At 65.4% G+C, this 230,686-nt stretch carries 169 protein-coding genes, 1 tRNA gene and 2 pseudogenes (1 of these 172 running past the window's edge); 89 read left to right on the top strand and 83 right to left on the bottom strand.

The annotated features are described in order from the left end of the window. Window positions 1–35 precede the first annotated feature (35 nt). The 5 genes from AC56DV_RS30125 (at window position 36) to AC56DV_RS30105 (ending at window position 3,971) form a co-directional block, all read left to right on the top strand. Complete coding sequence (locus AC56DV_RS30125; protein ID WP_496317881.1) at window positions 36–1,529, top strand: hypothetical protein; 1,494 nt, start codon at window positions 36–38, stop codon at window positions 1,527–1,529. Window positions 1,530–1,573: 44 nt separating this feature from the next. After that, the gene (locus AC56DV_RS30120) at window positions 1,574–1,921 is read left to right on the top strand and encodes a hypothetical protein (protein ID WP_496317880.1); all 348 of its coding nucleotides are present in this window, start codon (window positions 1,574–1,576) and stop codon (window positions 1,919–1,921) included. Between the two features lie 7 nt (window positions 1,922–1,928). After that, a complete protein-coding gene (locus tag AC56DV_RS30115; protein WP_496317879.1) occupies window positions 1,929–2,351 on the top strand; it encodes a cupin domain-containing protein in 423 nt (140 codons plus the stop codon). A gap of 88 nt (window positions 2,352–2,439) precedes the next feature. Continuing rightward, window positions 2,440–2,808 (top strand): hypothetical protein, encoded by a 369-nt coding sequence (locus AC56DV_RS30110; protein ID WP_496317878.1) that lies wholly within the window; start codon window positions 2,440–2,442, stop codon window positions 2,806–2,808. Between the two features lie 54 nt (window positions 2,809–2,862). After that, window positions 2,863–3,971, top strand: a protein-coding gene (locus AC56DV_RS30105; RefSeq protein ID WP_496317877.1) for an IS3 family transposase whose coding sequence is annotated in 2 segments (ribosomal slippage) — window positions 2,863–3,115 and window positions 3,115–3,971 — 1,110 coding nt in all. Because the reading frame shifts where the segments join, the coding sequence is not laid out codon by codon here. A 100-nt stretch (window positions 3,972–4,071) separates the two neighbouring features. On the opposite strand, the gene AC56DV_RS30100 is transcribed toward AC56DV_RS30105, so the two are convergent. From AC56DV_RS30100 to AC56DV_RS30075, 6 genes and pseudogenes are all read right to left on the bottom strand, one after another. Then, a complete protein-coding gene (locus AC56DV_RS30100; RefSeq protein WP_496317876.1) occupies window positions 4,072–4,506 on the bottom strand; it encodes a hypothetical protein in 435 nt (144 codons plus the stop codon). Between the two features lies 1 nt (window position 4,507). After that, on the bottom strand, window positions 4,508–8,269 hold the full coding sequence (locus AC56DV_RS30095; protein WP_496317875.1) for a hemagglutinin repeat-containing protein: 3,762 nt from the start codon (window positions 8,267–8,269) through the stop codon (window positions 4,508–4,510). Window positions 8,270–8,468: 199 nt separating this feature from the next. Further along, a pseudogene (locus AC56DV_RS30090) lies at window positions 8,469–8,744 on the bottom strand (hemagglutinin repeat-containing protein); the annotation flags it as partial. Between the two features lie 373 nt (window positions 8,745–9,117). Next, window positions 9,118–9,411: a YrhB domain-containing protein gene (locus AC56DV_RS30085; RefSeq protein ID WP_496317874.1), complete on the bottom strand. Its 294-nt coding sequence runs from the start codon at window positions 9,409–9,411 to the stop codon at window positions 9,118–9,120. 1 nt (window position 9,412) lies between these two features. Further along, the gene (locus AC56DV_RS30080; RefSeq protein WP_496317873.1) at window positions 9,413–27,034 is read right to left on the bottom strand and encodes a hemagglutinin repeat-containing protein; all 17,622 of its coding nucleotides are present in this window, start codon (window positions 27,032–27,034) and stop codon (window positions 9,413–9,415) included. Window positions 27,035–27,076: 42 nt separating this feature from the next. After that, window positions 27,077–28,768 (bottom strand): ShlB/FhaC/HecB family hemolysin secretion/activation protein, encoded by a 1,692-nt coding sequence (locus AC56DV_RS30075; protein WP_496317872.1) that lies wholly within the window; start codon window positions 28,766–28,768, stop codon window positions 27,077–27,079. A 152-nt stretch (window positions 28,769–28,920) separates the two neighbouring features. On the opposite strand from AC56DV_RS30075, the gene AC56DV_RS30070 reads away from it, so the two are divergent. The 4 genes from AC56DV_RS30070 to AC56DV_RS30055 all read left to right on the top strand — a co-directional run bounded on the left by AC56DV_RS30070 (window position 28,921) and on the right by AC56DV_RS30055 (window position 35,156). Further along, window positions 28,921–30,144, top strand: a complete 1,224-nt coding sequence (locus tag AC56DV_RS30070) for a D-amino acid dehydrogenase (protein ID WP_496317871.1) — start codon at window positions 28,921–28,923, stop codon at window positions 30,142–30,144. Between the two features lie 15 nt (window positions 30,145–30,159). Beyond that, window positions 30,160–31,968, top strand: a complete 1,809-nt coding sequence (locus tag AC56DV_RS30065) for an AI-2E family transporter (protein ID WP_496317870.1) — start codon at window positions 30,160–30,162, stop codon at window positions 31,966–31,968. A gap of 115 nt (window positions 31,969–32,083) precedes the next feature. Beyond that, entirely contained in the window at window positions 32,084–33,301 is a 1,218-nt protein-coding gene (locus AC56DV_RS30060) for an ABC transporter substrate-binding protein (protein WP_496317869.1), read from the top strand. A gap of 97 nt (window positions 33,302–33,398) precedes the next feature. Further along, window positions 33,399–35,156, top strand: coding sequence for a sensor domain-containing phosphodiesterase (locus AC56DV_RS30055; RefSeq protein WP_496317868.1), 1,758 nt, complete (start codon window positions 33,399–33,401; stop codon window positions 35,154–35,156). An 85-nt stretch (window positions 35,157–35,241) separates the two neighbouring features. On the opposite strand, the gene AC56DV_RS30050 is transcribed toward AC56DV_RS30055, so the two are convergent. From AC56DV_RS30050 to kaiC, 3 genes are read right to left on the bottom strand one after another with little or no spacing between them, the layout of a single operon-like run. Then, the gene (locus tag AC56DV_RS30050) at window positions 35,242–37,887 is read right to left on the bottom strand and encodes an EAL domain-containing protein (protein ID WP_496317867.1); all 2,646 of its coding nucleotides are present in this window, start codon (window positions 37,885–37,887) and stop codon (window positions 35,242–35,244) included. 34 nt (window positions 37,888–37,921) lie between these two features. Next, window positions 37,922–38,203, bottom strand: a complete 282-nt coding sequence (locus tag AC56DV_RS30045; RefSeq protein WP_496317866.1) for a circadian clock KaiB family protein — start codon at window positions 38,201–38,203, stop codon at window positions 37,922–37,924. A gap of 6 nt (window positions 38,204–38,209) precedes the next feature. Continuing rightward, the gene (gene kaiC / locus AC56DV_RS30040) at window positions 38,210–39,940 is read right to left on the bottom strand and encodes a circadian clock protein KaiC (RefSeq protein WP_496317865.1); all 1,731 of its coding nucleotides are present in this window, start codon (window positions 39,938–39,940) and stop codon (window positions 38,210–38,212) included. A gap of 403 nt (window positions 39,941–40,343) precedes the next feature. Here kaiC and zwf point away from each other — a divergent pair, with 403 nt between their 5' ends. From zwf to AC56DV_RS30015, 5 genes are all read left to right on the top strand, one after another. Continuing rightward, a complete protein-coding gene (gene zwf / locus AC56DV_RS30035) occupies window positions 40,344–41,807 on the top strand; it encodes a glucose-6-phosphate dehydrogenase (protein WP_496317864.1) in 1,464 nt (487 codons plus the stop codon). An 89-nt stretch (window positions 41,808–41,896) separates the two neighbouring features. Beyond that, entirely contained in the window at window positions 41,897–42,196 is a 300-nt protein-coding gene (locus tag AC56DV_RS30030; protein ID WP_496317863.1) for an autorepressor SdpR family transcription factor, read from the top strand. Beyond that, on the top strand, window positions 42,189–42,563 hold the full coding sequence (locus AC56DV_RS30025; RefSeq protein WP_496317862.1) for a hypothetical protein: 375 nt from the start codon (window positions 42,189–42,191) through the stop codon (window positions 42,561–42,563). The genes AC56DV_RS30030 and AC56DV_RS30025 overlap by 8 nt, the downstream gene beginning before the upstream one ends. Before the next feature lie 126 nt (window positions 42,564–42,689). Beyond that, entirely contained in the window at window positions 42,690–43,613 is a 924-nt protein-coding gene (locus AC56DV_RS30020; RefSeq protein WP_496317861.1) for a hypothetical protein, read from the top strand. A gap of 11 nt (window positions 43,614–43,624) precedes the next feature. Further along, window positions 43,625–44,119, top strand: coding sequence for a hypothetical protein (locus AC56DV_RS30015; protein ID WP_496317860.1), 495 nt, complete (start codon window positions 43,625–43,627; stop codon window positions 44,117–44,119). An 83-nt stretch (window positions 44,120–44,202) separates the two neighbouring features. On the opposite strand, the gene AC56DV_RS30010 is transcribed toward AC56DV_RS30015, so the two are convergent. Continuing rightward, window positions 44,203–45,267, bottom strand: coding sequence for a 4-oxalomesaconate tautomerase (locus AC56DV_RS30010; RefSeq protein ID WP_496317859.1), 1,065 nt, complete (start codon window positions 45,265–45,267; stop codon window positions 44,203–44,205). Between the two features lie 253 nt (window positions 45,268–45,520). Between AC56DV_RS30010 and dctA the strand changes: the two genes are divergently transcribed. Next, entirely contained in the window at window positions 45,521–46,870 is a 1,350-nt protein-coding gene (dctA, locus tag AC56DV_RS30005; protein WP_496317858.1) for a C4-dicarboxylate transporter DctA, read from the top strand. Here dctA and AC56DV_RS30000 read toward each other — a convergent pair. Continuing rightward, the gene (locus AC56DV_RS30000) at window positions 46,867–47,784 is read right to left on the bottom strand and encodes a LysR family transcriptional regulator (RefSeq protein WP_496317857.1); all 918 of its coding nucleotides are present in this window, start codon (window positions 47,782–47,784) and stop codon (window positions 46,867–46,869) included. The genes dctA and AC56DV_RS30000 overlap by 4 nt on opposite strands. 108 nt (window positions 47,785–47,892) lie before the next feature. On the opposite strand from AC56DV_RS30000, the gene AC56DV_RS29995 reads away from it, so the two are divergent. The 9 genes from AC56DV_RS29995 to AC56DV_RS29955 all read left to right on the top strand — a co-directional run bounded on the left by AC56DV_RS29995 (window position 47,893) and on the right by AC56DV_RS29955 (window position 59,487). Next, window positions 47,893–48,756 carry an HTD2 family dehydratase gene (locus tag AC56DV_RS29995; protein ID WP_496317856.1) on the top strand — a complete coding sequence of 288 codons (864 nt, stop codon included), beginning with the start codon at window positions 47,893–47,895 and terminating at the stop codon, window positions 48,754–48,756. Then, window positions 48,753–49,934 (top strand): CaiB/BaiF CoA transferase family protein, encoded by a 1,182-nt coding sequence (locus AC56DV_RS29990; protein WP_496317855.1) that lies wholly within the window; start codon window positions 48,753–48,755, stop codon window positions 49,932–49,934. Before AC56DV_RS29995 ends, AC56DV_RS29990 begins: the two co-directional genes overlap by 4 nt. Before the next feature lie 198 nt (window positions 49,935–50,132). Next, on the top strand, window positions 50,133–51,497 hold the full coding sequence (pcaB, locus tag AC56DV_RS29985; RefSeq protein ID WP_496318503.1) for a 3-carboxy-cis,cis-muconate cycloisomerase: 1,365 nt from the start codon (window positions 50,133–50,135) through the stop codon (window positions 51,495–51,497). 65 nt (window positions 51,498–51,562) lie between these two features. Then, window positions 51,563–52,558: a porin gene (locus AC56DV_RS29980; RefSeq protein WP_496317854.1), complete on the top strand. Its 996-nt coding sequence runs from the start codon at window positions 51,563–51,565 to the stop codon at window positions 52,556–52,558. A 26-nt stretch (window positions 52,559–52,584) separates the two neighbouring features. Then, entirely contained in the window at window positions 52,585–53,571 is a 987-nt protein-coding gene (locus AC56DV_RS29975) for a tripartite tricarboxylate transporter substrate binding protein (RefSeq protein WP_496317853.1), read from the top strand. Window positions 53,572–53,602: 31 nt separating this feature from the next. Beyond that, on the top strand, window positions 53,603–54,064 hold the full coding sequence (locus tag AC56DV_RS29970; protein ID WP_496317852.1) for a tripartite tricarboxylate transporter TctB family protein: 462 nt from the start codon (window positions 53,603–53,605) through the stop codon (window positions 54,062–54,064). 12 nt (window positions 54,065–54,076) lie between these two features. Further along, window positions 54,077–55,576, top strand: a complete 1,500-nt coding sequence (locus AC56DV_RS29965; RefSeq protein WP_496317851.1) for a tripartite tricarboxylate transporter permease — start codon at window positions 54,077–54,079, stop codon at window positions 55,574–55,576. Between the two features lie 250 nt (window positions 55,577–55,826). Further along, window positions 55,827–58,133, top strand: coding sequence for a dockerin (locus tag AC56DV_RS29960; protein ID WP_496317850.1), 2,307 nt, complete (start codon window positions 55,827–55,829; stop codon window positions 58,131–58,133). Between the two features lie 283 nt (window positions 58,134–58,416). Continuing rightward, complete coding sequence (locus AC56DV_RS29955; RefSeq protein WP_496317849.1) at window positions 58,417–59,487, top strand: PEP-CTERM sorting domain-containing protein; 1,071 nt, start codon at window positions 58,417–58,419, stop codon at window positions 59,485–59,487. 24 nt (window positions 59,488–59,511) lie between these two features. Here the strand turns inward: AC56DV_RS29955 and AC56DV_RS29950 are convergent, their stop codons facing one another. Next, window positions 59,512–59,934 (bottom strand): DUF1622 domain-containing protein, encoded by a 423-nt coding sequence (locus AC56DV_RS29950; protein ID WP_496317848.1) that lies wholly within the window; start codon window positions 59,932–59,934, stop codon window positions 59,512–59,514. A 735-nt stretch (window positions 59,935–60,669) separates the two neighbouring features. Here AC56DV_RS29950 and AC56DV_RS29945 point away from each other — a divergent pair. The 8 genes and pseudogenes from AC56DV_RS29945 to AC56DV_RS29910 all read left to right on the top strand — a co-directional run bounded on the left by AC56DV_RS29945 (window position 60,670) and on the right by AC56DV_RS29910 (window position 80,083). After that, window positions 60,670–61,041, top strand: a complete 372-nt coding sequence (locus AC56DV_RS29945) for a hypothetical protein (protein ID WP_496317847.1) — start codon at window positions 60,670–60,672, stop codon at window positions 61,039–61,041. 113 nt (window positions 61,042–61,154) lie between these two features. After that, window positions 61,155–62,260 (top strand): annotated as a pseudogene (locus AC56DV_RS29940) (IS3 family transposase). 330 nt (window positions 62,261–62,590) lie between these two features. Next, the gene (locus AC56DV_RS29935; protein ID WP_496317846.1) at window positions 62,591–63,169 is read left to right on the top strand and encodes a recombinase family protein; all 579 of its coding nucleotides are present in this window, start codon (window positions 62,591–62,593) and stop codon (window positions 63,167–63,169) included. A gap of 313 nt (window positions 63,170–63,482) precedes the next feature. Continuing rightward, entirely contained in the window at window positions 63,483–65,894 is a 2,412-nt protein-coding gene (locus AC56DV_RS29930; protein ID WP_496317845.1) for a S8 family serine peptidase, read from the top strand. Beyond that, window positions 65,887–69,300, top strand: coding sequence for a DUF6603 domain-containing protein (locus tag AC56DV_RS29925; RefSeq protein WP_496317844.1), 3,414 nt, complete (start codon window positions 65,887–65,889; stop codon window positions 69,298–69,300). Before AC56DV_RS29930 ends, AC56DV_RS29925 begins: the two co-directional genes overlap by 8 nt. Continuing rightward, window positions 69,297–72,641: a hypothetical protein gene (locus AC56DV_RS29920; protein WP_496317843.1), complete on the top strand. Its 3,345-nt coding sequence runs from the start codon at window positions 69,297–69,299 to the stop codon at window positions 72,639–72,641. Before AC56DV_RS29925 ends, AC56DV_RS29920 begins: the two co-directional genes overlap by 4 nt. Window positions 72,642–72,654: 13 nt before the next feature. Then, on the top strand, window positions 72,655–78,231 hold the full coding sequence (locus AC56DV_RS29915; RefSeq protein ID WP_496317842.1) for a hypothetical protein: 5,577 nt from the start codon (window positions 72,655–72,657) through the stop codon (window positions 78,229–78,231). After that, complete coding sequence (locus AC56DV_RS29910) at window positions 78,224–80,083, top strand: hypothetical protein (RefSeq protein WP_496317841.1); 1,860 nt, start codon at window positions 78,224–78,226, stop codon at window positions 80,081–80,083. The genes AC56DV_RS29915 and AC56DV_RS29910 overlap by 8 nt, the downstream gene beginning before the upstream one ends. Window positions 80,084–80,422: 339 nt before the next feature. Here the strand turns inward: AC56DV_RS29910 and AC56DV_RS29905 are convergent, their stop codons facing one another. From AC56DV_RS29905 to AC56DV_RS29880, 6 genes are all read right to left on the bottom strand, one after another. Continuing rightward, the gene (locus tag AC56DV_RS29905) at window positions 80,423–80,842 is read right to left on the bottom strand and encodes a site-specific integrase (protein WP_496318502.1); all 420 of its coding nucleotides are present in this window, start codon (window positions 80,840–80,842) and stop codon (window positions 80,423–80,425) included. A gap of 54 nt (window positions 80,843–80,896) precedes the next feature. Further along, the gene (locus tag AC56DV_RS29900) at window positions 80,897–81,439 is read right to left on the bottom strand and encodes a site-specific integrase (RefSeq protein ID WP_496317840.1); all 543 of its coding nucleotides are present in this window, start codon (window positions 81,437–81,439) and stop codon (window positions 80,897–80,899) included. A 112-nt stretch (window positions 81,440–81,551) separates the two neighbouring features. Next, window positions 81,552–81,626 (bottom strand) — tRNA-Val (locus tag AC56DV_RS29895). A 61-nt stretch (window positions 81,627–81,687) separates the two neighbouring features. After that, window positions 81,688–82,401 carry a DNA polymerase III subunit epsilon gene (dnaQ, locus tag AC56DV_RS29890; RefSeq protein ID WP_496317839.1) on the bottom strand — a complete coding sequence of 238 codons (714 nt, stop codon included), beginning with the start codon at window positions 82,399–82,401 and terminating at the stop codon, window positions 81,688–81,690. A gap of 76 nt (window positions 82,402–82,477) precedes the next feature. Beyond that, window positions 82,478–82,915 (bottom strand): ribonuclease HI, encoded by a 438-nt coding sequence (gene rnhA, locus AC56DV_RS29885; RefSeq protein ID WP_496317838.1) that lies wholly within the window; start codon window positions 82,913–82,915, stop codon window positions 82,478–82,480. Continuing rightward, window positions 82,908–83,696: a class I SAM-dependent methyltransferase gene (locus AC56DV_RS29880; protein WP_496317837.1), complete on the bottom strand. Its 789-nt coding sequence runs from the start codon at window positions 83,694–83,696 to the stop codon at window positions 82,908–82,910. Before AC56DV_RS29880 ends, rnhA begins: the two co-directional genes overlap by 8 nt. Before the next feature lie 14 nt (window positions 83,697–83,710). Between AC56DV_RS29880 and gloB the strand changes: the two genes are divergently transcribed. Together gloB and AC56DV_RS29870 are read left to right on the top strand one after the other, a co-directional pair. Then, window positions 83,711–84,502, top strand: coding sequence for a hydroxyacylglutathione hydrolase (gloB, locus tag AC56DV_RS29875; protein WP_496317836.1), 792 nt, complete (start codon window positions 83,711–83,713; stop codon window positions 84,500–84,502). Window positions 84,503–84,512: 10 nt separating this feature from the next. After that, window positions 84,513–85,175: a 2-hydroxychromene-2-carboxylate isomerase gene (locus AC56DV_RS29870; protein WP_496317835.1), complete on the top strand. Its 663-nt coding sequence runs from the start codon at window positions 84,513–84,515 to the stop codon at window positions 85,173–85,175. Between the two features lie 17 nt (window positions 85,176–85,192). Here the strand turns inward: AC56DV_RS29870 and aceB are convergent, their stop codons facing one another. After that, on the bottom strand, window positions 85,193–86,791 hold the full coding sequence (aceB, locus tag AC56DV_RS29865) for a malate synthase A (RefSeq protein WP_496317834.1): 1,599 nt from the start codon (window positions 86,789–86,791) through the stop codon (window positions 85,193–85,195). Between the two features lie 149 nt (window positions 86,792–86,940). Here aceB and AC56DV_RS29860 point away from each other — a divergent pair, with 149 nt between their 5' ends. Beyond that, window positions 86,941–87,858, top strand: coding sequence for a LysR family transcriptional regulator (locus tag AC56DV_RS29860; RefSeq protein WP_496317833.1), 918 nt, complete (start codon window positions 86,941–86,943; stop codon window positions 87,856–87,858). Window positions 87,859–87,946: 88 nt separating this feature from the next. Here the strand turns inward: AC56DV_RS29860 and AC56DV_RS29855 are convergent, their stop codons facing one another. The 3 genes from AC56DV_RS29855 to upp all read right to left on the bottom strand — a co-directional run bounded on the left by AC56DV_RS29855 (window position 87,947) and on the right by upp (window position 89,464). Then, entirely contained in the window at window positions 87,947–88,150 is a 204-nt protein-coding gene (locus AC56DV_RS29855; RefSeq protein WP_008448165.1) for a cold-shock protein, read from the bottom strand. Between the two features lie 288 nt (window positions 88,151–88,438). Next, window positions 88,439–88,801 carry an Hpt domain-containing protein gene (locus tag AC56DV_RS29850; protein ID WP_496317832.1) on the bottom strand — a complete coding sequence of 121 codons (363 nt, stop codon included), beginning with the start codon at window positions 88,799–88,801 and terminating at the stop codon, window positions 88,439–88,441. A 12-nt stretch (window positions 88,802–88,813) separates the two neighbouring features. After that, window positions 88,814–89,464, bottom strand: a complete 651-nt coding sequence (upp, locus tag AC56DV_RS29845; RefSeq protein WP_496317831.1) for a uracil phosphoribosyltransferase — start codon at window positions 89,462–89,464, stop codon at window positions 88,814–88,816. A 336-nt stretch (window positions 89,465–89,800) separates the two neighbouring features. On the opposite strand from upp, the gene AC56DV_RS29840 reads away from it, so the two are divergent. Together AC56DV_RS29840 and AC56DV_RS29835 are read left to right on the top strand one after the other, a co-directional pair. Beyond that, a complete protein-coding gene (locus AC56DV_RS29840) occupies window positions 89,801–91,525 on the top strand; it encodes a putative bifunctional diguanylate cyclase/phosphodiesterase (RefSeq protein WP_496317830.1) in 1,725 nt (574 codons plus the stop codon). Continuing rightward, the gene (locus AC56DV_RS29835; protein ID WP_496317829.1) at window positions 91,522–93,048 is read left to right on the top strand and encodes an HDOD domain-containing protein; all 1,527 of its coding nucleotides are present in this window, start codon (window positions 91,522–91,524) and stop codon (window positions 93,046–93,048) included. Before AC56DV_RS29840 ends, AC56DV_RS29835 begins: the two co-directional genes overlap by 4 nt. Here AC56DV_RS29835 and AC56DV_RS29830 read toward each other — a convergent pair. Both AC56DV_RS29830 and aroC read right to left on the bottom strand, forming a co-directional pair. Continuing rightward, a complete protein-coding gene (locus tag AC56DV_RS29830) occupies window positions 93,029–94,195 on the bottom strand; it encodes an MFS transporter (RefSeq protein ID WP_496317828.1) in 1,167 nt (388 codons plus the stop codon). The genes AC56DV_RS29835 and AC56DV_RS29830 overlap by 20 nt on opposite strands. Window positions 94,196–94,258: 63 nt before the next feature. Continuing rightward, a complete protein-coding gene (gene aroC, locus AC56DV_RS29825) occupies window positions 94,259–95,362 on the bottom strand; it encodes a chorismate synthase (RefSeq protein ID WP_496317827.1) in 1,104 nt (367 codons plus the stop codon). A 203-nt stretch (window positions 95,363–95,565) separates the two neighbouring features. Between aroC and AC56DV_RS29820 the strand changes: the two genes are divergently transcribed. Next, window positions 95,566–97,827 carry a GGDEF/EAL domain-containing response regulator gene (locus AC56DV_RS29820; RefSeq protein ID WP_496317826.1) on the top strand — a complete coding sequence of 754 codons (2,262 nt, stop codon included), beginning with the start codon at window positions 95,566–95,568 and terminating at the stop codon, window positions 97,825–97,827. A gap of 48 nt (window positions 97,828–97,875) precedes the next feature. Here the strand turns inward: AC56DV_RS29820 and AC56DV_RS29815 are convergent, their stop codons facing one another. After that, entirely contained in the window at window positions 97,876–98,331 is a 456-nt protein-coding gene (locus AC56DV_RS29815; protein WP_056389356.1) for a CBS domain-containing protein, read from the bottom strand. 196 nt (window positions 98,332–98,527) lie between these two features. Between AC56DV_RS29815 and AC56DV_RS29810 the strand changes: the two genes are divergently transcribed. Together AC56DV_RS29810 and AC56DV_RS29805 are read left to right on the top strand one after the other, a co-directional pair. Next, window positions 98,528–99,838, top strand: coding sequence for an O-acetylhomoserine aminocarboxypropyltransferase (locus AC56DV_RS29810; RefSeq protein WP_496317825.1), 1,311 nt, complete (start codon window positions 98,528–98,530; stop codon window positions 99,836–99,838). Window position 99,839: 1 nt separating this feature from the next. Then, window positions 99,840–100,640, top strand: a complete 801-nt coding sequence (locus AC56DV_RS29805; RefSeq protein WP_496317824.1) for an alpha/beta fold hydrolase — start codon at window positions 99,840–99,842, stop codon at window positions 100,638–100,640. 28 nt (window positions 100,641–100,668) lie between these two features. Here AC56DV_RS29805 and AC56DV_RS29800 read toward each other — a convergent pair whose 3' ends face one another. Both AC56DV_RS29800 and AC56DV_RS29795 read right to left on the bottom strand, forming a co-directional pair. Then, on the bottom strand, window positions 100,669–101,703 hold the full coding sequence (locus tag AC56DV_RS29800) for an alpha/beta hydrolase (RefSeq protein WP_496317823.1): 1,035 nt from the start codon (window positions 101,701–101,703) through the stop codon (window positions 100,669–100,671). Beyond that, window positions 101,700–103,739, bottom strand: coding sequence for a bifunctional 2',3'-cyclic-nucleotide 2'-phosphodiesterase/3'-nucleotidase (locus AC56DV_RS29795; RefSeq protein WP_496317822.1), 2,040 nt, complete (start codon window positions 103,737–103,739; stop codon window positions 101,700–101,702). The genes AC56DV_RS29800 and AC56DV_RS29795 overlap by 4 nt, the downstream gene beginning before the upstream one ends. A gap of 411 nt (window positions 103,740–104,150) precedes the next feature. On the opposite strand from AC56DV_RS29795, the gene prfB reads away from it, so the two are divergent. The 4 genes from prfB to AC56DV_RS29775 all read left to right on the top strand — a co-directional run bounded on the left by prfB (window position 104,151) and on the right by AC56DV_RS29775 (window position 108,207). Continuing rightward, window positions 104,151–105,255 (top strand): peptide chain release factor 2 gene (gene prfB, locus AC56DV_RS29790; protein ID WP_496317821.1). Its coding sequence is split into 2 segments (ribosomal slippage): window positions 104,151–104,231 and window positions 104,233–105,255, totalling 1,104 coding nucleotides; the frame shifts between segments, so codons are not numbered across the junction. After that, entirely contained in the window at window positions 105,256–105,954 is a 699-nt protein-coding gene (locus AC56DV_RS29785; protein WP_496317820.1) for an HAD family hydrolase, read from the top strand. A gap of 16 nt (window positions 105,955–105,970) precedes the next feature. Beyond that, on the top strand, window positions 105,971–107,503 hold the full coding sequence (gene lysS / locus AC56DV_RS29780; RefSeq protein ID WP_496317819.1) for a lysine--tRNA ligase: 1,533 nt from the start codon (window positions 105,971–105,973) through the stop codon (window positions 107,501–107,503). Window positions 107,504–107,640: 137 nt separating this feature from the next. After that, on the top strand, window positions 107,641–108,207 hold the full coding sequence (locus AC56DV_RS29775; RefSeq protein ID WP_496317818.1) for a hypothetical protein: 567 nt from the start codon (window positions 107,641–107,643) through the stop codon (window positions 108,205–108,207). Between the two features lie 7 nt (window positions 108,208–108,214). On the opposite strand, the gene ppnN is transcribed toward AC56DV_RS29775, so the two are convergent. After that, entirely contained in the window at window positions 108,215–109,585 is a 1,371-nt protein-coding gene (ppnN, locus tag AC56DV_RS29770) for a nucleotide 5'-monophosphate nucleosidase PpnN (RefSeq protein ID WP_496317817.1), read from the bottom strand. A gap of 312 nt (window positions 109,586–109,897) precedes the next feature. Between ppnN and AC56DV_RS29765 the strand changes: the two genes are divergently transcribed. Beyond that, window positions 109,898–111,403, top strand: coding sequence for a peptide MFS transporter (locus AC56DV_RS29765; protein WP_496317816.1), 1,506 nt, complete (start codon window positions 109,898–109,900; stop codon window positions 111,401–111,403). A 43-nt stretch (window positions 111,404–111,446) separates the two neighbouring features. On the opposite strand, the gene glpD is transcribed toward AC56DV_RS29765, so the two are convergent. Together glpD and AC56DV_RS29755 are read right to left on the bottom strand one after the other, a co-directional pair. Next, window positions 111,447–112,985, bottom strand: a complete 1,539-nt coding sequence (gene glpD / locus AC56DV_RS29760; RefSeq protein WP_496317815.1) for a glycerol-3-phosphate dehydrogenase — start codon at window positions 112,983–112,985, stop codon at window positions 111,447–111,449. 68 nt (window positions 112,986–113,053) lie between these two features. After that, a complete protein-coding gene (locus AC56DV_RS29755; RefSeq protein ID WP_496317814.1) occupies window positions 113,054–113,995 on the bottom strand; it encodes a LysR substrate-binding domain-containing protein in 942 nt (313 codons plus the stop codon). A 105-nt stretch (window positions 113,996–114,100) separates the two neighbouring features. Between AC56DV_RS29755 and AC56DV_RS29750 the strand changes: the two genes are divergently transcribed. Next, window positions 114,101–115,108 (top strand): NAD-dependent epimerase/dehydratase family protein, encoded by a 1,008-nt coding sequence (locus AC56DV_RS29750; RefSeq protein ID WP_496317813.1) that lies wholly within the window; start codon window positions 114,101–114,103, stop codon window positions 115,106–115,108. Between the two features lie 2 nt (window positions 115,109–115,110). Here the strand turns inward: AC56DV_RS29750 and AC56DV_RS29745 are convergent, their stop codons facing one another. Then, entirely contained in the window at window positions 115,111–116,397 is a 1,287-nt protein-coding gene (locus AC56DV_RS29745) for a metal-dependent hydrolase family protein (protein ID WP_496317812.1), read from the bottom strand. Window positions 116,398–116,527: 130 nt separating this feature from the next. Here AC56DV_RS29745 and AC56DV_RS29740 point away from each other — a divergent pair, with 130 nt between their 5' ends. The 7 genes from AC56DV_RS29740 to AC56DV_RS29710 all read left to right on the top strand — a co-directional run bounded on the left by AC56DV_RS29740 (window position 116,528) and on the right by AC56DV_RS29710 (window position 125,500). Then, window positions 116,528–118,864 (top strand): penicillin-binding protein 1A, encoded by a 2,337-nt coding sequence (locus AC56DV_RS29740; protein ID WP_496317811.1) that lies wholly within the window; start codon window positions 116,528–116,530, stop codon window positions 118,862–118,864. A 209-nt stretch (window positions 118,865–119,073) separates the two neighbouring features. Beyond that, complete coding sequence (locus AC56DV_RS29735; protein WP_496317810.1) at window positions 119,074–119,988, top strand: lipase family alpha/beta hydrolase; 915 nt, start codon at window positions 119,074–119,076, stop codon at window positions 119,986–119,988. 11 nt (window positions 119,989–119,999) lie between these two features. After that, a complete protein-coding gene (locus tag AC56DV_RS29730; RefSeq protein WP_496317809.1) occupies window positions 120,000–120,917 on the top strand; it encodes a lipase secretion chaperone in 918 nt (305 codons plus the stop codon). Window positions 120,918–121,013: 96 nt separating this feature from the next. Further along, complete coding sequence (locus AC56DV_RS29725) at window positions 121,014–121,697, top strand: hypothetical protein (RefSeq protein WP_496317808.1); 684 nt, start codon at window positions 121,014–121,016, stop codon at window positions 121,695–121,697. A 7-nt stretch (window positions 121,698–121,704) separates the two neighbouring features. Continuing rightward, a complete protein-coding gene (locus tag AC56DV_RS29720; RefSeq protein ID WP_496317807.1) occupies window positions 121,705–123,786 on the top strand; it encodes an MFS transporter in 2,082 nt (693 codons plus the stop codon). Further along, on the top strand, window positions 123,783–124,805 hold the full coding sequence (locus AC56DV_RS29715; protein WP_496317806.1) for an ABC transporter substrate-binding protein: 1,023 nt from the start codon (window positions 123,783–123,785) through the stop codon (window positions 124,803–124,805). Before AC56DV_RS29720 ends, AC56DV_RS29715 begins: the two co-directional genes overlap by 4 nt. Beyond that, window positions 124,802–125,500 carry a hypothetical protein gene (locus AC56DV_RS29710; protein ID WP_496317805.1) on the top strand — a complete coding sequence of 233 codons (699 nt, stop codon included), beginning with the start codon at window positions 124,802–124,804 and terminating at the stop codon, window positions 125,498–125,500. Before AC56DV_RS29715 ends, AC56DV_RS29710 begins: the two co-directional genes overlap by 4 nt. Here AC56DV_RS29710 and AC56DV_RS29705 read toward each other — a convergent pair. Both AC56DV_RS29705 and AC56DV_RS29700 read right to left on the bottom strand, forming a co-directional pair. Then, entirely contained in the window at window positions 125,483–127,027 is a 1,545-nt protein-coding gene (locus AC56DV_RS29705) for an FAD-binding oxidoreductase (RefSeq protein WP_496317804.1), read from the bottom strand. The two genes, AC56DV_RS29710 and AC56DV_RS29705, sit on opposite strands and share 18 nt — an antisense overlap. Then, window positions 127,011–129,722: a protein kinase domain-containing protein gene (locus tag AC56DV_RS29700; RefSeq protein ID WP_496317803.1), complete on the bottom strand. Its 2,712-nt coding sequence runs from the start codon at window positions 129,720–129,722 to the stop codon at window positions 127,011–127,013. Before AC56DV_RS29700 ends, AC56DV_RS29705 begins: the two co-directional genes overlap by 17 nt. 127 nt (window positions 129,723–129,849) lie before the next feature. Here AC56DV_RS29700 and AC56DV_RS29695 point away from each other — a divergent pair, with 127 nt between their 5' ends. Beyond that, window positions 129,850–130,758, top strand: coding sequence for a PP2C family protein-serine/threonine phosphatase (locus AC56DV_RS29695; RefSeq protein WP_496317802.1), 909 nt, complete (start codon window positions 129,850–129,852; stop codon window positions 130,756–130,758). An 11-nt stretch (window positions 130,759–130,769) separates the two neighbouring features. Here the strand turns inward: AC56DV_RS29695 and tagF are convergent, their stop codons facing one another. From tagF to AC56DV_RS29660, 7 genes are all read right to left on the bottom strand, one after another. Beyond that, entirely contained in the window at window positions 130,770–131,453 is a 684-nt protein-coding gene (gene tagF, locus AC56DV_RS29690) for a type VI secretion system-associated protein TagF (RefSeq protein ID WP_496317801.1), read from the bottom strand. After that, window positions 131,453–135,046, bottom strand: a complete 3,594-nt coding sequence (gene tssM, locus AC56DV_RS29685; RefSeq protein ID WP_496317800.1) for a type VI secretion system membrane subunit TssM — start codon at window positions 135,044–135,046, stop codon at window positions 131,453–131,455. Before tssM ends, tagF begins: the two co-directional genes overlap by 1 nt. Beyond that, window positions 135,043–136,500, bottom strand: a complete 1,458-nt coding sequence (gene icmH / locus AC56DV_RS29680) for a type IVB secretion system protein IcmH/DotU (protein ID WP_496317799.1) — start codon at window positions 136,498–136,500, stop codon at window positions 135,043–135,045. Before icmH ends, tssM begins: the two co-directional genes overlap by 4 nt. A 6-nt stretch (window positions 136,501–136,506) precedes the next feature. Beyond that, entirely contained in the window at window positions 136,507–137,838 is a 1,332-nt protein-coding gene (gene tssK, locus AC56DV_RS29675; protein WP_496317798.1) for a type VI secretion system baseplate subunit TssK, read from the bottom strand. 20 nt (window positions 137,839–137,858) lie between these two features. Then, window positions 137,859–139,409 carry a type VI secretion system-associated FHA domain protein TagH gene (gene tagH, locus AC56DV_RS29670; protein ID WP_496317797.1) on the bottom strand — a complete coding sequence of 517 codons (1,551 nt, stop codon included), beginning with the start codon at window positions 139,407–139,409 and terminating at the stop codon, window positions 137,859–137,861. 78 nt (window positions 139,410–139,487) lie between these two features. Then, a complete protein-coding gene (locus AC56DV_RS29665; RefSeq protein ID WP_496317796.1) occupies window positions 139,488–141,506 on the bottom strand; it encodes a type VI secretion system Vgr family protein in 2,019 nt (672 codons plus the stop codon). An 11-nt stretch (window positions 141,507–141,517) separates the two neighbouring features. Continuing rightward, window positions 141,518–141,907: a DUF4280 domain-containing protein gene (locus tag AC56DV_RS29660; RefSeq protein WP_496317795.1), complete on the bottom strand. Its 390-nt coding sequence runs from the start codon at window positions 141,905–141,907 to the stop codon at window positions 141,518–141,520. 96 nt (window positions 141,908–142,003) lie between these two features. On the opposite strand from AC56DV_RS29660, the gene AC56DV_RS29655 reads away from it, so the two are divergent. Both AC56DV_RS29655 and AC56DV_RS29650 read left to right on the top strand, forming a co-directional pair. Continuing rightward, window positions 142,004–143,506, top strand: a complete 1,503-nt coding sequence (locus AC56DV_RS29655) for a type VI secretion system contractile sheath domain-containing protein (RefSeq protein ID WP_496317794.1) — start codon at window positions 142,004–142,006, stop codon at window positions 143,504–143,506. Between the two features lie 18 nt (window positions 143,507–143,524). Continuing rightward, the gene (locus AC56DV_RS29650) at window positions 143,525–144,859 is read left to right on the top strand and encodes a tetratricopeptide repeat protein (RefSeq protein WP_496317793.1); all 1,335 of its coding nucleotides are present in this window, start codon (window positions 143,525–143,527) and stop codon (window positions 144,857–144,859) included. Here AC56DV_RS29650 and AC56DV_RS29645 read toward each other — a convergent pair. The 12 genes from AC56DV_RS29645 to AC56DV_RS29590 all read right to left on the bottom strand — a co-directional run bounded on the left by AC56DV_RS29645 (window position 144,856) and on the right by AC56DV_RS29590 (window position 157,874). After that, window positions 144,856–145,719, bottom strand: coding sequence for a hypothetical protein (locus tag AC56DV_RS29645; RefSeq protein WP_496317792.1), 864 nt, complete (start codon window positions 145,717–145,719; stop codon window positions 144,856–144,858). The genes AC56DV_RS29650 and AC56DV_RS29645 overlap by 4 nt on opposite strands. A 25-nt stretch (window positions 145,720–145,744) precedes the next feature. Further along, entirely contained in the window at window positions 145,745–146,122 is a 378-nt protein-coding gene (locus AC56DV_RS29640; protein WP_496317791.1) for a hypothetical protein, read from the bottom strand. Between the two features lie 215 nt (window positions 146,123–146,337). Beyond that, window positions 146,338–149,067, bottom strand: coding sequence for a type VI secretion system ATPase TssH (gene tssH, locus AC56DV_RS29635; protein ID WP_496317790.1), 2,730 nt, complete (start codon window positions 149,065–149,067; stop codon window positions 146,338–146,340). 11 nt (window positions 149,068–149,078) lie between these two features. Further along, window positions 149,079–150,110 (bottom strand): type VI secretion system baseplate subunit TssG, encoded by a 1,032-nt coding sequence (gene tssG, locus AC56DV_RS29630; RefSeq protein WP_496317789.1) that lies wholly within the window; start codon window positions 150,108–150,110, stop codon window positions 149,079–149,081. Beyond that, window positions 150,095–151,966, bottom strand: coding sequence for a type VI secretion system baseplate subunit TssF (gene tssF, locus AC56DV_RS29625; RefSeq protein ID WP_496317788.1), 1,872 nt, complete (start codon window positions 151,964–151,966; stop codon window positions 150,095–150,097). The genes tssG and tssF overlap by 16 nt, the downstream gene beginning before the upstream one ends. Beyond that, window positions 151,963–152,478: a type VI secretion system baseplate subunit TssE gene (gene tssE / locus AC56DV_RS29620; protein WP_496317787.1), complete on the bottom strand. Its 516-nt coding sequence runs from the start codon at window positions 152,476–152,478 to the stop codon at window positions 151,963–151,965. The genes tssF and tssE overlap by 4 nt, the downstream gene beginning before the upstream one ends. Next, the gene (locus AC56DV_RS29615) at window positions 152,471–153,268 is read right to left on the bottom strand and encodes a type VI secretion system accessory protein TagJ (RefSeq protein ID WP_496317786.1); all 798 of its coding nucleotides are present in this window, start codon (window positions 153,266–153,268) and stop codon (window positions 152,471–152,473) included. The genes tssE and AC56DV_RS29615 overlap by 8 nt, the downstream gene beginning before the upstream one ends. 64 nt (window positions 153,269–153,332) lie before the next feature. Beyond that, complete coding sequence (locus AC56DV_RS29610) at window positions 153,333–153,824, bottom strand: Hcp family type VI secretion system effector (protein ID WP_496317785.1); 492 nt, start codon at window positions 153,822–153,824, stop codon at window positions 153,333–153,335. 41 nt (window positions 153,825–153,865) lie between these two features. Next, window positions 153,866–155,356 (bottom strand): type VI secretion system contractile sheath large subunit, encoded by a 1,491-nt coding sequence (tssC, locus tag AC56DV_RS29605; RefSeq protein WP_496317784.1) that lies wholly within the window; start codon window positions 155,354–155,356, stop codon window positions 153,866–153,868. 15 nt (window positions 155,357–155,371) lie between these two features. After that, on the bottom strand, window positions 155,372–155,872 hold the full coding sequence (gene tssB, locus AC56DV_RS29600) for a type VI secretion system contractile sheath small subunit (RefSeq protein WP_057154627.1): 501 nt from the start codon (window positions 155,870–155,872) through the stop codon (window positions 155,372–155,374). Window positions 155,873–155,928: 56 nt separating this feature from the next. Next, the gene (gene tssA, locus AC56DV_RS29595; RefSeq protein WP_496317783.1) at window positions 155,929–156,999 is read right to left on the bottom strand and encodes a type VI secretion system protein TssA; all 1,071 of its coding nucleotides are present in this window, start codon (window positions 156,997–156,999) and stop codon (window positions 155,929–155,931) included. 128 nt (window positions 157,000–157,127) lie between these two features. Next, window positions 157,128–157,874 carry a serine/threonine-protein kinase gene (locus AC56DV_RS29590; protein ID WP_496317782.1) on the bottom strand — a complete coding sequence of 249 codons (747 nt, stop codon included), beginning with the start codon at window positions 157,872–157,874 and terminating at the stop codon, window positions 157,128–157,130. 111 nt (window positions 157,875–157,985) lie between these two features. Here AC56DV_RS29590 and AC56DV_RS29585 point away from each other — a divergent pair, with 111 nt between their 5' ends. The 7 genes from AC56DV_RS29585 to serB all read left to right on the top strand — a co-directional run bounded on the left by AC56DV_RS29585 (window position 157,986) and on the right by serB (window position 168,621). Further along, on the top strand, window positions 157,986–159,077 hold the full coding sequence (locus AC56DV_RS29585) for a serine/threonine protein kinase (protein ID WP_496317781.1): 1,092 nt from the start codon (window positions 157,986–157,988) through the stop codon (window positions 159,075–159,077). 11 nt (window positions 159,078–159,088) lie between these two features. After that, window positions 159,089–160,363: a GAF domain-containing protein gene (locus AC56DV_RS29580; RefSeq protein WP_496317780.1), complete on the top strand. Its 1,275-nt coding sequence runs from the start codon at window positions 159,089–159,091 to the stop codon at window positions 160,361–160,363. Then, entirely contained in the window at window positions 160,363–161,298 is a 936-nt protein-coding gene (locus tag AC56DV_RS29575) for a 5'-nucleotidase (RefSeq protein WP_496317779.1), read from the top strand. Before AC56DV_RS29580 ends, AC56DV_RS29575 begins: the two co-directional genes overlap by 1 nt. A 107-nt stretch (window positions 161,299–161,405) precedes the next feature. Beyond that, window positions 161,406–162,140: a carbonic anhydrase gene (locus AC56DV_RS29570; protein WP_496317778.1), complete on the top strand. Its 735-nt coding sequence runs from the start codon at window positions 161,406–161,408 to the stop codon at window positions 162,138–162,140. A 98-nt stretch (window positions 162,141–162,238) separates the two neighbouring features. Beyond that, window positions 162,239–164,194, top strand: coding sequence for a phosphatase PAP2 family protein (locus AC56DV_RS29565; protein WP_496317777.1), 1,956 nt, complete (start codon window positions 162,239–162,241; stop codon window positions 164,192–164,194). A 100-nt stretch (window positions 164,195–164,294) separates the two neighbouring features. After that, on the top strand, window positions 164,295–167,750 hold the full coding sequence (mfd, locus tag AC56DV_RS29560) for a transcription-repair coupling factor (RefSeq protein WP_496317776.1): 3,456 nt from the start codon (window positions 164,295–164,297) through the stop codon (window positions 167,748–167,750). 4 nt (window positions 167,751–167,754) lie between these two features. After that, a complete protein-coding gene (gene serB, locus AC56DV_RS29555) occupies window positions 167,755–168,621 on the top strand; it encodes a phosphoserine phosphatase SerB (protein WP_496317775.1) in 867 nt (288 codons plus the stop codon). A gap of 31 nt (window positions 168,622–168,652) precedes the next feature. On the opposite strand, the gene AC56DV_RS29550 is transcribed toward serB, so the two are convergent. Together AC56DV_RS29550 and AC56DV_RS29545 are read right to left on the bottom strand one after the other, a co-directional pair. Continuing rightward, entirely contained in the window at window positions 168,653–170,509 is a 1,857-nt protein-coding gene (locus tag AC56DV_RS29550) for a serine hydrolase domain-containing protein (RefSeq protein WP_496317774.1), read from the bottom strand. Window positions 170,510–170,547: 38 nt separating this feature from the next. Further along, window positions 170,548–173,670, bottom strand: coding sequence for a TonB-dependent receptor (locus AC56DV_RS29545; protein ID WP_496317773.1), 3,123 nt, complete (start codon window positions 173,668–173,670; stop codon window positions 170,548–170,550). Between the two features lie 242 nt (window positions 173,671–173,912). On the opposite strand from AC56DV_RS29545, the gene AC56DV_RS29540 reads away from it, so the two are divergent. From AC56DV_RS29540 to AC56DV_RS29520, 5 genes are all read left to right on the top strand, one after another. Continuing rightward, a complete protein-coding gene (locus AC56DV_RS29540; protein WP_496317772.1) occupies window positions 173,913–174,275 on the top strand; it encodes a DUF4870 family protein in 363 nt (120 codons plus the stop codon). Continuing rightward, on the top strand, window positions 174,272–175,513 hold the full coding sequence (locus AC56DV_RS29535) for a DUF2252 domain-containing protein (protein ID WP_496317771.1): 1,242 nt from the start codon (window positions 174,272–174,274) through the stop codon (window positions 175,511–175,513). The genes AC56DV_RS29540 and AC56DV_RS29535 overlap by 4 nt, the downstream gene beginning before the upstream one ends. 78 nt (window positions 175,514–175,591) lie before the next feature. Further along, window positions 175,592–176,020, top strand: a complete 429-nt coding sequence (locus AC56DV_RS29530) for an STY0301 family protein (protein WP_496317770.1) — start codon at window positions 175,592–175,594, stop codon at window positions 176,018–176,020. 65 nt (window positions 176,021–176,085) lie between these two features. Then, window positions 176,086–176,367, top strand: a complete 282-nt coding sequence (locus AC56DV_RS29525) for a hypothetical protein (protein WP_496317769.1) — start codon at window positions 176,086–176,088, stop codon at window positions 176,365–176,367. Further along, window positions 176,367–176,576: a hypothetical protein gene (locus AC56DV_RS29520; protein WP_496317768.1), complete on the top strand. Its 210-nt coding sequence runs from the start codon at window positions 176,367–176,369 to the stop codon at window positions 176,574–176,576. The genes AC56DV_RS29525 and AC56DV_RS29520 overlap by 1 nt, the downstream gene beginning before the upstream one ends. A 1,293-nt stretch (window positions 176,577–177,869) precedes the next feature. On the opposite strand, the gene AC56DV_RS29515 is transcribed toward AC56DV_RS29520, so the two are convergent. From AC56DV_RS29515 to AC56DV_RS29455, 13 genes are all read right to left on the bottom strand, one after another. Continuing rightward, a complete protein-coding gene (locus AC56DV_RS29515) occupies window positions 177,870–178,427 on the bottom strand; it encodes a hypothetical protein (RefSeq protein WP_496317767.1) in 558 nt (185 codons plus the stop codon). A gap of 79 nt (window positions 178,428–178,506) precedes the next feature. Further along, window positions 178,507–178,962 carry an NAD(+)--rifampin ADP-ribosyltransferase gene (arr, locus tag AC56DV_RS29510; RefSeq protein ID WP_496317766.1) on the bottom strand — a complete coding sequence of 152 codons (456 nt, stop codon included), beginning with the start codon at window positions 178,960–178,962 and terminating at the stop codon, window positions 178,507–178,509. Between the two features lie 11 nt (window positions 178,963–178,973). Then, complete coding sequence (locus AC56DV_RS29505) at window positions 178,974–179,618, bottom strand: GNAT family N-acetyltransferase (protein ID WP_496317765.1); 645 nt, start codon at window positions 179,616–179,618, stop codon at window positions 178,974–178,976. A gap of 65 nt (window positions 179,619–179,683) precedes the next feature. After that, window positions 179,684–180,190: a demethoxyubiquinone hydroxylase family protein gene (locus AC56DV_RS29500; protein WP_496318501.1), complete on the bottom strand. Its 507-nt coding sequence runs from the start codon at window positions 180,188–180,190 to the stop codon at window positions 179,684–179,686. A 13-nt stretch (window positions 180,191–180,203) separates the two neighbouring features. Then, window positions 180,204–180,347, bottom strand: a complete 144-nt coding sequence (locus AC56DV_RS29495; protein WP_496317764.1) for a hypothetical protein — start codon at window positions 180,345–180,347, stop codon at window positions 180,204–180,206. Between the two features lie 65 nt (window positions 180,348–180,412). After that, window positions 180,413–181,579: a cystathionine beta-lyase gene (locus tag AC56DV_RS29490; RefSeq protein ID WP_496317763.1), complete on the bottom strand. Its 1,167-nt coding sequence runs from the start codon at window positions 181,577–181,579 to the stop codon at window positions 180,413–180,415. Between the two features lie 68 nt (window positions 181,580–181,647). Next, on the bottom strand, window positions 181,648–183,045 hold the full coding sequence (gene rimO, locus AC56DV_RS29485; protein ID WP_496317762.1) for a 30S ribosomal protein S12 methylthiotransferase RimO: 1,398 nt from the start codon (window positions 183,043–183,045) through the stop codon (window positions 181,648–181,650). 74 nt (window positions 183,046–183,119) lie between these two features. Continuing rightward, window positions 183,120–184,943, bottom strand: coding sequence for a putative bifunctional diguanylate cyclase/phosphodiesterase (locus AC56DV_RS29480; protein ID WP_496317761.1), 1,824 nt, complete (start codon window positions 184,941–184,943; stop codon window positions 183,120–183,122). Then, window positions 184,940–185,329 (bottom strand): PAS domain-containing protein, encoded by a 390-nt coding sequence (locus tag AC56DV_RS29475; RefSeq protein WP_496317760.1) that lies wholly within the window; start codon window positions 185,327–185,329, stop codon window positions 184,940–184,942. Before AC56DV_RS29475 ends, AC56DV_RS29480 begins: the two co-directional genes overlap by 4 nt. A gap of 116 nt (window positions 185,330–185,445) precedes the next feature. Next, on the bottom strand, window positions 185,446–186,000 hold the full coding sequence (phaR, locus tag AC56DV_RS29470; RefSeq protein ID WP_057154652.1) for a polyhydroxyalkanoate synthesis repressor PhaR: 555 nt from the start codon (window positions 185,998–186,000) through the stop codon (window positions 185,446–185,448). A gap of 168 nt (window positions 186,001–186,168) precedes the next feature. Continuing rightward, on the bottom strand, window positions 186,169–187,911 hold the full coding sequence (gene phaC / locus AC56DV_RS29465; RefSeq protein ID WP_496317759.1) for a class I poly(R)-hydroxyalkanoic acid synthase: 1,743 nt from the start codon (window positions 187,909–187,911) through the stop codon (window positions 186,169–186,171). A 292-nt stretch (window positions 187,912–188,203) separates the two neighbouring features. Beyond that, entirely contained in the window at window positions 188,204–189,013 is an 810-nt protein-coding gene (gene pgeF / locus AC56DV_RS29460) for a peptidoglycan editing factor PgeF (protein ID WP_496318500.1), read from the bottom strand. Then, window positions 189,013–190,065, bottom strand: a complete 1,053-nt coding sequence (locus AC56DV_RS29455) for an RluA family pseudouridine synthase (protein ID WP_496318499.1) — start codon at window positions 190,063–190,065, stop codon at window positions 189,013–189,015. Before AC56DV_RS29455 ends, pgeF begins: the two co-directional genes overlap by 1 nt. A gap of 85 nt (window positions 190,066–190,150) precedes the next feature. Between AC56DV_RS29455 and AC56DV_RS29450 the strand changes: the two genes are divergently transcribed. Beyond that, window positions 190,151–190,972, top strand: coding sequence for an outer membrane protein assembly factor BamD (locus tag AC56DV_RS29450; RefSeq protein WP_496317758.1), 822 nt, complete (start codon window positions 190,151–190,153; stop codon window positions 190,970–190,972). Between the two features lie 53 nt (window positions 190,973–191,025). Here AC56DV_RS29450 and yaaA read toward each other — a convergent pair whose 3' ends face one another. Beyond that, a complete protein-coding gene (gene yaaA, locus AC56DV_RS29445; RefSeq protein WP_496317757.1) occupies window positions 191,026–191,796 on the bottom strand; it encodes a peroxide stress protein YaaA in 771 nt (256 codons plus the stop codon). A gap of 35 nt (window positions 191,797–191,831) precedes the next feature. Here yaaA and AC56DV_RS29440 point away from each other — a divergent pair, with 35 nt between their 5' ends. From AC56DV_RS29440 to AC56DV_RS29430, 3 genes are all read left to right on the top strand, one after another. Continuing rightward, window positions 191,832–192,269, top strand: a complete 438-nt coding sequence (locus tag AC56DV_RS29440) for a putative toxin-antitoxin system toxin component, PIN family (RefSeq protein ID WP_496317756.1) — start codon at window positions 191,832–191,834, stop codon at window positions 192,267–192,269. A 92-nt stretch (window positions 192,270–192,361) separates the two neighbouring features. Beyond that, complete coding sequence (locus AC56DV_RS29435) at window positions 192,362–193,549, top strand: pyridoxal phosphate-dependent aminotransferase (protein WP_496317755.1); 1,188 nt, start codon at window positions 192,362–192,364, stop codon at window positions 193,547–193,549. A 25-nt stretch (window positions 193,550–193,574) separates the two neighbouring features. Then, window positions 193,575–194,573, top strand: a complete 999-nt coding sequence (locus AC56DV_RS29430) for an HD-GYP domain-containing protein (protein WP_496317754.1) — start codon at window positions 193,575–193,577, stop codon at window positions 194,571–194,573. Between the two features lie 21 nt (window positions 194,574–194,594). Here the strand turns inward: AC56DV_RS29430 and AC56DV_RS29425 are convergent, their stop codons facing one another. The 15 genes from AC56DV_RS29425 to AC56DV_RS29355 all read right to left on the bottom strand — a co-directional run bounded on the left by AC56DV_RS29425 (window position 194,595) and on the right by AC56DV_RS29355 (window position 207,963). After that, window positions 194,595–195,884 carry a tetratricopeptide repeat protein gene (locus tag AC56DV_RS29425; RefSeq protein WP_496317753.1) on the bottom strand — a complete coding sequence of 430 codons (1,290 nt, stop codon included), beginning with the start codon at window positions 195,882–195,884 and terminating at the stop codon, window positions 194,595–194,597. Then, window positions 195,881–196,771, bottom strand: a complete 891-nt coding sequence (locus AC56DV_RS29420; protein ID WP_496317752.1) for an ExeA family protein — start codon at window positions 196,769–196,771, stop codon at window positions 195,881–195,883. The genes AC56DV_RS29425 and AC56DV_RS29420 overlap by 4 nt, the downstream gene beginning before the upstream one ends. Next, window positions 196,771–198,564 carry a pilus (MSHA type) biogenesis protein MshL gene (mshL, locus tag AC56DV_RS29415; RefSeq protein WP_496317751.1) on the bottom strand — a complete coding sequence of 598 codons (1,794 nt, stop codon included), beginning with the start codon at window positions 198,562–198,564 and terminating at the stop codon, window positions 196,771–196,773. The genes AC56DV_RS29420 and mshL (AC56DV_RS29415) overlap by 1 nt, the downstream gene beginning before the upstream one ends. A gap of 35 nt (window positions 198,565–198,599) precedes the next feature. After that, window positions 198,600–198,968, bottom strand: coding sequence for an MSHA biogenesis protein MshK (locus tag AC56DV_RS29410; protein ID WP_496317750.1), 369 nt, complete (start codon window positions 198,966–198,968; stop codon window positions 198,600–198,602). Beyond that, on the bottom strand, window positions 198,953–199,711 hold the full coding sequence (locus AC56DV_RS29405; protein ID WP_496317749.1) for a type II secretion system protein GspM: 759 nt from the start codon (window positions 199,709–199,711) through the stop codon (window positions 198,953–198,955). The genes AC56DV_RS29410 and AC56DV_RS29405 overlap by 16 nt, the downstream gene beginning before the upstream one ends. Then, window positions 199,708–200,409, bottom strand: coding sequence for an MSHA biogenesis protein MshA (locus tag AC56DV_RS29400; protein WP_496317748.1), 702 nt, complete (start codon window positions 200,407–200,409; stop codon window positions 199,708–199,710). Before AC56DV_RS29400 ends, AC56DV_RS29405 begins: the two co-directional genes overlap by 4 nt. Continuing rightward, window positions 200,406–201,350: an agglutinin biogenesis protein MshI gene (locus tag AC56DV_RS29395; RefSeq protein WP_496317747.1), complete on the bottom strand. Its 945-nt coding sequence runs from the start codon at window positions 201,348–201,350 to the stop codon at window positions 200,406–200,408. Before AC56DV_RS29395 ends, AC56DV_RS29400 begins: the two co-directional genes overlap by 4 nt. A 185-nt stretch (window positions 201,351–201,535) precedes the next feature. Next, entirely contained in the window at window positions 201,536–201,985 is a 450-nt protein-coding gene (locus AC56DV_RS29390) for an agglutinin biogenesis protein MshP (protein ID WP_496317746.1), read from the bottom strand. Then, entirely contained in the window at window positions 201,982–202,839 is an 858-nt protein-coding gene (locus AC56DV_RS29385) for a prepilin-type N-terminal cleavage/methylation domain-containing protein (RefSeq protein ID WP_496317745.1), read from the bottom strand. Before AC56DV_RS29385 ends, AC56DV_RS29390 begins: the two co-directional genes overlap by 4 nt. Next, window positions 202,836–203,402 carry a prepilin-type N-terminal cleavage/methylation domain-containing protein gene (locus AC56DV_RS29380; protein ID WP_496317744.1) on the bottom strand — a complete coding sequence of 189 codons (567 nt, stop codon included), beginning with the start codon at window positions 203,400–203,402 and terminating at the stop codon, window positions 202,836–202,838. The genes AC56DV_RS29385 and AC56DV_RS29380 overlap by 4 nt, the downstream gene beginning before the upstream one ends. Continuing rightward, window positions 203,392–203,925, bottom strand: a complete 534-nt coding sequence (locus tag AC56DV_RS29375) for a pilus assembly FimT family protein (protein ID WP_496317743.1) — start codon at window positions 203,923–203,925, stop codon at window positions 203,392–203,394. Before AC56DV_RS29375 ends, AC56DV_RS29380 begins: the two co-directional genes overlap by 11 nt. A 54-nt stretch (window positions 203,926–203,979) precedes the next feature. Further along, window positions 203,980–204,447: a type II secretion system protein gene (locus AC56DV_RS29370; RefSeq protein WP_496317742.1), complete on the bottom strand. Its 468-nt coding sequence runs from the start codon at window positions 204,445–204,447 to the stop codon at window positions 203,980–203,982. 39 nt (window positions 204,448–204,486) lie between these two features. Then, window positions 204,487–205,032, bottom strand: a complete 546-nt coding sequence (locus AC56DV_RS29365) for a type II secretion system protein (RefSeq protein WP_496317741.1) — start codon at window positions 205,030–205,032, stop codon at window positions 204,487–204,489. Continuing rightward, window positions 205,032–206,258: a type II secretion system F family protein gene (locus tag AC56DV_RS29360; protein ID WP_496317740.1), complete on the bottom strand. Its 1,227-nt coding sequence runs from the start codon at window positions 206,256–206,258 to the stop codon at window positions 205,032–205,034. The genes AC56DV_RS29365 and AC56DV_RS29360 overlap by 1 nt, the downstream gene beginning before the upstream one ends. A gap of 1 nt (window position 206,259) precedes the next feature. Further along, window positions 206,260–207,963 carry a GspE/PulE family protein gene (locus AC56DV_RS29355; protein WP_496317739.1) on the bottom strand — a complete coding sequence of 568 codons (1,704 nt, stop codon included), beginning with the start codon at window positions 207,961–207,963 and terminating at the stop codon, window positions 206,260–206,262. A 138-nt stretch (window positions 207,964–208,101) separates the two neighbouring features. Between AC56DV_RS29355 and AC56DV_RS29350 the strand changes: the two genes are divergently transcribed. From AC56DV_RS29350 to AC56DV_RS29270, 17 genes are all read left to right on the top strand, one after another. Further along, window positions 208,102–210,147, top strand: a complete 2,046-nt coding sequence (locus tag AC56DV_RS29350; RefSeq protein WP_496317738.1) for an ExeA family protein — start codon at window positions 208,102–208,104, stop codon at window positions 210,145–210,147. A 107-nt stretch (window positions 210,148–210,254) separates the two neighbouring features. Continuing rightward, window positions 210,255–210,728: a cache domain-containing protein gene (locus tag AC56DV_RS29345; protein WP_496317737.1), complete on the top strand. Its 474-nt coding sequence runs from the start codon at window positions 210,255–210,257 to the stop codon at window positions 210,726–210,728. 74 nt (window positions 210,729–210,802) lie between these two features. Next, complete coding sequence (locus tag AC56DV_RS29340; RefSeq protein WP_496317736.1) at window positions 210,803–211,492, top strand: substrate-binding periplasmic protein; 690 nt, start codon at window positions 210,803–210,805, stop codon at window positions 211,490–211,492. Window positions 211,493–211,703: 211 nt separating this feature from the next. After that, window positions 211,704–213,560, top strand: a complete 1,857-nt coding sequence (mshL, locus tag AC56DV_RS29335; RefSeq protein ID WP_496317735.1) for a pilus (MSHA type) biogenesis protein MshL — start codon at window positions 211,704–211,706, stop codon at window positions 213,558–213,560. After that, window positions 213,557–215,407: a tetratricopeptide repeat protein gene (locus AC56DV_RS29330; protein WP_496317734.1), complete on the top strand. Its 1,851-nt coding sequence runs from the start codon at window positions 213,557–213,559 to the stop codon at window positions 215,405–215,407. Before mshL (AC56DV_RS29335) ends, AC56DV_RS29330 begins: the two co-directional genes overlap by 4 nt. A 2-nt stretch (window positions 215,408–215,409) precedes the next feature. Beyond that, on the top strand, window positions 215,410–217,113 hold the full coding sequence (locus AC56DV_RS29325) for a GspE/PulE family protein (RefSeq protein WP_496317733.1): 1,704 nt from the start codon (window positions 215,410–215,412) through the stop codon (window positions 217,111–217,113). Then, window positions 217,113–218,321, top strand: a complete 1,209-nt coding sequence (locus AC56DV_RS29320; protein WP_496317732.1) for a type II secretion system F family protein — start codon at window positions 217,113–217,115, stop codon at window positions 218,319–218,321. Before AC56DV_RS29325 ends, AC56DV_RS29320 begins: the two co-directional genes overlap by 1 nt. 10 nt (window positions 218,322–218,331) lie before the next feature. Continuing rightward, the gene (locus AC56DV_RS29315; protein ID WP_496317731.1) at window positions 218,332–219,900 is read left to right on the top strand and encodes a hypothetical protein; all 1,569 of its coding nucleotides are present in this window, start codon (window positions 218,332–218,334) and stop codon (window positions 219,898–219,900) included. Then, window positions 219,897–220,568, top strand: coding sequence for a hypothetical protein (locus AC56DV_RS29310; protein WP_496317730.1), 672 nt, complete (start codon window positions 219,897–219,899; stop codon window positions 220,566–220,568). The genes AC56DV_RS29315 and AC56DV_RS29310 overlap by 4 nt, the downstream gene beginning before the upstream one ends. Beyond that, on the top strand, window positions 220,565–221,059 hold the full coding sequence (locus AC56DV_RS29305; protein WP_496317729.1) for a hypothetical protein: 495 nt from the start codon (window positions 220,565–220,567) through the stop codon (window positions 221,057–221,059). Before AC56DV_RS29310 ends, AC56DV_RS29305 begins: the two co-directional genes overlap by 4 nt. Continuing rightward, the gene (locus tag AC56DV_RS29300) at window positions 221,046–221,789 is read left to right on the top strand and encodes a hypothetical protein (RefSeq protein ID WP_496317728.1); all 744 of its coding nucleotides are present in this window, start codon (window positions 221,046–221,048) and stop codon (window positions 221,787–221,789) included. Before AC56DV_RS29305 ends, AC56DV_RS29300 begins: the two co-directional genes overlap by 14 nt. Window positions 221,790–221,812: 23 nt before the next feature. Further along, a complete protein-coding gene (locus AC56DV_RS29295; RefSeq protein ID WP_496317727.1) occupies window positions 221,813–222,511 on the top strand; it encodes a type II secretion system protein in 699 nt (232 codons plus the stop codon). Window positions 222,512–222,537: 26 nt separating this feature from the next. Beyond that, complete coding sequence (locus AC56DV_RS29290) at window positions 222,538–223,122, top strand: prepilin-type N-terminal cleavage/methylation domain-containing protein (protein ID WP_496317726.1); 585 nt, start codon at window positions 222,538–222,540, stop codon at window positions 223,120–223,122. A 77-nt stretch (window positions 223,123–223,199) separates the two neighbouring features. After that, window positions 223,200–224,279, top strand: a complete 1,080-nt coding sequence (locus AC56DV_RS29285) for a phosphotransferase (protein WP_496317725.1) — start codon at window positions 223,200–223,202, stop codon at window positions 224,277–224,279. An 11-nt stretch (window positions 224,280–224,290) separates the two neighbouring features. Further along, on the top strand, window positions 224,291–225,550 hold the full coding sequence (locus tag AC56DV_RS29280; protein ID WP_496317724.1) for an acyl-CoA dehydrogenase family protein: 1,260 nt from the start codon (window positions 224,291–224,293) through the stop codon (window positions 225,548–225,550). 189 nt (window positions 225,551–225,739) lie between these two features. After that, window positions 225,740–230,317 (top strand): PAS domain-containing protein, encoded by a 4,578-nt coding sequence (locus tag AC56DV_RS29275; protein WP_496317723.1) that lies wholly within the window; start codon window positions 225,740–225,742, stop codon window positions 230,315–230,317. Beyond that, window positions 230,314–230,686, top strand: partial view of a diguanylate cyclase domain-containing protein gene (locus tag AC56DV_RS29270; RefSeq protein WP_496317722.1) — the 5' end (the start) only. It continues 551 nt past the right edge of the window; 373 of the gene's 924 nt are visible here — the first part of the coding sequence; it begins with the start codon at window positions 230,314–230,316; its stop codon lies beyond the right edge, outside the window. The genes AC56DV_RS29275 and AC56DV_RS29270 overlap by 4 nt, the downstream gene beginning before the upstream one ends.

Here is a 230,686-nt window from a genome sequence, read left to right as displayed (position 1 = left end):
CTAAACTTTACAGCAACATTTGCCGTTAAGTAGGCATGACCTCCATCTCGACATTCTCCAACTGGCAGCCGGTGACCCCGCGCCTGCCGGCCGCCGGCGCGCCAAAAGCGGCCGGCACAGCGAACGACTGGCCGGCGCCGTCCGCCATCGTCAAGCTCAGCCCCGCCAGCCTGGCCGCCGCCCGCCAAAGCGAAGCGGAAGAAGCCGCCTTGCCGCCGACCACGGCCGCCCGCTTCAAAGACCTCGGCGCCGCCATGCTGAGCCAGTTCAAGACCGGCGCGGCGGTCCCGGTGGACCAGGCCAAGCTGCCGGACACCGTGGACAACAAATTCACCCTCAGCATCACCACCCGCAGCGGCGTGAAAGTGGACCTGACCCTGGCCAGCCTGGACGACGGCATGGCCTTGCAGGTGAGCGCCAGCGCGGAACTGAACGAGGACGAGCGCAATGCGCTGTCCAGCCTGGCCGCCGGCTTCCAGAACGCCATCGACGGCATGGCGCTGGACACACCGCAAGTGCGCCTGGGTACCCTCGCCCAGTTCGACAGCAAATTCCTGCAATCGGTCGAGTTCCACGCCGAGGTGAAGCAGTACACCCTGCCGCCCAGCACGCAAACGCTGGACTTCAAGGCCGACGGCCAGCAGCGCAAGGTGAGCATCAGCGGCGCATCCGGCAGCGCCGAAGTGAGCATCGACACCAGCAAGATCGAAAGCCTGGGTACCAAGGAGCAGCAGGCCAAGGCCATCAACAGCTATCTGAAGCAGTTCGACCAGGCCGCCGCGCGCGGCCGCGGCGACGCCGGGCTGATGACCATGTTCAAGGATGCCTTCTCCGACATGAGCCGCACCGCCACCCGCGAAGCGCCGCGCGACAACGGCCTGTCGCTGCCGAACAAATGGACGCTGGCGGCGGAAGACCACGCCGTGCTCACCGGGCTGGCGGACTTCAGCGCCTCCGTCACCCAGGCGCCGAAGTGGCCCAACCCGCTGCGCCTGGGCGAGAAGGACAGCTTCGCCTACGAGGTGTCGCAAAACACCCGCACCGAAGGTGCGCGGCGCGACGACCGTTCCATTTCGCAGACCCAGCAGGCGAAGCTGTCGGCCCGCTTCCACGAGCCGCTCAAGAAAGGCGGCGAACTGAACCTGGACGTCACGCCGCAGTCGCAGAACTACACTTACCACCTGATTGAGGACAGCGCCAGCAGCAACGTCGAGCTGGGCTACAAGGACGGCAAGCTGTTCAAGGCCACCTTGCAGCAGGCCGCCAGCCAGTCCGAGCAGGTGCTGAAGTACGTGATGGGCAAGCAGACCTCCAACAAGACCACGCCGTCGGACTACAGCCTGGAACGCGACCTGATGGCCGCGCTGGCGCCGTACCAGCCGAACGAGTCCAGCCGCAGCGAAGAGGAAACCGGGGAAGCCAGGGACGAGCGCCGCCAGCAAAGCCTGTCCGCGTTGCGCGACAACATGCTCCTGCTGGCCACGCCTAGCGAGCTGGCTACTCGCGCCAAGCAATACGAGGGCGTTTGACAAAGGACATTGACACTCCTGGAGTGCGGCGTAATGATGTATCCATGAACGCCGCTTCCGACAAAGAGTATATCGACGCGAAACTGGAAACCACGGATACCAGGGTCGAGGGCAAGCTATCGGTCCTTGCCGCAACGGTTGATACCAGATTCGCAGCCGTCGACGCCAAGTTTGCCGAGCTCCGGGCGGAAATGCAAAAAGGCTTTGCCGAACTCATCAAGTGGATGGTCGGCACCGTCATTGCTGTGAATGCCGTGTCGGTAACGGTGCTGATGTTTGCAATCAACAACGCGGCGCCGAAAGCCGCAGCACCGCCGGCGCCCATCATTATTTACACTCAGCCTCCCGCCGCGCTCCCGGTTCAACCTTCTGCGCCGGCAAACCCCAGGTAAAGAAAACATGAGCGAATCGAACAGCACGCCGCGACAAGCCGTCGTTCTCGGGCCGGGACAGGGCCGCGCTTACCCGATGGGGCGTATTTCAGCCGTGTTCAAGGCCGACGAAGAGGAAACCCAGTCGAAGTACTCCGTCTCGGAGTGGTGGCTGGAACCCAGAACCCAGGGCCCCGGCGCGCACTCGCATGAGGAAGACGATCTCTTCTATGTTATCGAAGGGGTGATGAGCGTACGGGTTGGCCACGACTGGCACGCATGTCCGAAAGGCTCCTTCGTCCTTGTGCCGGGCGGCATGACGCACGATTTCGAAAACCGGGGCAATGTCCGCGCCGGCATCCTCAACTTCTCCGCACCGGGCCCATTCGAGCCTGCGATGCCGGGCATTGCCGAATGGTTTGCGCAGAATCCGCCGAAGGATACTGCGTAACCCGCAGACCGGCATTGCCGATTGAGCTGGATCAGTTGCGCCGACGTACGCAATTGACAATGGCAATTCGCAGGCAGATGATGCTTCAATGAGCGCAACTACTGACAAGGACTATATTGACGCCAAGCTTCAGGCCGCCTCGGCCCAGATGCTTGGCGAAGTGCGGCAGGCGAACGCCGAATTGGTTGGAAGCCTAAAAGAGTACCAGGCTCAGTCCATCGCACGCATGGACTCAATGGAACAAACAATGAGAGCCGCAGCGAAGTCCCTTGAAGATGGGATCGATACCCGGTTTGCTCAATTCGAAGCGAACTTCCAGCGCGCCCTGAGCGAAACGATCAAATGGGTAGCAGGAACGGTCATTGCCGGTGTAACAGTCTCGATTTCGGTAACCTCCTTCTTGCTACACAACGCAGGTTCGAAATCCGCGCCTATTGATCTGCCCTGGCGAAATTAGACACTTCTGAGCACGAGTTTTTGGTCAATAATTCCTTGACGGGAGGGCTTGGCCATGAAGCGCAAACATTTTCCGGCGGAACAGATTGTATCCGTGTTGAAGCAGGCCGAACTGGGCATGGCGGTTGGGGACATTGTCCGGCAGCTCGGCATTTCAGAGCAGACCTTTTATCGCTGGAAAAAGCAGTACGGCGGCATGCAATCCGAAGGCGTGCGGGAACTCAAGGTTTTGCAGGACGAGAACGCACGGCTGAAGAAATTGGTGGCCGAGCTGAGCTTGGACAAGGCGATCCTGCAGGACGTCGCGTCAAAAAAGTGGGACGGCCCGCGATAAAACGAGTGGTGGTGGCCTACATCATCGATCACTACGGATTGAAACTGGCGCGGGGCTGTCGACTGATCAAGCAAGTGCGCAGCACGCAATATCTGTCGAGCAGGAAGGCCCCCAAGCTGGCGCTGCGGCAACGCTTGCGGGAGCTGGCCCAGGTGCGGGTACGTTGGGGCTACAGGCGGTTGCACGTGCCGCTCAAACGCGAGGGCTTCCAACTGGGCGTCAACCAGACTTACCGCTGGTATTGCTTGGAGCAGTTGCAGTTGCGCGCCTGGCGCAAGAAGCGGCGCAAGAGTGCTGTTGCCCGACAGGCGCGCGTGCAACCCCGTCGGGCAAACGACGCGTGGAGCATGGATTTCGTCGCCGACCAACTTGCCGATGGAACCAAGATACGGCTGGTGACGATGATCGACATCTACAGCCGGGAATCCTTGGCCATCGTGGCCGGACATCGCCTCCGTGGCGAGGACGTGGTTGCGGCGCTCAACCGCATCGTTGCAAAACGCGCACCGCCGCGGTGCCTGTTTGTCGATAACGGCAGCGAATTCTCGGGGCAGATGCTGGACCTATGGGCCTATCACCACCAGGCCAAGATCGATTTCAGCCGACCCGGCAAGCCGACCGATAATTGCTACATCGAAACGTTCAACGGATCGCTGCGTGATGAATGCCTCAACGTCCACTGGTTCACCTCCTTGGCCGAGGTTCAAGCCATCGTGGAGGCCTGGCGCGTGGACTACAATGAGATTCGGCCTCACATGGCTCTCAGCGACCAAACCCCTACGGCCTTCGCTCGGAGTACGGTTTCTGAAGGGCTTGAAATGGGCCGTTAACCGACCAAATTCTCGTACCCAAAGTGTCAATCAAACCCAAGCGGATCACCTTTGCCTAAATTATGGCTCAGGAGTGTCTACAATGGTCGTGGCGATTCAATCATTCGAATTCGTCCAGCCAATCCCGCATTGGTTCTCTTGCACGATTAAATTTGTATTCGCCAAATTTCTCAACAAATTTATTAATCGCGTCATCATCAAATTCAATTCCATAAAAAACTTCCGAACTGCGATTGTATTGCACTTCGATCCGTCGCACGAACATCTCCGGCGGAGTAGTACTCGACAATATCCCCTCAACTCTTGTTTTGTAAAACAAGAGCGTTCGGCCGCCGCCCAAGCTTGGGACCTGTTGCAGAATCGCATAAATAATGTTCTGATTTCTAATTTTTAGCCTGTACGGAAAATTATAATCTTCGGGAAAGTGATCTCCCAAGATAAAGAGGCCGTCATCCAAGTCGACCAGCCATCCGCTTATCTCAACATCAACTCCTCTATTGGCAGCTCCAATTTCGAGCACATCTTTCACATCCATTTTAATCTCCAATCCTAATTGCGCTCACACCATTTGCCATTGCTTTATCCAAAAGACTAGACATCACGCCACGAGGTCCAGTATAAGGATCCCGGGTAAGGTAATATGAAACACCATTTACTGTTGACTTACCATCAATAATTATAAAATGTCCTTGGACGTTTACGATTGCGGCGCTTCCAGATTCCAGTATTTTATTCAACTCACCAGGAAAAATAACGGTCTCAACCGAGTTTTTCACTCCAGCATTTGATATCACAGTTGACAATTCTACCGTATTGACACCGGTAGGTCTAATTCCGTTTGAAAAGCTTGCTATAGTCTCCGACAGGCTGACGGATGTCCCTGTCTTATCAGATATCGTCATAGCAGCGCATGCAGGGCCACAGACTGGCGCATTTCCTTGCAAAATTACTGATCCGCTAGGCTCATAAGGAATAGTTTTAGGAATACTGACAGCGCCGCCCGCACCCTCGACAACCGCAATGCCAGAATTTACCTTTGTGGCATTAAATAGCTCCGCTGCCGCATCCACGACATTATTAACCCGTCCCAAAGCCCCAGTCACAGCGAAAAGAATGTTCAACTTCTTTTCCTCGTACTTCGCAAGAGCTTCTGTATACGCCTTGGTAGAAGCGTCATCTATAGCTGACGCAATGGGATCTCCGGTCATGCAGCCGGCCGCAGGACAGTCTGCATACAACGGGAAATATACCTTCCCATCAACCACCTGACTGGCACGATGCGTTCCAGTAGGGGCTGCAGGAAGTTGAGCCGCATCAGTGTAGATTACAGACGGCGTAAACACATACCTGCTGCTAGCTCCACCGGTGCTGGCTACGATATAGGACATCAAATCGTTGCTGGGCTTGCTCGGCGGCTTCTCCAGCAAGGTGATCTGGTCGCCCACCACTAGCGGCATGCCGTTGTCGGCAGCCAGCGTCGCCTGAATCGACTCGCCAGTCTTAATATTGGTGTTGTTGACGAAAGTCTCTTGCGTGCCCTCTGCCACAATGACCTGGCCGTTGCTACCCCTCAAGCCTGCATAGCGCAGCGCATCCAGGATTTCCTGTTCCGTGTACTTTCCTCCGCTCGCCTTCGCCAGGCTCTTCGCAGCGGCACGGTCACCTGGGTGCAATTGCCGGTTGTTGGTGTCCGTTGCCAGCGCACTGCCGGCGCCTGCCGGGCCGCCAACGGCCGTGCCGATACTCAACGCTGCTGCTTGCGAAACCCCTTGCGCGAGCATTTTAGCGGTCTCAGCACTGACACCCTGATCGACCAATGCCGCCATGGTTTTAGCCTGGAGTTCGTCCAGCAATGGCGCTGCACTGGCAACGGCCCCTGCACCAAGTGCACCGCCAACGCCGCCGGTCAAGGCACCGCTAACAGTGTGCAGTGCTACCCGATAAACGCCTCCGTCCTCCCATTTGGCGATCTCTTCTTTACTTGCGCCCGCCTTCTGGAGCTGTTTCACCTGTTTGTCTGCGAAGTCGGCAATCGCCTTCGGCGCCTGCTTGCTGAACTCTTGCGTGATAGCGACTTGGGCGTCGACTTCTTTCTGCAGTTGCTGGCCGTCCCAGCCTTTGGTCAACGCGCCGGCCTTGGCTTCCGCCGATTCGGTCGTCACATCGCGGTCCACTACGGCCAGGGCCGTCGCCGCGTCCTTGCCGGTCGCCAGCTGCTTGCCCTGGTCTGTGATGACCACCACGCCGCCGCTGATGCCGCTGGCGGTGGTGCTGCCCTGGCTGCCGCTGGCCGAGCCGAAGCCGCCGCTGGCGCCCGGCTTGCCATCTGCCGCAGCGGCCTTCTTCTGCTCGTCGCTCCATTTGTCGGTCACCTTGCTCGGCGGACTGCTATGATCGCCCAGCTTGCCGCTCACCGAGCCGGACAGCGAGAAGCCGCTGGCGCTGTACTCGTCCTTGTTCTGCAGGTCGCTGCTGGTCAGGCTGCCGGTGATCAGCGCGTTCTTGCCTTCATCGACCGCCGACTGATTGCTGCTCAGCAGGCCGCCCTTCAGGTCGGTGTTGCCGCCGACCGTCACCTGGAAGCCGCCGTCGCCCGACTTGATGCCGCTTTGTTCCAGCACCGACAGGAAGTCGCCGTTGACTTTGGACTTGCTGATGCTGCCGCCCACCGTGCTCGCGCCGTAGCAGAACGGCGGGATGCACAGGCTGGCGTTCAGGCCCGAGCTGCTTTGCTTGCTGTCGAACTTGCTGCTGTCCTGCAGGCTCTCGATGTTCAGGTCGCCGCCGATATTGGCCACCACCTTGTCGGCAGCGATGACGCCGCCTTTCAAGGTCGTATCGCCGCCGCTGCTCACGCTCACGTTGCTGCCGGCATTGACGTGTGTGTTGGTATAGCCGATATCGTCGCCGTCCGCCTTGCCGCGCGCCTGGCTCACCGCCAGGTCAATCGTAAAGCCGTAGGAGGCGCCGCCGATGCCAAAGCCGATACCGACACTGGCGCCGCTGGATTTATTGGTGCTGTGCTGGCTGGCCGTGCCTTTTGCCGCCAGCAGGCTGACGTCGTTGTCGGCCGACAGCGCAACATTGCCACCGGCCGTGATGTCGCTGCCCACCGCCGTCAGGTTGCTGTCCTTGCCTGCGCCGCTCGCTGTGATACTGACGTTGCCGCCGGCGGCAACCGTGGAGCCCACCACCGTCTCGCTCTTGCTGACGACATTGCTTTCGCTCTTGGAATTGCCAAGGCTGACGCTGACGCGCAGGCCGGCATTCGTGACGTCCGTCATCGAAGTCGGCATGCTCGACAGCGTGCCGGCCGCGTTGAGTGCCGCCAGCGCCTGCATGCGGCTGTCGCTGGTATTTTTCGCGGCGCTGGCCATGCTGCCGACGCTCTTGGCGGCGTCCAGGATGGGCGAACTGATGGTGCCGCCGATCGCCGTCTTGCTGTAGGTGGTGTGATCGGTGCTGTTGTTCACGTCCAGCGCCGCGTTGATCAGCACGTCCTTGGCGGCGATGCTGATGTCGCCCTTGGGCGCGGCCACTTCGCTGGCCGTTTGCGTGTACTGCTCGCCCGCCTTCAGCTTGACGTTGCCGCCCAGGCTGGCGATCTGGCTGCCCGCCTGCGTCACGCTGTTCTGCGTGCCGTCGCTGGTGTTCTTGACCGTGCCAATAGCCGGCTGGAACGCGGTGCCGATCGAGCCGGACTTCTTGCTGCTGCTCGACGAGGCGCTGTCGCTGCTGTTCTCGGCGCTGACGATGCTCAGGTTGCGCTTGGCGTCGATGCTGATGTCATTGTCGGCCACCACGGTGCTGCCGGTGATGGTGGTGTCGCGTCCGCTGGTGGCGTTGACGCTGCCGCCGCTGAGCACGCTGCCCACCTGGGTCACCGTGTCGGCGTTGCCGGCGGTATTGTTCTGGCTCTTGCTGTAGCCGATGCCGCCCGACACGTCCAGCGAGAAGCCGCTCTTCTTGTGCTCGGCGCTGTGCTTTTCGCTGCCGGTCTGTTCGGCGCTGGCGACCAGCAGGTCGCGCCCGGCGTCCAGGGTCAGTGCTTTGGTGGCGGTCAGCTGGCTGCCGCTGACGGCGATGTCGGCGCCGGACTTGACCGTCACGGCGTCGCCGCTGACGCTGCTGCCCACCACTTTGTTCACGCTGCTGTAGTCGGCCGTGGTGTCGCTGCTCTTCTTGAAGGTGCTGCTCGATTCGCCGTGGTGCGCCAGGTCGGACACGTGGCTTTCCTGCACATGCGTGATGCGCACGTCGCCGCTGGCGCCCAGCTGCACGGTGCCGCCGCCGGCCACGCTGCTGCCGGCAATCGCCAGCGCACCCAGCCCGGCTTCGCCCGCCTTGATGGCGATTGCCGCCGGCCGCCACCGTGGCGCCGACCACCGTCTGGTGTTCCTGCACCACTTTTTCGTACTGCTTACTGCCCGGGTCGTTCTGCTGCGAGGTTTTGACCTCGTTGACCACGGCGGCAATCGTGACGTCGCGCCCGGCCGTCAGCACGCCCGTGCCGGCGGCGCCGGCGGACACCTGCGTGCCGCTCAGTTTGATGTCCTGGCCGGCCTGCATGGCCAGATCGCCGACGCTGCTCACCTGGCCCACCTTGTAGGTGGTGCTGCTGTCGTTTTGCGTAAAGCCCGCCACTTGCGACGCGTAGGTACTGCCGGTCTGCAGCGCGTTGAAGCTGATGTCGCGCCCGGCCTGGATGCCGACGCTGGCGCCGGCCAGCGTGCCGCCGGTGTCGACGACGTCGCCCCCGGCCTTGATCGCCAGCGCGCCGCTGCCGGTGATGCTGGCCTGGTTCGACAGCGAGGTGTAGCTGCCGCTGGTGTTCTCGCTGGCGTATTTCTGTCGGGCTCAGGTCGCGGTTGGACGAGACTTGCTGGGTGCCGCTGCCCTGGACGTAGTCGCCGTCCCTGCTCAGCGCTAGGTCGCGGCCGCCTTGCAGCTCGCCGTTGCCCTGCAACACATGCACATTAACCGGCAGGACCACAGTCTGCGTTTCCATCCAGACGATGTCGCTGATCACAGGATGCGTCCGCTTGGACCACGAACGCGCTCCCGTTACTTTTTTCCAATTGTCCGAGCGAAGATATTCCCTCTGATGCAGTAAGTCCGTACGATTCTAATGTATTGACCCGTTAATTCAGGGAGTTCGTGGAAGATAATTATCCTGATGCTCTTTGATATAAAAATCAATACCTTTAGCCGTTCCAGTAACATGCATACTCTCATCCCTATTATCAAAAATAATTGGGGCATTCCCAGCCAATGCATAAATCAACTCGCCCGTTTCAATAAATTTCCTCGAATCATAGCAGAATACCCAACCAAAAGTTGTTTCGGTAGTCTCGCCATCTATAATTATTAATTCCTGACCAGCACCAAGTCTCTCATTGATGAATCTTTGAACACGTTCTTTTGCATTTAAATAGTCCATTCTAATTCTTCCCTTTTTTGTTTGTTCGCATAAAGGCCGTTCCCGAAGGCTTTATTCCAGCCGTCAAGTCCTGCAAGCCACCGGTCTGAACATCAAGATATTTAATAACACCACGATCATTAACGACATTAAAAACGTGCGCACCACCACCTTTCCATTGCACATACGCAATGCCTCTAGCACCATCTCCCGCGTTCATTAAACTTTCATTTATTTTCTCAAGCTTTGTGTATTTAAAAATATCGCCGCCATTCTGACCCGCAAAATGCTCTTGCAGCTTCGACAATCCACTTGGTACTGGGCCGTTGCTCGGCATAGCGGTTGCAGCTCGTCCTTCCAGAGCAACATCACCTACGACCACACAATTGACGCAGTTTTCGGTTCTGCCTACGGTTGAACCATCAAGTGGCACGTTACCAAATTTGACCCCTGGTGACTTACCCGATGCAGGAGGGCCATCTATGAAATCCCCCTCCCGGAGAAGATCATCCGGCGTTCCTAAATTCGATCCTGTACTAGCAATACCTGCTTTTTTGGGTAGTTGCAATGTGCGAGCCTTACTTACAGCCAGCGGCACCGCAGCCCCCGCCAAGGTAAGTATACCCACCCGATACATTCTATCTGCGATAGCCTGTTTAACCAAATCGTCACAGCCGCTTGCACTGATGCCGGAACAATAGGAGCCTCGGAATGTTGCTATGTCTTCGGCCTGTTGGATGTCCGTGCCGAATATGGAGCTCGCCCCCTTGACCGAGCCGTACGACTGCACGTTATTTTGCGCACCAGCAAACACCGTGAAATCTGCATTTACCAAGGCACGGCTGATCTCCCCGGCTGACGCAGCTTGGGACTCCAAGTCGCGGACGCAAGCGACGTTTCCGCTCGTGATACATGATTGCACCTGAGCGATATTGCGTCGCGACAGATCCAAGTACTTGTTACGTATCGTCACATAGTCAGCATCAGAACATCCACCGGCCTTGCTGTCGCACTGCTCGAATTCCTTCCGCATAGCTGTCGCCTGGTCATGCTTAAGGAAGTTGTTCTCCACTTCAGTCACACCGCTAGCAGCACCTGCAGCGCCTCCGACCGAACCGCCGATCACAGCGCCTGCACTCAGCACCAATGCCTGTTTCACCGCATCGGGCACATCCAACTCTGCAATTTTCTTGGCCAGCTCGGGCACTACCTCAGCTGTTGCCGCAGCACCGGCCGCGCCACTAAAGCCCCCTGCCAATCCGCCGACAATGGCGTGTAACGTCACACGAGCTTCACCGCCTTCTTTCCAACTTGCTTCAATTGCTGCGGCTTCCGCCACCAGTGCCGCCTGTTTCACCGGGTCCGGCTCGTCACCGGCCTGGGCCATCAATGCTTCTGCCTTGCCCAGCTGTACAGCGGCGTAGTTGCCTACTTCATTCGCGGCAGCCGCACCGAATGCCGATACGACTGACATCGTAGCGCCCACGGCATTTTTGTCGAAGTCGTTGCCGATCTTGCCGCTAGTGTCAACACCGGTCGTTACGTCGCGATTCAGCGCAGCGATAGTTTGAGCGGCGCTCTGCCCGTTGGCTGCCTGCTGCGATGCGGCATTCGTGATCACAATGGATCCAGCGCTGATGCCGCTCTTGGTTGTGCTGCTTGTATTGTCACTCAATGCAGCCACAGCAGGAACGCCGACCGCCGCCCCGCTCTTGCCCATATTCAGCAAATTCGTATCGCCAGGTCCCGAAGTGTCTCCAGTGCCGGCAGAGGTTACACCACCGCTGACACCAAGACTGCTGGCCTTCATGACCGAATGATTGGAAATATCGCTGACTGTCAGGGTTCCCGTGTTGAGTACGTTGGCTGCGGTGCCAGCAGCAGTACTGCTGATGACTGCGCCAATGAGGTCAGTGTTCCCCCGCACCGAGACCTGGAAACCTCCATCGCCCGCCTGGATACCGCTTTGCTCCTGGACACTGGCATAGTCATTATGGATTTGGCTCTGGCTCACACTGCCGCTGACGCTGGCTCCGAAACCGACCGTTCCGCTAACGCTGATGCTCTGACTCTTGCTGTCGAACTTGGCCGTATCTTGCAGGCTGGCGATGTTCAAGTTTTTGCCGACCTCCGCAACTACTTGCTTGCCACCAACCACAGCGCCCTTAATGTTCGTGTCGCCGCCACTGCTAATTGCGAGCACCTGCCCAGCGTTCACGTGGCTGTTGACCTGGGTGACTCCCTCGCCATCCTCCTTGGAACGTCCTGCGCTGACGCTACCGGTAATGCCGAAAGCCATGCCATTGGTACCGATGCTGGCGGCGATCCCGGCTGCGGCACTGAGGCTCTTGCTTTGACTATGCTGGCTTTCCGTGTCTTGCGCCGCCAGGACATTCACTTCATGGTCCGCGACCAGAACGACATTGTTCTTCGCGCTCAAATCGCTGCCCAGGATATTGATATTGCTGGCGTCGCCACCGCCGGTGGCAGTAATGCGCAGGTCGTTGCCAGCGCTCAGTGAGCTGCCGCTTTGATAGCGATTCGCCGTCGTTTGGGTCTGCTCCGTTTCGGAATGCCCCGCAGTCAAACTGATGTTGACATTCACACCGTTGGCAGCCATGTCTTGGGCTGCATTCTTGGCTGCCATCGCAGCCGTGGCCGCTGCCAATGCTTGAACGCGACTGTTCGAGGTTTGCCCCGCCGCTGCGCTCATGCTTTGTACTGCCTGAATAGCGTTCACGACGCTCCCTCCGATCGCCAGGGTCAGGCCATCCTGCGTCATCTTGGTTGTCAATTTCCCCGTACTGTCATCGCGGCCAGGATCTATCGTCACGCTCTTGCCTGCCAGATCCATGTCCTTGCCTGCATAGACATCGCTTCCGCTTACAGCAAGCGCATTCCCGGCAATGACGGTCAAATTGCCGCCGATCGATCCAACAATGCTGCGGGACTGTCCGCTTTGTATCGTGGCGTCTCTGTCCTGTTCCGCCGTGGTGGTACGTGTGCCATAGCTGATGCCAAAGCCTCCGCCGCTAAGGAAGCCGCTTTCCACCACCTTGTTCAGATGCTTCTCAGTACTGGTACTGGTAGCGGCAACGATGTTGACGTCATTTTTCGCAGCCAGGACCACATCACCTTCCGCCGCCACCGCACTTCCCTTGACGATGACGTTACTGCCACTGTTGATGGAAATAGTCTCACCCGAGACACTGCTGCCAACAGACATACTGGTGGCACTGTAGTCCGCCTTGCTGGTTGTAGCGCTGCGGAATACGCTACTCGACGAGCGAGTGGAGGCGGTATCAGACAAATGTGCTTCCTGCACCTGTGTGATGGCGACGTCATCCGCAGCGCTCAGGTCTACGATGCCGCCACCGGCCACGGTGCTGCCTGCAATGGTCAGAGAACCTTGTCCGAAATTGCCCGCACCAATGGTCAGATTGCCTCCGGCGGCCACCGTCGCACCCACCACAGTCTGATTCTCATGCACCTGCTTATCGTAGACCTTGCTGCTTGGGTCATTCTGCTGCGAAGTTTTAACCTCATTCACCACCGCTGCTATTGAAATATCGCGTCCGGCAGCCAGCGTGCCCGTGCCTGCTGGCCCCGCAGATACCTGCGTGCCGCTCAGCTTTATGTCCTGACCGGCGATCATTTCCAAATCGCCGCCGCTACTAATCTGGCCAACCTTGTACGTGGTACTGCTATTTTTTTCTGTGTACCCCGCCACTTGCGACGCGTAAGCGCTGCCAGTCTGCAGCGCGTTGAAGCTGATACCGCGCCCGGCCTGGATGCCGACGCTGGTCCCGGCCAGCGTGCCGCCGGTGTCGACGACGTCGCCACCAGCCTTGATCGCCAGCGCGCCGCTGCCGGTGATGCTGGCCTGGTTGGACAGCGAGGTGTAGCTGCCGCTGGTGTTCACGCTGGCGTATTCCTGCTTGACCGTCAGCGACTGGTTAATGACGTTGCGCCCGGCCTGCAGGCCGACGTCGCCGCCGGCGATGGCGCCGCCCTGGTTGACGATATCTTGCCCCGCCACCAGCACCGTGCGGCCGCTGCCGCCGTCGATCAGGCCGCCACGGTTGACGATGCTCTCGGTGGTGTTGATGCTGACGCCGGCGCCGGTGACCAGCGCGCCGCTGGCCTTGACCGCGTCGCCGCCCGCGTGGGCCAGGTAGACCTTGGGCGCCAGCACGGTTTCAACCGTGCCGTCCGGCAGGATCACGGTCTGCGTTTCCATCCAGACGATGTCGCTGGTCAAATGGCTGATCTGCTCGGCGCTCAGCGCAATGCCGGGGCGCAGATTGTATTGCTCGGCAAAGCTGATGCCGCTGGTCAGCAGCTCTTTGTAGCGGCTGTCGTCACTCTGGCCGCCGCTTGGCGCGCGGCCGGTCAGCTCGATCAGCTGGTCGCGCACCAGGCGCTGCTCGTAGAAGCCGTCGCCCAAGCGCTTTTGCACGGTGGCCGGGTCCATGTTGAGCGCGTTCAGCAGGTAGTCGCTGCTGATCCAGTTGCCGTGGTTGGCGAACTGCGGCCGGGTCTCGAACACGTAGCTGCCGTTGGCGTCGGGATTCATCAGCGACAAGCCGTTCGGCGCCACCTTGATCGCGGCGCCGCTGCCCGCCAGCGTGCCGGCGCCGGGCGCCAGGCTGTTGCCGGCGCCGATGCCGAGATTGCCCAGCGCCTTGCCGCTGGCACCGCTGCCGCTGGCAGGGCCGCTGGCGGCGGCCGTGCTGGCTTTGCCGCTGGCGTTCACGTTGGCGGTATCCCGCGCGCCGTTGACGATGCCGCTGCCGTTGGTGTCGAGCATGGTGCTGCCCAGGTTGCCGATGCCGCTGCCGCCTGCGCGCGCGGGGCCGGATGCCTGGTTCAGCATGCCGCTCTCGTCGGCCGAGCCACCCAGGACCGCATTGTTGCCGACGCCGCTGCCGCCGGCCTGCCCGCCGCTGGCGGCATTGTTGGCGATGCCGCTGTCTGCCGCCGCGCCGGCCGCGCCTGCATTGTTGCCAATGCCGCTGCCGCCCGCCAGCCCTGCGCCGCTGGCGTGATTGGCCAGGCCGCTGTTGCCTGCCTGTGCACCGAGCGCTGCGTTGTTGCCCACGCCGCTGCCGCCGGCTTGCGCGCCGCCCGCAGCCTGGTTGGCGATGCCGCTGCCGCCGGCCAGGCCGGCGCCGCTGGCGTTGTTGCCGATGCCGCTGCCGCCGGCACGGCCTGCGGTGCTGCCGCCGCTGGCGCCGCTGCCGGCCGCCTGGCTGGCGGCGCTGATGTTGTTGTTGCTGCTGGTCAGCACCGTGACACTGTCCCGGATGTTGCCGGCCGTACCCGCAGTCACGTCGACGTTGCTGAAGCTGCGGCCGGTAATGGACACGCCTTTGCCGCCGGAAATCACGCCGGATGCCGCGCCGATGACTTCGCTCAGCGTGGGCATGGTGTAGGCGGTCACGTTGCCGTCGTAGGTCTTCCAGGTGCCGTCGAAGGTGTGCGTGCGGTACAGCGTGGCGCCCTGGCTGACGATGGCGCCGCTGCCGTCGATATTCAGCGCGCCGGTGGCCATGATGTCGCCGTACTGGTTGGTCAGCGCCTGGCCGACCGTCAGGTGCATATTGCCGCCGGACAGGATTTGCGCCTTGGGGCCGGAGCCGGGCGCGATCTGGTCTTCCACCACCGTGTGGTGCGCCAGGCGGGATTTCTCCAGCTTTTCCTTCAGCGGCGCCAGCGAGCGCACCGTGGCCCGGTTGATGATGGTGGTCGGGTCGTCCCAGCCGGGCTGGGTGACGAAGCGCACGCAGGTGGACGCGCAATTGCCGTACTGGCTGGAATACGCGGGCGCCGCGCTGGTCCAGTTGGTGACGTAGTCCAGGTACAGGTCGGTCGGCGTGCCGGTCGGACCGCCCTGGTCGGGGTTGGCCGAGTTGGTATTAGCGTACTTGTAATACAGTACCCGGGTGCCCTCGCCCACCGAGATGCGCGTGCGCGCACCGTAGGCGCCATGCAAGCCGGTGGAGGCCCAGAAGAAGGCCGAGTCGTTGGCGTGGGTGCGGATGACCGCCCTGCCGTAGGTATTGCCGTCCGGCGACACCAACATCTCATTTTCCAGGATGTCTGCCGGATTGACGTAGTAGATCTCGTGCGGGTAGTAGTTGGCTGCCGAGGTTTCGTAGGAATTGTGGTTGTCGCCGTTGGTGTCCCAGCTTGGCAGCACCATCTGCTTGGTCTCGTCCACCGTCTTCACCTTGGTCAGGACGATATTCTCGCGAATGTTGTTCACGCTCACCGCGTTCATCGCCAGGTCGCCGGCCGCCTCAATGGTGGAGGAATTGTTGTTGACCAGCCCGGTCGCGCCGCCGCCCAGCGAGCCGGCGATGCTGAGGCTGCCGCCGCTGTAAATGGTGGCGCTCCCGGTGTTGTTGAGCGTGCCTGCAACGCCCAGCTTCATCGATCCGGTTGCGCCCAGCAGCGTGCTGGCGCCGGTGTTGTTCAGGTTTTGCGCTTGCAGCGTCAGGTTGCCGCCGACAATGGCGTTGGTGTTGTCGATGGTGCCGCCACTGCTCAGGTCCACGGTGCCGGTGCCGTTGATCTCGCCGGCATTGGTGAGGTTGCCGGCCGCCTTGACGGCCACGCCCTGCCCCTGCATCACGGCGCCAGCGCTGTTGGTGACGTTGTTGCCGCTCAGCGTCAGCTTGCCGACCGCTTCAAAGGTGGCGTTGTTGACGATGTTGCCCGTCACCGTCAGGCTCAGGTCGCGGTTGGACGAGAATTGCTGGGTGCCGCTGCCCTGGACGTAGTCGCCGTCCATGCTCAGCGCCAGGTCGCGCCCACCTTGCAGTTCGCCGTTGCCCTGCAATACATGCGTATTGACGGTCAAGTCGCGGCCGGTGGTGATGTGGCCGCCCTCGTTGCTCACCTGTTGCGCCGTCAGGATCAGGTCGCCTGCCGAGCCCGCGCCCGTGCCCAGGCGTCCGCCGCTGTTGTTGGCGTGGTTGACCGTGATCTCCGCCGTGCCGCCCGACACGATCAGGTTGCTGTTGTTCAGGTTGGCGCCGGCCTGCTTGAAGCTCAGCGCGCCGGTGCTGTTGATGCTGCCCTGGTTGTCCAGCTGCTGCGTCACCACCAGGTTCATGTCCTTGCCGGACGCGATGATGCCGGCCGCGCTGTTCTGCAGCGTGGCGCCGTTAATCAACAGATTGCCGTTGCCGGCGATCACGCCGCCATTGGTCACCGCGCCCTGGCTGGTGATGCTGGTGTCGCCGCTGCCCGCGTTGGCGATGCGGCCGTTGCCGTTGTCGATCGACTGCGCTTTCAGCGTCAGCGCCGAGCCGGCGCCGCTGGCCTCGATGGCGCCGCCGCTGTTGCTCAGCGCGCCGGCGGCGTCGACCAGCAGATTCCTGCCGGACTGGATGGCGCCCTGCACGTTGTTCAATGCGCCGCCGATGTTGAGCGTGGCGTCGCCGTCGGCCAGGATGGCGCCCTGCTGGTTGTTCAGGCTGGCCGTCGTCAATGCCAGGCTGGCGCCGCTGCCCTTGGCCGTGGCGATCTGGCCGTTGGTGTTGTTGACTGCCTTCACGGCGATGGTCATGTTGCCGCCCGCAGCCAGCTGGCCGTCGTTGTTCAGGTTGGCGTTGGCCTGGTTGAAAGTCAGCGTGCCGGTGCTGGTGACGGCGGCATGGTTGTCAAACTGCTGGCTAACGGCCAGCAGCAGGTTCCTGGCCGAGCCAATCGCGCCGCCGGTGTTGTTGGTGAGCGTCTGCGCGGTCAAGGCCAGGTTGCCGTTGGCGGCGATCTGGCCGCTGCTGACGATGCTGGTGTTGGCCTTGAGTGTGGTGTCGCCGCTGCCCACGTTGACGATGCGCCCGCTACCGTTGTCGATGGACGCGGCCTGCAGGTCCAGCGTGGAGGCGGCGCCGCCGGCTTCGATGGCGCCGCCGTTGTTGTTCAGCGCGCCGGTGGCGCTGAGCTTGAGGGCCTTGCCTGCCTGCAGCGTGCCCAGGCTGTTGTCCAGGCCTGCGCCGCTGATGAGCGTCGCGTTGCCGCTGGCGAGGATCTTGCCGCCCTGGTTGCTCAGGGTCTGGCTGGTGACGGTGATGTCGGCGCCGGAGGCGGTGGAGGTGGCGATCTGGCCGCTGTTGGTGAAACTGGCCGCGTTGAAGCTGGCCGCGCCGCCGGCGATCATCTGGCCGCTGTTGCTGAAGGTGGCGGCGGCCTGGTTGAACACCAGCTTGCCTGCGCTGCTGACGGCGCCCTGGTTGCGCAATTGCTGGCTGACCGCCAGCGTCATGTCGGCGCCGGCCGCCAGCGTGCCGCCGGCGTTGTTCTGCACGGTCAGCGCGGTCAGCAGCAACTCGCCGTTACCGGCGATCATGCCGCTGCTGACCAGGCTGCTTTGGCTGGCGATATCGGTTTTGCCGGTGCCGACGTTCACAATGCGGCCCGAGGTGTTGTCGATGGACTGCCCTTTCAGGGTCAGCTTGCTTGCCGCCGACAGCGCCTCGATCACGCCGCCGATGTTGCCCAGCGCGCCGCCGGCCGCCAGTTGCATGTCGCGGCCGGCCTGCAAGGTGCCTGCCGCATTGTCCAGCGCGCCGGTCACGTCGATATCGGCATTGCCGCTGGCCAGTACTTTGCCGCCGCGGTTGCTCATGCCCTGGGCGTCCAGGCTGATGTCGGCCGCGGAACCGGTGGTGGTGGCGATCTGGCCGCCGTCATTGTTCAAGGTGCCCGCGCCGAGCGTGATCTTGCCGGCGGCGGTGATGGCGCCGCTGTTGGCCACTTGCGCCGTGGTTTGCAGGAAGGCCAGCGTGCCGCCGCTGCTGATGGCGCCGCTGCTATTCAGCTGCTGGTCCAGTGCGAGCGTCATCTGGCGCCCGGACGATACCGTGCCGCTGGTTTGCAGGGTCTGCGCGCTGAGGGCCAGCACGCCATTGCCGGCGATGGTGCCGGCGCTGGCAATGGCCGCCTGCGCGCCGACGCTGGTGTTGCCCGTGCCGACGTTGACGATGCGGCCGCTGCCGTTGGCAATGGCGCCGGCCTGCACCTGCATGGCGCTGCCGGCGCCGGTGGCTTCGATCACGCCCGCGTGGTTGCTCAGCGTGCCGCCTGCCTGCAATTGCAGGTCCCGGCCGGCCTGCACCGCGCCTTGCGCGTTGTCCAGCTCGCCGCTCACGCTGACAGCGGCGTCGCCGCTGGCTTGCACGCGGCCGCTGTTGTTGCTCAAGCTCTGGCTGGTGATGTTGATGTCCGAGTTCGAATTTTGCAGCGTCGCAATGACGCCGCCGTCGTTGTTCAGGTTGCCGGCGGAAATATCCGCCTGGCCTGCGGACACGATCTGGCCGCTGTTGTTCACCACTGCCGTGGTGTGCGTGAAGCTCAACGCGCCGCCGCTGTTGATGGCGCCCTGGTTGTCCAGCTGCTGCGCCACGCCCAGGTCCATGCGCTGTGCGGACGAGATGGTGCCCGCCGCCAGGTTGCGCACGCTGGCCGCGTCCAGGTCCATGGCGCCATTGCCGGCGATCAGGCCGCTGTTGGTGAGTTGGCCCTGCGCCGCCACCGTGGTGGCGCCGGCGCCGACGTTGACTACGCGGCCGGTGCTGTTGTCGATGCTTCCTGCCTGCAGGGCCAGCGTGCTGGCTGCGTTCAGCGCTTCGATGACGCCGCTCGTATTGTCGAGCGCAGCGCCCGCCGTCAGCGCCAGATTCTTTTGCGCCTGGACCACGCCGTGGGCGTTGTCGAGCGCGCCGGCAACCGCCAGTGTCGCATTGCCGCTGGCCAGCACGCTGCCGCCCTGGTTGCTCATGCTTTGGCTGTCGATCGCGATGCTGGAGCCGGAGTTGCCCAGCGTGGCGATCTGGCCGCCGCTATTGTTCAGCGCGCCCGCCGAAACATGCGCGTCGCCTGCCGCCACCATCTTGCCGCTGTTGTTCACCACGGCCGTGGTCTGGCTGAATTCCAGCGTGCCGCCGCTCGTGATGGCGCCCAGGTTGTCGAGCTGCTGCGCCACGGCCAGGTCCATGGCCTGCCCGGAGGACACCGTGCCCGCAGCTTCGTTGCGCAGGCTGCCGGCCGCCAGGTCCAGGCCGCCGTTGCCGGCGATCAGGCCGCTGTTCAGGATGGCGTTTTGCGCGGACACCGAAGTGGCTGCCGTACCGACATTGACGATGCGCCCGGAGCTGTTGTCGATGGAGCCGCCCTGCACGCTCAGCCTGCTGCCCGCGCCGATGGCCTCGATCACGCCGCTGTTGTTGTTCAGGGCGGCGCCGGCCGAGAGCTGCAAGTCCTGCCGGGCCTGGATGCTGCCTTGCGTGTTGTCGGCCGTAGTGGCGGCGCTTATCGCGGCGCTGCGGTCCGCCAGGATCACGCCGCTGCGGTTACTCAGGCTCTGGCTGTTGAGCACGATATCGGCGCCTGAGCCCGGCGTGGTGGCCAACTGGCCGTCATTGTTGTTGAATACACCTGCGCTGATGGTGGCCGTGCCGGCGGCAATCATGCTGCCGCTGTTGTTCACGGTGCCGGTGGTCTGCGTGAAGGTCAGCGCACCGCCGCTGCTGATGGCGCCCAGGTTGTCCAGTTGCTGCACCACGCCCAGCTCCATGCGCTGCGCGGACGAGATGGTGCCCGCAGCTTCATTGCGCAGACTGCCAGCCGCCAGGTCCAGGCTGCCATTGCCAGCGATCAGACCGCTGTTCAGGATGGCGCCCTGCGCCGCGACCGATGCCGCCGCCGTACCGACGTTGACGATCCGGCCACTGCTGTTCTCGATGCTGCCCGCCTGCAGCGCCAGCGTGCTGGCTGCGCTCAGCGCTTCGATCACGCCGCTGGTGTTGTCCAGCGCGCCGCCAGCCGTCAGCTGGAGGTCTTTCTGCGCCTGGATCACGCCGTCCGCGTTGTTGAGCGCGCCGGCGACCGCCAGCGCAGCATTGCCGCTGGCCAGCACGCTGCCGCCCTGGTTGCTCATGCTTTGGCTGTCGATGGCGATGCTGGAACCGGAGTTGCTCAGCGTGGCGATCTGGCCGCCATCGTTGTTCAGCAGGCCCGCCGAGACATGCGCGTCGCCTGCCGCCACTATCTTGCCGCTGTTGTTCACCGTGGTGGTGGTCTTGCTGAACTCCAGCGTGCCGCCGCTGCTGATCGTGCCCAGGTTGTCGAGCTGCTGCGTCACGGCCAGGTCCGTGGCCTGTCCGGACGACACCGTGCCCGCCGCTTCGTTGCGCAGGCCGCCGGCCGCCAGGTCCAGGCTGCCGTTGCCGGCGATCAGGCCACTGTTCAGGATGGCGTCCTGCGCCGACACCGAGCTTGCCGCCGTGCCGACATTGACGATGCGCCCTGCGCTGTTATCGATGGAGCCGGTCTGCACGCTCAGCCTGCTGCCCGCGCCGATAGCTTCGATCACGCCGCTGTTGTTGTTCAGGGCGGCCCCGGCTGCAAGCTGCAAGTCCTGCCGGGCCTGGATGCTGCCTTGCGTATTGTCGGCCATGGTGGCTGCGGTGATCTCGGCGCTTCGGTCTGCCAGGATCGTACCGCTGCGGTTACTCAGGGTCTGGCTGTTGAGCACGATATCGGCGCCTGAGCCCGGCGTGGTGGCCAACTGGCCGTCGTTGTTGTTGAATACGCCTGCGCTGATGGTGGCCGTGCCGGCGGCAATCATGCTGCCGCTGTTGTTCACGGTGCCGGTGGTCTGCGTGAAGGTCAGCGCACCGCCGCTGCTGATGGCGCCCAGGTTGTCCAGTTGCTGCACCACGCCCAGACCCAGGGTCTGAACAGCCGTGATGGCGCCCGCTGCCTCGTTGCGCAAGCTGCCTGCCGCCAGGTCCAGGTTGCCGTTGCCGGCGATCAGGCCGCTATTGCTGATCGCGCCCTGCGCACCCACCGTAGTGGTGGCGGTGCCAACGTTGACCACGCGGCCGGCAGTATTATCGATGCTGCCCGCCTGCAGTGCCAGCGTGCCTGCCGTGCCGAGCGCTTCGATGACGCCACGGGTATTGTCGAGCGCGCCGCCTGCCGTCAGGTGGAGGTCTTTCTGCGCCTGGATCACGCCACCGGCGTTGTTGAGTGCGCCGGCAACCGCCAGCGTCGCATTGCCGCTGGCCAGCACGCTGCCGCCCTGGTTGCTCATGCTCTGGCTGTCGATGGCGATGCTGGAACCGGAGTTGCTCAGCGTGGCGATCTGGCCGCCATCGTTGTTCAGCAGGCCCGCCGAGACATGCGCGTCGCCTGCCGCCACGATATGGCTGCTGTTGTTGACAACGGCCGTCGCCTTGCTGAACTCCAGCGTGCCGCCGCTGCTGATCGTGCCCAGGTTGTCGAGCTGCTGCACCACGGCCAGGTCCATGGCCTGTCCGGAGGACACCGTGCCGGCCGCTTCGTTGCGCAAGCTGCCGGCCGCCAGGTCCAGGCTGCCGTTGCCGGCGATCAGGCCGCTGTTCAGGATGGCGCCCTGCGCCGACACCGAGGTGGCCGCCGTGCCGACATTGACAATGCGCCCGGCACTGTTGTCGATGGCGCCGGCCTGCACCCGCATGCCGCTGCCCACGCCGATGGCCTCGATCACGCCGCTGTTGTTGTTCAGGGCGGCGCCGGCTGCGAACTGCAGGTCCTGCCGGGCCTGAATGGTGCCGTGTGTGTTGTCGGCCGCGTAAGCCACGCCCAGTGTGGCGCTGCGGTCGGCCAGGATGGCGCCGCCGCGGTTGCTCAAGCTCTCGCTGCCGAGCACGATGTCCGCACCGGAGCCCTTGGTGGTGGCTAGTTGCCCGCCATCGTTATTGAATGCGCCGGCGCTGATGGTCGCCATGCCGCCGCTGATGATACTGCCGCCATTGTTCACCGTGGCGGTGGTCTGTGTGAAGGTCAGCTTGGCGCCGCTGCCGATCGCGCCCAGGTTGTCCAGTTGCTGGCTTACCCCCAGCGCCAGGTCGCCGGCGGCCGAGATGGCCGCAGCGGCGGTGTTCAGCATGGTTCCAGCCGTCACCGCCAAATTGCCGCCGCCGGCCACCAGGCCGCCGTTCATTAGCAAGCCCTGCGCACCGACAAAGCTGGCACCGTCGCCCACGTTGACGATGCGTCCATTTGTGTTATCGATGCTGCCTGCCTGCAGGTTCAGCACGCTGCCGGCGCCTACCGTCTCGATGACGCCTTGGGTGTTGTTGAGCGCGGCGCCCACCGATGCCTGCAGGTTGGTGCCAGCCTGGAGCGCGCCCAAGGTGTTGTCCAGCGCACCGCTGACGGCGATAGCGGCATTGCGGGAGGCGATAATGGCGCCGCCCCTGTTGCTGACGCTGTCCGCGACAATGCCAATGTCGCTCAGCGACTGCGCAACCGTCGAGATGCTGCCGCCGTCGTTTTTCAGCACGCCTGCCGCGAGCCTGATTCCACCGCTGGACACAAGCTGGCCGTCGTTGTTGACCACGGCGGTCTTCATGCCGAAGTTCATCAGACCGTAACTGCTGACCAGGCCATGGTTATACAGCACGTCTTGCACGTACAGGCCCAGCACCTCGCCGGCCTGGATGGTGCCGCTGTTGGAGACCGACAGCGCCTTGACGTCCAGGCTGCCGTTGGCGGCGATCCGGCCGGCGCCATCGTTCCGTATATAGCCTTGGCTGTACACACCGGTGCCGGCGGTGCCTGCGTTCACGATGCGGCCATCGGCGTTCTCGATGTTCTGGGCCCATACGGCCAGCAGACTGGCGCCGCCCAGCGCTTCGAGCGCGCCGTAGCTGTTGTTGAACAGGCCGCCGGCCTTGAACGACACGTCGTTCCTGGCCTGGATCACGCCCCGGCTGTTATCCGCTGCGCCAGCCACTTCGATAGCGGTGCTGCCGGCTGCCAGAATGGCGCCGCCGCGGTTGCTCAGCTGCAGGCTCTGGATCGTGATCCCGCCGCCGCTGGCCTGGGTGGTGGCCATCTGGCCGCCGTCGTTGCTCAGCTCGCCTGCCTTGATGGCGAGCTCACCGTCCGAAACGATGGCGCCGGTGTTGACGACGGTGGCGGTGGCGCGGGTGAAGGTCAGCGCTCCGTTACTCTTGATGGCGCCGCTGTTTTGCAGCTCCTTGCTCAGCGCCAGCGCCATGTCCTGGCCGGAAGCGAGCGCGCCGGTTTCGCTGTTGTGCAACGTTTGCGCCGTCACTCCGACGGCGCCGTTGCCGGCGATCAGGCCGCTGTTCAGGATGCCGCTGTCGGACGTGATGCCCGTGTTGCCGGCGCCGACGTTGACGATACGGCCCTTGCTGTTGTCGATATCGCCGGCCTGCACCTGCATGGCGCTGGCGGCGCCGGTGGATTCGATCACGCCGGCGCTGTTGTCGAGCTTGCCTTTAGCGGCAATCTCCAGGTCGCGGCTGGCCTGCACCAGGCCGCCTGCATTGTTGAGCGCCCCAGCCAGCTGCACGTCCGCGCCGCCGCTGGCGACGATGCTGCCGCCACGGTTGTCCAGGGCGTTGCCCTGCAGAGAGATGGCGCCGCCGGAGGCCGCCGTGGTGGCGATCTGGCCGGCGTTGCCGACGTTGTTAGCATGCACGGTAATGTCGCCCGCCGCGAAGACCTGGCCGGTGTTGCGCATGTCGGCCTTGGCGGTGCCCAGATCCAGCGTGGCGGCGCTGCTGATCAGACCGCTGTTGTCGAGCTGCCGGGTCACTGCCAGGCCGAGCTGGCCGGCGCTGGACAAGGTGCCTGCGTTGCTGACGCTGGCAGCTGTGACCGCCACCTTGCCGTTGCCAGCGATCAGGCCGTCGCTGACGATGGCGCCGGCCGCCTTGAACGCGCTATCGCCGCTGCCGGCATTGACGATGCGGCCGCCCTGGTTCTGGATGGCGCCGGTGTCGAGAGCGAGCTTGCTGTCCGCGCCCACGGCTTCGATCACGCCGCCCTGGTTCTGCAGCGTCTGCGCCACGCCGGCGACAGCGTCGCGCGCGGCATGGATCAGGCCCTTGCTGTTGTCCAGGCCGCCCTTCAGTGCGGCGATGCCGGCATCGCGGTCGGACAGGATGCTGCCGCCCCGGTTGCTGATATCGGCTGCGCTGAGCGTTACGTCGGCGCCGCTGCCTGCTGCGGTGCCGATCTGGCCGCCGTCGTTGCTGGCGTGCAGTACGGCGATCTGGAGGTCGCCGGCGGCCGCGATCTGGCCGGCGTTGTTCAGCGTGGCGCCGCCGGCCTTGAAGGCCAGCGCGCCACCACTGGTGATGGCGCCCTGGTTGTCCAGCTGCTGCGCCACGTCCAGCACCAGCTTGCCGCCGGACTGGACGCTGCCGCCGGACTGGTTTTGCATGGTGGCGGCGGTGACGGTTAACGTGCTGTCGGCGCCGTTGGCGCCAATGACGCCGCTGCTCTGCAGCTTGCCGTCCGCGCTGACCCCGGTGGCGCCGCTGCCGGCGTTGACGATGCGGCCCTTGCCGTTGCCGATCTCGCCGGCGCGCACCTGCAGGACGGCCGCCGTGCCGATTGCCTCCACGGCGCCGGCTTGGTTGTCCAATTTGCCGCTGGCGTTCAGTTCCAGTCCGGTCACCGCCTGGATCTGGCCGCTGTTGTTGTTGACGGCTCCGGCGGCCGAGACCGCGGCGCGTGCGCCGGCGATCAGCTTGCCGCCTTCGTTGACGATGGCGGCGCTGTTCAGCAGCAGATCGGAACCTGCCGACAGCAGGCCGCCGCCATTGTCCACGGCTTGCACCTTGCCGTCGAATGCGCCGCCGACCAGCAGTTTGCCGTCATGGTTGTCGAAGCCGGTTCCACGGACCTTGGCGCCGCGCTGCACGGTCAGCTCGCCAGCGCGGTTGCTGAATGCGCCGCCGTCGACCGCCAGCGTGGACAGGTGCAGCTGGCCGCCGGAGTTGTCCAGCGCGCCCACGGCCAGCGAGATGGCGCCGCCGGACAGGATCTGGCCGCCGTCGTTATTGATCGCGCCAGCTGCATGCACGATGCCCGGCGCCACAGGGGTAGGCTGGACTGTGCCGCCGGCGCCAGTGCCGGTGCCGCCACCGGTGCCGCCCGAACCGGAACCTGAGTCCGTGCCAGTCCCTGTCCCGCCGGAGCCTGTCCCGCCGGTACCGGTACCGGTGCCTGTACCTGTGCCGGTGCCTGCGCCGCCAGTGCCGGCGCCGCTGCCACCCGCGCCTTCACCGCCAGCCCCGGTGTTGCCATTGCCAGCGCCGCTGCCAGTGCCCGGATTGCCGGTCTCCGCGTCGGAGCCCCCCGTTCCCGCGCCTGTGCCGGCGTCCGTGCCTGCCGGCGCGGGCTTCGCTCCCATCTGTGCGCCGCCGGTGTTGCGCAGGCTGGCTGCAGCCACGTCCAGCGTCACGGCGGCGCTCTGCAATATCTTGCCCGCTTGGTTGTTGAGCCCACCTTCAGCGCTGCTCAGCGCCAAGCTCTGTGCCTGGATCAGGCCGCCGCTGTTGGCGATATCGCCCTTCAGCGCAAGCACGGCGCGGCCTGCGCTGCTGAGCGTGCCCCGGTTGCCCAGGCTGTCCGCCTCCACCTGTAGCGTCGCATCGCTGCTGATGGTGCCGCTGTTGGCCAGCGCGCCCGGCGTGGTCAGCGCCAGCGCGCCTGCCGCGTAAATGGTGCCGCTATTGCCCGCCCCGCCCTGCGCCTTCAATGTCATGGCCTTGCTGGCCGCCAGGCTGCCGGCATTCTCCAGGCGCCCCTCGCTGGTCACGATCAGTTCGCCCGCCTCAGCGCCGATGCTGCCCGCATTGCGCACCCCGACGCCAGCCTCGGTGCCGATCAGCGTGATCTTGTTCGCGTACATGCCGCCCAGCAGCGACGCATCGATGCCGTAACGGGGCGCCTCGCCGCTGCCCGCCAGCGGCGCCGCAGTACTGCCGCCGGCCGCGCCGTCCGCCGCCAGCGTCACCTCGTTGGCGCCAGTCAGCACATCGAGCTGCTGCGCCCACAGGCCGGCATTCAGCTGCACCGACCGCGCGATCAGCGCCGTGTAGTCGGTCTGGCGCGCGTCCAGGCCCGCGCCTTCCAGGCTGATCACGCCGCGCTGCACCCCGTAGCCGCGCAGGGAACCGTCCGCTTCGTTCAACAGCGGCGTGCCGGTGGTCAGCGTGGCGCGGCTGACGTTGATGAAGCCGGCCCCGTCCACCACGATGCCGGCCGGATTGGCGATCACCGTCTCGGCGCGGTCGCCCGCCACCTCGATGTAGCCGCGCAGCTGGCTGGGATTGTTGGAATTGACTTCGTTCAGGATCACGCGCGCAGTGCCGCGCGCCATCCACGGATTGGCGTCGATCCAGCCGCCCAGCTGGCTTTGCACCGCCGCGCGCGAATTATTCAGCACCGCACCGCTCTTGGGCACGTCGAAACGGTTATAGACGTTGCGCGACACGCCGGCCGCGCTTGGCGTCTGCACGTTTACCTGCAGCACGCCGTTGGCCGCGTTCAGCACGGTGGCCTGCTGGCGGCCGCCCGCATTCGGATCGGCCACAATCTGCGCCGCCGCCAAGCCCGCCGGCAGCACCGAGCCGCCGAATGCCCCGAGCAACGCCAGCGCCAACAGCCGCAAGCGCATCGCCACGCCATCGGCCCTGCCGGCAGCCGCAGTGCCGGCAGGGCCGGCCTGCCCTGCACCTTTGCCCTGGCTGCGGGCGGTTTCCTGCACCGCCATGCACATGCCACGGGCTTTGTTGAAGACGATACGGTAGCAGAGCTTGTTCATTGCTGGTCCTTCCGCCGGCGGGGATGGGGCCGGCGTAAAAAGTTAATACTGGTAATTGAGGCTGAAGCTGCCGCTGTGGGATGCGGCGCGGAAGTGTTCGGGCTTGCGTATCGGCCGTCCGATGAACAGGTCGATCTGGGTGCGGCCCAGCTGGCCGCGCCAGCCCAGCCCGCCGCCGGCCAGGCTGGTGCCCGCCAGCAGCACCGTATGCGGACCCGCCACCCGGCCATAGTCCAGGCCCAGGTACAGCTGATCGCTGTCGCGCACAGCCCAGCTCAGCTCATTGCGCCACAGCCAGCCGCGCTCGGCAGACAGGCTGGTTTCGCCGTCGAAACCGCGCACGGTGTAGCGGCCGCCGATGGCGAAACGGTCCTGCGGGATCAGCGTGGAGCGGTTCCACTGCGCGCGCCAGTTCACCTGGTACTGCAGCCTGGCCGCGCGCAGCGTGAACGGCACGCTCAACGTGGCGTCGGCATTGAGGATGGCGGGCCGCGAGGTGCCGTCGTTGAACTCTTCTTCGGGCGCCGGCAAAGTGCCGAACAAGTGCGAACCGCGCTTGTACAGCAGGTTGGCGTCCAGCGTGGCGTTGCCGAGGTACTCCTTGTGCGACAGACCCAGCTCATGCCCGCCCATCTGGCGGCGCTGCACCTGCACTTCGGTATCGTCGATATAGTTGTTGCTGCGGCGCTGGTACAGGCGCACGGACGCGCTGGTCTTGCGGGATGCATCGCGGTACAGCACCCGCGCCAGTTTCACGTCGGCATTGCCGCTGGTGCCGCTGTAGACGTAAGTCTGGTTGGCGCCGGCAATTGCCTGGTAGTAGCGGTAACGGCTGGCGTTCAGCGACAGCAGCCAGTAGCCCGCCGGCATCGAATAATGCAGCGCGTAGTTGCGGGTGCCATGCTCGCCGCCGGGCGCCGCCAGGTTGCGGTTCACGCTGAAGTAGGCCAGCTCGTTCCAGCCCAGCAGGTTGTCCAGCGACACGGTGGCGCCGCCCTGGTATTTGCCGGTGGACTTGCTGCCGCTGTCGTCGGCGGACAGGCTCAGGCGTACAGGCAGCGCCTGCCGCCACTTGATCACCAGATCGCTTTCGCCCGGCTGCTCGCCCGGAACGATTTCAATGTCGGCTTCCGCCGTCGGCACGCGCTTGAAATTCTCCAGCGCCTGTTCGATGGCGCGCAGGTTCAGGATGTCGCCGGGCGCCGCCGGCAGCGCGGTGCGCCACGAAGCGCGCGCGTTGCCGCCGCCGGCCGCAGGCTCGGCGAAGCGCACCGCGCGGATGCGGCCAGGCACCAGCACCAGGCGCAGCTCGCCGCCGCGCAGGTCCTGCGGCGCGGCCAGCACGCGTGTGGTCACATAGCCGGCCGCAATCAGCGCGTTCTGCACTTTGGTCAGCACGGCGTTCACGCCGGCGCTGCCCAGGCACAGGCCGACGGCGCCGTCCGCCGCGCCCAGCGCCCAGGAAAACCGCGCCGCCTGGTCGCCCTGCAGTGCGATATGGCGGATCGGGAAGCACGGCGTTTCGTTCAGGGGGTAGGCGTCGGCGGCCTTGACCGGCTCGCGCGGCAGCCGCACGCCGGGCCGCTGCTCCTCGGCCTGCTGTGCCTGTTCACGCTGCTGCTGACGCTGGATTTGCCGTGCTGCGATCTCCGCCGGCGTCTGCCCATGGGCGGTCTGATGAACCAGGCCGGACAGCAGCAATACGCCGTACCAACCCTTGCTTGCATACTGCATGTATTGCCTTGCGGAAATTTCAAATTGCGAATTGTATACAGATGATTTCCACGAGGCAACGAATATATATTCTAATTTATAACTTTTAATTTGCAAGTTAATTAACAATCTGCCAGGCGCCGCTTAGCGGGATCGTGTAACATGCATAACCCATGAAGACAATCGCAGTCATCGGCGGCGGCATTACCGGCGTCACCACCGCCTATGCCCTGGCCAAGCGCGGCCTGGACGTCACCTTGTATGAACGCCATCGCTACCCCGCCATGGAAACCTCGTTCGCCAATGGCGGCCAGCTGTCGGCCTCGAACGCCGAAGCCTGGAACCATTGGTCCACGGTGGTGAAAGGGCTGAAATGGATGTGGCGCCGGGACGCGCCCCTGCTGGTGCGTCCGGCGGCGAGCTGGCACCAGCTGTCCTGGTTCGCCGAATTTGTCCGCGCCATTCCCAGCTACCGCAGCAACACGATAGAAACCGCCCGCCTCGCCGTGGCGGCGCGCCGGCACCTGTACGCGTGGGCTGCCGCCGAGCACATCGAGTTCGATCTGGAACGCAAGGGCATCCTGCACATCTACCACGACAAGGCCGGTTTCGAGCACGCGGCGCAGGTGACGCGCCTGTTGGCGCAAGGCGGGCTGGAACGGCGCGCAGTCACGCCGGCGGAGATGCGGGCCATCGAGCCCACGCTGGCCGGCAACTACTACGGCGGCTTCTACACCGAAAGCGACGCCAGCGGCGACATCCATAAATTCACGGTCGGGATGGCGGCGGCCAGCGAACGCCTGGGCGTGCGCTGCGTGTACGGGCGCGCCATCGACAGCCTCGGCATCGGCGGCAAAAGCGGCCCGGGCATCACTGTCGGCGCGCACGAGCCTGAGCGCTACGACGGCGTCGTCATCTGCGCCGGCACCGCCAGCCGCCGCTTCGGCGCGATGCTGGGCGACCATGTGAACGTGTACCCGGTGAAAGGCTATTCCATTACCGTCAACCTCGCCACACCGGAAAGCCAGCTGGGCGCGCCGCGCGTGAGCCTGCTCGACGACGCCACCAAGCTGGTGGCCAGCCGCCTCGGACAGGACCGCCTGCGCATTGCCGGCACGGCCGAATTCAACGGCATGAACCGCGACATCCGCGCCGACCGCATCCGTCCGCTGGTGGACTGGGTGGAGCGCTGCTTCCCCAACGTCAACACGCGCTCGGTGGTGCCCTGGGCCGGGCTGCGGCCGACCATGCCCGACATGATGCCCCGGGTGGGACGCGGGCGCGCCCCAGGCGTGTTCTATAACACCGGGCACGGCCACCTGGGCTGGACCCTGGCCGCCGTGACCGCAGATGCCGTGGCCGATGCCGTGCTGCACGCAGCCGGCCGCCGGCCATAAGCCCATAAACGACGCATGTTCAAAGCGCTTCACATCATTTCAGGCACCTGCGTGCTGGCCGTGCTGTATTTCGGCCGCGACGTGTTCCAGGCACTGGCGCTGGCCGCCATCCTCAGCATCGCGCTGGCCCCGCTGACGCGGCGCTTTGCCCGCCTCGGCCTGGGCCAGGTACCGGCCACGCTGGCAACCGTGATCCTCGCCGCCGTCTGCCTGGCCGGCCTGGCCGGCGCGCTGGTGTTCCAGCTGTCCGACCTGACGGCCGACCTGCCGCGCTACAAGCAGGCGCTGCAGGTGAAAGCCGAGCAGCTGCGGGGATTGGCGGAACGGCCTTTCGTCGCGCTCGAGGCGCGGCTGCAGGGCACGGACGGTGCCGGCGCCATCGCGGCAGCCCCGGACGCTGCCGGCAAGCCGCCGGCCGCGGCAACAACGGCGCCGCCGCTGGCGCGGCCCGGCGTGCGGGACACGGTGACACGCCTGCTGTCCCAGGTATGGGGGCCGATCGGCCAGGCCGGGATCGTGCTGGTGCTGTTCATCTTCATTTCACTGGAACACGAATCGCTGCAGGACCGCCTGATCCGGCTGGCGGGCAATGCCAGCCTCAGCCGCACTGTGCAGACGCTGGTCGACGCCGGCCAAGGCATCTCGCGCTTCTTCTTTGCGCAGGTGGTGGTCAACATCTCGTTCGCGCTGGCCGTCACCGCCAGCCTGTGGGCGCTGCAAGTGCCGCATGCGGTGCTGTGGGGCGCGCTGAGCGGCATCCTGCGCTTCGTTCCCTACCTGGGCATGCTGATCGCGGGTGCGGCCATCGGCCTGTTTTCCGCCGCCGTGGACCCCGGCTGGGCGCTGGCCCTGTGGTGCATGGCCCTGTTCCTGGTGCTGGAACTGCTGGTCGCCTACCTGGTCGAACCGCGGGTATACGGCCATAGCTCGGGCTTGTCGCCGCTGGCCGTGATCGTGGCCGCGCTGTTCTGGGGCGCGCTGTGGGGGCCGGTCGGCCTGATCCTGTCCACCCCGCTGACCCTGTGCCTGGTGGTGGCCGGACGCCATGTGCCGGCGCTGGCGCCGCTCACCACGTTGCTGGGCGCGGCGCCCAGCGTGAGCGCCGCCCAGCGCTTCTACCAGCGCGCGCTGGCCGGCGATATCGGCGCCATCGTGCGCGACGGCCAGGCCAGCCTGAAGCGCAGCAGCCTGGCGGCCTATTGCGACCGGGTGTTGATCCCCGCCCTGGCGCTGGCCATGCCCGACATCCAGACCGGCAGCATCGACGACGCGCAGCTGGACCGGCTGCGCAAGGCCATTGCCGAAGCCACCGAGGCGCTGACCGCGCCGGGCGCGGGCGCGCAGGGCCGGCGCCGCCCCGTGCCGCTGCTCGACACCAATGTCGGCGCCCACCTGCGCAAGCTGCGGCAGGCCCGCTCCGGCCAGTGGCAGGGATCGCTGGATGTGCCGGCGCACTCGGTGATCCTGTGCGCCGGACTGGGCTCGGACCGCGAAGACTTCCTGACCGAACTGCTGGTGCGGGCCTTGAGCGACGGCGGCGCCGATGCCCGCAGCGTGGTGCTGAACCGGCCAGGAGAGCACCCGGGCGAGGACAAGGCCTACCTGGTCTCGGCCGCGATCCTGCCCTACCCCGACGAAACCGGCATCGACGCATGGCTGGAGGCGGCGGCCGGCTTGCGCGCGGGATTGCCCGAGGCCAGCATCGTGACCATCCGGCTGCCGCTGGATGGCAAGCTCGCGCGGGCGGCCGAGGTGGAGGCGGCGGTGGACCTGGTGCTGCAATCGTTCGAGCAGGCGCGCGCGTTCGCGGGAGCCCACACGTAAACCCGGCACTGCAGTTGACATGCGCCACCTCCGCGCACAAACTTCAGTCATGCATGCTGCTTCACCGTTCATTTTCCGATTCAACGCGCGTGCCAAATGCCGGCTGGCGGCCGGCTTGCTGTTCTCAGCGCTCGCACTGCCCGCCGTTCACGCCGCCGAGCGGCTGGCGATCGACTACGTGGTCTCCAACGCGCCCCAGCGTATCGCCTGGATACGCACCATCAACCAGTTCGCCGCCGCCAATCCCGACATCCGCATCACCCACAACGGCTTCCCCCAGGAACAGTACAAGCGCGACTTCACCGCCCGCCTGCGGACGGGCAAGGCCGACCTGGCGTTCTGGTACGCGGGCGAGCGCCTGCGCGACGCCGCCGAGAACAAGCTGCTGGCCCCGCTCGACGCGGACACCGTGGCGCTGCTGAAGAAACAGAAGTTCCATCCAGCCACGATAGAAGGCACCCGCATCGACGGCGAGGTGTACGGCTTTCCGCTGTATTACTATGTGTGGGGCTTTGTCTACCGCAAGTCCCTGTTCGACCGGCTCGACCTGCGGCCGCCAGCCACCTGGAGCGAATTCCTGCAGGTGTGTGAACGGCTGAAGGCCGCCGGCGTGACGCCGCTGGCGGTGGGCGCCAGGAGCGGCTGGCCGGCGGCCGGCTGGTTCGATTACCTGAACTTGCGCATCAACGGCATCGACTTTCACCGCAAGCTGCTGCGCGGCAACGCGCGCTTCACCGACGCCCGGGTGCGCCAGGTGTTCGATGTCTGGGGCGACCTGCTGCGCAAGGGCTACTTCCTGGAGGCGACGATGGACCAGGAACCGAACCACGTGCTGCCCTATTTGTACCGCCATCACGCCGGCATGATGCTGATGGGGAGCTTCGTCGCCGCCAGGTTCCCGGAGGCGGTCGCCGCCGACATGGGCTTCTTCGCTTTTCCGAATTACTCTCCGGCCATGCCCGCCTACGAAGAAGCCCCGCTCGACGTGCTGGTCCTGCCGGCCGGCGGCGCCAATCCGGGCGCCCGCAAACGCTTTCTCACCTTCCTGGCCGAAAGCGGCGCGCTGCGCTACATCGCCGATGCCGACCAGACCCTGCCGGCGCAGGCCGGCACCGCCCCGTCTTCCGTCTTGCTGGGGGAAGCCACCAGCAGCATCCTGGCCGGCGCCGCAGGGCTGACCTATTTCTTCGACCGGGATGCCAAGGCGGAACTGGTGGAGCCGGTTTTCGCAGGCCTGCGCCAGTTTCTAAAAGCCCCGCACGACACGGACCAAGTAGTCAACCACATCGAGAAGTCCCGTCTCAAGCCAAGCATTCCTGAAAGCCCGCCATAAGTCAGAAGGATGAGAGCGCCCGATCGCATCAAGCTATATCATATAGGCAGAGAAACTTATATTGCGCATAGCCATGACGACCGACGCACAAAAAACGATGACACGGCATTCCGACGCGGAACGCGTCGCCGCACTGGAAAGCCTGGGCATCCTGGACAGCCAGACCAGTACCTACTTCGACGGCGTGACGCAGCTGGCCATGAGCATCTTCGGCGTCCCCGGCGCCTTCATTTCGCTGATCGACCGCGACCGCCAGTGGCTCAAGGCCAGCACCGGCTTTTGCACGCCGGGCGATTCGCGCGAGCATTCGTTCTGCACCCACACCATCCAGGCCACCGACGTGCTGGTGATCGAGGACACGCACGACGATCCGCGCTTCCGCGACAATCCCATGGTGACGGGCCCGGACAAGATCCGCTTCTACGCCGGCGCCCCGATGCTGACGCGCGACGGTTTTGCCATCGGCGCCTTGTGCGTGATCGACCAGGCGCCGCGCCAGCTGGACCAGGCCCAGCGCAGCAAGCTGCAAGGGCTGGCGTCGCTGGTCATGTCGCACATCGAATTGCGGCGCGCCGTCGGCCATGTGGATGCGCTCAGCGGCATCCCCAACAAATTCCAGCTCGAGGCCGACCTGAAGGAGCAATGCGCGGTGGCCGAAGGCGAAGAGCGGGTGCTGCTGTATATCGACATGCCGGACGCGGCCAAGGCGTTCGAGATTGCCAGCGTGCTCGGCATTTCGGTGTACGACGACCTGATCCGCAGCGTGGCGCGCCGGCTGTCCGGCTTGTTCCGCGCCCGCGCCAGCCTGTACCACGTCACCGACACGCGCTTCGCCCTGCTCTCGACGGACGGCGGCACGGCCGGGTTTGTCGACTTCGTGCACAGCCTGGACGCGGCGCTACAGGAGCCGCTGCTGGGGCTGAACCTCCCGCTCAACCTGGTCAGCTTTGGCGGCATCGTGCAGGTCAAGCTGTGCCCGCAGTCTTCCACGGACGCGCCGCGCAAGGCCACGGCGGCCGTCAACCAGGCGCTGATCTCGCGCCAGCGCTGGAGCGTGTACGATCCGCACTCGGATGCCAGCCAGCAGCGCGCTTTCCGGCTGCTCAACAGCGTGCACCAGGGCCTGGCCGGGGACGCGTTCCAGCTGGTGTACCAGCCCAAGCATGATGTGCGCAGCGGAACATGCCAGTCGGCGGAGGCGCTGCTGCGCTGGCAGCATCCCGAACTGGGCTTCGTGTCGCCGGCCGAGTTCATCCCGCTGATAGAAAAAACCGCGCTGATCGGTCCGCTGACCAACTGGGTCATCCGCACCGCCATCCGGCAGACGGCGGACTGGCACCGGCAAGGCCACCGCATCAAGATCGCCATCAACCTCTCCGCCTACAATTTCGACGAGCCGGATATCTGCGCGCGCCTGGTGGATGCCTGCCGCGAGTTCGGACTGGAGCCGCGCTACGTGGAGATCGAATGCACGGAGGGCACGTGGATGGAAAGCGCCAGCATACTAAAGGCCATGCACGACATCCGCGCCAGCGGCATGAGCCTGGCGCTGGACGACTTCGGCACCGGCTACAGCAATTTCTCCTATCTGCAGAACGTGCCGGCCTCGGTGGTCAAGGTGGACCAGTCCCTGATACGCAACGTGCATACCAACGCGCGCGACCAGCGCATTGTCCGCTCGCTGATCGCGCTGGCGGGCGAACTCGACTATCAGGTGGTGGCCGAAGGCGTGGAGACGGCGGAATCGCTGGAACTGATACGGAGCTGGGGCTGCCACGTGGCCCAGGGCTACTACTTCGCCAGGCCGCTGGCGGCGGAAGGCTTCATCGAGCACATACGGCAGCACGCGGTGTAGCCCGAGCGCGAGCGGGTCCCCTGGGGCGGGTCCGCTGCGCGCGGCGCCTGTACCGCGGCGACGGCGGCGCTTGCGGCCAGGGAAATCATGCCGCCGTGCCGGCATCGGCGTGGTCGTGGTCCGCCAGCGATACGTCATGCAACAGGCTGTAGTGGCGGAAAGCGGCGCGCAAGTCGGCGCGCAGGACCTTGTTCTCCCATGGCTTGGTGTAGAAACGGTAGATCGCCCCCCGGTTGACCGCCTGCACGATCGATTCCAGGTTGGTATAGCCGGTCAGGAGGATGCGGAAGATGTCCGGGTACATTTCCTTCACGCGGTCCAGAAATACCGTGCCGCTCATGTTCGGCATGCGCTGGTCGCACAGTACCACCTGGACTTCGTGCCTGGCCAGCAGGTCGAAACCTTCTTCCGCCGATCCTGCCGAGAGCAGGCGGTAGCCGTCCAGGCGCAGCAAGCGCCGCAGCGACGACAGCACACCGGGATCGTCGTCGATCAGCAGCAGCGTCTTTTGCAGCACGTTCGCCGCAGGCAACTCCAAGCGCACCCCCCGCAACAGCAGCAGCTCCAGCTCCGCCACCGGCAACGGACGGCTGAATAAGTAGCCCTGGATCTCGTCGCAATGATGACGCCGCAGAAACGCCAGCTGGGCAACCGTCTCGACCCCTTCGGCGATCACGCCGAGCTTCAAACTGTGCGCCATGCCCAGTATGGCCAGCACGATGGCGGCGTCGTCCGGATTGCTTGTCACTTCGCGGATGAAGGCGATGTCGATCTTCAATTTGTCGATCGGGAAGCGGCGCAGGTAGGCCAGGCTCGAATAGCCCGTGCCGAAGTCGTCGATCGATATCTGCACACCCAGCCGCTTCAAATTCTTCAGGACGGCGATGGTCCGTTCCGTATTGGCCATCAGCGAACTCTCGGTCAGTTCCAGTTCGAGCAAGTCCGGCGGCACGTCGTGTGTTTGCAGCGCCGCGATCACATCGGCCCCCAGGTCGCCCTCGGCCAGCTGCCGCCCGGCGACGTTGACCGAGACGCTCACCGGGCCGATCTCGCAGCGCAGCCAAGCGCCGATCTGGCGGCATGCGGCGTCGATCACCCAGCGCCCGACCGCCACCACCAGGCCGGTTTCTTCCAGCACCCCGATGAAAACATGCGGCGGCACCAGGCCGTGGCCCGGGCGCTGCCAGCGCAACAGGGCCTCCAGCCCGACGATGCGGCCGTTGACCGCCTCCACCTTGGGCTGATAGTGCAAGATGAACTCGCCGTTCTCCAGCGCCTTGCGCAGGGCGATCTCGAGCTCCAGCCTGGCCAGCAGCTCGACGTTCATCTGCGCGGTAAAGAAGCGGAACGTGTCGCGGCCGGAACGTTTGGCACGGTACATCGCCGTGTCGGCGTACTTGATCAGATCTTCGGGGGTGGCCGCGTCATTCGGGTGCATGGTAATGCCGATGCTGGCCGTCACGCTCACTTCATGCCCGCCAAGCATGAAGGCAGGACGCAGCACCTCGCGGATATGGTTGGCAACGGTAGCGGCGGTGTTATGGCCATCCGGCATCAAGATAATCAATGCGAACTCGTCGCCGCCCAGGCGTCCGATCGTGTCGCGCACGCGCACGCAGTGCGACAGGCGCTCGCTGAACTGGACCAGGAGCTCGTCGCCGCAGGAATGGCCCAGCGTGTCGTTGACGTTCTTGAAGTTGTCCAGGTCGAGAAACAGGACCGCGAGCATCCAGCCGTTGCGCGCCGCCTGCACCAGCATCTTGTCGAGGATCTCGTAGAAGAGCGTGCGGTTGGGCAAGCCGGTCAGGCCGTCGTGATGCGCCTGGTGCCGCAGGCGGTGCTCGGCGTGCGTGCGTTCGGTGATGTCGCGCAGCACGGCGACGATGATCCAGTCGGCGCCCGAACGCAGCGCCTGCCGGTGAATTTCCACGTGCACCCACGAATCGTCCTTGCGGTGTACGCGCGCCAGCGCGCTTTCATTGGTGCCTTTGGCGATGAGGTCATCATAAAGCGCTTCGAGTTCGGCCGGATGCCCGGCGCTAATGTCGGCCGGCCCCAGGTGCATCAGTTCCTCGCGGCTGTATCCGCTCATGAAACAGGCCGTGTCGTTAACTTCGACAAAGCGCATGCTCTTGCGGCTGAGCAGAAAGATGCCGTCGGCGGTGAAATCCATCGCCGTGCGGAAGCGGCGCAAATCCTCCTCGCCGTTCTTTTGCTCGGTAATGTTCATATGCATCACCACCGCGCCATGACGGTATTCCGCGCCCAAAGGCGAGACGGTCAGGAGGAACCAGACCGGCTGACCGTCCGCCTGGCAAGCGTACTGGGTGGAATAGCGCGCCAGGGCCCCGGACAGCACGGCGCGGATGCCGGCCGCAATCGGCCCGGCCTCGGCCGCGTCCTCGCCGCTGGCCTGCTCGCACAGGCGCAGATAATTCTCGCCCACGGCGTGCCCGGGCGCCTGCACCGCCTGCGGCGCGCCGCCGCACTCCCAGGCGTCGTTGACGGACATGATGACGCCGTCCGGACCGATCATCGCGATATGCGCGGGCAGCGCGTTGAGCATGGCGTTCTGGCGCGAGGCCTCGTTCAGGCGCATCTGCTCCTGCGCGCGCCGCAGCAGAAACGGCCGGCCCTGCCGGTCCATGATCGAATCGATCTCACCGCCGGTAAGCTGTTCCAGCCGCTCCACGCTCTCCTGCAGCGTGGCGATCAGTTTCGTCACTTCCATGGCGGCGGTTCTCCCTTTACGCGCGCGCGGCCTGTCAGGGCCGCAGGCCGAGCGCGAGCAGCACGTCGTCCGTCTGGTTCAGGGTGCCCACGATCCTGCGCACGGCGGGCGGCTCCAGTTTGAGCAGGGTCGGAGTCATGAAAACGCCGTCCTCCAGCGCGCGCATCTGTTCGCGGAAAACGTCGATCACTTCGATCTCGTAGCACTGCGCCAAATGGGTGTCGCACAGCGCTTGCAGGTTGGCCCGCGCCTGCAGGGAATTCTGCGCGTCGCCCGCCACGTAAAGGCGAAATTTGTATATGAAGGAACCATCCATATTGTTCTACTTCGCCACCATGCTGAGGTCCGCGCCGCGCAGTTCCGCCATCCGGCTGCGCCCGCGCGCGGCCTCGCGTTCCCGGCTTTCGACGGTACGCACCAGCAGCGCCTTCTCGACCTGCTTGGCGACCAGCTCGGTCTGCACCGACTTGAGGCGCACTTCCAGCTCCGCCTCCTCGGCGTCCAGCTGGACCTTCTTGAGCTGGGCGGCCACTTCGGCCAGTTCCGCGGCAACCCGCTCGGCGCTTTCCTTTTCCCACCGCAAGGTGCCCATCAGCACCTCGCCGCCGGCGCTGTAAGTGTCGGCCAGGGTCACGCCCGCGTCGCTGAGGATCAGTTCGCGCACCTGGTTCGAGTGCGCTGTGCCGCGCGACTTGATGATGGACATGCCGCGGTTGCGCTCGCCCGCCTGGACCAGGTAATTGAGGTGTATCCACGTATCGGCCAGCGTCGAGATCTGCAGCGGCGAACCGCCCTCGGACTGGCTCGCCATCTCGTCGAGCAAGCTGGTGCACACCAGCGTGATGCCCTGCGCCTTGGACCAATCGATCAGCCGTTCGGCCACACTGTGCGCGGTCAGCTCATTGCCCGATTTGGACAGGGTCGAGACCGGGTCAATCACGAGGCAGCGCGCGCCGTGCTCCTGCGCCAGCATCTTGATGCGCACCAGGTAAGTCTCGGCGCTACCGGTGATGGTGCGCGCCGATATCATGCTCAGGCAGCCGCTCTTGACGTAGGCCTCGAGCGCGATGCCGACCGAGGCCAGGTTGCGCACCACCTCCGCCCCGTCCGAATCGAAGCTGATGAACATGGTGCGCTCGCCGCGCCGGCAGGCCGCCTCCGCGAACGCGCCGCTCAGCGTGGTCTTGGCGGTGCCCGGGAAGCCGGTAATGAGCACGCTCGCCCCCCGGTAATATCCGCCGCCCAGCATGGTGTTAAGCCGTTCGATACCGCTGGAAACCCGTTCATTGGTCACGTTCGCGTCCACGTGGCCCAGCGTGCGCGCGACGGCCACCTCGAAGCCCTTCTTGCTGATCAGGAACGGCGATTCGTTTTCGTCGAACGCCGAGCCGCGGTATTTCTGGACACGCAGATTGCGTTGGGAAACACCAAGCACAACGCGATGGTTCAGTACGATGGAGCAATCCACCATGAACTGCATGAAACCGAACGATTGCGGCATCAGGCTGTCGGCCCCGTGGCCGGTCTTGGCGGTGATAATGGCGGTCATTTCGTGCCGCAGCAGCCAATCGTGCAGGCGGTAGATTTCACGCCGTTTGGACATGGCGTCGGGCAGCAACGCCAGCACAATGTCCAGCGCGTCGATGACGATGCGTTTCGACCCCATCGCCCCGGCCTGGCATTCCAGGGCCGCCAGCATGCCGCTCAGATCGAAGGCGCCGGACAGCACCAGGTCCGGCGCGGGCTGCGCGTCGAGAAAATACACCGCCTGCTGTTCCTGCAACGCGGGGAGATCCCACCCGAATCCACTGGCGTTGGCGATGATGCGCTCCGAGGTCTCCTCGAACGCGACAAAGATTCCCGGCTCGCCGCACTCGCGGGCGCCATGCACCAGAAATTGCAGCGCAAGGATAGTCTTGCCCGATCCGGGACCGCCGGCGAGCAGCGTCGTTCGCCCCCTCGGCATGCCGCCTCCGGTCATTTCATTCAGGCCGACAATGCCTGTGAGCGCCTTTGAATATCCCTGCAATGGCGCAGTCGATGCTTGCTTCATGGTCGGGGGCCTATGTGCGGGAACAGGAATCGGCAAGCGCAAAGTGAAACTTGCGCAAACAGGAGGGAACTAAGGGTGGAATTGAAGCCGGCTGGCAATACCCGATTGCCGGCAAGCTGCAAATCCAGTGTAGCATGCGGGGGAAATTATTCCCGCAAAATCAAGTATTTACTCAGCTTTCTGCACACAAGCTGGAGCGCGGCGGGCACCATTGGAGTTCCGACTATACCCCCTTTTCTTGCCCGCAATGTACGCGAAATGTCACAACGGTGGCCATCGCGTCGGAATCGTTATCGCGTCCCTCACCAGCCACAACAACAGGCGCCTGCCTGCGCCCCCGGACGCGCCGCTGCACAAGGCTGTATAGTTAATAGTTCCCACCACTAACTCCAGCCCGATCGACATGACCTCGTCCGCTCAATCCGATACCACCCTGCCCCTCGACATGATTATTTTCGGCGGGATGGGCGACCTAGCAATGCGCAAGCTGCTTCCCGCGCTGTACATGGCCCACCTGCACGGCAACCTGCCGCCCGCCACCCGCATCATCTCCACGGGGCGCCAGGACTTCGGCCGCGAGGCCTACCTCGCCTTCGTGGAGGAACATTCGCGTTCCTTCATCACCGGCGGCAACTTCACCGAAGAAGCATGGAGCAGCTTCCTGCGCCTGCTGGAGTTCGTCCGCGTGGACGTGCAGCAGGATGGCCTGGCTGCGCTGGCCAGCGTTGCGCGCGCGGGCGCCGAGCGCGTGTTCTACCTGGCCACGGCGCCGTCGCTGTTCACCACCATCTGCGACAAGCTGGCCGCAGCCGGCCTGGTCGACCGCAACGCCCGCGTGGTGCTCGAAAAGCCGCTCGGGCGCGACCTGGCGTCGGCAGTGGAGATCAATGAAGCGGTCGGCAAGCATTTCTCGGAATCGCAGATCTACCGCATCGACCATTACCTGGGCAAGGAAACGGTACAGAACCTGATGGTGCTGCGCTTTGGCAATTCCATCCTGGAACCCCTGTGGCGCGCGCCTAATATCTCCAGCGTCCAGATCACGGTCGCCGAGGAAGTGGGCGTGGGCAGCCGCGCCGGCTTCTACGACAGCGCCGGCGCCATGCGCGACATGGTGCAGAACCACCTGCTGCAGCTGCTGTGCATTATCGCCATGGAGCCGCCCGCATCGCTGGCGCCGGACGCCGTGCGCGACGAGAAGCTCAAGGTACTGCGCTCGCTGCGGCGCTTCAGCCTGGCCGGCATCGCGCGCGACACGGTGCGCGGCCAGTATCTGCGCGGCGCCAACGGCAACCAGGAAGTGCCCGGCTACCTGGAGGAGCCCAATGTGCCGGCCGACAGCAGCACGGAAACCTTCGTGGCGCTGCGCACCTATGTCGACACCTGGCGCTGGTCCAAGGTGCCGTTCTACCTGCGCACCGGCAAGCGCATGCGCAGCCGCTCGTCCAAGATCGTGGTGGAGTTCGCCAACCCGCCGTTCCCGCTGTTCCCCGAGAATCCGGGCGGAGTCGCCAACCGGCTGGTGATCGAGCTGCAGCCGGACGAAGCGATCAAGCTGCAGGTGATGGCCAAGCAGCCCGGCAGCGGCATGAAAATGCAGCAGGTGGCGCTGAACCTGGATTTGCAGTCCGCTTTCACCGAGCGCCGCGCCGAAGCCTACGAGCGCCTGCTGATCGACGTGGTGCGCGGACGCCTCACCCACTTCATGCGGCGCGACGAACTGGAAGCGGCGTGGGAATGGGTGGAGCCCATCATCAACGGCTGGGGCACGCTGGCCGAGAAGCCGAGCCCTTACGCGGCCGGCACCTGGGGCCCGTCCGAATCGTTCGCACTACTGGCGCGGGACGGGTTTGCCTGGGTTGAATAGCCGGTTCTGAGGTTGCGCCCGGGCCGGGCGCAACCTCAAAGCGGGTGTTCTTTCCTTGCTTATTTCGATATTTAGCTAATAATCACATTATGAGCCAGGTATTCAAAGCCCTTTCCGATCCCACCCGCCGGCGGGTGTTGCTGCTGCTGCGCAAGGGGCCGATGAGTGCCGGCGAACTGAGCGACCAATTCAATGTCTCCAAGCCGACCATGTCGGCGCACTTTGCGGTACTGAAGGAGGCCGACCTGGTGCACGCGGAAAAGGCCGGCAAGTCTGTCATCTATCACTTGAAGCTCTCGGTGCTCGAAGAAGCGCTGCTGGGCTTCGTCCAATCGTTTGGCCTGGGCGATGCGCCACAGGAAACCAAGAAAGGGCACGCAAATGAATAAAGAGATGATTGCGAACCTGGCCTGGGGCGCCGGCACGGTGGTCATTGCGCTCCTCGCCACCCTGGCGCGCAAGCTGGGCTATATCGACGGCGACACGGTCACCAGGATCGTCATCGCCGTCAACGGACTCATGATCGCCTGGTTTGGCAACCGCATGCCCAAAGCCTTCGTCCCATGCGCCTGGGCTCGCCAGGTGAGGCGGGTTGGTGGCTGGTCGCTGGTGGTGAGCGGGCTCGTCTACGCCGGACTGTGGGCCTTCGCCCCGATTCCAGTCGCCATCACGGTGGGCTGCGGCGCCGTTGTGGCGGGCATTGCGGTTACGCTGGGCTATTGCTTTGCAGTGCGGGCCAGGGAGAAGACGGGCTGATTCCACGGCGGGCGGGGCCGGGTGCGGAAACACCGTACGATTTCCTCACACAATAGTTGCAAATTGAAGTATTCTTTTCGACAATTTCCAACTCGCGTGTTGCCCGCCTCCTTGAAAGGAACCGCCTTGTTCCACTCGCCCTCACTGCGCGCGCCCTCCCCGGCCAGCCCCTCCCCTGCGCGCTATATCCACACGTTGCTGGCGGGCCTGTGCGCCCTGCTGCTGTCCGGCTGCGCCAACCTCGGCGCGATCCAGGAATTCGCCAAGACGTCGGCCGACAGCGCCGCGTACACCCAGCTGACCGACGAATACGTCAACAGTCCGCAAACCAGCAAGCTCTACACGCTGGAAGGCGACGTCAACGAACGCACCCGGCTGGACGCCCTGGCGGCTGAGCGCAAGCCACAGGCGGCCCGGCTGCTGCTCATGCACCAGGCCCTCGCAGGCTACATGGCCGCCGTCGGCGAGCTGGCCGCCGACGACCTTGCCGAGGCCGACACGGAACTGGATCGCATGTTCGACGCCGCAGTGAAAGCGAACTACGTCGACGAAACAACGGGGGCGCCGCTGCGCAGCATCACAAAAATCCTCACCGAGGCCGCGCTGAACGGCTACCGGCAACGGGAGCTGAACAAGGTGATCGGGGCTGCGAACGCGCCGCTGCAGCAGCTCATTGCGCACCAGCTGGTGCTCATGGAAGGCTATGGCCAGTCGCTCGCCAACGAGCGCGCCATGCAGGTGCGGCACCAGCGCGTGCTGCACGCCATGGCGCGCGAGAAGGGCCGCGAACCGGTGGCCGCCGAGCTGATCTGGGAGCGCAGCAACCTCACCGCCGTGCAATTCGCCCAGCGCGAAATGGCTTTGCCGAAATACGTGGAAACCTTGAAGCAGATCGCAGCGGGACACCAGGCGCTGTATGACAACCGCGACCGCCTGTCGAACAAGGAAGTGGCAGCGCAGATCAAGCGCTACACCAAGCGCATCCAGGCCGCGCTCAAGGCCGCGCGCACGCCCAGCGATGCCGCCGCGCCGGCCGCCGCCAAACCATAAAGGATCCCGCAATGACCACCACTACCCTGACGGCACAACACGCGCTGGAACTGGCGCGCAGCTTCAGAGAAGCATCGACCGCGCTGGGCGATTATCTGTACGCGCCGGCCAACTGGTCGTCGCTGCCGGAGGCGGAGCGCGACACGCTGCGCTCGCTTGAAGTGACGTTGCTCAACGTGGCGACCGACCTGGTCACCCAAGCCGTCGGCAAGGTGCTTGACGACGCGCAGCAAAGCGTGGACGACCTGCTGGCGGTCACCCAACAAGCCAAGGACGCGATCAAGCGGATCGATGATGTGAAAGCAGGCATCGCCATCGCAACCGCGCTGATCGGCCTCGCCGCGGCGATCTCGGCCGGCAGCGCCGGTGCGATTTTCGGTGCATTCAAGTTGGTCAAGGACACGATGGGGGCCAAGCCGGCGAAGGCCGGCAAAGAAAAAACCGAGGCCAAGAAGAAAGCGGCTGAGCCCGCAGCCGCCAAGGCCAAGAAGAGCAAAAGCAAGTAGCGTCGGCCGCAGCCATCCGACGCAACCGGTTTTGTTGGCACTGTTCCTGCAGCGCACTTCGCACTTGTCACACAAAATCCGGCTCAGGCCACCTTTCTTAACGCATCCAGCAGGCGGACGTAGACCTGTCCGCTGAACAACGGCCGGGCGGTGCGCACGATGCCGGCACTGAAAACGCCGCCGTCCTCACCGAACTGCACGGTGGCTTCGATCTTGCCGGCCGGATGTTCGATCGCCAGCGCACGCTCCTGGCCCCGCCCGCCCGGGGCCAGCAGTGCCGCCACGCTGCCGGGAATGCAGCACGCCGCCGCAACGCAAGTGGCGCCGGTGACGGCGTGCGCCGCGTGGCAATTCCAGGGCACGAAATAGCGCGAACTGATGCTGCCGCCGAAGCGCGGTGCACCCAGCAGCGCCAGCTTGGGCAACACCTTGCCGGTGACATCGCCCATCCCCATCAGCCTGGCCGCCTTCAGGCGCAGCTGCTCCAGCCGCGCCAGCAGCGCCGCGTCGGCGTCCAGTTCGGCCTTGCTTTCGTGGCCGGTCTTGCCGAGCGAGGCTGCAGCGATCAGCACCATGGGCGTGGTGAAGTCGACGCAGGACAACGGCACCCCGTCGACCACATCCAATGCGCGCCCGGTCGGCAGCAGCGCGCCGGTCTTGGCGCCGGCGGCGTCCAGGAAGTTGAGCTGCACGCCGGCGCCGGTGCCCGGTACCCCATCGACGCGCACATCGCCCTCGTAGGTCACGCACCCGTGCGGCGTCTGCACCACCGCCTCGATCACCTTGCCTGTGTTGATGTTGAAGATGCGCACCCTGGTGGCGGGTCCGGTCACACGCACCAGCCCGCGCTCAATGGCGAAAGGCGCTACCCCGGCCAGCATGTTGCCGCAGTTGGGACCGGTGTCCACCGTGTTCTCGGTCAGCGACACCTGCGCGAACAGGTATTCGACGTCGATGCCCGGCCTGGAGGAGCCACCCACGATGACCGCCTTGCTGGTCAGGGTACTGCCCCCGCCAATGCCGTCAATCTGGCGCGCATCGGGCGAGCCCATCGCTGCCAGCAAAGTCTGGTCGCGCAGGCCGGGGTCGGAAGGCAGGTCGCTGGCGAGGAAGAACGGCCCTTTGGAAGTGCCGCCGCGTATTAGCATACAAGGGATGGAAGTGAGCATAATGGTCCTGAGACAAGTGAAGTGGCAGTGGGCACCATCCTAAAGAAGCTCGAGCTTGCTGTTAATTGCATTATTTGACTGGATTGATGCCCTGAACACATCAAACAATTGATGTGCCGGATGCATTAATGGAACGGGATTTTGCACTTTACAGATCAGTGAGCGTGCCCGAAACTGCCCCCATACACCGCAGCGGGCCGCCAGCCCAAGGCGACAAATAAAGGAGATGAAAATGAAGAAATCACCGGCGATCCATCGCTCGCTCTACTTCCAGGTGCTGATGGCCGTTGCGGCGGGTATCGTCGTTGGCCACCTGTGGCCGGAGTTCGGCGCAGGGCTCAAGCCGCTAGGCGACGCGTTCGTCAAGCTGATCAAAATGATGATCGCGCCCATCGTGTTCTGCACCATCGCACTAGGCATCGCCAACATGAGCGACATGAAGGGGGTGGCGAAAACCATGGGCAAGGCCATGGGCCTGTTCTATGCGCTCACCATCATCGCCCTGATGACCGGCCTGGCGGCCGTCTACCTGATCCAGCCCGGGGTCGGCATGAATGTGGATCCGTCCCTGCTTGATCCCGGCGTGGCCGCGAAGTACATGAAGAACGGCGCGCCGACCGGCTTTGTGCCCTTCCTGATGCATATCATTCCCACCACCTTCTTCGGCGCCTTCGCCGAAGGCGAGGTGCTGCCGGTACTGCTGCTGGCGATCCTGATAGGCTTCGCCTTATCGCGCGCCGGGAAGGCAGGCAAGCCGGTGCACGAGGGTATCGAGGCGTTCTCGCACGTGCTGTTCATCGTGTTCGGCTTCCTGATGAAGCTCGCGCCCCTGGCCGCCTTCGGCGCCATGGCATTCACGGTCGGCAAATACGGCGTCAAGTCGATCAGTTCACTGGGCACGCTGATCGGCACCTTCTACGTGGCCTGCCTGTTCTTCGTCTTCATCGTGCTCGGCACGCTGGCGCGGCTGCACGGCTTCAGTCTGTTGAAGGTGCTGCGCTACTTCAAGGACGAGCTGATCGTCGTGCTGGGCACATCCTCGACCGAGCCGGTGTTGCCGCGCATGCTGCAGAAGCTGGAACAGCTCGGCTGCAAGAAAAACGTCTCCGGGCTGGTGCTGCCGATGGGCTACTCATTCAACCTGGACGGCACGGCGATCTACCTGACGCTGGCCAGCGTGTTCATCGCGCAGGCCTGCAATATCCAGCTGTCGACCGGCCAGATCCTGGCCATGCTGGCGATCATGCTGCTCAGTTCCAAGGGCGCGGCCGGCGTGACCGGCAGCGGCTTCGTGGCGCTGGTTGCGACGCTGACGGTCATGCCGGAGATCCCGGTGGCGGGCGTGGCCCTGATCGTCGGCATCGACCGCTTCATGTCCGAGGCACGCGCCCTGACCAGCCTGGTCAGCAACGCCGTCGCCAGCGTCGTGGTCTCCCTCTGGGAAGGCGCTTGCGACCGTAGCGTCCTGCAGCGCGAGCTGGACAGCGGCTTCGTCGAGGCCGCGCCGGCCGCCAAGTCGGCCGCCGAGCCCGTCCGCCAGCCGGCCGAGCAGCAGACAGTCCCGCTGCGCGCCGTGGTTTAAGCCGCCACCTGGCCGCTAGCGCGCGGCCAGGTCGTCTCGATCAAGTCGTACAGTTTGCGCGCGGCCGGCGTCAGCTCGTGGCCGCGGCGCCGTATCAGCCCCACATTTCGTTCCACCGCAGGTTCCACCAGCGCCACCATGGCCAAGGTCGCATGTTCGCCCTGCGGCATGGACAGGCGCGGCACCACCGCCACGCCCAGTCCCGCTTCGACCAGCCCCAGCAATGTAGAAACGTGTTTGGCCTCGAAGCACCAGCTCGGCCGCACATTGGAATTCGCCAGCGCCAGATCGACCAGCAGCCGGTTGCCACTGCTCTTGTCGACCGTCATGAAATCATATTGTGTCAGCTCCGCCCAAGCCACCTGCTTCAGGCCCGCCAGCGGGTGGTCGCGATGGCAGGCCACCACGAAAGGCTCCTTCAAGATGACCTGGAAGTCGATTTCGGGTTCCTGGGTACCGATGATGTTGATACCGAAGTCCGCCTCCCCGCGCGCCACGCTCTCGAGCGCGGCGTTGGCGCTGTCGTCGACGATGCGCACGCGGATGCGCGGATACTGCTCGTGGAAGGTACGCAGCACCTTGGGCAGGAAGTAATACACGGCCGACGGCACGCAGGCGATCACCACTTCACCCAGCTGCGACGCGGCCACGGCGTGCATGCTCAGTAAAGAATTCTCCAGGTCGTTGAGCAGGGTGCGCGCCTTGTGCGAAAAGTCGCGCCCGACCGCCGTCAGGCTGACGCTGCGGGTGGTGCGTTCGAACAGCCGCACGCCCAGCGCCAACTCCAGCTTCTCCACGCGCCGGCTCAAGGCGGGCTGGGACAGGTGGATGGAATCGGCAGCCGCACGGAAACTGTTTAACTCCGCCACGGCCACAAAGGCGCGCAGATCGGCCAGATCGAAATTCATGTTCATAACGCATTAATCCTAAGGAATTTTGCAATATACAGATCAATACGGTAGCGCGAAACTGTATCCATTGCAAGCGGCCGGATAGCCGTACGACACCAAAGGAGGAGAACAATGAATCTTGCAGACTGGATTGGCGCCAGCGAAACGGCGACCGATATCCTGACCGCCACGCCCTGCGCCGCGCTGGCCGCAACGCTGGACCGGCCGGCCGAACGCCCGCCGGCTGGAACCGTCCTGCCGCCGCTGTGGCACTGGCTCTACTTCCTGCCGCTGTACCGGCAGTCCGAGGTGGGCGCCGATGGCCATGCGAAGCGCGGCGCCTTCCTGCCGCCGGTCGCGCTGCCGCGCCGCATGTGGGCCGGCGGCCGGTTCACCTTCCATGCGCCGCTGCGCATCGGCGACGAGGTGACGCGCACCTCCACCATCGACGACGTGACGGAGAAGGAGGGCCGGACCGGCAAGCTGGTTTTCGTCAAGGTACGGCATGAGGTGCGCCGCCACGGCCAGAGCGAACCGGCGCTGACCGAGTTCCACGACATCGTTTACCGCGAGGCGGCGCTGCCGGATGCGCCCGCGCCGGTCCCTGTCGCGGCCCCTGCGCGCGCGCACTGGGAACGCAAGGTCGTGCCCGACGACGTGCTGCTCTTCCGCTATTCCGCCCTCACCTTTAACGGCCACCGCATCCACTACGACCGGCGCTATGTGACGGAAATCGAAGGCTACCCTGGCCTCGTGGTGCACGGTCCGCTGGTCGCCACGCTGCTGCTCGACCTGCTGCGCGAGCACATGCCCTCCGCCGTCGTGCGCAGCTTCGAGTTCCGCGCCTTGCGCCCGGTGTTCGACATCCACCATTTCTCCATCTGCGGCGAGCCGCTGGCCGATGGCCGGGTGCGCCTGTGGGTCCGCGATCACGAAGGCTGGCTGACGATGGATGCCGTCGCAACCCTGGGCAACGCGGACCGGAGCGCGTCATGAGGCCGCTCGAAGGCATCACTGTCGTCACCCTGGAGCATGCGATCGCGGCGCCGTTCGCCACCCGCCAGTTGGCCGACCTCGGCGCGCGGGTCATCAAGATTGAACGCCCCGGCGTGGGCGATTTCGCGCGCGGATACGACGAGCGGGTGCGCGGCATGGCTTCGCATTTCGTATGGACCAACCGCTCCAAGGAGAGCCTGACGCTCGACGTCAAGCATCCCGAAGCGCAAACGATACTGCAGCGCCTGATCCTGGAACAGGCCGACGTCCTGGTGCAGAACCTGGCGCCGGGCGCGGCCGCGCGGCTCGGCCTGTCGTACGCGGCGCTGTCCGTGACCAAGCCCTCGCTGATCGTGTGCGACATCTCCGGCTACGGCAACGACGGCCCCTACCGCGACAAGAAAGCCTACGACCTGCTGATCCAGAGCGAAGCGGGATTCGTGTCGGTGACCGGCAGCGCGGACGAGCCGGCCAAAGCCGGCCCTTCAATCGCCGACATTTCGGCCGGCATGTACGCCTACAGCAACATCCTGGCCGCGCTGCTGGAACGCGGCAAGACCGGGCGCGGCCGGCACATCGACATCTCGATGCTCGAATCGCTGGTGGAGTGGACCAGCTATCCGCTGTACTACGCCTTCGATGGCGCCGCGCCGCCGCCGCGCACCGGCGCCAGCCACGCAACCATCTACCCCTACGGGCCGTTTCCCGCCGGCGACGGCAAGACCGTCATGCTCGGCCTGCAAAACGAGCGCGAATGGGCGCTGTTCTGCGACAAGGTGCTGCGGCAGCCAGGGCTCACCGCCGATCCGCGCTTCGCCAGCAACCCGAAACGCAGCGCGGCGCGCGCCGAACTGCGCGCCCTCATCATCCACGCCTTTGCCGGACTGACGGCGGCCCAGGTGGTGGAGCGGCTGGACCAAACCCAGATCGCCAACGCCAACGTCAACACGATGCATGAGGTGTGGGCGCATCCTCAGCTGCGCGCGCGCGGCCGCTGGACCGAGGTGGACACCCCGGCCGGCGCCATCCCCGCGCTGCTGCCGCCGGGTTCATGGGACGAGCGCCAGCCGCGCATGGACCCGGTGCCCGCGCTCGGGCAACACACAGAGGCACTGCTGACCGAACTCGGCTACGCCCCGCAGCGGGTCGCCCAACTGCGCAGCGAGCAGGCCATATGAGCGCCGCCTTCGCGCCCGCCCCGCGCAGCGACCTGTTTGTGCCCGGCAACCGCCCAGCGCGCTCCCCCAAGGCCTTCGAGGCTGGCGCCGGTGCGGTCGTGGCCGACCGCCCGGTGCCACTCCGCGCCAACGCCATCCCGGCCCGCCACACCGCGTGACCGGCCGACGCGATTTCATCAACCAATCAGGAGAATCATGATGCCCGCAACGATAGTGGACTCGGCAATTTTTGGAGACATCTTCAGTACCGCCGCGATGCGGCAAATCTGGTCGGACGAGAACCGTACCCGGAAGTACCTCGACATCGAGGCCGCGCTGGCCCGGGTCCAGGGGCGGCTGGGCATGATTCCGCAGGAGGCGGCCGATGAAATCGTGCGCAACTGCGTGCTCGACAAGATCGACATGGCCAAGCTGGCTGAACAAACCAGGCGCATCGGCTACCCGGTACTCGGCGTGGTCTCGCAGATCAATGCCCTCTGCCGCGACAAACTGGGCGAATACTGCCACTGGGGCGCGACCACGCAGGACATCACCGACACGGCCACCGTGCTGCAAATGCGCGAGGCGCTGGACCTGGTGGACACCGAGCTGGCCGCCATCTCGGCCGCCATGGCCGCCCTGGCCGAGCGCCACCGCGACACGCCGATGATAGGACGCAGCAACCTGCAGCAGGCGGTGCCGATCACCTTCGGCTACAAGGTCGCCGGCCTGCTGAGCGCGGTCGAACGCCATCGGGAACGGCTGGCGCAGCTGCGCCCGCGCGTGCTGGTGGGCGAGTTCGCGGGCGCATCCGGCACGCTCGCCTCGCTGGCCACGGACGGCCTGGAGACGCAGGCCGCCCTGATGCGGGAGCTGGGGCTGGGCCAGCCGGACATCGCCTGGCACACCATCCGCGACAACATTGCCGAGGCCGGTTGCTTCCTGGGCCTGGTCACCGGCACGCTCGGCAAGTTATCGACCGACGTCAAGCTGATGATGCAGACCGAGGTCGGCGAGGTGTACGAGCCCTTCGCCCATGGGCGCGGTTCGAGCAGCACCATGCCGCAAAAGCGCAATCCCATTTCGTCCTGCTACATCCACGCCTGCGTCAGCGTGGTGCGCCAGCATGTGGCCGCCCTGCTGGACGCCAACGTGGCCGATCACGAGCGTTCCACCGGGCCTTGGGAAATCGAATGGATCGTGCTGCCGGAAATGTTCTGCCTGGCCGCCGGCGCGCTGGCCCAATCGCGCTTCGTGCTCGAGGGCCTGGAGGTGGACGCGGCGCGCATGCGCGCCAATCTCGACCTGACCCAGGGGCTGGTGGTGTCCGAGGCCGTGATGATGGGCCTTGGCCCCTATCTGGGCCGCGAGTATGCGCACGACCTGGTGTACGACATTTGCCGCGTTGCAATCAAGGAGGACCGTCCGCTGCTCGACCTGCTGGCTGAAAATCCAGAAATCACCCAGCACCTGGACCGCGCCGCGCTGGCCGCACTTTGCGACCCCGGCAATTACCTGGGCCTGTCCGGCGAAATGGTCGACCGGGTGCTGCGCAGCAGAAGCAAGCGCGGTGCTGCGGCCTGAATCCGCAGCGCAGCACGGCAAGCGGCCACATGGCCCCTATCCATAACTATAAAGTGAGACATGAAATGAACAAATCCCTTTTCGCCCTGGCCCTGGCCGCCCTGGCGCCGGCAAGCACGCTGGCGCAGAGCAACGTCACGGTGTACGGCGTGGTCGATGCCGGCCTGGTGCGCGAGAGCGGCGCCGCCACCGGCCCCGTCAGCAATCTCAGCAGCGGCATTGCCTCGGGCTCGCGCCTGGGCTTCAAAGGCAAGGAGGATCTCGGCGGCGGAATGGCAGCGGTGTTCCTGCTGGAGAACGGCTTCAACGCCGACACCGGCGCGGCCGGCCAAGGCGGCCTGCTGTTCGGACGCCAGGCTTTCGTGGGCCTCACCGGACGCCTCGGCTCCGTCACCCTGGGCCGCCAGTACTCGCCCTACTACAAGACCCTGCGCGACGTGGGCGACCCGTTCGGCGCCGTCAGCATGGCCGGCCGCTCCGGCAATCTGCTCGCCACCAATACCCGCACCGACAACATGGTGGAGTACCTCAGTCCGACGTTCGGCGGCGTGCGCGCCGACCTGGCCTACGGCGCAGGCGAAACCGCCGGCGACAGCTCGAAGAACCGCACCCTCAGCGGATCGCTTGGCTATGCCGGCGGACCGCTGAGCGTGCAGCTGGCATACCACCGGATCGACAACGCAACGGCGACCGACGCCACCCGCAACGCTTTGCTGGCGGCCAATTACAACGCCGGCTGGATCACCGCCTATGTTTCCTACGCGGTCAACAAGGGCACCGGCACGGCGCGCAGCAACGATCTGGTCGCAGGCGTGTCACTGCCGGCGGGCGCCGGCAAACTGCTCTTGTCCCATGTACGGCATGACGACCAGGCCGCCGTCAACCGGGACGCATCCCAATGGGGTATCGCCTACCTCGTCCCGCTGTCCAAGCGCACCGACGTCTATGCCGCTTACGCAGCGATCGACAATCGCAACGGCGCCGCGTTCAAGGTGGGCAACGCCACCGACAAAGGCAACGGGGACAAGGCATTCAATCTCGGCATCCGCCACAACTTTTAATAAAAATTCATAACCAGGAGACTGTCATGCACTTCACGCCCTTCCCCCACCAGCTTCGCCAGGCAGCGGCCGCCGCCGCGCTCATCGCCATGCCGATGTTCGCGACGGCCCAGGACTATCCTAAACGCGCCATCACCTTGATCGTGCCGTACGCGGCCGGCGGCGGCACCGACAACGTCGCGCGCGCCTTGGCAAAAGGCATGTCGGACAGTCTGAAGCAAGCCGTCGTGGTCGACAACCGTGGCGGCGGCGGCGGCGCCATCGGCTCCAAGCTGGCGGCCAAGTCGGACCCGGACGGCTACACCTTGCTGTTCGTCAGCTCCTCGTTCGTGACCCACGCGGCCACCGAAGCCAAACCGTCTTACGACGTCATAAAGGACTACGCACCCATCGCGATGATAGGCCGTGCACCACTGATCCTGGTGGCGCACAAGAGCGTGGCGGCGAAGACGGTTCCGCAGTTGATCGATGCGGCCAAGAAGCGGCCGGAAGGCCTGAACTTCGCCTCCTCCGGGCCCGGCACCGTGCTGCATCTGGCCGGGGAATTGTTCAAGATGCGCACCGGGGCCAACATGACGCACGTTGCGTACAAGGGCAGCGGGCCCGCCACGGCGGACCTGCTCGCCGGCCGCACGCAGATCTTCTTCACGACCGTTCCGGCCATGGCACAGCACGTCAAGACCGGCGCGGTCGACCTGCTGGCCGTCACCGGCGAACGGCGCTCGCATCTGTTCCCCGAAGTCCCGACCGTTTCCGAGTCCGGCGTCCCGAACTACCGCATCACCACCTGGTGGGGCGTGCTTGCCCCGGCCAAGACGCCCTTGCCCATCATAGAAAGGCTGAACAAGACCATCAACGAACTCGCCGCAACCGAGGCCATGCGGGCGCGCCTGATCAGCGAAGGCGCCACGCCGCACTCCGGCACGCCCGCGCAATTCGGCACCCTGCTGGGCACCGAACTCTCGCTGTGGCAAGAGGTCGCCAAGGCGTCCAACCTCAAGGGCGTCAACTAGGCGCCCGGCGTAGAAGAAAAGGAGACACATCATGCGATCATTCATTCGCAGCCCGAAGGACTTCTGGTCGGGGATCATGTTCCTGGCCATAGGACTGGCGACCGTGATCATCGCCCGCGAATACCCCATGGGCAGCGCCGGGCAAATGGGGCCAGGCTATTTCCCGACCGTGCTGGGCTGGCTGCTGGCCGCGATCAGCGCCATCACGCTGGTCGGCTCATTCAGCACGCCTGGCCAGCCGATGGAACGCTTCGCCTACAAGGACATGCTGCTGATACTGGGCTCGGTACTGTTGTTCGGCCTGCTGGTCCGGGGCGCCGGACTGGCCTGTGCCATTCCCGTGCTGGTCATCGTCAGCGCACGCGCCAGCAGCAAATTTCGATGGGGTCCCGCGCTCGCCCTGGCCTTCGGTTCAGCCGTCTTTTGCGTGCTGTTGTTCGTAAAGGCCCTGGGCCTGCCGCTGCCCATCGTGGGCCCGTGGTTCGGCGTCTGACAGGAGAGCGACATGGAAGTACTTAACAACCTCGCCATGGGTTTCGAGACGGCGCTCACCTTCAGCAACCTGATGTACTGCCTGATCGGCGTATTTGTCGGCACCGCCGTAGGGGTGTTGCCGGGCCTCGGGCCCACCGCCACCATCGCGATGCTGCTGCCGGTCACCTTCGGACTGCCGCCGGTGTCCTCGCTGATCATGCTGTCCGGGATCTACTACGGCGCCCAGTACGGCGGATCGACCACAGCGATCCTGGTCAACCTCCCCGGCGAGGCGTCATCGGTCGTCACCGCGCTGGACGGGTACAAGATGGCGCGCAACGGCCATGCCGGGCGAGCGCTGGCGACCGCCGCGATCGCCTCGTTTTTCGCGGGAACGGTGGCGACCTTCCTGCTGGCGTGGTTCGCCCCGCCGCTGGCGGAGCTCGCGCTGCAGTTCGGTCCGGCCGAATATTTCTCGCTGATGACGCTCGGCCTGGTGGCGTCCATCGTGCTGGCGCACGGCTCCCTGATCAAGGCGCTAGGCATGGTGGTGGTCGGGCTGATACTCGGCCTGGTCGGCACCGACGTCAATTCCGGCGCGCCGCGTTATACCTTCGACCTGCCGCCGCTGGCCGACGGCATCAACTTCGTCATCGTCGCGATGGGCATGTTCGGACTGGGAGAAATCGTTCGGAACCTGGAGCACGAGGCCACCCGCAGCATGACGATCAAGAAGATCGAAGGCCTGTTCCCGACCAGGGAGGACTTCCGGCGCATGGCGGCGCCGATACTGCGCGGCACCGGACTGGGCGCCGTTCTCGGCATCCTGCCCGGCGGCGGCGCCATGCTGTCGTCGTTCGCCGCGTACTCGATCGAGAAAAAGGTATCGCCGAACAAGGCGCAGTTCGGCCACGGCGCAATCGAAGGCGTGGCCGCGCCCGAGGCAGCCAACAACGCCGGTGCGCAGACCTCGTTTATTCCGATGCTGACTCTCGGCATTCCGTCGAACCCGGTGATGGCGCTGATGATAGGCGCGATGATCATCCAGGGCATCCAGCCCGGCCCGGCCGTGATGACCGAGCAGCCGGCGCTGTTCTGGGGCATCATCGCTTCCATGTGGATAGGGAACTTCTTCCTGATCGTGCTGAACCTGCCGATGATAGGCCTGTGGGTGCGCATGATCATGGTGCCCTACCACTTCCTGTATCCGGCCATCCTGCTGTTCTGCACTATCGGCGTGCTCAGTCTCAACAACAGCGACTTCGACATCTACCTGATGGCCTTGTTCGGGCTGTTTGGCTACGTCTGCGCGAAGCTCGAATGCGAGCCCGCCCCGCTGATGCTGGGTTTCATCATCGGGCCGATGATGGAGGAGTACCTGCGCCGCGCGCTGCTGCTGTCGCGCAGCGATCCGATCGTGTTCTTCGAGCGCCCCATCAGCGCCACGATGCTGGCCATGGCGCTGACCGCGCTGGTGGCCGTCATGCTGCCGGCATTGCGCAAAAAACGGGAGGAAGCCTTCGTTGAGTGAGCCAGGCCGCAGCCTGGCGAAGAAAACCGGCAATCGCCGGTTTTTTTTTATGAACAGAACGAGGTTGCGTTACAACGCTTGAGTCAAATCATTCAGGCGTCCGGTGATTTTCGTATATAGCGAACAATCCGCAATTCCTATACTGGGCTTCCCGATGGCGGATCACCGCGCCGGGCAGACAAAACCATAGTCCATTTCTGGAGGAGCACATATGAAACTGACATACAACGTCAAGCTCGTCATCCCCGCAATGTTGGCCGGTCTTCTGGCCGGCATGCTGGTGGGATGCAGCGGCGGCGACAGCGGCGCCGCCGTCAGCGCGGCGCCGCCCGTCCGCCTCGCGCTCGGGGGCGGCCCGCCGGCCACCAGCTGGACCAGCGTGAAATGGGGCGGCGGCGGCTACGTCACCGGCATCGTCTACCATCCGGGTACCGCGAACCTCGCGTACGCCCGCACCGATATCGGCGGCGCCTACCGCTGGAACGCGGCCACGTCGTCGTGGACGCCCATCACCGACGGTGTGGGGTTCGGCGCGGCCGAGAGCTCCCACCACGGCGTGGAAAGCATTGCCATCGATCCGACCAACGACCAGCGCGTCTACATGGTCACCGGCATGAGCCTCGGCAATGGCAACGGCCGCCTGTACATTTCCAGCAACCGCGGCGGTAACTGGAGCTGGGTCAACCTGCCGTTCCCGGTGGGAGGCAACGATTCCGGCCGGGCCATGGGCGAACGCCTGAAGGCCGACCCCACCAATCCGTCGACGCTGTTCTATGGCTCGCGCACGGCCGGCCTGTGGAAGAGCTCGGACTCCGGCCAGACCTGGGCCCAGGTCACGGGGCTGTCGTCCCACACGATGGCCGCAGGCGGCGCGGCGAAGGGCGTCACGCAGATCATGTTCGACAACTCGAACGTGGGTGGCGGCCAGACGACCTGGATCATGTATGCCGCCGTCGCCCCGGACTACGCCAATGCGGCCGGCCTGACCTCGTCCCTGTACAAATCCGTCAATGGCGGTTTCTCGTGGACCCCGGTCCCGGTCCCGGCGCCGGTGTCAGGCTACCACGTCCCGCACATGGTGCGCGCTGCCGACGGCTATTACTACGTGGCATTCAACCAGGGCGCTGGCGAGGGTGTCAACGGTCCCAGCTACCTCTACAAGTTCGGCGGCGTGGTCTTCAACGGCAGCTGGACCTTGCTCAAGAGCTCCAACAGCAGCGGATTCGGCAGCGTTTCCGTCCACGGTACCGGGTCGACCACCCGCATCGCGCTGGGGATGAGCGGCTGGGCGAACACCAGCCAGCAAGTCCAGTTGTCCGACGACGCCGGCACGACCTGGCGCGAAATCGAGGCCGGCATGCCCCATGCGCAGCCCAACGTTTCCACCGTCGGCTGGGTGGACGACATCGAGATCGATCCGTTCAACCGCGACCACGTCTCGCACGTCTTCGGCGGCGGCATCGTCGAGACCTGGAACGCCTCGGCGCCCACGCCGAGCTGGAGCCTGGCGGTCAACAACCTGGAGGAGACCGCTACCCTGGCAGTCAACACGCCGCCGGCCGGCGCACCATACAAACTGATCAACAGTGCCGGCGACATCGGGACGTGGGTCCAAACGGACCTCGCGACGACGCCAAACAGGGGTCCCAATCCCAATTGGAACAATGGCAATTCGGCCGACATGGCATGGTCCGATCCGCTCTACATTGCCACCGTCGGAGCCGACAATGCCAACGGCCACGTCGGGAAGGGCTACTGGTCCGGCGACGGCGGCACGACCTGGGCCGCGTTCGCCACCCTGCCCGCCGGCGCCAGCGCCGCGGCCAACGCGCGCGAAGCGTCCAATATCGCCGTCACCACGCGCAACAACGCGGTCTGGGCGCCGGCCGATTCGGTGCCGTCCTACACCACCAACAATGGCGCAAGCTGGACCGCGACCAACCTGCCGGCGCTCGCCGTCATCGGCGGATTCCCTCGCGCCTACCGGCTGAAAGTGGACCGCAAGAACCCGAACAAGGTCTACGCCTACGATTCGGGCGGCGCATGGTGGGGCAGCGCGGGCAAGGTTTACGTGTCGACCGACGGCGGCCACAACTTCACGCTGAGCCAGGGTTCAGTGGCGGCCAACCTGCGCGCCAATCCGTGGGGCGTCACCTCGATGGAGGTCAACCCCAACGTCGAGGGCGACATCTGGCTGGCCGATGGCAACGCCGTGTACCACTCGGTCGATTCGGGCGCGACCTGGACCAAGCTGAATAACTTTGCGTCGCTCTGGGGCAATCGTCAAACGTGGGAGTGGCCCGACGTGCAGGGCGCCAGTGTCCTGGCGCTTGGCAAGGCGGCGCCCGGCGCCAGCTACTCGGCCGCAGTGTACGTGGTGGGCGTGGTCAACGGCGTGTGGGGCGTGTACCGCTCCGACGACAACGGCGCCACCTGGTCGCGCTTCAACGACGATGCCCACCAGTTCGGCGGTATCGGCGCGATGGCGGGCGACTGGAACAGCTACGGACGGATCTACGTCAATGGTACCGGGCGCGGCCTGATCTATTCCAACTAGAGCGCGCCTCGAATTGCCCGGGAATTGGCTCGGGGCATGATGCCAATAATCTCCGTTGGGGTGCAGGCGCGATCCGTCGCGCCTGTTGGTTGGGCATCTCGCCCTGCCCTGGTTGCACGGCGGGCGCTGGCCATCTGAGTAGCACCGTTTATGCCGCACACTTATCACAGAAAATCACAACGCGAATAAATAGGAAAGCCGGACAACAAAGCAATCATGCGCTTGTCCGGCCCGCTACTATTGCCTGTCCACCCGCGAGGGGAACCCTGAACAGGAGATGGACATGAAACTTGCAAGATGCGTCGCGCGTGCGCAAGCAGTAGCGCTGGCCTTGTTATTGCCGACGATGGCCCAAGCCGGCTCGTACACGTTCAATTACCTCAACATCATGACGGATTGGCAGTACAGCTCCGGTGGCACGATCTCCGCCATCAACAACAGCAACCAAGTGACGGGGTATGTGAGCTTTGGGCCGGAATTGCCTGGCAGCTCTTTTCTCTACCAGAACCACCGGGCCTCTTACCTCTCAGCCCAGCTTGCCAATATCCATGACATCAACAATGCCGGCGTCATGGCAGGCACAGCGCCAGGGGGAGTGGCCGCGCTGCTGGCCAATGGACAGACGACTACGTTGCTCAACGATGGCCGGTCCTCCACAGCGCTTGCCGTCAACAACCACGGCGTGGCCGTGGGCTACGCCATGAATACCGGCGTGTTCAGCTACCGTGCCATGGTTTACAGCAATGGCGCGGCAACCGAGCTGGGCACCCTGGGCGGCCGCGACTCGTTTGCCACCGACATCAACGACGCGGGCGTGATTGTCGGGAATTCACACGTGGGCGAGAACTATTTCGCCACGCATGCCTTCATTTATGAGGACGGTGTCATGACCGACCTCGGCGTGCCGGCGGGCGCCACATCCAGCTCCGCTTTGAGGGTCAGCGAAGACGGATCGGTGCTCGGTACGGCTTACCTCCCCAATGGCACGGCCAAGAGCTTTCTGTACCACGACGGCGTGACGACCGACCTGAGCGGGATTTTCACGCGCTCGGTGGCCGACATGAACAGTACCGGCACCATACTCGGCGAGTCGAATGAAGGCTTCCTGCTGTACAACAAGCTGGGCCAGGTGGTGAACCTGAGCCTCGAAGTCGCACAAACAAACGGCTCCACGCTCACCCAGGTTTTCGCCATCGGCGACAACGGCACGGTTGGGGCAGAAATCTGCGGCGGTCTCGGCTGCACGCTGGCCCTGATGATTCCGTCACCAGTGCCGGAACCGGAAACGTATGGCATGCTGCTGGCCGGCCTGGGCATGGTCGGCTGGCTGGGCCGCCGCCGCGTCAAGGCGTAGGCGGCGCCGGACAACGCTGCCGCCTTAGTTCGATGCCGGCCGCTGACCAAGTGGAGCGGCTGGCCGCTTACGCATCTCCTTAGGGTGCCTGCGAAGCGCCGACTCGTCGGCGGCAATCTCATCTCTAAGCTCTTTGCTCAAGAAATAGTTCAATGCGGTCCGAATCACAGCGATCGCAGCCAACTTACCAATCCTATCCCAGGTAGGCGCCACTGAAGTTGACAGGATATCAGCGGCAAGCTGTAACTCGAGCGCTAACGTCAGGTAGCGGGCAAATGGTAGCTGTATTGGACCAAAATTGACGTGGCGCGGGGTTCGGGCATACTTGATCAGCCCTGCGATTACAACTAGTACGCCCAAGGCAATCACTAGCGCTCCCAGTGCTTCCACCAGCAGACGAAGCCACTCAACGTATGCACTGACTTGCGCTTCTATATGTTCGAACAACTCATTCTCCTACGTTGGCAGTCTTATATCCCATCATTGTAGAGGCGTGTGAGGAGCACTACATCTCTGAATTTGGCCAGCGTCGCCTACCTCGAATGAAGTAGCCGTGGCATTCCCCGTTTAGACGGACACTTCCGAAAGGTATGATGTCACCTACGGAGGTTTTGTATGAAGCGGGAACGCAGGAATTTCACAGGAGAGTTTAAACGAGAGGCGGTCAGGCTGCCGGTCAGCCAGCGACTACCAAGGCGGGTATCGCCCGAGATCTTGGAATTGGTCCCAATGTGCTTGGCCACTGGTGCCGAGATGCTAAAGGCAATTGCAGCTCGAAATCCAGCGGCACCGAAAAGGTCTCCGTGGAAGAATTTGAGCGTATGCGTCGTGAGCTGGCTAAGGTGAAGACCGAGCGAGGCATATGAAAAAAAGCGCTCGGGTACTTCGCTGCCGTGCCCAAGTGAAGTACACCTTTATCGCCCGCCACCGGGCAGTCTGGCCAACCTGAACCATGTGTCGCCTGCTTGGGGTTTCGGCCAGTGGGTTCTACGATTGGCTTGAACGAGCGCCAAGCAGGCGGCAAATGGAGAACCAGCGACTGCTGCGCGCAATCCGTGTCAGCTACGAGGCACAGCGATAGCACCTATGGTTCTCCACGCGTTGTCAGAGACCTTTGGGATCAAGGCGAGATGAGATTTGCCCTTCGCCGGCCAATTAACGAATCCGATTTAAGAAACCATTATGAACAGCAAGAACCGAGATATTGAGATTGAATTGCTATTTCCTGTTTGGGAGGGTAAATTCCCTGACGATTTTATAGTATTGGGCGGGAATTATTTGCTTGAGGACAGGCGCGAACAGGGCACAGGAATTGTCATTAGTACCGACGCGCCGGTTACCGGCGACGCAAGCGAAGCAATTCGCAATTTCCTCAACCCAATTATTAAGAAGGCGAATGAGATAATGATAAATAACCCCGTCTTGCGGGTTGTTGTTTTCAATCGAGCGGTCACATTATCGATTACAATCGACTGCTTGCCGCTTCTCGTTCAGTTCGGCGCCAAACTCGACGTCATCGTCTACCCGACCTCAGACGACGATGAAACGCCATAGACGATATCTAAATACTGCGGATGTCCCACACCGCGTGTGATCTGCCCTGGCGAAATTAGACACTTCTGAGCGCGAGTTTTTGGTCAATAATTCCTTAACGGGAGGGCTTGACAATGAAACGCAAACATTTTCCGGCGGAACAGATTGTATCCGTGTTGAAGCAGGCCGAACTGCGCATGGCGGTTGGGGACATTGTCCGGCAGCTCGGCATTTCAGAGCAGACCTTTTATCGCTGGAAAAAGCAGTACGGCGGCATGCAATCCGAAGGCGTGCGGGAACTCAAGGTTTTGCAGGACGAGAACGCACGGCTGAAGAAGTTGGTGGCCGAGCTGAGCTTGGACAAGGCGATCCTGCAGGACGTCGCGTCAAAAAAGTGGGACGGCCCGGGCTGAAACGAGTGGTGGTGGCCTACATCATCGATCACTATGGATTGAAACTGGCGCGGGCCTGTCGACTGATCAAGCAAGTGCGCAGCACGCAATATCTGTCGAGCAGGAAGGACCCCAAGCTGGCGCTGCGGCAACGCTTGCGGGAGCTGGCCCAGGTGCGGGTACGTTGGGGCTACAGGCGGTTGCACGTGCTGCTCAAACGCGAGGGCTTCCAGCTGGGCGTCAACCAGACTTACCGCTGGTATTGCTTGGAGCAGTTGCAGTTGCGCGCCTGGCGCAAGAAGCGGCGCAAAAGTGTTGTTGCCCGCCAAGCGCGTATGTAACCGCGACGGGCAAACGACGCGTGGAGCATGGATTTCGTCGCCGACCAACTTGCCGATGGAACCAAGATACGGCTGCTGACGATCATCGACATCTACAGCCGGGAATCCTTGGCCATCGTGGCCGGACATCGCCTCCGTGGCGAGGACGTGGTTGCGGCGCTCAACCGCATCGTTGCAAAACGCGCGCCGCGGTGCCTGTTTGTCGATAACGGCAGCGAATTCTCGGGGCAGATGCTGGACCTGTGGGCCTATCACCACCAGGCCAAGATCGATTTCAGCCGGCCCGGCAAGCCGACCGATAATTGCTACATCGAAACGTTCAACGGATCGCTGCGTGATGAATGCCTCAACGTCCACTGGTTCACTTCCTTGGCCGAGGTTCAAGCCATCGTGGAGGCTTGGCGCGTGGACTACAATGAGATTCGGCCTCACATGGCTCTCAGCGACCAAACCCCTACGGCCTTCGCTCGGAGTACGGTTTCTGAAGGGCTTGAAATGGGCCATTAACCGACCAAATTCTCGTACCCAAAGTGTCCATCGAACCCAAGCGGATCACCTGGTTGGCCCGATCCCGTAACGACCAATCCGCAGAATGGTTGGGTCGCATTGGCGTTGAGCCTATGATCTAATCCGACAACTCACGCAACAGCAACTTCGCTCGCCGGCCATCCTCATAGTTGCGTATTCCGGACCAAAGTGACCACCCGTTCCGCCCAAATCCAGCCGGTGGCCCGGGCGGGTAAACTTTATCGTGGACTCACCTGTACAAAATCGGCCTGACACGGGCTATCAAATGAGTTAGCGTTCCGCATGGAGACAGATCGGCGTCAAAAATCAATGGTGCCGACGATCGCGCCACCTTTCAGGTCGATGCTGAGCGAGCAGTGGAATGAGCTGGCTAAGCTCGACGAACGGATTGCCGCCATCGAAGTGCGACTGCTGGCGTGGTTGCGTCAGGATCACGCGAGTCAAGCGGTTCCCTGCATTCCAGCTCGCCTGATGCCAACTCGACGTCGCCATCCACATCTGCCTGCGCCAATGCGCGCCAGGCGCCCGCGTCAGGCAGCGCGGTCATGGCCGCCCCCCTTCGGGCGCACCGCGCAACGACTGCTCATCGATGCCGCCGTAGCGCATGGAAATGTCACGCGCCGAGCACTCGTCTACGACGTGAGCCGCTGGGGCCGCTTCCAGGATGTTGATGAGAGCGCCCATTATGAGTTCATCTGCCGCCAGGCCGGCGTGCAAGTCATCTATTGCGCTGAACACTTCGTCAACAACGGGTCCCCAATGTACGCCTTGATGAAAGGCGTCAAGCGTATCATGGCGGCGGAATATATCAAAGCGGTTGCTCACCCAAGCTTGGTACGCTCCACCCTTCCCTGGTGCTGGCTATACAGGCTGCGTATCGTGCGGTGACTAAATGAGCAATCGCTAGCCAACTACATGCCAGAGCCTAGAAAAATTTTCCGCGTCCGTCACTTCCAGGCCCATAAGAACTTTTCGCAACTCGTTTCCTATCAACTTGCACGTGTTGCGAACCCATCAAAAGTGATGGGAATTTTTTGAAGAAGTCTTTTCTCGATTGCACATGGCTGAAATTGATTATAGACTTGTTTATAAAATTTGCAATTTTATAAACATACTCAATCGGGGTTCCCCGCCTTCCAGTAGCTGTATTTGATACCCAGTTTGAGGCACACATCAGATCGTCGTCAGTAAAGGAGTCCACATGGGGTCCGGCGCGTCGGAAGGTGAAAAAGAAGCGGAACTGCTACGCCGTTCCAAGATATCGCCGCACCTGCTAGCGGTACTCGTCGATTGGAAGCGCCGCCAGCGCGATGATGCCCTGCCCCGCATCGAGGCCGCGAGCGCGGGCGACGTTCCCGTCGTAGCCGTTCTGATCGAACTCCTGCAGCCCGACCCGGGCAAACTCACGCAAGCCGGCTTCAGCGTCACCCACCTGTTTGGCAATGTCTACGCGGCCGACGTGCCGCTCGACCGGCTTGAAGCGCTGGCCGATATCGACAGCGTCCTCCACATCCATCACGAAAAGACGACCAAGCCCGCACTCGACGATTCCATTCCCGAAATCCGCTGCAACACCGTTCGCAATCCCCAATACCCTTTCATAGCTCCCAACAAATATACCGGGCTGGGCGTGGTCGTCGGAATCATCGATTCGGGAATCAATATTCTTCATCCCGTGTTCCGGCTAGCCAATGACCAGACCAAATCGCGCATCCTGGCAATCCTCGACCAAACACAGACCCCGGCCGTCACCTTTACCAAGGCGCAGATCGAAGCGGCAATTGCCACCAGCACCCAGATCATTGTTCCCGGCGCAGGCACGCCCCGTGTGGAAACCGACATCAATGATCACACGCACGGCACCCACGTGGCGAGCATCGCCGCCGGCAATGGCAAGATCGCCGGCAACTGCAGAGGCGAGTACACCTATGTCGGGGTTGCGCCCGAAGCCGCGCTGGTCATCGTGAAGCATAGCTTCAACGGCACCAATGCGCTGCGCAGCGCGATCCAGTTCATTGCCGACACTGCGGCGGCGCAGCCGGGCGGCACCACGCCCGCCGTAATCAACATGAGCCTCGGACAAAACCTCGGGCCGCATGACGGGACCGATCTGATGGATCAGATGATCGACCAATGGCTGGCCGCCCGGCCGGCCGGTTCGCCACCGGTGGTACTCGTGGCGTCGGCAGGCAATGAGGGCGGACACGAGCAGCCGGGCGCGCAAACCATCACGGCGGGCGACGACTCGCACGCAACCGGCACGATTGCCGCCTCGGGCGTGGCGAAGTCGATCAGGTTTAATCTGCGCGCCCTGGATCCAAACCAGACGCGCACCGGACAACTGCTCACCACCGCCGAGATCCGCTTCACGGCGCCTGCCGGCGTCACCTGCCAGCTTGTCCCTCCAGGCAACAATATATCCGGCGGTGCGAATACCGCTCCGCCCGATGGCGCCGCGACGTTCACCGAGGTGACGCAAAACAGCACATGCACCATCATTGGGGACGTTCCCAACGCCGCGGCCAATGGCCGCCGCATCACTCTCACCATCACCTCGGCCGCCGCCGGCCAGAACCAGCCGGGCGACTGGACGATCGTGTTGACGAATGCCGGCGCGGCGCCCATCACCTACCATGCGTGGCTGAGTGCGGGACAGCACTTCGAGCGCTTTCGCGACGACCTGTCGCGCGCCAACACCGTCGGCTCGCCCGGCAGCGCGACCAGCATCATTACCGTTGGCAACTACCATTCCTCCGGCAAGGACAAGGGTAAGATCGCCGATTCGTCCAGCCGCGGGCCGCGTATCGACGGCGTGCAGAAGCCCGACATCAGCGCACCCGGCCAATCCATTTGCGCCGCGCGGCGCGATTTTCATGATGGCTGCTGCTGCGACTGCTGCTGCGATTCCTATATCGACATGGACGGCACCAGCATGGCCGCGCCGCATGTTGCCGGGGCCGTCGCCTTGATGTTAGAACGAAATCCGGCGCTCACGCACGCGCAAATCAAGAGCATTCTCCTGACCCGGGCGCGCAAGGACAGTTTCACCACCCCAGCCAACAACAATGATTTTGGCAACGGAAAGCTCGACGTGATCGCGCTCCTGAACGATCCTCTGGTCGCCAATGGCCTGCCGAACGTCAGCGGGGCCGCGCCGCCGCGTGCGCGCGCGCACGAATTCGCCGCGATCGATGCGGCCGAGGCGCTTCCGCGGATTCCTCAATTGGGAGAAGGTACGCCCCTGGGCCGCCTGCTGCGCACCGACGACGGCCAGCGCATTTTCGAACTCGGCCGCGCACATTGGGAAGAGGCACGCGCACTGGTCAACACGCGCAAGCGCATCGCCGTGGTGTGGCACCGCAATCACGGGCCGCTGCTGCTGCATCACGTCGTGCGCTGCGCCATGCTGCCCGATGTGCCGCTGCCGGAGACCATCGAGGGGGAAGCGATCAGCATCCGTGCCGCCCGCATCGTGTCGGCGATCGAAACTTGCGCGAGCCGCGAGCTGCAGGCGGCGCTGCACGCCAACTTGCCATGGGTGGCGCGGCTTCAGGGCAAGACACTGCTCCAGGTGGTCGAGATGCTCGAAGCGGGAGAGCTGCAACATGCCTGATCAAGCCGGCACCATAGAACAGCTGCTTACCCAGCTGGCCGACATCCTGTCCCCGCTCGCCGACGAGCTTTCGCCGGCCTTGCTGCAAGACCTGGGGATCGGCATTCCGGCCGCATGGGCCGGGCAAGTGGCAGCCGCCATGACGCACCTGTCGTCCGCCGCGCGCGCACTGCCGCCGGCGGCGCAGGATCTAGCGGCGGCATCCTCGGGCGGCAGCGCGCCGGCGATCATCGCCAAGAGCGCCGTGCTGGGCGCGCGCATTGCCGAACTTGCAGCGGGCGCCAACCAGCTGGGCGTGGCGCTAACACAGGCGGCGAATGCCGACGGCACGCTGAGTCCCGCGCAAAAGGCCCATTTTACGGCCAGTCTGAACAACTTCTTCGGACGCCTGGTCGAGCTGACGGCGCTGCGGACCCTGGAGAAGAAGCTGCCGCAACTGGCAGCCCTCTTGGACCTGACCGGCATCGCGACCAGTACCATCACTCCTGGCGTGCCGGGCGACTTCACGGCGCCGCCGCATGTGCACCGTGGTTTCGCGCTGAACCGGCTGGTGGATCTGTTCGACGACCCCGCGGCGCTTGCCCGCGATCTCTACCAGTGGGGCGATCCGGCCTTCGACGGGCGTGCGCTCCTGAGCAAGATCGCGCGCTACCTGCAGTTTTACAAGCTGCCCGCGATGTTGATCGAAGCGCCTGGCCAGCCGCCCATCCTCGAATCGATGATCATTGCGCTGCAGGCAAACAACACCGTCACGCCGCCTGGCCTGGGCTTCGAATTGCGCCTGCCCGCCAGCTACAACGTGAGCCAGCCTTTCGACCTTCCCGGACCGTGGTCGCTCGACGTCGGTTTCGCGGGTGCCTACGCGGCCGGCCTGCAGGGGCTGGTGCAATCGAATGGGAACTTCAAAGTGCGCCCCATCGGCACCATCAGCGCCGACGCCCATGCCTCGCTCATCGGCAGAAAGTCGGCAGGTCCAATGCAGATCATCGGCCTGCCCGGCGGCACGCGGCTCGAAGTGGAACAAATCAGCGCCGGCGTCGGCGTGCGGGTGACGTTCGACACCGCCAGCGGCACTGCCGATGTCGTACCGGAGGTGAGCGCCGCACTCGATAGAATGAAGCTTGTCATTTCGCTGTCGAGCGGCGACGGTTTTCTGCAGAACGCCATCCCGGCCAGCGCGATCGAAGCGGAATTCAGTCTCGCCGGGCGCCTGAACCGGGACGGCTTTGCCGTCACGGGCAGCGGAAAAATCGAAGTGCTGCTGCCCACCCACGTTTCGCTGGGGCCGCTGGAGATCCAGAGCATCTGCTTCGTCGCCCGCCTGTTCGACCCCGATCCGGTGACGCTCGAACTGTCGGCCGGCCTCAAGTTCAGCCTGGGGCCGCTGGTGGCGGTGGTCGAGCGCATGGGCGCGAAAGGCGCCTTCAAGCTGCCGCCTGGCGCCAGCGGCAATGCGGGACCGGTGCAATTCGAGCTGGGATTCAAGCCGCCCCAAGGCGTCGGTCTGTCGATTGACGCCGGCGCCATCCGCGGCGGCGGCTACCTGTTCTTCAATCCCGACGATGAAGAATACGCAGGCGTGCTGCAGCTGAAGCTGCTTGAAATGGTGTCGATCACCGCCATCGCCCTGATCACCACCCGCATGCCCGACGGATCGAGCAACTTCAGCCTGCTGGTGATCATCAGCGTCGAATTCATGCCCGGCATTCAACTGGGCTTCGGCTTCACCCTCATCGGCCTGGGCGGCCTGCTCGGCCTGAACCGCACGATGCTGCTCGAACCGCTGGTGAACGGGGTGCGCACCGGGACGATCAACTCGATCATGTTCCCACAGGGCGACATCATCGCCAACGCGCCACGCATCATCAGCGACCTGCGCGCGATCTTTCCGCCCTACGTGGGAAAATTCCTGATCGGCCCCATGGCCAAACTGGGCTGGGGCACGCCGACCCTGGTGAGCGTGTCGCTGGGCGTGCTCATCGAAATCCCTGGCAACATCGCCATCATCGGCGTGTTGCGCCTCGCAATTCCGACGCCCGACGCGGCGCTCATCATCATCCAGGTCGCGTTTGCTGGCGCCATCGAGTTCGATCGCAAGCGCCTGTTCTTCTTCGCCACGCTGTTCGACAGCCGGCTGATCTTCATGACGCTCGAAGGCGGCATGGGGCTGCTGCTGGGCTGGGGCGACGATCCCTCATTCGTATTGTCGGTGGGCGGTTTTCACCCGCGCTTCACGCCGCCGCCGCTGCCCTTTCCCAGCCCGGACCGGCTGGCGATCACGATCATCAATACGGGGAGCCAGTTGGTACGGGTGACCGCCTACTTCGCCGTCACCAGCAATACCGTCCAGATCGGCGCAGCCGCCGAGATCCGCTTCGGCTTCGATGACTTTGGTATCCAAGGCCACCTCGGCTTCGACGCCCTGTTCCAGTTCTCGCCGTTTTACTTCATTATCGAAGTCAATATCTCGCTGCAGCTGAAGGTGTTCGGCCTCGACGTCCTCAGCGTGCGGGTGGACCTCAGCCTGGAAGGCCCTAGCCCGTGGCGCGCGCGAGGGACCGGCCACGTGTCGCTGCTGTTCTTCGAGATCAGCGCCGACTTCGACGTGACCTGGGGCGATCGCGCCGAAACCACCCTGCCGCCGATTGCGGTGCTGCCGCTGCTGCAGGCTGAATTCGACAAGAAGGAGAACTGGACCGCTTCGCTGCCGGCCGGCAGAAAATTGATGGTGGCGCTGCGGGCCGCCAACGAGACGCCCAATGTGCTGCTGATGCATCCACTTGGCTCGCTGCGGGTGAGCCAGCGCCTGCTGCCATTGGCCCTGGGACTCGACAAATTCGGCACGCAAAAGCCCAATGACGCGAAGCGGTTTGAACTGCTGGTGAGCGGCGGCGGCTTGGCCAGGATCGGCGACGCCCACGAGAAATTTGCGATGTCGCAGTTCGTCAAGTTGGACGATGCAGCCAAGCTCTCGCGGCCTTCCTACGAGTCGGGTAATAGTGGCCTGGAGCTGAGCGCCGCCGGCGCGCAACTGGCAACGAGCCACATGGCGCGGCGCATTGTGCGCTATGAAGTGGTGCTCATCGATGGCGAGTTCCGGCACCACATCCGCAAAGGGATATTCTCCACCGGCCTGTTCGCGCATCACCTGGCTGGCAGCGCCGTCACACAGTGCGCCATCAGCGCGAACAATAAACGCAAGCTCGACCCCTTCCCGCATGAAAAAATCGAGGTCAAGGGCGAGGCCTACACCATTGTCGACAGCGACACCAATCGCGTGATCGGTGGCGTCACGGAGTTCGCGAGTGCCGCCGCCGCGCATGGCCACCTGCAAACGCTGCTGGGTTCGGAAGCCCTGGTTGGACGCAATCTCGACGTCGTCCCCGCTTGGGAGGCAACACAATGAGCCATCCACTGGCCACCTACACCTTCCTGCCCTGGGCGCGCCAGGGCTTGAGCCTGAGCATTCAGCAAACCGAAAGCACGCCCAACCCCGAGCTGCGCGCATCGATTGGTGTGCAACTGACGCTGCGCGCGGAGGGCGTCAGCGGGCCCGTGCCCGACATGAATCTGGCCACCAACAAGATCCAGCTCCACGGCCCTGGCGACCTGCTGGGCATTGAAGAACTGCCGCTGATCAAGACCGAGCCACCCCACTGGAACACGGATTTCGAACCGAACAATCTGGCGCACATCGAATTCTACGATGAGGATTTCCCCTGGCTCTACACGCCCACCAAGGCCAATAGCGCCAACCACCGGCACACGCCCTGGCTCATGCTGGTCGTGCTGGAGGAAGGCGAATTCACCGACGGAAAAGGCGACACAGCCGCCCCCTTCATCGACATCGCCGACTTGAACAAGCTGCCCGTCAGATCGGAATTATGGGCGTGGGCGCACGTGCAGGCCAACCGCAACCTGGGCGCCGGCGACGCCACGATCGTCAGCGACGCCGGCCCCGCCATCGCCGACAAGCTGCGCGCCACCCTGGCTGAAAATCGCGACCTTGCCTTCTCAAGGATCGTCTGCCCCCGGCAACTGGAACCGAACAAGGCTTATCATGCCTTCTTGATGCCGACGTTCGAGACCGGCCGCGTGGCCGCGCTCAAACTGAATGTCGCCAAGGTCGACGATGCCATGCGCGGCGCCGCGGAAGCGCACCCCGAACGGGCGAATCTGGCCGGAGGCAGCTTTCCCTACTATCACCGCTGGTATTTCAGGACTGGCAACAAGGGAGATTTTGAATCGCTGGTGCGGTTGCTGAAACCGCAGCCGATGGACGTGCGCGTCGGCCGCCGCGATATCGATGTGCAGAAGCCCGGCAGCAATTTGCCGGGCATCGCCGGCCCCGATCTCAACGGCATCCTGCGGCTGGGCGGCGCCTTGCGCATTCCCGAGGACACCCTGCCGCAGCACGACAAGGACGAGGCGAGGCGCTTCGAAGACTGGGCTGAGCCGCGACCGCACCCGTTTCAAAAAGACCTGGCGGCCTTCATCAATCTGGCCGACGATTACGCGACGCGGACCGCGCTCGACGCCCATAACGATCCCGCCGTGCCGGCCGACATCGGCGCTCTGCCCAATGGCGACACCGATCCCGACCCGCTGATCACTCCGCCACTGTATGGCAGCTGGCATGCGCTGACCAAGCGATTGCTGCTCCAGCAGGACGGCTCGTCCGTGCCGAACACCTCCAACTGGGTACACGAACTCAATCTCGATCCGCGCCATCGCAGCGCGGCGGGCTTTGGCACCGATGTGGTCCGCAAGCGCCAGGAAGAATACATGAATGCCGCCTGGGACCAGATCGGCGAAGTACTCGAAGCGAACCGCAAGATGCGCCTGGCGCAGTTTTCGAAGGCCGTGTCGCTGGCCTGGTTCACGCGCAATTTCGCCTCACTCGAAACGAAGGCGCCCGAGCGCCTGCTGATGCTCTCGGCGCCGCTGTCGAAGCGCGTGATGATGGATGAAGTCACGCTGCACAAGTCGATCAGCGACAGCACCATCCCGGCCGCTTTCCTGGCACCCACGGCGCGGCGCATGCTGCGACCCTCCGGCCGCTTGATTCGCTCGCTCCCCGCCGGCACGGCGCCCGCCGCATCGATTCCGGCGGAGATCATGCGCGGGCTGAACGACGGCAACCTCACCACGGCGCAAGCCCCCGCCCTGCCCCCGGGCGCGCCGTCCATCGTTGACCTGGCCGATGATGTCGGCAGCAGCGTGCCCGCCTGGTTGCTCGACCTGCTGCGGCGTTTCCCGAAACTGCCGCGGTGGATTCTGATCGGCGGACTCGTGCTGGCCCTGCTGCTGATTGCCGGCGCATTGCCGATCGCGCTGCTGCTGGCGGCGGCAGCAGTGGCAGGCTACGTCTGGCTGACGCAGGCTGGTGCGACCATCATTGCAGCCGACAGCCTGCGTCCCGGGACCAAGGGGCCGGACTATGTGGCGAGCCTGCCCCCGGACCCGACCTTCACCCTCGAAGTGTTTGGCACCGTGGCGAGCGTGCCGCCGACAGACGGCGCCGACAACGCCACCGCTGCCCGCTTCAAGGACGCTCTCGGCGCCTCGATTGCATTCGACATTGAAGCGCGCCGCGCCAACGTGCCGCTGGTACGCAAGCCGCTCGCAATCACGCTGGCCGCAAGCCAGACGGTCATTACGCTCGATCCGGCCCGTTCGATTCCGGCTTTCTATTTCAAGACGATTCTTTTTCCGCCCCGCATAAAGGAAGGCTTGCGCGAGACTTTCGTCGAAGCCCAAGCCTACCCCCGCATCGATCAGCCCATGTACCGGCCGCTGGCGGATATCAGCGGCGAGCTGCTGTTGCCCAACGTCGGTCTGATTCCGCCCAATAGCATCAGCCTGCTCGAAACCAACCAATCCTTCATTGAAAGCTATATGGTCGGCTTGAACCACGAGTTCGCGCGTGAACTGCTCTGGCGCGAATATCCGACCGATCAACGGGGCAGCTGCTTCCGCCAGTTCTGGGACGTCAGCGGCTACCAGGACACGGCGGGCCTGTCGCCCGATGCACTGCGCGAGAAGCTGTACGACATTCCGAAACTGCACCTGTGGCCTTCCGCCTCCGCGCTCGGCGCGCACGACAACCGGCAGCCACCTGGCTCGCCGCCGAAAGAGGAAGTCGTGCTATCGATACGCGGCGAGCTGTTGAAGCGCTATCCGACGGCCGTTATCTACGCCCACAAGGCCGATTGGCAGCGCAAGCCCGACGGCACGATTGACAAAACGAAGATTCGCGTACCCATCGCGCTCACGCCCGAGGAAGAGAGCAATCCGCCGCAGGACAAACTGAAAAACCCGCTGTACGGGGCGAAGGTCGATCCCGATATCACCTTCCTCGGTTTCGATCTCACCGCCAAGGATGCCAAGGGCGATCCGGCCGCCAACGATGCGGGCTGGTTCTTCGTGATCAAGGAGCGTCCGGGCGAGCCTCGCTTTGGCCTCGACATCAGCCGCGACAGCCCGCTGATCAATAGCTGGAGCGACCTCGCCTGGCCCGACGTCACCACCAGCCATTCCATCTTGCGCATCAACGCGGGGATGCAGGAATACGCGCTCGCCACGCCGCCTCCGGCCTCCGAAGGGCCGGAGGAAATGGCGCAGCATCTGGAAGACAGGCAGGTGCGCTGGAATCGCAATACGAATTCAGCCGACGTGGCGTACGTGCTCTATCAGCTGCCGGTGTTGGTGGCGGTGCACGCCGCCGAGATGCTGCCATCAACATGAGGAACGGGAATCTATGGCTGACCTGAATGAGCTCCTGCAGCGCGCGCGTTTGCATCGCGAACAAAGCGATGCAAACGCGCGCGCCCTGACGACGGAAAACGGGCGACTGGCCAGGCTGCGTGAACAACTCGCCAACCTGGGGCGCAAGGTGGCGCCGGTCAACGGCCAGCAGGACGAGCGGATTGCGCAACTGCGGGCGGAGATCGCAGAATGCGAAGCCAAGGTAGCGGGCCTCAGGGGGGAAAAGCGCGCTTCTGCCGACGAATGGACGCGCATCAGCGGGCTGCTGGAACCGCTGCTCGACCCACGCCGCGCCATCGCCGCCCTGGATGCCGATTATCCGGTTCTGCTGCTCCCGGTGCGGCTGGAAACGCGGTTCACTTCCGCCGCCGGCCCGAATGGCGCCGCCCGGCAGCTACTGGTTCGCATCTATCCTGACGACTGCCTGGTCGACAGCTTCGAACCCGACCTGTCGGAGAACGAGGTCAAAAATCTCAGGCGCTACTGGTGCAGCATATGGGCTGCAGGCGGCGAGGACTCACGCGAGCAGTCGGCGTGGCGCGAGCTGTGCTCGGCGCATGGCGCCGGCCGTGCCTTGTACCTGATCCAGCAATACAAGCCGCTCGCGGACGCCGACCCAGTGCCAGCGCGCAGCAGCCCGAGCGAGGTGATTCTGGCGATTCCGACCGATGCCCCGTTGGCGAATGTGGCGGAAAAGAGCAGCCTCGCCGCGTACTGGATCGCGGCATGGCGGGCCGGCAAAAATGCCACGGCGCTCGTCGCCGCCATGCAGGCTCTCACTCTTGCCGTGGGTGCGCCGCGCGCCGAGGTACTGCGCACGACTTACCTGCCGTTCAACGCGCAAGATCCGCCAGGCGCCGGCGTCGACCGCGCCGTGGTGCCAGTATCCACGGTGTTCCTTGCGTTCACCCCGGTCGCGTCCGCAGCCACCAAACGCCAGGCGTGGACCCGCGCCCCGCAGGCTGCACTGCTGCCCGAGCGCTTCGTGCTGATTGCCGACAGCGGACCCGAGCATCTTGAAGTGCTGGGCGGCCTGGTGACGCAGCCATTGGCCGTGGGGCCTGATCCGCTGGCGGAGCAGAGCGGGCAATTTCAACAAGCCGGCGGTGAGCTGATCATGCCGGAGCAGTTGCGCTGGTTGTCTGATTTTGACGCGGCGCTCAAGGCTGGCATGGCGTTTCGTGTGGATCTCAGCACCCGCCAAGCGGCTGAAGGGTTTGATCGCCTGTATGTGCTGGGCGTGCGGCTCACCCCCGATCCGCAGCAATCGCGCCAGGATTTCGAACACCTGCTTGCGCACCATGCGGCCGGCCAGGGCGGGTTCGCGATTGTCCCGCAAGGCACGGCAAGCAACAACAGTGAACAGGGTTCCGCTGGCTGGACCCGCGTGCAAGAAGCCGACGAGTTGTTTCCGCTGTCGTGCATGGCCTCCGCCGGCCAACAGCAGTTTGACGAAAGTGCGACTTCACCCTACACCAAGACCGATGGGCTGTACCTGGCGGAAGCGCTTGGCATCGATGCGGCCGTGCTGCAAGCGATACCGAATGCCGACGGCCTGGACCAGGTGCGGGCGCGCGCCATGAATACAGCGCTTTTTCCGGCGACGCTGGGCTACTGGCTCGATACCCAGCTGCTGCCCGCATTCGGGGCCGAGACGATTGCGCGGATACGCAGGCATTTCGTGGAACGGGTCAGCGGATGCGGTCCGGTTCCCGTCGTACGCATAGGGAAGCAACCGTACGGTATCCTGGCCACGACCGCCTTCAGCCGCATGACGTGGATGGACTCGATTGACGAGGGCAGCGTCATCCGGCCAACGGCTGGCTCCAAGGACAGACAATTTTTGATGACGCTGCGCGACATGCTGCGCACGATCGCGCTGCGGTATTGGGACAAGTTCGCGTTGAACGCGCACCGCGTGGGCCGGCGCAGCGCGCAGCCGCAGCAGCAACTGCTTGACATCATGGGCCTGCACCCGTCCTCGCTTGAATTCCACCTGCAAATACTCGATAGCGCCGAGCGCATCTGGAACGAGTACAAATTGGGATCGAAACGCCGCGCGAGGCTGGAGGCTTCGATGCGGGACAAGATGCAGGCGACTTATCAAATACTGAAAGACCTGGGTTACGGTGGCAAGGAGCCCGAGATCACGGCCAAGTTCTTCTCGGAAGTGGCGGGACCGATGAAGCGCCCGGTAATCGACGTGCCGCCCCTGTCCGAGACGGCCGAACTGACTGTGTGCACGCCCGACAGCAAAAATTACTTGAGCTGGTGCCGCGAAAAAGCCAGGAACGCATTCGAGGATTTGCGGCTGCAGCGCGGCTTCAGCGAGGGAAAAACCCCGAACGCGCTGTTGTACCACGTACTGCGGCATGCCTTGCAACTCGGCTATCACAGCACCGCCTTCGACCTGCACGAAGCGCACGAGCTGCTCACCACCGACAGGATTAGCGCGTACAAGGAACCGCTCTTCGTGCACATTGCCGAGGGAACAGGCAGCGAAAGCCGCTATGGCATGCTGTACGCAAAGCAGCCTGTGATCACCGGCTCGGCCCACAGCACGGTGCTGGAGTTCATTCCCAAGTGGCTGGCCACAGTCGGCCAGAATAGCACCCTGGCCGCCCAAATCGAAGCGCTGGCGGTGCTCGAACACGCCTCCACCGCCGCTCTCGAACGCGCCTTTTCGGAGCATATTGACCTGTGCAGCTACCGCTGGGATGCCTGGATGCTCAGCTTGGTGAACGAACGCCTGCAACGCATGCGCCGTCCATCCGGCGCCGTGGGCGCGCGGCGGCAGGGTCTTTATCTGGGCGCGTACGGCTGGGTGGAAGACTTGAAGCCGGACCAGGGCCAGCGCTCCGCCGTGCGCTTGAACGAGGCCGAGGCGGCGGTATTCGACAAACCCGGCCAGGCTCCCCTGTTCCGCGACGCCGCCAATGCCGGCCATGTGCTGGCGCCGTCGCTAAACCACGCGGGCACCGCCGCGGTGCTACGCAACGGCTATGTGGCGAACGCCACGCCCACGCAGCCGGACCTGCTGGCCATCGACCTGTCGTCGGCGCGCGTGCGCATCGCCATCCAATTTATGGAAGGCATTCGCAACGGCCAGTCACTGGGGGCGCTGCTGGGCTACCAGTTCGAGCGCCGGCTGCATGATCGGTATAACGAGGCCGAGATGGACAGCTTCATTTACCAGGTGCGCAAGGCATTTCCACTGGCATCCAAGCACCTGGCCGATACGGCCAACCCGGAGGCGGAAAATGCCGCCATCCAGGCTGTGGAAGCGCGCAATGTATGCGATGGCCTGCGGCTGATCGAGCATGTGCGCACCAGCGCCGTCAAGACTTACCCATGGGGCAAGGCACTGGAGCCGGCCAACGCCACGCAGCGCGGCATCATCGATGAAGAGGTGCTGAATCTGTTTCATATCCACGACGCCATCTCGGACGTTTCCATCTCTGAAGCAGTCCATCAGATCATGGTGGGGAACACCGATCGCGCGGCGGCGGCGATGGACGCCAGCAGCAAAGGCACCCTCCCGCCCGAACCGGATGTCGTGCGTACGCCTCGCAGTGGTATCGCGTTGACGCATAGAGTGGCCTTGCATCTTCCGGTCGATGCGGTCGCCGCGGCGGGCGCCAACGTGCGCGCTGTGGTCGAACCGGCCATCGACAGCTGGCTCGGAAATATCTTCCCGCCCGTGGCCGATATCGTTGTTCACGTCGAGTTTCGCAACGGTGCACCGGCTAGCCCGCTGGTGCCGGCTGACGTGACGATGCAGGATCTTGGGTTGGGCCCGATCGACCTGCTCCACATCCTGGATTTCGGCAGCGACCAGGCCATGGGTGAACTCGATGACCGCATCGTCAACCACATCATCAGCACACGCGGTCTGTCGCCCGATGGGTCTGTGCTGATCCGCTACACCGAGCCTGGCGGACCGAAAAGGTCAGCCTTCGAAGTGGCGCCGCTGGCCGCCAGCCTGCGGTCGCTGCTGCTCAATTCAAGGCCCCTGCGGCCCACCGACCCGGCGATGCCGAACGAGGTTGATCGCAGCGTTGACGGCAGTGTTGCGATCGCGCCTGGCCGGGTGAGCGCCGCGCGGACAGCGCTAGCGCAAATCAGGACTGACGCTGCCGTACTGCGCGGGGCGCTTGACCCGCTTGCGCTCCCCGCTTCCGCATTCGCCGCGGTGGTGGGCGCGGTTGACGGGCTAAGTAGCTCGTTTGTGGATTTGCAGCACCGCGCGGCACTGGCGGGAGTGGCTTTGTCCAGCCCTGGATCGATACTGCGGGCGCGCAGCGAATGGTTTCAGCAGGTGCGCACGGCAGCGGTCAAGGTGGCGAACCGGTGGTCGGCCAAACTCGCCGCCTGCGATCTGCTGCTGGTCGACGCGGTGAATCCGGCAAACAGCGAGCAGATGAAGCTTGACGCGATTGAGCGCGCAGAACGTGAAATCTCCACCGTCTACACCGACACGATACCTGCGACGCCAGTGCTCTATCTGCCGATTGTGCAAGCCAAGCGTGCCACGTTTGCCCTTGCCCTGGGCGCAGTGCGGGCAGTGAGCACATCTGCGGCGGCCGATATCCAGACACTGTGGAGCGCCTGGAGCGCGACCTTCCCCGGGCGCGCGGCGCTCGACCTCGCCGTCGAGACGACAGCCGCGGAAGAAGACCTGGTACGCGCGCTGATCGGCTTGATGCAGCAGCTGACGTCGAGCCTCATCACCGAACTGGACCAGCGCATTGCCAAGGCCGACCACATGATGGCCGACGCGGCAACAGCGGCAGGCGAGGTGCAGGTACAACTGCTCACGGACGCCGTCAAGGCCTTACTCGGCGACGGGGCGCGCATTATTCCACGATTTACGCTATCGGCCGATCACGGCGACGAATGGCAGAATGCGTTCGACGGACGGGACGCACTGATATCGCACCTGCTGCCCGCGCGAGACTTTCCCGTGGACGACTGGATGTACGGCATCGCGCGCGTCCGGCCCAAGCTGCACGATTGGGAGAATGTGGTCTTGCTGGCGGGCGCATTCGGCACGGCGGAACCGTCGCTGGTGCCAGTGCAGTTTCCGTTCAACGCGGCCGAGCCGTGGCTGGCGATGGAACTGCCCGCCGCTTTCGAGCTTAGCAAATCGGGCGACCATGTGCTCTACACGGCGGCCTATGCGGGCGGTGCCTTCAACAAGAACGCGCCCCATGTCGGCGGCTTGTTGATCGACGAATGGACGGAAGTGATCCCGGCGACGAAGGAAACCGCCGGACTGGCCTTTCACTATGACCGGCCCAACAACGAGCCGCCCCAGAGCATGTTGCTGGTGACGCCTGCCAGCGCCGGCCGCCAGTGGAGTTGGGAAGATCTAAAGCTGGCCATTCCCGAAACCTTCGACATGGCGAAGAAGCGCGCCGTGGAACCGCGCAACATCAGCGCTTCACCGCTGTCGCGCTTGCTGCCCGCGACCTTGATGGCGTTTACGACGCATGCGATGTCGATCAGCAGCGGGCTGCGCCTTGCCGATGTTCTTGTTGCCGAGAAAAAGGTGAACCTGAATGGCTAATGTATTCAAACCACCGCTGGACATGGCCCTTGCGCTGGAGATGCGCACCCTGCCCTCCATTACCCGTTGGGAGCGGGTCGAAGGCATTCCTCGCGCGCATGATATGGCGCGGGCCTTGCGTGCGGAAGTGCGCGATCCCTTGTGGATGCTCGCGCGGCAATGGCAATTGGGCGAGTTCATCGGGGACGATGCGGGTTCGCCGGTGTTTGCCAAGCTGCATATCAAGACGACGCAGCTGACCACGTATGCGCCGCGCGATGGCGCCGAGCAGGCGTTCGATGACAGCATGCCGCTGGAAAGCCGCGTCGAACAGCGGCCTGTCGCTTTCACGGCAGGCGCGCAGCGGCTGTCGCTCGACCTGCGGCTGCTGATGGGCCGTCAATGGCTGAAATTGCTGGCACGGGACGCATTGCCGTTCGCGGCCGGCTTCAAGGCCGTGTTCAAGGTGGCGGCTTCGGACCCCTTGTCGCCGCTTTCGGCAGGCGTGTGCGCCCACCCCGAGGCCTGGCAGCACGAGGCCGCTTTCGCTGGCCGCGCCATGGATGGCTACCTCTGGTATCAATGGCTGCTGGCCCATCCTGCACCGCGAGATTTTTCCACCTTGCCGCCGCCGCTGGTGATCGGCGGGGTGGATGCCGATGCCGTCGACCTGTTGGGCGATCGCTTCATCGCGTGGTTTGAGCAGTTGATAGACCAGCCCGCGACGCCGGAAGAAAATGCGTGGGATCCCGCCCGGCTGGAGTATCGCTTTCAGTGCTCGGCACCGCTTGCCGACGGCCGGAAAGAGTTTGCGGCCGAAGAATACTACCTGGGCGATCTGGACTGGTATGCGCTCGACGTGGCGCCCGCCGGCGCCGCGCCGGCGCAGCGGCCCGAAGTTCAGTCTGAGATTATCCAGAGTTTCATTCCAACCTCGGTCGAGTTCTCGGGGATGGCCAATCCGCGCTGGTGGACCTTCGAAGATCGCAAAGTCAATTTTGGCGCGATCAAACCCGATACCACCGATATCGCCAAGCTGCTGATGCTTGAATTTGGACTTGTGTATAGCAATGACTGGTGCATTGTCCCCCTGCCTCTGCCTGCGGGCACGGTGGCGGATGTGGCCGGCCTGGCTGTGAGCAACGTCTTTGGCGAGCGGCTGTGGATTGAGCCGGCGGGCCAGACGCCGGAGCAACAGTGGCAGCGCTGGAGCATGTTTACACAGCACCAGATTGCGCCCTCGCGCACCCCCAGTACCAGCTTGCTGATGCTGCCAACCGTGCCCAAGGTTCAGGTGGGCGAAGCGCTGGAAAAGGTGATCATCGTGCGCGACGAAATGGCGAACATGGTGTGGGGGATCGAGGACACCATTCCCTTACCGCATGGGGTGGGAAGGTCGGGCCATGGTGCCGCAGCCGAGACGCTGCGCTTTTTCCAGCGGCTGGCGGGAGGTCCGGCACCCGTGCCTGCACTGGTGAACGAGGCGAAAGTACGCTATGAAACCATGAACACGGTGCCCGAGAATTGGATTCCGTTTATTCCGGTGCACATGCCCGGCGACAATCGACAGATCCAGCTGCAGCGCGCCAGTTTGCCGCGCCGCGTAGAAAACCAGCTCGGTCCCGGGGACAAGATCAAGCCGCGGACTTCCCTGCTCAGAGAAGGGCTGGATCGCGTCGCGCAGGAAGCCTACTTTGTGCACGAGGAGGAGGTGCCGCGCTCGGGCGTGCAGCTGACGCAGGCCTTTCAGCGGACACGGTGGGCAGATGGCCGGGTAGTTGTCTGGTTTGGGGCGACCAAGCGGATTGGGCGTGGGGAAGGCTCCAGCGGCTTGCAGTTTGATCGGCTGGTACCGGTGCCGAAAAAGCCTTGAGCCGGTCATTGCCGTCAGGATTGGACGACTTGGGATGGAGTCCTTCGTGAACTATTGCAAGCGGCTGCTTGCCCAACACCTTTCGGCTCTCCTCAGGGCAGCAAATGGCCGACCAACTTGAAATTGGCGCTTAAGTACGATTAGCATGTGTCGCGAAAGGGGGATTCATGAATGGGTCGATAACAAACATCCATTGCTCGTTCTGCTCTCCGTGATAGGGATAGCCAATGACCGGAGCAAAGTCTTTGGTGCTATTCCCTTTGACGTTAAACGACAAATACGGCGGTTTCGTATGGCCAATCGTAATAGGAGCGGAAAAGAGAAGTTTTGCTCATCGGCTCACCCCAGCTTTCGCGCTAGGTCCTTGGCGCGCGGATGATAGTACCGTTTCAGCATGGACAACGTCTTGTGGCCAGTGACAGCCGAGAGCTCAAGCACATTGTCGAGTTTCTCCGCCAGACGGCTGGTGCCTTCATGACGAAGGTCGTGAAAATGAAGATCTCCAAGGCCAGCACGTTTGACCGCACGCTCAAACGCCTTTTTCACGGAGTCGGCCGTCGTTGGAATGACTGGGCCATCCTGCTCACGTGGAAGAGCTTCGAGCACATGGACCGCGCGCCTGGTTAAAGGAACGTCCCGCGCCTCACCGTTCTTGGTGTCGCGCAGCCTCACATACCGGTCGTTTAAGTGCACGTCCTGCCAGCGCAGTGACAGCAGTTCACTACGACGCATTGCCGTCTCAATCGCCAATTCGACAATGCTGCGAACCAGGAGATTGCGTACCCCACCAGGTTGATATGCCCCGCTGTCGCCTCAGGTGCTGGGCTCCAGCTCCTTGAGTAGCCGTTGTTCCTCATCTCCCGATAATCGCCGGTTGCGGCCCTTACTTTCAGGCGGCCGGCGAATCATAGATACAGGATTTTCGACGTTGACGCCCCATTCCTTGCGCGCGACGTTGATCACGTGACTAATCAGACCAAGGTCTCGGTTGGTGGTGGATCCCGAGACCTTCTTCAACCGGCGATCCCGCCATTCGGCGAGGACCTTACCTGTGAGGGCCGCGACTTTGTATTCCGAGATCGCATCACGGCGCAATGAACGCAGGCGATAGCTCTCGGAGGAAGCGCCTTTTTTCGTCGGCGAGACGTCGCGGAGATAACGATCAAACAGATCGCCCAAGGTATTGCGTTCGGCCTCTGATCGGTCCACGAACACGCCGCGGACCATATCGGCCTCGATTACCGTAGCCCACTCTCGGGCGGTAGTCTTATCTGGAAAAGTCTCTGAGACGGTAGGCCAGCCCTTGCGTCGGATCTGAACTTCTACTCGTTTGCCGCGTTGTCGAATCGTTGCCACTACTAGCTCCTTGCCACTAAGTTGTGGCAATTTTGTGGCAAGCAGTCCGATTCAGCGGAGGACAGATACTGAGGGTGTTAGAGAAAACACTTTTGAATCAATATCTTAGAATTGGTGGGAAGTGCAAGTTTCGAACTTGCGACCCCTGCAGTGTGAATGCAGTGCTCTACCCCTGAGCTAACCTCCCGTTGAGTGCGAGCATTATAGCGCACCGATGGCGTTTGTAAAAGGGCAAACGCGAAAAATCCTTACGCGGCGGGAACGGCCAGCGCCGCGCGCCAGATGCAGCTGCCTTTGACGGCCTTGTCCAGCCCGTTCAGCGTGTCTTCGTGCGCGGCCAGCTCCTCGTCGCTGGCGGCCAGCACGATGACCTCGGCCAGCGGCACCGGCTCCAGCAGCACGCCGCCGGTCTGCACTTCCTCTTCCACATCCATGCCCAGGCTGTTCTGGCCGCGCGTCATCGACAGGTAGACGTCGGCCAGCAGCTCGGCATCGAGCAGCGCGCCGTGCAGCTTGCGGTGGGCGTTGGAGATGCCGAAGAAGTCGCACAGCGCGTCCAGCGAGTTGCGCTTGCCGGGACGCATTTCCTTGGCCACCGACAGCGTGTCGATCACGCCGTGAATGTGGCCTTCCAGCGGCGGCATGTTCAGCAGCCGGTATTCATGGTTCAAAAAGCCCATGTCGAACGGCGCGTTGTGGATGATCAGCTCGGCGCCCCGGATGTACTCGTGGAACTTCTGCGCGATTTCGCGGAATTTCGGCTTGTCGCTCAGGAACTCGGTGGTCAGGCCGTGGACGTTCAGCGCGCCCTCTTCCGATTCCCGCTCCGGGTTGATGTAGACGTGGAAGTTATTTCCCGTCAGCATGCGGTTGACCAGCTCGACGCAGCCGATTTCAATGACGCGGTTGCCCAGTTTGGGGTTGATGCCGGTGGTTTCAGTATCGAGTACGATTTGACGCATGGATTTCTTCAGGAAAGACTAGGAGCAAGCCGGGCAGTATAGCAAAGCCAGGCCGGGTGGATCCGGTTTGCCGCGCTTATTTGCGCACCGTTTCCACGCCCTTGTTGGCCAGCTGGTCGGCCCGCTCGTTGCCGGGATGGCCGTTATGGCCGCGCACCCAGCGCCAGTCCACCTTGTGCACCGATTGCGCCTGGTCCAGCGCCTGCCACAGGTCGGCGTTCTTCACCGGCTCCTTGGACGACGTCATCCAACCGCGCTTTTTCCAGCCGTGGATCCACTCGCTGATGCCCTTCTGCACGTACTGGCTGTCGGTGTGCAGCACCACTTCGCAGGGCCGCTTGAGCGCGTTGAGCGACTCGATCACTGCGCGCAATTCCATGCGGTTGTTGGTCGTATTCAGTTCGCCGCCAAACATTTCCTTCTCGGCGCCGTCGGCGCGCAGCCATGCTCCCCAGCCACCGGTGCCGGGATTGCCCTTGCATGCACCGTCGGTAAAAATCTCAACCTTATCCATCCTGCTGTTCCCGCCTTTTGTTCGTTGCCGGCACGCCCGTTGGAGCGGTGGCCGATTTTTTGGTCCATGCCGGACCGATCAGGTGCATGCCTTTGACGCGCTTGACCGCCTGCACCATGTACACCGCGCCGAAATACGGCCACGAACGCGATCCCACCTTGTCCATGAAGGCGTAGCGCTGCAGCCATTTTTCGGTGCGGCAAGCGGGCGCGTAGCAGCCGAAATGGCTTTGCGTGGCGCCCAGATTCAATAATTTTAACCAGTCTTTCAGGCGCGGCATAGAGATGAATTCGCCGTCGCGCGGCAGGAAATGGTTGCCGGTGATGCGCGCCGTCACGTGCCGCAAGCCCCACAGGCTGGCCGGATTGAAGCCGCAGATGATCAGCTGCGCCTCCGGGCGCAGCACGCGCTCCACTTCGCGCAGCACCTGGTGCGGCTCGGCGGCGTATTCCAGCACGTGCGGCAGCACCACCAGGTCCAGGCTTTGCGAGGCGAACGGCAGCTCGGCGTAATCGAGCGTGACGGCCACCTGCCGCAGCTCGCTGCCGTTGGCCATGCGCAGCGGGCGCGGGCGCGTATCGGCCAGCCATTTGCGCGGCATGCGGTTGGCCGCCAGCGCATCCAGCTGCGGCAAGCCGATCTGCACCGCGTTGTAACCGAAGATGTCGGCGGTGAGCTCGTCCAGCCGCGCCTGCTCCCAGGCGCGCACGTAGGCGCCCGGTGGCGTTTGCAGCCAGCTGTCCAGCGCTATAATGGATTTTTCGGATGCCGCGCTATCCATGCCGCTCTTTCCCTATGACCTCTGACCGCACGCTTGCCGTCCTCACCATACCCGCCTTCAATGACAATTACCTCTGGTTGATCCATGACGGGCTCAACGCCGCCGTGGTCGACCCCGGCGACGCGCAGCCCATCCTGGCCGCGCTGAAGGCCCATGGGCTGACACTTACCGCCATTCTACTCACCCACCACCATGCTGACCACACGGACGGTGTCCCAGCATTATTACAGCATTACGCGGTGCCGGTGTACGGACCGCGCAATGACGGCATCGCCACGGTCACCAGGCCGCTGTCCGAAGACGATACGGTGGACGTGCCGGGGCTGGACCTGCAGCTGTCGGTGCTGGAGGTGCCGGGGCACACGCTGGGCCACATCGCCTACGTGCGCTCCGGCGACGCGCCTTGGCTGTTCTGCGGCGACACCCTGTTCGCCGGCGGCTGCGGCCGCCTATTCGAGGGTTCGCCGTCGCAGATGGTCGATTCGCTCAACAAGCTGGCCGCCCTGCCCTCGGACACCAAGGTGTTCTGCGCGCACGAATACACGCTGTCCAACCTGCGCTTCGCCAGCGCGGTCGAGCCCGGCAATGCGGCGCTGCAGGCGCGCGTGGAGGCGGACACGGCCAAGCGCGCGCGCGGCGTGCCCACCGTGCCGAGCACCGTGGGCATGGAACGCAACACCAATCCCTTCCTGCGGTATGCCGAGCCGCAGATCGCCGCGCAGCTGGTGGCGGCAGGCAAATTGCAAGGCGGCGAAGCGCCGGTGGCCGTATTCGCGGCCCTGCGGCTATGGAAAAACTCTTTCTAAGCGAGGACAGATGGAACAGTTGAAGCAGGTGAAATGCTATTTCGATCCCATCAGCCCGTTCGCCTGGCTGGCCAGCAAGGAAATCGGCCGCATCGAGGCGGCCGGCTGCACGGTGGAGTTCGTGCCGGTGCTGTTCGCGGCCATGCTCAATGCGCACGGGCAGAAGGGGCCGGCCGAGATTCCGGCCAAGCGCGTGCACACCTTCCGCGACGTGATGCGGCTGGCGGCGGCCAAGGGCTTGCGTTTCACCGGGCCGCCGGGCCATCCCTTCAACCCCTTGCCCGCGCTGCGCATGAGCACGGCGATTGCCGATGCGGCGGCGCGCCGGCATTTCGTGGTGGCGATGTATGCGGCGTGCTGGGAGCGCGGCGCGGACGCGTCGGACATGGAGGTGCTGGCCGGGCTGGCCGGGGAATGCGGACTGGACGGCAAGGCGCTGGCGCAGGCAGCCGCCACGCCGGAGGTCAAGCAGGCGCTGGCCGCAGCCACCGAGCGGGCCATCGCGGCCGGCGTGTTCGGCGTGCCGACCTTTGAATACGAGGGCGAGTTCTTCTGGGGCGCGGACCGCATCGACTCCCTGCTGTGGCGCGTGGCGGGGAACGGCATCGACGAGGCCGCGCTGCAGGCCTTCCTGGACCGCCCTGCGCTGGCGCAGCGCAAGGCGGCGGGCTAAGGCTTCCAGCCGAAGCTTTAGATTTCCTCGTACAGCGGCAAGGTCAGGAACTCGGCGAACGCGGTGGCGGTCGACATCTCTTCGAAGATCTCGGCGGCGCGTTCGTAGTTCATGCTGCTGCCGTCCGGCGCCGAGGCTTTCACTTTCGGCAGTTCTTCGGTGATCATGGCGCGCACCATTTCAGCGGTCACTTTGCGGCCGTCTTCCAGCTTGCCCTTGCTCGAACGGATCCACTGCCACACTTGCGAACGGCTGATCTCGGCGGTGGCCGCATCTTCCATCAGGTTGTGGATAGGCACGCAGCCGTTGCCGCCCAGCCAGCTGCCCAGGTAGTGGATGCCGACGTTGATGTTGTAGCGCAGGCCCGCTTCGGTGATCGGCGCTTCCGGCTGGAAGTTCAGCAGGTCGGCGGCAGTCACCTCCACGTCCGGGCGCTGCTTGTTGATCTGGTTGGGCGCGTCGCCCAGCACCTTGGTGAACTCGCCCATGGCCAGCTCCACCAGGCCCGGGTGCGCCACCCAGCCGCCGTCATAGCCGTCGGTCGCGTCGCGCGCCTTGTCGTTGCGCACGCCGCCCATCGCCACTTCGTTCTTTTCCGGATCGTTCTTGATCGGGATCAGCGCGGCCATGCCGCCGATGGCCGGCGCGTTGCGCTTGTGGCAGGTCTTCAGCAGCAGCAGCGCGTACGAGCGCATGAACGGCGCGGTCATGGTCACCTTGGCGCGGTCGGCCAGGCAGAAGTCCTTGTCCAGCTTGAACTTCTTGATGCAGGAGAAGATGTAGTCCCAGCGGCCGGCGTTCAGGCCCGAGCTGTGCTCGCGCAGCTCGTACAGGATTTCATCCATTTCGAACGCTGCCAGGATGGTTTCGATCAGCACGGTGGCCTTGATGGTGCCCTGCGGCAAGCCCAGCTCGTCCTGCGTCATCACGAAGATGTCGTTCCACAGGCGCGCTTCCAGGTGCGATTCCATCTTCGGCAGGTAGAAATACGGGCCGGCGCCGCGCGCCAGCTGCTCTTTCGCGTTGTGGATCATGAACAGCGCGAAGTCGAAAATGCCGCCGGAGATGCGCTTGCCGTCCACCAGCACGTGCTTCTCATCCAGGTGCCAGCCGCGCGGACGCACCACCAGGGTGGCGGTCTTGTCGTTGAGCTTGTACGATTTGCCGTTCTGTTCCAGCGAGATGGTCTTGCGCACGGCGTCCATCATGTTGACCTGGCCGCTGATCTGGTTGTCCCAGTTCGGCGTGTTCGAGTCTTCGAAGTCGGTCATGTAGCTGTCGGCGCCCGAGTTCAGCGCGTTGATGACCATCTTGCGGTCGACCGGGCCGGTAATTTCCACGCGGCGGCATTCCAGCGCTTTCGGAATCGGCGCGATGGTCCAGTCGCCGGCGCGGATGTGCGCGGTCTCTTTCAGGAAGTCCGGACGCTCGCCTTCGTCCAGGCGCTTGGCGCGCGCCACGCGGGCGGCCAGCAGCTCCTGGCGGCGCGGTTCGAACGCGCGCGACAGCTTGGCCACCAGGGCCAGCGCATCGGGAGTCAGTACGGTTTCGTAGCCGGGCTTGATGGGGCCGGTAATTGCCATGCCTGCTGGCAGAGTGATGGTGGCTTGCGTCATGAGATCTCCGATGGTGGGTAGGTTGAATCATCAGTATAGGCGCTGGGCGTCTACCTGTTTTTTGCAGTATATTCACTAAATAGTTATGCAAACAAGACTAAAAATCACTTCATCTATGCGTTTTTTGCACAAGTGCTAGGAAAGCTCACATGGGTCAGTTCAGACAAATCTCCACTTTCGTGGAAGTGGTAGCCAAGGGCAGCCTCTCGGCGGCGGCCCGCGCGGAAGGCATAGCGCCCGCCGTTATTGGGCGCAGGCTGGATGCGCTGGAGCAGCGGCTGGGCGTGAAACTGCTGCAGCGCACCACCCGCAAGCTGGCGCTGACCAACGAGGGCGCGGCGTTTTTGGAGGACTGCCAGCGCATCCTGACCGAGCTGGAAGATGCCGAAGCGGCGGTGGCCGAACGCAGCGCGCGCGCAACAGGCCACCTGCTGGTGTCGGCCCCGGCCGGCTTTGGACGGCAGCACGTGGCGCCCTTGCTGCCATCTTTCCTGACCGAACACCGCGACGTGCGCGCCACGCTGAACCTGAACGACCGCGTGGTGGACATTATCGGCGAAGGCGTGGACGTGGCGATCCGCATCGCCTCGCTGTCGGATTCGAACCTGGTGGGCGTCAAGCTGGCCGACAACCAGCGCGTGCTGGTGGCCACGCCGGCCTACCTGAAGCGGCACGGCACGCCGCGCACGCTGGACGAGCTGCACAAGCACAACTGCCTGGCCATCAGCAGCGACGGTTCGCAGCGCGGCTGGACCTTCAAGCACGAGGGCAAGATCGTCACGCTGAAGGTGGGCGGGAACATGGGCTGCAACGACGGCGCGGTGCTGCACGACTGGGTGCTGGCCGGCAAAGGGCTGGCGTGGCGTTCGATGTGGGAAGTGGGCGGCGATATCGAGGCGGGCCGCTTGCGCACCATGCTGGACGAGTACGCGGCGCCGGGCAACGACATCTACGCGGTGTTCGCGCAGCGCAATCACCTGCCGCTGAGGATACGGGCTTTCGTGGACTTCCTGCGCCGCACCTATGCGCAGCCAGGCTACTGGCGCCAGGAGAAGGCGGCGGCCTGACGGCCCGCCTGTGCGGCCGCGCGGACCGTACAGACGAAAAAAAATCCTCGGAAACCGAGGATTTCTTCATCTCGTAAGATTCAGCGTATTACAGTGGCTGAATGTTCGAAGCTTGCTTGCCCTTAGGGCCGGCGGTTACTTCAAACGAAACGCGCTGGTTCTCTTGCAGCGATTTGAAGCCAGCCGATTGGATAGCCGAGAAGTGAGCGAACAGATCTTCGCCGCCTTCGTCAGGGGTAATGAAGCCAAAACCCTTCGAATCATTGAACCATTTTACGATACCAGTTGCCATTACAATTCCTATTTCAGTTAAGTTGGGCTTGCGCCCGTGATATCGTTTGAAGCAAGTAAGAAATGACAGACAAACTGCACTACTCTTGAATCTAACGATCCCGCATTATACCGAATAAAACGAAAAAATCCCGTTTTCACGAAAATAAATGCAAGGATGTGACTTTGGTGGTGTAGCCATCTAGCCAGATCTCCCCGAGCACAAATTCGCGCGGCATGTGTGTCACTATAGACAAGATCCGGGGATCGCGCTTGAGGAATATCAAAGGTGCGCAAATAAACTTCGGTTTCAGCCTGCGTAAACCACCGCCCCGGGGTCGCGCGCTGCCCAGGACAGGTAGCGTTCCAGCTGCTCCGCCAGGACCTCCCAGCCAGCCACCTCGGCGGGACGTTTCCCCAGCAACGGCAGGAGTTCCTGCTCGATGCGGCGGGCCTCGGCGCCGTAGGCGGCGAAGCCGAAAGTTGCCGCAGAACCTGCTACACCGTGCAGCAAGGCGTGCAGTTTTTCGAGCGATTCCGCATCCGAATCGGCGTTGCGGCAATGAGACAAGGCGGCGGAAATCGCTTGCAGCGTGGCGGGAATGCCGGCCGCGTACTTGTCGCCCAGCGCACTGAGCCGCGCGCGGAAGTTCGGGTCGGCCAGGGTCGCCACGCGCTGCTCCTCTTATTTGGTGCCGAAGATGCGGTCGCCCGCGTCGCCCAGGCCCGGCACGATGTAGGCGTGCTCGTTCAGGTGGCTGTCCAGCGAAGCGCAGTAAATCTTCACGCCAGGATGGGACTTCTGGAACACTTCGATGCCTTCCGGCGCGGCCACCAGGGCCAGGAAGATGATCTGTTCGTCCGTCACGCCGCGCTTCTTCAGCACGTCCACCGCGTGCACCGCCGAGTTGCCGGTGGCGACCATCGGATCGCACAGGATGAACGTGCGTTCCGCCAGGTCCGGCAGGCGCACCAGGTATTCCACCGGCTGGTGGGTGTCGGGGTCGCGGAACACGCCGATGTGGCCGACGCGCGCCGATGGCACCAGGCTCAGCAGGCCGTCGCTCATGCCGATGCCGGCGCGCAGGATAGGCACGATGGCCAGCTTGCGGCCTGCGATGACGGGCGCGTCGATGGTCATCAGCGGGGTTTCGATCTCGCGCGTGCCCAGCGGCAGGTCGCGGGTGATCTCGTAGCCCATCAGCAGCGTGATCTCCTTCAACAACTCGCGGAAGGTGCGGGTCGAGGTCGTCTTGTCGCGCATGTGGCTCAGCTTGTGCTGAATCAGCGGATGGTCGGTGATGAACAGGTTGGGGAAGCGCGGGTCTTGTTTCATGGTTACTCATATCAAATCGGTTATAGGCCGCATTATCCCAGTCATCCGGGCCCGGTGGAATGCTTTCGCTGAAATTATTGTCAGCCGCTCCGGCCGCTCCGGAAACCGCCCATTTGCACGGCAACTTTGCTCGTCTGCTACTCTATAGAGGGGACTTTTTTGACGCGCATCAAGCCTTTTTTGCAAATCATGCATAGATGTTGTCGTTTTTCATGTTTTTCATGCCTCAACAGTGATACATTTCGTTCTGGTTTTGCAACAATAGTTCTGAAAGAGTAGACCGACACGATGCTATCCAGTGCCCCTACAGTGCCCGTGCGCGCCAGCCACAACGAGATGGACAGCCTCCTGGAGGAGGCTGGCGATGTGGTGTTCCGGCTTGATTTGCAAGGCGCGGTGCTGTTCGCCAGCAAGCACGCGCTGACCCTGTCCGGCCTGGACAGCCTGGACGGCGCCAGCCTGGTTGCGCTGTCCAGCGAGGCCGACCAGCCGGCGCTGAAGGCGGCCCTGGCCGACCTGGCGCAGTCCGGCGCCGCCACCCGCGTGGAAGTGCGCCTCAAGGGCGAACTGGGCGAAACCTGGTTCGAGCTGCGCCTGTCCGTCTACGGGCGCTCCGGCCCCGGCCCGGCGGCCGGCATCCTGGCGGTGGGCCGCGACCTGACCGTCCAGCACGCCACCGAGGAACGCCTGCGCCACATGGCCACCCATGACGCGCTGACCGAACTGCCCAACCGCTTATTGCTGTCCGACCGCATCCGCATGACCATCGCCCAGGCGCGCCGTTCCGGCCAGGGCTTCTCGGTGGCCACGGTGGGCATCGACGGCTTCAAGAAGGTGAACGACGGCCTCGGCCACCCGGTCGGCGACGCCGTGCTGCGCATGGCTGCCGCGCGCCTGCGCAAGACCCTGCGCGACTCGGACACCCTGGCCCGCGTGGGCGGCGACGAATTCGTGGCCGTGCTGCCCGGCACCGCCAGCGAAGCCCAGATCAAGCTGGTCACCGGCCGCTTGCTGGCCACGCTGCAGGCGCCGTTCGAGATCGACACCCACACCATCTACCTGGGCGCCTCGGTCGGCGTGTCGGTCTACCCGCAGCACGCCGAGGACGAAGTGCGCCTGGTGGCGCTGGCGGACGCGGCCATGTCGCGCGCCAAGGAAACCGGCAAGGCGCGCTGCGTGGTCTACAGTCCACGCCACGGCGGCCCGCCGGAGCACGACATTTCGCTGGAAGCGGCCATGTTCCAGGCCGTGCGCGAAGGCGAGTTCATGCTGTACTACCAGCCCATCGTCGATGCCCGCACGCGCGAGATCGAAGGCTTTGAAACGCTGATGCGCTGGAAGCACCCTACCCTGGGCATGGTGCCGCCGGTGCGTTTCATCCCGATAGCCGAAACCAACGGCCTGATCAACCTGCTCGGCGCCTGGGCCCTGAAGGCGGCCTGCGTGCAGCTCAAGCAGTTCGAGGAAGTTGCCAAGCGGCCACTGTACATATCTGTTAACATTAGCCCTCGGCAATTCCGCAACGACAAATTCCTTGACGTGCTGGACGACGCGATGGCGTTCTCCGGCCTCCCGGGTGAGCAATTGGTATTAGAAATTACAGAAGGCACGCTGATGATCGATCCGGCCCACGCCGAAACCATCCTGACCCGGATGGCGGAACGCAAGGCGCGCATCGCCATCGACGATTTTGGCACCGGCTATTCCTCGCTGGCCTACCTGAAACGCTTCCCCATCTCGGTCCTGAAGATAGACCGCGCCTTTATCCGCGACCTGCCCGGCTCGCAGAAGGATGGCGCCATCTGCAACGCCGTGCTGGACCTGGCCAAGCACCTGGACCTGTCCGTGGTGGCCGAAGGGGTGGAAACCGAAGAGCAGCTGGCGCACCTGCAGGAACGCGGCTGCCAGTACATCCAGGGTTACCTGACCGGCAAGCCGATGGCCGCGCACGTGGCCATGGCGGCGCTGCGCGAGCGCACTTACGCCAACCTGGTGCCACCGGAGGCGAAGCTTGATCCCCGGTCCGATCTCCGGCCCGATACGCGGCAGGTGCAGGCATGAATTCCCCGCTGAACCAGGCACTCGCCGCTGCCGCGGGCCCGGCGCCTGAGGCCGATGGCAACAAGACGCTGTCCCAGCTGTGGGACCGCACCCGCATGCAGGGCGACATGCCCGGCTTCGCCAAGGCCATCTCCTCCATCCTGGGCGCCATGCGCGGCGAGGACGAGAGCGATTTCAACATGACGCAAACCGTGCTGTCGGACCCGGTGCTGACGCAAAAAGTGCTGCGCCTGGCCAATAGCGGCATGTATTCGGCCTTCGGCCAGCACGTCAACACGGTCAGCAAGGCCGTGCTGGTGCTGGGCACCGAGGCCATCGGCCACCTGGCGCTGGGCCTGAAGCTGATCGAGGAATTGTCGGTGGCCGGCGCGGGCGCCGGTTCGTCCAGCGCCCACGTGGAAATGGAAAAGGCCGTGCTGGCCGGCATGGTGGCGCAGCAGGTGGCCTCCAGCGCCAACAGCCGCCACGCCGAGGAAGCCGTGGTCTGCTCGCTGCTGCACTCGCTGGGCCGCATGATGATCACCTTCTACATGCCGGAACGCTGGAGCCGGATGCAGGAAATCGCCGGCGCCGGCAAGGAAGACGACGCGGCGCAGCAGGTGCTGGGCCTGACGATGGAAGAAGTGGGCAGCGCCGCCGCCACCCACTGGGGCTTGCCGAAGAACCTGATCAGCGGCATGCGCATCGTGGGACCGGCCGAACCGGGCGCGGAAGTGAACCACGCCGACTGGATCGCCGGCCTGTCCACCATGTCGGCCCGCTGCGCCGAGTCGCTGTGGCATGACGACGAGGCCGGCGCGCTGGAAGTGAAGCGCATCACCGAAAGCTATTCCGGCATGCTGGGCGTGGCGCCCGAGCAGATGGGCGAGGCGATAGAAAAAGCCCGCGTAGCGGCCGCCAACGACCTGTCGATCGCGCCGCTGTCCAAGCCGGCCGAACGGCGCGCCAAGGCGCTCGCCAAGACCCGCCAGCGCGCCGCCGGCAACAAGATCCTGCTCAGCGGCCTGGCCGACATGCGCGACCTGGTGGACTCGGCCAGCCCGGGCCAGATGGTCTCCATCGCGCTGGAGACGGTGTACCAGGGCCTGGACTTCTCGCGCGCGGTGGCGTTCGTGCGCAACCGCCGCGAAGGCCGCTATGCCGCCAAGATGTGCTTCGGCGAGGGCATGAAGGAAAAGCTGGGCGAGATGGCGTTCGACGAAGCGTACGAACCGAATGTGTTCCACGCCGCCCTGAACAGCGACCGCGTGATCTTCATCGAAAACGCGCGCGACCCGAAATTCGCCGCCAAGCTGCCGGCCTGGTGGAAGGCCAGCCTGTCCGAAGCGCGCAGCTTCGTGATCCTGCCCTTGCTGTCGAACCTGCAGCCGGCCGGCTTTATTTACGGCGACTGGGACGAATCCTTCCCGCCCATCCAGCTCAGCCAGACCGAGTTCGGCCTGCTGAACGATATGCGCGCGCTGGTGGTCAAGGCGGTCGAACGCCGCCACCGGCTGGAAGCGGTCAGCAACCGGGTGGCTTAGTTTCCGTCCGCTGCTGCCAGCGGAACGACAGCGCCGCCGCCACTGCGGCGCCCGCCGCCAGCCCTGCCGCAACAAAGTAGATCGATTCGGCGCCCAGCCTTTCCCAGCACTGCGACAATCCCAGCCCGCCCAGCGTGCCGCCCACCCCGTAGGAAATGCTGATGTACAGCGCCTGCCCGCGCGCCTGCAATGGCCCGGCGAACCAGCGCTGCATCGCCAGCACCGAAGACGAGTGATGCAGCGCGAAGGTGGCCGCGTGCAGCAGCTGCGCCAGCACCAGCAGCGCCAGCCAGTGCGCGCCCGCCCCTATCATGGCGAAACGCAGCACGGCGGCGGCAAAGGCCAGCATCAGGAGGCGCTGCGCCCCCCAGCGCTTGAGCAGCGGCGCCTGGAAATAGAACAGCATCACCTCGGCCACCACGCCCAGCGACCACATGGCGCCGATCACGGTCTTGCTGTAGCCGGCGCGCTCGAGATACAGCGAGTAAAACGTGTACAGCGAGGTGTGGGCGGACACCATCAGCGCGGTGGAGGCGAAGAAGGCCAGCACTTCGCGCCGGCGCAGCACGGCCAGCAGCGCGGGGCGCGGGCCAGCGTGCTGCTGGCGCGGCACGTCGTGCATGCGGAACGCGGCGCCCACCACGCACGCCAGCAGCGCGCCGGCGGCCCACGGCAAGGCGCGCGTGCCCCAGTAATCCAGCGCGTAGGCGGTCAGCATGGCGGCCACGATGAAGCCGACCGATCCCCACAGGCGGATGCGGCCATAGTGGGTCAGGTCGCCGCGCATTTCGGACAGCATCAGCGCTTCGCAGATCGGCCCTTGCGCGCTGGTAAACAGGTTGAGCAGCACCATGGCCGCGAAGAAGTGGGCGAAGGTGCTGCCGACGAAGAAGCCGGAGAACGCCGTCAGCGCGGCCAGGCCGGTCAGCCGCAACACCAGCACGCGGCGCTCGCTGTGGTCGGCCACCCAGCCCCACAGGTTGGGGCCGAAGATGCGCAACACCTGGATCAGCGACATCAGCACGCCGATCTGCGCCACCGTCATGCCCTGGTCGGCGAAGAACAGGCTGGCGTAGGTGGAGAAGGTACCCGCGTGCGCGTAGTAAAAGAAAAGGAAGCTGCCGAAGCTGAAAAACTGGGTGGGCATGGCGGTGGCCGTTCCGCCTGGGCGGGAACGGCCGGAAACAGGTTGAACAGCGTTTTGAAAGCGCTATTGGGCGCGCGCGATATCCGGAGTGGACACGCTCACGTCGCCGCACTGGGCGCGGTGCATCAGCGCATGGTCCATCAGCACCAGGGCCAGCATGGCTTCGGCGATCGGCGTGGCGCGGATGCCCACGCAGGGGTCGTGGCGGCCGAAGGTTTCCACCATCACCGGGTTGCCGTCCTTGTCGATCGAGCGGCGCGGGGTGCGGATCGACGAAGTGGGCTTGATGGCGATCGACACCGTGATGTCCTGGCCGGTGGAGATCCCGCCCAGCACGCCGCCGGCGTTGTTTCCGATAAAGCCTTGCGGAGTCAGCTCGTCGCCGTGCTCGGAGCCCTTCTGCGCCACCGACTTGAAACCGGCGCCGATTTCCACGCCCTTCACCGCGTTAATGCCCATCATCGCGTAGGCGATGTCGGCGTCCAGCTTGTCGTAGATGGGCTGGCCCAGCCCGACCGGCACGTTCTGCGCCACCACCTCGATGCGGGCGCCGATCGAATCGCCTTCCTTGCGCAGCGCGTCCATTGCATCTTCCATGCGCGCGATCAGCGCCGCGTCGCCGCTGGCGGCGAAGAAGGGATTGTTCGGCACATGCTCCCAGCCCTCGAACGGCACCGCGATGTCGCCCAGCTGGCTCATGCAGCCCTTGAAGACGGTGCCGTACTGCTGCTGCAGCCATTTCTTGGCCACCGCCGCCGCGCCCACGATGGGCGCGGTCAGGCGCGCCGAGGAACGGCCGCCGCCGCGCGGATCGCGCACGCCATATTTATGCCAGTAGGTGTAATCTGCATGACCGGGACGGAAGCTTTCCGAGATGTTGCCGTAGTCCTTGCTGCGCTGGTCTTCATTGCGGATCAGCAACGCGATCGGGGTGCCGGTGGTGACGCCCTGGTACACGCCGGACAGGATCTCGACGCGGTCCGGCTCCTGGCGCTGGGTGACGTGGCGCGAGGTGCCGGGCTTGCGGCGGTCCAGCTCGGGCTGGATGTCGGCCTCGCTCAGCGGCAGGCCCGGAGGGCAGCCATCGATGACGCAACCGATCGCAATACCATGCGATTCGCCGAAAGTGCTTACAGAAAACAGCTTGCCAAAGGAATTACCGGACATAGGGAGCAGAGTGAGTGGACTGAGGGAATCCTTTAATTCTACCAGTCCCCCGCCCCGGCCGTGGCAACCATGCCAAAATAGTACTCATCAGTACTAATTAAAATGTCGTTATTGGTGACAGGAAAGCATCGAAATGATCGTTCTACCTAACAATTCGCTATATACTTGAATTAAGAACACCGAGATATCTGGAGAAGCGACACATGCCCCCATCGATCACGCCCCTTGACCAACACAAGGACGATCAGGACGATCTGGTATTCTTGGAAGAGCATCCAGCCGAACCGGCAGCGCACGCTTCCCGCGAGGTATGGCGGGTGATGATCATCGACGACGACGAAGACGTCCACTCCACCACCACTTTTGCGCTCGGCAACCTGGACATGCAGCAGCGTCCGCTGGAATTCGTCCACGCCTACTCGGCCAGCCAGGCCCGCGAAATGCTCAAGCACGAGCAGGATATCGCCGTGATCCTGCTGGACGTGGTGATGGAACAGGACGACGCCGGCCTGCACCTGGTGCGCTACATCCGCGAAACGCTCAAGCTGGCCGACGTGCGCATCATCCTGCGCACCGGCCAGCCAGGCTACGCGCCGGAAATCGACGCCATCCGCGACTACGACATCAACGATTACAAGACCAAGTCCGAGCTGACCCGCATCAAGCTGTTCACCACGGTGACGGCGGCGATCCGCTCCTACGAGCAGATCCGCAAGATCAGCAACAGCCGGCGCGGCCTGGACCAGATCGTCCACGCCAGCACCGAGCTGATGTCGCTGCACGGCGTGCACAACTTCGCCGCCGGCGTGCTGGCGCAGATCGCCTCCCTGCTGCGCCAGCCGGCCAACGGCGTGCTGTGCGTGCAGGAATGCCCGGACAGCGGCTGCCACGAGCTGATGGCCATGGCCGCCGCCGGCAGCTACGCCCACCTGGACGGGCTGCAGTTGACCATGCGCAACGAGCCGCGCGTGACCGAAGCCATGGAGCGCACGCTGGACGAGCGCCGCAACCACTACGGCAACGGCTGCATCACGCTGTACTTTGCCGGCAAGGCCAGCCGCGCCTTCGTCGCGTTCCTGCTGCTGGACCGGCCGGTCACCGAGCTGGAGGAAAGGCTGCTGGAAGTGTTCTGCAGCAACGTCGCCGTGGGGCTGGACAATGTCGAGCTGGTGTCGCACCTGCACAACGCGGCCTTTTACGACCAGCTCTCCAAGCTGCCCAACCGTACCCGCCTGGTCGAGATCCTGGACGCCGCGCTGGCCGGCCCGGCCAAGCAGGAGGCCAGCCTGGCGCTGGTGGACCTGGACCACTTCGCCGAGACCAACGACGCGCTCGGCCACCAGTTCGGCGACCTGCTGCTGCTGGCCGTGGCGGACCGCCTGCAAACCAACCTGGGCCAGCAGCTGACTGTGGCCCGCATCGGCGGCGACATCTTCTGCGTGCTGGGCGATGCCGCCCAAGTGAATCCGGCCATGATACTGGCGCTGTTCCAGGTACCGTTCAGCATAGACGGCCAGGACGTGCAGCTGTCGGCCACGCTGGGCCTGGTGCGCCTGGCCGAGCATGACGGCAGCGGCGCCGACGCGCTGAAGGACGCCGACATCGCCCTGAAGCGCGCCAAGACCCAGCAGCGCGCCGGCCACTTCTACTTCTCGCGCAGCATGGGCGTGGAGATCCGCGAACGGGTGCGCATGATGCACGCGCTGCGCACCGCCTTCGGCCAGAACCAGCTGTTCGTGGTGTACCAGCCGCAGATCGACCTGGTCACGCGCCGCCCGGTGGGCGCCGAGGCGCTGCTGCGCTGGCAGACGCCGGACGGCAAATTCATCTCGCCGGACCGTTTCATTCCGATTGCCGAGTATTCGGGCCTGATCATCGACCTGGGCGAATGGGTGATGCGCACCGCCTGCCGCGAGCTGGTGACCCTGCGCGCGGCCGGCCACGACAACTTCACCATGTCGATCAACGTGTCGCAGGTGCAGTTCCGCCACCCCTACTTCCTCGAAATGCTGCGCCGCGCGCTGGCCGACACCGGCGCGCCGCCGGAATTCGTGGAGCTCGAGATCACCGAGTCGATGGCGATGGAAGAGCCGGACCTGCTGATCAAGATGCTGGGCCAGATCAAGCAGACCGGCGTCAGCATCGCGATCGACGATTTCGGCACCGGCTTCTCGTCGCTGTCCTATCTGCAGCGGCTGCAGATCGACCGCCTGAAGATAGACCGCGCCTTCGTCACCGAGATCACCGGCTCGGCGCGCGGCAGCAGCATCGCCGAGATGGTGATCCAGCTGGGGCGCAACCTGGGCCTGGCGGTGATCGCCGAAGGCGTGGAGGACGAGCGCCAGGCCCAGATCCTGCAGTCGCTGGGCTGCCCGCTGGCGCAAGGCTTCCTGTTCGCCCGCCCGATGACGGCCGACGCCCTCAACGGATGGCTCAACAACGACGCGCTGGAAGGCGTGGCATAAAAAAACGCTGTCCTCGGACAGCGTTTTTTGTTTGAGGCCGGCGCGCCTTCAGTCGGCCGGCTGTTCTTCCTCGGCCGGCCAATCGCGGATGTATGCTTTCAGCATGCGGTTCTCGAAGCTTTGCGCTTCGAGCACCGCGCGCGCCACGTCGTAGAACGAGATCACGCCCAGCAGGGTTTTCGCGTTCATCACCGGCAGATAGCGCGCGTGCTTTTCCAGCATGATGCGGCGCACTTCGTTGACTTCCGTGTCCGGCGTTACGGTGATCGGGTGGTCTTCCATGTGCTTGCGCACCGTGCCGCCGCCGACCGAACCGTCGTTCTCGTGCAGTGCCTTCAGCACTTCGCGGAAGGTCAGCATGCCGACCAGGTCGCCGAACTCCATCACCACCAGCGAGCCGATGTCTTTCTCGGCCATGGTTTTCGCCGCTTCAGACAAAGGCTGGTCGGGCTTGATGGTGTAGAGGATGTTGCCTTTAACTTGAAGAATTTCGGAGACTTTCATTTTGGGCCGTCCTGTCCGTGTGAATGGGATTTGTAGTTATTGTAAGCCTTACTGCGAATGTAGCGTATGCCCGGAGAAAAATCCAGTATTGCGCAATATCAAATATTGCATGTTGCGCGGTGGGTTGCGCAGCGGTTGTGCAGCCGCACCGCGCGCGGTACGATCTTGCCACCTCAATAACCAAAACGAGACATCCATGAGCGGTCCCCATTACCCTGGCTTCGATACGCTTGCCCTTCACGCAGGCGCCGCGCCCGACCCGGCCACCGGCGCGCGCGCGACACCGATCCACTTCACCTCGTCCTTTGCCTTCCGCGATTCCGACCATGCGGCGGCGCTGTTCAACATGGAACGCGCGGGCCACGTCTATTCGCGCATCTCCAACCCCACCAACGCCGTGCTGGAAGAGCGCATCGCCGCGCTGGAGGGCGGCGTGGCCGGCATCGCCACCGCCAGCGGCCAGGCCGCCATGCACCTTGGCCTGGCCACCATCGCCGGCGCCGGCTCGCACATCGTCGCCTCGCGCGCGCTGTACGGCGGCTCGCACAACCTGCTGGGCTACACGCTCAAGCGCTTCGGCATCGAGACCACTTTCGTCGATCCGCGCGACCTGGACGCCTGGCGCGCCGCCATCCGGCCCGAAACCAAGGTGCTGTTCGCCGAAACGCTGGGCAATCCGGGGCTGGACGTGCTGAACGTGCCGGCGGTGGCCGCGCTGGCGCATGAGCACCACCTGCCGCTGATGCTGGACTCCACCTTCACCACGCCCTGGCTGCTGAAGCCTTTCGACCACGGCGCGGACCTGGTGTTCCATTCGGCCACCAAGTTCCTGTGCGGGCACGGCACCGCCATCGGCGGCCTGCTGGTGGACGGCGGCACGTTCGACTGGCAAGCCGCCTACGACAAGACCGGCCGCTTCGCCGAGCTGTGCGAGCCGTACGAGGGTTTCCACGGCATGGTGTTCGCCGAGGAATCCACCGTGGCGCCGTTCGCGCTGCGGGCCCGCCGCGAGGGTCTGCGCGACTTCGGCGCCGTCATGAGCCCGCACAACGCCTTCGCCGTATTGCAGGGCATAGAGACGCTGGGCATGCGCATGGAGCGCCACGTGGCCAACACGCGCAAGGTGGTCGAGTTCCTCGTTGCGCACGACGCGGTGGCGTCGGTGTCCTATCCCGAGCTGGACACGCACCCGGACTACGAACTGGCCAAGACGCTGCTGCCCAGGGGCTGCGGCGCCGTGTTCTCGTTCACCATCAAGGGCGACCGCGCCGCCGGCCGGCGCTTCGTCGACAGCCTGAAGGTGTTTTCGCACCTGGCCAATGTGGGCGATGCCAAGTCGCTGGTCATCCATCCCGCGTCCACCACGCATTTCCGCGTGCCGGCCGAACAGCTGGCGGCGTCCGGCATCGCCGAGGGCACCATGCGCCTGTCGGTCGGGCTGGAGGACGTGGACGACCTGATCGAGGACCTGGCGCGCGGCCTCAGACTGTCGCAGAAAGGGGGCTGAGATGCTGTTCGATATTGATGGCGCACCGGCCTACTGCTACACCGGTGGCAAGGCCTTCGACGCGGCCCTGCCGACGGTGGTCTTGATCCACGGTGCGCAGAACGACCATTCGGTGTGGGCGCTGCAAAGCCGCTACCTGGCGCACCACGGCTACGGCGTGCTGGCGGTGGACCTGCCCGGCCATGGCCGCAGCAAGGGCGCGGCCCGGCGCAGCGTGGAGGAGATGGCGGACTGGCTGCTGGCGGTGCTGGATGCTGCCGGCGTGGCGCAGGCCGCACTGGTTGGGCACAGCATGGGGTCGCTGATTGCGCTGGAGGTGTCGTACCGCGCGCCGCAACGCGTCGGCAAGCTGGCGCTGCTGGGGACGGCGTATCCGATGAAGGTGTCTGACGCGCTGCTGAACACCTCGCGCGACAATGAGCGGGCGGCCATCGACATGGTGAACATCTTCTCGCATTCGGGCATGGCGCAAAAGCCGTCCTGCCCGGGCCCGGGCTTTTCCGTGATGGGCGGCGCGCAGCGGCTGATGCAGCGCATGTCGGCCCTGAACCCGGAGCAGCTGTTCTACACGGACTTCTACGCCTGCAACGCTTACGCCAACGGCGAGGCGGCGGCGCAGGCGGTGCGCTGCCCTGCCCTGTTCATCTTCGGCAGCAGGGACATGATGACGCCGCCGAAGGCCGCCAGGCTGCTGACCGGCGCCATCCCGCACGGCAAGGTGGTGCAGGTGGATGCGGGCCATTCGCTGATGTCCGAGCAGCCGGACGCCGTGCTGGACGCGCTGGCGGGCTTTCTGCGTTAGCTGAAATGAGCGGAGGCTCAGCGGAGAATCAACGGCAATGCCGGCGCGGCAGCGCGTGAATGAATTCCGTCACTGCCCCGGCCAGCTCCGGGGCCAGCGGCAGCGCAGGATTGGAATAGGCCGCGATCTGCCGCGCCGGGTCCGGCGGCACCAGTTTCAGCACATGGTTCATGCCGTCCACCACCAGCAGCCGCGCGGCCGGATTCGCCTTCTTCAGCAGCGCGGCCTGCTGCGTATCGACCTGGATGTCCGTCGTGCCCTGCGCCACCAGCAGCGGCATCTTGAGCCGGGCAAATTCCTGCGCCGGCACGTATTTGAACCATGACGCCATGTAGGGCTGCACGCTTGGGCGGTAGATCGCCTGCAACTGGGGCGGCAGCCTGCCGGCGCGCTGGCCGCGCTCCAGCGCCGTCAATATCTTGTCATTGGCCCTGGCCAGGTCGGGCGGCAGCTTGGGCGCGAGCTGGCGGCGCAGCAGCGCGGACGCCCGTTCCGCAGGGCCGGCCAGCGAAATGAAGCCATCCGCCCCCGCCGCGCGCGCGGCCACCATGCCGATCAGCGAGCCTTCGCTGTGGCCGATCACCGTCACGGACGCGTAGCGGCCTTCCTGTTTCAGTTGCCGTACCCAGGCGGCGGCGTCGCCGGTATAGGATTCGAAACGCAGCTGCGATTCATTCGCGCCGGCGCGCGCGCTGGCGCCGATGCCGCGCTTGTCGTAACGCACGCTGGCAATGCCAGCCTCCGCCAGCGTCTGCGCCAGCATCTTCAGGCTGTTGTTCGCGCCGGGCAGCAGCTTGCTGTTGCCGTCGCGGTCCGTCGGGCCGGAGCCTGCGATGATCAGCGCAGCCGGTGCGCAGCCCAGCGGCAACGGCACCATCAAGGTGCCTTGCACGTCCCCCGTCGGCGTGGACAGCGTCGCAGCGCGCGGCAGCGCGGTGTGGGGCGCGGCATCGGCCGCAGCCGCCTCGGCGGCAAGCAGCGCGGTACTCAGCGAAGCACTCAGCACGGTACACCGCGCGGTACAGCGCATCGCCCAGCCGAGGGCGCCGCCGGCGCCGCTCATGGCCGCGACAAATCGATGCCGTACAGCGCCAGGCCCTTGCCGGCGCCGTCGTCGGCCTGCAGCTGGGTCACGTTGTCCAGTCCCGCCGCGCGCGCCAGATCGAGCTTGCCGGGCGCCGAATGGAACACCACCGGACCTTGCGTCTTCACCGCGGCGAAGCGCCAGCTGCGCGCCGCGCCGTGGCTGGCGCGCTTCAGCGCCCTGGTGCGCTGGATGTAGGCGATCAGCACGTCGCGGTTGGCGTCCGGCGACGCGAAGACGGTGCTGGCGCCATCCACGCCCGGAAAGGCGCCACCGCCGGAAGCACGGTAGTTATTGGTCGCAACCAGGAATTCCTGCGTATCCCGCACCGGCTTGCCCTGGTAGCGCAATTCCCGGATACGGCGGCCCTGCGGCTGCGTCACGTCGATGCGGTAGCGCACGTCCGGGCTGGTCAGCATGTCGAAGTTATAGCCCGCAAAGCCCGGATTGACCAGTTCCTGCGGCGCAGTCTTCGATGGGTCGATGGTGTTGAAACGGCTGGCGGCCTTCTCCAGCCAGGCTTTCAGGCCGGCCCCGTCCACCTTCACGCCCGACAGCGTGTTCGGATACAGATACAGGTCGGCCGCGTTGTTCAGCGCGATGGCGCCCAGCTTCACGTCCGTGTAGTCGCCCGGACCGGCGGCGCCGGACTTGAAGGGCGCGGACACCGACAGCACCGGCAGCTGCGCGTACTGCGGCAGATTGGCGCGCACATAATCGGCCAGATAGGCGGCCTGCGCCTCGTTCACCACCTGCACGGCGCTCACGTCGCCCACGTCGGCGAAGTACGACGTCATCGGGAAATCGGTGCTGCCCAGCGGCGTTTGCACGTAGCGGATGGTGGCTGCGTGCTCCGCCGCCACCAGTTCGGCAATGCCGGGATGCGGTTCGACGTAGCGCTTGCCGCCCGCAGCCGATGCGGCTTGCGCCGGCAGCAGCGTACCGCGCGCCTCCACCGTCGTCTGCGCCTTGTCGACCACCCAGCGCTGGCCTTCGCGCTTCAGCCGCAGGCCGATCACGCCCAGATGCTTGCCCCACAGGCTGGCCATCACCGTGGGCACGCCATGCACGGTGCCTTTGGCCTTGTCGACGCCCGGCAGGTTAAAGGACGCCGCGGTGCCGGCGGCGTTCGGGAAGGCCTCGTGCGCATGCCCCAGCAGCATCGCGTCGATGCCGGGCACCTGCGCCAGGTACAGGCCGGCGTTCTCCATTTGCGGCGTATACGGCGCGCCATCGAGCCCGCCGTGCAGGATCGCCACCACGATATCGGCCCCCTGCGCGCGCATCTGCGGCACATATTTCTGCGCCGACTCGCGCACGCCCTCGGCGTACACCCGTCCTTCCAGCCAGCGCTTGTCCCAGCCCAGGATGCCCGGCGGCGTGAAGCCGATGATGCCGACCTTGAGCGTGGCCTGCAGCGGCTGGCCGTTCGCGCCGGTGGCGCTGATGCGCTTGTCGATGAGGGCGAACGGCTGGAACAGCGGCTGCTTCGTTTTCGCGCTGTAGATATTCGCCAGCACCAGCGGGAACGCCGCCCCGGCGCAGCGCGGCGCGGCCGGGTCCACGCCGTCCACGTCGAAACGCGCGCCCGTCACCTGGCTCAGGTATGGCAAGCCGTAGTTGAAATCATGGTTGCCCAGCCCGCCGCCTTCCACGCCCAGCCGGTTCAAGGCCTTGTAGACCGCCAGCGTCTCGCCGCAACGCACCGGCGCCGCCAGCGCCTGGTAGTCGGCCAGCGCCGTGCCCTGGATGGTGTCGCCATTGTCCAGCAGCAGCGTGTTGGGGAACTCCGCCCGCGCCTGGCGAATCAGCGTAGCGGTCCGTTCGAAACCCAGCGAGGCATCCGGCGCCAGCTTGTAATAGTCATAGCTCAGCACGTTGGCGTGCAGATCCGACGTCTCCAGCAGCGCCAGCGTGGCCTGCGCGCCGTCCGGCGCACCGGCAGGCGAACCGGCCGGCAGCGTGCCGCACGCAGCAAGTTGAATGAACACAAGTGAAGGCAAGAGTCGGCGCATGGCGGCTGGGCAGGCAAAGCAACAGTTTCAGAAGCGACCGATGATACGCGCCGCCCAGTTCGCTCGCAATGGTTCCGCCATTCGTTACGGAATTCGGTTTGGATCAAACCCCGGCCATTTCCGCCTATCCTGACCGCGCAATGTGCCACACCGCCCTTGTAGAGCCAGAACAGAGGGGCGCCACTATAAGGTCCTTTTGCCGGGCCGGGGGTATACAGCTATGATGATTGTCAACTAGACAATGAGTTCATCATGCAAACCAGAACCAAAGAAACCATTTGAGGCTGTCCCGGCGCGGCACGGCAAGCAAGCCCGTGCCTGCAGCCGCGCGCGCAGCGAAATGCGCTATAAGAGCATGCCTCCTCTAGGGTATAATCCAAGGTTTGATTACACCACTAGAAGACCAAGATCATGGAAGCCGAACGCATCAACGCCCTCTCCGCCCTGCTCGCCGATCTGACGACCCGCGAAGCCGAACTTCGGAGGTATCTTTGACTTCACTGTCAAGTCGGAGAAACTCGAGCAAGTAAACGAAGAACTGGAAGACCCCACCGTCTGGAATGACCCGAAACGCGCCCAGGACCTGGGCCGCGAAAAAAAGGCGCTGGAAGCCATCGTCCAGACCCTGACCAAGGCCGACACGGACCTGAAGGACATGTCCGACCTGTTCGCCATGGCCAAGGAAGAAGGCGACGACGACACGCTGGAAGCGATCATCGCCGACACCGAAGAGATCAAGGCCGTCATCGAAGGCATGGAATTCCGCCGGATGTTCAACAATCCGATGGACCCGAACAACTGCTTCATCGACATCCAGGCCGGCGCCGGCGGCACCGAAGCCCAGGACTGGGCCTCCATGCTGCTGCGCCAGTACCTGCGCTATTGCGAGCGCAAGGGCTTCAAGGTCGAGGTGATGGAACAGTCCGACGGCGAGGTGGCCGGCATCAAGACCGCCACGCTGAAGGTCGAGGGCGACCACGCCTACGGCTATCTGCGCACGGAAACCGGCGTGCACCGCCTGGTGCGCAAGTCCCCGTTCGACTCGGCCAACGGCCGCCATACCTCGTTCACCTCGCTGTTCGTGTACCCGGAAGTGGATGATTCGATCGACATCGAGATCAACCCGGCCGACCTGCGCATCGATACCTACCGCGCATCCGGCGCCGGCGGCCAGCACATCAACAAGACCGACTCCGCAGTGCGCCTGACGCACGCCCCGTCCGGCATCGTGGTGCAGTGCCAGAACGACCGTTCGCAGCACCGCAACAAGGCCGAGGCGATGGACATGCTGAAGGCCAAGCTGTACGAGCTGGAACTGCGCAAGCGCATGAGCGAGCAGCAGAAGCTGGAAGATTCCAAGACCGACGTGGGCTGGGGCCACCAGATCCGCTCCTACGTGCTGGACCAGTCGCGCATCAAGGATTTGCGCACCGGCTTCGAAACCGGCAACACCAAGGGCGTGCTGGACGGCGACCTGGACGAGTTCATCTCGGCATCGCTCAAGCAAGGCGTTTAAATGGCTTCGAATTCGGCTAACCCTCAGCGCGCCTTCATCTTCGACATGGACGGCACCATCGTCGACAACATGGCCTTCCACACCAAGTCGTGGCTGGCCTTCTTCGAGCGGCGCGGCCATGCGCTGGACGCGGACGAGTTCTTCCGCGCCACGGCGGGCCGCCAGGGCCATGAAATCATGCGCACCTACCTGGGCGAGCACATCACCAAGGAAAGCAGCGCGGAGCTGGACGCCGAGAAGGAAGCGCTGTACCGCGAGCTGTACGGCCCGCACCTGGCTACCGTGCCCGGTTTCGACCAGCTGGTCGCCACCGCAAAGGCGGACGGCGTGGCGCTGGCCGTGGCCACGGCGGCGCCGAATGACAACATCGTCTTCACGCTGGACGGCCTGGATCTGCGCAAGCATTTCAACGCGGTGGTCGGCGCGGCCGACGTGGCGCGCGGCAAGCCGAATCCGGACGTGTTCCTGCTGGCGGCCGAGCGCTGCGGCGTGGCGCCCGGGCACTGCATCGTGTTCGAGGACGCGCCGCTGGGCGTGGAAGCGGCGCGCCGCGCCGGCATGCGCGCGGTGGTGCTGACCACCACCCTGCCGGCCGAGGCCTTTGCCGAATTCGACAACGTGATCTGCGTGGCGCGCGACTTCAGCGAGCTGAACATCGCCGAGCTGTTCGATACCGAAAACCGCGCCGAAATTAATTAATCTACCAAATACAATCATGACTACGGATAACCAAGAACAAGCAGCAGCGCCGCAAGACGAGAACAAGATCATCGCCGAGCGCCGCGCCAAGCTGGCCGCCATCCGCGAACAGGGCGTGGCTTTCCCGAACGACTTCAAGCCGCAGCACAAAGCCGCCGACCTGCACATCCAGTACGGCGAAAAGAGCCGCGAAGAGCTGGAAGCGGCCCCGGTGCAAGTGGTGCTGGCCGGCCGCATGATGCTGAAACGCGAAGCCGGCAAGAAAGCCGCTTTCGCCACGCTGCAGGATGCCTCCGGCGCCAAGGCCGACGGCCGCATCCAGATCTACGCCACGCTGGACCTGACCGGCGAGGCCGCCATGGCCGCGCTGCACCACTACGACCTGGGCGACATCCTGGGCGTGACCGGCACCCTGTTCAAGACCAAGACCGACGAGCTGACCATCAAGGTCACCGAGCTGCGCCTGATCACCAAGTCGCTGCGCCCGCTGCCGGACAAGTTCCACGGCCTGGCCGACCAGGAAACCAAGTACCGCCAGCGCTACGTCGACCTGATCATGAGCGAAGAGACGCGCCGCACCTTCAAGGCCCGTACCGCCGCCATGTCGTCGATCCGCCGCTTCATGGAAAAGAACGAGTTCATGGAAGTGGAAACGCCGATGCTGCACACCATTCCAGGTGGCGCCGCGGCCAAGCCATTCATCACCCACCACAACGCGCTGGACATGCAGATGTACCTGCGCATCGCGCCCGAGCTGTACCTGAAGCGCCTGGTGGTGGGCGGTTTCGACCGCGTGTTCGAAATCAACCGCAACTTCCGCAACGAAGGCGTGTCGATCCGCCACAACCCTGAATTCACCATGATGGAGTTCTACGCGGCCTACACCGACTACAAGTGGCTGATGGACTTCACCGAAGCGGTGATCCGCCAGGCCGCCGTCGACGCGCACGGCACCGCCACCCTGACCTACGGCGGCCGCGAGCTGGACCTGGCCAAGCCGTTCCACCGCCTGACCATCGTGGAAGCGATCAACAAGTACGCGCCGGGCTACACCGGCGCGCAGCTGAACGACGCGGAATTCATCAAGGCGGAACTGAAGAAGTTCGGCGTCAAGCCGCATGCGCACTCGGGCCTGGGCGCGCTGCAATTGGCGCTGTTCGAGGAAACCGCCGAGTCGCAGCTGTGGGAACCGACCTACATCATCGACTACCCGGTTGAAGTGTCGCCGCTGGCGCGCGCTTCGGACACGCGCGAAGGCATCACCGAGCGCTTCGAGCTGTTCATGGTGGGCCGCGAGATCGCCAACGGCTTCTCCGAGCTGAACGACGCGGAAGACCAGTCGGCGCGCTTCCTGGCGCAGGTTGCGGCCAAAGAAGCCGGCGACGACGAAGCCATGTTCTACGACGCGGACTACATCCGCGCGCTGGAATACGGCATGCCGCCGGCCGGCGGCTGCGGCATCGGCATCGACCGCCTGATGATGATCATCACCGACTCGCCGAATATCCGCGACGTGCTGCTGTTCCCGCACCTGCGCAAGGAAGACTGATCGAAGACTGATCTTCCGACGCACGCAAGAAGCCGCCCGGCAAGCAAGCCCGGCGGCTTTTTTACGTCCGTTTGCGCCGCCTCAGCAAGCAGCCGGGTTCGCTTGACGCCCAGCGGGGCGCGGCGCAGCATGAGGGAATGAACGGGCCGCCCACCAGGGAAGAGATCGACGCCAAGCTGGACAATGTTCGCATGTCCGCCGAAGTTTTCTTTGCCCGCATGGACGCGCGCTGCGCCCGCATGGAAGCAGAGCTAAGCACGTTCAAGGCGGAAATGGATGTGAGACTTGCGGCGTTCGAAGCAAGACTCGAAGCGAAACTCGACGCAAAGCTCGCCGCCCTGTACAAGGCCATGATCATCACCGCCATCACGTCCACGCTCACCATCATCCTCGGCGTGGGCGCCATCAACGCGACAGTGTTCACCGGCATGCTGGCCGCGCTCGACAAGGGCGAGGAATTGGGCGCCATGTACACCAAACTCGGGCAGCGCATGGTGGAGCAGGATGCGCAATTCAACCAGATGATACTGAAGCAGCGCGAAGACTTTGCGCGCCTGGAAGCCAGGCAGCGCGAGGAGTTTGCCCGCCTGGGCGTCAAGCAGCGCGAAGAACTTGCGCGCATCGACGCCCGCCTGGACGCCCGCCTCGCGGAAGAAAAAGCAGAGCGCGCGCGCCAGCGAAGCCGGCGCTCGCCCGGGCCTTAGGGAGTTGTTACTGCACGATACGGTAGCAAGGCGTGTACGCCTTGCCGGCCAGCTTCATCCGGCTCTGCGCCACGAAGGAGGCCAGCAGCGAGTCCATCGGCCCCATGATGGCCGGGTCGCCGTGGATTTCGAAGTGCCCGTACTTCTCGATCGCCCGGATGCCCTCGTCTTTCACGTTGCCCGCCACCACGCCCGAAAACGCCCGGCGCAGGTTAGCCGCCAGCAAGTGCGTGGCCTGGTTCTTGTGCAGGCTCAGGTTGCGCATGTTTTCATGCATCGGCGCGAACGGCTTCTGGAATTCCTGGTCGATCTTCAGCGCCCAGTTGAAATAGTAAGCGTCGCTGCGCGCCTTGCGGAACTCGCGCACTTCCTTGATGCCGGCCTGCATTTCGCGCGCCACCAGTTCGGGGTCGTCCACGATGATCTTGTAGCGCTTCTGCGCCTCGGGCCCCAGCGTGTCGGCGATGAACTGGTTGATCTGCACGAAGTACTCGCGCGAGGTTTCCGGGCCGGTGAACACCAGCGGGAACGGGATGTCGGCATTCTCCGGGTGCAGCAGGATGCCGAGGATGTACAGGATTTCCTCCGCCGTGCCGGCGCCGCCCGGGAACACCACGATGCCGTGGCCGGCGCGCACGAACGCTTCCAGCCGCTTCTCGATGTCCGGCATGATGACCAGGTCGTTGACGATGGGATTCGGCGACTCGGCCGCGATAATGCCCGGCTCCGAAATGCCCAGGTAGCGCCCCTGGTGCGTGCGCTGCTTGGCGTGGCCGATGGTGGCGCCCTTCATCGGACCCTTCATCGCGCCCGGGCCGCAGCCGGTGCAGATGTCCAGGCCGCGCAGGCCCATCTGGTAGCCCACTTCCTTCGAATAATTGTATTCGGCGCGGTTGATCGAGTGGCCGCCCCAGCACACCACCAGGTTCGGGTTCAGGTGCGGCTTCAGCACGTTGGCGTTGCGCAGGATGTGGAACACCGCGTCGGTGATGCCGTCGGTGCGGCTCAGGTCGAACTTCGGATTGTCCGTCACTTCATTGCTGACGAAAACGATATCGCGCAGCACCGCGAACAGGTGTTCGTGTATGCCCTTGATCATCTTGCCGTCCACGAAAGCGATGGCCGGCGCGCCCTTGATGTCGAGCTTGATGCCGCGCTCGCGCTGCATGATGTTGATGTCAAACGAGGTGTAGCGCTCCAGCAGTTCCTTTCCATCGTCGATAGTGCTACCGCAGTTCAGCACCGCCAGGGCGCAGTTGCGGAAGATGTTGTACAGCCCGCCCTTGCCGGAATCGAGCAATTTTATTACTTCCGCCTTGGAAAGCACTTCCAGCATGCCTTCAGGGGAAATCAGGGTATCGACAACGTCATGTTCCATGATGCCATTCCTTTTCTAGATCCACACAACAAATCTACAACGCAACTCTTGAGCCTGCGACACCAATATACGACAACTCTGCCGCTTTGGGGCCGGAGTTTGATAGGGAACGCCTATCGGCCTGCCAACACGCGTTGCGAGTTTATCCACATTGCTGCGGCGCAGCAAGCTAATTGCTGGACATAAGTGCGCGGTAGATTAAAATGGCGCCCTGTTGGGACTCGGACCACCGGCAACCACGCTACAAGCGCGCTTGCTTAGTCCGGTCCCATATTTTTTTATCTAATCAAAAAATTTTTCAGGAGAAGCCGCATGAGCGGTGCAACTATGCCGAGCCCGGAAGTCAAACTTCCCGAGTTCAAACAGATCCTGGGCCATCCGGCCCCGCTGTGGATGCTATTCATGACCGAGTTCTGGGAACGCTTCGCGTTCTACGGCATTCGCTGGGCCTTGGTCCTCTACATCGTGGCCCAGTTCTTCGGCGGCGACGCGGCCGGCCAGGCCAGCGCCAACCTCACCTACGGCTCCTACCTGGCCCTGGTGTACGCAGCGGCCCTGTTCGGCGGCTACGTGGCCGACCGCGTGCTCGGCTACCAGCGCTCGATCCTGGTGGGCGCCGTGTTCATGGCCGCCGGCCTGTTCGCCATCGCCATCCCGGACGACACCGTCTTCAAGATCGGCCTGGCCACCATCATCGTCGGTAACGGCCTGTTCAAACCGAACATCTCGACCATGGTCGGCAAGCTGTACAGCGTGGCCGATCCGCGCCGCGACTCCGGCTTCACCATCTTCTACATGGGCATCAACACCGGCGCGCTGATCGCCCCGGTGCTGACCCAGGTCCTGGCCGAGCAAGTGTTCGGCGTGGACGGCATGCCTTCCTACAAAGTGGTCTTCATGGCCGCCGGCGTGGGCATGATCATCAGCCTGATCTGGTTCTTCATCGGCCGTTCGCAGCTGAAAGGCATCGGCGCTCCCGATCCTGCCGCCATGGGCATGGGCCGCGTGCTCTACGTGGTGCTGGGCGCCCTGGCCGTGATTCCCGTGGTCTACCTGCTGCTGGCGGTGGGCGCGGCCAAGCTGCAAGTGGTGCTGACCGTGCTGTTCCTGATCCTGGCGGCCATGCTGATGATCGAAGGCTTCCGCAACGGCGCCGTGGCGCGCGACAAAGTCATCGCCATGATGGTGATCTTCACCTTCAACATCATGTTCTGGATGTTCTTCGAGCAGGCAGGCAGCTCCTTCACCTTCCTGGCCGATAACATCGTGCGCCGCGACTTCGGCGGCTGGACCTTCCCTACCGCCTGGTTCCAGACCGTGAACTCGATCGCCATCATCGTCTGTGCGCCCATCATCGCCACCGCATGGGTGCTGCTGGCCAAGAAAAACGCCAACCCGTCCATCCCGCGCAAATTCGGCCTGGGCATCCTGTTCAACGCAGCCGCCTTCGGCCTGCTGTGGTTCTCGCTGTCCTCGCTGGTCGGCGCCGACAGCAAGATCCCGTTCTGGACCCTGTTCATGGTCTACGTGATCCAGTCGGTCGGCGAGCTGTGCCTGTCGCCTATCGGCCTGTCCATGGTCACCAAGCTGGCCCCTACCCGCCTGGTCGGCCTGGGCATGGGCGGCTGGTTCCTGTCCACCGGCATCGGCAACAACCTGTCGGGCATCTTCGCTTCCCACGCCTCCGGCGAAAGCGGCATGTCGGTCACCACCGCGCTGTCGGCCTACACCCAGGGCTTCTGGATCCTGATGGCTGGCGGCGTGCTGCTGTTCCTGATCGCACCGCTGATCCAGAAACTGATGCACGGCGTGAAGTAATTTCACAGTCCCATGTAAAACGGCAGCCGAGGCTGCCGTTTTTTTATGCCTGCAAGGGATGCAAGGCCATCCATTCCGTCAGCCGCGCGCCCGCGCCGGGCGGCACATGCAAGCCGAGCTTGGAGCGCCGCCACAGGATGTCGTCGGCCGTCGCGGCCCATTCGTAGCGGCGCAGGTAATCCACTTCGGCCGCGTACAGCGCCGGCTCCAGCTCCGCGCCCATGTCCTCCAGCTTCACGCGGCCGGCAAGCAAGGTGTGGATGCGCGTGCCGTAGGCCCGCGCGTAGCGCGCCACCAGGGAGCGCGGCAGCCAGCGGTACTGCTGCAGCAGTTTGTCGCGCCACTCGTCGTAGCGCAGCACGGCGCAGTTCTGCGGCGTGTCGCCATACAGGTCGCCGCCCGGCAGGCAGGCTTTCGCCGTCCATCCCGGCTTGCGGTTGCCCAGCGCCTTGCACAGCAGGTCCACCGCTTCCTCGGCCAGCTTGCGGTAGGTGGTGATCTTGCCGCCGAAAATGCTGAGCAGCGGCGCACCGTCCGTATCATCCAGCTCGAGACGGTAGTCGCGCGTGACGGCCTTGGCGTCCTGCGCCTCGTCCTCCACCAGCGGGCGCACGCCCGCATAGGTCCACACCACATCCTCCGGCCGCACCGGCGCCTTGAAATACTGGCTCACCAGCTCGCACAGGTAGGACACTTCTTCCGCATCGATCGCCACCTGGTTCGGGTCGCCCTTGTAATCGAGGTCGGTGGTGCCGATCAGCGTGTAGTCCTGCTCGTAGGGGATGGCGAACACGATGCGGCCGTCGCGGTTCTGGAAGATATAGGCGTAATCGTGCTCGAAGATGCGCTTGACGACAATGTGGCTGCCCTTGATCAGCCGCAGGTGCTGGCTGCGCCGCTGCGGCAGCGCCTGGCCCAGCAGGCCGGCGGTCCACGGCCCGGCCGCATTGACCACTCCGCGCGCGCGCACCACGGTTTCCTTGCCGTCCGCGCCGCGCAGGGTGGCGTACCAGTGCCCCGCCTCGCGCCGCAGCGCCGTGCACGCGGTGCGGGTCTTGACGGCGGCGCCGTGCATGCAGGCGTCCATGGCGTTCAGCACCACCAGGCGCGCGTCGTCCACCCAGCCGTCCGAATACACAAAGCCGTGCTTGAACTCGGGCTTGAGCGGGCGCCCCGCCACATGGCAGCCCAGGCGGATGCCGCTGGAACCGGGCAGCAGCTCGCGCTTGGCCAGGAAGTCGTACAGGAACAGGCCGGCGCGTATCAGCAGCGCGGGGCGCTGGCCGGGCGCGTGCGGCATTACGAAGCGCAGCGGGCGCATGATGTGCGGCGCGGCGCGCAGCAGCACTTCGCGCTCGATCAACGCCTTGCGCACCAGCGAGAATTCATAGTACTCGAGATAGCGCAGGCCGCCGTGTATCAGCTTGGTGGACGCGGAAGAGGTGTGCGACGCCAGGTCGTCCTTCTCGCACAGCACCACGCACAGGCCGCGCCCCGCAGCGTCGCGCGCTATCCCGGCGCCGTTGATACCGCCGCCGATCACCAGCAGGTCGCACTCGATGTCATACCCCACAGCCGTCATTGCCCAGTCATCCGATATGTTGCCGTAGGATAAAGATACGCCATTTATGAAGAATCTGGCAACCCCTGTTACACAGGCTCACCCTGCACAGGCTCACCCGCGCCGCACGAGCAGGCCGTCAGCGCGCGCTGCATTTCCGCCATCTCGTCCACTAGCCAGGCGCGGAAACGCTCGATCTTGGGCAGGCGCTCCTTGTTGATGTTGACCAGGAAGCGGTAGCCCGAGTGGTAGGAAATGGAGCGGCCAGCGATCATGTGCAGGTCGCCCCTGCGCAAGTCCTCGTAGACGATGCTGAACGCGGCCAGCGCCACGCCCTGCCCGGCCACGGCCGCCTGCGCCAGCACGCCCCAGTGGCTGTAGCCGCGCGAAACACTGTAGCCGCCCCGGGGCAGGCCGTTGGCGGCCACGTAGCGGTCCCAGTGCACATTGCTGCCCTCGTCCAGCAGCGGTAGGGTGCGCAGGTCGGCCAGCGTGAATTCGCTGCGCCCCGGCGGCAGGATGTCCGGGCTGTACACCGCCACCAGGCGCTCGTCGAACAGGATGGTGGGGTCGCCCGGCTCGTAGGCGCCGTAGCGGATGGCCACGTCCACGCTGTCGTCCTCCAGGCTCACGTTGCGGTCGTTGGCGTGCAGGCGGATGTCCAGGTCCGGGTGCAGCCGCGTGAAGTGCGTCAGGCGCGGCGCCAGCCATTTCAGCGCGAACGAGTGGGTGCTCGAGATGCGCAGCACGCACTCCTCGCCGCTCTTCTGCAGCGCCGCCGCCTTGGTGCGCAGCTCGCCCAGCACGCGCGCCACGGTGGCGGAAAAGTCGCGCCCCTTCTCCGTCAGCGCCACGTGGCGCGGATGGCGCAGGAACAGCGCGAAGCCCAGTTCCTCTTCCAGGTTCTTGATTTGCTGGCTGACAGCGGCCGGGGTCTTGTGCAGCTCCTCCGCCGCCAGCTTGAAACTGCCCCAGCGGGCGGCCGATTCCAGGTCGATCAGCCCCGACAGGCTGCGCAGCGGTTTGGCCATGCATACTCCATGAGTTAGTTTAACTTGTTCTCAGACAGGCAATTTTCTCGTTTGATCGCCAATCCGCGAGGCGAGACAATGATTCAACACTAACAGGAGATTATCATGCACAAGAATATCTTGGTGATCGGCGGCACGCGCTATTTCGGAAAACTGCTGGTCCAGAAGCTGCTGGACGCCGGCCACCGTGTCACCCTGGCCACGCGCGGCCGCAGCGCGGACAGCTTCGGCAGCCGTGTGCAGCGCATCCGCGTGGACCGCCGCGACCATGCCGCCATGCGCGCCGCCTTCGCCGGCAGCCAGGGCTACGATATCGTGTATGACCAGATGTGCTACACGCCGCTGGACGCGGCCATCGCCGTCGAACTGTTTGCCGGCAAGGTGGCGCGCTACGTGATGGCGTCCACCATCGAGGTGTACCGGCGCCTGCTGGGCCGCCAGGAAGGCGCGTTCGAAGAACTGGACCTGGACCTGCGCACCGTGCGCGTCGACTTGGAATGCCCGTGGAACGACCCGCTGGTGGCGGACGAGAACTACGCCGAGGGCAAGCGCCAGGCCGAAGCGGTGCTGTACCGCAGCGGCAAGCTGCCGGTGGTGACGGTGCGCTTTGGCCACGTGCTGGGCGGCGATGAATTCACCGGCCGCCTGGCCTATTACGTGGCGCTGGCGCAATCGGGCCAGGCCCTGTTGTACGCCAACGCCGGCGCGGCCAGCTCTTTCATCAGCGCGGACGCGGCCAGCGACTTCCTGCTGTGGACCGGCATGCAGGACTTCCTCGGCCCGGTGAACGCGGCCGACAGCGGCGCCCTGTCGGCGCTCGACCTGCACCGCCGCGTGGGCGCGGTACTGGGCGAGAAGGTGCGCGCGCTGCCGCTCACCACGCAGGCGGGATTGAGTCCTTTCGACTATCCCTTCCCTTTCGTGATGGACACCGCGCGCGCCGCCTGCCTGGGCTACCGCTTCGGCGACACCGCCGGCTGGCTGGACCTGGCCATCCACCAGCTGCAGCCGGAGCTGGTGTGCGGCGTACCCGGCAGCCCGGCGGCGCTGGCCGGCGCGGTCAACGTCCGGCTGGCGCCGTCGGCCCGGCCGCAGGATGCCTGCATGGCCTGAATTCAGCGTTTAAAGACCACGCCGTCCTTCATCACGAACTGCACCTGCTGCAGTACGCTGATGTCCTTCAGCGGGTCGCCGCTGACGGCCACGATGTCGGCGGCGTAGCCCGGCTCCACGGAGCCCAGGCGGTTGCCCTGGTTCAGCAGCTCGGCCGCGTTCAGCGTGGCCGAGCGGATCGCTTCCAGCGCCGGCATGCCCGCCTCCACCATGTAAGCGAATTCCTTGGCGTTCTCGCCATGCGGGAACACGCCCGCGTCCGTGCCGAAGGCAATCTTCACGCCGGACTTATAGGCCTTGCCGAACGTGGCCTGGATCAGCGGGCCGATGGCCGCCGCCTTTGGGCGCACCATGGGCGAGAAGAACTCAGGGTCCTTGGCCTTATCGGCCACGTAACGGCCGGCGCTGATGGTGGGCACATAGAAGGCGCCGTGCTTCTTGAACAGCGCGATGGCCTCATCGTCCATATAGCTGCCATGTTCGATCGAGTCCAGCCCTGCGCGCAGCGCGCGCTTGATGCCTTCCACGCCGTGCGCGTGCACCGCCACGCGGTAGCCGTAGTCCTTGGCGGTGGCGGCGATGGCTTTCAGCTCCTCGTCCGTGAATTGCGAATTCTGGCCGCTGGCTGCCTGGCTCAGCACGCCGCCGGTGGCGGTGATCTTGATCAGGTCCGCGCCTTCCTTGTAGCGCGCGCGCACCGCTTCGCGCGCCTGGTCCGGGCCGTTGATCACGCCGTCGTACGGCGTCGGATGGCCGACCGCCTTGCCCAGTTCGCGCGACAGGCCGTTGGTGCCGTCGCCGTGGCCACCGGTAGTGGCGATGGTGGTGCCGGCCGTGTACATGCGCGGGCCAACGATGGCGCCGCTATTGATGGCGCGCTTGAGCGACACGTTCAAGCCGTCGCCCGCGCCCAGGTCGCGCACCGTGGTGAAGCCGGCCTTCAGCGTGCGTTCGGCATAGGCCACCGAGCGGTAGGCGTCGTCCGCCACGTCCTGGCTCAGCTTCATGCGCAGCGTTTCCACTTCCTTGTGCGACTCGCCCGTCAGGTGCACGTGCATGTCGATCAGGCCGGGCAGGCAGGACTTGCCGCTCAAATCGATATCGCCCTTGGCCGCGCCGGTGGGCGCCACCGACTTGACCACGCCGTTGTCGATCACCACGCTGACGCGCTCGCGCCAGACGCCGGCCTTCACGTCCAGCAGCCGGCCGCAATCGACGGTTTGGACGGCGGCGCCGGCAACGGCGCCATTCAACAACAGCAGCAGACCCAGGGCAGACTTGGCGCGCATGAATACATTCCCGTAAAGTTTAGCAAGCGGCAAGAGTAGCATAACTACAATCCAAAGCGGAATGGGCCTGCCGTTCATTGGACTATAATTGCCCGCATCCGCACCAGTTGCGCAACCATGAGTACCTGTTTTGACTGCTAACTCTCCTGCTTTGCCGAAGTGGCTCAACCGCCGTAACGCCATCCGTGCCGTGGCCGTGGGCGGCATCGCCGCCGCCGTGGGCGCAGCCCTGCTGGGCGCCTACATGGTGCTCTTCATCGGCCCCAACCTGCCGGCGCTGGACGCCATCACCGACTACCAGCCCAAGATCCCGCTGCGCATCTACACTGCCGACAACGCGCTGATCGGCGAGTTCGGCGAAGAGCACCGCGACTTCGTCGCCATCAAGGACATGCCGGACCTGATGAAGAAGGCCGTTCTCGCCATCGAGGACAAGCGCTTCTACGACCACGGCGGCATCGACTGGATACGCGCCATGGGCGCGGTCAAGTCCAACCTGCGCGGCAGCTTCCGCCAGGGCGGTTCCACCATCACCATGCAGGTGGCGCGCAACTTCTACCTCACGCGCGACAAGAAGCTGGGCCGCAAGATGACCGAGGTGATGCTGGCCTATAAGATGGAAGGCGCGCTGACCAAGGACCAGATCCTGGAGCTGTACCTGAACCAGATCTACCTGGGCCAGCGCTCCTACGGTTTCGCCAGCGCCGCGCAGGCCTACTTCAGCAAGTCGCTGAAAGAGCTGTCGATTGCGGAAACGGCCATGCTGGCCGGCCTGCCGCAGAACCCGGCGCGCAACAACCCGGTGGCCAATCCCAAGCGCGCGCGCCTGCGCCAGCACCTGGTGCTGAAGGCCATGCGCGACCAGGGCATCATCACCGCCGCCCAGCACGAGCAGGCGCTGAAGGAAACCCTGCGCATCAATCCGAAGGGCCAGGAGTTCGACGTGCACGCGGAATACGTGGCCGAACTGGCGCGCCAGGCGGTGTACGAGCAATACAAGGAAGAGTCGTACTCGCGCGGCATCAGCGTCTACACCACCATCCTGAAGGCGGACCAGGAGGCGGCCTACGAGTCGGTGCGCCGCAATGTGCTGAACTACGACCAGCGCCACGGCTACCGCGGCCCGGAAGCCTTCATCGACCTGCCGTCCGATCCGGAAGAGCGCGAAGACGCCATCGACGAGGCGCTGCAGAAGCGCCGCAGCAGCGACCGGCTGATCCCGGCCGTGGTGCTGGCCGCGTCGGCCAAGAGCGTCACGGTGGAAACCATCGACGGCGAAGAACACGAGATCACCGGCGACGGCCTGAAACTGGCCGCGCCCGGCCTGAGCGAAAAAGCCAGGGAAGGCCTCAAGCTGCGGCCCGGCGCCATCGTGCGCGTCTCTCAGAATGACAAGAAACGCTGGTCGATCACCCAGGTGCCGCAGGTGGCGGCCGCCTTCGTGTCGCTCGATTCGGCCACCGGCGCCTACCACGCCATGGTGGGCGGCTTCGACTTCAACCTGCACCAGTTCAACCACGTTACCCAGGCCTGGCGCCAGCCCGGCTCCTCGATCAAGCCCTTCGTCTATTCGTCGGCGCTGGAAAAAGGCTACTTCCCGGGCACCCTGATCAACGACGTGAAACTGTCCGACACCGGCGTGGACACCGGCGGCTGGGATCCGCAGAACGACGACAACGTCTACGACGGCCCGATTTCCATGCACGTATCGCTGGCCAAATCGAAGAACGTGACCTCGGTGCGCCTGCTGCGCGCGGTGGGCGTGCCCTACGCGCACGGCTTCCTGGAGAAGTTCGGCTTCACGCCGGCCAAGCATCCGCAGAACCTGACCATGACGCTGGGCACCGGCGCCGTCACGCCGCAGCAGCTGGCCGGCGCCTACTCGGTGTTCGCCAACGGCGGCTACCAGGTGCAGCTTTACCTGATCTCCCGCATCGTCGACGGCAACGGCAAGGTGCTGTCCGAAACCAAGCCGCAGCAGGCGGCACAGGAGGCCAACCGCGTGCTGGACCCGCGCAACGCCTTCATCACCGACACCATGCTGCGCGAGGTGGTGCGCAGCGGCACCGGCGCGCAGGCGGGCGCGCGCCTCGGCCGGGCCGACCTGGCCGGCAAGACCGGCACCACCAACGACGCGGTGGACGGCTGGTTCGCCGGCTACGGCGGCGGCGTGGTGGGCGTGGCGTGGATGGGTTACGACGATCCGAAGTCGCTGGGCGGACGCGAGTTCGGCGCCACGCTGGCCATGCCGATCTGGATCGATTACATGCGCGTGGCGCTGCAAAAGGCGCCGCCGCGCGAGCGCCCGGTGCCGGAAGGCGTGGTGCAGGCCGAAGACGGCTCCTGGATCTACGCCGAATACGCCAACGATGGCTCGGTGCGCACCATCGACCTGGATGGCCAGCCGCCGGCCCCGGTGCAGGAACCCGGCGCCAGCAACGTCCAGCCGACGCCGGTGCAGCCGTAACTCCGCAATAGTCCGCAATAAGCCGCAACGCTGGCGCAAAAAACAACATTGCGCCGGCCTGCCGGGCCAAGTACATGGCCTGGCGAGCCAAAGCGAATCGGCACAGCCATGCGCACCATCTCCGGCACAGCCGCGATGCTACATTTTGAACCGGGCCCAGGCCCGGTTTTACATTTCCGGCCTCATAAAACAATCGAATCGGAGACAAAATGAAGAAACGCTACTGGAAGTCGCTTGCGCTGTTCCTGATCACCCTCATGGCCCTGCCCGCCCCGTCCTGGGCGCAGGGCTACACCCAGACCAAGTATCCCATCGTGCTGGTGCACGGCCTGTTCGGCTTCGACAACCTGGGGCCGGTGGATTACTTCTACGGCATCGCCTCCGGCTTGAGCAGCGGCGGCGCCAAGGTCTACGTCACCTCGGTCTCGGCCGCCAACAGCACCGAAGTGCGCGGCGAGCAGCTGCTGCTGCAGGTCAAGCAGATCCTGGCCGCCACCGGCGCCGCCAAGGTCAACCTGATCGGCCATAGCCACGGCGGCCCCACCTCGCGCTACGTGGCCTCGGTGCGCCCCGACCTGGTGGCCTCGGTCTCCAGCGTGGGCGGCGTGAACAAAGGCTCCAAGGTGGCCGACGTGCTGATCGGCGCCGTGCCCAACGTGACCTACGAGCTGGCCAACGCCCTGTCCGGCCTGATCAGCCTCCTGTCCGGCAGCCCCACGCTGCCGCAGAGCTCGCGCGCCGCCGCCCAGTCGCTCAGCACCGCCGGCACGCTGGCCTTCAACGCGCGCCATCCGCAGGGCGTGCCGACGTCGGCCTGCGGCGAAGGCGCTTACCAGGTCAACGGCGTGCAGTACTTCTCGTGGAGCGGCGCCAAGCCCTGGACCAATGCCTTCGACGCGGCCGATCCCTTCCTGGCCGTCACCGGCCTGGCCTTCAACGGCGAGAAGAACGATGGCCTGGTCAGCAGCTGCTCCAGCCGCCTGGGCCGCGTGATCCGCGACGATTACGCGCTCAACCACCTGGACGAAGTGAACCAGATGATCGGCATCACCAACCTGTTCGAGACCAGCCCCGTCACGCTGTTCCGCCAGCACGCCAACCGCCTGCAGGGCCTGGGACTGTAAGGAGCGCCGCCATGAACGCGAAACCGCCACGCCTGCGCAAGCTCCTCGCTCCCGCGGCAGGCACAGGGACTATGCTGGCCGTGCTGTACCTGGCCTGGCCGTCGCAGCAGGCAGCCGAGCCCGCGGCGGCGCCTGCGCAGGCGAACCATTTCGCGTTCGTGCGCTCGATGGAAGGCACCACGCCGGACGGCGCCGTCAAAGCCGACAGCACCGAACGGCTGCTGGTCGACGAGGAACTGGGCCACCTGTTCGACTACTACCTGGCCGGCCTGGGCGAAAAAGACCTGCTGGCCATACGCACCGGGATAGAACGGGAACTGGAGCGCCGCCTGCGGCCCGCTCCGGCCGCAGAGGCCAAGCGCCTGCTGGCCAGCTACCTGGCCTACAAGCGCGCGCTGGCGGACGTGGAAAGCCGCCTGCCGAACAGCGCGGACATGGCCAGCGGCGCGCGCGCCCGCCTGGCCGCCATGCAGCAGCTGCGGCCGCAGTACTTCACGGCGGAACAGATCGCGGGCCTGTTCGGCGCTGCGGACGCGCAAGCGGCCGACACCATCGCGCGGCTGGAACTGGCCGCCGACCGCAACCTGACCGAAACGGCGCGCCAGGCCCGCCTGGCGGCGCTGGACGCCCAGCTGACGCCGGCCCAGCGCGAACAGCGCGCGGCGCCCACGCGGGTGCTGCGGCTGGAGGAATCGGTGCAGCAGCTGCGCGCGCAAGGCGCGGGCGACAACGAAATCTACCGCCTGCGCGCGGCCGCGCTGTCGCCGGAGGCGGCGTCGCGCCTGGCGGACGTGGACCGCGACGACGCGGACTGGAAGCGCCGCATCGCCCTGTACCAGGCCGCACGCGGCCAGCCGGGCGACGTGCAGGCCCTGCGCGACGCCTATTTCACGCCGGAGGAACAGCGCCGCCTGGGCGCATACGAATAGCCAAAAACCGGTATTGAGCAAGCTCAACAATGCTACACTCTTGCGAGTTCAATATCGGCGAATGGCTACCGGCGTATGGCGATGTCTCGACTCAGCATGACGATTACAGCGCCCATCGTGCTGATCTCGGCGCTCGCCATCGGCCTGACGGTGTTCCTCAACGTGGGCAAGCTTGACCGCACGCTCGGCGAACTGGAAGACTCCCGCCTGCGCTTTACCGTCAACGTGCTGCGCCAGAACCTGGAAACGGGGCTGGACCTTGGCCTGCCGGTGCGCGGCCTGGGCAACGCGCAAGCCGCCATCGACTTCGAAGCGCGGCAAGACCCGGACATCGTCGCCATCATCGTCAAGGACGACCAGGGCAGTCCCGCCTTCACCACCGGCCGCCCCGCGGAGCGCGACAGCATCGCCGTCAGCACCCCACTATCCAACAATCTGGGCGTGACGGCCGGCGCCATCGAGCTGCATTACTCGCGGCGCGGACACGACCAGTTCATTGCCGGCATTTCGCGCCAGCTGCTGCTGGCCGGGTTGCTGGCCACGGCCGTATCCACGCTGCTGGCGGTGCTCGGCACGCGGCTGTGGGTGCGCCGCATCGGCCGCACGCTGGGCAGCATCGAACACGCGCTGGACGCCAGCGTGCCGCCGGTGGCCAGGCCCGACCGGCACGCCGCGGCGCTGGCCGAACAGGCCGCGCACAGCGCGGACCGCGCCCTACGCGAACTGGAACGGGCCCAGCGCGCCATCACCTGCAAGGACGTGGCGGGGGAAAAACTATGACCCAGCCATGACCCAGGAGGAGCGCCTTGAGCTTCGGCTATATACGCGCCCGGTGCGGCGCCTGTTCGTGTTCGCCCTGGCGCTGCTGCTGGCGGTGCAGCTGGCGCTGTCGCTGTACGCGTGGTCGCTGTCCGAACGCGCGCTGCTGCCGGAATTCGGCCGCAAGGCGCACACCACCGGCGTGGCGCTGTCGGCGCAGCTGGCGCGCGCGCTGGAGCACGGCATTCCGCTGCAGCGCCTGGAGGGGGTGCCGGAGTTCTTTGCCGACGTGCTGAAGCAGAACCGCGACCTGGCCTATCTACGCATTGCCGACGGCAGCGGCAAGCCGCTGTATGGCAGCATCCAGGCTGAAAGCAGCGCGCCCGGCCAGTTCCTGGACACGGCGCTACCGCTGCTGCACCAGGGCCGCGTCGTGGGGCATCTGCACGTGGGCGTGGACAAGAGCCACATCGCCGCGCGCGTGCGCGAGCTGCGCTACGACATCGGCATTGTGCTCATCACCAGCCTGCTGATCGCCTTCGAGATCCTGTGGTTCGTGGTGACGCTGACCTTCACCGCGCCGATGCGCCAGATTCTCGCGCTGATGACCAGCATGGCGGCGGGCGACTTCCGCCAACGCCCCGCGCCGGCCTCCGGCGCCGCCATTGCCGCCCGCCTGCACGCCCTCACCGCGCGCATCAACCAGGGCTTCGCTGAACTCGTGCGCGGCGCAGCCGCACTGCGCGAAACCAGCCCGCAAAAGGCCGCGCTCGCCGAACCGCTGCTGCAGCGCCTGCGCCAGGCGTACCTGTTTGGCGACGCAGCCGGCGGCCAGGGGAGCGCCAGCGGCATCGACGCCGGGCAGCAGCCGCGCATCGTGCTGGTGCGGGTACTCAGCTTCCTGTTCATGTTCGCCGAAATGCTGTCGCGCCCCTTCCTGCCGGTGTATGCCGCCTCGCTGCCGTCCGGCGCGGCGGCCGGCGCGCTGCACGCCAGCCTGCCTGTCACCGCCTTCCTGCTGGGCGTGGCCCTGACCATGCCTTTCGCCGGCCACTGGTCGGACCGGCTGGGGCGGCGCAGCAGCTACATCGCCGGCGCGCTGGCCGTCATGGCCGGCCTGGCCGTCACCGGCCTGGTGCCGGACTACTACGCGCTGGTGGCCGCGCGCGCCGTTACAGGCGTGGGCTACGCCATCTTGTTCATGGCCTGCCAGGGCTATGTGTTCGACCACACCGACAGCAGCAATCGCGGCAAAGGCATGGCGCTGTTCGTGGGCGCCATCATGGTGGCCGAGATCTGCGCGCCGGCGGTGGGCGGCATCCTGGCCGACCGCGTGGGCTACCGCATGGTGTTCCTGCTGGGCGCCGCCGTCGCCCTGCTGGCGGCGGCCATCGCGGCGGCGGTGCTGAGCAAGGGGCACGGCAGCGGCCAGCCCGCCGGGCAGACCACGACGCAGCGCAGCACGCCGCTGCTGGCGCGGCTGGCGTGCAACAAGCGCTTCCTCGCGTTGTCCATCCTGTCCGGCGTGCCCGCCAAGTTCCTCTACTCCGGCTTCCTGATTTTCCTGGTGCCGGTGCTGCTGTCCGGCCTGGGCTTGTCCAAGTCCGAAATCGGCCGCTACACCATGCTCTACGGCCTGAGCTCCCTGGCGCTCGCGCCCCTGTTTGCCCACCTGGCGGACCGCTACAACGCCTACGCGCCGCTGGTGGCGGCCGGCGGCCTGCTGACCGGGCTGGGATTGCTGCCGGTGGCCTGGGGCGCCAGCGGCGAACTGGTCCTGCTCGGCATTGGCGCGCTGGGCGTGGGCCAGTCGATGAGCATCTCCGCCCAGCTGGTGCTGGTGGCGCGCGTCACGCGGAACGAGGGGCGCGACGCGGGCACCGGCCCCATCGTCGGCCTGTTCCGCCTGCTCGAACGCCTGGGCGCGGCGGCCGGTCCGGTCGTCACCGGCATGCTGGCGGCGCGCTACGGCGCCGCGCAAGCCATGGCTTGCCTTGGCGCGTTTGCGCTGGCGGCGTCGCTGCTGTTCTCACTGGTGTTCGCGGTGGCCAGCGTCCGGGGCGGCCGGCAAGGCAGCCACGAAGCCGATGCGCCGGAGGCGGCGGCATGAGGCGGCGCACAGTCTGCCGCGCGGCCGCCATGCTGGCACTGGGCGGCGCCCTGCCGCGCGCATTGGCACAGCAGCCGGCTACACAGAGAAGCAGCCGCCCGCCGCGCATCTACATGATCCTGTTCCGGGGCGAGACCGCCGTGGAGAAAGGCTTCCGCGACTACTTCGCCGTCAACGGCATGCCGGTGGAGCTGATCGTGCGCGACGTGGCGCTCGACGTGGGCAAGGTGCCGCAGCTGATCGCCGAAGCGCGCGCCATGAAGGCGGACCTGATCTACACCTGGGGAACGCCCATCACGCTGGCGGTGGCAGGCAAGGAAGGCGAGGTCGATCCGTCCCGCCACGTCACCGACATCCCGATCGTGTTCACCATGGTGGCGTCGCCGCAGGGCTCGGGCCTGGTCAAGTCGCTGGCGTCGTCGGGCCGCAACATCACCGGCGCCTGCCACGTGGTGCCGCCGGCCCAGCAGCTCAGCGCCATCCGCGCCTACCGCCGCTTCGAGCGCCTGGCCATCATCTACAACCCGGCCGAGCCGAATTCGGTGCAGAACGTGAAGGACTTGCGCGCGGTCGCGGCCGGCGCGCGCTTCCAGCTGCTGGAGCGCCCGGTGCCGCTGGACGCCAAGGGCCTGCCGCTGGCCGGCGAACTGCCGGCCATGGTGGCCGAGCTGGCGCGGCAGAATGCGCAGCTGCTCTACATCGGGCCGGACAGCTTCCTGGCCGCCAACCGCAAGGTGCTCACCGAGGCCGCGCTGGCGGCCCGCCTGCCCGCCTTCTCGGCCACCGAAATCGCCCTGCGCGAAGGCAAAGCGCTGTTCGGGCTGGTGTCCGGCTACGAGAGCGTGGGCCGTCTCACGGCGCACAAGGCGCAGCAGATCCTGCGCCAGCGCATGGCGCCCGCCGCCATCCCGGTCGAGACGCTGGCGCGCTTCACCTACCTCGTCAACATGCCGGTGGCGGCCCGGCTCGAGCTCTACCCGCCACTCAAGGTGCTCAACTACGCGGAGCTGCTGAAATGATCGAAGAATCCCCCCGCATCTGCAACGCCGGCCCCGCCTTCAACTGGCGCCTGATGCGCGCCGGCGAAGCGGCGCAGGTGCACCAGCTGCACCGCACCGCGCTGGCCCATGTCCCGCAGGGCATGGTGCGGCCCGACGGCCTTGCCCATTTCGAGCGGCACGCCGCCGAGCAAGGCCGCATCCTGTGCTGCCACGCGGACGGCGAGCTGGTGGCCTACGGCGTGCTGGGCATGGACTCGGAAGCGGTGGACCATATGGCGGAACTGCTGGACGCCGGCGCCGCCGGCCGCGCCCGCATGTGCGTGCTGGACGGCGCCGCTTCGCTGCCCGAGTGGCGCGGGCGGCGGCTGCACTGCGCCGCCATCGAAGAACGCGTGGCGCTGGGCCGCGAGCTGGGGCGCACGCTGGTGGCGGCCACGGTGGCGCCGGAAAACATGCGCAGCCTGCGCGGCCTGCTGCTGGAAGGCTTCACCGTGCGCGGCTACGCCATTGTCTACGGCGGCCTGGCGCGGCTGCTGGTGCAGCGCGACCTGCTGCTGCCGGCGCCGCCCGAATGGGCCGCGCGCCGCCGCGTGGCCCACGGCGACCACGAAGGCCACCGGCGCGCGCTGGCCGACGGCCTGCATGGGTTCCACTGCTGGCAGGACCAGCATGAACGCTGGTCCGTGGAGTACGGCTTACCGCTTGGGCGCTAGCGGAATGCTCTGCTCGAAGCGGAACAGGTTCCCCGGGTCGACGCGGCGCTTCACCTCGGACAACTGGCCCAGGTTGCTGCCGTAGTAGGCCTGCGCCCAGTTCTTCAGGTCGCGGCTGGGGAAGTTGACGTAGGACTCGGGCTGCAGGAAGCGCTGCATGTCGTCGTAATAGTCCTTCAGCCACGCGCGCTGGCGCTGCACCGTGTCCGGCTTGTCGATCGGCCCCCACGACGCTTCCATCTCGAAGATGAAGTTGGAATCGCGGTGCACATAGGCGGTGGCGTTGCGGGGCACCGCCTTCACCTGGCCGCCGATGGCGAACAGGATGCCCATGTTCTCCTGCAGCACCGAGCCGCCCGGCCAGCGCGTCATCCAGTTCAGCATGTTCTCCATTGCCGCCTCGCTGAGCTCCTTCTGCACGAAGCTGCAGCGGATGTCGTACAGGCCGTTCGGATCGTCGGTCAGCAGGTAGTCGCGGCCGCGCCAGTAATCCACCTCGTAGATGTCGGCCGTTTGCGGCACGGCGATCGCGTACAGCGGCGCCAGCATCTCGCGCAGCTCCTTCTCGCCGCCCCAGAACTGGCCCAGCGTCTGCACATACAGCGTGTCGCGCGCAGGCCGCGCGCCCGCCGCCATCGGCAACGCCTTGCTGCGCGTGGAAATCATGGTCGGGTAGGTCAGCTGCAAGGTCTGCAGCGCGCGCAGCAATTCGATCTGCTTGCCCGGCGCCCAGCTCAGATTGAAGGTGGTGACCTTGTTCACCTTGTGCAGCTTGAAGGTGAAGCCGGTATGCACGCCGAAATTGCCGCCGCCTCCCCCGCGCACCGCCCAGAACAGCTCCTTGTGGTTGTCCGCGTTGATGCTGCGCGCCTCGGCGCTGGCCAGCACCAGCTCGGTGCCCAGCAGGCTGTCGCAGGTCAGGCCGTCGTGCGTGGCCGCGAAGCCCCAGCCGCCGCCCAGCACCAGGCCGCTGGTGCCCACGGTTGGGCAGCGGCCGGACGGAATGGCGTAAGGATAATTGCGCAGCACGGCGGCCACGTCGTTGTTGTTGGCGCCGCCCTGCACCCACGCGGTCTCATTCTTCAGGTCCACCGTCACGCTGTTCATGGCTTTCACGTCGATCAGCAGGCCGGAGGTGGTGGAGAAGCCCGCGTAGTTGTGGCCGCCGGAACGGATCGCGAACGGCAGGCCGCTGTCGCCGGCCCAGCGGATGCAGCGCTGCACGTCCTGCTGGTTGGCGCACATGGCCACCGCCTGCGGCAGCACGCCGGCGTAGCGCGCATTGTTCGGCCAGGCCGCCAGCGCGTAGCCATCCTGGCCGGGCAGGATCAGGCGGCCTTCGAAATCGCGCGCCAGGGCGCGCAGGCCGTGCGGCCCCAGTTTCAGCGCCGGCTTGGCCAGCACCGCGGCTGGGGCAAGGCTTAGCGCCGCCGCGCCCAGGGCGCCCGCCGCTCCCGCCTGTAGAAAGCGGCGCCGCCCGCTCGCCATGCCGTCGTTTGCCTGCACTTGTTCAGTTTTGTTCGTCATCCCGTCCCGTTCCTTTCGATTGATGTCCCAATTTACCCCGCTGCTTCTCCCGCTCGCGCTGGCGCAGCACGTCTATCATCACGTTGAAGGTGCGCGCCAGGCGGCCGATTTCGTCGGTGCTGGTCACCTTGATGCTGGCGCGGTCGTAGTCGCCGTCCTTGAGCGCGTTGGCCGCCTCGGTCAGCCGCACCACCGGGCGCGTAATGGTGCGCGCGAACAGCACCGCCAGTATCAGGAACACGAGACCGACCGCCGCCACGCTGTACAGCACATTGAAGAACAGGCGCTGCAGCGGTTCTTCGAAGCGCGCGCGCGACTCGGTCACGCCCACTACCCAGTTATGCCCCTTCACCGGCGCAAAGCCCGCATGCTCCTCGCCCCCGGTGATGGTGGAATGGAAGCTGATATTGCCGGTCGTCTTGGCGCCGATCAGCACCTTGGCCAGTTCCGGCATGTCCACGCTCTCAATCCGGTGGCGGCGGAAACGCTGGTCGGCAATGATGCGGCCCAGCGTTGCCTTGGGCAGCGGCGCCAGGCTGCGGTACAGCTGGTTCTTGTCCTGGTGATGCACCAGGATGCCGTCGCCGTCTATCATGAAGGAGACGCGCTTGCCGTCGGCACTGGCTTCGTCCAGGATGCCCGATATGGTGCTGCCCTTGATGCGCATCACCACCACGCCGATCACCTTCCCGGCCGCGTCGAATACCGGGTTGGCATAGTACACGCCGGGCAGGCCCGCCGTGGCGCCGATGATCACGCCGGTGGTGAAGGAGTGCCCTTTCATCGCTTCCTGGAAGTATTCGCGGAACTTGAAGTTCACGCCCACCACGCCAGGCTCGCTGGACACCAGCGCGGTGCCTTCCTTATCCATCAGGAAGATCAGGTGCGCGTCCGGATTGGTCTTGATCAGGTTGGCCAGCTTGCCGCTCACCACTTCCCGTTTCGCCTCGCTAGGCGCGCGCAGGTAGTCGATGAAGGCCGAGTCAGTGGCCAGGTAGCTGGCCTGGTAGCGGCTGTCCAGTATCAGCTGCGAGATGCGGCCGGCCGTCGCCTGCGCCAGGCTCTCGAGGTTGCGCAGCTCGCTGGCCGACACGGCGGCCACAGAGCCGTTCAAATTGTAGTAGGCGGTAATGGTCATCGGCAGCAGCGCGGCCAGCATCATGGCGATGGTCATCTTCACCACCAGCGGCCACGAGGCCGGGCGCCAGATCGCCTTGCCCAGCTTGCGCACGCCCTTCTTCAGGCGGCGCTGGCCTTCCAGTTCGCCCACCCGCAGCGCTTCCTGCAAACCCAGGCTGCCGGCGTGCGAAGCGAACAGGCTTTGCGACAGTTCCTGGATGCTTTGCGGGCGCTGTTGCGGGTCCACTGCGAGGGCCCAGTCCACCGCTTTCAGGAACTCATCGCTGTAGCGGCCCTGGCCGGCCTGCACGGCGGGGACATACTCGGCCACGCCGCTCTGGCGCTCCGGCGCCGGCGCCGGCTTGGCGCCGGTGATCATCCAGTACAAGGTGGCGCCGATGGCGTAGATGTCGGTCCACGGCCCCTGCTCGCCGCCCTGGTACTGCTCCAGCGGCGCGTAGCCGGGCGTGACCACGTCGGCCATGGCTTGCATGCCGCCCACGGTCTGGCGCGCCGCGCCGAAGTCGAGCAGCACCCAGCTGCCGTCCTCCTTGCGCACGTAGATGTTGTCCGGCTTGATGTCGCGGTGCAGATAACCTGATTCGTGCACCAGCGACAGCCCGTCGAGCAGCGGCTGCACCAGCGACAGCAGCTGCTGCTCGCCCATGCCCTTGTGCTTCTCCCACCACTGCTTGAGCGGCTGGCCGCTCTCGTACTCCAGCACCATGTAAGCGGTGCGGTGCGCCTCGAAGAAGCGCGCCACGCGCACGATGTTGGAATGGCGGAAGGTGGCCAGGGTGCGCGCTTCGATCAGGAAGCATTCCAGGCCGTTCAGGTAGAACTCGTTGTCCTCGGGCCAGCGCGGCGACACGGAGCGGTCGCTGGCGCGGGTGGCGAAATCGGCCGGCAGGTACTCCTTGATCGCCACCCGCACGTTCAGGTTGACGTCCGTGGCCAGGTAGGTGATGCCGAATCCGCCCTGCCCCAGCACCGCGTCGATGCGGTATTCAAACAGCTCGAAGCCCGGCGCCAGCGCCAGCGGCGTGGAGATGCCGGGTCCGATGGAGCGGTTCGGCGCGGCGGGCAAGGCCGGCAGCTGCGAGCGCACCGGCTGCGAGCGCGGCGCGGAGCGGCCCAGCGTGGGGGTGGTGGGCTGGGTATGCTGGGGGTGTTGCGTATGCTGGGCCGGCTGCGCTTGCAGGGTCTCGCGGCGCGTCGGTTCGCGCGTGCCGTCCGGGCGGTAATGCGGCACCGGTATGGTGGCGTCGTCATCGTAGGCATGCTGCGCGCCGTGCGGGCGCGGCACGGTGATGTCGGCCTGGCCGTCGCGCGCGGCCAGTTGGTCGGTGGCGGCGCGGGCGGTCATCTCGTGCACGTCGCGCATGCGGCGTTCCACTGCCACCACGGCTTCCAGCGCGGCCACGCGGCGCGCCAGGATGGCGGCGCGCGCTTCGGCGGCGGCGTTGCGGGCGGACTCGGCAAGATCGCCGGCATTGGCCACGTCGGCAGCGCCGGCGGCATCCGCCTCCCCATCCCCTGATCCGTCCCTGCGCCCGAGCTGTTCGCTATCGTCCATGCCTCATCCCGTCGTCCCGCCATTCATTTTTTATTCGCTCGCGCCATAGAGCGCATTGCGCATGCTAGCATGCAGTTATGGCCTTTGTGGCAAAGCCTTGGCGACAATTTCAACGATAGGAGACATCTTGGGGAACTGGAAGCAATTATCACCGTCGGCGCTGCACCGCCTGGACCTGGGAGTGGCCTACGGCCTGACCGATGTGGGCACGGTGCGCGAGTCCAACCAGGATAATTTCTTCATTGCCCCCGATCTCGGCCTGGTGGTGGTGGCCGACGGCATGGGCGGCCACGAGGCCGGTGAAATCGCCAGCGCCGACGCCATCAACCTGCTGCACAGCTTTATCCGCGCCGCGCACGGCAACCGGCAGGCCATGCCCAACGACGCCAGCGACGCTGGCGATACCGGCGATACCGGCGACGCCACCATCCCCGCTTTCCACCCCAGCGCCTTCGATCCGGTGCAGGCCGATCCGGACGCCACCTGGACCGACGCCACCATGCGCGCCATGATCACGCTGCACGACGCGGTGGAATTCGCCAACGAGCGCATGTACCAGACCAACACCGCGAACGACCAGGCCGACGGCGCCGGCATGGGCACCACGCTGACCGGCATGTGGCAGGTGGCGCAGGACGGGCCGGTGTTCATCTTCCATATCGGCGACAGCCGCCTGTACTGCTTCCGCCAGGGCCGCCTGACGCAGCTCACGCGCGACCAGACCCTGTACCAGCAGGCGCTGGAAGCCGGCATGCCGGAGCCGCTCCCGGCGCGCAACCTGCTGCTGCAGGCGCTCGGGCCTGCGCCGTTGATCAAGCCGGACCTGCAAACGCAGGCGGTGGCTCCGGGCGATATCTATCTGCTGTGCAGCGACGGCATGTACGGCAACTCGTCGCCGGAAGCCATCGCCGCGATCCTGGCGCGCGTGCGCGAGGACAACCTGGGCGAATGCTGCGCCGAACTGGTGGCCATGGCCAAGCGCGACGGCAGCCGCGACAACATCACCGCCGTCATCGTCCGCTGCAAGGACGCCTGAGCGGCAGGTATTCAGGCGCCCCAGCCGGTTTGCAGCCAGGTCCCGGCCAGCATGCCGGCAAAGGCCGCCGGCGCGGGCAAGCCGCGGCACAGCAGCAAACTCGGCTCCACCTCCGCCGATCCATCGGTCCACCAGACGCTTTGGCCGCGCAGCGCCGCAGCCGCCAGCGCCGGCACCTGCGCGGCCACCGCATCCAGCGAAGCCAGCGGCAGGCGGCAACCGGCGCCGCCAAGCTGGCCCGCCAGCGGCGCATCGCTCAGCGGCGGCATCGCCTGCAGCAGGCCGTCGAAAGGCTCGAGCTGGAAACGCTCATCCAGCGACGACAAGGCCAGCGTTTCCAGCTGGTCGAACCACGGCTTGCCGTTGGCAACCCAGTCCAGCAAGCCGCCGCCGCCCGGCGCACCGGCCGCTATCGTCAGCGGAAAGTGCCGCCCCACCCGGTCCACGCTGGGCATCAGCACGCCGGCCCAGGCGTTGCGGTCGCATACGCCCGGCGCCAGCGCAAAGCGCCAGATCGGGCTGGTGAGATAGGTCTGCAGCCAGCGCGCCCCCAGCGCTTCGCGGCTGCCCTGCATGGAAGCCTGCAGCCACGCGTCCCACACGCCCAGCAGCGACGGCGGCAGGCGCCGCGACACGAAGTCGCCGTGCGTGCTCACCTTGCCGAAGAAGCCGGGCGCCAGTTCCGGTTCGTCCATCACAGCGACTCCAGGCAGCGGAACTGCTCCACCCCGTCGCGCTTGAACGGATTGTTGACGCTGTTGGCGGTCAGTTCGTACATGATCTTGCGGCCGTCCAGGTCGAAGGTCAGCTTGTAGCGTTCGCCCTGCGCGGAAGGCTCCAGCAGGCCCTTGTCCAGCATGCGGAACCAGGCCCACGCCCCTTCGGTCCGCAGTTCCGCCGGGCTGGCGGGCGCCACCTCGAAGCGCACCGCGTTCACGCCCTTGCCGCTCGGGATCTGGAAACTGGCGGCGCCCTGCGGCGTCTTGGGCGCGAACGCCAGCTGCTGGCCGTCCACGTCCAGCACCACCTTGGTCAGGGCGGCATCGGCCGCCAGCGGCTTCAGGTCGAAACGCACGGAAGCCTGCTTGCCGCCGTTGCCGAAGAATTTGTCGCGGATCTGCGCGGCGCGCTGGAACTGGACCAGCACTTCCTGGTCCATGCCCAGGTCCATATTGTTGACCACGCGCCAGCGCCACTGCGCGCCGCTGGTGTCGACGTAGTTGACCAGGTGCTTCTGGAAGAACTCGTCGGCCAGGCCGCCGGGGCCGAAGAAGCGGCCGAAGTCGTCCGGCGTGGCTTCCTGCGCGGCCTTGCGCACCAGCGGGTAACGGCCGGCGATGGCGGCGCGGCAGAACAGCGCGGGGCCGGTCTTCCACAACGCGTCCAGGCGGTCGCGCTCCGTGCCCAGCGTGAGGCCGGAACCTGCCGTGTCCACGGTGCGCACCAGCGCGCCGAGCGGCGCCGGCAGGCTGTCCGCATCGCGCTTCAGTTTTGTCAGCGCGTCGGCCGGCGGCGCGGGCTGGCCGGCGGCGCGCGTGGCGTTGGCCGCGTCGAAGTAGACCGCAACGTCCCTCAGCTTGAGCAGCACGCCGTCCAGGCCGGAGGGACCCGCCGCACCGGCGGCGCCGGCCGCACCCAAGGTGCCGCCGCCCGCCTCCACCATCTTGTGCAGCGGCGCAAAGTGGATGTCGACCGGGTTCACGGGCCGCACGTCGGCCGGCAGCACGTCCTGCGCGCCGTCGCTGAGCGCCGACTCCAGGCGCCGCTTGGCGGCGTCGCTGAGCTGCTTGACGGTGTCCGTCGCGGCGTCCACGCTGGACTTGGCGGTCTTCAGCTTGTCGAGCCTGGTCTGTTTCGCGGCCGCCTGCAGGAATTTGCGCAGCGGCGATTCCTGGCTGGACACGCTGTTGATCACGCGCGCCGCCTGGTCCAGGGTGGTGAACGGCACCAGCGTCACGTCCGCCAGCAGCCCGTCCCACAGCCGGATGTACTCCTCGAAATACATCTGCTGCACCACGGCCTTCATCTGCGCCGCGCTCTCCACGCTGTCCACCGCCTCGCGCTGGTCCAGCACCCAGCTGTCCCTCACCACGTCCGCAATGGCGCCGTCGATCTGCTCGGTGAACTTCTTGTAGCCCGCCAGCGTGAAGGAGCCGGCTATGCCGCGCGTGAGCGGCAAGCCGCTCTGGCGCGCCAGCACCACGCCCGCGTCGCGCCCCGCCGCCGCGGTGACGTCGAAGTCCGGCACGCCGGCCCCGGCCAGGCTGCGCTTCAGGCGGGTGTAGACGCGTTCCCCCATCGGCAGCTTCGCCAGGCTGAGACGCACTTGCGCAATCAGCGCCCGGTCCAGCTGCGGCGGCGCGTCCGCCTGGCTGGACGGCGCCAGCATCGCGGCCACGTGCTGCAGCAGGTCCTGGCGCTGCAGCTCGTTCGCCTCCGGCAGGTTGCGGTTCCAGTCGTATTCCAGCCAGGCGCGCACCGCTTCCGGGTCCAGGTGATTGCGTTCACCCAGCATGATGTAGACGCGCAGCAGTTCGTACAGGTATTCGGGATTGTTGGCGGTGCCGCGCCGCAGCTGGGTTTCCATCTGGTCCAGGATGCGCGGCAGCAGCGCTTCGCGCAGCACCCGCTGGTAGGCGCCCTGCGCGCCCTCGCCCAGCTTGCCGCCCTGGTACAGGCCCAGTCCCATCAGGAACGGCACTTCCTGGCCCTGGCTGCGGTAGCCGCCCGGGATGTCGCGCAGCGCATTCAGCAGCGGCAGCGCCGTCACCGGCGACGGATCCTTCGGCAAGGCGCGCGCCAGCTGGTCGATCTCCTGGGTGCGCGCCGCCACGTCGTTCACATAGGCCTGGTTGCGCACGTAGCTGGTGAGCAGGCCGGCCGTCACCAGCACCAGCGCGGCGGCGGTCAGCGCGTAGGCGCCCCATTGCAGCCAGCGCCGGTTGCGCTCCAGGCGCAGGTTGGCGCCGGCCAGTTCGCTTTCCTGGAACACCACGTCGCGCAGCAGCCGCGTGATGAAGTAGCTGCGCCCGCCGAAGGCGTTGGCCGGCAGCACCTTGCGGTCCAGCCCGAAACTGGCCGCCAGCGTGGACATCACGCGGTCGATCGGGCTGCCTTCCTGGGTGCCGCTGGTGAAGTAGACGCCGCGCACCAGCGCGGCTTCTTCATAGGATGTGGCTTCGAAAACGTCGGTCAGGAAGGCTTCCAGCACGTCGCCGATGGCGGCGAACTGCTGCGGGAAGTTGTACATCAGCGCGCGGCGCTGGATGTCCCGCTCCTGCTGCATACGCTCGAACAGGCGCGCCTGCAACTGCGCCTGCAGCGCGTCGAATTCGGCCGGGAAGGTTTTCAGGCCGGCGTCCGCCTGCTCCGCCGAGGCCAGCGGGAAGGTGACGCCCCACACCTGCGTGCGCTCGTCGCGGCCCAGGTTGTCGAAGAATTCGACGAAGCCGGCCAGCAGGTCGCACTTGGTGACGATGACGTACACCGGGAAGCGGATGCCCAGCTCCTCGTGCAGTTCCTTGATGCGCGCGCGTATCGCCAGCGCCTGCACGCGGCGCTGGCCTTCCCCTTGCTGCAGCAGGTCCGCCACGCTGAGCGCAACGATCACGCCGTTGATGGGGCGGCGGCGGCGGTGCTTGCGCAGCAGCTGCAGGAAGCCCTTCCAGGCCGCCTGGTCCACTTCGGTGTAGCTGTCCTGCGTGGTGTAGCGGCCGGCCGTGTCCAGCAGCACCGCTTCGTCGGTGAACCACCAGTCGCAATTGCGGGTGCCGCCCACGCCGCCGACGGCGCCCTTGCCGTGCGTGTCGGACAGCGGGAATTTCAGGCCGGAGTGCACCAGCGCGGTGGTCTTGCCGCTGCCGGGCGCGCCGACGAACATATACCAGGGCAGCTGGTACAAGCCGCCGCCGCCGAAACCGCCGCCCGCTTTCGACTTGCGCAGCATCGCCATGGCGTCCTGCAGGCGCTTGGCCAGCACCGCCATCTCGGCGGCGCTCTCCTTCTGGCCCGGCACCACGGCGGGCGCCGCGGCCGGATCGCCCGCCACGCTTTTCATCAGCCGGCGTTCGGCCAGCCGCGCGCGCAGCAGCTTCCAGCCGAAGTACATGGCCCAGGCCAGGAACAGCAGCGCAATGAAGAACCAGCGCACGCCGGTGGAGGCGAACGGCTCCTTGCCGTCGAAGGCCAGCAGCGGCGCCTCGAACCAGAAGATCAGCGACAGCAGCAGCACGCCGAAGAAGGCCAGCACGGGCGGCTTGATGAGCCAGTTGAAGAAGCGTTTGATCATGGCGTCAATACGATAATCACCACGCGGCGGTTGCGGGCGCGGTTGGCGGCGCTGTCGTTCGGCACCAGCGGTTCAGTCTCGCCGCGCCCTTCCACGCTGTAGCGCGCGGCGGGGCCGGCCTGCCTGGCCAGCAGGTCCACCACGGTGGCGGCGCGGCCCTTGGACAGCGCCCAGTTGGAGGGATAGCGCGCCGAGCCGCCCGGCACGTCGTCCGTGTGGCCGATGACGATAACCTTGCCCGGAACCGGCTTGAGCGCCTCGCCGATGCGCTGCAGCAGGCCGTCGTAGGACGGCTGCACTTCCGCGCTGCCGGACTTGAACACGCCGTCGCCGTGCAGCACGATGGTGGAGCGGTCCGGGGTTTCGGTCACGCTCACCAGGCCGCGTTCGATTTCGGGCGCCAGGAATCGCGCCACGCGCACCGGCGGATTGGCCATCGGCGGCGCCGGCGGCGCGGGCGCCACCAGGCGTATGCGCTGCAAGGCGGCGTAGACGGGGTCGGACTGGCGGTTCAGCAGGAAGCTGAAGCCGAGGTGGATGCACAGCAGGATCAGCCCGGCGACAGCGGCGATCACCCACACGGGTATCAGGCGCAGCAGGCCGGGCCGCTTTTCGCTGGAGCCCTTCCAGCGCAGCGACAGGTCGGGCTCGAATGGCCCGCGCTCTTTCTGGATCAGCTGCTGCAGGCGTTCGCGCAGCAGGTCGAGCTGGGCGCGGCCGCCGTCGATCACGCGGTAGCGGCCTTCCAGGCCCAGCGCCAGGCACAGGTACATCAGTTCCAGCACGTGCAGGTTGGCGCGCGGCTGCTGGCTGAGCTTTTGCAGGATGAGGAAGAATTTCTCGCCGCCGAAGGCTTCGTTGTGGAAGGCCACCAGCAGGCTGCGGCTGGCCCATACGCCGCTGCCGCCCCACGGGGTGCTGGAGATGGTCTCGTCGAGGAAGGTGCACAGCGAATAGCGCGCCACGGCGATGGCTTCCTGCGCGCAGCCTGCGGCCTTGGCCTCGTTCTCGAACTTTTTGATGGCCGCAACCAGCTGGCTGCGCAGTCCTTCCACGCTGGGGTGCGTGGCCATGATGCGCAGCGGGACCACCAGGTCCAGCAAGGCGTTGGCGGCGCCGACCAGCGGATTGACGCCGTTCAGGTGCGCGCGCGGGCCCGCCGTCAGCGGAGCCAGGGTGGCGTCGTAGTTGGCGTGGCCGGCGGCGGGGCGCTGCATGCCGGCCGTGCTGCCGGCGCCGGTGCCGCCAGCCGTCCCTGCGCCCGGCCATGCTGCTGCCGCAGCCGCCGCGCCGGCGGCGCCTGCGTCAAATCCGGACGGGCCAGCGCCTTGCGCGCCCGAGCCGGGGCCGCCATCGCCGCCCAACCCCGCCACGGGCGCGGGTGCGCCGCGCCGTCCTCCGGGCTTGGGAACCAGGATGGTGCGGTCCGAATCGGGCAAATCTTCCTGGCTCATCTTGGCTTACTTCCGGATGGCCCAGAACTCCATTTGCAGGCCGGGGAAATCGCCCGCCACGTGCATGGCGAAACCGGCGGAGGTGGCCAGCTGCTGCCAGTATTCGCTGCCCTTGTCGAGTTCAAAATAGGTGTAGCCCGCGTGGAACGGCAGCTGGCGCGGCGCCACCGGCAGCGGCCGCAGCGCGATGCCCGGCAGCTGCAGGTTCACCAGGTCACGGATTTTCTCGACCGAGCCTATCTTCACCTGGCGCGGGAAGCTGTTGCGCACCGTTTCCGGCGGCATGTGCGCGTTCACCATCAGCACAAAGGTGGCCGACTTCACCAGTTCCGGATCGCGCATCACCGCCACGCGGATGCCGAACTGGCGCTCTTCCAGCGGGATCGGCACGGCGTGCGTGTCCATCACCATCGACAGCGACTGGCGCAAATCCTCCATCACCGGCAGGAAGGTCTCGCGCAATTGCTCGTGGCGGTACACCGGGTACTGGATGGCGCGCTTGTTGTTCGGGCTGAAGGTGGCCAGCTCGCCGGCCAGCTGCACCGCCTCGCGGTAGTATTCCTCGGGATGCAAGCCGGTCATGCCGGCCAGGTGCGCGAACAGCGGCTCGGCGCGGTTCACCAGTTGCAGCAGCAGGAAGTCCGCGATCTCGGCGGCGCCGGCCGCGCCGGGCTGGGACAGGCGGTTGCCGAGCGCGTCGCCGCGCTGGTGCAGCAGGCCCACCACTTCGTCGGCGAAACCGCCCAGGCGCTGCGCCACGCGGAAGTCCAGGCACGGCGGGCAGTATTCGGGGTCCAGCACCACCCGGTTGTCCGGGCGGCGCTCGATCACGCGCGCCACGCCGATGCAGGCGTAGGCATTGGCCACGTCCGACTCCAGCGCCAGGCGCAGGCGCAGGCGCCCCACTTGCATCAGCGCGCTGTTGTCGACGCCGTTGCTGTCCCAGGCTTCGTAGTCCACGGTGCCGTGGCGGGCGAAGTTGTCCGGCGCCGGGCTGTCGCCGGTTTCGGCTATGCCGGGGCGGCGCAGCGGCAGCGCCAGCACGACCAGCACGTTGCGCGCGTCTTCCGGGATATCCAGCGGCAGCGGCAGGTCGTCGTCCGCAGGCAGGTTGAACGGCGTACCGTCCGGCAGCACGGCGCTGCACGACATGATCGCCAGCTTGCCCAGCGCGAGCTGCTGCTCGTCGATCTTCAGCGAAGAAAAGCCCCAGGAATAAGGGCGCAGCCGGGATACCCGGCTTTCGAGCTGGGTTTGCAGGTAGCGGTCGTGCTGCTGCAGGTGCTGCGGTTGCAGCAGCATGCCTTCGGACCAGATGACTTTACGGTTCCACGCCATGGTGTCTCACTCGATAGGAATTATTTGCGGTGCAGCCGGCCGATCTGGTCTTCGTAGGCGGCAGAGAATTTTTCGCCGAACAGGTGCTGGAAGTCGTCGTCGGCTTCGCGCAGGATGTCATCGTACAGCTCCACCATGCGTTCCCACATGCGGGCTTTGCGAGTGGTGGCCATCATTTTATCCATCACGCCTTCCGGCTCCTTGGCCTCGATCAGCGCCGGGTTGAAGCGCGCCAGCACGCCGTCCAGCGCCGCGCGCATGCCGGCGATAACGGCCAGCTCGTGGGCTTTCAGGTCTTCGAAGGCGCTGCCGATGGACTTCACCGGCGGCATGTAGCCGGACATGGCGTTGGTGAGCATTTGCGACAGCGCGCTTTCCGCATCGGGGAAGAACTTCAGCGGGTTGTTGGCCTGCGCGCCGAGCACCGTCATTTCCAGGCGGCTCTCGCGCTTGGTCATGGCGCGCGCCATCAGCACCGCCATGGTGCCGGCGGTCGCTTCGCGCAGCATGGCGCCCACCAGTTCGGCCGTCTCGGCGGGCGATTTGGTGGTGCGCAGGCCGCTCAGGCCCAGGCCGCGCAGCAGCGCCTGCATCACTTCGTCGCCGCCCTGGCCCGCGCCGGCAGGACCGGCATAGCCTTGCTGCGGCGGCAACACGTAGGCGACCGCACCAGGGGCTGGCTGCGCGGCCGGCGCAACGGGAACAGCCGGCATCGCCTGCATGGCCGGCGCGGCCGGCACGCTCAAGCGCGGCGGCAGGAAATCGGCCAGCGGATCGTAATCGTCCGGGATCAGCATCGCCGGCGGCGCCGGCGCCGGCACGGACGCGGACGGCGGCGCGGCGCGCACCGTCAGCACGGTGGGTTCGGACAGGTGCGCCGCAACCGGCGCTTGCTGCGGATACGGCGCCTGCGGCGGGTACGCCGTCCCGGGCAGCACCACGCCCGGCATCGGCATCCACTGCGGCGGCGCGTGGTCCGGCTCGGAACCGCGGAAGGCCACCGGCGGCGGCGCGGCATGGACCGCGTTGGCGTCATTGAGCATGTTCAGGCCGAGCGGATCGTTCAGCGACGGCGCGGCCAGCGGGTCATGCCCGCCGCTCAGTTCCAGTATCTTCACGCCGGCCAGCGTGTCGCGCATCTCGTCGAAGGACTTGCCCTCGTGCGGCGAGGGCGCGGCGGCAGGCTGCGCCTGGAACGGCAAAGCGTCGGAAGTCTCGGGCTGGAACACCGGAACCGCCAGGGGCGGGGACGCGCCCTCGCCCACCGCCACCTCCAGCACGTAATCGCCGATCAGCAGCCGGTCGCCATCCTCCAGCACCGCGCTCTTGCCTGCGCCCACCGGACGGTCGTTGATCCAGCTGGGATTGGCGCCCAGGTCCATCAGCGTATACTTGCCGTCGGCGAAATCGATCTTGCTGTGGCTGCGCGAGATGTACTTGCCCGGATCGGGCAACTCCAGATCATTGCCCGCGGCGCGGCCGATGGTGCCGCCCAATTGATCGAAGCGGCGCTCAACGGGGACGGCCGGAGCTTGTTTTCTGTATGACTGAATCCGCAGAGTTAAAAACATCGGCTCGCTATGGCTCTATGGCTGCTGGTTGAACTGGGCATTATAAGGTCGCGCTTGTGCAAAACACAATCAGGCGTGTCAGTTGATTTTCACCAGCGAGCCGCCTATCGTCATGATGCCGCCCGCCTTGACGGTGGCCATGCCGTCGGCCTGCATCGTCACCTCTGGCGACTTGATGGTGATCTTGGCCGGTTCCATCTTGATACTGGTGCCGCCCACCTTCAGTTCGATCGACGTGGTGGCCTCGATCACGATGGTCTTGGACACGGTCACCTTCTGGTCGCCGGTGATGGCCGTGGTCTGGTTGCCGCCCACGTCAAGCTTCTGGTCGACCGCGATTTTAACCGTCTGGTTATTGTCCACCTTCAGGTTCTGGTCGTTGGTCACGGTGATGATCTGGTCGTGATCGACCGTCACCGTGTGGTCGTTCACCACGTGCTCCTTGTGGTCGTGCCCCACGTCCAGGCTGCGGTCGTTCTTGATCGCGATAGTCTGGTCGCCCTTGTCCTTCTTCTCGAAGCCCACCTTCAGCGTATCGTTGTTTTTCACCACGCGGTTATAGTCCTTCTCCGCCTGGACGAAAATCTCTTCCGCGTCCTTCTTGTCCTCGAAGCGGATCTCGTTGAAACCGCCGCCGCCCTTGGAGGTGTTGGTCTTGACGGTGGACTTGGTCTGCTCTGCCGGCAGCGGATACGGCGGCATGGCGTCGCTGTTGTAGACGCAGCCTGTCACCAGCGGCCGGTCCGGATCGCCTTCCAGGAAGCTCACCACCACCTCCATGCCGATGCGCGGAATGAACATGCTGCCCCAGCCTGCGCCGGCCCAGCTCTGCTGCACCCGCACCCAGCACGAACTGAGCTCGTCTTCCTTGCCGTCGCGGTCCCAGTGGAACTGCACCTTGATGCGGCCGTACTGATCGGTCCAGATTTCCTCGCCCGACTTCCCCACCACCATCGCCGTCTGCGGCCCCTGCACCACCGGCTTGATGGCCGTGCGCGGCGCGCGGTAGCTGTGCTCCTTGCCGATCGCATGGAACGCGCACTTGAAGTCCATCGGCGTGTCGCCGCCGGTGGCGTAGTCGTCGCCGACGATCTCGTACTGCGCGCCCGTCACGAGGAATTCGCGGTTCTCCTCTTCGCGCGGATGGTTTTTCAGCTTGAACAGGCCGCCCGGGAACAGGCCGCGCGCGTTGGTGTCGGCCGAGATTTCTTCGCACTGTCCGTGCAGGCCCTCCATGCGGCCCCGCGCCAGCGCGGTGCCGGTGGCAGCCACGGTGTACAGGCCGGGATAGTCGTACATTTCGTAGGCCTGCTGGCTGAAAGCCGCTGCCACGGTGGACTTCACTTTCAGCCCGCCGGCGGTGCTGGCCTTGGCTTTCTCGAAGTCGAAGTCGTTTAGCGAATAGCTGCTGGCCTGGATCATGCCGGCGGAAGCCCAGCCATACACCGCCTCCTGGTCCACGATGCGGCGCCCCGCCTCGCCGGAAAACTCCACGCTGGCGTAGCCCGGCAGCGGCGCGTGCGCGCCGTACGAGTCGGCCAGCACCATGGTGTGCTTGCTGGCGCTGTGCGTGAAGTAGAAGTAAATCCCGGCGTTCTCCAGCAGGCGGCAGACGAAGTTGAAATCGGTCTCGCGGTACTGCACGCAGTACGGCAGCGGGTCGTAGGTGCCGCTCAGCGAACCCACGTTCAGGTCGATGGCGCCGCCGTAGGACGCGTCCTGGCACACCGCCTTGACGATGTCGAGCACGTTCTTTTCCTGGAAAATGCGGCAGTTCGAAGCGCGGGTCAGCAGCCACAGGCCGGGATGGACGGTGGCTTCGTAGCGCGCCAGCTTGCCTTGCCAGCCGGTGCAGGCGAAGCGGGTGACGATGCCGTGGAAATGGCGTACCTCGCCGCCGGGCAGGTCCACGTGCACGCCCATGGGCTGGCCCAGCACGTCGGCGATCTTCAGGTCCGTCTTGGTGCTCAGCAGCTGCACCCGGAATTCGGACAACTGGCCCAGCCGTTCGGCGCCGCTCATGCGGTCGAACAGCAGGACGTCGTCGGCCAGGGCACTGGTGACGTTTACTTCGCGGTTGGCTTGCGTCAGTGGCATACGGATTCGGTTCAGGGGATCATGGTTTTGGTGGTGCCCGCGTTGCTGAAGGCGATCACGCCGCCCCAGTTGCACATGCACTTGGAGACATTGTCCAGCGCGGGCATGTTCGCGATCAGCACCGTCGGCGCGCCCGGCACCCACGGCGCGGACGTCATCGGTATGCAGGGCATGGGCGTCAGCACCCCCAGCGCGGCGGCAGTGGCGGCGGCCACCGTGGGGTTGGCCATCGAATTGCACACGCCGAACGGCATGATATTCACCATGGGCTTGTGATCCATGATGTTGGCGGCAGGCGGTCCTTCGGCGAGCACTTTGTTCGCCGGGAGCACAACCAGCGACGACGGCGCCGCGCCGAACGTGCAAGTCATCATCGCCCCCATCACTACCTGATTTGGCATATCCCCTCCTACAGCTATTATGACCGAAAAAACTGTCTTAAAGGTAAGGTTTTAGGATAAGCTCCGATCACCACTGCATATCGACGAGGGACAGTCATGGCCACATCGCTGACATTCGAATTCGGCTTTGCCGCCGCCGATCCACAAGAGCCGGGCGAGGACGGCCAGCCCATGCGCATCCTGGTGATGGGCGACTTCAGCGGCCGCGCCGCCGGCTTCAGCGCACCCCGCCGGGTCGACATCGACAATTTCGAGCAGGTGCTGGCGCAGCTGGCGCCCAGCGTGCAAGTGACGCTGGACGGCGCGGCCCACACCTTCAGCTTCAGTGAACTGGATGACTTTCATCCGGATCGGCTGTATCTAAAATCAGACGCATTCGAGGCTTTGCGCGGCCAGCGCCAGCGCCTGCGCAATCCCGCCACCTTCGCCGCAGCCGCCGCCGCGCTGCAATCCGGGGCCGGCGGCGCGGCTGACCCGATGCACGGCCGTGCCCCTGCGCCGGCGGACAGCGGCGCAGCCGCCCCTGCCAGCGACTTTGCCGGCCTGCTGGGCGGGCAAGTGCGCCACGCCACCGGGGCTTCGGCACCGCAAGACGGCGTGCCGCCCATCGACCAGTTGATCCGCCAGATCGTCGGCGCCATGCCGCCCGGCCCCGACCCGCGCCAGTCAGAATACGTCGCCGCCGTGGACGGCGTGATCGGCCTGCGCATGCGCGCCGTGCTGCACGCGCCCGAGTTCCAGGCGCTGGAAGCGAACTGGCGCGGCCTGCGCCAGCTGGCAACCGGACTGGAACTGGGCCAGGATCTGCAGCTGTACATGCTCGACGCCGGCAAGGCCGCCTTGCAAGCCGATATCGACGCCGCTGCCGGCGGCCTGGAGGCGACCACGCTGCACAAGCTGCTGGTCGAGCAGCCGCGCCGGGGCGCCGACGCCGCACCGTGGTCGGTGCTGTGCGGTGCCTACAGCTTCGGCCCCGGCGAGGCCGACATCGGCCTGCTGGCCGCCCTCGGCGCACTGGCAGCCCGCGCGCATGCGCCCTTCATCGCCAGCGCCGCCGATGCTTTGGCGGGCGCCGCCTCGCTCGCCGCCACACCCGACGCAGCCGGATGGCAGGCGCTGGACGACGCTGCGGCGGCGCGCTGGCAAGCGCTGCGCGCCAGCCCGCAAGCGAGCTGGCTGGGCCTGGCGCTGCCGCGCGTGCTGCTGCGCCTCCCCTACGGCAAAGCCACCGACAGTATCGAACAGTTCGAATTCGAAGAGGCGGACGCCGGCCACGCGCATGAAGACTATCTGTGGGGCCACGCGTCCCTCGCCGTGGCCCTGCTGCTGGGCCGCGCCTTCGAAGACAGCGCCTGGGACATGTCGCCCGGCGACGTGCTGGACCTGGATGACCTGCCCGCCCATACCGTGCGGCGCGGCGGCGAAGCGCACATGCAGGCCTGCGCCGAAGCCTATCTGTCCGAGCGGGCCGGCACAACCCTGCTGGAGCGCGGCCTGATGCCTCTGCTCAGCTTCAAGAACCGCAACGCCGCGCGCCTGCTGCGCAGCCAGTCCATTTCACACCCGGCGCGGGCACTGTCCGGCGCCTGGAATTCCTGATGTAGCATCACGATGAGCATGAAGAAGAAAACCAGCCAGAAGATCTCCCTGGACGACGCGCTGCAACTGGCCGTTTCCGTGCACCGCGAGGGCAAGCCGCGCCTGGCGGCGCAGCACTATGAGGCCATCCTCCAGGTGGCCCCCAACCATCCGGACGCGCTGCACTACATGGGCCTGGCGCAGCACCACCTGGGCAACCACGACGGCGCGGTCAACCTGATCCGGCGCGCGCTGGACGTCGCGCCGGACTATGTCGATGCGCGCAACAACCTGGGCAACGTGCAAAAGGAGATGGGCCGCCACGCGGACGCCGAGCAGTCCTACCGCGCCGTGCTGGAAGCCCGGCCCGACTTCGTGCTGGCCCATAACAACCTGGGCGTGGTGCTGCGCGCGCAGGAGCGCCTGGACGAAGCGGCGGCGGCCTACCGGCGCGCCGTCGAGCTGTCGCCCAAGTTCGCGCAAGGCTGGATCAACCTGGGCAACGTGCTGAAGAAGAGCGGCGATTTCAACGAAGCGCTGAGCTGCTACCGCAACGCGGTGCTGATCACGCCCGACAATCCGGACGTCTACCGCAGCCTGGCGCGCGCGCTGGTGTCGCAGCACCGCGATGCGGAGGCGCTGGAAGTCTACCGCCAGTGGGAGAAGATCGAACCGGACAACCCCGTGGTGCAGCACCACATCGCCGCCTGCCAGGGCGCAGCGGCGCCCGTGCGCGCGTCGGACTCCTATGTGCAGTCCGTGTTCGACCGTTTTGCCGACAGCTTCGACGAGGTGCTGGCCAAGCTGGGCTACTGCGCGCCCGCCATGTGCGGCGAGATGGTGGCGGCCCTGCTGGGCCCGGAGGCCGAGGCCAGGCCGGCGCTGGATGTGCTGGACGCGGGTTGCGGCACCGGCTTGTGCGGCCCGCTCCTCGCGCCCTACGCGCGGCGGCTGGAAGGGGTCGACCTGTCGGCCGGCATGCTGGCCAAGGCCGCCGAGCGCGGCGGCTACGACAAGCTGCACGAAGCGGAGCTGACCGCCTGGCTGTCCAGCCATCCGGCCGCGTACGACCTGGTGATGTCGGCCGACACGCTATGCTATTTCGGCGCGCTCGATACGGTGATCCCGGCCGCCGGCGCCTCGCTGCGGCCCGGCGGCCACCTGGTGTTCACGGTGGAGGAAACCGTGGACGGCGCCGCCGCGCCGCAATTCCTGCTGCATTCGCATGGGCGCTACAGCCACACGGAAGCCTATGTGCGCGCCATGCTGGCGGCGGGCGGGCTGGAAGTGCGCGAACTGCGCCGCGTCACGCTGCGCCAGGAAGCCAGCCGGCCGGTTGCGGGCCTGCTGGTGGGGGCGCGCAAGGCGGGCTAGGAGCGGGTTGCCCGCCCTGCAGGCGTGGCCAGTTGAGTATCAGCAACAGCAGCAGCAGCCGGTACAGCCGGCTTGGCCATCAAGCGCTTGACGGCCAGCTGCACCGCCAGCGCGCCTGCGAACGCCGCGCCGAATGCGGCGGCGGCCGAACCTTCGCGCAGCAGCTGCGAAAGCACCAGACAGAACGTGGCGAAGGCGAAGTAGCCAAACACCATGCCGCGCAATAGCGCCACCGCGAACGCGCGGCCGGAACGCACATGCGAGAAGCCCACCAGCACGGTGCTCATCACGGGGAACATGGCGAAAAAGCCGCTAAGGCGTGCGCCTATCATGGCGGCGCCGTAGCTCACGGCCAGCACCAGCACCGCCCCGGCCAGCATGCGCCACGACAGGTCGCTGGCCTGCGCGGCGCCGGCGGCGGGCCTCGCGGATGCCGATGCCTGCCCCGGACCATCCGTCCGCGCTGGCGGAAACAGCTTGGGCGTTGCCAGCAAGGCGCCCACCACCAGCGCAAAGCACGCCGCCACCGGCAGTTGCACCGCCTGCAAGCCTGCCACGGCCAGCGCCCAGGCCAGCAGCGCGCCCAGCATGGACCAGGCCATGCCGAAACGCTCCGCCGTCCAGGCGTAAGCGATGCTGAACACCAGCACGGCGATCACAGCCAGCAAAGTGCCCTCGGCGGCGCGCGCGGCGAACGCGGCGCCCTGCTCCAGCGTCACCGTCAGCAGGATGGGACCTGAGACGATGGGAAAAGCGGACATCCAGCCCGCCACGCCCGGCCCCCATTTACGGCCCACCAGCGTCACCGCGTAGATCAAACATGGAACCAGAAACAGCTTGAGCAGCAAAATCAACGACATCGATCAGTGGTCCGTGCGCATGAAGTTATTGATGTTCTTCACCAGGAAGGTGGGCGGAATGGTCTTCAGCTCCAGGATGTGCTTGCACTTTTCCTCGTCCACGAAATCGATCATCACGAAATTGGGCATGAAGGCCTTGAGCAGCGAGCCGCTGGCGAAGCCGTCGGTCTTGGCCGCTGTTGCGGTCGCGGATGCTTTCGAACACCCCGGTGGTGGTCCAGTACATCATGCCGGCCACGTTCGGATTGCCGTCGCCGCCGCGCGCCATCAGCTTGCTCTGCTTCTTGATGTTCCGCTCGATTTTGCCGAACGGCTTGCCGACGCTGGTGCCGCCCTTGCCGAAATACTGCAAGCCCCCGGTCGGGATCTTGGTCAGCGTCAGGCCGTACTCGCCGCCCCACATGCTTTTCACCTTGGCCGTTGCCCCCCCCGCCGGTGATGCGGATGCCGAACAGCCGCGCGCCCGCCACGGCATGGTCGAAGATGTCCAGGTCCTGGGTCTGGGTGTTCGCGTCGCCCATGGTAACGGCCGCGTCATGGCTGCCCGCCATCACCACTTCGCTCAGCTTCTTGTCCGGTCCCAGGCCATAGTAAGCGATCATCTTCTCCCCCCCAAGGCTAGGCGAAGCTGTACGAAAACTGTCCCTCCGCCACGTCCACCGACACGCCGGCGATGGCGTCGCCCTGCATCATCCGGTTCAGGAACTCGCGGCTGATATCGGGCAGCATGGTGTTGGTCAGGATGGCGTCGATCATGCGGCCGCCGGACTCGCCCTCGGTGCAGCGCGACACCACCAGCTTGACCACCTCTTCGCTGTACTGGAACGGGATCTTGTAGCGCGCTTCCACGCGCTTCTTGATGCGGTTCAGCTGCAGCTTGACGATCTGGCCCAGCATCTGGTCCGACAGCGGGTAGTACGGAATGGTGACGATGCGGCCCAGCAGCGCCGGCGGGAACACCTTCAGCATCGGCGCGCGCAACGCCTTGGCCATGCCGTCCGGGTCGGGCATCAGGTCCGGATCCTTGCACAGGCCCGCGATCAGGTCGGTGCCGGCGTTGGTGGTCAGGATGATCAGCGTGTTCTTGAAGTCGATGAAGCGGCCCTCGCCGTCCTCCATGAAGCCCTTGTCGAACACCTGGAAGAACATCTCGTGCACGTCCGGGTGCGCCTTCTCCACTTCGTCCAGCAGCACCACCGAGTACGGCTTGCGGCGCACCGCTTCGGTCAGCACGCCGCCCTCGCCGTAGCCCACGTAGCCGGGCGGCGCGCCTTTCAGCGTGGAGACGGTGTGCGCCTCCTGGTACTCGCTCATGTTGATGGTGATCAGATTCTGCTCGCCGCCGTACAGCGCTTCGGCCAGGGCCAGCGCGGTTTCGGTCTTGCCGACGCCGGAGGTACCGGCCAGCATGAACACGCCGATCGGCTTGCTCGGATTGTCCAGCCCCGCGCGCGAGGTCTGGATGCGCTTGGCGATCATTTCCATCGCGTGGTCCTGGCCGATCACGCGCTGGCTCAGCAGCGAGGCCACCTTGAGGATGGTTTCCATCTCGTTCTTGGCCATGCGGCCGACCGGGATGCCGGTCCAGTCGCCCACCACCGCCGCCACCGCCTGGTAGTCCACGGTCGGCAGGATCAGCGGGGTTTCGCCCTGCAGCTCGCTCAGCTTGGCCTGCACTGCCTTGAGCTGCTCCATCAGCGCGGCGCGCTCCTCGGCGCTCAGGCCGTTGCCCACCCTGTGCGCTTCGGCTTCGGCGCCCGCTTCCAGGCTGCTGCCGGTTCCTTCCACCGGCTGGGCGCCGTCGCGCAGCTTGGCGCGCAGGGCCAGCAGCTCGTCCACCAGTTCGCGCTCGGCGTTCCAGCGCGTTTCCAGTCCGGCCAGGCGTTCGCGCTCCAGGGCCAGCAGGTCGTCGGCCTCGCTCTTGCGCTTGCCGATGTCGATGCCGATGGCGCTTTCGCGGCCGATGATGCCCAGTTCAGTTTCCAGCGCCTCGATGCGCTTGCGCGAGTCGTCCACTTCGGCCGGGGTGGCGTGCAGGCTCACGGCCACGCGCGCGCAGGCCGTGTCGAGCAGGCTGACCGATTTGTCCGGCAATTGGCGCGCCGGGATGTAGCGGTGCGACAGCTTGACGGCCGCTTCCAGCGCCTCGTCCAGGATTTGCACCTTGTGGTGCTTTTCCATGGTGGAGGCGACGCCGCGCATCATCAGGATGGCGCGTTCCTCGCTCGGTTCGTCCACCTGCACGGTCTGGAAGCGGCGCGTCAGCGCCGGGTCCTTCTCGATGTGCTTCTTGTATTCGGCGAAGGTGGTGGCGCCGATGGTGCGCAGCGTGCCGCGCGCCAGCGCAGGCTTCAGCAGGTTGGCCGCGTCGCCGGTGCCGGCCGCGCCGCCGGCGCCCACCAGGGTATGCGTCTCGTCGATGAACAGGATGATGGGTTTCGGGCTGCCCTGCACTTCATCGATCACCGAGCGCAGGCGCTGCTCGAACTCGCCCTTCATGCTGGCGCCGGCCTGCAGCAGGCCCACGTCCAGCGTCAGCAGCTGCACGTCCTTCAGGCTCGGCGGCACGTCGCCGCGCGCGATGCGCTGCGCGAAGCCTTCCACCACGGCGGTCTTGCCCACGCCGGCCTCGCCCACCAGGATGGGGTTGTTCTGGCGGCGGCGCATCAGGATGTCGACCACCTGGCGGATCTCGTCGTCGCGGCCCACGATGGGGTCCATCTTGCCGCTGCGGGCCTGCTCGGTCAGGTCCACGGTGAACTTCTTCAGCGCTTCCTGCTTGCCCATCGCGGCCGGCGCGATGGCGCCCGAGGCCTCGCCCGGCGCTGCCCCGCCGCCGGCCTGGAAGCCGTCGGTGGCCGCCATCTGCGCTTCCGGCGAATCCTTCAGCAGGCTGGCGAACTTTTCGCTCAGGTCGTCGCCCTTGATCTTCTGGAACTGGGCGGACATGCCGTACAGCGCGTTGCGCAGGCTGGACGTCTTCAGCATGCCGACCACGATATGGCCGGAGCGGATCTGCGATTCGCCGAACATCAGCGTGCCGTACACCCAGGCGCGTTCCACCGACTCCTCCAGCTGCGAGGACAGGTCGATGCCGGAGGTGGAGCCGCGCGGCAGCCGGTCCAGCGCCGCCGTCAGGTCGCGCGCCAGGCCGGCCGCGTCCAGTTCATAGTGCTTGACGAGGCGCAGCAGGTCCGAATCCTGCAGTTGCAGGATCTGGTGCATCCAGTGCACCAGTTCCACGTAGGGGTTGCCGCGCAGCTTGCAGAAGACGGTGCTGCTTTCGATGGCGCGGTAGCACAGCGAGTTCAACTTGCCAAACAGGGCGACGCGACTGATTTCTGCCATGATGTTTTTCCTTAGCCCGCATGGGCGCTTGGGTTGATGAGCAATTGGTCCGGGTTGCGGCGCGGCGGGGCGCCGGCTGGCCAGGTGTTCCAGCCGAGGCGCAGGCCGGGCTGGCCGGCGCCGCCCAGCCGCAACGGCGGGGTTTCTTCTTTTTTCAAGATCAGGCGCACGTCCCAGTCCAGGGCCGTGCCGGCGTAGTTGCGCACCCAGGCCAGCAGGCGCTTCATGCTGTCGCCGCCGGGCAGCATGCGTTCATAATCGGAAAAGCCCATGGGGCCGATGACGATGCGGAATTTGTTCTGGCAGTCCCATACCTTGCAGCCGAGGACGGTGGACACGCCCAGCCGGTTGCCGTCCTCGGCGCGGCCGATGCGCGACTGGATCTCCACCGGCAGCCGCATCCAGTGGCCGGTGAACTGCTCCACCGCCACCGGCAGCTTGAAATACTCGCGCAGGATGGACACCAGGCCGGACGCGGGCCGCGCATTGTTGGCCAGCAGGCCGGCGAAGTGCAGCTTGGCGAAGTCGCCGATGTCGTCGCGCTGGCGCAGCGCCGGGGCGCCGATGCCGAACAGGCTGCCGACGAACTCGGCATAGCGGTCGCTGTCTTCCCGGTCCAGGTTGATGGCCGGCTCCGCCTGCGCCCGCGCGCGGTAAAACAGCGACAGCATGCGGTGGTGGAACACGTCGAAGAAAGCCAGCAAGGTGCCGTCGCCGCCGTTGCGCAGGCGGTCGCGCGTGTACTCGGTGATGTGGATCGGCAGCGGGCCGTTGGCGCCCAGCAGGCCGAAGAAATTCACGGCCAGCCGCGCGCGCGCGTCGGCGCCGTTCGAGCCGCCGCGCAGGAACTGGCCCAGCGCGCCCGGATGGAAGGTCAGCGACGGGTCCTGCCCGAAGCGCACCGCATCGTCGCGCGGGCGCAGCGAAGCGCCGATGCGCGGCAGCTCGGGGTGCGCGTTCTCTATCATCCGCAGCACCTGGAAGAAGTCCATGCGCGCGGCCTTGCGCTCCAGTTCCAGTTCGGTTTCTACAGGATCGCGCATGCGCCTCCCTTGGCCGGCCAGCGCATGATCTCGCCGCGCCCGATGGTGCGCACCACCGTCTCGGTGAAGGAGTTGATGGACACGTACTGCGCAAAGAACTGCGCCAGCACGCCGCCCAGCAGGAAGGCGCCGGTGCCCTCGAAAGCCGCGTCGTCCAGCGTGACCGTCACCTGCAGGCCGCGCCCGAAGGTGATCGGCCCCGGCGAAGGCATGCGGCGCGTGATGCTGGAGGTGCTGATCGACTGCACGCCTTCGATCTGGCGCTGCCCGTTCAAGTCGCCCGGATGGCAATACAGCGACAGCATTTCGCGCAGCGCCACGGCGCCCTGGCGCGCGTCGCTGTCGGTCAGCGACAGGTAGTTCAACGACAGGTGGTTCAGCAGGCGCCACGCCACGGCGCCCTCGGCGAACGAGGCGTGCGGCTGGCTGGGGCCGGCCAGGCAGCGCACCGCCGTGACGGGCGCGCCGGAATCGAGGATGAAATCGGTCTTGCCCACGCCCAGCGGCATCGACAGCGGCAGGTCGCGGTTGGTGCACCAGACGGACAGGCCGAGCTGGCGCAGGTCGCTGCGGTACGGCGCCTCGGCCGCGTCCACGATGGAGATGAAGGTCTCGCTGCCGATGTAGCTGGAGCGCGGCCCCACCTTGCGCTGGCGCTGTGAAATCAGGCGCGGCTCGCGCCGCACATGGTAGAAGGCCTTGTCCTGGTGCAGGCCGCCGATATCCTTGGCGGTGTAGAACGGCCGGAAAGCCTGTTCGGCGTTCGGGCCGGTGCCGTAACCGGTCACTTCGTCGACCTGGAACACCTCGAAGTCCATCGGCCGGGTGCGGTCCACCAGCACGTGGTACTCGAACTCGTCGCCGCTGACGTTGATGCGGTCGGCGCGGCGCTGGAACAGGTTGATGGCTGGCGTGCAGTTGAGCGCGAAATTGGACGTGTCCAGCATCTGCTCCAGCTGCGCGTCGCCCTTGTTGAGCAGGATCACCAGGTCCACTTCGGTTTCCGCGCAGCGGGCCAGCGCCTGCTGCAGGCCGCGCAGCTCGACGAACTGGAAGCGCTGCGGAAAGGCGAAATACTCCTGCAGCAGGCGGTAGCCCTGGAAGGTGCGGCGCCCGCTCGGCAGCAGCGCCTCGTCCTCGCCAAAGCCGAGCGGCGCCACCGCGCTTTTCGGCAGCAGCGTGCTGGCGCCGGCCGAGGCCACCAGCACCCCTTCCACGCTGCCCAGGATGCGCTCATAGATCTTGACCGGCATCTCGTCGCTGCCGCGCAGGTTCAGCGCCAGCCGGTCCAGCGGCAAGGCGCGGAACGGCACGCCGCCGGCCGTGCGCAGTTTGAGGCGGATCCCGGCCTTGACGCTGCCCGGCAGCGCCGCGCCATTACCAGCCCCGGCCAGCGCGCCGCTGTGGGTGAAGAACTTGGCTTCCACCAGTTCCACCGGCCACATGGTCACGTCGTGCGCGGTGCGGTACTCGCAGGCGGTGGTGTCGCCCTTGCCCAGCACGCTGCGCATGGCGGTGCCGCGCGGCACCACGTAGCCCTGCTTGAGCGCGGGGTTGGCAAGGTCCGGCTGCAGCTGCACCACCGCCATCGACGGCGTGGGCGCCAGGAAGTGCGGGTACACCAGCTCGGACATGTGCTGCGTAAAGCGCGGGAACTCGGCGTCGATCTTCATCTGCACGCGCGCGGCGAGGAAGCTGAAGCCTTCCAGCAGCCGCTCCACGTAGGGGTCGGCGCAGTCGAAGCCTTCCAGGCCGAGGCGGCCGGCTATCTTGGGATATTCCCTGGCGAACTCGCCGCCCACTTCGCGCAGGTGCTGCAGCTCCTGGCTGTAATAGCGCAACAGGCGCGGATTCATGCGCCCGATCCCTTGCCGCCAGCGTTCTCGGTCACGCGGATACTGGCGCGGTCCACGTCCAGTTCAGTTTTCAGGTACAGCCGTTCGGGGTAAGGTTGCGCCCACATATCGCCTTCGATTTCAAACATGATGGTGTTGCGGTCCGATTCGGCCGACACCGCCTTCACGCTGACCGAGCCGCGTATCAGCCGCGGCTCGAAGTCCCAGATGGCCTGGCGGATGCCGCGTTCCAGCTCGGTCAGGTTCAGGCCGGCCACGGAGATGCCGGAGATGTCCGGCATGCCGTAGTTCACCACCGAGTTGGCCACGTAGGGAAGCTTGGCATGGTCGGTGACGGACAGCAGATTGGTGGTATTGAGCAGCCAGGCCAGGTCGCGCAGTACGCTTTCGCGCAGCGTGCGCAGCGACAGCACGCGCCGCTCGCGCGACTCCACGCTGCTTTCCGGCTCGTCGTCGGTCAGGCGGTCCAGCAAGGAAGGCTGGAGCCGCTCGCGTGGCGCCAGTTCAGCCATTTTCCGCGGCGGCGCCGTCGAATTCAATGCTGCGCACGTCCATCAGCGCATAGTCGGCGGCGTCGGTGGCGAACATGCGCTGGCCCAGGCCGACGCCATCTTCGCTCCATTCGGTGCGGCGGGCCAGCAAGAGCGCATCGTCAGCGCCCTCACCCACGGTGCCGGCATAGCGCGTCGGGATCAGGCCCACGGTGCTGGCGCCGTTGGTCCAGGTGAAGGTGGCCGGCATCCACACCTTGTCGCGCAGGTCGGCCGGCGCTTCGATCTCGATGCGGCTCACATGCTGCACCGGCACCCAGATGTAGCGCCCGTTCATGATCACTTCCAGCACCGGGCCGATGCGCGCGTCGGCGTCGGCCAGCCACTCGAAGGCTTCGCCGTTGATGCGGCCGGAGCTGGCCGGCGCGTCCTCGAAGGCGCGCGCGCGGGCCTGCGCGCCGGCGGCGGCATTGCCCTCGCCTTCCAGCTTGAGCGCCTCGGCCACCAGGGCGATCCACGCCACCGGTTCGCCGAACACCACGGGCAGGCGTTTGCCGGCAAAAATTTCATCGCGCAGCGCCTCGCACTGGATCGCTTCGCGGTAGGTTTGCGCCATCGGCAAGGTGGCCGCGTCCAGCTCGGCGGCCACGTTCAGTTGCGTCAGTGCGCGGTTCCATTGCCCTTGCACGCAGAGCAGCTGGAACAGGAATGTGCGGAGTTTCGCGTTGGAGGGGTCTTTACGGATCTGGCCTTGCAGCGCGGTGAGCGCGTCGCCAAGCCGGCCTTCGGAAATGAGCTGTTGCGCGTCCATAAGGAGCCCTGAGATAAAACGAGAGGAAAAAAAGCCGGGGCGCACGGGCCCCGGCAGCTTGCAATTACTTGGCGATGTTGCCGGCGATGTCCCAGTTGAACACGCCGCCGGAAGCGGTAACGCCTTTTTCGTTCTGCAGGAAGTACTCGAACTTCACTTCAGCGAAGTTCAGGCTGACGTTCTCGGTCAGGCGGTCTTCGCCGCCGCTGCCGCCGGTCGATACCGACGTCACCAGCACCTTGGTCATGGTCAGCTCCAGGTACTTTTGCTGTCCCTCGCCGGCTTTGCGCACCAGCAGCTTGGCCACCGGAATGTGCGAGCCTTTGGCCAGCGCGATCAGCAGGGCCGGCGAAGCCTTGTCCAGGTATTTGGTGATCGAGATATCCTGGAAGTTGGCCTTGCCTGCGCCGCCGCCGCCGCCGGCGTGGAAGGAGCCGGAGTTGGAAGCACCCCAGCTCCATGCCAGCACGTCGATATCACCGGCTGCTTTTTGCGCGCTATCCTGGGTTTCGCCTTTGATGGTGGCGCCCAGATTCAGGAACATGTCTACTGCCATTTTATTCTCCTAGTGTGTGTTTGGACTGCAAACTGTAAAAATCAACCGCCTTTGGCCGACGGCAGCTTGGACACCAACCGCAGCGACACGGTCAGGCCTTCCAGCTGGTAGTGCGGGCGCAGGAAGAACTTGGAGGTGTAGTAGCCTGGATTGCCCTCCACTTCCTCCAGGATCACTTCGGCCGCCGCCAGGGGCTTCATCGCCTTGGTTCCTTCGCTGGAGTTGGCGGGATCGCCGTCGACGTAACGGTTGATCCAGTTGCTCAGCCAGCGTTCCATCTCATCGCGCCCTTTGAAGGAACCGATCTTGTCACGCACGATGCATTTCAGGTAATGCGCAAAGCGGCAGGTGGCGAACAGGTACGGCAGGCGCGCGCCCAGGTTGGCGTTGGCGGTGGCGTCCGGGTCGTCGTATTCGGCCGGCTTGTGCAGCGACTGCGCGCCGATGAAGGCGGCGAAATCGGTGTTCTTCTTGTGCACCAGCGGCATGAAGCCGTTGGCCGCCAGTTCCGCCTCGCGGCGGTCGGAGATGGCGATCTCGGTCGGGCACTGCATGGCCACGCCGCCGTCGTCGGTCGGGAAGCTGTGCACCGGCAGGCCTTCGACCGCGCCGCCGGACTCGATGCCGCGGATGCGCGAGCACCAGCCGTATTCCTTGAAGGAGCGGTTGATGTTCACCGCCATGGCGTAGGCCGCGTTGGCCCAGGTGTAGTTCTTGCTGCCGGCGGCCGAGGTGTCTTCCTCGAAGTCGAACGCTTCCACCGGATCGGTCTTGGCGCCGTACGGCTGGCGCGCCAGGAAGCGCGGCATGGCCAGGCCGACGTAGCGCGCGTCCTCGGACTCGCGGAACGAGCGCCAGGCGGCGTGTTCCGGGGTCTGGAAGATCTTGGTCAGGTCGCGCGGATTCGACAGTTCCTGCCACGATTCCATCAGCATCACGGAAGGTGCGGCGGCGGCGATCAGCGGCGCGTGCGCGGCGGCGGCGATTTTGGCCATGCCGGACAGCAGCTCCACGTCCGGCGCGCTGTTGTCGAAGTAGTAGTCGGCCACGATGGAGCCGAACGGCTCGCCGCCGAACTGGCCGAACTCTTCTTCGTACATTTTCTTGAAGATCGGGCTCTGGTCCCAGGCCGTGCCCTTGTACTTCTTCAGCGTTTTGCCCAGGTCGTTCTTCGAGATGTTCATCACGCGGATCTTCAGCGTTTCATCGGTCTCGGTGTTGTTGACCAGGTGGTGCAGGCCGCGCCAGGCGCCTTCCAGCTTCTGGAACTCGTCGGTGTGCATGATCAGGTTGATCTGCTCGGTGAGCTTCTTGTCCAGCGCCGCGATCAGGCCCTCGATGGTGCCCAGCACGTCGTTCGAGATCAGGTTGGTGCCGCTCAGCGCCTGCTCGGCCAGCGTCTTCACCGCGTTCTCGACCGCTTCCTTGGCCTTGTCCGATTGCGGCTTGAACTCCTTCTGCAGCAAGCTGCCGAAGTCGCTCATTTCCAGGGTGCCGGTGGCGCCTTGTTGTGCTTCAGTGATCTGTGCCATCAATTCCTCCGTCGATTATTCTTGCGGCTTCGGTGCCGAGGTCAGGGCCTGCATCAGGGCCGGTTCGGCCAGCAGCTTGCCGATCAGCTCTTCGGCGCCGGTTTTGCCGTCCATATAGGTCAGCAGGTTGGACAGCTGGCCGCGCGCTTCGAGCAGCTTGTTCAGCGATTCCACCTTGCGCGCCACGGCGGCCGGGGTGAAGTCGTCCATGCTCTCGAAGGTCATGTCGACCGCCATATTGCCCTCGCCGGTCAGCGTGTTGGGCACTTGCACCGCGATGCGCGGCTTCATCGACTTGAGGCGCTCGTCGAAGTTGTCGACGTCGATCTCCAGGAATTTACGGTCCGCCACCGGCGCCAGCGGATCGGCCGGCTGGCCGGACAGGTCGGCCAGCACGCCCATCACGAAAGGCAGCTGCACGCTTTTCTCCGCGCCGTAGACTTCCACGTCGTACTCGATCTGCACGCGCGGCGCGCGGTTGCGCGCGATGAACTTCTGGCTACTTTCTTTGCCCACGATTTACTCCTCCTAGTGATAGAAACGACCCGGTTTGGTGCCTGGTACTCTCGAATTTAATATTCGCTCTGCTGTGATTCTTCTTCACGCGGGCCGCTGACCACCAGCAGCTGCGTCATGCCGTCCGGCGCCAGGTCTTCCATGATTTCGAAGAAGTTCTTCGGAACCAGGCGCTTGGCGCGCTCCAGCAATAAAGGTACGGGGCTGGACGGCTCGTACTGCTGGTAGTACTTGTTGATCTTGTCGAGCATGCGGATCACGTCGGCGCGGCTGGCGACTTCGCCGCTGATGGCGGCGGCGCGCGCGCCGCCCTTGCCGGAAACGGCGGCACTGTCGCCTGCGCCGTCGCCGGCTTCCTCGCCGCCCGCTTCGCTGCCGGCTGCGCCTTCATCGGCGGCGCTGCCGGCCTGCTCGGCGAAGAAGTCGCGGCCGCGCCGCAGCAGGCGCACCAGCGCGTCCAGGTTCAGCGCCTGCGAACTGCCCACCTGGCGCACCAGGGTCAGTTCGATCTGGGTCACGCTGTCGCAGGCGGCGGCCAGGCCGGCGCTGCTGGCGGCCACCCGTTGCGGGTCGGCGTCCTGCAGGGCGGCGGCAATCGAATGCAGCTCCACCTTGCTCTCGCCCTCTGCCGGCGGCAGCTCGCCGTTAGCCACTTCCAGCGTGCGCAGCGACAGCGGGCCCAGTCCGGGCAGCATCAGCAGCGTGGCTTCTTTTACTTCGCGCAGGAAGGCGTTGTCGGCCAGCGTGGCCAGGGAATTGATGCGCAACATGGGGTCCATGTCGTCGTCGGGGTCGAGCTGCGGGTGCACGCTGTCCCAGCGCCGCTCCAGCAGCCGCTCGATCAGCGCCAGGCCGTTGGCCAGGCCCGGCATGCCCTCGAGCGCGAGCAGCGCGCGCGACAGCGACACGGCCAGCCGCAAGTCGCGGCTGCGCTCCAGCAGGCCGGTGGCCAGCCGTTTGACGAGCTTCCATTCGGGAGGCACGGCCGGCGTGATGGTGTCGCCGTATTGAACCTCCGGCTTGCCGAGGATAGCCTGTTCGAGCCCCAGGAAATCCGGGTCATACTCGAGATTGGGTCCGCAGGGCGCATCCGCCTCCACGTCCACCAGCAAAGAATCGATATCCACTCCACCACCCTTGGCAAACAGTCTAGTTTTCGACCACGACTATACTAGAATTTTCCGTAAACATTGCAGAAAATAATTGTTTTTTGTCACGCAAATGTTGGTCTAAATATATTGCAAGAAGCGCCGCGTTATGCATAAGTGATTGCCAGGATCGCAGCCCGGAATTCGCTCGCATGCTGATAGCGCCCGGACGGCGTTTTTGCCAGCCCGCGCGCCAGCAGCGGCTCGAAAACAGCGAGCTCGGGCGGCAGCGGCGGCGGCGGCTCGAGCAGCACCTGCTGCATCAGCTGGAACGGCGTGCCCTCGTAAGGCCGGCGCCCGGCCAGCATCTGGTACAGCACCACGGCGGCGGCAAACAGGTCGCTGCGGCAGTCGGCCTGGCCGCGCATCTGCTCCGGCGCCATGTAGCCGGGCGTGCCGTGCGCGCTGGCGATGCCGGGCTGGCTGGCCAGCCCGAAGTCGGCAATCTTCAGGCCGCCGCCGGCGTCGATCAGCAGGTTGGACGGCTTGATGTCGCGGTGCACCACCTGCTGCCCGTGGGCGTAGGCCAGCCCCTCGAGCAACTGTGCCATCCACGCCACGGCGCGCGCGGGCGGCAGCGGCCCGGCTTCCAGCAGCGCGGGCAGCGACGGGCCGTCCATATATTCCATGACGATATAGGGTGTATGCGCTGGGCCGCAGCCGCCGGCCTCCAGCACCGCCACGATGCGCGGATGGCGCAGGCCGGCGGGTGGAAAGGCCGGCGGCGGCGCCAGCTTCAGCGCCACCGGCCGGCCGTCCGGCCCGTCGGCCAGCCACACGCCGGGGGCCAGCGCGCGCCGCAGCAAATAGCCGCCGGCATGGCCCGGCAACAGGCTGCCGATATTTATTTGCATAGGCGCTGGATTACAAGGTTGTCATTCGCTTATCATACGACGAGACGTTTCTGCTATAAACTGAATCTTTCGCTGGTCTCAATTTTCACATCATTGCAACACCATAGCCACATGAACGAATTGAAGCAGCTGGGCCGGTATCAATTGTTGCGCGTGCTGGGACGCGGCGCGATGGGCCTGGTCTATGAAGGTGTCGATCCCAAGCTGAACCGCCGGGTCGCCATCAAAGTCATCCACATGGGCCGGATCGACGATCCCGCCCTGCGGGCCGAGTATTCCGCGCGCTTCACGCAGGAGGCGCAGGCGGTCGCGCGCCTGAACCATCCCAACATCGTCACCGTGTACGACTTTGGCGAGGAAAACGGCGAAGCCTACCTGGTGATGGAGCTGATCGCCGGCGAAGAGCTGGGCAGCTACTTCGACGACAGCCAGATGTTCTCGCTCGACTTCACGCTGGAGGACTCGGTGCGCATGACCTGCGAACTGCTGGACGCGGTGGACTACGCCCACCAGCAGGGCATCATCCACCGCGACATCAAGCCCGCCAACATCATGCTCAGCGGGCAGCTGCGCGTGAAGCTGACCGATTTCGGCGTGGCGCGCATGCAGGACGTCAACGCCAAGCACACCGAAGCCGGCACCATGGTCGGCACCCCCAGCTACATGTCGCCGGAGCAGATCACCGGCCAGGCGGTCGGCCCGCGTTCGGACATTTTCGCCGCCGGCATCGTGCTGTACCAGTTCCTGACCGGCGAAAAGCCGTTTGTCGGCCAGGGCCTGTTCGCGGTGCAGCAGAAGATCGTCTACGAGCAGCCGGCCCTGCCGAGCACCCTGAATCCCCTGCTCAGCCCCATGTTCGACCGCGTGGTGCTGCGCGCGCTGGCCAAGCGCCCGGAAGACCGCTACCCGAGCGCGCGCAGCTTCAAGGAAGACCTGAAACGCGCCCTGAACGGCGACGAGGTGAACCTGGACGACACCATGCCGCCGCAGGTGCGGGTGCCGAATTCCTTCCTGGCCGGCGGCCCCGGCGCGCAGCCCTACGGCACCATGCCGCCGCTGCGGCAAACCGGCGCCCCGGGCGCGGACCCCGACGCCACCCAGGTTTCCGGCGTGGGCCTGCCGCTGCCGGCGGCGCCCGACGTGGACCAGGACGCCACCGTGATCACCACGCCGCCCGGCATCCGCCCGGACGGTAAGCGGTGAGGGGCGCGGCCATGAGCTCCGCCGAGGACCGGCTGCACTTTTTCAAGCGCCTGCAACTGCTAACCAACAAGATCCACGCCACGCAGGACATCGACGACATCATGCTGGAGATGTCGTCCGAGCTGTGCGAGCTGTTCAGCGGCGACCGGCTCACCCTGTACGCGCTGTCAGACGACAAGGCCAGCATGGTGTCCAAGGTGAAGACCGGGCTGGCCTCGTTCAAGCAGCTCAAGCTGCCCATCTCGGCGCAAAGCATCGCCGGCTACGCCGCCCTGTCGAAGAAGACGCTCAACCTGCTGGACGTGTACGACGAAGCCGAGCTGCGGCGCCACGACGCCGAGCTGTGCTTCCAGCAGGGCGTGGACCGGCGCACCGGCTACCGCACGCAGCAGATGCTGGTGGCGCCCATCCTGGCCGAGGACGGCGCGGTGCTGGGCGTGCTCCAGCTGATCAACAACCACAAGGGCGGCGCCTTCGACGCCATGGTGGAGGAAGGCGTGCAGCATCTGTGCGACTCGATCGCCATCGCCTTCGCGCACCGCCAGAAGGCGCCCACGCGCGAACGCAGCCGCTTTGCCGCCATGCTGTCCGAAGCGGCGCTGCCGCGCGTGCAGCTGGAGCAGGCGCTGCGCAGCGCGGCCGCCCGCAACCTCGACATCGAAGACGTGCTGCTGGACGAGCTGGCCATCAAGCCGGCGCTGGTGGGCCGCGCGCTGGCCGACTTTTTCGGCGTGCCCTACTTCATGTTCCAGGTGGACCGGCGCCGCCCGCAAGGCCTGCTGGACAGCTTCAACCGCGAATACGTGGTGCAGAACCAGTGGATGCCGATCGAGGAAGGCCGCCACGGCATCTTCATCCTGGCGGTGGACCCGGACCAGCTGAAAGCCAGCGGCGCGGTGCAGCGTGTGTTCCCGCACGCCACGCCGATCTACTGCGTGACCACGCGGCGCGAATTCGGCTGGATGGTGAACCAGTTCTTCGGCGCCGCCGACGCATCTCTGGCCGACACCCTGCCGCCGCCCGCTGCCCGCCCCGCCCCGGCCGCCGCCCCCGCCAACGCCAACGCAGCGCCGGATGCCGATGCCGATGCCACCATTGTCGCCAGGCCGGCGCGCCCGCCCGTCCCGGCCCTGCCCGGCGTGGAGCAGACGCTGGTCGCCAACGCCGTCAGCCCGCTCTTGCTGGCCGCCGCGCAGCACGGCATCAGCGAGCTGCACATCACCACCACGCCCGGCCCGGACGGCGAAATCCGCTTCCAGGTCAGCGGCGTGCTGCGGAAGGCCTGATGTCCTACCCCATCCACAACAAGCTGGTGATCGGCATCGCCTCCAGTGCCCTGTTCGACCTGAGCGCCTCGCACCAGGTCTACGTCGACAGCGGCGAAGAGGAGTACCGCAAATACCAGGAAGCCAACATCGACACCATACTGGGCAAGGGCGTGGCTTTCCCCTTCATCCGGCGCTTCCTCAACATCAACAAGCACTTCCCCGGGCAGATGCCGGTGGAAGTGGTGCTCCTGTCGCGCAACTCGCCCGAAACCGGCCTGCGCGTGATGAAGTCCATCGCCCACTACGGCCTGGACATCTCGCGCGCCGCCTTCGTCACCGGCAAGTCGCCCTACACCTATCTGCCCGCCTTCAACACCTCGCTGTTCCTGAGCGCGAACGCGGCCGACGTGCGCAGCGCGCTGGACAACAACTACCCCGCCGGCCTGGTGCTGCCGTCCCTGATCGACGACGACGAGGACGACATGGAGCTGCGCGTGGCCTTCGACTTCGACGGCGTGATCGCCGACGACGAATCCGAAACCGTCTACAAGCGCAACAACGACGTGCTCGAATTCCACGCCCACGAAACCGAGCGCGTGGCCATTCCGCACCGCCCCGGCCCGCTGGCGGACCTGTTCCGCAAGCTGCACGTGATGCAGCGCTACGAGGCCGCGCTGGCGCGCCGCGGTCCCGGCTACAAGCGCATCCTGAGCATCGCCATCGTCACCGCGCGCAGCGCGCCCTCGCACGAACGGGTGGTCACCACGCTGAAGAACTGGGGCGTGTCCGCCAACGAAACCTTCTTCCTGGGGGGCATGGACAAGGCGCGCGTGCTGGCCATCCTCAAGCCGCATATCTTCTTCGACGACCAGCTCAGCCACCTGAAGTCCGAAGGCGGCACCATCCCCATGGTGCACGTGCCGTTCGGCGTTGCAAATCCGGTACAGATTTAGCTCCCTCTTAAGGCTGGCGTAATAACCGCTAGCAACTTTCGGCGTATATTCGCCGGCACGCCTCCACTAAAATATAAGAAGGCGCAATCAACCATGGAGCTTTACCAATGAAACGACTCGCACTCGCGGCCCTGATGGCCTGCCTCGGCCACACCGCATTCGCAGCAGACGGCAGCCACTGGGGCTACTCCGGCGCCGAAGGCCCGGACCAGTGGGCCAAACTCTCGCCCGACAACTACGCCTGCCAGAGCGGCAAAAACCAGTCCCCGGTCGACCTGAAAGGCAGCATCCACGCCGCGCTCAAGCCGCTGAAGATGGACTACAAGGCCGGCGGCAATGAAGTGCTGAACAACGGCCACACGCTGCAGGTGGGCTTCGCGCCCGGCAGCGCGCTGTGGCTGGACGGCGAGCGTTTTGAACTGAAGCAGTACCACTTCCACGCCCCCAGCGAAAACCTGATCGCCGGCGTGTCCTACCCGCTGGAGGTGCACCTGGTCCACGCGGACAAGGACGGCAACCTGGCCGTGGTGGCCGTGATGTTCAAGGAAGGCGCCGAGAACAAGGCGTTGGCCGCGCTGTGGCCGCAGCTGCCGAAAGAAGCCGGCGTGAAGAACGCGCTGGCAACGCCGCTCTCGGCCGCCGCGCTGCTGCCCGCCAAGCATGCCTACTACCGCTTCAGCGGTTCGCTGACCACGCCGCCGTGCTCCGAAGGCGTGCGCTGGCTGGTGATGAAGAATCCGGTGACGGTGTCCAAAGCCCAGGTGGCCGAGTTCGCGGAACTGATCCATCATCCGAACAACCGTCCGGTGCAGGCGCTGAACGGCCGCCCGGTGCTGGACTGAGCACGGCGGAGGAAATGTTAGCGGTCACAAGGTCGTAACATTGCATGGGTAGCATGCGGGTAGTTTTTTAGCCCTGACTTAACTACCCAAGGAAACCCATGCAAGACCTGAATCTGTTGCGCCGCCTGCCGCTGGCACTCGCGGTAAGCGCCGCCCTGGCGCTGGCCGCCTGCGGCGGCTCTGACAACAACCCGCCGCAGCTGCTCGCCATTCCGGCCGCACCGGCCGACCAGGGCGCCGCCGATACGGCGCCCGTCCCCGCCAACGTACCCGCCTTTGTCGACAACGTCGCCAGCAACCAGCGCGGCGACGCGCGCTACGCCACCGCCGCCACCAACGCCGGCGTGCGCGTGCTGATCGGCATGCTCGACATCTGGAAGCCCCTCACCGAAATCGTCGACGCCGGCCAGACTGCGCCAGCCGTTGCCGGCTTCCCCGCCGTTGTCGCCTCGGCCTGGACCGGCGTGCCGAACGACGGAACGCCGGGCGGCACCATCGTCAATGCCGCCGTCCACAACGCCAACATCGACTACGTGGTGAAAGCCACCGCCAGCCGCACCCCGGCGCAGGAACTGGCCGCCTATCTGGACGACCGGCGCGGCAAGGGCTACAGCCTGACCGACGGCATGGGCCCGCTGACAGAAGCGTGGCGCAGCGCCGCGCGCCAGACCACCAGCATCACCGGCATCCCGGCCGACGCCACCACGGTGCTGTACAACGACAGCGGCAATAACACGGGCGTCGCAGGTAGCGCTAACGCCGAATTCGGCAGCGTGGTCGCGCTGGTCAACGCCATGGGCAACAACGGCTCCACCGAGCCGGCCAAGCGCTTCTACAAATACGCGCGCCCCTACCGCTGGAGCAGCAGCGTGGTGGTGGTGCCGGCGCTGAACCCTGCCAAGAGCAGCACCCCCACCACAGACGGCGGCTTCACCAGCGGCCACTCGGCCGAAGCGGTGCGCGGCGCGCTGGGCATGGCCTACGCGGTGCCGGAACGCTACCAGGAGATCATCTCGCGCGGCCTGGAGCTGGGCGAAAACCGCATCCTGGCCGGCATGCATTCGCCGCTGGACGTGATCAGCGGCCGGGTGCAGGCGCAAGCCGTGGCGGCGGCCAACCTGGCCGACCCGGCCAACGCAGCCGCCAAGACCGCCGCCGTGGCGCAGGCGCACGCAACGCTGATGCTCAAGACCGGCACCACCGCCGACACCTTCTACGACTACGCCCACTCCGGCACGGCCGCCAACGACCGCTTCGCCGACTACGCCGCCATCAAGGCCGCCTACATCCGCCGCCTGACCTTCGGCTTCACGCAAACGGGCTCCACCACCGCGCCGGCCGTGGTGCCGAGAGGCGCCGAGGTCCTGCTTGAAACCCGCTTGCCCTACCTGAGCGAAGCGCAGCGCCGCGTGGTGCTGAAAACCACCGCGCTGCCGTCCGGCTATCCGATCCTGGACGACGCCGAAGGCTGGGGAAGGCTGAACCTGTTCGCCGCGGCGGACGGCTATGGCGTCTTCACCGGCAACGTGGTGGTGGCCATGGACGCGGCCAAGGGCGGCTTCAACGCCATCGACCGCTGGCGCAACGACATCTCGGGCAGCGGCAAGCTGACCAAGCAAGGCAGCGGCACGCTGAAACTGGGCGGCAACAACAGCTGGTCCGGCGGCACCGTGCTGGAAGGCGGCCGCCTGGAGGGTAATTCCGTGAGCGCCTTCGGCAAGGGCGACGTCTACGTCAGCGGCGGCACGCTGGTCAGCAACGCGCCGGCCAGCCTGGCGCTGGCCGCCGGCTACACGCAACTGGCCACCGGCGCCCTGGAACTGAAGCTGGGCAGCGGGCAGCAAGGCCGCCTGGCGGTGGCGGGCGCCATGACAGTGGCGGGTGGCACGCTCACCGTGAGCTTCCAGAACGGCTACAAGCCGGCCGCCGGCGACACGCTCAACGTCATCTCGGCCGCCAGTCTGAAAGGCAAGTTCGACACCATCACGGTAGCGGGCTTCAAGGTGGAAGCTGTCTATACAGATACCGGCCTGCAGCTGAAGCTCAGCGTGTAACGGAACATATCCGGGACCACGCCACAGAGTGGCATCGTCTATAATGTGCGGAGCGCGCGGGGACCTGTCCCGCGCGCTCAACCGTTCATAGATGTCATCGATGTCCTTTGACTTAAAAAAAGCACTTCCGAAGCCTGGCAACCGCTTTGCGCTCCCCACCCTGCATGGTTCCGCCGACGCCTACGCGCTGGCGCTGGCCGCGCTTGAACTGAAGGCGCGCGGCCAGATGCTGGCCGTGATCGTCGCCAACGCCAGCGACGGCCAGCGCCTGCTCGACGAAATCCCCTGGTTCGCCGGCGAAGGCGCGGACTCAAAGCTGCGCTGCCACCTGCTGCCCGACTGGGAAACCCTGCCCTACGACGCCTTCTCGCCGCACCAGGACCTGGTGTCCGAGCGCCTGGCCACGCTGCATGAAATCCAGTCCGGCCAGTGCGACGTGATGATCGTCCCGGCCACCACCGCGCTGGTGCGCATGGCGCCGCCGTCCTTCCTGGCCGCCTACACCTTCTTCTTCAAGAAGGGCGAGTCGCTGGACGAGGCCAGGCTGAAGTCCCAGCTCACGCTGGCCGGCTATACCCACGTGACGCAAGTGATGTCGCCCGGCGAATACTCGGTGCGCGGCGGCCTGATCGACCTGTTCCCCATGGGTTCCGCGCTGCCCTACCGCCTGGACCTGTTCGGCGACACCATCGAAACCATCCGCACCTTCGACGCCGACACCCAGCGCTCGCTGTACCCGGTGAACGAAGTGCGCCTGCTGCCCGGCCGCGAATTCCCGATGGACGAAACGGCCCGCACCACCTTCCGCAGCCGCTGGCGCGAGCTGTTCGAGGGCGATCCCTCGCGCTCCGTGGTGTACAAGGACATCAGCAGTGGCATCGCCTCGGCCGGTATCGAGTACTACTTGCCGCTGTTCTTCGACCAGACGGCCACGCTGTTCGACTACCTGCCGGAAGGCTCCACCCTGGCCATGGTGGGCGACATCGACGCCGCCATCAAGCGCTTCTGGCTCGATACGCAATCGCGCTACCGCTTCCTGAAGTCGGACCGCGAACGCCCCATCCTGGCGCCGGAAGCCATCTTCCTCGGCGACGAGCAGTTCTTCACGCTGGCCAAGCCGCACGCGCGCATCGGCATTACGCGCGAGGACTTGGGGCAAGCGTCCGAGATCTCGGCGCCGGTGCCCAACATCGCCGTCAACCGCCACCTGGAAGACCCGCTCACCAACCTGCGCGCCTACCTGCTGCAGTCCGGCCGCCGCGTCATGGTGTGCGCCGAATCGAACGGCCGCCGCGAAACGCTGCAGCAGTACTTCGGCGAATTCGATCTGACGCTCACGCCGGTGGAAGGCTTCGACGGCTTCCTGCAGTCGGACGCCAAGCTGATGCTGGGCGTGGCGCCGCTGCACGCGGGCTTCGAATGGTCCGCCGGCAAAGACCAGATTGTCTTCATCACCGAGACCGAGCTGTATGCCGGCTCCGGCAGGCGCGCCGGCAAGAAGAAACAGGAAGCCGTCACCCAGGTCGAATCCATGGTGCGCGACCTGTCCGAGCTGAAGATCGGCGACCCGGTGGTGCACATCAACCACGGCATCGGGCGCTACATGGGCCTGACCAGCATGGACCTGGGGGAAGGCGAAACCGAATTCCTGCACCTGGAATACGCCAAGGACACCAAGCTGTACGTGCCCGTATCGCAGCTGCACGTGATCTCGCGCTATTCCGGCGCCTCGCCGGACGACGCGCCGCTACACTCGCTCGGCTCCGGCCAGTGGGAAAAAGCCAAGCGCAAGGCCGCCGAACAGGTGCGCGACACCGCCGCCGAGCTGCTCAATCTCTACGCCCGCCGCGCGCTGCGCCAGGGCCACGCCTTCGAGTACTCGGCGCACGACTACGAACGCTTCGCCGACAGCTTCGGCTTCGACGAAACGCCGGACCAGGCGGCCGCCATCGGCAATGTGCTCAAGGATATGACCTCCGGCAAACCGATGGACCGCCTGGTGTGCGGCGACGTCGGCTTCGGCAAGACCGAGGTGGCGTTGCGCGCCGCCTTCATCGCCGTCATGGGCGGCAAGCAGGTGGCCATCCTGGCGCCGACCACGCTGCTGGCCGAACAGCACGCGCAGACCTTCGCCGACCGCTTTGCCGACTGGCCGGTGCGCATCGCCGAAATGTCGCGCTTCCGTACCGGCAAAGAGATCGCGCAAGCCATCAAGGGCATGTCGGACGGCACGCTGGACATCGTCATTGGCACCCACAAGCTGCTGTCGGACGACGTGAAGTTCGAGCGCCTGGGCCTGGTCATCATCGACGAGGAGCACCGGTTCGGCGTGCGCCAGAAAGAGGCCCTGAAGTCGCTGCGCGCCGAAGTGGACGTGCTGACCCTGACCGCCACGCCTATCCCGCGCACGCTGGGCATGGCGCTGGAAGGCCTGCGCGACTTCTCCGTCATCGCCACCGCGCCGCAGAAGCGCCTGGCGATCAAGACTTTCGTGCGCGGCGAGAATGAAGGCATCATCCGCGAGGCCTGCCTGCGCGAACTGAAACGCGGCGGCCAGGTCTACTTCCTGCACAACGAAGTGGAAACCATCCAGAACCGCATGGCCGCGCTCACCGAACTGCTGCCGGAAGCGCGCATCGCCGTGGCGCACGGCCAGATGCACGAGCGCGACCTGGAAAAAGTGATGCGCGACTTCGTGGCGCAGCGCTACAACATCCTGCTGTGCACCACGATTATCGAGACCGGCATCGACGTGCCGACCGCGAACACCATCATCATGCACCGCGCCGACAAGTTCGGCCTGGCGCAGCTGCACCAGCTGCGCGGCCGCGTCGGCCGCTCGCATCACCAGGCCTATGCCTACCTGCTGGTGAACGACGTGCAAAGCCTGAGCAAGCAGGCGCAGCGCCGCCTGGACGCGATCCAGCAGATGGAAGAACTGGGCAGCGGCTTCTACCTGGCCATGCACGACCTGGAAATCCGCGGCGCGGGCGAAGTGCTGGGCGAGAACCAGTCCGGCGAAATGCTGGAAGTGGGCTTCCAGCTCTACACCGACATGCTGAACGAAGCGGTGCGCTCGCTCAAGGCCGGCAAGGAGCCGGACCTGGCGGCGCCGCTGTCGACCACCACCGAGATCAACCTGCACGTGCCGGCGCTGCTGCCGGCCGATTTCTGCGGCGACGTGCACGAGCGGCTATCGATTTACAAGCGCCTGGCCAACTGCTCTGCCCAGGACAAGATCGACGACTTGCAGGAAGAGATGATCGACCGCTTCGGCAAATTGCCGGAGGCGGCCAAGGCGCTGATCGAGACGCACCGCCTGCGCATCGCAGCGGCCACGGTCGGTATCATCAAGATCGACGCGCACGGCGAGGCGGCCACGCTGCAGTTCATGCCCAAGCCGCCGATCGACCCGATGCGCATCATTACGCTGATACAAAAAAACAAGCAGATCAAGCTCAATGGGCAGGATAAACTGAAGATCACCGCGAACATGCCGGACCTGTCGGCGCGTGTTACGCAAATCAAGACCGCAATTAAACAATTGGTAGCCTGACCTGATGAAGAACGCAAACGATCACACGATGAACCTGGTGCTGCAAGGCCTGGGCAACTGCATGGCGCGCCTGGAGCGCATCGCCGCGCTGACCGCGCCGCAGCGCATCGTCCGCATTTCCGACAACGCCATCCGCTGCGAAGGCATCACCTACTCGGTGGCGCTGCGCCAGACCATCGAAGTGGCCGCCCACGCGGCCCAGCTGGACGCCACCTACATGATGGGTGTGCACAAGCTGGACGAATTCAAGCTGGTGGCGATGGACATGGACTCCACGCTCATCACCATCGAATGCATCGACGAAATCGCCGACATGCAGGGGCTGAAGCCGCAAGTGTCCGAGATCACCGAAGCGGCCATGCGCGGCGAGCTCGATTTCGCCGCCAGCCTGCGCAAGCGCGTGGCGCTGCTGGAAGGGCTGGACGCGTCGGCGCTGGAGCGCGTGTACGACGAGCGCCTGCAGCTGTCGCCGGGCGCGGAAAACATGCTGGCCGCCGTCAAGCGCGCCGGCCTGAAGACGCTGCTGGTGTCGGGCGGTTTCACGTTCTTCACCGCGCGCCTGAAAGAACGCCTCGGCCTGGACTACACGCTGGCCAACGAGCTGGAAATCATCGACGGCAAGCTCACCGGCCAGGTGCTGGGCGAGATCGTGGACGCGGAAGTCAAGAAGCGCACGGTGGAGCACTGCTGCGCCTCGCTGGGCATCAGCACCGGCGAAGCCATCGTGATGGGCGACGGCGCCAACGACCTGAAGATGATGAGCGTGGCCGGCATGTCGGTCGCCTTCCGCGCCAAGCCGGTGGTGCGCGAGCAAGCCAGCGTGGCCCTCAACTTCGTCGGCCTGGACGGCATCCTGAATCTGCTGGCTTAACCGCTCTTGGCTGCGTCCCTAAGCCTCACAGTCACGCCCACAGGCGGAACGGGATCAGTCCCCACGCCGCCAGCACAGCCAGGAACTGAAGTACCGCAGCGAGAGCGAGGCAATCGAACCACGCCCTGGTGCGCTGTGCGCGCCACAGTCCCCAGGCCATTGCCGGCGGCAGCGCGGCGGTAACGGCCATCAGCAGCAGGCTGGCCGCCGTGCGGTCGCCCAGTTCGAGGAAGGACTGGGTCAGGAAGAACGGCACCGGCAGCAGCAAGGCGAGCGTCGCCGCCAGCGGGACTGTCAGCGGCTGGGCCGGGGCATAGCGCGCCGCGCCATCCTGGCGCCGGGCGAACAGGCGCCACAAGCCGCAAACCAGCACATACAGCAGCCCCGCAAGGCCGGCGGCCAGGCTCGCCCAGAGCAGCACCATCTTCGTCAGCGGAACCTGTTCCAGCGTCCTCAAGCCGTCGGTTGCCATGCGCCTGCCGTCCCGTGAGCGCAGCAGCACATGCGACGGTTCGACGCGGTCCTGCGCCCGGTACAGCGGCCCTCCGGCATGGCTGAGCACCTTGGGTTTCCCTTGCAGAGGGATGAAGTGCAACTGCGCGCCATCCCAGTCCAGCCGCACGAAATTGAAAACCACGTCAGCCCAAGCGAAGCTTGAGATGGTGAACGAGACCGGTACATACAGGCCGCCCCACCCCGCATTCGCCTCGTTCCGGGCGCCTGCGTCTGCGCCGGCAAGCACGGGGCCGCGTCGCGGCGGCAGCGCCAGCTCCGCGATCAGCCGCTGGTAGAACTGCTCATAGTTGGCGTTCTCCACGTCCGCATTGAAAGCGACGAAGAATGCCTTGCCCTGCGGCCGGTAGACGCACAGCATGGCGGAAAAACCGACCGTGACGCCCGGATGGCAGCCGCCCACGGCTCCGTGGCGGTCGCGCACCGCGAGCGCGAGTCCATGGCCGGCAAGCAGGCCGGCCTTCGCCGCATCCGTGCCGGCCGGCCGCTCCAACTGCCCCATCAACTCACTCTGCACCAGCCCGGCCCCGTCCCCCATGAGGAATGCGGCAAAGCGCGCCATGTCGGCCGCCGTGGTGGTGAACTGCGAGGCCGGCCGCAAATAGATGGGTACAGCCGCCTGCGGCACGCCGCGCTCGAAATGCCCCATCGCCAGGCGCTTGTCGCCGGACAGCCCTTCCTGCGAAACGAATTCGAACGTGCTGTCGGCCATGCCGAGCGGCCGCAGCAGTTTGGTGTCCAGGTAGCGCTCATACCGTTCGCCGCTGGCCACCTCGATCACCATGCCCAGCAAGGCATAGCTCATGTTCGAGTAGGCGAAGCGGCTGCCGGGCCGGGCGTTCACCTTGAGCAGCGAAGGATCGCCCGCGAAAGCGTCAGCCAAAGGCGTGTCAGCGCGCGGCTCCTTGCTGAACATCTGCCAGAAACGGACATTGTCCAGCCCCGCCGTGTGCGTCAGCAGGTGGCGCACCCGCACCGGGTCGGTGGCGTTCCAGGGATTATCGATCGGCACGGCCGGCAGCAGCGGCGCCACCGGCGTATCCAGCGTCAGCTTGCCGTCCGTGACAAGCCGCAGGACGCCCAGCGCCAGCACGGTCTTGGCCACCGAGCCGACGTGCACCTTGCTGTCCGCAGTCATGCGTTCACCGGTGGCGGCGTTCTTCAGCCCCGCCGCGCCCGTGGCGACCGCGCCGTCCTCGCCGACGATGCTCCAGACGGTGCCTGCCAGCCCCTCCTGTTGCAGCGCGCGCTCGAACATTGGCCCGAGCGGCGCCGGTGCGGGCGCGGTAGCGGCGCAGGCGCCGGCCGCATGCAGCGCCAGCAGCAAGGAGAAAGCGGCACGCCGCCAATACCGGAGTGTAGTAAAAATAGCCATGGCGCCTACTTTAGCAGCAGTAGGCGCAACTTCCCACTTTAGAACTTGTAGGTGGCACCCACGAAGTAGCGCCGGCCGGACCAGGCCATCTCGTTGCGGCGCGAGGTGGAGCCGGAGTTCAGGTACTGCGCTTCATCCGACAAGTTCTTGCCCTCGAACGAGATGGTCAGGTTGTCGGTCACGCGGTACTGGATCTTCGCGTCCAGGAAGCCCACCGCTTCGCCGTACACCGGCAGCGACGCGTTGGCATCCACCGAACCGGTGTAGTAGGCGTCGCGGTAGTTGTAGGCCACGCGCGCGTTCCACTTGCCCAGGTCGTACCAGATCCCCACGTTGTAGCTGTTGCGGGACATGCCGGGATACGGCAGCACCGTGTTGTCCAGCGGGTTGAGCAGCTCCTTGCCGGGCGCATAGGCGAACGACATGCGGGTGTAGTTGGCGTCCAGCCCCAGGCCGCCGAGCAGGCCGGGCAGCATGGTCAGCGCGGTGCGGCCGGCCAGTTCCCAGCCCTTGGTCACCGCGCCCTCGCTGTTGATCGACGTCTTCAGGTCCCACAGCCTGCCATCGCCGAACACGTCCTGGCCGGGCAGCACCACGTCGTTCTGGATATAGCTGGCGATGTCCTTGCGGAAGAACGCCAGCGACAGCTGCGAGTCGCGCGACGGATACCATTCCACGCTCAGGTCCTTGTTGGTGGCGCGGAAGGGTTTCAGGTTGACGTTGCCGCCGGTGCAGTCGTCCGCGCTGCCGTCGCCGCCGAACTGCGACTGGCCGCTGTTGGCGATGCAGTTGACGGTCGGCGTCAGGCGGTCGATGAAGGGCCGCGACATCACCTTGCCCCAGCCGACCCGCGCCACCAGCGTGTTCGGCACCAGCCAGCCGGCCAGGTTGAAGCTCGGCAGCGTATCGCTGTACTTGTTCTTCACGGTGACGATTTCATTGGCCAGAACCGTCTCGACACGCGCGCCGCTGGTCGGGTTCAGCGAGTAGGCGCGGTAGGAACGCAGGCCGGTGGCCTGGGTTTCCGTGCCCGCGTAGCGCAGGCCGATGTTGCCGTCCAACTGCACGCCGAACAGCTCATGCTCGAAGTCGGCGCGCACATAGAAAGCCTTGATGCGCTCCGAGACGGCGAACTGCGGCGGCATCGGGTAGGTCTTGCCGTCGCTGCCGATGGATTCGCGCAACAGGTCGTGGTTGTAGCGGCCCAGGTCGAAGAACTGCGCCGAGTTGGCAAAGCTGGGCGCCATCCAGCCGGAGGGATAGCCGCTCAGGCCATCGTAGCCGTTGAGGAAGCTGCCCGGCGTGTTGACGCGGATGGCGTCGACCAGGTTGGCCATCTGCGGCGCGGTCACGTAGCGCGTGGTGTTGTTGGCGGTGAGGCCGGCGCCGGGTATGGTGGCGCCGCCGTTGCGCAGCACGCCGCTGGTGTTGAGCGGATCGAAAATAATCTCGTGCACCACTTCCGGGCTGCGCACGATGATGTCGTCGGCGGTGCTGTTCGGGTTGGCGCCCCCGTTGGCCATGTAGCCCGTCCAGCGGTACTGCTCGGAGGTGGACTTGCGGCCCTGGCCGCCGAAGTGCAGCGTGGTCAGGAAGGGCATGTCCGGGCGATACTTCAGGTCCAGCTTGAGCTGGTCTTCCGTGTTGTCGGTGAAAGACGGCTGGTATTGCGAACGGATGCGGGTGTAGCTGCTGCTCTTGTTCGGGTCGTAGTTGGCCGGGAAGACGAACTTCGGCAAGCCCTGCTCGTCGAAATTGACTTGCAGGCCGGGGATGTTCGCGTCCATCACGATGTTATTCGTGTGCAGTTCGTAGAACGAATTGGTCTTGGCCACCAGGCCTTCGGCCGACCAGGCGCCGTTCTTCCAGTTGAAGCCGCCCGAGCGGTAATTGGAATCGATGTTCAGAGCGAAGTCGCGCGCGGCGGTGTTGAAGTTGTAGGAAGCGCCCTCGCCCGGCACGTTCACGCAACTGCCCGCGCTGAAGGACGTCATTACGTGATTGGTGAAGGACATGCCTGGCGGCGTCACGCCGGTGGGCGGCTCGGCGCAGGACGCGGCCGGGGTGCTCAGCGGCGCGCCGTTGGCGCCATACACGGGCGCCACGCCGGACGTGGAGAAACGCTTCACGGCGCCGAAATCGGTGACGTAATTGCGGTCGTTGAGCATCTGCTTCTGGTTGTTCTTGTTATAGCGCGCCCACACGTTCAGGTTGTTATCCACCTTGTACTGCGCGGTCAGCTCGGCGCTGGAACGTTCATGGTCGCGGGTCCAGATGCCGTAGCGCGGCACGCCGGGCGAGTAATCGAACCACTGGCTGTCGCAGGCGGTCTTGTCGGCGCCGCTCAGGGCCGCGCAACCGGCCTTCGAGCCGACGGCGGCGGCGCGCGGATTCAGGCTGTTGTTGGTTTTTTCCGGCGACTGGTCCCAGTCGCGGAAGTAGCGCCAGTTACTGTTGCGTACGTAGTCATTCTGCGTGTACACCTTGTCGTACACCAGGTTGGCCATCAGGCCCAGGCGGCCGTCGAGGAATTTGTCGGCGAACAGCAGGCTGCCGCGCGGCTGCACGCCGCCCCGGTTCGTGCTGTGCTCCCCTTCCAGCTTCACCACCAGCGCACGCGTCTTGAAGTCCAGCGGCAGGTTGGTCTTGATGCTGACCGTGCCGCCGATCCCGCCCTCGGTCTGGTCTGCGGTAACGCCCTTGAACACGTCGATGGACTTGATCAGCTCCGCCGGCAGTTCGCGCAGCTCGGCGCCCCGGCCGGCCGTGCCGTTGGTGCTCAGCACCGACAGGCCGTTGATTTCAATCCGGTTCAGATTCGCTTCCACGCCGCGGATGTTGACCTGCGAGCCTTCGCCGAAGTCACGCGACAGCTGCACGCCGGTCACGCGCGACAGCGCCTCGCCCACGTTCTTGTCCGGGAATTCGCCGATGTCTTCGGCCACGATGGAATCGACCACCGTGCTTGCGTTCTTCTTGCGGTCGATGGCGCTGGCCACCGACTGGCGCGTGCCGGACACGATCACGACGCTGGCGCTGCCCGCTGCCGGGGCTTCCTGCGCGAGGGTTGCGGGCGCGGCCAGCATGGCAAGCGCGCCCGCCACAGCGGCGGCACAAATGGTGGGACGGATGAGGTAATGAGTATTGCTGGTCGATCGCATGCGTAGGTCCCCTTTAATTATTTTGGTGAGCTAGCAAGGTGAAATGCGCCTTGAGCAATCAATAATAGGCGCAAACAATTCACGCAAATCGTCAACAATTTGACTAATTCCAGTACAGCGCCAGCCGCTTGCTGGTCGCCGGCACCGCAATTGCCTCCCCCCGGCGGCGCACGCTCTAACAGGTGTGCCCAAAGCGCAAAAGATTCGTTACACTGGCGATATCAACTTTGCAAGGAGCAAGCATGGCAAGCGAAATCGTTTTGGACACGCGGCTGGAGTCGGCCAAGAACACCGCCTGGTGGCTGTACCTGCTGCACGGCCTCGCCTTCGTGTTCTCCGTCGGCACGCTATCGTTGCTGGTGCTTATCGTCAACTATGTACAGCGCCCGTCCACCGAAGGCACTTTCGTCTACAGCCACCACAGCTGGCAGATCCGCACCTTCTGGTGGTACCTGGTGTGGTTCGTGCTCGGCGCTATCCTGGCCGCGACCTTCATCGGCATCGTGGTCGCCGTGCCGATCTGGGTAGTGGCCTGGCTGTGGTCCGCCTACCGCCTTGTGCGCGGCATCAAGGACCTGAACGACAACCGCCCGATGCCGGAATGAGGAATGTCGCCCAAGAGATCCTGGAACACAACCGCCAGTTCCGGGAGACCAACAGCACCGACCTGGTGACCAAGATCGCGCGCATGAAGGAACATGTGTTTCCCTTCTACCGCGCGACCGCGCACCTGTTCTACCGCGACATGGCGGCGCTGCCCTCGTCGCCGTACACCAATGCGCAAACCGGGCGCTGCTGGCTGGCCGGCGACGCCCACCTGGCCAACTTCGGCGCCATGCGCGACGCGGCCGGCACCGAAGTTTTCGGCGTGAGCGACTGCGACGAAGCCTACCTCGGCCAGTACCTGTGGGACCTGCGCCGCCTCGCGGTGAGCCTGCTGCTGGCCGACTACGCCAAAGACATCAGCCTGGCCGAGCGGCGCGCCGCCATCGCCGCCATGGCCACCGCCTACCTGGCATGCATGGCCGACTTCAAGGGCAGCAACGACGAGCTGAAATTCCGCCTGACGGCCGACAACACCAGCGGCCCGGTGCAAAAATCCATCAAGAAAGCTGCCCAGGCCGACCGCCAGGAATTCCTGGCCAAGTTCAAAGGCCCGGACACACGCCCGGTGGCGGACGCCATTCGCGACGCGGTGGCCGACGCCATGCCGGACTACGTCAGCCGCATCGCCCCGGACAGCCGCAAGGCCGTCGCCTACTACCAGGTGCTGGACGTGCGCCAGCGCCTCGGCGCCGGCATGGGCAGCCTGGGCAAGCTGCGCTACTACGCCCTGCTGCAAGGCACGGACGACGGCAACGTCGTGCTCGAACTGAAGCAAGCCATCCCCAGCGCGGTGGAACTGGCCAGCCCCGGCGCGCTGCCGCCGTCGTTCTACGGCGGCCACGAGGGCCAGCGCATCGCCCGCGCGCAGCAAGCCATGCAACTCAACGCCGACGTGCTGGCCGGCTACGCCACCATCGCCGGCATGCCCTTCCATGTGCACGAGAAGGCGCCCACCGACAAGGACTTCAAGTACGACGACATCGTTACCGACGCCGAGCTCAACAAGGCCGCCGCCACGCTCGGCATGGCGCTGGCGTCCGCCCACGCGCTGGCCGACCAGGACCATGACGCGCAATTGATCAAAGTCAGCATCGACAAGCAGATCACCGGCGCCGTCACCAGCCGCGGCGGCTTCATCGCCGAGCTGACCAGCTTTGCCGGCGACTACGCCGCCAAGGTCCGCCTCGACTGGCAGGCCTTCCGGGCGGCATTGGACCGGGGCGAACCCATGTACTGAACCGTAGCTTGATCTCCCTCTAAGCAAGCCGGCCCGGCGCGCCCTACCATGGAAGTGCTCGTGGAACCGGGAGGCAACATGAAATACATGCTGGCAATACTGTGCGCGGCCCTGGCTGCGATGACTGCAGGCGCGGCGCGGGCTGAACCGGAGAACATCGTCTGCCCGCGCGCCATACTGGCGTCGACCACGGTGGCCACGGCCGAAGGCTGGGAGCCGGTGGGCGGCGCGGCCGAATACAAGCTCGAGCACGCCCAGCTCTTCTCCGGCCACCCCAGCGACGAAGTACAGGTGACGCCGGACGAGAGCGCCAAAGGCAAAAGCCTCGTCACGCAATGGCGCTTCAAGGCCGAGCACGCGCCCGAATTCTGGATCGGCTGCGCCTACCGCGACACCACGGTGGTGCTGGCCCGCAAGCTCGACACCCGCCTGTCCCGTTGCATAGCCCGCTACGACCAGACCGACGGCCCGCCTCCGGGGCATTTGCAGTCGCTGACGTGCTCCTGAGCGCGCTTGCCGTCTGCGGCACCGGGCCTACAATGCCAATATGGTTCGAATCGAAGGAGCGGAAAATGAACGCACCAGACAAGCCTTCCGCCGAGTTGCTGAGCGACGAGCAACGGACGGCTATCGTGCAGCTAGCACGTGATGCGGGCCTGTCGAGCGAGGAATTTCTATTTCGCGCCTCGCTATCGCTGCTACCTGAGCGAAACCTGCAATCGCTTTCCGATCTGCTGGACGAGGCAGTGCAAAGGGTAGACTGCGCCTGCGCCTCGATAGATGAAACAGTTGCGTTCGTGGATGCATCCTTGCAACGCATGGCCTTCCGTGAAGCAAGCGCGCAGGGGCGTTAATGAAGATCATCAACAAACTATGGAACGCCCTGGTCGCCCTCATCAAATTGACTGATAAGATCGAACGATTGGAAGAAATAGTCAAACGTCAGCAGCAAAAGCTCGATTCCATGAATGGGCGCCTGATACGCCTGGAAACAGCCTTTCAGATCGGGGCTGCCAATCCACATGCTTCGCCTGAACATGGCCCGCCAACCTTGCCGCCGTAAGTCTTCTCAGCCGCCACTGTCGGCGTGGAACTTGACCTGCCTGGATGCATGCACCAGCTACTCGCTAATTCTGTAATGCCGGCCATCTGCTTTCAAACCAAGCGCTAGAACAATGAAATTACCGGCCTAGGTGCACATCGGCGGGGGATGGCAAGCGTGAAGCCATCCTTACTGCAGGAGACGTTTGTCGGGCATGTCTCTTCTTGCCGAGACGACCGTCGCGTCGGCCGCTGCCAAGAGGTTTTCGCGTTAGTATTATGCGTACTAGCTCAGACTTGGGCTAGCCCAGTACGTCTGACAACGGCAGCCGAGTGGCGCCGGATTATCGGACGTCGCAGACTCCCCACCACATCTGTCGAAGCTCAGACGTCGGCCGAAAGTCAGTACGTGGGTAGCGTGCATCTTCAAGTGTCACGTTTACTTCCGCCGGCGTTTTGCTGCACATAGCCCTAAATGCCGCTTTTTCTCTCATCGATTGCTGAAATGCATCCAGCTCGGCATGGGCCCAGCACGCTATTGACCAAGTTCCCTGAGGCAGCACATCTCGTATGACGTCAACGTCCCATTTATAGCAAAGCCGCAGGCGTAGTCTCATTGCCGCACCATATCGTTCCCCAACCATCTCGGGCAACCGTAGAATGCGTATAAAGCCAAGCTCCAACCTCGTGCCTCGCCCATGGTCTGTGACATCCTCATAGGCTACTAGGAAATCTCCATCGACAGGATGAAGTTCCAACCCGCTTTCGATGGTCCAAAAGTCCGACATAGCAGCCAATGCATCCGATAGCATCAATCCACCCAACTTGTGTCCACGAGCACGGAGATATGCGCGAAGTTTCTTTTCCATTAAATCGATACTTTTCTCTTGATGGACGCACTGCTTCTGACCCATGGTCTTCTTGTTATTTCTTATCCTCAGCGGATAGCTGTGAGCCTGCGTCAACCCAAAAAATCGCCCTCAGACTTCAGCGACGAGCAATTCAAAATGTATTTTTTCATCTAAATATCTGATAGCCCTTTGTTGGCCGAATGCCGCCGACTAACGCTTAGCAAGCGAGGACGATACACCATCCGATGCACCAAAGCGCTGAGTTAGGGCCTCCAACGCCATCTTTGCGGCGGATGATATTGCTGTCAAATGCCAAACGCCGTGGTCTACCGCCATCTCCCCAACAGCAGCGGTGCCAACCTTGCCCATCTCGGCATAAATATGCCCGCGTACCAACACTCAGAATATTTCAGCCTCGACGTCCAAATCTAATCCTGAAGAGCTGTCCGGAGGTAGCCGCTTTCTCAGCCCTCAAAAATACAGCCAACGTAGGCCTTCGTGGCTGCCTGCATGCGGTCGGTGTCGCCGAATTGGCCGGGAAAGGCTTGTGCGGTCTTTATCGCGCACAGGTCTTCGCGCTCATGCAGGCGCGCGATGCAGGCGCCTTCGGTCAAACCGTATTTATTGCGGGCGCAGGCTTTCTCCAGGCGCCCTGACAGATCCCTCAACATACTGACGTCTGCACCCGACACCGGCAGTGCCGCGTTGGCAATCGCCACGCCAGCCCCGCTCTCGCGCTCGTCCTCCACGACGGCCGCCTCTGCATCGGCAGACGCTTTCTGCCTGCGCTCCAGCGCAACGCTCAGTCCCCAGCCCAGGGCGATTAGCAGAACGATTTTGAATAGCCAACCGAGGTTCCAGCCTTGCTTGACGGCGGCATGCGTTTCGCGCACCGGTCGCGCCGGCTCGTATGGCCGGTTCTGTACCTTGGCATAGCAGACCCCGCAGGCGGGACATTGCCAATCGGGATTGGTCGCGTCGGGTGGCCGCACGTGGCTGCACTTGGGGCAGATGACGGTCATGGCATGCCTCTAGCTGTTGAATTGAGGCAAGTATATCGACAATGTTAGCGGGAAAACACGCGAATTGTCACAGACGACGCTAGTCTTCTATCGGGGCCAAGCCTTGGCGTATTTTCTCTTTGAGGCCATCCAGCATTTGCTGGAGCACTTCCGGCGGATGTCCGGTCCAATCTTCCACCTTGCCGACGATTTTCAAAGGGTGGCGGGTGCGGTAGGACTGGGTTGGGTTACCGGGGAATCGCTTGTTCGTCAGGTTCGGGTCATCCTCGAAGCCGCCGGTGGGTTCGACGAGGTAGATGTAGCCACGGTGATCGTCTCCAGCGAGCGCAGTTGCCAGTTCGGCGCCCCAGATTGCAGGCTCCATGAGGGCGCTGAAATAGACGTTGTTCGAGACTCGCCCTTCTTCGAAGTTGGACGCGAAACCTGGCGCCAGCACTTCGCCGGCTTCGAGGCTGTACTTGGTGCCGTGGTAGAACGGCCCTTTGACGTTGCTGCAGTTTTGGTACGTGACTGGCGTCCAATCCGGATTGCTCATGTGCGCATCTCCTAAGGTGCTGGCGGCGGCAGCACAGCGGTGCTCCATGGCGCAAGCAGGCGCCAGCCAAGGCTGAGGTAAAGGCCGCGGCCGTCTTCGGTGGCCACCAGCAGGCGTTCCGTGACATTTGCCTGCCTGGCTATCGCGTCCAAACCCTGCATGACGACCGTACCCAGCCCAAGGCGGCGGTGCGATTCGGATGTGATGATCTGATCGAATACGGCGCAGCCCTCGTGCGTGGTTATCCGGCCGGTGGCGGCCACTTCGCCATTGGCGTGCAGGATGCGCACGAGCTGCGCGCCATGTTCCGCAGCTTCTTCTATGACATAGCCGGATGGAAGCTGCGCCTGCTTGGCCATGGCAGCAGGTCCCTCCATCAGATAGCCCGGCTCTTCCACCGACCAGCGCGCGGGCAACGCGGCGCGCAGCACAGCGGGATCGACCGGCGCTTTCAGGTAGATGTAGGGACCATGAATTCGCTCGGCACAAGCCTGAAGCGCCGGTCCGGCGTCAAGGAATACATAACGGCGCAGCTGAAGCGGCATGCCGACTTCGACTCGCAATCCACCGCCGTCCCTGACCGGCAGCGGCACGCCACGGGACAGGCTCCAGCCCGCCAACCAGCGTTCCAGCAAGGGTAAATTAATCTCTGCCATTCCTATTTCTTTTTGTTCGCTCAGCCTGCAAGCGTAGCAGTTTCCGCAACTTTATGCAGGGCCGGCTAAAGACGCATGCCGAGCCAGATGACCGACTCGGTGGCGCCGGAGACGGCGCTGCCCAGCATGCGCCCCAGGGCACCCGAGGCTTGGGAGTGTACGGTGGCGCAGTCGTGGTGCTCCTGCTCCTCCCGAAGGATGGCACTGATGGCGGCAACCGCTGCGGCGTCGTCCGCGACGGCCACGAGCTGCTGGCCCAAGTGGCGGAGCACCACGCGTTCCACGGCCACGGTGGCGAGCGATATCGCCTGCGCACCCAGCAGGCCGGTGAACAGGCCGAGCGCGTAGCCGCCCACGGCGCATAGCCAATAGCTTCGGCAGCGCTTCAAGCCGCGCCGCTGCAGTTCGTGAAGGAAGATGCTTCGATGGCCTTCCTCATGCGCTTTGAAAGCTCGCAGCTCGGCCAGCAGCGGCTGCGCCGTCCAGCGCGCCATGAAGATCTGACCGGCGTAGATGCAGACGGCGCCCTGCTCGCCGGCGTGGTTCACCTTGAGGATGCGGCCAGCCAACACGCTTCCCGGGGCGCTAGAGGAGTTCATCGAGCTGCTCGAAGAATTCCCGCTTGGCGGGGGCGTCGGACGGGCCGATGCCGAGAAGCAGTTGTGCGGCTGCCTGCCCGGAGACTTCTTCCCGCAGTTTGCGGTGCGCGAAGGCGATGTCCAGATTCACCGATCTCGTCGCGCCGCAACCTGGCGTCGCCGATAAAGCAGGCAATGGACTGCGGCAACATGCGCCTACAGCTTGCCCAGCGCCTGGGCGATGTCGGCGATCAGGTCGTCCGGATCTTCCAGCCCGATGTTGAAGCGCACCAGGATGCCGCCGCCGTGCCGCCAGCCCTGGCGCATGGCCTGGATGCGGTACGGCACGGCGAGGCTGTTGGCGCCGCCCCAGCTATAGCCGATGCCGAACAGTTTCAGCTCATCGACGAAGCGGTCGGTCTGCTCTTCGGTGTAGCGCTCGTCGAACAGCACCGAGAACAGGCCGCCGGCGCCGCTGAAGTCGCGCTTCCACGTCTCGTGGCCGGGGCAGTCCTCGAACGCCGGGTGCAGCACCTTGGTGATCTCGGGCCGCCCCTTCAGCCACGCCGCCACTTTGCGCGCGCCCCGGTCGTGCGCTTCGAAGCGCAGCTTCATGGTGGGCAGGCCGCGCAGCACCAGGTAGGTGTCGTCGGCCCCCACGCCCATGCCGAGCCGCATATGCGCTTGCGAGATGCGGTCGTGCACGGCGCGGTCGCGCGTGATGACGGCGCCCATCAGCACGTCCGAGCCGCCGGACTGGTACTTGGTCAGCGCCTGCATCACCACGTCCACGCCCAGCTCGAAGCCGCGCAGCGCCAGGCCGGCGGCCCAGGTGTTGTCCAGCGCGACCAGTGCACCCTTCTCGTGCGCGGCCTTGCAGATGGCCGGCAGGTCCGGCACTTCCATCGACACCGAGCCCGGCGCCTCGGTCCACACCAGCTTGGTGTTCGGCTGGATCAGCGCGGCGATGCCGGCGCCGATCAGCGGATCGTAGTAGCGCGCACTGACGCCGAAGTCGGCCAGCCAGCGTCCCAGCTCGCGGTTCGGGTTGTAGACGTTATCGGGCAGCAGCACGTCGTCGCCGCTTTTCAGCAGCGCGAAGTCGATCATGGCGATGGCCGCCAGTCCGCTCGGCGCCAGCAGGCAGTGCAGGCCGCCTTCGATCTCGGCCAGCCGCGCTTCCAGCGTGAAGGTGGTGGGCGTGCCGTGCAGGCCGTAGGTATAAGCGTTCTTTTCTTTCCACTCGCCCGAGCGCAGCGCCGCCACGTTCTTGAACAGCACCGTCGATGCGTGGTGGATGGCGGTCGGGAAGGCTGCGAAGCCGGACGGCGCTTCGTAGTCGGTGTGGATCAGGGCAGTCTGCTGGGATTTTGGGTTCGTCATGGCTCAGAATGAAAAAAGGCGGAGCGCCGATGGGCGTCCGCCTTTGATTTTACCGCAGAGGGAGTTGCTTACGCATCGCCCCACAGGTCATGCGCGTCGGCGCGGGTGATCTCGACGTCGAAGAACTCGCCCACTTTCAGCTTCTTGTGCGGCTCGTACGGCTTCTTCACGTAGACCACGCCGTCGATCTCGGGCGCGTCCGCAGCGGAACGGCCGACGGCGCCGCTCGGGGTCAGCTCGTCGATCAGCACGCGCACCGTCTTGCCGACCTTGGCCTGCAGGCGCTTGCGCGAGATTTCCTCTTGCAGCAGCATCACGCGGCCGCGGCGCTCTTCGCGCAGTTCTTCCGGCACCGGGTTGGCGATCTCGTTGGCGGTGGCGCCTTCAACCGGCGAGTAGGCGAAGCAGCCCAGGCGGTCGATCTGCGCTTCCTTCAGGAAGTCCAGCAGGTATTCGAATTCCGCTTCGGTCTCGCCCGGGAAGCCGGCGATGAAGGTGGAGCGGATGGTCAGCTCCGGGTTCATGGCGCGCCAGCCCAGGATGCGGTCCAGGTTCTTCTCGCCGCTGGCCGGACGCTTCATGCGCTTCAGCACGTCCGGGTGCGCGTGCTGCATCGGGATGTCCAGGTAAGGCAGCACGTGGCCGCCGCTCATCAGCGGGATGATCTGGTCCACGTGCGGGTACGGGTACACATAGTGCAGGCGGATCCAGGCGCCGTAGGACTTGGCCAGCTCGCCCAGCGCCTCGGTCAGCTGCGTCATGTGGGTCTTGATCGGGCGGCCGTTCCAGAAGCCGGAGCGGAACTTCACGTCCACGCCGTAGGCCGAGGTGTCCTGCGAAATGACCAGCAGCTCCTTCACGCCGGACTTGAACAGGTTCTCCGCTTCCAGCATCAGTTCCGCGATCGGACGCGACACCAGGTCGCCGCGCATGGACGGGATGATGCAGAAGCTGCAACGGTGGTTGCAGCCCTCGGAAATCTTCAGGTAGGCGTAGTGCTTGGGCGTGAGCTTGACGCCCTGCGGCGGCAGCAGGTCGATGAAGGGCTCGTGCGGCTTCGGCAGGTGGTGGTGGACGGACGCCATCACCTCGCCCAGCGCGTGCGGACCGGTCACGGCCAGTACTTTCGGGTGGATGGACTTGATCAGGTCGTTGCCTTCGCCGTCCTTCTTGGCGCCCAGGCAGCCGGTGACGATCACTTTGCCGTTTTCGGCCAGCGCTTCGCCGATGGCGTCCAGCGACTCCTGCACTGCGGCGTCGATGAAGCCGCAGGTGTTCACGATCACGAGGTCGGCGCCGTCGTAGGACTTGGCGGTCTCGTAACCCTCGGCGCGCAGCTGGGTCAGGATCTGTTCGGAGTCAACCAGCGCTTTCGGGCAGCCGAGCGAAACGAATCCGACCTTGGGAGCGGTGCCGGCGGGTGCCGCTGCGGTTGCAGCCTTGGGAATACGGGAGATTTCTTGCATGGTAATAGAAGAGCAATCAAAGTTCAGACCAATCGAACATTATACCCTATTGCCGCCCCCCGGCCTCCCCCATCTCAGGCAGACCCGGCCTCCTGCCCTCCCCCGCCCAGCCATGCTTCGATGGCGGCGCTGGACACGGGCCGGCTGTACAGATAGCCCTGGCCCTTGTCGCAGCCCTGCGCGGACACCACCGCCGCCTGCTGCGGGGTTTCAATGCCCTCGGCCACGGTGCTCATCCCCAGGCTGCGCGCCACCTTCACGGTGGCCTCGATCAGCACTTCGTGGTGCCGGCTGGTGGCGGCCAGCGTGATGAAGGAACGGTCGATCTTGACCGTATCCACCGGCAGCAGATGCAGGCTGGAGAGCGACGAATAGCCGGTCCCGAAATCGTCCAGCGCCAGCTTGATGCCCAGCGCCTTCAGCCCAAGCAGCTGGTCGCGCACGTTTTCACCCTGCGCCGCCAGGCTCTCCGTGATTTCCAGCTGCAGGTTCTCCAGCGCCATGCCGCTGGCGGCGACAATGGCCGCCACCCTGCCGCACAAGCCCTCCTGGCTGAGCTGCGCGCGCGACAGATTCACCGCCATCAGGCGCGGCGCACTTTTCCCCAGCAGTTTCTGCCAGCGTACGAAGTCGGCGCAGGCCATGGCCAGCACCTGTTCGCCGATGGCGCCGATCAGGCCGCAATCCTCGGCTATGCCGATGAACTCCACCGGCCCCACTACGCCGCGCACCGGATGGCGCCAGCGCACCAGCGCCTCCACGCCGGCGGCGCGGTCGATAGCTCCGCCTGGCAGCAAGCCAACCACCGGCTGGTACACGTTGAACAACTCGCCTCGCTCGATCGCGTTGCGAAGATCCGCCTCGATGCCGCCGCGCAGCACCGCCTCGTCACGCATGCGGCGCTGAAAAACGGCGCAACGGCCGCCGCCCTGGGCCTTGGCCACGCCCATGGCAATGGCGGCGTCGCGCAACAGGCCGCCGGGGTCCTCGCTCGGCTCCTGGTCCTTGCTCCGATCCTGATCCAGCAGCACGATGCCGATGCTGAAGGTGCACGTCAGCTCATGCTCGGCCACACTATAGGGTCGGCTCAGGCGGTCCAGCAAACGGTTGGCGATGCTTTCGGCGGTGGCCTGCTCCGGCAGGCCGTCCAGCAGTACGACGAATTCGTCGCCGCCGGTACGGGCGGCCACTTCGGCGGCAGCCGGCAGGCCAGCCACGCGGTGGCTGGAACGCACGGTGGCGCGCAGCCGCCCCGCCACCAGCACCATGATCTGGTCGCCCACGTCGTTGCCGAAGGTGGCGTTGATCTGCTTGAACCGGTCCAGGTTGATGGACAGGACGGCGCCATGGTCCCCTGCCGGCGGACGCGCGCGGCGCGCCATGCTGCGCAGCAGATCCAGCGCGCCGGCGCGGTTGGGCAGCCGCGTCAGCAGGTCCTGCCGCGCGGCGCTCGCAAGCCGGGTGGCCAGCGTGCGCTGTTCGCGCATCACCTCGTGGGTGGCGTCCAGCAGCACCGCCATCAGGCGGTTGCCGCCCACCTTCAGCAAGCCCAGCGACAGCACGGCAGGTGCGGACAGGCCGCGCCCGCCATCCGGCGGCCCGAGGACATCGCGCTGCATCGCGTCGCGCTGCAAGACGATGCGTTTGCCTTCGCAGACCACGCCGTGCGCGCCCCCAAAGCCGGCACACAGCTGCTGCAAATCCGGCGCGAACGGCTGCAGCACGTGGAACAGATTGCTCAGGTCCCCGCTGGGCGCGAGCGGCATGAGCAACTGCGACGCCATGGGATTGAGCATTTCGATCGCGCCGTCCTGCTGCAGCTGGATCAGCGCCACCGGGGCGCTGTACAGAAACTGGATCAGGGACTCGTAGGCGCTGTCGGTGTCGTGGCCCGTCATACGCGCTGCACCAGCACGTAAGCCAGCTCGGCCTGCGGGGCAGAGAGCAGCCGCAGCCGGACCTTGGTCGGGCGCATGCGTAACGTCAGCACGTAGGGAATGGTGTCGTCCAGTGTCTCGCCCGCGTCAAGCGCGTCGGCGAAGCGCTGCGCCACCAGAAAATTATTCATGCAGGGCGCCACCACGCTGAACAGGTCCTTGTCCAGCACCCGCTCAGGGCTCAGGCCAGCGGCTTGCGATTCAAAATTATTGTAGCGCAGCACCCGGCCGTCCCGGCCGAAGCCGATCACGCCGAACTGCAGCGTATTCAGCGCTGCTTCGTCCATGGCTGCCAGCAGTTCGTCCAAGCACGGATCGTCAAACCCTGCCGCTGCTTGCATCGTCATATTTCAGCTCCTTTACCGACGGGACACGGCATAGTCAACTCTATCATGCCGGGTAGCGGGGTGTCGAAGAGAAAGATGGCACCCAGAAAAAACCCGGCGGCGCCGGGTTGGGAATATTATTTCTTGTCGGTTGGTGGAACAGGAATAACGAAGGGGAAGGTGCCGAACAGCGATTTGCTCTGGTTCTGCATCTGCTCCTGCATCTGCACGAACAGGCTCTTGCTCTGGTCGATATAGTTATTCATCATACCCTGCATCATCGGGCCCTGGACGTTCATGAACTGGGTCCACATTTCCGGACTGAACGGCTTGCCGTCCAGCGAGGCGCTGGTGAACTTGCGCTGGATGTCGGTGAACGCTTCCACGTTCTTCTCCAGGTAGGAGCCCATCATGCCCTGCATGGCGTGGCCATAGTAGCGGATGATTTGCGCCAGCACGCCGGTGGAGAACATCGGCACGCCGCTGGCCTCCTCTTCCAGGATGATCTGCAACAGGATGCTGCGGGTCAGGTCTTCGTTCGATTTCGCGTCGACCACCGTGAATTCTTCGTTGTCCAGCACCAGCTGCTTGACGTCCGTCAGCGTGATATAGGAGCTGGTCTGCGTGTCATACAGACGGCGATTGGGATATTTCTTGATCAAGCGTTCCGCATTTTTTTTTGCACTACTCATCACAAGTCCACGTATTGCGCCGCAGCGCGTTAATCCGAAAAAAAAGCGAACCAGGTTCGCTTTTTCACAAGCCTTATGAGCCTATTATAGAGTGAAAAAATCTCATCAGCACGTTCCGGCTTATAACTTTCGTGTTTTATTGCAACGCAACCAAGAGTCTACTCTTGCTCAGTCCGCTTTCATCCTGACATAGCGGCCGGGCGCAGGCTCGACAGGCTGGTATTTGGCGTTGCCGGGCTTGGCCGGGGCGTCGACGTCCTTGCCGCCATGCTCGGCCAGGAACTTGGCCCATTCCGGCCACCAGCTGCCGGGGTGCTCGCTGGCGCCGCTGAGCCAGGCTTCGGCGTCCGGGCGCTTGGCCTTGGCCGTTTTCGGCGTGGCGGCGTCGTTGATCCAGTAGCTGCGCTTTTTCTTCGAGGCCGGGTTGATCACGCCGGCGATGTGGCCGGACGCGCCCAGCACAAAGCGGTTGGCCTTGGGCTTTTTCGGGTTCAGGATGCCGAGCGAACTGTAGGCCGACGTCCACGGCACGATATGGTCTTCGCGCGAGGCGTACACGAAGGCCGGCGCGTCGATGGCGGACAGGTCGACCTTTTCGCCGGCCACGGTGAGCTTGCCGGGCACCTTGAGGCTGTTTTCCAGGTAGGTGTTGCGCAGATACCAGCAGAACATGGGGCCCGGCAGGTTGGTGCTGTCGGAGTTCCAGTACAGCAAGTCGAACGGCACCGGCTCGTTGCCTTTCAGGTAGTTCGACTGCACGTAGTTCCACACCAGGTCGTTGGGACGCAGGCTGGAGAAAGTGGTGGCCAGGTCGCGCCCCGGCATCAGGCCGCCGTGCTTCAGGCTCTGCTCGCGCAGTTGCACTTGCGTCTCGTCGACGAACACGTTCAGCACGCCGGTGTCGGCGAAGTCGAGGAAGGTGGTGAGCAGGGTCAGGCTGGCGGCCGGCTGGCGGCCGCGCGCGGCCAGCACGGCCAGCGCGGTGCTGACCAGCGTGCCGCCGACGCAGAAGCCGAAGGCGTTGACCTTGTCCTGGCCGCTGATCTCCTGCACGATATCGAACGCGTTGATGACGCCGCGCTCAACGTAGTCGTCCCAGCTGACCTTGACCATGGACTGGTCCGGATTGCGCCAGGACACCAGGAACACCGTGTTGCCCTGCTCCACCGCGTAGCGCACCACGGAGTTTTCCGGCTGCAAATCGAGAATGTAGAATTTGTTGATGCAAGGCGGCACCATCAGCAGCGGGCGCTCGTGCACCTTGGCGGTGGCGGGCGTGTACTGGATCAGCTGGAACAGGTCGTTCTCATAGACCACCTGGCCCGGCGTGGTGGCCAGGTTGCGGCCCACTTCGAAGGCGGACTCGTCGGACAGCGAGATGTGGCCCTTCTGCATGTCGGCCAGCATATTGGCCAGGCCCTTGGTCAGGCTTTCGCCCTTGCTTTCCATCAGCTTTTGCTGGGCTTCGGGGTTGGTGGCCAGGAAGTTGGCGGGCGACATGGCGTCCACCACTTGCTGCACGGCGAAGCGGATTTTCTGCTTCTGGTGCGGCGGCGCGTCGATGGCGTCCGCCATCGCGGTCAAAAACTTGGCGTTTAGCAGGTATGATGCGGCATTGAAAGCGGTCACCGGGTTGCTTTGCCAGGCGGCCGAGGAGAAACGGCGGTCGCTCAGCGACGGCGCCTTGCCCGACAGGACTTCCTGCCACAGCGCGCCGAACTGCTCGAGGTAGTCGTTTTTCAGTTGCTCGATCATGTCAGGCTTGATGGTGGCGCCGGCGTCGCGCAGGATCGCGCTCACCGGGTTGGACTGGGCGTCCGGCACCATGTTGAACCAGGATTGCCACTGGCCGGGGTCGCTGAACTGCGACATCCAGGAGGTGGCAAAGGCTTGAGGATCGGGCAATTTCATGTTTAGTCCATAAAAAGAGTTTTTTACCGAGACTGCTTATGCTGATTGTCGCTGTTGCTTGGATCTACGTCGTACTGCTGATGGCATTCACCGAACCTACCGTGGTTGCCGGGATAATGACGTTTTCTCTGTATTGCGTGTTGCCATTGGGAATACTATTCTATTTAACAGGATCGGGTCGGCGCAAGCGCGCCCGCGCAGCGCGCGAACAGGCCGCCCGGGCTTCCCAAGGCGCCGCCCCGGACATTACCCCTGGGCAGCCACCCGAAGCCTAAGGCCAAGCGGCAGCCCGTCATTTGATCCAGATCAAACTCGCTTGTCGTCCGGTCACGCCGTCGCGCCGGTAGGAGTAGAAACGGCCGGAATTCGATACCGTGCAATATTCCCCGCCGGCGATGCGCGTCACCCCGTCGCGCCGCAGGATGCCGCGCGCCAGCGCGTACATGTCCGCCAGGTATTTGCCCGGCTTGGCCGGGATGGGCGCGAACGCGGCCCGCACCTGGGCGTCGGCCGCATCGGCGTCCTCGGCCCGGTGCGCCTGTTTCAGGAACGCCTGCAGCACGTCGTTGCCCACTTCGAAGCACACCGGACCGATAGCCACCCCCAGCCAGGCCATGATCTCCCCCGCCCCCGCGTCGCGCATGGCGCGCGTGGTTTCCTGCAGCACCCCGTCCGCCAGGCTGCGCCAGCCGGCGTGCGCGGCGCCCACCACCGTGCCGGCTGTGTCGCACAACAGCACCGGCAGGCAGTCGGCCGTGAGGATAGCGCAAACCGTGTTCGGCGCGCGCGCGATACTGGCGTCCGCCGTCGGCACCTGGCCGGGACGGACCTTGCCGGCATCCACCACGTCCACGCCGTGCACCTGGTTCAGCCAGACCGGCTCGTCCGGCAGCTCGGCCGCCAGCAGCGCGCGGTTGCGCGCCACGTTGTGCGGCTGGTCGCCGACATGGATGCCAAGGTTGAGGCCGCCACTACCCTGGCCGTCGTCGTAAGGCGCCGGGCTCACGCCGCCGCGCCGCGTGGTGGCCAGCGCGCCGATGTTGGGCGGCAGGCCCGGCCAGTCGGGGACCAGCCATTGGGTAGATTGCCGGGAAACTGTCATCAATCGTCGTCGCCGTAGTCGAAATCGTCTTCTGCGTAATCGTCCTCGATGTCGCCGCCCACGTCGCCCAGGCCGGGGTTGCGGATGCCCACCTTGTCCAGCAGCTCGGCGAAGTCGTCCGCCAGCGGCACGCGCCACTCGCACGCCTCGCCGGTGGCCGGGTGGATCAGGCCCAGGCGGCGCGCCTGCAGCGCCTGGCGCGGGAAGAACTGCGTCAGGTGCGGCTTGCCGTACACGTAATCGCCGATCAGCGGGAAGCCGAGGTGGGCCATATGGACGCGGATCTGGTGGGTGCGGCCGGTGGACAGGCGGCACTGCACCAGGCTCACCGGACGGCCGTCCAGCACGCCCGATTCAATGCGCTCGTAGTGCGTGATGGCCGGCTTGGCGCCCAGGCCGGTGGACACGGCCATTTTCACGCGGTCCTTCTGGTGGCGGCCCATGGGCGCGTTGATGGTGCCGCCGGACTGCGGCGTGCCCCACACCAGGCACCAGTACTCGCGCTTGACGGTGCGCGCCTGCAGCTGGCGCACCAGGTCGGTCTGCGCGGCCAGGGTCTTGCCCACCACCATCAGGCCGCTGGTGTCCTTGTCCAGGCGGTGCACGATGCCGGCGCGCGGCACGCCGATCAGCTGCGGGCAGTGGTGCAGCAGGCCGTTCAGCAAGGTGCCGCTCCAGTTGCCGTTGCCGGGGTGGACCACCACGCCGGCCGCCTTGTTGACCACGATCAGGTGCTCGTCTTCATAGACGATGTCCAGTTCCATTTCTTCCGGCTTGTAGGCCTCGGTTTCCTGGTCCGGCTGCGGCAGGATGACGACCTTCTCGTCGCCATACACGGTAGCCTTGGTCTTGGAGGGCTTGCCGTCCACGGTAACGAAGCCGTCCTCGATCCACATCTGCAGGCGGCCGCGTGAAAACTGGGGCACCAGCTTGGAGATGACTTTGTCGAGGCGTTCGCCGCACGCTTCGGGGCTCAATTCGAGTACGATAGGGGCCAGCGGATCGCCGGTATCGTCTTCGCACAGGAATTCAGCATCAAAGTCGGCGTCTATTTCGTTATTAGTTAAAATCACAGCATTCCCATCGGCTATAATCAGCCAGTTGTACAATCTTGGTTAAACGTTCTTGCAAAACAACATGCAAAAAAAATATTCGGCTATCGCAGCAAAAGCAGCAGCAACCGCAGCAACATTCGCACTGCTTGGCCTTTCCGGCTGTAGCTTGCTGCCGGAAAAGGCAGATGAAACCAAAGGCTGGTCCGCTACGAAATTATACTCGGAGGCCAAGGAGGAATTGGCGGGCGGACACTACGAGCGCGCAATTCAGTTGTTTGAAAGGCTGGAATCGAGCTATCCGTTCGGTACGTACGCGGTGCAAGCCCAGATGGAAATCGCCTACGCGAACTACAAGGCACAGGACCAGGCCCAGGCGCTGGCCGCCGTGGAGCGCTTCATCAAGCTGCACCCCAATCACGCCAACGTGGACTATATGTACTATCTGCGCGGGCTGATCAGTTTCAACGACCAGATCGGCTTCCTGAACTTCATCTACGAACAGGACCCCACCGAGCGCGATCCGAAAGCCACCCGCGAAGCCTTCGCAGCGTTTAAAGCGCTGGTCGACAAGTTCCCGGACAGCCAGTATACGCCGGATGCGATCGACCGGATGAAGTATCTGATCAACGCCATGGCGTCGTACGAAGTGCACGTGGCGCGCTATTACTACCGCCGTGGCGCCTACCTGGCCGCCGTGAACCGCGCCATGGGCGTGATCAGCGACTACCGCGACTCGCCGTCGATCGAGGAAGCGCTGTTCATCATGATCCGCGGCTACGAGAAAATGGGCAACGTGAAGCTGCACGACGACGCCCTGCGCGTATTCAAGCAGAACTACCCGAACAGCAAGTTCCTCGACGAAGGCGTGAAAAAAGAACGCCAGTGGTGGAAGCTCTGGGGCTAAGCTTTTAAAGCGCCCGCGTTTTTAAAGCTCCCGCGTTGCGGGAGCTTTAAATTTCAGTCCGCGACGCGGCGGCGGAACACCCAGGTGCGTTCGTCCGAATCCTTCTTGTCGAAGGCGTAGCCGTCCACGTCGAAGGCTTTCAGCTTCTCCGGATTGGTGATGTTCTTCACCGCCGCGTAGCGCGCCAGCAGGCCGCGCGCGCGCTTGGCGTAGAACGAAATAATCTTGTACTTGCCATTCTTCCAGTCCTCGAACACGGGCGTGATGACCGGCATGCCCAGCTTGGCGCGCTTGACCGACTTGAAGTATTCCTCCGAGGCAAGATTCACCAGCACCTCGGCGCCCTGCTCTTCCGCCGTCCGGTTCAGCGCGTTGGCGATGGTGTCGCCCCAGAAGGTGTACAGATCCTTGCCGCGCGGCGTGCTCAGGCGCGTGCCCATTTCCAGGCGGTGCGGGTGGATCAGGTCCAGCGGGCGCAACATGCCGTACAGGCCGGACAGGATGCGCACCCGCTGCTGCGTGTAGTCGAGCTGTTTGGGCGTGAGCGTGCGGGCGGCCAGGCCGTCGTACACGTCGCCGTTAAAAGTCATCACCGCCTGGCGCGCTTCGGACGTATCCTTGCTCCAGGACGCATAGCGGGCCACGTTCAGCGCGGACAGCGCGTCGGAAATATCCATCAGTTCGCCGATTTCGGCCGGCGAATATTCGCGCAGGCGGCTGATCAGCTGCTCGGAATGGTCGAGAAAATCGGGTTGGGTGTGCAGCTGGGTGGTCGGAGGGGTCTCCAGGTCGAGACTCTTGGCGGGCGAAAGCACTATCAGCATAAGTTTTAAAAAATTACTTCATATCAAGAACCGACATGATACCTGTTTCACCAAAACGCATCGTGCTGGACACCAATGTCTGCCTCGACCTGTTCGTCTTTAAAGACCCGCGCTGGTCGGCGCTGCTGTCCGCCATCGAGAGCGGCGCCGTGGAAGCCATCACCCGCGCCGACTGCCGCGAGGAATACCTGGTGGTGCTGCACTACAAGCACCTGCCGCTGGACGACGACAGCCGCCCACTGAGCGCGGCCCGCTTCGACCAGCTGATCAAAGTGGTGGCGCCGCCGGAGTCCGGCGTCCGCCTGCCGGTATGCACCGACCGCGACGACCAGAAGTTCCTGGAGCTGGCGCGCGACGCCGGCGCCGCCATCCTCATCACCAAGGACAAGGCGCTGCTGAAACTGGGCAAGCGCCTGGCCAAGGCCGGCATGTTCAAGGTGATGGTGCCGGAAGCGTGGACGCCGGAAGTCTGAGCCGGCATGCAAGAAAATAGCGGGTTTTTGAGCAACACCTAACTATGACGGCTGCGCTAGAATAAGCGAACGCATTCTCACGCCAACGCCCCATGAACAGCCGTCAAATTTTGCCCGCAGCACCCGCAACGCCGGTCCTGGCCACCCGCCTGCCGGCGGTCGGCACCACCGTATTCACCCGCATGTCCACGCTGGCCGCCGAACACGGCGCCGTCAACCTGGGCCAGGGCTTCCCCGACTTCGCCTGCGAGCCGAAACTGGTCGACATGGTGACCGAAGCCATGCGCTCCGGCTTCAACCAGTATCCGATGATGACCGGCGCGCCCGTGCTGCGGCAAGCCATCGTGGCCAAGATCGCCGCGCACTACGGCCACCAGTACGACGTCAACGCCGAAATCACCGTCACCGCCGGCGCCACGCAGGCGCTCACCACCGCCATCCTGTGCGCCGTCCATCCGGGCGACGAAGTGATCGTCATCGAACCCGCCTACGACAGCTACCTGCCCGCCATCGAGCTGGCCGGCGGCGTGGCCGTGCGGGTGCAGATGGAAGTGGGCGCGGCCGGCTACAGCGTGCCGTGGCACAAGGTGCAGGCCGCCGTCAGCGGCAAAACCCGTATGATCGTCATCAACACGCCGCACAACCCCACCGGCAGCGTGCTGCGCGCGGCCGACATGCAAGCCCTGGCCGATATCGTGCGCGGCACCGAGGTGCTGATCCTGTCGGACGAGGTGTACGAACACATGGTGTACGACGGCCAGCGCCACGAATCGATCTGCCGCTACCCGGAACTGGCGGCGCGCAGCTTCGTCGTCTCCAGCTTCGGCAAGACCTACCACGTCACCGGCTGGAAGATAGGCTACGTGGCAGCGCCGGCCGCGCTGATGGTGGAGTTCCGCAAGGTGCACCAGTACAACGTGTTCTCGATCAACACGCCCATGCAGCACGGCATCGCCGGCTACATGGCCGACCCGGCGCCCTACCAGGAGCTGCCGGCGTTCTACCAGCGCAAGCGCGATATCTTCCGCAACGGCCTGCAGGGCAGCCGCTTCGAGCTGCTGCCGGCCGACGGCACCTACTTCCAGTGCGTGCGCTACGGCGCCATTTCGGACATGCCGGAAGCGCAGTTCGCGGAATGGCTGACCACCGAGATCAAGGTGGCGGCGATACCGGTATCCGCTTTTTACCAGCAGGGCAAGGAGTCGGGCATCGTGCGCTTCTGCTTTGCCAAGAAGGACGACACGCTGGCCCTGGCGCTCGAACGCCTGGCCGGCATATAAGAAGACAAGCGGCACGGGGACCATCATGAACCAGTACAGCAGCTTGAAAGACATTGTCCTGGGCGACAGCCACAACCTCGCCATGGCGCGGCCCTCCGTGCTCAACACGCTGAACAAGTCCAACCGCCGGCTGGAGAAGCTGCTGGCCGACTTGCGCAACGAAGCGAACGCGCAAAGCGAGCTGCTGGCCATCGCGCGCGAAGTGATGACGGCCGTGGAGCTGAACCAGGACGTGGCGCTGGCCTGCATTTTCCTGAGCCAGATCGCGGGCACCTATGCGGTGCGCCACTGCATCGAGACCGCCATCGTGGCCACGCTGGTGGCGCAGCGCATGCGCAAGGCGCGCGAGGAAATGCTGGTCATCGCGGCCGCCGCGCTCACCATGAACGTGGGCATGCTGCGCCACCAGAACACCTTCAACAAGAGCTCCAGCCTGACCAGCGAGGAAATGTCCATCGTGCGGCGCCACCCGGAGGAAAGCGTGGGCCTGCTGCGCGACGCCGGCGTGGAGGACGAGGAATGGATCGCCTGCGTGCTGATGCACCATGAGAACGACGACGGCACCGGCTATCCGGAAGGCCGCACCAGCGCCGACATCACGCAGAATGCGCGCCTGATCAGTTTGGCGGACCGCTACTGCGCCCAGGTATCGGCGCGCAACTACCGCTGCTCGGTGCTGCCGGACAAGGCGCTGAGCAATCTGCTGGGCGACCCGGCGCGTATCAGCGACCCGCTGCTGGCGGACCAGTTCATCAGCCAGATCGGCAAATATCCGCCGGGGGCGCTGGTACGGCTGCAAAACGGCGAGGTGGGCGTGGTGATGCAGCGCGACGGCGGCGGCGACATCCACATCCACTGCCTGCGCGACGCCTCCGGCAAATCGCTGCGCGACGCGAGCGGCTTGAGCCAGGCGCTGCGCCGCGCCAGCGATCCGGAATGCGGGATCGCCGAAGTGCTGAGCGAAGACCAGGCCGACGTGCGCTTCAGCATGAAGCAGATCTGGGGCGAGCAGGCGAGTTTGTAAGCCGCCAGCCACCACCTGGACTCAGCGCGCCAGCTGCTGCAGCTTGCGCTCCACGAAGCTCTGCAACTCCTGCGACAGGTTGCCGCTGTTCTTCGCCCGCGTGAAGGCGTCCTGCGCCTCGGCGTTGCGCTTCTCGGCCAGCAGCGAAATCCCCAAGCCCATCCACCACACGCCGTTCTGCGGCTGCAGGCGCAGCGCGGCCTGGTACTGCTCGGCCGCTTCGCGGTTGCGCTGCGCGCGCTGCAAGGCGCCGGCCAGGAAGGCCAGGTAGTCGCCATTGCCGCCCGCGTAGGGCAAGCTGCGCTGCAAGGTTTCGATCGCCGGGCCGCCCTTCTCGATCTGCAGCCGCGCCAGGATCATGGCCATCTGCGGCTGCTTCGGGTCCAGGCCGAGGCCGAACTGCAAGTGGCGTATGGCTTCGTCGTGGCGCTTGTTTTCGATCAGCAGGCCGACCAGCGTCTGGCGCGCGGTGTCATGGCGCGGGTAGAGGAAAACCGCCTGCTCCATATTCGACAGCGCCTCCTGCACACGGCCTTCCTGCAAGGCCGCCAGCCCGCGCCGGTACGCATTCTCGCCCTGCTGCTGCGAGGTGACGGTAACGCCCCCGGTGCCCGGCTGGGCGGCGATGTCGGTGCCGCGCGCGGCTTTGCTATCCGCTTTCGCCGTGCGCGTTCCCGCGCCGTCGCGGCCGCTTTTTACGGCGGAGCCATCGCCTGCAGTTTTGCCCGCAGCGGCGGTGCGCCCGCCGGCATTGCTGTTTGCCGCCAGGCGCTCGGCTTCGGCCTTCGCCTCGCGCGCTTTCTTCCTGGCCGCTTTCAGTTCGGCCGCCAGCTGGGCGGCGCTCTTTTCCTCGGCTTGCACGCGCGGCGGACGGCGCGTTAAGTTGGCGCTGGAATCGGCTGCATCGGAAGCCACCGCGTCCGGAGGCGCCGGGATAGGACGGGCCACTGCCAGCAGGCGCGCCGTGATTGGCTGTGCTGCGGCGCCCTTGGCCGCACCAGCCGCTGGCGCTGCGGATTGCGCGGCCACTGCCGTACTGCCCGGCGCCGCGTCGATCGCCGCCTGCGCAGGTGCGCTGACCGCAGGCTGCACCGCCAGCGGCCCCGGCGCGGGCGGGCGCTGAAGATAGCGCCATCCCAGCCAGCCGCCGGCTGCCAGCAGCACCACCGCCAGCCCGGCGCCCGCAGCCATCCTGGCGCGCGGCGTCTGGCCGCTGGCGGCAACGGGACGCATCTGCGGCACGCTTCCCTGCCCGGACTGTGCCCCGCCGCGCGCGTCCAGATCCTGCAGCATCTTGTTTATCAGGCTCATTTGATCAACGCCCAGGTTAATCCGCACGCCGCCAGCGCCAGCCCCGCCGCGCCGGCGAACCACGGCCAGCGCGCGCGCGGCACGGCCACCGTGTCGGACGCGGCCAGCGCCACGTGGCGCTTTTCCACCTGCTGCCGCCCTTCGCCGTAAGCGAGCATCAGCGCCTTGTGCGACATGATGTTGACCAGGCGCGGAATGCCGCCGGTGGCCGCGTACAGTTTGCGCACCGCGCTGCGGCCGAACAGCCGCCCGCCGGCATAGCCGGCCACGCGCAAACGGTGCGCCAGGTAATAATCCAGGTCATCCCGGGACAGCGCGCCCAGGTGGTAATGGAAAGTGATGCGCTGCGCCAGCTGGCGGATGGTGGGGCTTTCCAGGTGCGCGTTCAGCTCCGGCTGGCCGAACAGCACGATCTGCAGCAGCTTGCGCTTTTCCGTCTCCAGGTTGGTCAGCAGGCGCAACGCCTCCAGGCTTTCCACCGGGATCGCCTGCGCCTCGTCCAGGCACAGCACCACCTGCTTGCCCTGCCCCGCCAGCTCCAGCAGCCGGTAATTGATGGACTTGAGCAGCTGGTGCTGGTCCACGTCGCGCGCCAGGGTCAGCTCCAGCTCGTCCGCCAGGGCCAGCATCAAGGTGCGCGGCTCCAGGTAGGGATTGGGAATGTAGGCGGTTACGAATTCCTCGCCCAAGGTGGACAGGAACTTGCGGCACAGCAGCGTCTTGCCGGTGCCGACCTCGCCGGTGATCTTGATGAAGCCTTCGCCGCTCTTGGCGGCCACCAGCAGCGTGTTCAGCGCCTCCTGCGAATGCGGGGAGGTGAAGAAAAAGCTGGTGTCCGGCGTGATGCTGAAAGGCACCTCGCGCAGGCCGAAGTGGGACTGGTACATTAGCGGCGCTCCGAGGGCCGGCGCGGGTCCAGCTTCTCGATGCGGCCGCTGGCGTCCTGCATGTCCTGCGTCCAGCTGGCCGCGCCGTCGACGATGGTGGGCTTGATCAGCACCACCAGTTCGCGCTTCTGGGTCTGCTGGTCGGTATTGCGGAACAGCGCGCCCACCACCGGCAGGTCGCCCGCGCCGGGAAGCTGCGAACGGTCGTTGGTGGTGGACTGGCGCATCAGGCCGCCGATCGCGACGATCTGGCCGTCCTGGCCGCGCACCATGCTGTCCATCTCGGACGTGCTGGACGCCGCCAGCGGCAGGTTCAGCGAACCGGCGCTGCCCAGGTTGACCACCTTGTTCACGGTGGTGACCTGGCTCACCGACGGATGCACGTGCAGCATGATGTTGCCGTCGTCGTCGATCTGCGGCGTCACGTCCAGCACCACGCCGGAGAAGAACGGCTGCAAGGTCACGTTCGGGCTGGTGGTGTTGCCGGTGGCGTTGGAATTGGTGGTGGTGCTCACGCCGGTGACGTAGAACTCGTCGGTGCCGATCTTCAGCACGGCCTTCTGGTTGTTCATGGTGGCGATGCGCGGGCTGGACAGCACGTGCACCGAACCCTGCGACTCCAGGAAGGAAATCATGGCGGCGAAATTGCTGGTCTGGAAGGCCAGGCCGAACAGCGAGCCGGCGTTGTTGGCGGCGTTGGCCAGCGCGAAGCCGGTGCTGGCGGCCAGGCCGCCGCCGGTGGTCATGGTGGGCGGCTGGCCGCCCTGGAACGGCAGCGGCTGCAGCGCCGAGCCGGGCTGCAGGAAGCCGGCCGACACGCGGTTGTCGTGCCCGGTCTTGAAGGACGCGAACGACGCCCAGTTGATGCCGCTCTGGAAGCCGCTGTTGAGCTGCACCTCCAGGATTTTCGCCTCCAGGATCACCTGGCGCTCGACCGCCAGCTGGGTCGCCTTCAGGTACTGGTCCACATTGCGCAGCTGCTCGGGCATGGCGCGCACCACGATCACGCCGGACTGCGGGCTGATCACCAGGCTGCGGCCGTCGCCGGTGCCGCCCATCAGCGCGGTCAGCGCCTCTTTCAGGTCGGACCAGAAGTTGGTGTCCGAGGTGGTGGTGACGTTGCTGGCGTCGCGCTGCGTTTGCTGCTGGCCGCCGGGCTGGTTGCCCTGCTGATTGTTCTGCTGCTGCGAGTTGTCCTGGCCGTTGTTGCCGCTGTTGCCGGTCTGGCCGGACGTGGTGGGGCCCACCGTGCCGACCGAGGTGGACGACACCCGCACATTCGAGCTGCCCTTGCGGTTGGCGGTCAGGTAATTCACCTTGAACATGCGGGTCTGCATGGTCAGCGGGCGGATGTAGATGCGGGTGCCCTCGACCTTGTAGTCGTAGCCGTACAGTTCGCGGATGGCGTCCAGCGCCTCGAACAGGGTCACGTCCTTCAGGTGGGCGGTGATGGTGCCGCTCACTTCGGGGTGGATCAGCATGTTGTAGCGGGTGCCGGCCACGATGGAGTTGAAGAACTGCTGCACCGGCACCTGGTTGAACGCCACGTTGAAGCGCTCGTCCAGCACCGCGCGCGCCTTCGGCAGCTGGGCGGCCAGCGCGGGCAGCGGCGGGATCAGGGCCGATTCCACCGCGTCCGGCGCGGCCGCCTGCTTGGGCGACTTGGCCGCCGCCTGGCGCATCTCCTTGCCGATTTCCTCATAGGTGTCGCGCTTGGTCGCTCCCTGGCCCTGGCAGGCCGCCAGGCTGACGGCGGCGCCGATGGTGCAAGCGATGTGTATGAGTTTTTGCATGTGTTCTACTCGGTTTGGTCGCACTTTTATATGCATTATGGTTTCGCGAACAGCTTCAGTGTTTCCCTGGTTTTGCCCCGGCGCAGCACCACTTCCGTTTCGCCTACCCGCTCGACGACGGCGTCGCCGACTTTCATTCCCTGCCGCACCATTTCGCCATTAATCACGGCAACGCGGCGCCCGCCTGGCTCGCGCGACACCAGGATGGATTGCAACTGCGGCGCGGCCGGGGTGCCGGACTCGGCCCCGTCGCCCGCCCCGCCCTGCACGCCCAGCACGGCCGGCGGCCTGGTGGGATCGGCCAGGGTTTGCGCCTGCGCGGCGCTGCCGGCGGCGGCACACGCCAGACTCCAGGAAAGGCTCCAGGCGAGGATGGCGGCACGGGTCTTCACAGCGATATCCATTTCGTATCCAGGCTCAGGGTGTACAGCGTCAGCGTCAGGCGCGCTTTCGGATACTCCCGGGCTTCCAGCGTGGCCTTGCCCCAGAACAGCTGGGACGGCATGCGCTCCAGCGCTTCCATATAGCTCACCATGTCCAGGTAGCTGCCTTGCAGTTCCAGCTGCACGCCGTGGCGGTACAGCAGTTCCTGCTGCCGGGCCGGGCCGCCTGCCGCGCCCGGCGCCGCAGGCTGGGCCGGCGCCAGATTGGTGGCCACGCGCTGCGCCTCGTTCACCGGCTGGGCCGGCGCAGCGCCGTCGCCCGGTTCGGCGAAACGGCCGTCGCTCATGCCGCGCGGTGGCAGCGTCTTTAGCGATACCAGCTTCAGCTTGCCACCCTGCAGCAACTGCTCCAGCATCTGGCTGATTTTGTCAGGGGCCACCAGGCCTTTTTGCATGGTGCGCAGCGCGGTGCGCATGGCGTCGTTTTCGGCCTTGAGCTTGGCCAGGCGGTTCTTGCTGCCCTGGTCGGGATCGATCTGCGCCAGGGCCAGGCGCTGCGCCAGTTCCGCGTCGATGGCGGCCATTTGCTGCCGCTGCTGGTCGATCACGGCAGCCAGCGCCTTCTCGCGCATTTGGGCCGGCTCTATCATCATGGTGTACAGCAGGAACAGCAGCGCGGCAGCCGCGCCGCCGCACGCCATCAGCCGTTCGCGCAAACTCAGCGCTTCAACGCGGGCGGCCAGTTTCAACCATTGCTGCTTCATAAGCCCTCCGCTTTGGCGCCGGCCGGCATGGCTTGCAGGCTGAATTCGATGTACGGCGCCACGGCGGCCGGCGCCGGCGTGCCCGCGCTGGCAGCGCCGCCCGGCGGCGCCGGGCTCAGAGCAGGCGCTCCCTGCCCAGCTTCGGCCGGCTTGGGCTGCCCCATTTCCAGATGCCCGAAGCTGGTGCCCTTCAGCACCGGCTCGCGCGACAGGCCGCCCAGGTAGCCGGGCAGCAGGCTGGCCTGCAAAGTGCGGCCCTGCAACCCGATCTCATTGCCCGCGCCAACTATCTGCACACCCGTCAGCCACAAACCGTTGACGCGGCTGCGCGCGAACGCCTTGAAGTAGGCCGAATAGCCGCGCGTGTTGCCGAATTCGCCCTTGTCCAGTATCGCCGACACGCCCTGCAGCGCGCGGTTTTCCGCCTCCGCCTGTTCCAGCTCCTGCTGCACCGAGGTGCTGCGCTGGCGCGGCGCCAGTTCGGTGGCGGCAGCGGCCTTGCGCGCTTCGCGCGCCGCCAGCTCGCTCTTCACCTGGGCCGCCTGCACTTCCAGCGCCGCGGCGCGCTGGCGCGCCACCATGCCCATGGCCAGCCCGGCCAGCAGCACCACGCCAAGCACGGCGGCCAGCGCGGCGGCGGAAAAATAGTTCTTTTGCTTGAGGAAGCGCGGGTTGAACAGATTGATCTGCTGGCTCACGAGCTGGCTCCTTCGTCGCGCAAGGCCGCGCCCAGCGTCATGAAGTAGCGCGCCTGCTGCGCCGCATCGCGCAGTTCGGGCACCTTGTCCAGGTCCAGCACATTGTCCAGATCCAGCACTTCCACCGGCAGATACAGATTGCGCGCCAGGTATTCGTGCAGCGCCGGGCTGCCGGTCGGCGCCAGCACCAGCTTGGACACCGCCACGTAGCTGAACTGGCGCTCGAAGTGGTCCAGCGAGCGCTGCAACTCGAGCGTGATGCGGTCGTGCAGCTGCTGCACCTTGTCGCTGTCGCTGCCCAGCAATTGGGCCAGGGTCACGTCCATGCGGCGCGCCAGGTACAGCTCGCCTCCAAAGGTCACCGTCAGCAGGCCGCCGTCCAGGTCGAATGACAGCATGGCCACGCCGCGCCCTTCCGGCTCCAGCAGGGCCGAAATATTACGCTGCGCCATTTCGGGAATATCGATTGCCGACAGGCCGACCTTGTTGTCGGCGAACAGGTTCTGGCGCGGCTCGATCACGCTGTTGCGCGCCGCCACCGCGAAGCACTGGTGGTTGTGGGCCGGACCGTTTTTGGCCACCGGCACGTCCACCACGTCCACGGTAGCGTCGGTGACGGGGAAGTCGATCATGTCCTTCAGGCGCCAGCTCACCGCCGTCTTCATTTCCTCGGCGGGCACGTTCGGCGCCTCCAGCATCAGCAGCTGGTATTCGCCCATGGCCAGCAGGCTGGAGCACTGGTACTGGGCCGTGTTCATGTCCTTGTGCAAGCGCGCCAGCGCCGCGCCGGCCTGCTCGCGCGCGCCCTGAACGAACAGCGCCATCTGGACGGCGGGTTTGGCGTCGCGGCGGCGCTCGACGAGCGCAGCCAGCACGCCATCCGCGTACAACGCAATGGCCAGCCAGCCCTCTTTTTTCTTCGCTTTACCCCAAAAAATCATAAAACCGTCTCAATGATTTAGCGATGCATTCACAAACCGTCGCAGTGGCTTGATTATATTCAAGATTCCTGGCCCGGCGAGGCGATATTTGGCCCCCTGAAACAACTTTCGGCAGCTTTTTTGCCGAATGGAGACAAAAATTGCCCGATTGACCGCCAATGCATTTCCGCAAGGTAAATGTAGCGTCAGTACTGCACGGTGACCACGCGCTGCACGTAGTCAGGCGAGGTGGGCGCGGGGTTCGGGCAGGCGTTGTTGGCCGGCTGATTGCAGGCGGTTGCCGTGATGACCGTTACCTGCGGCAGGCCGCCGGGCATGTTGGCCGTCTGGTTGACCACGCAGCGCACCGTTACGGTAAAGGCCGCCATGGTGGGCGCGGGCGGCACCAGCGACACCTGCGCCGCGCATTGCCCGGCCCGCGTGTTTTGGAACAAGCCAAATTCCACGCCCGTACGCGCAGCCTCGTAGGCGCGCGTCCCGGTCAGATCCAGCGCCGAACCGGCCTGCTGGCCGGTCGATAGCGTGACAATGGCCGCCCCCAGCGCGGACAGCACCACCAGCAGGAAGATGGCGGTGACGATGCTGACGCCCGCTTGCCGGTGCAGCCGTATCGATGCGCGGAAAACGGGTTTCATGGGGTGTTGTCCACGTGGACCTGGCGCACCAGGGTGACTTGCTCGCCGTTGCGGTGGCGCAGCGTGAGCGTAATGGTGACCAGCGCCGCCTGCATCGTAGCCAGTTGTGTGGCCCGGAATTCGCAGGCAGCCACCATGCCGGCCATCGTCTGGCCGGTTCCCGCCACCGGGGCGGGCACGTCTACATTCAGCGGTATCTGGGTGTCGAAGAAGCGCGTCAGCGTGCCGGTGGCGCCGCCGGCCGGCAGCGCGCACTGGTAAGTCACCGACCCGGTCACCACCTGGAAGCGGTGATCGGGCGACGGCATGGTTGGGTTTTCATTGGCGAAGGGATTCGCGTTCATCGTGATTTGCGTGCCGTTCACGGCCGTCACACGCGCTACGTTGCGCATGCTGTAGGCATCGGCCGGCGCCTGCCCCCTGCCAAGGTTGTAGACCACGATGAAATTGTTCGGCGCGATGGCCTGCCGGCCGACCGGCGCGGCGCCGGCCATATTGAAGGCCGTGGCGGCGGTGTTGTCGAAGCTGAGCGGCAGCACCCCGGCAGGCGGCTGGTCGGTCTCATCGACATAGCGGCCGCCGGTGCTGGTCAGCAGGAAGCCGATGGAACGCCCGTCGTTCGACAGCAGGATGGAGTTCGGCAGCGCCAGCCGCAGTTCGCGGCTCATGCGGCGCAAGACCAGGTCGGCCGTGTCGCTCAGTTCGGCGCGCGCCGCCGTATCGACATAACTCTGCACCGGAGCCCGGATGAACACCGCTACCATGCCCGCCACGATGCCGGTGATGACGATGACGATAATGGCCTCAACCAGCGTGAAGCCCCGCTGGCGCACTGTCAATTGCAGCGGCTTCATGGCGTGCCCCCGGACGGCGGACTGATCGACGTGTTATTCGGGGCATAGCGGGTGCGATAGCCTTCCAGCACCACGCTCTCGGCGCCATAGCCGACGCTGACGGTAATGCGCAGCGCGTCGCCGGCGGGCACCGCCCCCAGCGCCTGGTTCACCACGGTTACCGTTGCGTTGTAGCCCGCCGGGAAAGCATTGCCGGCGATGTCGGTGGTGTATTGGACTGGCGCGCCGTTGGCGCTGCCGTAGTCGTTCACGTTGTCGTAGGGCCGGGTTGCGGCGGGGTCCTCCGGTCCAGGGCCCTCCGCCCTGGTGGTGCAACCCGCAGGGCTTGTAGCCTCTTCGACCAAGGGGTCGCTGAAGTCGCACCATGTGTACGCGGCCAGGCGCACTTCCTCCATCAAGCCCTCGGCGATTGCCATGGCCTGCTTGCGGCGCACCGGATCGGCGCTGCTGCGCGTGGTCACGGTGAACACCTGCAGGACGCCGACCACCGCTACGCCGACGATCACGATGAAAATGATCAGCTCGACCATGGTCAAGCCGCGCTGGCGCCGGTTAAAAGACATAGCCGGTTTGCGTCGTGACGACGACGTTGTGGTTCAGGCCATCGCCGGTGATGACGACGGTCTGCGTGGGCAGGCTCTGCCCGCCTGCGGCCAGGAAAGGCTCGCCGGACGGATCGAAGAAGAAGCCGGGATGGGCGGTGATGCTCAGGCCGGAAGGCACGCCTTCGCAGGCCCAGGCGGTGGCGTTGCCGCAGCGCTGCAGCGTGGCGCTGCTGCCGGAATTGGTGCCGCCGGCAGGCAGCACCCGCTGCGCGCAAGTGCCGGGCGTGTCGTAGCACAGCGCCACGCTGGCGCCGTCCAGCCGCACGAAGACGTTGCGGTTCTGGGCGACGGCCAGCTTCTGCCCGTAGCGGATCAGACCGCGCACCTGGTCGGTGTAAGCCACCGCGTCGAAACCCTGGCGCTGGAAGAACACAGGTGCGGCAACGGCGCCGAGCAATCCGACCACGACCATCACCACGATCAACTCGACCAGCGTAAACCCAAACTGCCCGGCGCATCGACCGGGCAGTTCTGGAGACACAGGACCGGTGCGTCGGGCTAGTGCATATTGTGCACAGCCGGTGCGCATATCCGTTTAATCGCAGTCCGCAGCGGTGGTTGGTGCAGCGGTGACGACGCCTGTCGCCTCATTGTAAGTGATGGAACAAGCGGCGCGAGTGGCAACATTGTCCGAGCGGATAATCAAAGTGCCGGTGCCTGCCGTCAAGTTAAACCCATCCAGGCCAGCGGCCGCGCCGATGCCCGCAGCCGTAGCCTCGGGATAGCCAGCGGTCGATCCGTTCACCGTCACGCCGTCCATGACCACCGAAGTGCCAGTGGAACCATTGATCAGCCAGCGGCCGTGATACAAGGCAGCTGCACTTGCTACCGCACCTTGCGCGCCACGCATCTTCGCCATGCGCGCATCCACGCCCACGTCGATAAACCGTGGCAATGCCGTGGCGGCCAGAATGCCGAGAATAACGATAACTACGATCAGTTCGATCAGCGTGAAACCTGCTTGTGCGCTTTTACGGATCATACCCACTTGTTTGATTTGCATTTAAAACTCCAACTTAGTCTGAAAGAAATTGTGACGCGCTCAGCTTACGTCAACTTGAATCAGGGCTACGCTACCATCCTGGTCATGCGTTCCTTCCGGCTTGGCGTGTTTTGTGGGCAAGCGAGGGGATTCTACCTTGAAATAGCTGCGATCAGATGAGTCCGCACGAAAACTTTTCTTACGGCTATACACATAGATAAGTCTATGGTGGGCGCGGTCGAAATACCAGAAACCCCCTGGCAGTTCTTGTCTTGTTAAATTCTCACCTTCCCCGCCGTAATTTTCTGGCCTGCGTTCCAGCCAAGAGATGGGATTTTCCCGCGCCAAGGCGGCCTGATCCGCCGGCTCGCCACGCGCCTGCGCGGCAAGCAGCCGGTTGGACAAGGCGCTCTGCATATTTGCCAGCAATTTTCGTACACCCGCCTGCTCGGCCTGCAGTTGATAGAACAGTACGCGATCCAGCAGCACGGCCACCAGCGCGGCGAAAACGACCATCGTCACGGCAAACTCAAATAATGTAAAACCCCGCAACTCCCGGCGTTGCGATGGCGCGACACTTGCAAGCAGTTCCCGCCGCGTTTTCATCAATGCATGGCCGCTTTGCCCAAGTCCCAGATCGGCAGGAAGATACCCAATGCCAGCACTAAAACCATCACGCCCAGGAATGTGATCAATATGGGTTCGATTTGGGATGCCAGCGTCTTGAGTTCATAGTCGACTTCCCGCTCGTACATCTCCGCAATCTCCTCCATCAGATCGTCCAGGGAGCCGGATTCCTCGCCCACCGCGATCATCTGCAGCACCACGGGCGTGAACACGCCGGAGGCAATAGACGTGCGCAAGATGCTGTCGCCGCGCTCCACGCTATCGCGCATCTGCTCGATGCGGGACGCCAGAAAGGCGTTGTCCGCCGTTTGCGATACCACGGTCAGCGCTTGCACAATCGGTACGCCGCTGCGGCTGGACAGTGCGAAGCTGCGCGCAAAACGGGCCATGGTCGCTTTGTGGATGATCTTGCCTGCGATAGGGAACTTCAGCTTGTACCGGTCCCAGGTCAGACGGCCGGCGGACGTGCGCACCCAGGACCGAAAACCAATAAAAGCCAACGCGACGGCGGTCGCCAGCGCCGGCCAATAATCAGTCGTAAAGCGCGAAGCGCCTATCAATATCCGGGTCATCAGCGGCAACTGGGCGTTGAAGCTCTCGAACACTTTGACAAACTGGGGAATGACGAACACGTTCACCACGAGCATCGCAAGTATCATGGCGACAATGACAAACGTCGGGTAGCGCGTGGCGCTTTTCACGCGGTTCTTCATCTCCCGGTCGAATTCCAAGTGATCGAACAATCGCAGGAAGACCTCGTCAAGCCGGCCCGTCATTTCGCCCACCTTCACCATGGACAGGTAAAAGTTATTGAACACCTCGGGATGGCGCCGCATCGCCGCAGACAGTTCGCGGCCAGCGTCTAGCGACTCGCGCAAGTCGCGGATGACGCGCCCGAACGCCTTGCTGATAGCCGACTCCTGCAGGCCCGCCAAGCCACGCATGATAGGCACCCCGGACTTGAGCAAGGTATACAACTGACGGCTGAACAGCTGCACGTCCATGGAGTTGACCTTTTTCTCGGTCAACCGCGTCCACCAGTTTTCACCGTCTTTCTTGACGACTTGGCGCGTCAGCGTAATCTCCACCGGCGTCACCCCGGTGCCGAACAGCTGGTCGGCCACGGCGTTGCTGTCGGCGCCCTCCAGCACTCCCTGCAACAGTTCGCCGCGCGCGTTGCGGCCCTTGTAGGCAAAGAACGGCACGTCACTCCTCGTACTGGTTGCTGATGCGCATGGCTTCAGCGATCGTGGTGCGGCCCTGGATCACCAGGTGCACCGCATGCCTGCGCAAGGTCTCGCCGCGCATCTGCGCGTGCGCCACCTTCATGAAGTGGCCCGAATCGGTGCTGTGCGAGGCGTCCACCACCGCTTGCGTCATCTCCAGCAGCTCATAGACGCCGGTACGGCCGCGATACCCCATGCCGTTGCAATGCGAGCAGCCCTTGCCGTGGAAGTAGCGCGCCATGTCCACCTTGTCATTCAATTCCAGGCGCAGCCATTCATGCTCGGTCGGCGTGGGCGTGTACTGCGTGGTGCAGCTCTCGCAAATCACCCGCACCAGCCGCTGAGCCAGCACCGCTTGCAGCGAGCTACCCACCATGTAGCGCGGCACGCCCATGTCCATCAGGCGCAGCGGCGTGCTGGCGGCGTCGTTGGTGTGCAGCGTGGACAGCACCAAGTGGCCGGTCATGGCGGCGCGCAGGCCGATCTGGGCGGTTTCCTGGTCGCGCATCTCGCCCACCAGCACGATGTCCGGGTCTTGCCGCAGCGCGGAACGCAGCACGCGCGCGAAATTCAGGTCGATCTTGTCGTTCACCTGCACCTGGTTGATACCGGCCAGGCGGTATTCCACCGGGTCTTCCACCGTGATCAGCTTCTTCTCCACCGAGTTCAGCTCGGCCAGCGCACTATATAAGGTGGTGGTCTTGCCGGAACCGGTGGGGCCGGTCACCAGCACCAGGCCGTTGGGCCGCTGCACGATGGCGCGGAACTTTTCCAGTATGCCGCGCGGCATGCCGATCGCGTCCAGCCGCAGGTTCATGCCGCCCTGGTTCAGCAGACGCATCACCACCGATTCGCCATACTGCGTGGGCATGGTGGAAATACGCACGTCGATGCGCTGGTTCTTCACGCGCACGGCGAAGCGGCCGTCCTGCGGCAGGCGCTTTTCGGAAATGTCCAGGTCCGACATCAGCTTCAGGCGCAGCGCCAGCGCGGGGGCGATCTTGATGTCGGCCTCGGTTTGCAGGTGCAGCACGCCGTCGATGCGGAAGCGGATCTGCAGGCGGCTTTCCTGCGGCTCGATGTGGATGTCCGAGGCGCGCACCTGGGTGGCGTCGTCGAACACCGACTGCAGCAGCTTGACGATGGGCGCTTCTTCCAGCCCGGGATTGGCGGCCAGCGCGCCGAAGTCCACCGACACGTCGCCCAGATCCTGCTCCAGCTCGCGCGCCAGGTCGGTGATGTCCTCGGTGCGCCGGTAGATGCGGTCGATGGCGGCCAGCACCTCGGTCTCGTTGACCACGGCCAGCTCGATGTTCTGGTGCACCAGGCGGGCGATTTCGTCGTAGGCGAACAGGTCGGTGGGGTCGGCGATGCCGACCAGCAGCGAGCCCTTGCGGTCTTCCAGCACCAGGGCGCGGAAGCGGCGGGCCTGGGTTTCCGGCAGCAGGCGCACCACTTCCGGGTTGATGTTGTAGAACTTGAGGTTGATGTAGGGGATGTTGAGCTGGCGCGCCAGCGCCCCGGCGATCTGCTCCTCGGTAACGTAGCTGCTTTCGATGAACACCCGGCCGAGCTTGCGGCCGCTGCGCTTCTGTTCGGCCAGCGCCAGTCCGAGCTGTTCCTCCGTCAGCAGCTTTTGCTGCACCAGGATTTCACCTAAGCGGACTTTTTCGGGCCGAGCCATACACTACTCCAGACGTTACACAATGGTCGCGGCCATTTTATGCCAGATCAGGCCGTTTCTACGAGTAATATGTGGTGCCCGCTGGCTAAACCAGTCCGATATTTGCTACAGTGCTCATCCATACAGCACGCAACGTTTATGGCCCTCGACCACTTCCACCTGACCAGACCGCCGTTCAACACCGCTCCCGACCCCGCCTTTTTCTTTGAAGACGCGGCGCGGCGCGAGTTGCTGGGGGCTTTGCAGTACGCGCTCAGGCTGGGCGATGGCGTAATTAAAGTGACCGGCGAGGCCGGCAGCGGCAAGACCATGCTGTGCGGCGTGCTGGCCGAACGGCTGGCGCAGGCGTCGCCGCCGGTGCAGGCCGTGCTGCTGGGCCAGGCCACCCCGCCGCTGCAGCCCGTGCGGCCCGGCGCGAACGGCGCGGCGCTGTTCCCCTTGTCGCCGCAGGACGCGGTCTGCGGCATTGCACGCCAGCTGGGCCTGGCGCCGGGCGGGCTGCGCAGCGACGAGATCATGCGGCTGCTGCACAGCCATCTGGCAGCCGAACGCGCTGCGGGCAGGCGGGCCGTGCTGCTGGTGGAAGAGTCGCACACGCTGCCGCTCGACACGTTGGAGGCGCTGCGCCAGCTGACCAACCTGACGGAAGGCCCGTACAATCTGCTGCCCGTGGTCCTGCTGGGCACGCCCGAGCTGAGCAACGTGCTGCGCCAGCCACGGCTGCGACAGCTGCGCGAGCGCATCACGCTTAGCTTCGTGCTGCCGCCGCTGCCGTCCGAGCTGGCGCCGGAGCTGCTGGCGCACCGCCTGCGCGTGGCCGGCCATGCCGACGGCGCCCTGTTCCAGCTGGACGCCGCCAAGCTCATCGCCCGCACCGCCGGCGCCGACCTGCACGCGCTCATAGCGCTGGCAGACAAGTCGCTGGGTGTCGCCGCCAGCGCCAGCGCCCCCGCCGTCGCCATGTTCCACGTGCGCGACGCCATCAAGGGCGTGCCCACCCAGCCAACGCCGCACAGCGCGCCGCCATCGCCGCCGCCCGAAATGCCAGCCATGGCGCCAGCGCCGCAGCAGCCTGAAGCGGCCGCCCAAGCCGCACCCGCCCCTGGTGTTACGCCGCCGGCCGAAGCAGCCCAAGCCGGGCTCTCCCCCGAGAAAGCACTCACCGTCGCAAGCACGCCTCCGTCGGCAGGCACTACCGAGGACGCCCACGCCGCCATGGAATCGCCGCTGCCGGCATTCGAGGCAAGCCAGGCGGCGCTCTTCCCCGAGGACGCCCCGCAGCCAGCCGACAGCGCCGTCCATGCCGAACCGCTACCGGCCCAGCCGCCGCGGGCTGAGCTGGCTCAGCGGATCGAAGCCGTTCCAGCACCTCCGCCGGAACCCGCGCACGCTGAGGAGGGGCCAGCCGTGCGGAACGCGGCGGCAGCCATCCTACGCGCCGCTTTTTCACAAGCGCCCGTTCCGCCAGAGCCTCGCCCCCTGTCGCGCAGCGCGCTGGCCGCCAGCGGCGCGATGCTGGCCGTCGCCGGCATCGCCACCGCCGCCTTCCTGCTGCGCCCCGCCGCAGCCCCGGCCAGCGCTGCCGCTCCACAGCTTGCCGCGCCAGCCAAAGCGGCGGTCGCCGCAGCCACGCCCCCGCGGGTGCAGATGGCACTGCCGCCATCCGATCCAGCCCCTGCATCGGCCCCTACATTGACAATCGTGCCGCCCCTGCCCGCCCCCACGTCCGCACCAACGGCGGCTGCGGTAGCCCCGCCAGCGGCATCACTCGCTGCAACAGCAACGGCCGCCGCCGCTCCGGCAGCAACACCTACGACCGCGCCCCGCCAAACGAGCTTGCTCAAGCAATCCCTGCTCGCCAGCAAAACCTGGCTGCGCGACGAACCGGACAACAACTTCTGCGTCCAGATCGAGAACTTCCCCGCCAGCGACTCCGCCCGCGCCGAGAAGTTCCTCACCGACACCCGAGCCGCCATTGGCCTGAGCCAAGTCCACAGCTACCCCATGGTCATCAATGGCGAACGCCGCATCGCCATTGTCTACGGCAGCTTTGCCTCCGCCAAGAAGGTCATGGAAGTGCAAGCGGAACTCGCCGAACGCTCCGGCACCCGCCACAAGATCCGCACTATCAAGGGCATCCGCGAAGCCGTGCGCCAGGGACAGCGGAATGCCGCCCCCGCGTAGTGGTAGCATCAGCCTGCCGCCCCCACCATCCCCCAAAGGTTGCATAGTGCCGCCCTGCGGAATCAGGATAGTCTGGCAGCGCCGCTAACATCACTCTGGAGACCGTCATGAACCGCATAGTTCTCACTGTTATTATTGGTACACTCATCTTTAGCGCCGCACAGGCCGCCGAGCATGGCAGCGAAAAGGAAGCCGAAGAGCTGGTGGCGAAAACCATCGCCCAGATGAAGGCGGAAGGCCAGGACAAAGTGCTCGCTCAAATCAATAGCCGCGCCCCCGGCACCGAGCTGAAGGATCTGTTCGTGTTCGTGTATGACTATAACGGCACCATGCTGGCAATGGGGCCCAACAAAAAAATGGTGGGCAAAAACCTGATCGATATGAAGGACGTGGACGGCACGCCGCTGGCGAAAGGCATGATCGACCTGGTGAAGGCCAAAGGCAAAGGGTGGTACGGACCGTACAGGTTCTCCAACCCGCAGACGGCCTCGTACGAACACAAAAAAGCCTATTGCCAGCAGGCGGTCGGCGAGACCCTGGCCTGCGTCGGCGTATATCTGGGCAACAACCGCCCGAAATGAGGCGGCCTGGCACATGCCTGACACTGTCGGCGCTGCTGCTGTGCTGCGCCGCCACGGCAGCCGATGTCCGCCCCGTGCTGCGCCTGGCCGCCAACTACTGGGAGCCTTACACCGGCGCGGAGCTGCCCGGCAAGGGTCTCGCTACGGAGATCGTCGCCACCGCGCTGCACCGCGCCGGCTACCGTACCGAGGTCGAGATCATGCCATGGAGCCGGGTGCTGAGCTCGGTGTACCATGGCCGCAGCGACGGCGTCGTGGCAATCTGGCCGACCGCGCAGCGCCGCGCCCGCATTCTTTACAGCGACAGCTACCTGTCCAACGACCTGTACCTGTTCTTCCTGCGGCCCGAATTGGCGGACAAGACCACCATGAGCGCCTTGACCGGCTTGCGGGTTGGCGTGATGCGCGACTATGACTACAGCGATAATTTTTTGCTCCAAGATAACTTTCAGGTGCTGCCGGTGGACCGGGTTTTGCAGAATCTGCTCAAGCTGTCCGTGAACCGTATCGACATGGTATTGGAAGACAAACGCATTGTCGGCTACAACCTGCAGCACCGGACAGGCGAGCTGCGGGGGATGCCGCCGCTGAGGCATTCAACTTCCCCTTTGCTGAGCTTGCCGCTGCATTTCGGCATGGCCCGGGGCCATCCGCAGGCCGAGCATGTGATTGCGGCATTCAACGGGCAGTTGGCCATCATGCGCCAGGACGGCACCCTGGCCGCCCTTCTGCGACGCTTCGACGCCGGGCAACCGCGTTTCTGAGGCCGCCACGGGCGCTGGAAAGCGCCCCAGCCGTGGCTCGCACTGCCGATCGGGGGGGCAGCCCGGGGCGCTTTACCGAACCGCGAATTCCTTGACCCTTGCCGAGTTTACGGCCGGAAATTGAATTGTGCGCCCCGGTTGGTGTTTTTGTTGGATGATGGGAGTTCAGTTTCAAAATTACAATATTTCGCTTGCCTGGGGCGTTCCGCACATGAAACAACTCGCCGCTCCGTTGATACCGGTTGCCTGCGTCCTGATCACCGGCTGCGCCACGCCGCAGTTGCCGGTGTCGCCTGCCCACATCGCCGACACGCCGCGCGTGGCCGGCGCCATCCCCGAACCGGTGCGCCAGAGCGCTTTGCCGCCACCGCCCAAGCCGTCCGCCAAGGTCGAAACGTACAGCGTCACCGTGCACAAGGTGCCGGTGCAGTCGCTGCTGTTCGCGCTGGCGCGGGATGCGGGCATGAACGTGGACATCCATCCCGCCATCGACGGCACCGTCACGCTCAACGCGCTGGACCAGACCCTGCCGCAGCTGCTGGGCCGCATTGCGCGCCAGGTGGACATGCGCTACGAGATCGAGGGCAGCAACCTGGTGGTGCTGCCGGATGCGCCGGAGTGGCGCAACTACAAGGTCGACTACGTGAACGTGGCGCGCAGCACCAGCAGCAGCGTCAATATCGCCACGCAGATTTCCACCACCGGCGGCGGCGCTGCGGGCCAGAGCAGCAATCCGGTCGGCGCGGCCACCGGAACGGCTTCCGGCGGCAACACCGGCGGCAGCGGCCTCGGCAGCGGGAACAATAACTCGACCACGTCGGTGGCCAACCGTTCGGACAACAATTTCTGGTACAGCCTGGAGAAGAACATCCGCGACATGCTGCGCGCGTCCACCCTCGGCGACACCCAGCAGGACCCGCTGGCGCAGATGGCGGCCCAGGCGCAGAGCCAGCAGGCGGCCCAGGGCCAGGGCGGGCAAGGCGCCGGCCAGGGCGCCATCGCGCCGATGAGCGCGGCGCCGCAGTCCTTCGGCGACAACGCCATGCCCTTCACGCAGCGCGGACGCACGCGCAGCGATCCGTCCATCGTGGTCAATTCCGAGAGCGGGCTGATCGCGGTGCGCGCCACCGCGCGCCAGCACGAGAAGATCCAGGAGTTCCTGGACCTGGTGGTGAACAGCGCCAAGCGGCAAGTGCTGATCGAGGCCACGATTATCGAAGTGAAGCTGGGCGACCAGTACCAGCAAGGCATCAACTGGTCCGGCCTGAACGGCCGCCTGAGCATGAACCAGGGCCAGGTCGGCACGGCAACCTTGCCGACCGGCGTACTGCCGGGCAGCACGCCGGGCATGTTCGTGCTGAACTATCTGAATCCGGGCAACCTCACCGCCACCATCCAGCTGCTGGAATCATTCGGCAAGGTGAAAGTGCTGTCCAGCCCGAAGATCAGCGTGCTCAACAATCAGACGGCGATGCTGAAGGTGGTGGACAACAACGTGTTCTTCACCATCAAGGTGACGCCTGCGGTGCTCAACTCCAGCGGCACGGTGACCGCACCGGCCACCTACGAGTCCACCTTGCAGACGGTGCCGGTGGGCTTCGTGATGAGCGTGACGCCGCAGATCGCCGACAGCGACGAGGTGACGCTGAACGTGCGGCCGACCATCACGCGTATTGTCGGCTATGTGCAGGATCCGAATCCGGCGCTGCAGGCGGGCAATGTGCGCAGCCAGGTGCCGGTGATCCAGGCGCGCGAACTGGAGTCGATCATGAAGATCAGCAACGGCCAGGTGGCCGTCATGGGCGGGCTGATGCAGGATTCGGTGGACAACACCAAGGACGGCGTACCTTTGCTGAGCTCGCTGCCGGTGGTGGGCAATCTGTTCTCCTACCGGAACGAGAACGCCAGCAAGACGGAGCTGGTGATCTTTATGCGGCCGGTGGTGGTGAAGGATGCCAGCGTGAACGGGGACTATAAGGATTACCGCTATCTGCTGCCGGGCCAGGCGTCGGTGCCGCCCCCCGCCTATACGGAGCCGCCGCTGGCGGGCAAGGCAGGTGGGCTATGAGCTTGCTGATGCAGGCGCTCAAGAAGGCGGAGCGCACCAAACAGAACAGCCTGCTGGACGAGGAGGCTGCGGAGAAGCCGTCCGAGGCGTTCGACGAGGTGCTGGCGCTGACGCCGCAGGACATTGCGCAGGAGCGCTTCCAGCCGGGCGCGGCGGAGTTTTCGCTGGAGCCGCTCGATGAGCCTTTGATGCCGGAGACGGAGGCGGAGCAGATACCGGCGCTGATGCCGGCCGAGGAGGCGCCGCACGATCCAACGCCGCCACAGGCGCGCGTGGGCGGCGCGCTGCCCACGCGAGGAGAGCTCAGTTTGCAGGACTTGCACGACAGGCCGGCGCGGACGGAACCGTTTGCGCCGGCGTCGCCGCCCGTCGGCCAGGCGGATAGCGGCGCGGCGGATAGCGGCACGCCCGCGCCCCTGCCCTCGCCCTCGCCCGCCGCCGCGCTTGCGGCCACCGGCAAACCGGATGCCCGCAGCGGGGAACGCCGCCAGAGCAGCGGCCAGCGCATTTCGGACCATTTCAGTTCGGCCGGAAGTCCACCGGCCGGCGCATCTGCCCAGCAGGAACCGGCGTCCGGCGCGGCGGCCAAGGCGCGGGCGGCGGCTGCGGCGCGCGCGGCGGCGGCCGAGAACAAAGTCGGCTGGGACCCGGCCCGCATCCGGCTCGCCGTGCTGGGCGGCATCCTGTTGCTGGTGGTGGGGCTGTTTGCCTATATATATTGGCGCGCCGTGTCGGCGCCCGGTCCGGGCGCCAGCCTGCCCATGGTGCCGATGCCGCCGCCGAATGCGGCAGGCGCACAGAGCGGCACCATCGTCGTACCGCCGGGACCTGTGAATGGAGGCGACCACGCTGTCGCGCCAGGCGCAACGCCGCCTCCGGGCTATGCACCGGCGCCGACGCCGGCAGCGCCGGTTCCATCCTCGCGCGGCCCGTCCGGGAGCAGCTCCATGCTGGGATCGTCGCGCAGCGCCGCTCCGGCTTCCGGCACCGTCATGGCGACGCCCGAAGAGATCGAGCGCGCCATGCAGATGCAGGCTGGCCAGCAAGGCGGCTCGCCGCCGCCCTTTGCCGCCGCGGCGCCGGGCCAGCCAGCGCCGGGCCAGGGCGGCATGGGCCAGGCCGGCGGCGCTGGCTGGTCCAGCGGGCAGGCCGGCGGCACGGGGGACGCGACGGCGGCAGGCGGCGCGGCGGGCAATGCAGCGGGCAACGCAGCAGCGCGCCCCGAGGCCGCCTGGTCCAGCAGCGACATCAAAGTCAGCCGCCGCAGCAACCCGCCGCGCATCAGTCCGGCGCTGCAGTACGGCTACCGGGCCCTGCTGGACGGCGACCTGCCTACCGCAGCCGACCAGTACGCCACAGCCCTGCGCCAGGACCCGAACAGCCGCGACGCCCTGCTCGGCAGCGCCGCCGTGGCGCTGCGCCGCAACGACACCGCGCTGGCGTCGGCCAGCTACATGCGCCTGCTGGAGCTGGACTCGAGCGACCCGGACGCCCTGGCCGGCATGCTCAGCCTGCGCCCCGGCGACACCGGCCAGTCCGAGCGGCGCTTGAAGGAGCTGCTGCGCAAGTCCCCGGATTCGGCCCCGCTCCAGTTCGCCCTGGGCAACCTGTACTCGCGCCAGGCGCGCTGGACCGACGCCCAGCAAGCCTATTTCCGCGCCTACAGCGCCAGCCCGGACAACCCAGACTACGCCTTCAACCTGGCCGTGGGCCTGGACCGCCTGAACCAGCCCAAGCTGGCCCTTACTTATTACCAGCGCGCGCTGGCGCTGTCCCAGGCCGGTCCGGCCGGTTTCGACAGCGAGGCGGTGCGCGCGCGCATGCGCCAGCTGGCGGAGCCGAACTGACCATGCCCGACACCCCGAAAATCCCCCTCGGCAAGCTGCTGATCCAGAAAGGCGTCATCAGCGAGGACCAGCTGCGCATCGCGCTCATCGAGCAAAAGCGCAACGGCGAACCGCTGGGCAAGATGATGATCGCGCTCGGCTTCGTCACCGAAGCCACCATGCGCGAAGCGCTGAGCGAGAACCTGCACACCCCGAGCGCCGACCTGAACAGCCTGGTGGTGGACGCCATCGCCCTCAAGCTGATCCCCAAGGAAGTGGCCAAGCGCTACCGCGTGTTCCCCATCGTCTACCAGCGCGACACCGACAACCTGGTGCTGGCCATGTCCGACACCAGCAACATCGTGGCGCTGGACCAGATCAACGCCATGCTGGTGCAGGGCATCACCATCACGCCCATGCTGGCCAACGAGTCCGACATCCAGCGCGCCATCGACCAGTACTACGGCTTCGAGCTGTCGATCGACGGCATCCTGCACGAGATCGAAACGGGCGAAGTGAACTACGCCAGCATGGGCAGCGTGAGCGACGAGTACAGCCAGCCCATGGTGCGCCTGATCGACGCGCTGCTGGCGGACGCGGTGCAGAACGGCGCCTCGGACATCCACTTCGAGCCCGAGCAGAGCTTCCTGCGCATCCGCTACCGCATCGACGGCATCCTGCGCCAGATCCGCAGCCTGCACAAATCCTACTGGCCGGCCATGGCGGTGCGGCTCAAGGTGATCAGCAATATGAACATCGCCGAAACGCGCGCGCCGCAGGACGGCCGCATCTCGATCAAGTTCTCGGGCCGCCAGATCGACTTCCGCGCCTCGGCCCAGCCCACCACGCACGGCGAGAACCTGGTGCTGCGCGTGCTGGACCGCCAGAAAGGCATCGTGCCGCTGGACGGCCTGGGCCTGGACGAGGCCGAGCTGACGCTGCTCAAGCTGATGATCGCCCGCCCGGACGGCGTGATCCTGGTGACCGGCCCCACCGGCAGCGGCAAGACCACCACGCTGTACTCCATCCTGAACCACATCAACACCGAGAGCGTGAACATCATGACGCTGGAGGACCCGGTGGAATATCCGATGAACATGATCCGCCAGACTTCGGTGAACGAATCGGCCAAGATGGGCTTTGCCGACGGCATCCGTTCCATGATGCGGCAGGACCCGGATGTGATCCTGGTGGGCGAGGTGCGCGACAAGGAAACCGCCGAAATGGCCTTCGCCGCCGCCATGACGGGGCACCAGGTGTATTCCACGCTGCACACCAACTCCGCCGTCGGCTCGGTGTCGCGCCTGCTGGACATCGGCATCGTGCCGGACGTCATGGCCGGCAACATCATCGGCGTGATCGCGCAGCGGCTGGTGCGCCGGCTGTGCCCGCATTGCCGCGAACCGTTCACGGCCGACGCGGTGGAACGCCGCCTGCTGGGGCTGCCGGAGGATGGCGGGCGCACCATCCTGTACCGCGCCGTGGGCTGCGAGCGCTGCGCGCACCAGGGCTACAAGGGCCGGCTGGCCATCATGGAGCTGCTGAAGATGAACGCCGAGCTGGACGAGCTGATCGGCCGCCGCGCCTCGGCGCGCGAGCTGCGCAACGCGGCGCAGGCGGCCGGCTTCAAGACCCTGGTCGACGACGGCATGCGCCGCGTGCTGGAAGGCGTGACCACGCTGGAGGAAGTGTCGCGCGTGGTCGATCTGACGGACAGGCTGAGCTGATGCCGCACTATCTGTACACCGCGATGGACAGCGCCGGCCAGGTCCTGCCGGGCAATATGGACGCGGCCAACGTGCCGGACCTGGAGCTGCGCCTGGGCCGCATGGAGCTGGACCTGATCGACTACACGGTCACGCGCGACAAGCTGCTGGTGCTGGGCCGCCGCGCCATCACGCGCACCGACCTGATCAATTTCTGCTTCCACATGGAGCAGATGACCGGCGCCGGCGTGCCCATCCTCGAAGGCCTGGACGACCTGCGCGAGAGCATGGAGCAGCACCCGCGCTTCCGCGAAGTGCTCACCGCGCTGATCGAAAGCATCGAAGGCGGCCTGCAGCTGTCGGACGCGCTGGCCGCGCACCCGGAAGTGTTCGACCACACGTTCACCAGCCTGATCCACGCGGGCGAGCAAAGCGGCAAGGTGGCCGAGGTGTTCAAGAACCTGTCGGACAGCCTGAAGTGGCAGGACGAGCTGGCCGCGCGCACGCGCAAGATCCTCACCTACCCGGCCGTGGTGGCGGTGGTAGTGCTGGGCGTCACCTTCTTTCTGATGATTTACCTGGTGCCCCAATTGACCGCCTTCATCAGGAACATGGGCAACGAGCTGCCGCTGCACACGCGCGCGCTGATCGCCGTGTCCGGCGTGTTCATCCAGTTCTGGTACGCCATCCTGCTGCTGCCGGTGCTGGCCTGGGTCGGGCTGCGGATCTGGCTGGACCGCAGCGAGCGGGCGCGCTACGCCTTCGACGCGTTCAAGCTGCGCCTCTGGGTGGTGGGCCCGGTGCTGCACAAGATTATCCTGGCGCGCTTCGCCACCTTCTTCGCGCTGATGTACGCCTCCGGCATCACGATACTGGAGTGCCTGCGGCTGTCCGAGGGCATCGTCGGCAACCGCGTGGTGGCGTCCGGGCTGCGGCGCGCGGCGCAGCTGATCTCGGAGGGCCACAGCGTCACGGCAGCCTTCCAGAACACCGGCATTTTCCCGCCGCTGGTGATCCGCATGCTCAAAGTGGGCGAATCCACCGGCGCGCTGGACCGCGCGCTGCACAACGCCAGCTACTTCTACGACCGCGAAGTGAAGGAAATGATAGAACGCGCGCAAGCGATGATAGAGCCGGCCATGACGGTGACCCTGGGCCTGATGCTGGGCTGGATCATGCTGTCCGTGCTGGGGCCGATCTACGACACCATCAGCAGTATCCGACTTTGAAGCGCCGACCATGAAACACCTCCTCTACCTTGGCAGCGAACGGCTGGACGCCTGGCTGTGGGATGCGGGCCGCCTGACCGGCCCGGCCAGCTTCGCCGCCACCCGCGCCGGGGTGGACGCCTTCGTCGACTACCTGGAGCACCACCATCCCGGCGTGCCGGCGCTGCTGCTGGCGGACCTGGTGGAGGAGGATTTCCAGCGCCTGCTGCTGCCGCACGTGGGCGGCAAGGCGGGCCGCAACCTGCTGGAGCGGCGTTTGCTGCAGCAGTACCGCGAAACGCCGTACCGCCAGGCCACGATACAGGGCCGAACCGACGAGGGCCGGCGCGACGACATCATGCTGTGCTCGGCGCTCACCAATCCGGCGCTGCTGCTGCCGTGGACGGAAGCACTGGAGCTGCTGAAAACGCCGCTGGCGGGCGTGTACTCGGTGCCGCTGCTGGGCGAGGAACTGGCGGACCGGCTGGGCGTGGGCCGGGAACACGAGCATTTGCTGCTGGTGACGCAGCAATCGGCGGGCGTGCGTCAAAGCTATTTCCACAAGGGCTGCCTGAAGTTCAGCCGCCTGACGCTGGCGGCGGACCGCGAAGGCGCGGCCGTCAACGCCGGTGTGGAGAGCGCGCGCACGCAACAATTCCTGGTTAGCGTGCGCCTGATCGAACGCGGCGAGCAGTTGCATGCGGTGATGATCGCGCACGACCATGAACTGGAGCGCTGGAGCGGCCAGTGCAAGAACGGGCCGGAAACGGTCTACCATTTCATTCCGCTGGGGATAGGCGCGGGCCTGGCCGGCATCGGCCTGCCCAGCGAGGACGCGCCGCTGGCCGACCCCATGTTCCTGGAGCTGCTGGCGCGCACGCACCCGGCCAGCCACTACCGGTTGGGCGACGAAGGCCGCTACTACAAGCTGTGGCGGGTGCGGCGCGCGCTGATGGCCTCCAGCGCAGCGGTGGCCGCGTGCGCGCTGATGTGGATGGCGGGCAACCTGTGGGCCTATGTAGGGGCGCAGGGCGACGGCGAGCGCCTGAACCGGGAGGCGGCGGGCTATGACGCCAGCTACCGGGTCAGCATGTCCGACATGCCGCCGTCGCTGGCGCCGACCGCCAATATGAAGGCGGCCGTCACCGTTGAGCGCCTGCTCGCCACGCAGGCGCCGGCGCCGATCGACATGATGGGCATGCTCAGCGCCGCGCTGGACAAAGTGCCGCAGGTGCAGCTCGTGCGGCTGGACTGGCGCGTGGCGGCGGATGGGTTGCCCCCCGGCGCACCGGCCGGCGGCGGGGGCAGCGGCGAGGCCGGCGCAGTTCCCATCCCGTCGCGCGTGCTGGGCATCCCGTCCAAACCGCCGCAGACCTTGCGCGTCGAGGCCGAGGTGGCCCTGATGAGCAACAACGCGCGCGGCATCCTGGACAGCATGAACGCCTTCGCGCAGGAGCTGGCGCGCAATCCCAAGCTGACCGTGGCGATAGAACGCACGGTGCTGGACATCAGCCCCGGCGTGAAGCTCAGCGGCAGCACCGCCCCCGCAGCAGGCGACAAGCCCGCCCAGTTCGTGCTCAACCTGAGTCTCGCGCCATGAGCCCCGCGTCCCGCAAAACCAAGACCCGGCGCGCCGCCGTGCTGCCTTATTGGCTGCGCGAATTCAAGCTGATCCGGCTGCAGGCGATCGCCTTCGTGCTCACCGTGGCGGTGGCGATAAGCGCCGTCACTGCCAGCCGCTGGCAGTGGCACCAGGCGCGCGAGTTCCAGGCCTGGGCGCAGCAGAAGCGCAACGCCGCGCGCGACCGCCTGTTCAACGCCGAAACCGAAAAGCGCGAAATCCGCCTGTACCAGCCGCAGTACGCCGCGCTGCGCGAGCGCGGGCTGATCGGCCAGGAAAACCGGCTCGACTGGGTGGACGCCATCCGGCAGATCCAGGAGCAGCGCAAGCTGATGCCGATCAGCTACGAGCTGGAGCCGCAGCAGCCGGTGCGGATGGATGCCGGCATGGAGCTGGGCGGCTACCGCCTGCACGGCAGCCGCATGAAGCTGCACATGGACCTGCTGCACGAAGGCGACCTGTTCGTGCTGCTGGACGACCTGCGCCAGCGCAGCTTCTACAGCGCGCAGGAATGCAGCATCAAGCGCGCCGCCAGCGGCCTGCCCGCACCGCTCGCCCCCACGCTGAGCGCCGACTGCACCCTCAACTGGCTCACCCTCACGCCCGCCCCGGCGGCGCGCATCGCCCAGCAATGGAGGCCGCAATGAAACAGCCCGCGCGACCGTCCATGCCGGCCTGCGCCGCCGCGCCGCGCGGGCCCGTGGGCGCCGCATGGCGCCGGCGCATCGCGTCGGCCGCCCTTGCGGTGCTTGGCGCCGCCGCTGCCGGGCCGGCTGCCGCCTCCGACGCGCAGGGCCAGCCGGCGCAGGCGCGCCATCTTGGTCGCCTGTTTTCCTCGCCGCAGGAGCGCGCGCTGCTGGACGCGCGGCGCGACGGCAGCGTCATCGAAAGCCAACCCGCCGCGGCGCCCGCGCTGCCGCCCTCGCCGCCCGCGCCGCTGCTACTGAACGGCGTGGTCCAGCGCAGCAGCGGCCAAACCACCGTCTGGCTGAACGACGCCCCGCTGGCCGAGCGCGACGGTAAAGTGCTGCCGGACCGCTCCGTGTCGCTGCGCCTGCCGTCGGGAAAACGCATCACCCTGAAACCGGGCCAAAGCTATGATGAAGCCACCGGCACCATCGCCAATGCGGGCCAATAAGCTTCCGCCGCGATGCACGCCGCCGCGCCAGCACGGCGCCGTGCTGCTGATCCTGCTCGCGGTACTGGCGCTGGCCGGCTCGTCGCTGCTGATGTCGGCCTTCGGCGCCAACACGGTGGAAGCGCGCCGCGCGCAGCGCACCCAGATGCTGCTGGCCCAAGCCACCGACGCGCTGACCGGGTTCGCCGCCGCCAACGGCCGCCTGCCGCGCCCCGCCGTCTCCGCCACGGACGGCCGCGAGCAGCCGCTGCCCTGCGCCAGCGACGAACAATGCACCGGCTACCTGCCCTGGGTGGCGCTGGGCGTGGCCGGCGAGGACGCCTGGGGCAAGCGGCTGCGCTACAGCGTCACGCCCGCCTTCACCAGCTACGACTACCAGCCCGACACCGCCGCCGCCACCCGCACCGTGCAGCAGCGCGGCGCGGACGGCGAACTGCGCTACGTGGCCGGCGGCCCCGCCTGCAACGCGCGCACCCGCTGCGCCGCGCTGGTGGTGCTCTCGCACGGCAAGAACAACTACGGCGTATCCGTGGAAGGCGTGCAGCAAGCCACCCCAGGCAACCTCAACGACGACGAAGCCGTCAACGCCAGCGCCAGCAGGCACTTCATCACCCGCGTCGCCAGCGCCGACCCGAACGCGCCCGGCGGCGAATTCGACGACCAGGTCGCCTGGCTCACCCTGCAACCCATTTACGCCCGCATGCGCGCCGCGCGCACGCTGCCGAATTAGCCCACCACCAGCACATGCCCACCATGAACAAGCAACGCGGATTCAGCCTCGTCGAAATCGCCATCGTGCTGGTGATCGTCGGCCTCATGGTGGGCGGCCTGCTCACGCCGCTCAGCATGCAGCTGGAACAGCGCAAGGCCGCCGACACCCAGCGTGCGCTGGACGAGGCGCGCGAGGCGCTGGTCGGCTTCGCGGTGCGCTACGGCTACCTGCCCTGCCCCGCCGTTTCGGCCAGCGACGGCCAGGAAGACCGCAGCGGCAACCGCTGCACCGGCGAGCGCCGCGACGGCTACCTGCCGTGGGCCACGCTCGGCCTGCCCCGGCTCGACGCCTGGAACCACCTGTACCGCTACAGCGTCACCCCCGCCTTCGCCGACAGCGCCGACCGCTTCAAGCTGGTCACCGCGCGCGACATCACCGTCTACACGCGCGACGGGCTGGGCAACCTGGCGGCCGCCACCGCGCCGGCCGACATTCCCGCCGTGATCCTGTCGCACGGCAAGAACGGCTACGGCGCCACCAGCGACGCCGGCCGGCTGCTGGCCAACAATTCCCGCAGCAACGAGGACGAGCAAAACAACATCGGCGCCGACATCAACTTCATGGCACGCAACCCCAGCGACAACCGCGCCCTGCCCGGCGGCGAGTTCGACGACATGGTGGTGTGGGTCTCGCCCAACATCCTGTTCAACCGCATGGTCGCGGCGCAGGTGCTGCCCTAAAATTCGAAACAGTGAAAGGACTTACCATGCGCAAACCAATCTGCAAACCCGCCCAGCGCGGCTTCACCCTGGTCGAAATCGCGATCGTGCTGGTCATCATCGGCCTGCTGCTGGGCGGTGTGCTCAAGGGGCAGAGCCTGATCGACAGCGCCAAGGTGAAAAACATCATCCAGCAGGCCAATGCGCTCACCTCGGCCGTGAACGCCTACCAGGACAAGTTCCGCGCCCTGCCCGGCGACGATCCGCTGGCCACCGCCCACGTGCCCGGCGCCACCGGCAACGGCAACGGCGACGGCCAGATCAGCGAGTACCAGCTCGCACCGCAGCACCTGGCGCTGGCCGGCTTCATCACCGGCTCCTTCAACGGCAGCACCGACTTCATGACCAGCGCCCAGGGCGGCGCGGTATACATCTACAACGACGTGGTGGGCGGGCGCGGCGGCAACGGCGTGCGCATCGACAACCTGCCCGACACCGTGGCCGAACAGATCGACGCCAAGCTGGACGACGGAAAACCCAACACCGGCTCGGTGCGCGCCGCCGTCGGCCCGGGCGTGACGGCCTACACCAACACCGGCGCCATCGTGACCCGCCTGGCGATCTTCTTCTGAATAAAAAAGTACGCGCGTTCGTTTTTTTGCGATAGAATAAAACCACGTTAAAAAACCATCCCAACGCAGGAGACGCGATGTTTGAGGAATTCATGGGCACCAAAGCAGTGTCCGAACGCCACCAGTTCGACGTGGCGGCGCTGGACGCTTACCTGCGCCAGCATGTGGAAGGCTACCCGGAGGGCGAGCTGGCCGTGGTCCAGTTCAAGGGCGGCCAGTCCAACCCGACCTTCAAGCTGAGCAAGGGCGAAGGCGCGCAACAGCAGCATTACGTGCTGCGCACCAAGCCGGCCCCGGCCGCCAAGCTGCTGGCCTCGGCCCACGCCATCGACCGCGAATACCGCGTGATGGACGCGCTCAACAAGGCCGGCTTCCCGGCCGCCCGCCAGTACGCCCTGTGCACCGACGAATCCGTGATCGGCCGCGCCTTCTACGTGATGGAGTTCGTGGACGGCCGCGTGCTATGGGACCAGGCCCTGCCCGGCATGACCCCGGCCGAGCGCGCCGCCATCTACGACGAGCAGAACCGCGTCATCGCGCAGCTGCACAGCATCGACTACAACGCCATCGGCCTGGGCGACTACGGCAAGCCGGGCAATTATTTCCAGCGCCAGATCGAGCGCTGGAGCAAGCAATACGTTGCTTCCCAGACCGAGCAGATCGAAGCGATGGACCAGCTGATCGCGTGGCTGCCCAACAACATCCCGCCCGGCGACGACACTTCCATCGTGCACGGCGACTACCGCCTGGACAATATGATCTTCCATCCCACCGAGCCGCGCATCCTGGCCGTGCTGGACTGGGAGCTGTCCACCCTGGGCCACCCGTTTGCCGACTTCTCCTACCATGCCATGGGCTGGAACATCGAGCCGGGCCAGTTCCGCGGCATTGCCGGGCTGGACTTGAAGGCGCTGGGCATCCCGTCGCAGCAGGAATACATCGCCAGGTACGCCGAGCGCACCGGCAAGGCCATCCGCCTGGAGGACTTCAATTTCTACCTGGCGTTCAATATGTTCCGCCTGGCCAGCATCATGCAAGGGATTATGAAACGCTACGTGGACGGCACCGCCGCCAGCGCGCAGGCGCTGGAATCGGGCAAGATGGCGCGCCCCATGGCTGAACTGGCCTGGGCTTACGCCTCCGGCAAACCAATCTAAAGGAGACCGGCATGGATTTTGAATATTCGGACCGCTGCAAAGAACTGCAAGGCAAGCTGCTGGCCTTCATGGACCAGCACATCTACCCGAACGAGAAGGCCTTTCACGAGGAAATCGACCGCAACGGCCGCGAAAAGGGCAACCGCTGGATCCCCACCGAGCTGATCGAGCGTCTCAAGCCGCTGGCGCGCGAACAGGGCTTGTGGAATCTGTTCCTGCCGAAATCCACGCGTGCCCCGGAAGGCCTGTCCAACCTGGACTACGCGCCGCTGTGCGAAATCATGGGCCGCGTGCCCTGGGCGCCGGAAGTGTTCAACTGCGCCGCGCCGGACACCGGCAACATGGAAACCCTGGAGCGCTACGCCAGCGAAGAGCACAAACAGCAATGGCTGGAACCGCTGCTGCGCGGCGAAATCCGCTCGGCCTTCGCCATGACGGAGCCGGCCGTGGCCTCCTCGGACGCCACCAACATCGAAACCCGCATCGAGCGCGACGGCGACGATTACGTGATCAACGGCCGCAAATGGTGGATTTCCGGCGCCGGCGACCCGCGCTGCAAGATCTACATCACCATGGGCAAGACCGACTTCGACGCCGCCCGCCACCAGCAGCAGTCCATGATACTGGTGCCGGCCGGCACGCCGGGCCTGACGGTGGTGCGCCCGCTGCCCGTGTTCGGCTACGACGACGCGCCGCACGGCCACTGCGAACTGGTGTTCGAGAATGTGCGCGTGCCGGCCGCCAACATCCTGCTGGGCGAAGGACGCGGCTTCGAGATCGCCCAGGGCCGCCTGGGCCCGGGCCGCATCCACCACTGCATGCGCGCCATCGGCGTGGCCGAGCGCGCGCTGGAGCTGATGTGCCATCGCCTGCACAGCCGCGTGGCTTTCGGCAAGCGCATTTCCGAACAAGGCGTGTGGCGCGAGCGCATCGCCGAAGCGCGCATCCAGATCGACACGGCGCGCCTGCTGACGCTGAAAGCGGCCTATATGATGGACCGGGTGGGCAACAAGGGCGCGCAAGCCGAGATCGCCATGATCAAGGTGCTGGCGCCGAATGTGGCGCAGCAGGTGCTGGACTGGGCCATCCAGGCGCACGGCGCGGCCGGCGTGTCGGACGAGTTCCCGCTGGCCTACCAGTGGGCCGGCAACCGCACCCTGCGCCTGGCCGACGGCCCGGACGAGGTGCACCGCAACGCCATCGCCAAGCTGGAACTGGCCAAGCACCTGCCGCTGAAGGAAGACCTCGGCCTGCCGGTTACGCGCAGCTAAGCACGGGCAGCCTGGAACAACCGATCTCTGCGGTTGCGCCGCGGTTGATCCCGCGGCGACCCCACGCCGCCGTCCCGTCCTGTTGCGCCGGGACGGCGCGCGTACAGACCCCTTGACAATTCGCTTGGTCGCCGCGCGGCGCTCGGCTATTATCAGAGCGCAATCCACGCAATCCGGGGGGGCCACGCGGTGCCACAAACTACGGCCAAGCTGCCATCGATACGTTCGCAGATCGCTCTGCTGGTGCTGGCTTGCGCGCTGCCGTCCGTCATCGGGCTGGGCGTGCTGCTGCAGCACTTCTATCAACGCGAACAACTGCAAGTCCAGCAGGAGGCGCTGGCGACGGCGCGCACCTTGGCCGCCGCCGTGGGCAACGACATCGACGCCGCCGAGGCGGTAACGCTGGCCCTGGCCAGCTCGCCCAGCCTGGACCAGGCCGACCTGGCCGCCTTCGCGGCGCAAGCCGGCAGTCAGCTGCGGCCCGCCATGCCGGTCCAGCGCATGCTGCTGAGCGACGCCGCGGGCCGCGTACTCCTCACTGCCGGCCCGGCTGTCCCGGCTGTCCCCGGCACGGCAGCCACTGCAGCCTCCGATGCCACCAATACCGAAAGTACCGCCAACGCCGCCAACGCCGCCCGGCTTGCCCCCGTCATCGCGCAGGGCGTTCCGGCGCTGTCCCTGCTCGCCCGCAGCGGCCCGCCGCACCAGCCCGAAGTGGCGGTGGACGTGCCGGTGCAGCGCGGCGGCAAAACCCTGTATGTGCTGACCGCCGTCCTGAAACCGAACCGGCTGACCGAAGCCGCCGCCGCCCAGCGCCTGTCGCCGCAATGGCTGATCGCCCTGATCGGCGCCGATGGCACAGTGGTCGACCAGAACAAGGACCGCGAGCGCTTCCTCGGCACGCAGATCTCGGCCCAGTCGCGCGACCTGCTGCAGAACCAGGGCGAAGGCGCCAGCCTGACCAAGTCGCGCGACGGCTTCCCGGTGTTCGCCGGCCTGAGCCTGCTGCCCGGGCGCCAGTGGGCGGTGGGCGTCGGCATGCCCGAGCACCAGGCCATGCTGGACGCCGCGCTGCCCTCGGTGCCGCTGGTGTCGGCTGCGGTGGGCTTGCTGCTGCTGGTGGGCATCGTGCTGGCCTGGCTGATGGGCGGCCAGATCGCCCGCTCCGTCGCCGGCCTGACCCTGCCGGCGCGCGCGCTGGCCGGCGGCGTGCCGATGGCGCTGCCCTACATGACCTTCCGCGAAGCGGACGAAGTGGCGCAGGCCCTGGCGCAAGTGGAAGGCGACATCCAGCGCCACCGCCACCAGCTGGAAACCCTGGTGGCCGAGCGCACCGCCCAGCTCGAAGCGTCCAAGGCGCTGCTGGAAAACGTGTACGCCAGCGCGCCGGTCGGCCTCAGCTTCGTCGACCTGGACCTGCGCATCGTCATGATCAACGACTACCTGGCCGCCATCAACGGCAAGCCGGTGTCCGAGCACATCGGCCGCCATTTCGGCGACGTGATCCGCGACGAGCAGGTGCGGCTGGACGTGGAACGCGACTACCGCACGGTGCTCGCCACCGGCGAGGCCATTTCCGGCATCGAAATGACCGGCACCGCGCCCGACCTGCCGGAGCAGGTGCGCCACTGGCTGTCCGGCTATTTCCCGGTGCGCGACGCGGCCGGCCGCATGATAGGCATCACCGGCTTGCTGGTTGATATCTCGCCGCAAAAAAACAGCGAGCGCCAGTTGCGCCAGTCCAAGCAGCTGTTCAAGTCGGTGGTCGAGAACATGCCGGCCATGCTGTTTGTCAAACGCGCCGGCGATCTGCGCTTTGAAATGATGAACCGCCAGGCCGAACTCACGCTGGGCCGGCCGCGCTCCCAGTTCCTGGGCAAGAACGACTTCGACTTCTTCCCCGCCGGGCAGGCCGAGGCGTTCGCGCAGGCCGACCGCGCCGTGCTGGCCGGCGCCGAAACGGTGGAAATCGACGAGGAGGAAGTGACCGCGGCCGACGGCACGGTGCGCGTGCTCAACACCCGCAAAGTATCGCTGCGCGACGAGCATGGCACGCCCACCCACCTGCTGGGCATGGCCATCGACATCACCGAGCGCAAGCGCGCCGACGAGGTGCTGCGCGCCACCTCGCTCAGCCTGGCGCGCAGCAATGCCTTCATCCGCACCGTCACCGACCACGTGCCGGCCATGGTCACCTACTGGGACCTGGAACTGCGCTGCCGCTTCGCCAACCGCAGCTTCCTCGAATTCATGGGCGTGGGCATAGACCAGGTCATCGGCGCGCCCATGACCGAAGTGGTGGGCGGCGAGTTGTACCGGCGCAACCGGCAGCGCATCGACGCCGTGCTGGCCGGCCAGCCGCAAAGCTTTTACCAGGACCGGCCCGACCGCGATGGCGAATCGCGCTTCGTGTGGGCCAACTACATTCCCGACCTGGACGAGAGCGGCAAGGCGCGCGGCTTCTTCGTCATGGTGTCGGACGTAACCGAACTCAAGCGCACCGAGCTGCGCCTGCACGACCTGAACGAGCAGCTGGTGCGCGCGCGCGACCACGCCGAGGCGGCCAGCCGCGCGAAAAGCGCCTTCGTGGCCAATATGAGCCACGAAATCCGCACCCCGATGAACGCCATCATCGGCCTGGCGCGGCTGCTCGAGGAAGCACCGCTGGCGCGCCGCGAGCGCAGCTACGTGGGCAAAATCCAGCTGGCCACGCAGTCGCTGCTGGCGGTGGTGAACGACGTGCTGGACTTCTCCAAGATCGAGGCCGGCCAGCTCAAGCTCGAGCACAGCCCCTTCAACCTGGACCATATCCTCACCAGCATCGGCGTGCTGGTGGGCCAGAACGCGTGGAACAAGGGCGTGGAACCGATCTTCAACGTGGCGCCGGACGTGCCGCTGGACCTGGTGGGCGACGCCATGCGGCTGCAGCAGGTGCTGCTCAACCTCACCGGCAACGCCGTCAAGTTCACCGAACACGGCGAGGTGGTGCTGTCGGTGCGGCAGCTGTCGTGCAGCGCCACCTCCACCACGCTGGAGTTCGCCGTGCGCGACACCGGCATCGGCATCAGCCCGGCGCAGCAGGCGCACTTGTTCGAAGCGTTCTCGCAGGGCGACAACAGCACCAGCCGCCAGTACGGCGGCACCGGCCTGGGCCTGGCCATCTGCCGCCGCCTGGTGGACTTGATGGACAGCAGCATCAGCCTGCACAGCGAGCTGGGCAAAGGCTCCACCTTCCGCTTCGCCTACACCCTGGAGCGCGCAGTGCACGGCATGCCGGCCGCGCGCCAGCTGCCGGTCGCCGTCGAAGGGCTCAGTGTGCTGATCGTGGAAGACAACGCCACCGTGCTGGACATGCTCACGCGCCAGTGCCAGGCGCTGGGCTGGCGCGTGTGGAGCGCCGACAGCGGCCAGGCCGGGCTGGCCCAGCTGCGCAAGCTGGCGCGCGCCTCCGGCGCGCCGCAGCTCGACTTGCTGCTGCTGGACGCCGGCCTGCCCGACCTGGACGGCATTTCGCTCTTGACCCAGGCCCACACCGACGATACCCTGCTGCTACCGCCCACCATCATGATGGCGCCCGACCATTACACCGAAGAATTGATCCCCATCGCCGACAGCCTGCACATCGCCACCATCCTGGCCAAGCCGACCACGCCGTCCCGCTTGCTGTCGACCGTGATTGCGGTGCGCACCGGTTCGGCGCAGCAGTCCGCCCTGCCGGCCCACACGCCGCTGTCCGGCCGCCTGGCCGGCATGCGCGTGCTGCTGGTGGAAGACAACGAGATCAACCAGGAAATGGCGCAGTACATCCTGCTGCACGCCGGCGCGCGGGTGGATATCGCCTGCAACGGCCGCGTGGCGGTGGAGCTGCTGAAGCAAGACCCGGCGCGCTACGACGCGGTGCTGATGGACTTGCAGATGCCGGTGATGAACGGCTATGAAGCCACCGCCACCCTGCGCGCCATGGGCTTGAAGGAGCTGCCCATCATCGCCATGACGGCCAACGCGCTGGACGAGGACCGCCAGCTGGCCGTGGAGGCCGGCGTGAACGCCCATGTGCCCAAGCCGATCGACGTGGACGAGCTGCTGGCCACCTTGCTGCGCCTGGCGCCGCTGCGCCCCGGCGGCGCCGCGCCCGACGACAGCTGGCGCAAGCCGGCCGCCGAAGACCGGCCGTCCAGCCTGCCGGGCATCGACCTGGAGGCCGCGCTCAAGCGCCTGGCCGGCAATTACCCCGCCTTCGTCGGCCTGCTCAAGCGCTTCGAAAACTCGCAGGGCGGCACCGTGGGCGAAGTGCGCACCTTGCTGGCCAATGGCAAACAGCACGCCGCCGCCCAGCTGCTGCACCGCCTGCGCGGCGTGGCGGCCAACCTGGGCGCCGGCGACATCGCCCGCCTCAGCGCCCAGGCCGAAGTAGCTTTGCACGAAGGCAGCGAAACCGACCTGGCCTTCCTGCTGACCGCGCTGGACCAGTCGATCAGCGTGGTGACCGAGGCGGCGCGCACCTTGCCGCTGCCCCTGCCCGCGGCGGACGCGGACAGCGCCGCCGCGCCGGGCGGCGCCGACCTGCCGCAAGCGCTGGAAGACCTGCTATCCTTGCTACAAACTAACAACATGAAAGCGTTGACGCACTTCCAGGCCCTGCGCCCGGCGCTCGACCAGCACCGGCACGAGGCCGTGCTGGCCCTGGCCCACGCCGTCGAGACCCTGGATTTTGCCGCCGCCGAACCCCTGGTACAAGATATGCTGAAGCGAAAGGACATTGCATGAGCTGGAGCGACCTGGCGATGAATGGACGCATCCTGATCGTCGACGACGCGATGGAGAACATCCAGATTCTCCACCACGCGCTGCGCGAAGAGCATGACGTGCTGTTCGCGCTCAGCGGCGAGAAGGCGCTGCAGATCGCGCACAACCAGCAGCCGGACCTGATCCTGCTGGACGCCGTGATGCCCGGCATGGACGGCTACGAGGTGTGCGGCGCGCTGCGCGCCTCGGCCGCGGTGCGCGACATCCCGGTGATCTTCGTCACCGCCCTCACCACGCCCGAGGACGAAACGCGGGCGCTGGAAGCGGGCGCGGTGGACTTCATCAGCAAGCCGTTCAACGTGGCCGTGGTGCGCGCGCGGGTGCGCACCC

The sequence above is a fragment of the Massilia sp. BGA-UO-ETr-WB1 genome, from assembly GCF_059567845.1.
This window is presented reverse-complemented; position numbering and strand designations above follow the sequence as displayed.

Excerpts from the sequence above, each read along its gene's own strand:
- AC56DV_RS30125 (WP_496317881.1), top strand. The coding sequence starts at position 36 with ATGACCTCCATCTCGACATTCTCCAACTGGCAGCCGGTGACCCCGCGC.
- AC56DV_RS30120 (WP_496317880.1), top strand. The coding sequence starts at position 1,574 with ATGAACGCCGCTTCCGACAAAGAGTATATCGACGCGAAACTGGAAACC.
- AC56DV_RS30115 (WP_496317879.1), top strand. The coding sequence starts at position 1,929 with ATGAGCGAATCGAACAGCACGCCGCGACAAGCCGTCGTTCTCGGGCCG.
- AC56DV_RS30110 (WP_496317878.1), top strand. The coding sequence starts at position 2,440 with ATGAGCGCAACTACTGACAAGGACTATATTGACGCCAAGCTTCAGGCC.
- AC56DV_RS30100 (WP_496317876.1), bottom strand. The coding sequence starts at position 4,506 with ATGGATGTGAAAGATGTGCTCGAAATTGGAGCTGCCAATAGAGGAGTT.
- AC56DV_RS30085 (WP_496317874.1), bottom strand. The coding sequence starts at position 9,411 with ATGGACTATTTAAATGCAAAAGAACGTGTTCAAAGATTCATCAATGAG.
- AC56DV_RS30080 (WP_496317873.1), bottom strand. The coding sequence starts at position 27,034 with ATGAACAAGCTCTGCTACCGTATCGTCTTCAACAAAGCCCGTGGCATG.
- AC56DV_RS30075 (WP_496317872.1), bottom strand. The coding sequence starts at position 28,768 with ATGCAGTATGCAAGCAAGGGTTGGTACGGCGTATTGCTGCTGTCCGGC.
- AC56DV_RS30070 (WP_496317871.1), top strand. The coding sequence starts at position 28,921 with ATGAAGACAATCGCAGTCATCGGCGGCGGCATTACCGGCGTCACCACC.
- AC56DV_RS30065 (WP_496317870.1), top strand. The coding sequence starts at position 30,160 with ATGTTCAAAGCGCTTCACATCATTTCAGGCACCTGCGTGCTGGCCGTG.
- AC56DV_RS30055 (WP_496317868.1), top strand. The coding sequence starts at position 33,399 with ATGACACGGCATTCCGACGCGGAACGCGTCGCCGCACTGGAAAGCCTG.
- AC56DV_RS30050 (WP_496317867.1), bottom strand. The coding sequence starts at position 37,887 with ATGGAAGTGACGAAACTGATCGCCACGCTGCAGGAGAGCGTGGAGCGG.
- AC56DV_RS30045 (WP_496317866.1), bottom strand. The coding sequence starts at position 38,203 with ATGGATGGTTCCTTCATATACAAATTTCGCCTTTACGTGGCGGGCGAC.
- kaiC (WP_496317865.1), bottom strand. The coding sequence starts at position 39,940 with ATGAAGCAAGCATCGACTGCGCCATTGCAGGGATATTCAAAGGCGCTC.
- zwf (WP_496317864.1), top strand. The coding sequence starts at position 40,344 with ATGACCTCGTCCGCTCAATCCGATACCACCCTGCCCCTCGACATGATT.
- AC56DV_RS30030 (WP_496317863.1), top strand. The coding sequence starts at position 41,897 with ATGAGCCAGGTATTCAAAGCCCTTTCCGATCCCACCCGCCGGCGGGTG.
- AC56DV_RS30025 (WP_496317862.1), top strand. The coding sequence starts at position 42,189 with ATGAATAAAGAGATGATTGCGAACCTGGCCTGGGGCGCCGGCACGGTG.
- AC56DV_RS30015 (WP_496317860.1), top strand. The coding sequence starts at position 43,625 with ATGACCACCACTACCCTGACGGCACAACACGCGCTGGAACTGGCGCGC.
- AC56DV_RS30010 (WP_496317859.1), bottom strand. The coding sequence starts at position 45,267 with ATGCTAATACGCGGCGGCACTTCCAAAGGGCCGTTCTTCCTCGCCAGC.
- dctA (WP_496317858.1), top strand. The coding sequence starts at position 45,521 with ATGAAGAAATCACCGGCGATCCATCGCTCGCTCTACTTCCAGGTGCTG.
- AC56DV_RS30000 (WP_496317857.1), bottom strand. The coding sequence starts at position 47,784 with ATGAACATGAATTTCGATCTGGCCGATCTGCGCGCCTTTGTGGCCGTG.
- AC56DV_RS29995 (WP_496317856.1), top strand. The coding sequence starts at position 47,893 with ATGAATCTTGCAGACTGGATTGGCGCCAGCGAAACGGCGACCGATATC.
- AC56DV_RS29990 (WP_496317855.1), top strand. The coding sequence starts at position 48,753 with ATGAGGCCGCTCGAAGGCATCACTGTCGTCACCCTGGAGCATGCGATC.
- pcaB (WP_496318503.1), top strand. The coding sequence starts at position 50,133 with ATGCCCGCAACGATAGTGGACTCGGCAATTTTTGGAGACATCTTCAGT.
- AC56DV_RS29980 (WP_496317854.1), top strand. The coding sequence starts at position 51,563 with ATGAACAAATCCCTTTTCGCCCTGGCCCTGGCCGCCCTGGCGCCGGCA.
- AC56DV_RS29975 (WP_496317853.1), top strand. The coding sequence starts at position 52,585 with ATGCACTTCACGCCCTTCCCCCACCAGCTTCGCCAGGCAGCGGCCGCC.
- AC56DV_RS29970 (WP_496317852.1), top strand. The coding sequence starts at position 53,603 with ATGCGATCATTCATTCGCAGCCCGAAGGACTTCTGGTCGGGGATCATG.
- AC56DV_RS29965 (WP_496317851.1), top strand. The coding sequence starts at position 54,077 with ATGGAAGTACTTAACAACCTCGCCATGGGTTTCGAGACGGCGCTCACC.
- AC56DV_RS29960 (WP_496317850.1), top strand. The coding sequence starts at position 55,827 with ATGTTGGCCGGTCTTCTGGCCGGCATGCTGGTGGGATGCAGCGGCGGC.
- AC56DV_RS29955 (WP_496317849.1), top strand. The coding sequence starts at position 58,417 with ATGAAACTTGCAAGATGCGTCGCGCGTGCGCAAGCAGTAGCGCTGGCC.
- AC56DV_RS29945 (WP_496317847.1), top strand. The coding sequence starts at position 60,670 with ATGAACAGCAAGAACCGAGATATTGAGATTGAATTGCTATTTCCTGTT.
- AC56DV_RS29935 (WP_496317846.1), top strand. The coding sequence starts at position 62,591 with ATGGTGCCGACGATCGCGCCACCTTTCAGGTCGATGCTGAGCGAGCAG.
- AC56DV_RS29930 (WP_496317845.1), top strand. The coding sequence starts at position 63,483 with ATGGGGTCCGGCGCGTCGGAAGGTGAAAAAGAAGCGGAACTGCTACGC.
- AC56DV_RS29925 (WP_496317844.1), top strand. The coding sequence starts at position 65,887 with ATGCCTGATCAAGCCGGCACCATAGAACAGCTGCTTACCCAGCTGGCC.
- AC56DV_RS29920 (WP_496317843.1), top strand. The coding sequence starts at position 69,297 with ATGAGCCATCCACTGGCCACCTACACCTTCCTGCCCTGGGCGCGCCAG.
- AC56DV_RS29915 (WP_496317842.1), top strand. The coding sequence starts at position 72,655 with ATGGCTGACCTGAATGAGCTCCTGCAGCGCGCGCGTTTGCATCGCGAA.
- AC56DV_RS29910 (WP_496317841.1), top strand. The coding sequence starts at position 78,224 with ATGGCTAATGTATTCAAACCACCGCTGGACATGGCCCTTGCGCTGGAG.
- dnaQ (WP_496317839.1), bottom strand. The coding sequence starts at position 82,401 with ATGCGTCAAATCGTACTCGATACTGAAACCACCGGCATCAACCCCAAA.
- rnhA (WP_496317838.1), bottom strand. The coding sequence starts at position 82,915 with ATGGATAAGGTTGAGATTTTTACCGACGGTGCATGCAAGGGCAATCCC.
- AC56DV_RS29880 (WP_496317837.1), bottom strand. The coding sequence starts at position 83,696 with ATGGATAGCGCGGCATCCGAAAAATCCATTATAGCGCTGGACAGCTGG.
- gloB (WP_496317836.1), top strand. The coding sequence starts at position 83,711 with ATGACCTCTGACCGCACGCTTGCCGTCCTCACCATACCCGCCTTCAAT.
- AC56DV_RS29870 (WP_496317835.1), top strand. The coding sequence starts at position 84,513 with ATGGAACAGTTGAAGCAGGTGAAATGCTATTTCGATCCCATCAGCCCG.
- aceB (WP_496317834.1), bottom strand. The coding sequence starts at position 86,791 with ATGACGCAAGCCACCATCACTCTGCCAGCAGGCATGGCAATTACCGGC.
- AC56DV_RS29860 (WP_496317833.1), top strand. The coding sequence starts at position 86,941 with ATGGGTCAGTTCAGACAAATCTCCACTTTCGTGGAAGTGGTAGCCAAG.
- AC56DV_RS29855 (WP_008448165.1), bottom strand. The coding sequence starts at position 88,150 with ATGGCAACTGGTATCGTAAAATGGTTCAATGATTCGAAGGGTTTTGGC.
- upp (WP_496317831.1), bottom strand. The coding sequence starts at position 89,464 with ATGAAACAAGACCCGCGCTTCCCCAACCTGTTCATCACCGACCATCCG.
- AC56DV_RS29840 (WP_496317830.1), top strand. The coding sequence starts at position 89,801 with ATGGACAGCCTCCTGGAGGAGGCTGGCGATGTGGTGTTCCGGCTTGAT.
- AC56DV_RS29835 (WP_496317829.1), top strand. The coding sequence starts at position 91,522 with ATGAATTCCCCGCTGAACCAGGCACTCGCCGCTGCCGCGGGCCCGGCG.
- AC56DV_RS29830 (WP_496317828.1), bottom strand. The coding sequence starts at position 94,195 with ATGCCCACCCAGTTTTTCAGCTTCGGCAGCTTCCTTTTCTTTTACTAC.
- aroC (WP_496317827.1), bottom strand. The coding sequence starts at position 95,362 with ATGTCCGGTAATTCCTTTGGCAAGCTGTTTTCTGTAAGCACTTTCGGC.
- AC56DV_RS29820 (WP_496317826.1), top strand. The coding sequence starts at position 95,566 with ATGCCCCCATCGATCACGCCCCTTGACCAACACAAGGACGATCAGGAC.
- AC56DV_RS29815 (WP_056389356.1), bottom strand. The coding sequence starts at position 98,331 with ATGAAAGTCTCCGAAATTCTTCAAGTTAAAGGCAACATCCTCTACACC.
- AC56DV_RS29810 (WP_496317825.1), top strand. The coding sequence starts at position 98,528 with ATGAGCGGTCCCCATTACCCTGGCTTCGATACGCTTGCCCTTCACGCA.
- AC56DV_RS29805 (WP_496317824.1), top strand. The coding sequence starts at position 99,840 with ATGCTGTTCGATATTGATGGCGCACCGGCCTACTGCTACACCGGTGGC.
- AC56DV_RS29800 (WP_496317823.1), bottom strand. The coding sequence starts at position 101,703 with ATGAGCGGCGCCGGCGGCGCCCTCGGCTGGGCGATGCGCTGTACCGCG.
- AC56DV_RS29795 (WP_496317822.1), bottom strand. The coding sequence starts at position 103,739 with ATGCGCCGACTCTTGCCTTCACTTGTGTTCATTCAACTTGCTGCGTGC.
- AC56DV_RS29785 (WP_496317820.1), top strand. The coding sequence starts at position 105,256 with ATGGCTTCGAATTCGGCTAACCCTCAGCGCGCCTTCATCTTCGACATG.
- lysS (WP_496317819.1), top strand. The coding sequence starts at position 105,971 with ATGACTACGGATAACCAAGAACAAGCAGCAGCGCCGCAAGACGAGAAC.
- AC56DV_RS29775 (WP_496317818.1), top strand. The coding sequence starts at position 107,641 with ATGAACGGGCCGCCCACCAGGGAAGAGATCGACGCCAAGCTGGACAAT.
- ppnN (WP_496317817.1), bottom strand. The coding sequence starts at position 109,585 with ATGGAACATGACGTTGTCGATACCCTGATTTCCCCTGAAGGCATGCTG.
- AC56DV_RS29765 (WP_496317816.1), top strand. The coding sequence starts at position 109,898 with ATGAGCGGTGCAACTATGCCGAGCCCGGAAGTCAAACTTCCCGAGTTC.
- glpD (WP_496317815.1), bottom strand. The coding sequence starts at position 112,985 with ATGACGGCTGTGGGGTATGACATCGAGTGCGACCTGCTGGTGATCGGC.
- AC56DV_RS29755 (WP_496317814.1), bottom strand. The coding sequence starts at position 113,995 with ATGGCCAAACCGCTGCGCAGCCTGTCGGGGCTGATCGACCTGGAATCG.
- AC56DV_RS29750 (WP_496317813.1), top strand. The coding sequence starts at position 114,101 with ATGCACAAGAATATCTTGGTGATCGGCGGCACGCGCTATTTCGGAAAA.
- AC56DV_RS29745 (WP_496317812.1), bottom strand. The coding sequence starts at position 116,397 with ATGCGCGCCAAGTCTGCCCTGGGTCTGCTGCTGTTGTTGAATGGCGCC.
- AC56DV_RS29735 (WP_496317810.1), top strand. The coding sequence starts at position 119,074 with ATGAAGAAACGCTACTGGAAGTCGCTTGCGCTGTTCCTGATCACCCTC.
- AC56DV_RS29730 (WP_496317809.1), top strand. The coding sequence starts at position 120,000 with ATGAACGCGAAACCGCCACGCCTGCGCAAGCTCCTCGCTCCCGCGGCA.
- AC56DV_RS29725 (WP_496317808.1), top strand. The coding sequence starts at position 121,014 with ATGACGATTACAGCGCCCATCGTGCTGATCTCGGCGCTCGCCATCGGC.
- AC56DV_RS29720 (WP_496317807.1), top strand. The coding sequence starts at position 121,705 with ATGACCCAGGAGGAGCGCCTTGAGCTTCGGCTATATACGCGCCCGGTG.
- AC56DV_RS29715 (WP_496317806.1), top strand. The coding sequence starts at position 123,783 with ATGAGGCGGCGCACAGTCTGCCGCGCGGCCGCCATGCTGGCACTGGGC.
- AC56DV_RS29710 (WP_496317805.1), top strand. The coding sequence starts at position 124,802 with ATGATCGAAGAATCCCCCCGCATCTGCAACGCCGGCCCCGCCTTCAAC.
- AC56DV_RS29705 (WP_496317804.1), bottom strand. The coding sequence starts at position 127,027 with ATGACGAACAAAACTGAACAAGTGCAGGCAAACGACGGCATGGCGAGC.
- AC56DV_RS29700 (WP_496317803.1), bottom strand. The coding sequence starts at position 129,722 with ATGGACGATAGCGAACAGCTCGGGCGCAGGGACGGATCAGGGGATGGG.
- tagF (WP_496317801.1), bottom strand. The coding sequence starts at position 131,453 with ATGGACGAACCGGAACTGGCGCCCGGCTTCTTCGGCAAGGTGAGCACG.
- tssM (WP_496317800.1), bottom strand. The coding sequence starts at position 135,046 with ATGATCAAACGCTTCTTCAACTGGCTCATCAAGCCGCCCGTGCTGGCC.
- icmH (WP_496317799.1), bottom strand. The coding sequence starts at position 136,500 with ATGAGCCAGGAAGATTTGCCCGATTCGGACCGCACCATCCTGGTTCCC.
- tssK (WP_496317798.1), bottom strand. The coding sequence starts at position 137,838 with ATGGCGTGGAACCGTAAAGTCATCTGGTCCGAAGGCATGCTGCTGCAA.
- tagH (WP_496317797.1), bottom strand. The coding sequence starts at position 139,409 with ATGTTTTTAACTCTGCGGATTCAGTCATACAGAAAACAAGCTCCGGCC.
- AC56DV_RS29665 (WP_496317796.1), bottom strand. The coding sequence starts at position 141,506 with ATGCCACTGACGCAAGCCAACCGCGAAGTAAACGTCACCAGTGCCCTG.
- AC56DV_RS29660 (WP_496317795.1), bottom strand. The coding sequence starts at position 141,907 with ATGCCAAATCAGGTAGTGATGGGGGCGATGATGACTTGCACGTTCGGC.
- AC56DV_RS29655 (WP_496317794.1), top strand. The coding sequence starts at position 142,004 with ATGGCCACATCGCTGACATTCGAATTCGGCTTTGCCGCCGCCGATCCA.
- AC56DV_RS29650 (WP_496317793.1), top strand. The coding sequence starts at position 143,525 with ATGAAGAAGAAAACCAGCCAGAAGATCTCCCTGGACGACGCGCTGCAA.
- AC56DV_RS29645 (WP_496317792.1), bottom strand. The coding sequence starts at position 145,719 with ATGTCGTTGATTTTGCTGCTCAAGCTGTTTCTGGTTCCATGTTTGATC.
- AC56DV_RS29640 (WP_496317791.1), bottom strand. The coding sequence starts at position 146,122 with ATGTGGGGCGGCGAGTACGGCCTGACGCTGACCAAGATCCCGACCGGG.
- tssH (WP_496317790.1), bottom strand. The coding sequence starts at position 149,067 with ATGGCAGAAATCAGTCGCGTCGCCCTGTTTGGCAAGTTGAACTCGCTG.
- tssG (WP_496317789.1), bottom strand. The coding sequence starts at position 150,110 with ATGCGCGATCCTGTAGAAACCGAACTGGAACTGGAGCGCAAGGCCGCG.
- tssF (WP_496317788.1), bottom strand. The coding sequence starts at position 151,966 with ATGAATCCGCGCCTGTTGCGCTATTACAGCCAGGAGCTGCAGCACCTG.
- tssE (WP_496317787.1), bottom strand. The coding sequence starts at position 152,478 with ATGGCTGAACTGGCGCCACGCGAGCGGCTCCAGCCTTCCTTGCTGGAC.
- AC56DV_RS29615 (WP_496317786.1), bottom strand. The coding sequence starts at position 153,268 with ATGGACGCGCAACAGCTCATTTCCGAAGGCCGGCTTGGCGACGCGCTC.
- AC56DV_RS29610 (WP_496317785.1), bottom strand. The coding sequence starts at position 153,824 with ATGGCAGTAGACATGTTCCTGAATCTGGGCGCCACCATCAAAGGCGAA.
- tssC (WP_496317784.1), bottom strand. The coding sequence starts at position 155,356 with ATGGCACAGATCACTGAAGCACAACAAGGCGCCACCGGCACCCTGGAA.
- AC56DV_RS29590 (WP_496317782.1), bottom strand. The coding sequence starts at position 157,874 with ATGCAAATAAATATCGGCAGCCTGTTGCCGGGCCATGCCGGCGGCTAT.
- AC56DV_RS29585 (WP_496317781.1), top strand. The coding sequence starts at position 157,986 with ATGAACGAATTGAAGCAGCTGGGCCGGTATCAATTGTTGCGCGTGCTG.
- AC56DV_RS29580 (WP_496317780.1), top strand. The coding sequence starts at position 159,089 with ATGAGCTCCGCCGAGGACCGGCTGCACTTTTTCAAGCGCCTGCAACTG.
- AC56DV_RS29575 (WP_496317779.1), top strand. The coding sequence starts at position 160,363 with ATGTCCTACCCCATCCACAACAAGCTGGTGATCGGCATCGCCTCCAGT.
- AC56DV_RS29570 (WP_496317778.1), top strand. The coding sequence starts at position 161,406 with ATGAAACGACTCGCACTCGCGGCCCTGATGGCCTGCCTCGGCCACACC.
- AC56DV_RS29565 (WP_496317777.1), top strand. The coding sequence starts at position 162,239 with ATGCAAGACCTGAATCTGTTGCGCCGCCTGCCGCTGGCACTCGCGGTA.
- mfd (WP_496317776.1), top strand. The coding sequence starts at position 164,295 with ATGTCCTTTGACTTAAAAAAAGCACTTCCGAAGCCTGGCAACCGCTTT.
- serB (WP_496317775.1), top strand. The coding sequence starts at position 167,755 with ATGAAGAACGCAAACGATCACACGATGAACCTGGTGCTGCAAGGCCTG.
- AC56DV_RS29550 (WP_496317774.1), bottom strand. The coding sequence starts at position 170,509 with ATGGCTATTTTTACTACACTCCGGTATTGGCGGCGTGCCGCTTTCTCC.
- AC56DV_RS29545 (WP_496317773.1), bottom strand. The coding sequence starts at position 173,670 with ATGCGATCGACCAGCAATACTCATTACCTCATCCGTCCCACCATTTGT.
- AC56DV_RS29540 (WP_496317772.1), top strand. The coding sequence starts at position 173,913 with ATGGCAAGCGAAATCGTTTTGGACACGCGGCTGGAGTCGGCCAAGAAC.
- AC56DV_RS29535 (WP_496317771.1), top strand. The coding sequence starts at position 174,272 with ATGAGGAATGTCGCCCAAGAGATCCTGGAACACAACCGCCAGTTCCGG.
- AC56DV_RS29530 (WP_496317770.1), top strand. The coding sequence starts at position 175,592 with ATGAAATACATGCTGGCAATACTGTGCGCGGCCCTGGCTGCGATGACT.
- AC56DV_RS29525 (WP_496317769.1), top strand. The coding sequence starts at position 176,086 with ATGAACGCACCAGACAAGCCTTCCGCCGAGTTGCTGAGCGACGAGCAA.
- AC56DV_RS29520 (WP_496317768.1), top strand. The coding sequence starts at position 176,367 with ATGAAGATCATCAACAAACTATGGAACGCCCTGGTCGCCCTCATCAAA.
- AC56DV_RS29515 (WP_496317767.1), bottom strand. The coding sequence starts at position 178,427 with ATGACCGTCATCTGCCCCAAGTGCAGCCACGTGCGGCCACCCGACGCG.
- arr (WP_496317766.1), bottom strand. The coding sequence starts at position 178,962 with ATGAGCAATCCGGATTGGACGCCAGTCACGTACCAAAACTGCAGCAAC.
- AC56DV_RS29505 (WP_496317765.1), bottom strand. The coding sequence starts at position 179,618 with ATGGCAGAGATTAATTTACCCTTGCTGGAACGCTGGTTGGCGGGCTGG.
- AC56DV_RS29490 (WP_496317763.1), bottom strand. The coding sequence starts at position 181,579 with ATGACGAACCCAAAATCCCAGCAGACTGCCCTGATCCACACCGACTAC.
- rimO (WP_496317762.1), bottom strand. The coding sequence starts at position 183,045 with ATGCAAGAAATCTCCCGTATTCCCAAGGCTGCAACCGCAGCGGCACCC.
- AC56DV_RS29480 (WP_496317761.1), bottom strand. The coding sequence starts at position 184,943 with ATGACGGGCCACGACACCGACAGCGCCTACGAGTCCCTGATCCAGTTT.
- AC56DV_RS29475 (WP_496317760.1), bottom strand. The coding sequence starts at position 185,329 with ATGACGATGCAAGCAGCGGCAGGGTTTGACGATCCGTGCTTGGACGAA.
- phaR (WP_057154652.1), bottom strand. The coding sequence starts at position 186,000 with ATGAGTAGTGCAAAAAAAAATGCGGAACGCTTGATCAAGAAATATCCC.
- phaC (WP_496317759.1), bottom strand. The coding sequence starts at position 187,911 with ATGAAATTGCCCGATCCTCAAGCCTTTGCCACCTCCTGGATGTCGCAG.
- pgeF (WP_496318500.1), bottom strand. The coding sequence starts at position 189,013 with ATGACAGTTTCCCGGCAATCTACCCAATGGCTGGTCCCCGACTGGCCG.
- AC56DV_RS29450 (WP_496317758.1), top strand. The coding sequence starts at position 190,151 with ATGCAAAAAAAATATTCGGCTATCGCAGCAAAAGCAGCAGCAACCGCA.
- yaaA (WP_496317757.1), bottom strand. The coding sequence starts at position 191,796 with ATGCTGATAGTGCTTTCGCCCGCCAAGAGTCTCGACCTGGAGACCCCT.
- AC56DV_RS29440 (WP_496317756.1), top strand. The coding sequence starts at position 191,832 with ATGATACCTGTTTCACCAAAACGCATCGTGCTGGACACCAATGTCTGC.
- AC56DV_RS29435 (WP_496317755.1), top strand. The coding sequence starts at position 192,362 with ATGAACAGCCGTCAAATTTTGCCCGCAGCACCCGCAACGCCGGTCCTG.
- AC56DV_RS29430 (WP_496317754.1), top strand. The coding sequence starts at position 193,575 with ATGAACCAGTACAGCAGCTTGAAAGACATTGTCCTGGGCGACAGCCAC.
- AC56DV_RS29425 (WP_496317753.1), bottom strand. The coding sequence starts at position 195,884 with ATGAGCCTGATAAACAAGATGCTGCAGGATCTGGACGCGCGCGGCGGG.
- AC56DV_RS29420 (WP_496317752.1), bottom strand. The coding sequence starts at position 196,771 with ATGTACCAGTCCCACTTCGGCCTGCGCGAGGTGCCTTTCAGCATCACG.
- mshL (WP_496317751.1), bottom strand. The coding sequence starts at position 198,564 with ATGCAAAAACTCATACACATCGCTTGCACCATCGGCGCCGCCGTCAGC.
- AC56DV_RS29410 (WP_496317750.1), bottom strand. The coding sequence starts at position 198,968 with ATGGATATCGCTGTGAAGACCCGTGCCGCCATCCTCGCCTGGAGCCTT.
- AC56DV_RS29405 (WP_496317749.1), bottom strand. The coding sequence starts at position 199,711 with ATGAAGCAGCAATGGTTGAAACTGGCCGCCCGCGTTGAAGCGCTGAGT.
- AC56DV_RS29395 (WP_496317747.1), bottom strand. The coding sequence starts at position 201,350 with ATGATTTTTTGGGGTAAAGCGAAGAAAAAAGAGGGCTGGCTGGCCATT.
- AC56DV_RS29390 (WP_496317746.1), bottom strand. The coding sequence starts at position 201,985 with ATGAAACCCGTTTTCCGCGCATCGATACGGCTGCACCGGCAAGCGGGC.
- AC56DV_RS29385 (WP_496317745.1), bottom strand. The coding sequence starts at position 202,839 with ATGAAGCCGCTGCAATTGACAGTGCGCCAGCGGGGCTTCACGCTGGTT.
- AC56DV_RS29380 (WP_496317744.1), bottom strand. The coding sequence starts at position 203,402 with ATGTCTTTTAACCGGCGCCAGCGCGGCTTGACCATGGTCGAGCTGATC.
- AC56DV_RS29370 (WP_496317742.1), bottom strand. The coding sequence starts at position 204,447 with ATGCAAATCAAACAAGTGGGTATGATCCGTAAAAGCGCACAAGCAGGT.
- AC56DV_RS29365 (WP_496317741.1), bottom strand. The coding sequence starts at position 205,032 with ATGAAAACGCGGCGGGAACTGCTTGCAAGTGTCGCGCCATCGCAACGC.
- AC56DV_RS29355 (WP_496317739.1), bottom strand. The coding sequence starts at position 207,963 with ATGGCTCGGCCCGAAAAAGTCCGCTTAGGTGAAATCCTGGTGCAGCAA.
- AC56DV_RS29350 (WP_496317738.1), top strand. The coding sequence starts at position 208,102 with ATGGCCCTCGACCACTTCCACCTGACCAGACCGCCGTTCAACACCGCT.
- AC56DV_RS29345 (WP_496317737.1), top strand. The coding sequence starts at position 210,255 with ATGAACCGCATAGTTCTCACTGTTATTATTGGTACACTCATCTTTAGC.
- mshL (WP_496317735.1), top strand. The coding sequence starts at position 211,704 with ATGAAACAACTCGCCGCTCCGTTGATACCGGTTGCCTGCGTCCTGATC.
- AC56DV_RS29330 (WP_496317734.1), top strand. The coding sequence starts at position 213,557 with ATGAGCTTGCTGATGCAGGCGCTCAAGAAGGCGGAGCGCACCAAACAG.
- AC56DV_RS29325 (WP_496317733.1), top strand. The coding sequence starts at position 215,410 with ATGCCCGACACCCCGAAAATCCCCCTCGGCAAGCTGCTGATCCAGAAA.
- AC56DV_RS29320 (WP_496317732.1), top strand. The coding sequence starts at position 217,113 with ATGCCGCACTATCTGTACACCGCGATGGACAGCGCCGGCCAGGTCCTG.
- AC56DV_RS29315 (WP_496317731.1), top strand. The coding sequence starts at position 218,332 with ATGAAACACCTCCTCTACCTTGGCAGCGAACGGCTGGACGCCTGGCTG.
- AC56DV_RS29310 (WP_496317730.1), top strand. The coding sequence starts at position 219,897 with ATGAGCCCCGCGTCCCGCAAAACCAAGACCCGGCGCGCCGCCGTGCTG.
- AC56DV_RS29305 (WP_496317729.1), top strand. The coding sequence starts at position 220,565 with ATGAAACAGCCCGCGCGACCGTCCATGCCGGCCTGCGCCGCCGCGCCG.
- AC56DV_RS29300 (WP_496317728.1), top strand. The coding sequence starts at position 221,046 with ATGCGGGCCAATAAGCTTCCGCCGCGATGCACGCCGCCGCGCCAGCAC.
- AC56DV_RS29295 (WP_496317727.1), top strand. The coding sequence starts at position 221,813 with ATGAACAAGCAACGCGGATTCAGCCTCGTCGAAATCGCCATCGTGCTG.
- AC56DV_RS29290 (WP_496317726.1), top strand. The coding sequence starts at position 222,538 with ATGCGCAAACCAATCTGCAAACCCGCCCAGCGCGGCTTCACCCTGGTC.
- AC56DV_RS29285 (WP_496317725.1), top strand. The coding sequence starts at position 223,200 with ATGTTTGAGGAATTCATGGGCACCAAAGCAGTGTCCGAACGCCACCAG.
- AC56DV_RS29280 (WP_496317724.1), top strand. The coding sequence starts at position 224,291 with ATGGATTTTGAATATTCGGACCGCTGCAAAGAACTGCAAGGCAAGCTG.